The sequence below is a fragment of the Chryseobacterium endophyticum genome (genome assembly GCF_056333165.1).
Genome location: NZ_JBWGXE010000006.1, coordinates 57,672 through 261,226 on the forward strand (window position 1 = coordinate 57,672; position 203,555 = coordinate 261,226).

At 38.7% G+C, this 203,555-nt stretch carries 175 protein-coding genes, 2 tRNA genes and 1 pseudogene (1 of these 178 only partly in view); 118 read left to right on the top strand and 60 right to left on the bottom strand.

What is annotated here, in order from left to right; all coding sequences use genetic code 11:
* The 3 genes from AC0N32_RS14260 to AC0N32_RS14270 form a co-directional block, all read left to right on the top strand.
* Positions 1 to 842, top strand: the 3' portion of a protein-coding gene (locus AC0N32_RS14260) for a helix-turn-helix domain-containing protein (RefSeq protein ID WP_476394525.1). The gene continues 4 nt to the left of window position 1, outside the view; the window shows 842 of its 846 coding nt (coding positions 5-846); the start codon falls outside the window, past its left edge; the stop codon is at positions 840 to 842.
* Between the two features lie 79 nt (positions 843 to 921).
* The gene (locus tag AC0N32_RS14265; RefSeq protein WP_476394526.1) at positions 922 to 2,025 is read left to right on the top strand and encodes an FAD-dependent monooxygenase; all 1,104 of its coding nucleotides are present in this window, start codon (positions 922 to 924) and stop codon (positions 2,023 to 2,025) included.
* Between the two features lie 160 nt (positions 2,026 to 2,185).
* Positions 2,186 to 2,602 (top strand): pyridoxamine 5'-phosphate oxidase family protein, encoded by a 417-nt coding sequence (locus tag AC0N32_RS14270; RefSeq protein WP_476394527.1) that lies wholly within the window; start codon positions 2,186 to 2,188, stop codon positions 2,600 to 2,602.
* Positions 2,603 to 2,718: 116 nt separating this feature from the next.
* Here the strand turns inward: AC0N32_RS14270 and AC0N32_RS14275 are convergent, their stop codons facing one another.
* The 3 genes from AC0N32_RS14275 to AC0N32_RS14285 form a co-directional block, all read right to left on the bottom strand.
* Positions 2,719 to 2,850, bottom strand: coding sequence for a hypothetical protein (locus AC0N32_RS14275; RefSeq protein WP_476394528.1), 132 nt, complete (start codon positions 2,848 to 2,850; stop codon positions 2,719 to 2,721).
* 108 nt (positions 2,851 to 2,958) lie between these two features.
* Positions 2,959 to 3,429 carry a hypothetical protein gene (locus AC0N32_RS14280; RefSeq protein ID WP_476394529.1) on the bottom strand — a complete coding sequence of 157 codons (471 nt, stop codon included), beginning with the start codon at positions 3,427 to 3,429 and terminating at the stop codon, positions 2,959 to 2,961.
* The gene (locus AC0N32_RS14285; RefSeq protein WP_476394530.1) at positions 3,426 to 4,388 is read right to left on the bottom strand and encodes a cytochrome P460 family protein; all 963 of its coding nucleotides are present in this window, start codon (positions 4,386 to 4,388) and stop codon (positions 3,426 to 3,428) included. Before AC0N32_RS14285 ends, AC0N32_RS14280 begins: the two co-directional genes overlap by 4 nt.
* 159 nt (positions 4,389 to 4,547) lie before the next feature.
* Between AC0N32_RS14285 and AC0N32_RS14290 the strand changes: the two genes are divergently transcribed.
* Positions 4,548 to 5,654 (top strand): LytTR family transcriptional regulator DNA-binding domain-containing protein, encoded by a 1,107-nt coding sequence (locus tag AC0N32_RS14290; RefSeq protein WP_476394531.1) that lies wholly within the window; start codon positions 4,548 to 4,550, stop codon positions 5,652 to 5,654.
* A gap of 75 nt (positions 5,655 to 5,729) precedes the next feature.
* Here AC0N32_RS14290 and AC0N32_RS14295 read toward each other — a convergent pair whose 3' ends face one another.
* Together AC0N32_RS14295 and AC0N32_RS14300 are read right to left on the bottom strand one after the other, a co-directional pair.
* Positions 5,730 to 6,557 carry a DsbA family oxidoreductase gene (locus AC0N32_RS14295; RefSeq protein ID WP_476394532.1) on the bottom strand — a complete coding sequence of 276 codons (828 nt, stop codon included), beginning with the start codon at positions 6,555 to 6,557 and terminating at the stop codon, positions 5,730 to 5,732.
* Complete coding sequence (locus tag AC0N32_RS14300; protein WP_476394533.1) at positions 6,547 to 6,942, bottom strand: DoxX family protein; 396 nt, start codon at positions 6,940 to 6,942, stop codon at positions 6,547 to 6,549. Before AC0N32_RS14300 ends, AC0N32_RS14295 begins: the two co-directional genes overlap by 11 nt.
* A 121-nt stretch (positions 6,943 to 7,063) precedes the next feature.
* Between AC0N32_RS14300 and AC0N32_RS14305 the strand changes: the two genes are divergently transcribed.
* Positions 7,064 to 7,420 carry a winged helix-turn-helix transcriptional regulator gene (locus tag AC0N32_RS14305; RefSeq protein WP_476394534.1) on the top strand — a complete coding sequence of 119 codons (357 nt, stop codon included), beginning with the start codon at positions 7,064 to 7,066 and terminating at the stop codon, positions 7,418 to 7,420.
* 223 nt (positions 7,421 to 7,643) lie between these two features.
* Here the strand turns inward: AC0N32_RS14305 and AC0N32_RS14310 are convergent, their stop codons facing one another.
* From AC0N32_RS14310 to AC0N32_RS14325, 4 genes are read right to left on the bottom strand one after another with little or no spacing between them, the layout of a single operon-like run.
* Entirely contained in the window at positions 7,644 to 9,200 is a 1,557-nt protein-coding gene (locus tag AC0N32_RS14310; RefSeq protein WP_476394535.1) for an MFS transporter, read from the bottom strand.
* On the bottom strand, positions 9,200 to 10,246 hold the full coding sequence (locus AC0N32_RS14315; protein ID WP_476394536.1) for an HlyD family secretion protein: 1,047 nt from the start codon (positions 10,244 to 10,246) through the stop codon (positions 9,200 to 9,202). Before AC0N32_RS14315 ends, AC0N32_RS14310 begins: the two co-directional genes overlap by 1 nt.
* A 10-nt stretch (positions 10,247 to 10,256) precedes the next feature.
* Entirely contained in the window at positions 10,257 to 11,588 is a 1,332-nt protein-coding gene (locus tag AC0N32_RS14320; protein ID WP_476394537.1) for a TolC family protein, read from the bottom strand.
* Between the two features lie 9 nt (positions 11,589 to 11,597).
* Entirely contained in the window at positions 11,598 to 11,804 is a 207-nt protein-coding gene (locus AC0N32_RS14325; RefSeq protein WP_476394538.1) for a hypothetical protein, read from the bottom strand.
* Positions 11,805 to 11,894: 90 nt separating this feature from the next.
* Here AC0N32_RS14325 and AC0N32_RS14330 point away from each other — a divergent pair, with 90 nt between their 5' ends.
* The 5 genes from AC0N32_RS14330 to AC0N32_RS14350 all read left to right on the top strand — a co-directional run bounded on the left by AC0N32_RS14330 (position 11,895) and on the right by AC0N32_RS14350 (position 19,482).
* Positions 11,895 to 12,677: a helix-turn-helix domain-containing protein gene (locus tag AC0N32_RS14330; RefSeq protein ID WP_476394539.1), complete on the top strand. Its 783-nt coding sequence runs from the start codon at positions 11,895 to 11,897 to the stop codon at positions 12,675 to 12,677.
* 92 nt (positions 12,678 to 12,769) lie between these two features.
* Positions 12,770 to 13,462: a hypothetical protein gene (locus tag AC0N32_RS14335; RefSeq protein WP_476394540.1), complete on the top strand. Its 693-nt coding sequence runs from the start codon at positions 12,770 to 12,772 to the stop codon at positions 13,460 to 13,462.
* 672 nt (positions 13,463 to 14,134) lie between these two features.
* Positions 14,135 to 16,633, top strand: a complete 2,499-nt coding sequence (locus tag AC0N32_RS14340; protein ID WP_476394541.1) for a PIG-L family deacetylase — start codon at positions 14,135 to 14,137, stop codon at positions 16,631 to 16,633.
* Between the two features lie 100 nt (positions 16,634 to 16,733).
* Positions 16,734 to 18,416: a sodium:solute symporter family protein gene (locus tag AC0N32_RS14345; protein WP_476394542.1), complete on the top strand. Its 1,683-nt coding sequence runs from the start codon at positions 16,734 to 16,736 to the stop codon at positions 18,414 to 18,416.
* Positions 18,417 to 18,963: 547 nt separating this feature from the next.
* Entirely contained in the window at positions 18,964 to 19,482 is a 519-nt protein-coding gene (locus AC0N32_RS14350; protein ID WP_476394543.1) for a DUF2911 domain-containing protein, read from the top strand.
* 123 nt (positions 19,483 to 19,605) lie between these two features.
* Here AC0N32_RS14350 and AC0N32_RS14355 read toward each other — a convergent pair whose 3' ends face one another.
* The 4 genes from AC0N32_RS14355 to AC0N32_RS14370 form a co-directional block, all read right to left on the bottom strand.
* A complete protein-coding gene (locus tag AC0N32_RS14355) occupies positions 19,606 to 20,199 on the bottom strand; it encodes a hypothetical protein (RefSeq protein WP_476394544.1) in 594 nt (197 codons plus the stop codon).
* Between the two features lie 5 nt (positions 20,200 to 20,204).
* Positions 20,205 to 21,344 carry a hypothetical protein gene (locus tag AC0N32_RS14360; RefSeq protein WP_476394545.1) on the bottom strand — a complete coding sequence of 380 codons (1,140 nt, stop codon included), beginning with the start codon at positions 21,342 to 21,344 and terminating at the stop codon, positions 20,205 to 20,207.
* Between the two features lie 804 nt (positions 21,345 to 22,148).
* The gene (locus tag AC0N32_RS14365; protein WP_476394546.1) at positions 22,149 to 23,354 is read right to left on the bottom strand and encodes a toll/interleukin-1 receptor domain-containing protein; all 1,206 of its coding nucleotides are present in this window, start codon (positions 23,352 to 23,354) and stop codon (positions 22,149 to 22,151) included.
* Positions 23,355 to 23,486: 132 nt separating this feature from the next.
* Complete coding sequence (locus tag AC0N32_RS14370; protein ID WP_476394547.1) at positions 23,487 to 23,726, bottom strand: helix-turn-helix domain-containing protein; 240 nt, start codon at positions 23,724 to 23,726, stop codon at positions 23,487 to 23,489.
* A gap of 179 nt (positions 23,727 to 23,905) precedes the next feature.
* On the opposite strand from AC0N32_RS14370, the gene AC0N32_RS14375 reads away from it, so the two are divergent.
* The 5 genes from AC0N32_RS14375 (at position 23,906) to AC0N32_RS14395 (ending at position 27,350) form a co-directional block, all read left to right on the top strand.
* Entirely contained in the window at positions 23,906 to 24,478 is a 573-nt protein-coding gene (locus AC0N32_RS14375) for a hypothetical protein (protein ID WP_476394548.1), read from the top strand.
* Positions 24,479 to 24,601: 123 nt separating this feature from the next.
* Positions 24,602 to 24,883, top strand: a complete 282-nt coding sequence (locus AC0N32_RS14380) for a hypothetical protein (protein WP_476394549.1) — start codon at positions 24,602 to 24,604, stop codon at positions 24,881 to 24,883.
* A 149-nt stretch (positions 24,884 to 25,032) separates the two neighbouring features.
* On the top strand, positions 25,033 to 25,224 hold the full coding sequence (locus AC0N32_RS14385; protein ID WP_476394550.1) for a hypothetical protein: 192 nt from the start codon (positions 25,033 to 25,035) through the stop codon (positions 25,222 to 25,224).
* A 585-nt stretch (positions 25,225 to 25,809) separates the two neighbouring features.
* On the top strand, positions 25,810 to 26,247 hold the full coding sequence (locus AC0N32_RS14390; protein ID WP_476394551.1) for a hypothetical protein: 438 nt from the start codon (positions 25,810 to 25,812) through the stop codon (positions 26,245 to 26,247).
* Positions 26,248 to 26,708: 461 nt separating this feature from the next.
* The gene (locus AC0N32_RS14395; protein WP_476394552.1) at positions 26,709 to 27,350 is read left to right on the top strand and encodes a hypothetical protein; all 642 of its coding nucleotides are present in this window, start codon (positions 26,709 to 26,711) and stop codon (positions 27,348 to 27,350) included.
* A gap of 273 nt (positions 27,351 to 27,623) precedes the next feature.
* On the opposite strand, the gene AC0N32_RS14400 is transcribed toward AC0N32_RS14395, so the two are convergent.
* Positions 27,624 to 28,517 (bottom strand): SDR family oxidoreductase, encoded by an 894-nt coding sequence (locus AC0N32_RS14400; RefSeq protein ID WP_476394553.1) that lies wholly within the window; start codon positions 28,515 to 28,517, stop codon positions 27,624 to 27,626.
* A 138-nt stretch (positions 28,518 to 28,655) separates the two neighbouring features.
* Between AC0N32_RS14400 and AC0N32_RS14405 the strand changes: the two genes are divergently transcribed.
* Positions 28,656 to 29,243, top strand: coding sequence for a Crp/Fnr family transcriptional regulator (locus AC0N32_RS14405; RefSeq protein ID WP_476394554.1), 588 nt, complete (start codon positions 28,656 to 28,658; stop codon positions 29,241 to 29,243).
* A gap of 141 nt (positions 29,244 to 29,384) precedes the next feature.
* Here AC0N32_RS14405 and AC0N32_RS14410 read toward each other — a convergent pair whose 3' ends face one another.
* A complete protein-coding gene (locus tag AC0N32_RS14410) occupies positions 29,385 to 30,011 on the bottom strand; it encodes a DUF2306 domain-containing protein (RefSeq protein ID WP_476394555.1) in 627 nt (208 codons plus the stop codon).
* Positions 30,012 to 30,166: 155 nt separating this feature from the next.
* Positions 30,167 to 30,706, bottom strand: coding sequence for a hypothetical protein (locus AC0N32_RS14415; protein ID WP_476394556.1), 540 nt, complete (start codon positions 30,704 to 30,706; stop codon positions 30,167 to 30,169).
* 314 nt (positions 30,707 to 31,020) lie between these two features.
* On the opposite strand from AC0N32_RS14415, the gene AC0N32_RS14420 reads away from it, so the two are divergent.
* The 12 genes from AC0N32_RS14420 to AC0N32_RS14475 all read left to right on the top strand — a co-directional run bounded on the left by AC0N32_RS14420 (position 31,021) and on the right by AC0N32_RS14475 (position 56,593).
* Positions 31,021 to 33,969 (top strand): glycosyl hydrolase 115 family protein, encoded by a 2,949-nt coding sequence (locus AC0N32_RS14420; protein ID WP_476394557.1) that lies wholly within the window; start codon positions 31,021 to 31,023, stop codon positions 33,967 to 33,969.
* Between the two features lie 507 nt (positions 33,970 to 34,476).
* Entirely contained in the window at positions 34,477 to 35,859 is a 1,383-nt protein-coding gene (locus AC0N32_RS14425; RefSeq protein WP_476394558.1) for a T9SS type A sorting domain-containing protein, read from the top strand.
* 140 nt (positions 35,860 to 35,999) lie between these two features.
* Positions 36,000 to 46,262 carry a SpvB/TcaC N-terminal domain-containing protein gene (locus AC0N32_RS14430; RefSeq protein ID WP_476394559.1) on the top strand — a complete coding sequence of 3,421 codons (10,263 nt, stop codon included), beginning with the start codon at positions 36,000 to 36,002 and terminating at the stop codon, positions 46,260 to 46,262.
* On the top strand, positions 46,228 to 46,656 hold the full coding sequence (locus AC0N32_RS14435; RefSeq protein ID WP_476394560.1) for a hypothetical protein: 429 nt from the start codon (positions 46,228 to 46,230) through the stop codon (positions 46,654 to 46,656). The genes AC0N32_RS14430 and AC0N32_RS14435 overlap by 35 nt, the downstream gene beginning before the upstream one ends.
* 810 nt (positions 46,657 to 47,466) lie before the next feature.
* Positions 47,467 to 48,342: a sensor histidine kinase gene (locus AC0N32_RS14440; RefSeq protein WP_476394561.1), complete on the top strand. Its 876-nt coding sequence runs from the start codon at positions 47,467 to 47,469 to the stop codon at positions 48,340 to 48,342.
* A 202-nt stretch (positions 48,343 to 48,544) separates the two neighbouring features.
* Positions 48,545 to 48,850, top strand: a complete 306-nt coding sequence (locus tag AC0N32_RS14445) for a LytR/AlgR family response regulator transcription factor (RefSeq protein ID WP_476394562.1) — start codon at positions 48,545 to 48,547, stop codon at positions 48,848 to 48,850.
* On the top strand, positions 48,844 to 49,308 hold the full coding sequence (locus AC0N32_RS14450) for a LytR/AlgR family response regulator transcription factor (RefSeq protein WP_476394563.1): 465 nt from the start codon (positions 48,844 to 48,846) through the stop codon (positions 49,306 to 49,308). The genes AC0N32_RS14445 and AC0N32_RS14450 overlap by 7 nt, the downstream gene beginning before the upstream one ends.
* A 206-nt stretch (positions 49,309 to 49,514) precedes the next feature.
* Positions 49,515 to 50,630, top strand: a complete 1,116-nt coding sequence (locus AC0N32_RS14455; RefSeq protein WP_476394564.1) for an efflux RND transporter periplasmic adaptor subunit — start codon at positions 49,515 to 49,517, stop codon at positions 50,628 to 50,630.
* A 27-nt stretch (positions 50,631 to 50,657) separates the two neighbouring features.
* Positions 50,658 to 53,819, top strand: a complete 3,162-nt coding sequence (locus tag AC0N32_RS14460) for an efflux RND transporter permease subunit (protein ID WP_476394565.1) — start codon at positions 50,658 to 50,660, stop codon at positions 53,817 to 53,819.
* Positions 53,806 to 55,221: an efflux transporter outer membrane subunit gene (locus AC0N32_RS14465; RefSeq protein ID WP_476394566.1), complete on the top strand. Its 1,416-nt coding sequence runs from the start codon at positions 53,806 to 53,808 to the stop codon at positions 55,219 to 55,221. Before AC0N32_RS14460 ends, AC0N32_RS14465 begins: the two co-directional genes overlap by 14 nt.
* Positions 55,222 to 55,344: 123 nt before the next feature.
* Positions 55,345 to 55,932, top strand: coding sequence for an MFS transporter (locus tag AC0N32_RS14470; RefSeq protein WP_476394567.1), 588 nt, complete (start codon positions 55,345 to 55,347; stop codon positions 55,930 to 55,932).
* On the top strand, positions 55,862 to 56,593 hold the full coding sequence (locus AC0N32_RS14475) for an MFS transporter (protein ID WP_476394568.1): 732 nt from the start codon (positions 55,862 to 55,864) through the stop codon (positions 56,591 to 56,593). The genes AC0N32_RS14470 and AC0N32_RS14475 overlap by 71 nt, the downstream gene beginning before the upstream one ends.
* A gap of 288 nt (positions 56,594 to 56,881) precedes the next feature.
* On the opposite strand, the gene AC0N32_RS14480 is transcribed toward AC0N32_RS14475, so the two are convergent.
* A tRNA-Arg gene (locus tag AC0N32_RS14480) sits at positions 56,882 to 56,955 on the bottom strand.
* Between the two features lie 48 nt (positions 56,956 to 57,003).
* Between AC0N32_RS14480 and AC0N32_RS14485 the strand changes: the two genes are divergently transcribed.
* Genes AC0N32_RS14485 through AC0N32_RS14495 form a run of 3 tightly spaced genes read left to right on the top strand, consistent with a single transcriptional unit; the run spans position 57,004 to position 60,781 of the window.
* Entirely contained in the window at positions 57,004 to 58,050 is a 1,047-nt protein-coding gene (locus AC0N32_RS14485; protein ID WP_476394569.1) for an ABC transporter substrate-binding protein, read from the top strand.
* Positions 58,051 to 58,092: 42 nt separating this feature from the next.
* Positions 58,093 to 58,737 (top strand): monofunctional biosynthetic peptidoglycan transglycosylase, encoded by a 645-nt coding sequence (mtgA, locus tag AC0N32_RS14490; RefSeq protein ID WP_476394570.1) that lies wholly within the window; start codon positions 58,093 to 58,095, stop codon positions 58,735 to 58,737.
* A 13-nt stretch (positions 58,738 to 58,750) separates the two neighbouring features.
* Positions 58,751 to 60,781, top strand: a complete 2,031-nt coding sequence (locus tag AC0N32_RS14495; protein ID WP_476394571.1) for a recombinase — start codon at positions 58,751 to 58,753, stop codon at positions 60,779 to 60,781.
* Here the strand turns inward: AC0N32_RS14495 and AC0N32_RS14500 are convergent.
* From AC0N32_RS14500 to AC0N32_RS14510, 3 genes are read right to left on the bottom strand one after another with little or no spacing between them, the layout of a single operon-like run.
* Entirely contained in the window at positions 60,759 to 61,055 is a 297-nt protein-coding gene (locus tag AC0N32_RS14500) for a hypothetical protein (RefSeq protein WP_476394572.1), read from the bottom strand. The two genes, AC0N32_RS14495 and AC0N32_RS14500, sit on opposite strands and share 23 nt — an antisense overlap.
* A gap of 50 nt (positions 61,056 to 61,105) precedes the next feature.
* Complete coding sequence (gene recF, locus AC0N32_RS14505) at positions 61,106 to 62,185, bottom strand: DNA replication/repair protein RecF (protein ID WP_476394573.1); 1,080 nt, start codon at positions 62,183 to 62,185, stop codon at positions 61,106 to 61,108.
* A gap of 3 nt (positions 62,186 to 62,188) precedes the next feature.
* Positions 62,189 to 62,944, bottom strand: a complete 756-nt coding sequence (locus tag AC0N32_RS14510; protein WP_476394574.1) for a UbiA prenyltransferase family protein — start codon at positions 62,942 to 62,944, stop codon at positions 62,189 to 62,191.
* A gap of 19 nt (positions 62,945 to 62,963) precedes the next feature.
* Between AC0N32_RS14510 and AC0N32_RS14515 the strand changes: the two genes are divergently transcribed.
* The gene (locus AC0N32_RS14515; RefSeq protein ID WP_476394575.1) at positions 62,964 to 68,879 is read left to right on the top strand and encodes an alpha-2-macroglobulin family protein; all 5,916 of its coding nucleotides are present in this window, start codon (positions 62,964 to 62,966) and stop codon (positions 68,877 to 68,879) included.
* A 91-nt stretch (positions 68,880 to 68,970) separates the two neighbouring features.
* Here AC0N32_RS14515 and AC0N32_RS14520 read toward each other — a convergent pair whose 3' ends face one another.
* Positions 68,971 to 70,266, bottom strand: a complete 1,296-nt coding sequence (locus tag AC0N32_RS14520; RefSeq protein ID WP_476394576.1) for a hypothetical protein — start codon at positions 70,264 to 70,266, stop codon at positions 68,971 to 68,973.
* A 138-nt stretch (positions 70,267 to 70,404) separates the two neighbouring features.
* Here AC0N32_RS14520 and AC0N32_RS14525 point away from each other — a divergent pair, with 138 nt between their 5' ends.
* The 11 genes from AC0N32_RS14525 to AC0N32_RS14575 all read left to right on the top strand — a co-directional run bounded on the left by AC0N32_RS14525 (position 70,405) and on the right by AC0N32_RS14575 (position 77,969).
* Complete coding sequence (locus tag AC0N32_RS14525) at positions 70,405 to 70,860, top strand: DUF1569 domain-containing protein (protein WP_476394577.1); 456 nt, start codon at positions 70,405 to 70,407, stop codon at positions 70,858 to 70,860.
* Between the two features lie 10 nt (positions 70,861 to 70,870).
* The gene (locus tag AC0N32_RS14530; protein ID WP_476394578.1) at positions 70,871 to 71,404 is read left to right on the top strand and encodes a hypothetical protein; all 534 of its coding nucleotides are present in this window, start codon (positions 70,871 to 70,873) and stop codon (positions 71,402 to 71,404) included.
* A gap of 19 nt (positions 71,405 to 71,423) precedes the next feature.
* Positions 71,424 to 71,795, top strand: coding sequence for a VOC family protein (locus AC0N32_RS14535; RefSeq protein ID WP_476394579.1), 372 nt, complete (start codon positions 71,424 to 71,426; stop codon positions 71,793 to 71,795).
* A 22-nt stretch (positions 71,796 to 71,817) separates the two neighbouring features.
* Complete coding sequence (locus AC0N32_RS14540) at positions 71,818 to 72,267, top strand: VOC family protein (protein WP_476394580.1); 450 nt, start codon at positions 71,818 to 71,820, stop codon at positions 72,265 to 72,267.
* A 149-nt stretch (positions 72,268 to 72,416) separates the two neighbouring features.
* Positions 72,417 to 73,091: a DUF2490 domain-containing protein gene (locus AC0N32_RS14545; RefSeq protein WP_476394581.1), complete on the top strand. Its 675-nt coding sequence runs from the start codon at positions 72,417 to 72,419 to the stop codon at positions 73,089 to 73,091.
* Positions 73,092 to 73,259: 168 nt separating this feature from the next.
* Positions 73,260 to 73,685 (top strand): SRPBCC family protein, encoded by a 426-nt coding sequence (locus tag AC0N32_RS14550; RefSeq protein ID WP_476394582.1) that lies wholly within the window; start codon positions 73,260 to 73,262, stop codon positions 73,683 to 73,685.
* 97 nt (positions 73,686 to 73,782) lie between these two features.
* The gene (locus AC0N32_RS14555; RefSeq protein WP_476394583.1) at positions 73,783 to 74,805 is read left to right on the top strand and encodes a glutaminyl-peptide cyclotransferase; all 1,023 of its coding nucleotides are present in this window, start codon (positions 73,783 to 73,785) and stop codon (positions 74,803 to 74,805) included.
* Between the two features lie 9 nt (positions 74,806 to 74,814).
* Positions 74,815 to 75,840 (top strand): glutaminyl-peptide cyclotransferase, encoded by a 1,026-nt coding sequence (locus AC0N32_RS14560; protein WP_476394584.1) that lies wholly within the window; start codon positions 74,815 to 74,817, stop codon positions 75,838 to 75,840.
* Positions 75,841 to 75,943: 103 nt separating this feature from the next.
* The gene (locus tag AC0N32_RS14565; protein ID WP_476394585.1) at positions 75,944 to 76,897 is read left to right on the top strand and encodes a hypothetical protein; all 954 of its coding nucleotides are present in this window, start codon (positions 75,944 to 75,946) and stop codon (positions 76,895 to 76,897) included.
* A 31-nt stretch (positions 76,898 to 76,928) separates the two neighbouring features.
* Positions 76,929 to 77,543: a deoxynucleoside kinase gene (locus tag AC0N32_RS14570; RefSeq protein WP_476394586.1), complete on the top strand. Its 615-nt coding sequence runs from the start codon at positions 76,929 to 76,931 to the stop codon at positions 77,541 to 77,543.
* A 75-nt stretch (positions 77,544 to 77,618) separates the two neighbouring features.
* Positions 77,619 to 77,969, top strand: a complete 351-nt coding sequence (locus tag AC0N32_RS14575; protein ID WP_476394587.1) for an ArsC/Spx/MgsR family protein — start codon at positions 77,619 to 77,621, stop codon at positions 77,967 to 77,969.
* Between the two features lie 57 nt (positions 77,970 to 78,026).
* Here AC0N32_RS14575 and AC0N32_RS14580 read toward each other — a convergent pair whose 3' ends face one another.
* Positions 78,027 to 78,332, bottom strand: coding sequence for a DUF493 family protein (locus tag AC0N32_RS14580; protein WP_042721409.1), 306 nt, complete (start codon positions 78,330 to 78,332; stop codon positions 78,027 to 78,029).
* Between the two features lie 41 nt (positions 78,333 to 78,373).
* Positions 78,374 to 79,051, bottom strand: a complete 678-nt coding sequence (locus AC0N32_RS14585) for a DUF4197 family protein (protein WP_476394588.1) — start codon at positions 79,049 to 79,051, stop codon at positions 78,374 to 78,376.
* Positions 79,052 to 79,484: 433 nt separating this feature from the next.
* Between AC0N32_RS14585 and AC0N32_RS14590 the strand changes: the two genes are divergently transcribed.
* The 16 genes from AC0N32_RS14590 (at position 79,485) to AC0N32_RS14665 (ending at position 103,486) form a co-directional block, all read left to right on the top strand.
* Entirely contained in the window at positions 79,485 to 82,355 is a 2,871-nt protein-coding gene (locus AC0N32_RS14590; protein ID WP_476394589.1) for a SusC/RagA family TonB-linked outer membrane protein, read from the top strand.
* A 13-nt stretch (positions 82,356 to 82,368) separates the two neighbouring features.
* On the top strand, positions 82,369 to 83,847 hold the full coding sequence (locus AC0N32_RS14595; protein ID WP_476394590.1) for a RagB/SusD family nutrient uptake outer membrane protein: 1,479 nt from the start codon (positions 82,369 to 82,371) through the stop codon (positions 83,845 to 83,847).
* Positions 83,848 to 83,851: 4 nt separating this feature from the next.
* The gene (locus AC0N32_RS14600; protein ID WP_476394591.1) at positions 83,852 to 84,748 is read left to right on the top strand and encodes a LamG domain-containing protein; all 897 of its coding nucleotides are present in this window, start codon (positions 83,852 to 83,854) and stop codon (positions 84,746 to 84,748) included.
* Positions 84,749 to 84,797: 49 nt separating this feature from the next.
* Entirely contained in the window at positions 84,798 to 86,195 is a 1,398-nt protein-coding gene (locus tag AC0N32_RS14605) for a glucoamylase family protein (RefSeq protein WP_476394592.1), read from the top strand.
* A gap of 20 nt (positions 86,196 to 86,215) precedes the next feature.
* Entirely contained in the window at positions 86,216 to 87,604 is a 1,389-nt protein-coding gene (locus tag AC0N32_RS14610) for a glucoamylase family protein (RefSeq protein WP_476394593.1), read from the top strand.
* Between the two features lie 172 nt (positions 87,605 to 87,776).
* Positions 87,777 to 88,478: a carboxylesterase family protein gene (locus AC0N32_RS14615; RefSeq protein ID WP_476394594.1), complete on the top strand. Its 702-nt coding sequence runs from the start codon at positions 87,777 to 87,779 to the stop codon at positions 88,476 to 88,478.
* Between the two features lie 152 nt (positions 88,479 to 88,630).
* Positions 88,631 to 90,958: a beta-glucosidase BglX gene (gene bglX, locus AC0N32_RS14620; protein ID WP_476394595.1), complete on the top strand. Its 2,328-nt coding sequence runs from the start codon at positions 88,631 to 88,633 to the stop codon at positions 90,956 to 90,958.
* A 76-nt stretch (positions 90,959 to 91,034) separates the two neighbouring features.
* A complete protein-coding gene (locus AC0N32_RS14625) occupies positions 91,035 to 91,448 on the top strand; it encodes a hypothetical protein (protein WP_476394596.1) in 414 nt (137 codons plus the stop codon).
* A 143-nt stretch (positions 91,449 to 91,591) separates the two neighbouring features.
* Entirely contained in the window at positions 91,592 to 93,019 is a 1,428-nt protein-coding gene (purB, locus tag AC0N32_RS14630) for an adenylosuccinate lyase (protein WP_476394597.1), read from the top strand.
* Positions 93,020 to 93,096: 77 nt separating this feature from the next.
* Positions 93,097 to 94,056 carry a WG repeat-containing protein gene (locus tag AC0N32_RS14635; RefSeq protein WP_476394598.1) on the top strand — a complete coding sequence of 320 codons (960 nt, stop codon included), beginning with the start codon at positions 93,097 to 93,099 and terminating at the stop codon, positions 94,054 to 94,056.
* A gap of 531 nt (positions 94,057 to 94,587) precedes the next feature.
* Positions 94,588 to 95,061 (top strand): transposase, encoded by a 474-nt coding sequence (locus tag AC0N32_RS14640; protein ID WP_476394599.1) that lies wholly within the window; start codon positions 94,588 to 94,590, stop codon positions 95,059 to 95,061.
* 290 nt (positions 95,062 to 95,351) lie between these two features.
* Positions 95,352 to 99,047, top strand: coding sequence for a phosphoribosylformylglycinamidine synthase (locus AC0N32_RS14645; RefSeq protein ID WP_476394600.1), 3,696 nt, complete (start codon positions 95,352 to 95,354; stop codon positions 99,045 to 99,047).
* A gap of 172 nt (positions 99,048 to 99,219) precedes the next feature.
* Positions 99,220 to 100,254: a hypothetical protein gene (locus tag AC0N32_RS14650; protein WP_476394601.1), complete on the top strand. Its 1,035-nt coding sequence runs from the start codon at positions 99,220 to 99,222 to the stop codon at positions 100,252 to 100,254.
* 12 nt (positions 100,255 to 100,266) lie between these two features.
* On the top strand, positions 100,267 to 101,229 hold the full coding sequence (locus tag AC0N32_RS14655) for a hypothetical protein (protein WP_476394602.1): 963 nt from the start codon (positions 100,267 to 100,269) through the stop codon (positions 101,227 to 101,229).
* A complete protein-coding gene (locus tag AC0N32_RS14660) occupies positions 101,229 to 102,773 on the top strand; it encodes a zinc ribbon domain-containing protein (RefSeq protein ID WP_476394603.1) in 1,545 nt (514 codons plus the stop codon). Before AC0N32_RS14655 ends, AC0N32_RS14660 begins: the two co-directional genes overlap by 1 nt.
* Before the next feature lie 332 nt (positions 102,774 to 103,105).
* Positions 103,106 to 103,486 carry a barstar family protein gene (locus AC0N32_RS14665; RefSeq protein ID WP_476394604.1) on the top strand — a complete coding sequence of 127 codons (381 nt, stop codon included), beginning with the start codon at positions 103,106 to 103,108 and terminating at the stop codon, positions 103,484 to 103,486.
* A 13-nt stretch (positions 103,487 to 103,499) separates the two neighbouring features.
* On the opposite strand, the gene AC0N32_RS14670 is transcribed toward AC0N32_RS14665, so the two are convergent.
* Positions 103,500 to 103,853, bottom strand: a complete 354-nt coding sequence (locus tag AC0N32_RS14670; RefSeq protein ID WP_476394605.1) for a diacylglycerol kinase — start codon at positions 103,851 to 103,853, stop codon at positions 103,500 to 103,502.
* A 203-nt stretch (positions 103,854 to 104,056) separates the two neighbouring features.
* Between AC0N32_RS14670 and dnaN the strand changes: the two genes are divergently transcribed.
* The 3 genes from dnaN (at position 104,057) to AC0N32_RS14685 (ending at position 108,730) form a co-directional block, all read left to right on the top strand.
* Positions 104,057 to 105,187 (top strand): DNA polymerase III subunit beta, encoded by a 1,131-nt coding sequence (dnaN, locus tag AC0N32_RS14675; protein ID WP_476394606.1) that lies wholly within the window; start codon positions 104,057 to 104,059, stop codon positions 105,185 to 105,187.
* A 533-nt stretch (positions 105,188 to 105,720) separates the two neighbouring features.
* Positions 105,721 to 108,123, top strand: a complete 2,403-nt coding sequence (pheT, locus tag AC0N32_RS14680; RefSeq protein ID WP_476394607.1) for a phenylalanine--tRNA ligase subunit beta — start codon at positions 105,721 to 105,723, stop codon at positions 108,121 to 108,123.
* A gap of 199 nt (positions 108,124 to 108,322) precedes the next feature.
* The gene (locus tag AC0N32_RS14685) at positions 108,323 to 108,730 is read left to right on the top strand and encodes an META domain-containing protein (RefSeq protein WP_476394608.1); all 408 of its coding nucleotides are present in this window, start codon (positions 108,323 to 108,325) and stop codon (positions 108,728 to 108,730) included.
* A gap of 63 nt (positions 108,731 to 108,793) precedes the next feature.
* Here AC0N32_RS14685 and AC0N32_RS14690 read toward each other — a convergent pair whose 3' ends face one another.
* The 7 genes from AC0N32_RS14690 to rplS form a co-directional block, all read right to left on the bottom strand.
* A complete protein-coding gene (locus tag AC0N32_RS14690) occupies positions 108,794 to 109,033 on the bottom strand; it encodes a hypothetical protein (protein WP_002977986.1) in 240 nt (79 codons plus the stop codon).
* Positions 109,034 to 109,072: 39 nt separating this feature from the next.
* Positions 109,073 to 110,389 carry a hypothetical protein gene (locus AC0N32_RS14695; protein WP_476394609.1) on the bottom strand — a complete coding sequence of 439 codons (1,317 nt, stop codon included), beginning with the start codon at positions 110,387 to 110,389 and terminating at the stop codon, positions 109,073 to 109,075.
* A gap of 89 nt (positions 110,390 to 110,478) precedes the next feature.
* The gene (locus tag AC0N32_RS14700) at positions 110,479 to 111,369 is read right to left on the bottom strand and encodes a 3-hydroxybutyryl-CoA dehydrogenase (protein ID WP_476394693.1); all 891 of its coding nucleotides are present in this window, start codon (positions 111,367 to 111,369) and stop codon (positions 110,479 to 110,481) included.
* A gap of 26 nt (positions 111,370 to 111,395) precedes the next feature.
* The gene (locus AC0N32_RS14705; protein WP_476394610.1) at positions 111,396 to 111,803 is read right to left on the bottom strand and encodes a hypothetical protein; all 408 of its coding nucleotides are present in this window, start codon (positions 111,801 to 111,803) and stop codon (positions 111,396 to 111,398) included.
* 31 nt (positions 111,804 to 111,834) lie between these two features.
* Positions 111,835 to 112,713, bottom strand: coding sequence for a CGA/CIA family class A beta-lactamase (gene bla-A, locus AC0N32_RS14710; protein WP_476394611.1), 879 nt, complete (start codon positions 112,711 to 112,713; stop codon positions 111,835 to 111,837).
* Positions 112,714 to 112,777: 64 nt separating this feature from the next.
* A complete protein-coding gene (locus AC0N32_RS14715) occupies positions 112,778 to 114,499 on the bottom strand; it encodes a cellulase family glycosylhydrolase (RefSeq protein WP_476394612.1) in 1,722 nt (573 codons plus the stop codon).
* A gap of 184 nt (positions 114,500 to 114,683) precedes the next feature.
* Complete coding sequence (gene rplS, locus AC0N32_RS14720; RefSeq protein WP_034709455.1) at positions 114,684 to 115,040, bottom strand: 50S ribosomal protein L19; 357 nt, start codon at positions 115,038 to 115,040, stop codon at positions 114,684 to 114,686.
* A 278-nt stretch (positions 115,041 to 115,318) separates the two neighbouring features.
* On the opposite strand from rplS, the gene AC0N32_RS14725 reads away from it, so the two are divergent.
* Complete coding sequence (locus AC0N32_RS14725) at positions 115,319 to 118,057, top strand: fibronectin type III domain-containing protein (RefSeq protein ID WP_476394613.1); 2,739 nt, start codon at positions 115,319 to 115,321, stop codon at positions 118,055 to 118,057.
* 129 nt (positions 118,058 to 118,186) lie between these two features.
* On the opposite strand, the gene AC0N32_RS14730 is transcribed toward AC0N32_RS14725, so the two are convergent.
* The gene (locus AC0N32_RS14730; RefSeq protein WP_476394614.1) at positions 118,187 to 118,564 is read right to left on the bottom strand and encodes a DoxX family protein; all 378 of its coding nucleotides are present in this window, start codon (positions 118,562 to 118,564) and stop codon (positions 118,187 to 118,189) included.
* Positions 118,565 to 119,129: 565 nt separating this feature from the next.
* On the opposite strand from AC0N32_RS14730, the gene AC0N32_RS14735 reads away from it, so the two are divergent.
* Positions 119,130 to 119,831: a CoA transferase subunit A gene (locus AC0N32_RS14735; protein ID WP_476394615.1), complete on the top strand. Its 702-nt coding sequence runs from the start codon at positions 119,130 to 119,132 to the stop codon at positions 119,829 to 119,831.
* Between the two features lie 472 nt (positions 119,832 to 120,303).
* Here the strand turns inward: AC0N32_RS14735 and AC0N32_RS14740 are convergent, their stop codons facing one another.
* The gene (locus AC0N32_RS14740) at positions 120,304 to 122,100 is read right to left on the bottom strand and encodes an ABC transporter ATP-binding protein (RefSeq protein WP_476394616.1); all 1,797 of its coding nucleotides are present in this window, start codon (positions 122,098 to 122,100) and stop codon (positions 120,304 to 120,306) included.
* A gap of 122 nt (positions 122,101 to 122,222) precedes the next feature.
* Between AC0N32_RS14740 and AC0N32_RS14745 the strand changes: the two genes are divergently transcribed.
* Positions 122,223 to 122,876: a CoA transferase subunit B gene (locus AC0N32_RS14745; RefSeq protein WP_476394617.1), complete on the top strand. Its 654-nt coding sequence runs from the start codon at positions 122,223 to 122,225 to the stop codon at positions 122,874 to 122,876.
* 103 nt (positions 122,877 to 122,979) lie between these two features.
* On the opposite strand, the gene AC0N32_RS14750 is transcribed toward AC0N32_RS14745, so the two are convergent.
* Complete coding sequence (locus AC0N32_RS14750) at positions 122,980 to 123,660, bottom strand: outer membrane beta-barrel protein (protein ID WP_476394618.1); 681 nt, start codon at positions 123,658 to 123,660, stop codon at positions 122,980 to 122,982.
* 363 nt (positions 123,661 to 124,023) lie between these two features.
* Between AC0N32_RS14750 and AC0N32_RS14755 the strand changes: the two genes are divergently transcribed.
* From AC0N32_RS14755 to gldG, 17 genes are all read left to right on the top strand, one after another.
* Positions 124,024 to 126,273 (top strand): family 20 glycosylhydrolase, encoded by a 2,250-nt coding sequence (locus AC0N32_RS14755; protein ID WP_476394619.1) that lies wholly within the window; start codon positions 124,024 to 124,026, stop codon positions 126,271 to 126,273.
* A gap of 106 nt (positions 126,274 to 126,379) precedes the next feature.
* Complete coding sequence (locus tag AC0N32_RS14760; RefSeq protein ID WP_476394620.1) at positions 126,380 to 127,375, top strand: isoaspartyl peptidase/L-asparaginase family protein; 996 nt, start codon at positions 126,380 to 126,382, stop codon at positions 127,373 to 127,375.
* Between the two features lie 11 nt (positions 127,376 to 127,386).
* On the top strand, positions 127,387 to 127,920 hold the full coding sequence (locus tag AC0N32_RS14765) for a hypothetical protein (protein WP_476394621.1): 534 nt from the start codon (positions 127,387 to 127,389) through the stop codon (positions 127,918 to 127,920).
* Positions 127,921 to 127,931: 11 nt separating this feature from the next.
* Complete coding sequence (locus AC0N32_RS14770; RefSeq protein WP_476394622.1) at positions 127,932 to 128,594, top strand: copper homeostasis protein CutC; 663 nt, start codon at positions 127,932 to 127,934, stop codon at positions 128,592 to 128,594.
* A 684-nt stretch (positions 128,595 to 129,278) separates the two neighbouring features.
* Positions 129,279 to 129,656, top strand: a complete 378-nt coding sequence (locus AC0N32_RS14775; RefSeq protein ID WP_476394623.1) for a GxxExxY protein — start codon at positions 129,279 to 129,281, stop codon at positions 129,654 to 129,656.
* Positions 129,656 to 132,139 carry a beta-mannosidase gene (locus tag AC0N32_RS14780; protein WP_476394624.1) on the top strand — a complete coding sequence of 828 codons (2,484 nt, stop codon included), beginning with the start codon at positions 129,656 to 129,658 and terminating at the stop codon, positions 132,137 to 132,139. Before AC0N32_RS14775 ends, AC0N32_RS14780 begins: the two co-directional genes overlap by 1 nt.
* Before the next feature lie 74 nt (positions 132,140 to 132,213).
* Complete coding sequence (locus tag AC0N32_RS14785) at positions 132,214 to 133,122, top strand: AEC family transporter (protein WP_476394625.1); 909 nt, start codon at positions 132,214 to 132,216, stop codon at positions 133,120 to 133,122.
* Positions 133,123 to 134,071: 949 nt separating this feature from the next.
* The gene (gene priA, locus AC0N32_RS14790; RefSeq protein ID WP_476394626.1) at positions 134,072 to 136,519 is read left to right on the top strand and encodes a replication restart helicase PriA; all 2,448 of its coding nucleotides are present in this window, start codon (positions 134,072 to 134,074) and stop codon (positions 136,517 to 136,519) included.
* A 160-nt stretch (positions 136,520 to 136,679) separates the two neighbouring features.
* Positions 136,680 to 138,152, top strand: coding sequence for a D-alanyl-D-alanine carboxypeptidase/D-alanyl-D-alanine endopeptidase (dacB, locus tag AC0N32_RS14795; protein ID WP_476394627.1), 1,473 nt, complete (start codon positions 136,680 to 136,682; stop codon positions 138,150 to 138,152).
* 85 nt (positions 138,153 to 138,237) lie between these two features.
* Positions 138,238 to 140,157, top strand: coding sequence for a M1 family metallopeptidase (locus AC0N32_RS14800; RefSeq protein ID WP_476394628.1), 1,920 nt, complete (start codon positions 138,238 to 138,240; stop codon positions 140,155 to 140,157).
* 138 nt (positions 140,158 to 140,295) lie between these two features.
* On the top strand, positions 140,296 to 141,198 hold the full coding sequence (locus tag AC0N32_RS14805) for a T9SS type A sorting domain-containing protein (RefSeq protein ID WP_476394629.1): 903 nt from the start codon (positions 140,296 to 140,298) through the stop codon (positions 141,196 to 141,198).
* Between the two features lie 104 nt (positions 141,199 to 141,302).
* Positions 141,303 to 142,499 (top strand): glycine C-acetyltransferase, encoded by a 1,197-nt coding sequence (kbl, locus tag AC0N32_RS14810; protein WP_476394630.1) that lies wholly within the window; start codon positions 141,303 to 141,305, stop codon positions 142,497 to 142,499.
* 67 nt (positions 142,500 to 142,566) lie between these two features.
* The gene (locus AC0N32_RS14815; RefSeq protein WP_476394631.1) at positions 142,567 to 143,001 is read left to right on the top strand and encodes a toxin-antitoxin system YwqK family antitoxin; all 435 of its coding nucleotides are present in this window, start codon (positions 142,567 to 142,569) and stop codon (positions 142,999 to 143,001) included.
* A 77-nt stretch (positions 143,002 to 143,078) separates the two neighbouring features.
* Positions 143,079 to 143,828 (top strand): hypothetical protein, encoded by a 750-nt coding sequence (locus AC0N32_RS14820; protein WP_476394632.1) that lies wholly within the window; start codon positions 143,079 to 143,081, stop codon positions 143,826 to 143,828.
* A gap of 116 nt (positions 143,829 to 143,944) precedes the next feature.
* Positions 143,945 to 144,493, top strand: coding sequence for a CopD family protein (locus tag AC0N32_RS14825; protein WP_476394633.1), 549 nt, complete (start codon positions 143,945 to 143,947; stop codon positions 144,491 to 144,493).
* An 80-nt stretch (positions 144,494 to 144,573) separates the two neighbouring features.
* Positions 144,574 to 145,302, top strand: coding sequence for an ABC transporter permease (locus AC0N32_RS14830; protein WP_476394634.1), 729 nt, complete (start codon positions 144,574 to 144,576; stop codon positions 145,300 to 145,302).
* A gap of 4 nt (positions 145,303 to 145,306) precedes the next feature.
* Positions 145,307 to 146,977, top strand: coding sequence for a gliding motility-associated ABC transporter substrate-binding protein GldG (gldG, locus tag AC0N32_RS14835; RefSeq protein ID WP_476394635.1), 1,671 nt, complete (start codon positions 145,307 to 145,309; stop codon positions 146,975 to 146,977).
* A 98-nt stretch (positions 146,978 to 147,075) separates the two neighbouring features.
* Here the strand turns inward: gldG and AC0N32_RS14840 are convergent, their stop codons facing one another.
* The 3 genes from AC0N32_RS14840 to AC0N32_RS14850 all read right to left on the bottom strand — a co-directional run bounded on the left by AC0N32_RS14840 (position 147,076) and on the right by AC0N32_RS14850 (position 148,551).
* Positions 147,076 to 147,330, bottom strand: a complete 255-nt coding sequence (locus AC0N32_RS14840) for a type II toxin-antitoxin system RelE/ParE family toxin (RefSeq protein WP_476394636.1) — start codon at positions 147,328 to 147,330, stop codon at positions 147,076 to 147,078.
* A 3-nt stretch (positions 147,331 to 147,333) separates the two neighbouring features.
* Positions 147,334 to 147,573, bottom strand: coding sequence for a hypothetical protein (locus tag AC0N32_RS14845; protein ID WP_476394637.1), 240 nt, complete (start codon positions 147,571 to 147,573; stop codon positions 147,334 to 147,336).
* A 63-nt stretch (positions 147,574 to 147,636) separates the two neighbouring features.
* Positions 147,637 to 148,551: a helix-turn-helix domain-containing protein gene (locus AC0N32_RS14850; protein ID WP_476394638.1), complete on the bottom strand. Its 915-nt coding sequence runs from the start codon at positions 148,549 to 148,551 to the stop codon at positions 147,637 to 147,639.
* A gap of 139 nt (positions 148,552 to 148,690) precedes the next feature.
* Between AC0N32_RS14850 and AC0N32_RS14855 the strand changes: the two genes are divergently transcribed.
* From AC0N32_RS14855 to AC0N32_RS14930, 16 genes are all read left to right on the top strand, one after another.
* On the top strand, positions 148,691 to 149,281 hold the full coding sequence (locus AC0N32_RS14855) for a Crp/Fnr family transcriptional regulator (protein ID WP_476394639.1): 591 nt from the start codon (positions 148,691 to 148,693) through the stop codon (positions 149,279 to 149,281).
* A gap of 76 nt (positions 149,282 to 149,357) precedes the next feature.
* Positions 149,358 to 149,762 (top strand): VOC family protein, encoded by a 405-nt coding sequence (locus AC0N32_RS14860; protein WP_476394640.1) that lies wholly within the window; start codon positions 149,358 to 149,360, stop codon positions 149,760 to 149,762.
* Positions 149,763 to 149,790: 28 nt separating this feature from the next.
* Positions 149,791 to 150,315: a DinB family protein gene (locus tag AC0N32_RS14865; protein WP_476394641.1), complete on the top strand. Its 525-nt coding sequence runs from the start codon at positions 149,791 to 149,793 to the stop codon at positions 150,313 to 150,315.
* A gap of 245 nt (positions 150,316 to 150,560) precedes the next feature.
* Positions 150,561 to 150,992 carry a VOC family protein gene (locus tag AC0N32_RS14870; RefSeq protein ID WP_476394642.1) on the top strand — a complete coding sequence of 144 codons (432 nt, stop codon included), beginning with the start codon at positions 150,561 to 150,563 and terminating at the stop codon, positions 150,990 to 150,992.
* A gap of 64 nt (positions 150,993 to 151,056) precedes the next feature.
* Entirely contained in the window at positions 151,057 to 151,470 is a 414-nt protein-coding gene (locus AC0N32_RS14875; protein WP_476394643.1) for an SRPBCC family protein, read from the top strand.
* Between the two features lie 32 nt (positions 151,471 to 151,502).
* Positions 151,503 to 151,748 (top strand): helix-hairpin-helix domain-containing protein, encoded by a 246-nt coding sequence (locus tag AC0N32_RS14880; RefSeq protein WP_476394644.1) that lies wholly within the window; start codon positions 151,503 to 151,505, stop codon positions 151,746 to 151,748.
* A gap of 207 nt (positions 151,749 to 151,955) precedes the next feature.
* Positions 151,956 to 152,822 (top strand): VOC family protein, encoded by an 867-nt coding sequence (locus tag AC0N32_RS14885; protein WP_476394645.1) that lies wholly within the window; start codon positions 151,956 to 151,958, stop codon positions 152,820 to 152,822.
* Positions 152,823 to 152,925: 103 nt separating this feature from the next.
* Positions 152,926 to 153,759 (top strand): SDR family oxidoreductase, encoded by an 834-nt coding sequence (locus AC0N32_RS14890; protein ID WP_476394646.1) that lies wholly within the window; start codon positions 152,926 to 152,928, stop codon positions 153,757 to 153,759.
* A 38-nt stretch (positions 153,760 to 153,797) separates the two neighbouring features.
* Positions 153,798 to 154,226, top strand: a complete 429-nt coding sequence (locus AC0N32_RS14895) for an SRPBCC family protein (RefSeq protein ID WP_476394647.1) — start codon at positions 153,798 to 153,800, stop codon at positions 154,224 to 154,226.
* A gap of 11 nt (positions 154,227 to 154,237) precedes the next feature.
* Positions 154,238 to 154,684, top strand: a complete 447-nt coding sequence (locus tag AC0N32_RS14900) for an SRPBCC family protein (protein WP_476394648.1) — start codon at positions 154,238 to 154,240, stop codon at positions 154,682 to 154,684.
* A 336-nt stretch (positions 154,685 to 155,020) separates the two neighbouring features.
* Positions 155,021 to 155,479: a DoxX family protein gene (locus AC0N32_RS14905; protein ID WP_476394649.1), complete on the top strand. Its 459-nt coding sequence runs from the start codon at positions 155,021 to 155,023 to the stop codon at positions 155,477 to 155,479.
* Between the two features lie 111 nt (positions 155,480 to 155,590).
* Positions 155,591 to 157,594, top strand: coding sequence for a S9 family peptidase (locus AC0N32_RS14910; RefSeq protein WP_476394650.1), 2,004 nt, complete (start codon positions 155,591 to 155,593; stop codon positions 157,592 to 157,594).
* A 313-nt stretch (positions 157,595 to 157,907) separates the two neighbouring features.
* A complete protein-coding gene (locus AC0N32_RS14915; protein WP_476394651.1) occupies positions 157,908 to 158,462 on the top strand; it encodes an RNA polymerase sigma factor in 555 nt (184 codons plus the stop codon).
* Positions 158,463 to 158,474: 12 nt separating this feature from the next.
* Positions 158,475 to 158,816, top strand: coding sequence for a hypothetical protein (locus AC0N32_RS14920; protein ID WP_476394652.1), 342 nt, complete (start codon positions 158,475 to 158,477; stop codon positions 158,814 to 158,816).
* Positions 158,817 to 158,899: 83 nt separating this feature from the next.
* The gene (locus AC0N32_RS14925) at positions 158,900 to 159,169 is read left to right on the top strand and encodes a hypothetical protein (RefSeq protein ID WP_476394653.1); all 270 of its coding nucleotides are present in this window, start codon (positions 158,900 to 158,902) and stop codon (positions 159,167 to 159,169) included.
* Between the two features lie 315 nt (positions 159,170 to 159,484).
* The gene (locus AC0N32_RS14930) at positions 159,485 to 160,135 is read left to right on the top strand and encodes a J domain-containing protein (protein ID WP_476394654.1); all 651 of its coding nucleotides are present in this window, start codon (positions 159,485 to 159,487) and stop codon (positions 160,133 to 160,135) included.
* Here AC0N32_RS14930 and AC0N32_RS14935 read toward each other — a convergent pair.
* Complete coding sequence (locus AC0N32_RS14935) at positions 160,132 to 160,287, bottom strand: hypothetical protein (protein ID WP_476394655.1); 156 nt, start codon at positions 160,285 to 160,287, stop codon at positions 160,132 to 160,134. The genes AC0N32_RS14930 and AC0N32_RS14935 overlap by 4 nt on opposite strands.
* A 381-nt stretch (positions 160,288 to 160,668) precedes the next feature.
* Here AC0N32_RS14935 and gcvP point away from each other — a divergent pair, with 381 nt between their 5' ends.
* Complete coding sequence (gcvP, locus tag AC0N32_RS14940; RefSeq protein WP_476394656.1) at positions 160,669 to 163,527, top strand: aminomethyl-transferring glycine dehydrogenase; 2,859 nt, start codon at positions 160,669 to 160,671, stop codon at positions 163,525 to 163,527.
* Positions 163,528 to 163,844: 317 nt separating this feature from the next.
* On the opposite strand, the gene AC0N32_RS14945 is transcribed toward gcvP, so the two are convergent.
* The 4 genes from AC0N32_RS14945 to AC0N32_RS14960 all read right to left on the bottom strand — a co-directional run bounded on the left by AC0N32_RS14945 (position 163,845) and on the right by AC0N32_RS14960 (position 167,377).
* Entirely contained in the window at positions 163,845 to 164,171 is a 327-nt protein-coding gene (locus tag AC0N32_RS14945; protein ID WP_476394657.1) for a hypothetical protein, read from the bottom strand.
* 12 nt (positions 164,172 to 164,183) lie between these two features.
* Positions 164,184 to 164,594 (bottom strand): helix-turn-helix domain-containing protein, encoded by a 411-nt coding sequence (locus AC0N32_RS14950; RefSeq protein ID WP_476394658.1) that lies wholly within the window; start codon positions 164,592 to 164,594, stop codon positions 164,184 to 164,186.
* Positions 164,595 to 165,140: 546 nt separating this feature from the next.
* Positions 165,141 to 165,848, bottom strand: a complete 708-nt coding sequence (locus tag AC0N32_RS14955; protein WP_476394659.1) for an AAA family ATPase — start codon at positions 165,846 to 165,848, stop codon at positions 165,141 to 165,143.
* A 791-nt stretch (positions 165,849 to 166,639) separates the two neighbouring features.
* Positions 166,640 to 167,377: a DNA-formamidopyrimidine glycosylase family protein gene (locus tag AC0N32_RS14960; RefSeq protein WP_476394660.1), complete on the bottom strand. Its 738-nt coding sequence runs from the start codon at positions 167,375 to 167,377 to the stop codon at positions 166,640 to 166,642.
* Positions 167,378 to 167,513: 136 nt separating this feature from the next.
* On the opposite strand from AC0N32_RS14960, the gene AC0N32_RS14965 reads away from it, so the two are divergent.
* Both AC0N32_RS14965 and AC0N32_RS14970 read left to right on the top strand, forming a co-directional pair.
* Entirely contained in the window at positions 167,514 to 168,869 is a 1,356-nt protein-coding gene (locus AC0N32_RS14965; protein ID WP_476394694.1) for a deoxyguanosinetriphosphate triphosphohydrolase, read from the top strand.
* 99 nt (positions 168,870 to 168,968) lie between these two features.
* On the top strand, positions 168,969 to 169,922 hold the full coding sequence (locus AC0N32_RS14970; RefSeq protein WP_476394661.1) for an SPFH domain-containing protein: 954 nt from the start codon (positions 168,969 to 168,971) through the stop codon (positions 169,920 to 169,922).
* Positions 169,923 to 169,947: 25 nt separating this feature from the next.
* Here the strand turns inward: AC0N32_RS14970 and AC0N32_RS14975 are convergent, their stop codons facing one another.
* The gene (locus AC0N32_RS14975; RefSeq protein WP_476394662.1) at positions 169,948 to 170,295 is read right to left on the bottom strand and encodes a DUF4377 domain-containing protein; all 348 of its coding nucleotides are present in this window, start codon (positions 170,293 to 170,295) and stop codon (positions 169,948 to 169,950) included.
* Positions 170,296 to 170,438: 143 nt separating this feature from the next.
* Between AC0N32_RS14975 and AC0N32_RS14980 the strand changes: the two genes are divergently transcribed.
* On the top strand, positions 170,439 to 172,460 hold the full coding sequence (locus tag AC0N32_RS14980; protein ID WP_476394663.1) for a DUF3857 domain-containing protein: 2,022 nt from the start codon (positions 170,439 to 170,441) through the stop codon (positions 172,458 to 172,460).
* A 97-nt stretch (positions 172,461 to 172,557) separates the two neighbouring features.
* Here AC0N32_RS14980 and AC0N32_RS14985 read toward each other — a convergent pair whose 3' ends face one another.
* Positions 172,558 to 172,899: an Mpo1-like protein gene (locus AC0N32_RS14985; protein WP_476394664.1), complete on the bottom strand. Its 342-nt coding sequence runs from the start codon at positions 172,897 to 172,899 to the stop codon at positions 172,558 to 172,560.
* A 114-nt stretch (positions 172,900 to 173,013) separates the two neighbouring features.
* Positions 173,014 to 174,684 (bottom strand): APC family permease, encoded by a 1,671-nt coding sequence (locus tag AC0N32_RS14990; RefSeq protein ID WP_476394665.1) that lies wholly within the window; start codon positions 174,682 to 174,684, stop codon positions 173,014 to 173,016.
* 252 nt (positions 174,685 to 174,936) lie between these two features.
* Between AC0N32_RS14990 and AC0N32_RS14995 the strand changes: the two genes are divergently transcribed.
* From AC0N32_RS14995 to AC0N32_RS15005, 3 genes are all read left to right on the top strand, one after another.
* A complete protein-coding gene (locus tag AC0N32_RS14995) occupies positions 174,937 to 177,897 on the top strand; it encodes a tetratricopeptide repeat protein (protein ID WP_476394666.1) in 2,961 nt (986 codons plus the stop codon).
* Positions 177,898 to 178,002: 105 nt separating this feature from the next.
* Positions 178,003 to 179,763: a TonB-dependent receptor gene (locus AC0N32_RS15000; protein WP_476394667.1), complete on the top strand. Its 1,761-nt coding sequence runs from the start codon at positions 178,003 to 178,005 to the stop codon at positions 179,761 to 179,763.
* Between the two features lie 72 nt (positions 179,764 to 179,835).
* Positions 179,836 to 179,909 (top strand) — tRNA-Arg (locus AC0N32_RS15005).
* A gap of 544 nt (positions 179,910 to 180,453) precedes the next feature.
* Here the strand turns inward: AC0N32_RS15005 and AC0N32_RS15010 are convergent.
* The 3 genes and pseudogenes from AC0N32_RS15010 to AC0N32_RS15020 all read right to left on the bottom strand — a co-directional run.
* Positions 180,454 to 181,437: pseudogene (locus AC0N32_RS15010) on the bottom strand (recombinase family protein); the annotation flags it as partial.
* 50 nt (positions 181,438 to 181,487) lie between these two features.
* The gene (locus AC0N32_RS15015; RefSeq protein ID WP_476394668.1) at positions 181,488 to 181,706 is read right to left on the bottom strand and encodes a hypothetical protein; all 219 of its coding nucleotides are present in this window, start codon (positions 181,704 to 181,706) and stop codon (positions 181,488 to 181,490) included.
* A 328-nt stretch (positions 181,707 to 182,034) separates the two neighbouring features.
* On the bottom strand, positions 182,035 to 182,982 hold the full coding sequence (locus tag AC0N32_RS15020) for a beta-1,6-N-acetylglucosaminyltransferase (protein ID WP_476394669.1): 948 nt from the start codon (positions 182,980 to 182,982) through the stop codon (positions 182,035 to 182,037).
* A 432-nt stretch (positions 182,983 to 183,414) separates the two neighbouring features.
* Here AC0N32_RS15020 and AC0N32_RS15025 point away from each other — a divergent pair, with 432 nt between their 5' ends.
* The 4 genes from AC0N32_RS15025 (at position 183,415) to AC0N32_RS15040 (ending at position 185,995) form a co-directional block, all read left to right on the top strand.
* On the top strand, positions 183,415 to 183,609 hold the full coding sequence (locus tag AC0N32_RS15025; RefSeq protein ID WP_241613616.1) for a cold-shock protein: 195 nt from the start codon (positions 183,415 to 183,417) through the stop codon (positions 183,607 to 183,609).
* 117 nt (positions 183,610 to 183,726) lie between these two features.
* Positions 183,727 to 184,185, top strand: a complete 459-nt coding sequence (locus tag AC0N32_RS15030) for a MaoC family dehydratase (RefSeq protein WP_476394670.1) — start codon at positions 183,727 to 183,729, stop codon at positions 184,183 to 184,185.
* Between the two features lie 42 nt (positions 184,186 to 184,227).
* Positions 184,228 to 185,319 (top strand): calcium:cation antiporter, encoded by a 1,092-nt coding sequence (locus AC0N32_RS15035; protein WP_476394671.1) that lies wholly within the window; start codon positions 184,228 to 184,230, stop codon positions 185,317 to 185,319.
* A gap of 82 nt (positions 185,320 to 185,401) precedes the next feature.
* Positions 185,402 to 185,995 carry a Crp/Fnr family transcriptional regulator gene (locus AC0N32_RS15040; RefSeq protein WP_476394672.1) on the top strand — a complete coding sequence of 198 codons (594 nt, stop codon included), beginning with the start codon at positions 185,402 to 185,404 and terminating at the stop codon, positions 185,993 to 185,995.
* 54 nt (positions 185,996 to 186,049) lie between these two features.
* Here AC0N32_RS15040 and AC0N32_RS15045 read toward each other — a convergent pair whose 3' ends face one another.
* From AC0N32_RS15045 to AC0N32_RS15055, 3 genes are all read right to left on the bottom strand, one after another.
* Positions 186,050 to 186,412 (bottom strand): response regulator, encoded by a 363-nt coding sequence (locus AC0N32_RS15045; protein WP_476394673.1) that lies wholly within the window; start codon positions 186,410 to 186,412, stop codon positions 186,050 to 186,052.
* Positions 186,413 to 186,607: 195 nt separating this feature from the next.
* Positions 186,608 to 188,785: an ATP-binding protein gene (locus AC0N32_RS15050; RefSeq protein WP_476394674.1), complete on the bottom strand. Its 2,178-nt coding sequence runs from the start codon at positions 188,783 to 188,785 to the stop codon at positions 186,608 to 186,610.
* 399 nt (positions 188,786 to 189,184) lie between these two features.
* On the bottom strand, positions 189,185 to 190,225 hold the full coding sequence (locus tag AC0N32_RS15055) for a DUF4421 family protein (RefSeq protein WP_476394675.1): 1,041 nt from the start codon (positions 190,223 to 190,225) through the stop codon (positions 189,185 to 189,187).
* A gap of 425 nt (positions 190,226 to 190,650) precedes the next feature.
* Here AC0N32_RS15055 and AC0N32_RS15060 point away from each other — a divergent pair, with 425 nt between their 5' ends.
* The gene (locus AC0N32_RS15060) at positions 190,651 to 191,475 is read left to right on the top strand and encodes a hypothetical protein (protein ID WP_476394676.1); all 825 of its coding nucleotides are present in this window, start codon (positions 190,651 to 190,653) and stop codon (positions 191,473 to 191,475) included.
* A 183-nt stretch (positions 191,476 to 191,658) separates the two neighbouring features.
* On the opposite strand, the gene AC0N32_RS15065 is transcribed toward AC0N32_RS15060, so the two are convergent.
* From AC0N32_RS15065 to AC0N32_RS15075, 3 genes are all read right to left on the bottom strand, one after another.
* A complete protein-coding gene (locus tag AC0N32_RS15065; protein ID WP_476394677.1) occupies positions 191,659 to 192,447 on the bottom strand; it encodes a porin family protein in 789 nt (262 codons plus the stop codon).
* Positions 192,444 to 193,028 (bottom strand): hypothetical protein, encoded by a 585-nt coding sequence (locus AC0N32_RS15070; RefSeq protein ID WP_476394678.1) that lies wholly within the window; start codon positions 193,026 to 193,028, stop codon positions 192,444 to 192,446. The genes AC0N32_RS15065 and AC0N32_RS15070 overlap by 4 nt, the downstream gene beginning before the upstream one ends.
* 843 nt (positions 193,029 to 193,871) lie before the next feature.
* Complete coding sequence (locus AC0N32_RS15075; protein WP_476394679.1) at positions 193,872 to 194,336, bottom strand: hypothetical protein; 465 nt, start codon at positions 194,334 to 194,336, stop codon at positions 193,872 to 193,874.
* 211 nt (positions 194,337 to 194,547) lie between these two features.
* Here AC0N32_RS15075 and AC0N32_RS15080 point away from each other — a divergent pair, with 211 nt between their 5' ends.
* The 7 genes from AC0N32_RS15080 to AC0N32_RS15110 all read left to right on the top strand — a co-directional run bounded on the left by AC0N32_RS15080 (position 194,548) and on the right by AC0N32_RS15110 (position 199,354).
* A complete protein-coding gene (locus tag AC0N32_RS15080) occupies positions 194,548 to 195,675 on the top strand; it encodes an NAD-dependent epimerase/dehydratase family protein (protein WP_476394680.1) in 1,128 nt (375 codons plus the stop codon).
* Positions 195,676 to 195,685: 10 nt separating this feature from the next.
* A complete protein-coding gene (locus tag AC0N32_RS15085) occupies positions 195,686 to 196,111 on the top strand; it encodes a DUF2141 domain-containing protein (RefSeq protein WP_476394681.1) in 426 nt (141 codons plus the stop codon).
* Positions 196,112 to 196,438: 327 nt separating this feature from the next.
* Positions 196,439 to 197,434 carry a DUF3945 domain-containing protein gene (locus AC0N32_RS15090; RefSeq protein ID WP_476394682.1) on the top strand — a complete coding sequence of 332 codons (996 nt, stop codon included), beginning with the start codon at positions 196,439 to 196,441 and terminating at the stop codon, positions 197,432 to 197,434.
* Positions 197,435 to 197,564: 130 nt separating this feature from the next.
* The gene (locus tag AC0N32_RS15095; RefSeq protein WP_476394683.1) at positions 197,565 to 197,750 is read left to right on the top strand and encodes a hypothetical protein; all 186 of its coding nucleotides are present in this window, start codon (positions 197,565 to 197,567) and stop codon (positions 197,748 to 197,750) included.
* A 78-nt stretch (positions 197,751 to 197,828) separates the two neighbouring features.
* Positions 197,829 to 198,320, top strand: coding sequence for a hypothetical protein (locus tag AC0N32_RS15100; RefSeq protein WP_476394696.1), 492 nt, complete (start codon positions 197,829 to 197,831; stop codon positions 198,318 to 198,320).
* A gap of 66 nt (positions 198,321 to 198,386) precedes the next feature.
* Entirely contained in the window at positions 198,387 to 198,719 is a 333-nt protein-coding gene (locus AC0N32_RS15105) for a DUF3408 domain-containing protein (RefSeq protein ID WP_476394684.1), read from the top strand.
* Between the two features lie 122 nt (positions 198,720 to 198,841).
* The gene (locus AC0N32_RS15110; protein WP_476394685.1) at positions 198,842 to 199,354 is read left to right on the top strand and encodes a hypothetical protein; all 513 of its coding nucleotides are present in this window, start codon (positions 198,842 to 198,844) and stop codon (positions 199,352 to 199,354) included.
* 42 nt (positions 199,355 to 199,396) lie between these two features.
* Here AC0N32_RS15110 and arsB read toward each other — a convergent pair whose 3' ends face one another.
* From arsB to AC0N32_RS15135, 5 genes are read right to left on the bottom strand one after another with little or no spacing between them, the layout of a single operon-like run.
* Positions 199,397 to 200,428: an ACR3 family arsenite efflux transporter gene (arsB, locus tag AC0N32_RS15115; RefSeq protein ID WP_476394686.1), complete on the bottom strand. Its 1,032-nt coding sequence runs from the start codon at positions 200,426 to 200,428 to the stop codon at positions 199,397 to 199,399.
* A 3-nt stretch (positions 200,429 to 200,431) separates the two neighbouring features.
* Positions 200,432 to 201,043 carry an arsenate-mycothiol transferase ArsC gene (locus AC0N32_RS15120; RefSeq protein ID WP_476394695.1) on the bottom strand — a complete coding sequence of 204 codons (612 nt, stop codon included), beginning with the start codon at positions 201,041 to 201,043 and terminating at the stop codon, positions 200,432 to 200,434.
* 10 nt (positions 201,044 to 201,053) lie between these two features.
* Positions 201,054 to 201,545 carry an N-acetyltransferase family protein gene (locus tag AC0N32_RS15125; RefSeq protein ID WP_476394687.1) on the bottom strand — a complete coding sequence of 164 codons (492 nt, stop codon included), beginning with the start codon at positions 201,543 to 201,545 and terminating at the stop codon, positions 201,054 to 201,056.
* A 10-nt stretch (positions 201,546 to 201,555) separates the two neighbouring features.
* Complete coding sequence (locus AC0N32_RS15130; RefSeq protein ID WP_476394688.1) at positions 201,556 to 202,029, bottom strand: DUF6428 family protein; 474 nt, start codon at positions 202,027 to 202,029, stop codon at positions 201,556 to 201,558.
* Positions 202,030 to 202,085: 56 nt separating this feature from the next.
* Positions 202,086 to 202,412 (bottom strand): ArsR/SmtB family transcription factor, encoded by a 327-nt coding sequence (locus AC0N32_RS15135; RefSeq protein WP_476394689.1) that lies wholly within the window; start codon positions 202,410 to 202,412, stop codon positions 202,086 to 202,088.
* A 183-nt stretch (positions 202,413 to 202,595) separates the two neighbouring features.
* On the opposite strand from AC0N32_RS15135, the gene AC0N32_RS15140 reads away from it, so the two are divergent.
* A complete protein-coding gene (locus AC0N32_RS15140) occupies positions 202,596 to 202,910 on the top strand; it encodes a DUF4134 family protein (protein WP_476394690.1) in 315 nt (104 codons plus the stop codon).
* A 385-nt stretch (positions 202,911 to 203,295) separates the two neighbouring features.
* On the opposite strand, the gene AC0N32_RS15145 is transcribed toward AC0N32_RS15140, so the two are convergent.
* Positions 203,296 to 203,555 (bottom strand): hypothetical protein (locus AC0N32_RS15145; RefSeq protein WP_476394691.1); only part of this gene is annotated, 260 nt, incomplete at its 5' end.

Consider the following 203,555-nt stretch of genomic DNA (forward strand, 5'->3'; position numbering starts at 1 on the left):
ATAAAAAAGAGAAGGCTATTCCTTTGAATGCCATGACTGATCTTGACCGCATAGGTATTTCCATTGATAGAATTAGTTTTGAGAAAAGTGATTTCAAACACTCCCATCTTGACGAAGGGTATACTTTTCATATGGTAGAAAAAGGAACCGTTCATATAGAAATTGATTTCAACAGGTTTGAGATCCGGGCACCTTCTTTGGTGTACATGCATCCCAGTCAGGTGCACCGTATTTTGCACTTTGAGCATATTACGATCTGTTCTTTGTCTATAAAAGATGAAAGCCTCAATCCTGAATATCTTACATTACTCGATCAATTGGCACCCACGAAACCTTTATATTTAGAGGAAAAAACAAATTCTACATTTTTAGCCATCTTTGATCTTTGTCTTAATTTTTCAACTCAAAGCAACAACAAGCTGCATTATTCTCTCTTAAAAGATTCCTGCAATACCTTGGTTGCATTTATGATCTCGCAGTTTTTAGGCAAAGATAAAACTAAGGGTAATCTTTCGAGATTTGAAAGTATGGCAAAAGCATTTAAAGAATTACTGGGAAAGAACTACCGCATTTGTAAAAGCCCGGGCCGGTACGCTGAAAAGTTAAATATTTCAACGGCTTATCTCAATGAATGCATACATCATACAACAGGGTTTTCAGTCTCACAACATATCCGGGAGCGGATCATTTTGGAAGCAAAGCGCCTTTTGTATCATACCGACAAATCTGTCAAGGAAATATCTTTTGAATTGGGATACGACGATTATCCCTATTTTTCGAGAATATTTAAAAAATCAACAGGAATGTCTCCCTTGGCATTCCGAAACAAAAACCGCGATTAATCCAATCTTTACGGCGTTTCTTTATTTTTAATGTTTGTGTGGTTTACAAACTTTGCAGCATCATTTAAATAATTAAAAAATGGAAGAAAATAAAAATGTCCTGGTAAGTGGTGCAAGCTTCGCCGGACTTACAACCGCCTACTGGATGAATCAAATGGGCTACAAAGTTACGGTCGTGGAAATTGGAAACTACCTGAAAATGGGAGGAACTCCCGTCGATATTAAAGATCAGACCGTTGAAATTGTTAAAAGAATGGGTCTTTTTGAAAAGATAAAAGCCCACAGGATAGGCCCGGAAAAATGGGAATTCAAAAATTCAGATGATGTCAGCGAGCTGGTCATTAAGCTTGAAAAATTGCCTGATAATGAGTTTGAAATCGAAAGAGATATTTTGTTACAGATGCTGTATGATCTTGTAAAGAATGATGTCGATTTTATGTTTAACAACAGCATAGTCGATTTAGTTGAAGAAGAAGAGGGTGTAGAAGTAAGCTTTAAAGATGGTACCAGGAATACGTTTGGGCTTGTGTTCGGATGTGACGGCATTCATTCGGCAGTACGCAGAATCTGGTTCGGAGAGGAAGAAAAATATGCACATTTTCTCGGCCAGTACTTCTGTATTTCGATTGCAGACAGATTATTGGTGGAAAAAGGAGCATATCATCTGTATGCTGAACCGAACAGAAGCCTTGCCCTGTATGCATATCATCATAAAACGGATATTATTTTTACCTTTCGACCCGGAAAAGAAATTGACTATGATTACCGTGACCGGGAACAGATGAAACAGATTGTCCTTACCCAAATTCAGGGAATGGGATGGAGGACAAGCGAACTGAAAGACGAATTATTAAACTCAGGCTCTTTTTATTTCGATAAATTTTGCCAGATAAAAATGCTATCATGGACGAAAGGGCGGGTCGCATTAATAGGTGATGCCGGATATTGTGCTTCTCCGGCAGCAGGAATGGGCGGTTCGCTGGCCATTATCGGGGCTACTGCGTTGGCAGATGCTTTCAGTAAGCACCATGGAGATTTTGTCCGTGCTTTTGAAGCCTACAATAAAAACCTTCGTCCATTGATAGATGAGGTTCAGACTGCGGCAGTTCAGATGCTGGATAAGCTTCTTCCGGCAACACAGGAGGAAATTGACCGGAGAAACAAGAATGGCTTTGAGTTTTAGCCCTATCTGTTTATGACAACCAGAATTAAAAAAGAGGGTAAGGTAAAAATGATACTTTTTCAATCGGTATGGATTTTGGTCTAGAGGTATAGCTGGTAAAATCCTGAAATACTGATGGTTCAGGAGATAACCTCAAATAACCCAATCACCAAATCATATTATGAAAAAAGCATCACTGAAAACTATTGCAGAAAAAATGAAAAACCTGGACTTCTGCATGATGGTCACACAGGACGGAAAACAGATCTCTCATTCCAGGCCGATGAGTAACAACGGAAAAGTAGAGTACGACGGCGACTCCTGGTTCTTTACCTATGAGGATAGCCATAAGGTAGATCAGATCAAAATGAACCACCATGTGAATCTCATTTACCAGACAGACGATATGCTCTTTATAGAATGTACCGGTAAAGGCGAAATCATTAAAGACAGGGAAGTGTTAAAAGAAAAATGGATCGACGGCCTGGAACAATGGTTTCCGGAAGGTATAGATACGCCAGGTATCTGTTTAATTAAAGTCAGTGCAAAACAGGTCAGATTCTGGCATAAGGAGGAAGAAGGTGAATATAATTCCTGATGTACGGCAAAGAGGGTGAAATTTTAATCATCAGCTTTAAATCCAATAAAAAATCCCGGCAAAAAGTCGGGATTTGCTATTTCACACAATCATCAGTTAATGATTTCTGTTTTCCTTTAATCACCTTTTTTGTGGTGATGTGGTTTGAGTGACGTTTTGTTCTTAGGCGTCTCTTTATTATCTCTCTGGCGTTTATCTAACTTATCCGTCGATTCCGCAACTTTTTTCGGACCTGGTTTAATTCCCATAATAAGTAATTTAAAGATTAATAAAACATAACAAATCCTTCATATTTAATGCCAACTTATATTTTAGTGTGGTACTATATATGCCAGACCACAAAACATCAGTTTTATTTATGGGGATACCGCCATTCTCTGTTTTAGAATAATTTCCTTTCTGGCGTCGTTTGCAGCTTTATCGTGAGAGACCGTTCTGAGTGGTTTTCCCTCGTATCGCTCATAAGCCGATTGAGAATCTTTGAAAGAAATTTTTTCTACCGAGTAAAAAGACGCAGGAATATTGGCGCCATACCATACCTCATCGGGTTTCTGCTTCCAGGTAACCTGGTAAAGAATGGCATTGTCAGGATAGTTGGAATCCTGATGTTTTTTGGCGTAAGTATAAGCAATATCATTACCGTAAAATGTTGATATGGTGTTGTCCTTTGGTTGTATGGAAACCGTGATAGGCTTCATGAGCAGAGGATTTTCTTTTAATTCATCATTTTGCTTCAATGAAGCAGACAGATTTATCGTATTCTCAGCAGGTTTTGAACATGAAATGATGAGTGCAGCACTGAAAAGAGCCATAATAATATTTTTCATTTCTGGATTTTTTTAAGTTGGGAAATCAGATATAGGGGTGAAGTAAATACATGGTCCTGTTTTTCCATGGGTTTATGGCATTCTACGCATTCTTTATCGAAAGTTGGCGATTCTCCGTAAGGTTTCAGGTCATTTCCTTTCCATCGTCCCCAGCCCCAACCTTTGGAGTTGGCGTATTTCCCGGCATTTTTTACCATAAATTCCACTTGGATAAATTCTCCTGCGACAATACTGCCGTCGTCCTGTATTTGCTGTTTCCAGGCAGCTTTTGCCAACACTGTTCCGTCGGGCCACGGATTGGTTTGCTTTTCCTGAATGGCTTTTACCGCAATTTCATTACCGAAAATAATACGCATGGTTCCATTGTCAAAACGATCGGTCGTGCTGATCGCTTTCCAGTTCCTGTAGTCTGGAATATATTGCAGCCCATTCGGTGAAGGCTTAATTCCGGAATGCCGCAGCTTTCCGTTGATGAATAACCGGTATTGTTGTTCAGCTGACCTGATCTGTGAGCTGTCGGCAGTTTTTTTCGGAGAAAGTGTTAAAGCATAGTTCTTTAAAACCATGATCTGATTTTGATCCAGCTTTGCAGAAGGATGAACTGCCGCATAGGCCGGAACAGGCATTTCGCCGGACAGAATCTTATTGACCGAGTAAAAGATCATTGCATTTTGCTGAGCTTTCGGCCAGGAAGCCCATTTCGAAAAATCCAATGCTTCCCGTCCTTCTTTGATGTGAGCACTAACCATGAAATTGGCAGGAGTAATTTTATCATACCATCTGAGATTAACTTCTGAAGAATGGCAGTCGAAGCAGGATGATCTTAAAATAGCATTTACCTCTTTGGGAACATGGGCAAGATCAGGAGTTCTTGTTCCGTGATCGATCTTGGGCCGGAAAAACTGCAGTCCGATGAAGGCCGCCAATAAGATCAAAAGAATTTTATTTCTGTTTTTCATCTTAAAAAGATTATAGGTTAAGTATCAGTCAAAGTTATATATAATCAGTAAGTTAAGATGTGGAAATGTTTCTGAAAGGGAAAAAATATGGGATAAAAGGGAATATAAGCCTGTAAATAATTTTAGTATTTTTGAAACAGATAAGGGGGAATTATTTAAATGAAAAAAATCAGACTTTACACCATCACTTTTTTAGCGGTCGGTCTTGTTACTTTGCTGATCAGTTTTTTTTCTTTTCAGTTTCTGTACAAATCATCGAAAAAAGAGCTTTTCAACAGTAAGCTTGAGGCAGGAAAAAGAGAATCGAGGGAAATTGGCAAGTTGTTGGAGTTACAGCTTAAAAGCGGTCTCTCAGAACAGCAAGTCATCACGAACCTCCAGAACAGTATTGCCAATACAGATACCCAAAGCGGATTTATCTGCATGTACAATCAAAAAGGCATCGAACTCTGCCACCCCAATCCCGAACTTGTCGGACAGGTCATCCGTAAAAATAACTCGGACTTTACTTCTGATGGATCCGGTTCCGATTTTGCTGATATCTTAAATGCAGGAAAAGAAACGACAGGTGTCCGGATTTTCAGTGCAAACCCAAATCGTTCTTCTGAAATAGTGAGTGTGTATCCCGTGTCGGGAAGTGACTGGATGCTGGCCTCTCATGCTAATATCAGTGTGATTGAGCGGGAGATTTCAGAGCTTTATCTCAGGTTTTTACTAATTTTTATTGTGGCAACACTGGTCATTTTAGGCATTAGTTTTTTCCTGATCCGGATGATTTATAAAAAATACGAAAGCGACAAGGAGCAACAGCTCAATAATCTCAACAATGAAGTCAATGTACTTACAGCAATGAATACCCGGCTGAAGCTCATTCAGAAGAATGCAGGCGCTCATCAGCAAGATCCTGCCAGTGAAACTGCCGAAAACACGAAGAAAAGAATTATTACCTATCACAAAGATGAGCTGATTTCTTTAGAGACAACCGAAATTGCGTATATTTTTCTGGAAAATAATATCGTTTATATCAAAACACATGCAGGCAATCAGTATTCGATAAATTCAAGCCTGGATGAGTTGACTGCAATGCTGGATCCCTTTAAATTTTACAGGGCGAACAGGCAGTATATCATCAACATCAGCGCTATCAAAAATATTCTGGTCTATGGAAAAAACCAGCTTAAAATTGTTGTTGTACCGAAGAGTGAAGAAGATATTCTTATCAGCAAAAATAGGGTAGCGGAATTTAAGAAATGGCTTGAACAATAATGTACAGGATGAAGAAATGTTTTCCCAATCCGGTATCTGCAAAGATTATTAGTGTTTTAAATTTTAGGCAAATGTTTAATGGCACTCTCCGTCTGTCGTACAGCTTTTTCCATGAATGGTTTCCAGGATTGTCTGTGGGTTTTCTTTCTGCCATTCGGAAAAAGACTTTGTAAGGGTTTCCAGAATGTCATCGGGTTGCTGTGCCCCTGCGATGGCATATTTGCGGTTGATGACGAAAAAAGGAACACCTGTGGCGCCTAAATTCTGTGCTTCGCGGCTGTCAGTCTCTACTTTCTGTACATACAAGGGATCTGTGAGGGCGGTATTAACCTCAGTTTCCGATAAACCGATTTCTTTGCCCAGCCCAACAAGAGTTGCCTGGTTATTGAGGTTTTTACCTTTTGTGAAGTAGGCATAAAACAAAGTTTCTTCTGCTTTTTCACCCAATCCTTTGGTTTTGGCCAATTGTATGATGCGGTGTCCCTTCATCGAATTGGTGACCAAAGCTTTATCAAGATTATAGTCAAGGCCTACACTTTTGGCATATTGTATGAGGTCCTGATGCCTCTTTTTTGACTGCTCATAGCTTAAACCTTTCCGGTCCGCCACAAACATGTACATATCATCCTGGTATTTTGGAACTTCGGGCATAGAAGGGTCAAGCTGAAAACTTTTCCATTCCACTTCTACAAGATCTTTATTGGGAAACTGAGCCAAAGCTTTCTCGAAATTCCGTTTTCCGATATAGCAGAACGGACACATAATATCCGACCATATTTCAATTTTCATTTTATTTTCCATTGCCATATTTTTTGTTTTTGTTAATTTTTTTTGAGGCTTTTCCTGACCACAAGCCATGAAGAAGACTAATAAGAAGATGGTTGCCAGTGAATTATTTTTCATAATTCAGTTTCCGGAAATAATAATAGGATACCGCAAGGAATGCAAACGGAACCAGCGGGGCCACACCTTTTACAAAACCATCGACAATGCCGTGTGCCAGGCTTGCCGACAACAAGAGGATTCCAAAGCCCACATAAGCCCATTCTTTGAACATCGTCGGAATGGCAGGAACCAGAATCACGATTGCTCCCACGATTTTAAGGATGTCCAGTTCAAGTGGGAAATAATCAGGAAACTGCAAGCTTTTCGTCGTCCGGATGAGGTATTCTCTTGGTGCGAAATAGGAAGGAAGGATGATCAGAGCCATGGTGAGTCCGTTGATGATCCAGTAGATGCGTTTTGCCTTTTTATCTGGGTGCTGTGCGAAGTCGATTTGTTTTGTCATTTTTAAAAGATTAATGGTTAAAAAATTTGTCTGATGTTTTTAATGATACAAAATTACGTACATTTGCTTACATTTTGTAAGCAGTTACCCAAATGTAAGCAGTTACCTTAAAGTAAGCAATATGACAGATCAATTTCCTGAAAGTACCAAAACCGAATGCCTGGCACGGATGCTGACCGTACGCGATGCCCTTGACGTCATCAGCGGCAAATGGAAAATCCTCATCATTATTTCCATTATGAGCGGCCATAAACGCTTCAGGGAAATAGAAAGGAGCATTCCGAAAATTTCCTCAAAAGTTCTCGCCAAAGAATTGAAAGACCTGGAAGAACACCAGCTTATCAAACGCACCGTTTATGATGAATCGCCTGTATTGGTAGAATACACGGCCACAGATTACGTTTTTACACTGGAAAAAGTAATAGAGGAACTTCACAACTGGGGCGCCAATCACAGGAAAAAGATTTTAGGTCAGTGAAACTTAAATCAAGAAAGATTCATGAAAAGTCATCTGTTTTACGACAAGTGTACTGTTCAATACGGATTAATAAATTAAGATATAATTAATTGAAATTGAAATAATTAAATTAAAAATATTCTGAAGAATAATTTTGATATATTGCAAATATTGGAAACTTAATCTGTTTTAAAAGCTACCCAATTTGATGGCCACTTTCAGATCAGTATCGACTAATTCATATTTATCTTTTAAATCTCTGGTAAATAATCAGGATAACAATAACTGAAAGAATTCCGATGAGCATCAGGTTATAATAATCGCGGGTGGCCCGGGCCAATACCTGTTGAGCCATCATTTTATTAAGGTAGACTGCCGACATCGTTTTTGAAGTGTACAGATCATGGCCTGTTGTCATATATTGATTCTGAATATCCGCTAAAGCGACGGGTAATTGGGGATTGAGTTCCGTTACTGATTCCCGCAGTTTCTCCCTGACTGCCGACTTCGTAAATAATTGTAGTTCGTTGCTGAATGCGAGGCTTGCCGTAAAACCGGTGAACCTTGCCAATATGCCGATGAGTGATGCATGTACCGCAACTGCCGGAGGTGCCGAACCTATCGTAAATGAAACGATCGGGACGAAGAGTACTCCTGTGGCAACCCCATACATGAACATGGGCAAAATAAAATCATTGGTTTCTCCCTGTCCAGACACAAATATTAGCATATAAGCATAGTACATTGCCATAATCACAGATCCGCCAATAATCAGCTTGACCAGATTGAAGCCCATTAAGAGAAACCGTGATGTCACAAACATACTCAAAAGAGTCCCTGAGATCACCGCCATCCATATCGGAATCGTATTGAGCGGATCGTTGCCAAGAACTGCTTCAAGGTAGCCGTAAGCCAGTCCTGTACTGCCTTTGAAGATGTAAAAGGTAAAAAGAAGCAACAGTCCGGTAACGAAATTTTCTGTTTTAAAAATATGCAGGTTAATCAATGGCCGTTTACGTTTTAACATTCTGACTATCAAAATCAAGAGAATAAACAGATTAGTGACTGTCAGCACAAGTAACAAAGAACTGCCGAACCAACCCGATTGCCTGCCGTACACAAGAATATACCCCAACACCAGGATGAATGTAATATATAAAAGATAGCTTATCCAGTCAAGCTGGTACAATGGGATTTTTTTCGTAAATCTGGCCCGTCTGTCCATGGTCAGCAATACAACAAATGTCAGAATGGTCAGCACTACAATATATCCGTAAAATAACCAGTTAAAATCAAAGAAATGAAGGACTACACTGGTATAGAAAGAATACAGTGGTACAGCGATCTGTATACTTCCGTAGAGAAGGCTGTAAGCAATCACCCTGGCACGGGGAGACTGTAATCGTGGAAAAATAAGCTGTAAGACAACCCCCGACATCAGGGCACAGGTGATCCCTTCCACAAACTGGCAGATTATAAAAAGGGTATAGTCTTTAACATAAAAACAGGCCAGGCCGCAAATCATATTGATTCCAAAAGCGATCAGCAGATATTTCCTTATCGAAAAATATTTTACAATACGAACGTCCAATGCCAGAAAAGCAACGGTTGAACCATAAGTAACGACCATACCAAATTGTACATCATTTGGCTGCACACCATAATACCCCATCGCTGCTGCCGGACTGCCATAAAAGGCAAAACTGAAGAGGGAAGCCATCAGGATCGCAAAGATGACTGACCTCGCCAGCCACTCCGATACCCAGGGTTTGAAAGCCTGTATTTTATCTGCCTGCATCATTAATCTTTTAAAACATAAACATTTGCATTCATTCCTGCCGAAAGCTTTTCTAACCTTTTATGTGGATCGGTCAATTTGATGCGCACAGGGATACGCTGGATGATTTTGACAAAATTACCTGTCGCATTATCAGGAGGCAACAGTGAATAACGAGAACCCGTCGTTGGCGAAAGCGATTCTATCACCCCATTGAATTTTTCATCCGGAAAAGCATCCACTTCTATGGAGACTGCCTGCCCGGCTTTGAAATGGCCGACCTGGGTTTCCTTAAAATTGGCCATCACCCATTTTTCATAGGCTTTATTAACCAAAAACGCCAGGGTCTGTCCGGGCTGTACCAGCTGTCCTTCCTGGATGGACTTTTTACCAATTTGTCCGTCAAAAGGAGCCGTGATCACTGTATATCGGATATCGAGTTCCTGTCTTTGAAGGATTGCTTTTTTCATTCTGATCTCTGCCTGTATTGCGCTACGCTGTGTCCTGAAGTCATTCAGTTTAGATTCGGCGACCTGAAGGGAGGCTTTTGCCTGATCGTAATCAGACTGTGAAATGAGAAGACTGGTATTGACGTTGTCGAATTTCTGCTGTGTGGCAGACTCGTCCGCCAGCAGGTTTCTGTAGCGGTCAAATTCTTTTTGCTGCTGATCCAGTTTTACTTTGGCCCCTTTCAGCTGGGCTTTTATAACCTCAATATTTTTAATCTGGGTTTCTTCGCTGGCTTCCAGGATGGGCAATTTGGCGTATGAACCCATGAGTTCTGCGGATGCCGCGTTTCTTTCTAGCCCATATTCATCCTTTTCAATCACAACAAGCGTATCCCCTTTTTTTACCGGTTGATTGTCTCTGTAGTATATTTTACTGATGTAGCCGCCTACTTTTGCGTTGATCGGAGATAAGTAGGCATCGATCTGCGCGTCATTGGTCTGCTCATAGCGGTATCCTTTTAAAAAATAGTTTATTCCCCAAATGATGATTCCAGCCAATAGAGCGACGCCTAGCCATTGGGTGAGGTCTACGATTAATTTATCTGTTTTATTTTTGTTCATAATATTTGTATTAAAGAGTTCCGGCGATTGCCAGTAGTTTGATATGGGTGAGTTTTACGTTTGCCTGTGCCGTGGTTAAATTAAATTTTGCTTCCAGGAGTGCATTTTCCGCTTCTAAAAGATCGGTCAGCAAAGATTCCTGATTAAGATAGCTGCTTCTGATCACGCGTACTGCTTCCGTGGTTTTTGTAATATTCTTTACGGCTGTTTCCACACTCTCCAGCGCCTGCTGTTCTTCCAGGTAAGCTTCTTTTATCCGAAGCGAAAATTCATCTTTGGTAATCTCTGCTTTTTCTTTGGCCTCAAGGCTGACCATCTGAGCATGGGCCATCAGATTTTTTCTCTTGTAAATGTCATCGATAGAAAACTGTATCCTTATTCCGGTCTGTCCAAAACCCCACAAATCGTTGGAATACGGATAGAAAGAGATCTGCGGATAGGTGTAATTGTAACTGGAGTACAGTGAAATTTTGGGTAAAACGGTTGCTTTAGCCTGTCTGGTATTTAGCTCGCTCAGTTTTATATCGCTGTTAACCAATTTATATTCAGCTGAATTGTTAAAGGCTGTATCGATATCTTCCTGATCTGAAGAGGTGGCCGCCCCCGGTACGGGAATCTCTTTATAGTTGATGGTCAATTCTGCTTCTTTTTCGCGTCCCATCAGTATATTGAGATGTTGCCTCATAATTTCGATCTTTTTGCTGACCTCCGAAAAGCTAAGCTCCAGCTGCGATAATTTTACGGAAGTTCTCAGTACGTCACTTTTCAGCACGACGCCGTTTTTATGGAGATTTTCTATAAGGGACAGCTGTTTTTTTTCTGTCTTAATTTCGGCATCAAGAAAATCAGAGAAATGCAGGAATTTATACAGATCAAAGTAAGCTGCTGCAAGATCGTATTTTACACTCTGTTTTTGCAGTTCAAGTTCATACTGTTTTTGGGCGGTTTCTTCTTTCTTAATGATGATATTCCTTCGGTCTTTTCCGCCATTAAAAAGGTTAAAATTTAACTGATAACCGACCCCATAGCCATATCCTTTCACCGGAACATCCTGTGGAGAAGAAAATAATCCCTGGTCATAGATCAGAAAGCTGGAATTGAGCTTTAGGTCTCCACCGACCGAAAGTTCCGGGAGCAAACGATCTTTGGCTTCCAGTACTTCCAGAGCACTTTGTTGCAGTTTTAAGTCAGACAGTTTTAAATGACGGTTATTGACTTCAGCTATCTTCCACATGTCTTCTAAACTCAATTCATTAACATTTTCCTTGTGTTGTGCATGAAGAGTCATGGAAAAAAACAATAGCTGAATGCCCGCAATCACGAATTTTGTGTAGTCTTTCATGGCCTTCTTTTATAAATAGATTACGTTCTTTTTACCACTTATCAATTCTTTAAATATTTTAAAGACATAGGTAAAATCCGGCATGGGCATAAAGGGAATGGAGTAGTGGCAGGTCACATAAAAGAAATAATCTGTATGGACTTCCGAAACGGCAGAGGTTTGCTTTTCCTGAACTTTAAGTTTGGTTTCTTGAATTTTTAAGGTATTGTTTTCCATAAGGTCTATCTGATTTTATACAGCAAAATTATCGAAGACCTGTTTTGGTTTTTTTATATAATTAGCCTAAAATTTATTATATTTGGCCAAATGGAATTTCTTAATCAATTGATTGAACTTGTTGATCAGAATCCTGATTCAATCCTGATCATGCGGCAGCAGACCGAACAGCGTTTGCCTTCACATCAGCATCATAAAGCTCAATTATTACTGGTTTACGGAGGTATTGCTTATCTGCAGACCCGTGAAAAGGATTTCTACATTCCTTCAAACCATTACCTCTGGATCCCTCAAAATTATCCTCACAACCTGATGTTTAATACACAGGATCTGTACATCATCAATATCTATTTTCCGATGAAGATTACATCTGGATTTTATGACGAATTGGGCATCTATCCGGTAAGCAGGATTTTATCGGAAATGCTCTCGTTCAGTGAAAGCTGGCAGGGAGAATATCATCACGGCTCCTGGGAATTTGAGTTTTTGAACACCATGAAGAACATGCTGGCCAGGGAAAATCTTAAAAAGTTTTCCATTCAGCTTCCTACAACCGACGACCCCAAGCTTATTGCCATTGTCAGCGATCTCAGAAGCCGGTTAAATGAAGATCTGAGCTTAGAAAGTATGGCCAAAAAATTTGGAATGAGCGTGAGAAGTTTTACACGACTGTTTCAGTCAAAACTGCATGTCACCTTTATCCAGTATTTAAAAATGCTGAGGATCATCCGCGCCATGGAACTGATAAAAGACACCGATTTGAATATGACGGAAATCGCTTATGAAGTGGGCTATTCTAATATCGCTGCCTTCAGCAATAACTTTTTACAATTAACGAATATGCGACCCTCTGAATTTAAAATGCGATCTTAGCATTCCTTTTTGATTATGATCATAATATCGGTAGATCTTCCGTATGTTTTCTTTTAGATATAAAAAATAGCATGTTATACTTAAAATACATTATGAACCCTATTTTCCATCAAAGTGCCTCGAACTTATTACCTCCCGACGGAGGAATGCTTTATAAAGAAACCGACATGGCTCAACTTTTTCCTGAGCCGTTGAATGCCATTACGGCTGTACTGTTTTTAGCCCTGGCCATTTTCTGGACGATAAAGCTGAAAGGTCATTTTAGAGACAACCCTTTTTTAACCTATTGCCTGGTGTTATTGTATATCGGTGCGATAGGCGGCACGGTTTATCATTCCTTCAGGCAATGGCCGGTATTCATTATGATGGACTGGCTGCCGATCATGCTGCTGTGCTTATCTGCCGGATTTTATTTTGTTGCCCGGAGCACCCGGTGGTATTATGCAGTTTCAATACTGCTCATTTATCTGGTGCTGATGTTTGCTTTGAGAAACTGGATTTTAATCGATAATCCTTCTCTTTTCATTAACGTCAATTATGCGATTATGGCTTCCTTCGTTCTTTTCTCCGTGTTGCGATATCTGATGTATACTCATTGGAAAGCCGGGAAATGGGTAGGATTTGCGTTATTGTCATTTGTTTTGGCCCTGACCTTCCGTATCGCCGACAAATGGGAATGGCTAAGTTTCGGGACCCACTTTTTATGGCACACGTTCGGAGCGATCGCTGCATTTTGTATGTTTCATTATATTTATCTGACGCGGGATAGGGTTAAAAAAGTATAATTGGTTTTTGTCTGTAAGATACAGGTTTCCGACTTCTATCTGATAATCAGGATCATGAACCTTGAAAGCTTTAAATGCAAAGATATAATATAATGACTGCGCATAATCATAAGTGAACAATGGCAGATGAATCTGCTTCGCGAATCAGCCGTAAGCTTCATCAGATCAGCCTGCTGATCCATCTTTGCTTCCTTACAGCTTATGCATCAGGAAAATCAAACTTTGCGTTAAAATAAGTTTTGGCTAAACCCGGATCTTGTATTGCTACAATAGTATAAGGCTGAAGCCCAATGCTATTGATACTTGTACGATATGAATGCATAATGATGTAAACGCAAAGATATAATGACTGTGTATAATAGTAAGCAAGCAAAGGCAGATGAATCTGCTTCGCGAAGCAGCCGCAAGCTTCATCAGATCAGCCTGCTGATCCGTCTTTGCCTCCTTATAATTTTATGCATCAGGAAAATCAAACTTTGCGTTAAAATAAGTTTTGGCTAAAGCCGGATCTTACATTGTTATAACGATATCGGGCTGAAGCCCGATGCTATTGATAACGGACAATAGAAAGACCACGGTCTGCCAAATGATTGATGATAAGGTAATGAATTTTCTCATTTCCTGCCGGGAAAAGAACGATTTACCTATATTTGCCCCGCAAAGCAAATTCAAATGTTCAAAAAAGGAATAACTGTACTTCTCCTTAGCTTTTTAACGGCTTTTTGCTGGGCCCAACAGGTCCGGCCTTCCAAATCATCAGAAATTTACCGCGAACTCAAAACCCTGAAGCACCTGCCTAAAGTCTTGTACCTGGCGGCGCATCCGGATGATGAAAATACAGGCCTGCTCTCCTGGCTGGTCAACGATCAGAACCTGGAAACGGGCTATTTGTCTTTAACCAGAGGTGACGGCGGGCAGAATTTACTGGGAACGGAGCAGGGAGCTGCCTTAGGTTTAATCAGAACACATGAACTTCTGGAGGCCAGAAAATTAGATGGTGCCCAACAGTTTTTTACCCGGGCGATTGATTTCGGATTCTCAAAAAATACCACCGATACTTTTAAGCAATGGGATGAAAACAGCATCACTGCGGATGTGGTCTGGGTCATCCGGAACTTCCGTCCTGATGTCATTATCTGCCGTTTTCCTCCTACAGCCGCGGCAGGCCACGGACAGCATGCAGCTTCGGCGGTGGTGGCGGAAAAAGCCTTTAAGCTCGCAGGGGATAAAACCGCTTTCCCGGATCAGCTTAAATATGTCAATGTTTGGCAGCCGAAACGCTTGTTGTGGAATACCTTCCGGTTTGGTTCGGTGAATACGACGGCTGAAAACCAACTGAAAATCACCGTCGGACAATATGATGCGCAACTCGGAATGGGCTATGGCGAACTGGCTGGATTAAGCAGAAGCCTGCACAAAAGCCAGGGCGCAGGAACCCAGTCGGTCGCCGGGATCAAAACCGAATATTTTACGCATGTGGCTGGTGAATCTGCCAAAGCAACCCTTTTGGATGGCGTCGTGAAAACCTGGACCTCCAAAGGAAATGCGGACATCGATCAAGCTTTAGATAAAATTATTGCAGCTTTCAATTTCAACAATCCAGACCGTAGCTTGCCGGCTTTGTTGGCTTTGCGGAAAAAGGTCATGGCGATACAGGATCCGGAACTTAAAAAAGATAAAATCAAATCCCTTGACCAAATTATCTTAAGCTGTGCCGGGTTTATGGGCGAAGCGGTAACCAACCAGCCTGAAGCAGTTGCCGGAGACCCGTATAATTTTAAATTAAATCTGATTGCAAGAGCTGAAAATCCGGTGGTTCTGGAAAATGTAAAATGGCTGAACCAGTCGGAAAACCTCAACAGAAAACTGGCTAAAGATTCTTTAATTACCGTTGAACATAAAATTCAAATTCCGGCAGATGCAGCGCTTACGGAACCTTACTGGCTGGCTAAACCGGCGGTAAATGCTGCCACTTTCTCCGTTCCGAATGATACCTTGATTGGTTTGCCCGAAACAGAATCACCGTTGAATGTTATGCTTGATTTAAAAATCGGTGGAGAAAAGTTTCAGGTGAAGCTTCCTTTATCGTTCAAGAAATTAGACCCGGTGCGAGGTGATGTGGTGGAAGCTTTGCGCATTGTTCCGGCGCTGGAACTGAAGTTTACCCAACCGCTTTATTTGGTTAAAGAAAATGAAGATTTAAAGGTAAGCTTAAATATTAAAATCAATTCCAACAAAGCATTCGGCAACGGTAAGATAAATCTGATGTACAACGGCGAACGTTTGGGCGGCGCGGAGGTCAGTTCGCTCAACGGAAAAGATATTACTGTCGACTGCGTTATTCCGAAAGCCAGACTTGCTTCAATACCATCCAGCCGTTTGCAGCTGGATGCCGATTATGTTACCGATGGAATCACTTACAATAAAAAACAGGTATTGATTCAATATCCGCATCTGCCTTCTCTACAATATTTTGCGCCGGCAACGGTGGCTGTGATGAAAGGCGAGATCCGATCGACGGTTAAAAAAGTAGGCTACATCCAGGGAGCGGGCGATTTTATTCCGGAGTTCCTGCGCATTGCCGGCATTCAGGTGGATGTCCTGAAAGACGAAGATTTTTATGGCAACATCGATGCAGCCGGCGGCAGCCCGAACAAGTTATCGCAATACGATGCCATTGTCCTGGGGATCCGGGCTAACAATACGGAGAAAAAGCTGGGCCGCTGGATGCCTTTTTTATGGGCTTATGTAAAAGCCGGAGGAAATCTGGTGATGCAGTATAATACCAACCAGGATAAAACCGTTGATCAGTTGGGAATGTATAAATTCAATATTGCCAATAAACGGGTGACTGAAGAAAATACGGCTGTCACTTTTTTAAATCCCAATCATAAATTGCTGAACTTCCCGAACAAGATTACCGCTGATGATTTCAAAGGCTGGGTGCAGGAGCGCGGCGCTTACTTTCCGGATCAATGGGATGCAGCTTACGAACCGCTTTTTGAAATGCACGACACCGGCGAAGAGCCGCTGCAGGGATCCACGCTGTATGCAAAATACGGAAAGGGGAATTTTATTTATACGCCTTTGGCTTTTTTCAGGCAGCTGCCTGCAGGCAATGCCGGGGCGGCGCGTTTGCTTATGAACTTTTTATCTGCACAAAAAAACTGATGGGCAAACAACCTGCAAACTGGAACATCTGGTATCTGCTGTTGGCCTTTGCGCTGATCGTACAGATTATATTGTATTACTTATTCACTAAATTCTGGGCATGAGCAGTATCGATTGGGCCGTTCTCATTTTTACCTTAGTGGCCGTGGTGGTTTACGGCGTATGGATCGGCCGCGGCCAGAAAAGCAACGCTTCCTACCTGAAAGCGGACAGCAAAATGCCGTGGTACATTGTTCTTTTGGGGATTATGGCGACGCAGGCCAGTGCCATTACCTTTCTTTCGGCGCCGGGTCAGGCGTATACCGACGGGATGCGCTTCGTCCAGTATTACTTCGGGCTGCCTCTGGCGATGATCGTGATCTGCATCACCTTCATCCCGATTTTCCAGCGGCTGAATGTCTACACCGCCTATGAATACCTGGAAAACCGTTTCGATAAAAAGACAAGGGTGCTCACTTCGCTGCTGTTCCTTTTTTCAAGGGGGTTATCTACGGGAATCAGCATTTATGCGCCGAGCATCATCCTTGCCAGTGTCCTTAACTGGAATATTTATCTCACGAATGTTTTAACGGGCGGAATCCTGCTGATTTATACCTACGTCGGCGGTGCCAAAGCCATTGCCCACACTCAGAAATTACAGTTCCTGATTATCCTGGGAACCATGGCCTTTGCCGGTTATCTGCTGATTCAGGATATGCCGGGCGGTATCGGTTTTAAGGACGCGCTTTATCTGGCCGGGAAATCCGGAAAGCTCAATGTGATCACCACCGAATTCGACTGGAAAGACAAGTACAACCTCTGGAGCGGACTGATCGGCGGGTTTTTCCTGGCCCTTTCTTATTTCGGGACGGATCAGAGTCAGGTCGGGAGGTATATTACCGCCAAAGACAACACCAATGCCAAAATGGGCCTGCTGCTGAACGGGTTGGTAAAGATCCCGATGCAGTTTGCCATTCTCCTGATCGGTGCCTTACTCTTCGCTTTCTTCTCGCTGAAACCGGCACCGGTGTATTTCAATGAACGCTCTTACCAGAACCTGAAGGACACCCAGCCTCAACAGGCGGCGGCGTTTGAAAAGGAACACCGGGATTTGCAGGCAAAGTTCAATGCAGAATCGAAAGAAATTTTAAAGCTGAAAGAAACCAACTCTCCACAGCTTACCCGGGCGGTCCAGGATTTTAAAGACACCCAAACGCAGGTCAAAGCGCTTCACGGAAGGGTAGAGGAGGCCATCAACCAATCCAACTCCAATGCAGAAAAAACCGATACCAATTATATTTTCCTGTATTTCGTAAAGAATACTTTACCCATTGGGATGACCGGTCTTCTGTTTGCCGTTATTTTCCTCGCCAGCTGGGGCTCCATTTCGGCCGCGCTGAATTCCCTGGCGGCTTGTTCGTTAAAAGACGTCCACCTGATCTTCAGCAAAGAAATGCCTGATGACCAGACCGAACTGAAGTACAGCCGGCTGCATACTTTGGCCTGGGGAATTTTCTCTATCGGCATCGCCATGCTTGCCACGCAGATGGGTTCCCTCATCGAAGCGGTGAATGTATTGGGCTCCCTGTTCTACGGCCCGATCCTGGGGATTTTCCTGGTCGCTTTTTACTTTAAAAGGATCAACGGGGCGAATGTATTTGTTTCGGCCATCTTATCGGAAATCACGGTGATTGCCGTCTACCAGTTCGATATCGTTTCCTTCCTATGGCTGAACGTCATCGGGGCCGCAGCGGTGATTCTTTTTTCTGCCATCGGTTTGTTGTTTAACAGGAAGCTTGTTTAAATGAAACTGCAAAAGGCTCAAAAGAAGCTTTGACACATAAGTCACAGAAAAGATTTGAATAGCCTGAAAATATTTTAGAATATATGAGATTAAAAATCAAAGATTTTTAAATTTCTTATTAAGAGCTTAAAATCTCATATTAATTTTCACAGATCATGACGTGGCTTCGGCTCCGCTCAGTCATCGGACAGCCGTTCCTTAATAATGGTAAATCATAATTTCAACACTCCGTTTGTCATTCCGGTAGGAATCTCAACATAGTATTAGAGAATAGAATAGAAAGATTCGTACTCTACTGTGATGAAATCTCCCACAGATTTGCGCAGATTTTCACAGATGACAGCGTTTATGTTAGCACATAAGTCACCGAGAAGATTTGAATAGCCTGAAAATATCTTAAAATACATCAGGTTATTTAACTTTATTAGCAGGCATCAGTGTCTTTTGTGACTTTTACAGTTCCATAAAAAAGTTAAAGCAGATCTAAGAAGAAAGCAGTACATTCGTAAACGATTAACAAAATAACAAACAAGTAAATAAAAATAGTATGAAATCCATCCTAAAATCGGCGACCGTCCTCGTTGCGGCCATGACGATCTCTGTAAATGCCTTCGCGCAGGAAACCAAAAAACCGGCCAGCCCGCCGATGACGGCCACCGGAAAAATCAAAGATGCCAACATCACCATCGCTTACAGCAGCCCATCCGTAAAAGGGCGTACCATCTGGGGCGGCCTGGAAGCGTATGACAAAGTATGGAGAGCAGGCGCTAACGAAGCCACCACGTTTGAAACGGATAAAGATATTACCGTTCAGGGCAAAAAACTGCCGGCCGGGAAATACAGCTTCTTCCTGATCCCGAAAGCCAGCGGAACCTGGACCGCCATCTTCAACAAAGAAGCCAAGCAATGGGGCGCCTACAAATACGAACAGTCCAAAGACGCATTACGCGTAGATGTAAAAACAAAAGTGCTTCCAACCACTCAGGAAGCCTTAGTCTACAAAATCAACAAAAACGGTTTCACCATGGACTGGGATAAAATCTCCGTTCCTGTGGAAATGAAGTAATTGTAGATCTGAAATATTAAATAGGCTGTCCCAAAAAGACAGCCTAATTTTTTTTATAATAGATCTAAGTCTTAAAAATAGTCTAAATATAATTTCAAATAGGTCATGAAAAATTTTAGATTACTAGGATAAATCAATAACTTGATTACCGCTAAACTCATATAGTTCAAACCCAAATGCTTCGATGTCAGAATTTGTAAGTTTAAGACCGTTGGTTGAAAGAGTATTAATTCTATTAAAAGCTGAAGTAGCATTAACATTCTGTGATGGAGGTATTGCCTGTTTGTTACTATAGCAACATTTCTTATCTTGAAAATTACTAATAAATGCTACTATTGACGGGATTCTCATTATTTCAGTTAAAGTAGCTAGCATTTGTTCAGTCGCTTTTGTTAACACTCCTTCAGAAGGATTCCTATTTTTTAATTCATTTAATAAAAAATGTGAATAATTTGTAGTATAAACAATCACGTCGCATCTTTTTTTACCCTGCTGAAAACTATGGGGCAGACTTGTTAAAAATCCATCATAATCTATGATAACAACATCGTTTCCCATTGCATTTTTATATTTGCCTGTACCAGTACCAGTTGCTACAATTGTAATAACTCTTGAAACGTCTTCAATTTCAAAATAATCTAATGAAGTATCTAATCGAATACTAGTCGAAATTGTAGCTATATTGTTAAATGATGTAAAATCATTTTTAAGTAACATATCCATTATCTTAAATCATTGTATTTATTATAGATATCATTAATAGTATCAGATAATGGATTGGTATTTACAAGTCTTTCATTCTGTGCCATTAGATTATATAGTTTTCCATTAGCAACTTGATAGACTGATAATTTGTCATAATTATATTTAGCTCCTTGTGCATTTACGTCAAAAGATTTTATAAGTAAGTTTAATGAATTGATTATGTAGGGGCTATGAGTAGACATAAATAATTCAATCGAGTTGATGTTATTTATAAAACAGTCTATAACAAGATCATTTAACAATTTCCACTGTGCATCTGGAAATAAACTCAATTCAGGTTCTTCAATATGGACATAAATTTTTTTATTAATATCACTTAAATTTTTAACTGCTTTAAATTGTGTAAGACTATCCGCAGATGATAGATAATTTAGAACCGAACGATTAAATGCATCTTCAAAATTGAAATTTTGAGCAAAATATTTTGAAATTAAAAGTATTGGAGTAGAAGTTTGTGTACCGGATGAACTATTTTTAAATTCAATATCAAATTTTTCGTTTTCTTTTGATTCTATTCTGAAATTTTTACCTGAATTACTTTTTTTAACAGCAAATTTTAAGCCCAAATGTTTTAAATCAATTTCTTTTATAAGGTCAGAAGCTAAATCAAAATCTCTAAAGACTTCATGGAAATAAAATCCTAAATATCCCCCATTTAGTGATGCTCCTTTATTACTCCATAAAGGAATAATGTTTCTTGTCTCCGAAATAAAACTAATTTTATTAAAATGTAAATCAGCAGAATTTATTGTGACCGGATTATGTAATTTTTTATTTGAAAATCTAATCTCATATGAAATGCCATTTTCAAAAGTAGTTTTATAAATTATCTCAGTATTAGCTTTAATAAATTCATCAATGCCACAATTTTTTAAGTATGTCTCCATTCTAAATCTAAAGGGTGATTTTACATTACTTTTTTTTAAATAGGACCTAATATTCTGCATTTTGTAAAGCCATCTAAAAAGAGCTATTACCTTCATTAATGTACTTTTCCCACTCCCTGATTCTCCAATTAGAATAGTAAATGGTTTAATTTCTTCTATATTAATATCTCTTAGAGGACCGAGGTTTTTAATTTTAATAGATTCTTTCATATTTATTATTATTCAACAAATTTAATTTAAATTATAATAACAACATATTATCTAGAAGTACTAGGGTAATAATACTTAAATTAATTAATAATCTATTAAATTCATTATTTAGTAGATTGTTATTTAATATTTATAATTTATTTTTGATTAATATGAAATTTATCTCAAGATCAAAATTTTATTTTCATTGTTCAATAGAATTTTCTCAATAATTTTGGTTTTTATTAGAATTTCATCAGTGAACGTATTGATCTCAGTTGAATATCTATAATTTTTGAATAATGCACTTTACAAACTCTAATTAAAACCCATTTTTAAAAGAGTAATTAGTTCTCTATCAATCATTAAATTATCTATAAGTATTTTTTCAGACCAATAACAAGTAAGTGGAAAATAAATAAATCCTGACTCGCGTTAGGATTCAATATTCATTTCTTTTTATAGTCCAGCCATTCAAAGAATTTGAATAGTTTAATTTGGACTTCACATATTCTCATGATCGTAATTAAACTGATCTAATAGGTATCGTCTTCGCTGATTCTCCTTAAGATTTTTTCATCAATGTTATTTTTAGTAGCAAAACGACTGTTATTATTCATCAGAATAACCCATGCATCTCTTATATACTCAACAATCTTTCTATTTGCAATTTCCATAGAAACAAGCGTAATTATATAAAATAATCCGGACTAAATCCGGAATATAACTATTTTATTCGATTGTAAAACAAATTATATAAAAGTAGTCAAAAAAGAAAAATTTTTATCATAAATTTTCTTTCTTAAGAATATCAATCATTTACATCTAACCTTTGTGAGTTTTAAGTAAAGTATTGATAATCTTACGAATTTTAGAATCTTTTGTTCTCTTTAGTGCTAATCTATAATAATCATTTCCTTTTTTTAATTCTCCTTTTAGTTTTAAAATATTACCTAAATTTATATAAGGGTCAATATAATCTGGAGCTAATTCTATAGCTTTGGTAAAATGAAAATTCGCTTTTTCAAAATCCTTAAATTTGTATATGTTTCCTAAATTATTGTGAGCTTTTGGTTCATTAAAATCATATTTTAATATAGCCTTATAATGCTCTTCTGCTTTTTCAAAATCTTTATAATGCTGTGATAATAACACTCCTAAATTTAATCTTGCTATTGTAAATTCTGGATAAATTTTTATTGCCTTTTCAAAATATTTTTTTGCCGAATCATAATCTCTTAATCCTAGATGACATAAAAGGCCTAGATTATTTAGAGATGATGTATTATTTTCGTCCATTTTTAGTGATTGTTCGTAAGCAAACTTAGCTTGCTGAAGCTTCCCGATTTTAGAATATGTTTCTCCTTTAATGCTATAGTAAAAAGTATTAGAAGGGTATTCTAATAAATATTTATCTAGCTCAATCTCTTTTTCTTCAACATTTTTAATTAGCGAAATATCAATAAGTTTAATGAGATAGCTTACATCTACATATCCAATTTTTTCAAAAATTTGTTTATAGCCTGCCTTTTCTAAGTCGTTTAATGTAATATTCATATTATTACTTAAATTCTTTAAAAAACTGTCTATTGATTGTACAATATTAGAAATTATTTTTAAATCATTATATAAATCAATTGCATCTACAGGATTAACCGACTTTAATAACTTGTCTAAATCATCCCTTTGTTCTAACCAATATTGCAGATATTTAACTCTTTCCGAGGGATTATAAATTTTTGCTGAAGGAAGTATGATTGGAAGTATCTTGCTATCATAAGATTTTTCTTTTAATAAATTCAATACTTCAAAGAGACAATTTTTGGATTTTAGATAATCATCACTAATCAATAATATAGCAAAATCACTATCTCTAATTGATTCCATAAAAGAAACAATACTATCTTTATAATTTAATATATGATTATCCATTTTAACTTTTACACCAACTTGACTTAGATTGCTGTATATTTTTTCGGCATCTTCCTTATTTGACCAACAATGTGATAAAAATATTTCAGTAGTTTTCATATTATTCATGTCTAATTTATATTACTTATAAGATAGAAAGATATGTATTAATCCTCCATATTATTATCGGGTGCTACATATATTTTTTGATACTTGATAAAATGAATAGAATATTTCCGTGGACGTATTTCGTCAGGATTTTTCAATTGTAAAATTCATTAAATCTTTAGGAGGAATATTCAGTCCTTTGGCCAGATCAATGAGTGTAGTAAATGCAAAGTTTCTTTTTCCATTTTCTATATCGCTTACCGTGCCTTTGGTCAATTTAGAACTGTTAAGGACAACATCGTCCTGTGTAAGCCCTGATTCAAGTCTTATTTTCTTAACGTGTTCTCCAAATTTTTTTAATATTTCTTCCTGTAAAGCATCCATGTATTACCACTTTATACAAAGGGCGTAATTTTTTAAGTAAATTTTGTTACAAGAACTTGTAACAAAAGAGAATTTTTATATATTTGTGATACAATAGTAGAGAACCATTTATAGATTGCATTATATCTATAGGATAACAATTCTTTATATAGTTGAGAAGGCCGTTAAAACACACACTTATGAAAAAGAACAGCATAAACTTTGAATCCCGGTTTTGGTCCGGCCGGAGCAAGCTTTCACCCGTCGCTTTAGGGGACGTATTTTTCCAGTTTCATGACCTGGCCACGGCGAAGGCGCGGCTCAACCTGATGATGCAGTACGCGGTACAGGGGAAAACGCGGATCCCGGAAGATCCTTCCGTGGTCTTTCACTTCCACCAGTCGCTGCGGTCGCTGATCCGGGCCGGGTGGTGCCTCCGGAAGAAATCCTGGAAATGCATAGGGAAGGCCGTTCCGGAGACCGGCAATCCGTTGCTGTACGGTTCACTTTCGGAGAAAGAATACCGCGAGCCGGTCCGGGTGTTCCGCAAAACTTTTAAGGAATACCGCCCAGAGGAGCTGGAGGACTTCCTTTCGGATATCGTGTATTTCTCTCTCGGGACGTTCAACCATTTGCCGGAACGTAATATCGTCGGCCCATACCTTCACCTGATCAAAATGCTGGACGCGGCGTGGCTGATTGTGGAACGGAAGAACAGGAAAAAAGGCTTTTTGCAATCTCAGCCACAGGAAGCTGAGGTTCAGGTACTGTAAATGGTATTAGAAAGTTGTAATAAGTATAAAACTGCCAATAATTAGAAATAAAGCTCGATTATACTTAATTTTAGATTGCAAAGTAATTTCAGAAGTAAAGAGAAATAATTATAAACAAATAGTATGGAAAACAACAATTCTGACAATAATCAATCTAAAAATGCTAGGATTAAAAATAGAAAATCCGTAGTAAAGATATGGTTTGTAAGCGGACTGGTTTTAATCCTTGCTTCAGTTTTAATGCTGATCTTTGGAGCAGGGATGTTTGCTTCACGCGGGTATTACAGTCAGACTGAGATCAGATTATCGGAATTTTGCTTTATATTTTGGCTTCCCTTTTTAATTACCGGAGCTTTAATTACACTGGCAGCATTGGTTATAAAACTGATCAGGTCGCCGAAGTAAGGAGCAAAGATGTGTTTAATATGAAATGTCAGAATCCCGGTATTGCGGGATTTTTTTGGATATCAACTCTTCAAGGAAATTTATTGAATTATTTAAAGGAATGTTGAAATTGTAAATATTAAAATTTCAGCTTAATTGATCGCGCTAAGATGAAAAGCATCTTTGCAGGAAAAAAACAGGTAGCGGATGGCTCCGGTGGAGGACTTTGTGACAACTGGAGTAATGGAGGATACGATATCTGCTTTAATTGTTGCATAACCTACAGCTCTACACAACCGAATCCACCAAGTGATCCAGACGGAATATCGGACTGTGACAATATTTGCAGCAGAAACGGATAACATAAATGAGACCTGAGGGTCTCATTTATTTTTATCTGTGAAACTCCGTGCGATCTGCAGGGCATTCTTACCACAAAAGTTACGAAAGACACTGATACTGCTAAAAAGGTGAACACAATGCTGATTAAGCGCGCAAAAGTTTTGAAATCTTTGATTTTTAATCTGATGTGTTCTGAAATATTTTCAAGCTATTCAAATCTTCTCTCTGTGGCTTATGTGTTAAAAATAAACACCATCATCTGTGAAAATTTGTGCAAATCTGTGGGAGATTTTTCTGAATTCTGTTCGGATCTTCCCATGCGATTCTCTAATACTATATTTAGATTCCTGCGGAATGACAAACGGTATGTTGAAAATTATTATTAATCATAATTGTAAGGAACGGCTTTTCGGAAAATTTGATATAGAAGACGGTCAGCGATGATTTTAACCGGAAAAACTTCCGGCATCCAGCCTCCCTCTTCCAGCCTTTTAACCCGGTTTCTGTTAATTACTTATCAATCAAAATAAAAGATTCAGTACCTTGGAACTTTTTGTACGATAATTGTATTTATCATCATATCACCAATCTAAAATAATAAGACAATGAAAAATTTAATTGTAACAGCAGCATTTATCGCAGGCGGTTTCATCACGGTTTCTGCGCAGATGACAACCACAACCCGAACCAATACCGGAACCACGAACAGCGGTACCGGAATTATGAATAACGGTACCAACAATACGTTGAACGGAAACGGTCTGCTGAACAACGGAACCACCGGAACGATCAGAACAAACGGTTCCCTGAACACCGGCGCCGGAACCCTGAATACCGGCACCAACGGTACTTTAAACACCAACAGTACACTCAATAACGGCACCTTGAACACCGGCACCAACGGTACCCTGAATACCAACGGTACGCTGAATACCGGTGTCGGACCCTTAAAAACCGGAACCGGAACCAATAACACGGTGAAATACGGAACCACCGGTACGTTAAATACCAGCGGAACAATGAATACCGGTACTCCCAAATAAAAAATACCGGAAAATAAAAGAGAAGTAACCGGTAAAAATAAGAGAGGCTGCCTGATTTTAGACAGCCTTATTTTTTTTGTATTTTATGATATGCAGTTTTAGAATACATCTTTGCGTTAAAAAGCCTCATGCAGATTTTGCAGATGGCGCAGATTTTTCTTTGTGGAAAGTTTTTCAACGCAAAGATGAATTTTTCATACGCTGATCTTAAGGAAGCAAAGGCAAATAAATTTGCTGCGCGAAGCTTGGACGTACTCTTTATCAAATCAGCTTGCTAATTCTTTCTTTGCTCACTTGAATATGCAAATTCAGAATAAAACCTTTGCGTCAAAAAAGCCTCACGCAGATTTTGCAGATGACGCAGATCTTTTTGTGGAAAATACAATTATCTTACGTAAGTGTTTGTATATTTGCAGCATTTAATTCGAAAAATCTTTTTCAAATAAAACATAATTGCTGTTATGAAATTAAAAATATTATTTTATTTTTCATTGATTTCCAATATCATTATCGCTCAAACCCCGGAATATCCATCTATAAAGAAAGGAGATTTTCCTGAAGGCATATATATGACATTGGAAGATGTTTTGAATAAAAACCCTTCTTCAACAGATGAGGTGTACATTAAAACAAACGAAGAATATAACGAGGCTGACTTGCCTGAAAAAGCATTTTTCTATTTTAAAAAGAATGATAAAAAAGTTAAATTTCCACTGGCAGTTTCCTATAAAGGAGATATGTACTTTCAAACATACAGGAAATATACTAACAAAAAAGACAAAGGGTACGATCCTGATGCTTATTCACGCTTTTGCAAGGTCACGAATTATGGCCGGTTTATTTATTTCGAAGAGAGCATGAGAGGGCAGTTTTCAAAATTTGCCTTAGGAGCAATAAGTACGCTGACGTATTTAATAAACGGAAAGATAAAAGGAATTGTTCTTGATTTGGAAAATAAGGAGTTCAATATGCTGCGTGATTGCGAAGACCTTAATAATTTCTTAAAAGAAAAAAATATTCCTGAAATTGAATGTACCTCCGATAAGTTTACGATTCAGGAATTGCGGGCAAAAATTGATGAAATCAATAGCCCATACCGTTAGAATCCGGGAGTTTTTCGACTAATGAATTTCATTGCCGGCTGCTGAACCAAAAGGAAATCTTTGATACTTCAATATATTCAGATTAAATAATATCAGCTTTTTTAGTATGATTTTTCTTTTGTCATAAAGAAATATTAAGAAAATTGTAAAAGCATTGATCTGAAAAAGCTTTCAGATCTGCCGCTGTTCTGTTCCGGAAGCTGAACAAAGTGTTAGAAATATGAAAAATTAATAAAAACAGTCTCACTTACAAAGCAAGACTGTTTTTTGTTTTTAAAAGAAATATTGATTCAGTTCTTCAATAAAGCTCTTTTCAGAAGGTTTCCATCCTAATTTTTCCTGAGTCTTCAGACTTGTTGCGGGACAATCTGCTCCAACAAAAGATGTCATCCAGGTGAAATATTCCGGTGCTTCTTCGGGAGACAGCGACTTTACAGGAATATGGAGCTTTTCGCCTACTAACTCTGCAAATTCTTTCATGGAAAGATTTTTATCATTATTTACGGCATTATATCTTGCTCCTTTTTCTCCTTTCTCAAGTGCCAGACGAAATAGTTTTGCAGCATCTGCACGATGGACAGAAGGCCAGACATTATTTCCTTCTCCAATATAGGCCGCAAATCCTTTAACCTTGGCCAATTCAGCAAGCATTACTCCAAACCCTCCTTTGAATCCCGATCCGGAATTTCCGTAAACACTTGGGGAAAGGCGAACGATAGAGGCTTTGACACCAGATTCTGATAAATCTACAAATGCTTTTTCAGAGAATCTCATCGATTGTATCGGTGATTTACTTTCCTCTGTGATTTTTCCGTCGACAAGGGGAAGTCCTAAGGTTCCGCCTGTCACCACGATCGGTTTATCGGTTCCTTTCAAGACCTCGCCCATTGCTTGTATGGCTTTCTGGTCTATCAGCGCATTAGTCTCATAGTCTGAAAAATCATGGATAAAAGCGGTATGGATAACGCCATCTGCTTCTTTTGCTCCTTTCTGCAAAATCTCAAGACTTTCCAGATCTCCCATTAAAACTTCTGATCCGGCTTCTCTGACGGATTTTGCAGATTCTTGCGAACGGGCCAATCCAACTACCTGATGTCCGTTTGATAATAATTCTTTTACCACTGCCGAGCCCACAAATCCTGAAGCTCCTGTTACAAATACTTTCATATTTTTAAATTTTGTTTTTGTTATAATTTCTGATACAAATTTAAAGGTGAAATAATCCCAAAGACGAGGTCATTTGACACAATTTTTATATTAATTCAATAAAAAGAATTAATTTTAGATATAATTCCACATTTAAAAATGTCAGAGATTCTTAAAAATTACTTCCAGAAGGTTCTTCCCGATTTTACGGATGAAAAGTTTAATTTCATTTTGGATAAAAGCCAGTGGATAAAACTTCAGCGTAAGGAGATCGTATGCAGGCAGGGCGATATCTGTAATCTGAAAATCTTTGTTGCCAAAGGGCTTCTTCGAAATTATTCGACCTCTGAAGATGGCAATGAACATATTCTTCAGTTTGTCAATGAAATGTCTTGGACTACCGATCCCGAAAGCTTCTATAACCATACGCCCTCTAAACTTACGATTGAAGCAATGGAATCATCGGAAATCTTCGCTTTCAATCTTGAAGATTTTGCTGAACTGCGGGAACAGATCCCTGAACTCAATATTTTTGTAGAGAACATCCTGACCCGAAAATCTATGGAAATCCATAAACGGCTTTTGATGAATATCAGCAGCAGTCCGGAAGAAAAATACCTTGATTTCATCAACACTTATCCTGATATTTTCAACAGAGTTCCTCTGCATATGGTGGCTTCTTATCTGGGGCTTTCGAGGGAAACTTTATCGCGTGTCCGCAGAAATATTCTGAAAACCGTTATTTAACCTATTTATAATCAGGCTTGTTTAAATTAAAAAATCCGATGACTAAAAGTGTTTTCGGTATATAAAAGTCACAATCTGTTGATTGTTCTATCCAGGATATCTCAACTTTAAAGTTAAAAATCTTTACGTGAGTTGTTTGGTTTAATTCATTCCGGGCTGCATATCTGTATCATTATTTTTTTTGTTGATCAGATACGCAAAACAAAGATTAGGAATCCAGCAAAGCCATGCTACCAAGGTGTATGACAATTCGGGATTTTCAGTGATTTTGATCAGTAGAGGATCCCATAGTCTGAGGGTGACCGCCGCAAAAGTGCAGGCGTAACTGTAGGTCATCATTTTACGGTGAAGCGTGAAATTGCCTTTCCGGATACAGATAACAGCATAAAGGGTGGTGGCAAACCATGCGATTCCTAAAAAAACAAATCCTAAAGATGTGGTAAAGCCTCCATTTGCAAAAATACCAAGATAAATAGAAGACAGGGAACTGACGAACACAGAGGTGGCATAGATCCATCCGATGATTCTATGCAATCTTAAATATCGTTGGCGAAACTTATTGCCAAATTGTCGCCAACCGATAAAAAGTGAGATTCCACCGAATATTATATGGGAGAAGAATGCCGTTTTCCATATCATGCTTGTCAACAGTTCGGGAGATTTGGAACTTAAAAAAGTATTTTTAGGTTCTACAAATGCATACATCAGCGGATAAGCCCCGATCATAAGCGCGAAGATGCAGAGTACAAGAAATAATGTTTTTTTCATAATGATGACTAAGTTTCTGCAAATCTGCAGGTAATAACTGTCTCAAATGTTCCAAAATGAAAGGTGAACCCCTTTATGAGGCAATATAATCGTAAAAAAGAAAGGCACTATTATTTTTGATCGTCAAATCATCGGATATACTCACCTTGAATTTTTTAAATATTCGCTGGGAGAGCAGTGCTCGTATTTTTTAAAATTTCTGTTAAATGAGGTTTTTGAATTGAATCCGCTTCAAAAGCCAGGGCGAGTATGGTGTATTTATGGTTTTCCGGTAGTATGGCGATTCTTTTGAATTCTTCAACACGCCGCCGGTTGATCTGGTCATAGAAGTTTTTGTTTTCGACATGGTTAATGGTTTGTGAGAGAATATTAGTGTGAACATGCAGCATTTGTGCTACCTGATCCAGCCTAAGCTCAGGGTCTTTAAAGATTTTTTCATGTTCTATCTTCTCAATGAGTCTTTCATAAATATTGGCAATCACATCTTCACCGGCAAAGGTCTTCTGATATTTTACTTTTGAAAGGTCGGCCTCTACTAATTGGTTTTCCTGATCATCTTCCGAATGTACCACCGGAAGATTTAAAATTCCGGCATGGGTAATTCCCAGATAAGCCGCCAGAATGATAAAGGTAGCAACGAGTGAGAATAGCAGAATTTCATTTTTTAATATTACCGCAACCCAGATCAGTGACATCCCTATGATCAAATAATTAACCCAGTTCAGATTGATTTTCTCAGTATTCGATCAATATCCCGGCATAATAAAGAGGGTAGGAGAAATGGGATCTGTTTCAAAATTCATTAAGATAAAGGTATAAATAATATTAAAAGTATTTATTTTAACCGGATCTGCCAATAATAATTAACCCGACAGTATAAAAGGTATAAAGAAATCAGTCATCATTTAAATCTTTTTATTAATTGTAAAAATTACATTTAATTTTATACATTTATTAAATAATACTTTTCGTTCGACAAAAAAGTATAAAGATTCTAAATATAATGACTATGCTCAAACAATTAGCTTTTATCATTTCACTATCTTTTGGCCTAATCACTCATGCACAAACTGCTCATCATACGCTAAGTACGCTCCCGGATTATGTAAGGCATACCGCTGAAAAAGATGCTTTTCGGATGGCCGTAAAGGGAAGTACGGCAAAGATCATGGTAGATCCTGATGACTGGAAAGGTGTCATACGAGCGGCTAATGATCTAGGTGATGATGTGCGTAAAGTGACCGGGGTAGCATCACCGATAATTACCGATGTAAAACCTGCGCCGGGAGCAATTGTTGTAGGAACTATCGGCAAAAGCAAACTGATTGATCAACTGGTAGCCGATGGAAAACTGAACGTAGATGCTCTAAAAGGAAAATGGGAAAGCTTTATAATCCAGACCGTTGGAGACCACCTTGTCATTGCCGGAAGCGATAAGCGCGGTACCATTTACGGGATTTATGATGTTTCTGAAAAAATCGGAGTTTCGCCCTGGTATTATTGGGCAGACGCACCAGTCAAAAAAAGTAACAGTATTTATATTAAGGCAGGCCGTTATCTTCAGGAATCTCCAAAAGTGAAATACCGCGGAATCTTCATCAATGATGAAAGTCCTTCCTTTTCAGGTTGGTCTGCAAAACATTTTGGAGGGATCAATTCTAAAGTTTACAGCCATGTTTTCGAATTGTTACTCCGATTGAAAGCCAATTACCTGTGGCCTGCCATGTGGGGAAATGCTTTTAATGAGGATGACCCCATGAGTCCTGTTCTTGCCGATGAATACGGGATCGTAATGGGAACCTCACATCACGAGCCTATGATGCGTTCACAGAAAGAATACACCAAACGTAAAGATCAGATCGGTGACTGGGATTATGTCACGAATTCAGAAAATCTGAAGAAATTCTGGACGGAAGGCCTGGAAAGAAATAAAAATTATGACAACCTGATTACGATGAGTATGCGCGGAGACGGAGACGTGGCGATGGGAAAAGGCGATGATGCCGAGAATATCAAAACCCTGAAACAGGTGGTCGCCGATCAGCGGGAGATTATCAGGAAAGTCTATGGTAAAAATCCTGCTGAAGTGCCTCAGCTCTGGGCTATTTTTACAGAAGTACAGCGATACTATGACGCCGGAATGAATGTTCCTGATGATGTGACATTACTTTTTTGCGACAATAACTGGGGCTACATTCGCCGTACCGCACCTGCAGTCGAACTCAAACGCAAAGGCGGTTTAGGACTATATTATCATATCGATATGAATGGCGGCCCGTGGAATGACCGTTGGATCAATACGACCACCGTCCCGAAATTGCGTGAGCAGTTCAGTCTGGCCTATCAAAGCGGTATTGACCGTATCTGGATTGTCAATGTAGGAGACCTTAAACCAAAGGAAATGCCGATTGATTTTATCATGCGCTATGCCTGGAATCCCGATGCAATATCCGCCAATCAAACATCTGAGTATATGAAAGATTGGGCAGCTTCAATCTTTGGAGAAGAACATTCAGCTGAAATTGCAGATATCGTCTCAACCTATTCAAAATATAATTTGATGAGAAAGCCGGAAGTACAGGATCCGGAGATTTTTAGTTTTGTCAATTACCACGAAGCTGACCGGGTGGAAAAGCGTTGGCAGGATCTCACGGCAAAAGCCGAAGCATTGGAAAAGAAAATGCCTGAGCAGGCTTTGGATGCTTATTATCAGTTAGTGCTTTATCCCGTAAAAGCTTCAGCGGGTGTCGCTGAAATTTATTTAGCCGCAGGCCGTAACAATCTCTACGCTAAACAAGGCAGGGTAAGTGCTAATATGTATGCTACCCGTGCCCGGGAACTTTTTGAACTGGATAAAAAACTGACTGCCCGTTACAATGATTCTATTGCGAATGGCAAATGGAAAAATATGATGAGCGATGTGCATATCGGTTATAAACAATGGTCGATGCCGAAAGAAAACAGTTTGCCTGTACTCAATGAACTTATCCCTTTGGAATCACCGTCATTGGGCGTAGCGGTGGAAGGCAATACCGATGCCTGGCCCGGTGCAGAAGGAAAAGCGGAACTTCCTCAATTTGACGTGCTGGACAAGCAGCGTTATTACATCGATGTTTTTAACCGTGGAAAAGGGTCACTGCAGTTTATGGCTAAAGCAGATAAACCGTGGATCAAATTAAGTTCGGTAAAAGGCACAACACAAACGGAGCAACGGATTTTTGTTGATATTGACTGGAAAAAAGCGCCGGAAGGGAAAGTGGGCGGCCTGATTCAAATTAGCCAGGGAAAAACGATCGTTCCGGTAGTGGTAAATACTTTAAAAAAGAATACGCCTGTGAGCAAAACGCCTTTCTACGGAGGATATTCAGGTGAATTTTCTATTCCCGCCAATAAATTCAGCAACAAAACTGCTGGTAAAACTGCAGAATGGGTATTGCTACCGGACCTGGGACGGGCAGAAGCCTCTATGGGGATCCATCCTACAACGGCAAAAAGCTCGACACCTGAAAAAGCACCCCGACTGGAGTACCGGATTTTCCTGCCTGAGCCCGGTCCCGCAAACATATTGCTCGGAATTTTACCAACCCAGGATGTTAACCCCGGCCGCGGATTAAGAATAGCCGTTTCCATCGACCATGAAGATCCTGTAATAATTGACGCAAGAAAAGGCTATCACGATGAATTCAAAGAATATACGCCGGAAAATCTCAGCCGTTCAAAAATCCTGAAACCCTTGCCTGAATTCGGACACAATTATGCCCTCATGTCCCGCGGAAAGCCCCGCCGTACCGAAGTCTTTGATAATCAACGATGGCTGAATGCAACAATGAATGTGAAAAACCCGGGTTTGCATACCTTGAACATTTATATGATCGATCCTGAAGTTGTTTTGGAACGGATTATAGTAAACCCAGATGATCGTTACCCAAGCTATTTCGGTGCGCCTGAGAGAAATTAATTAACCTGATTTTTATTCATAACCACAATTCATAAACTTCATAGGATATAAATAAAATGGCGCCAACCTTCTTCAGTTGGCGCTGTTTGGCTTTACAGTAAATGATATTTTGAAATTTAGAACTTGCGGTTACTTGTTGGGCTGGCCCTGGTATAACCGTGTCAAGAAAAATCTCAAAAAACGATTGGATTAGTTTTCATGAGAAATAAAACAACTAGTCTGAAGGTCTTTATAGTATACAAATTAATAAGTTAAGTATAGCTAAATTTTTAATGAGTTGAAAATTAATTTTATTAAAAACGTTTATGTAAAATTTTTTTTCTTAGCTTTATGAATCAAATAACTAAGAACTAATACCATGAAAAATCCAAGATATCATTTTCCCCATCTTATATCGCTAATGTATCTATTCTAGAAGTTTTTTAAAGCTTTCCAGAGATTACATATTTACAATAGATTACTTCTGCTTCTTGCAGATAAAGATCGAAATAAAAAACTACCATAACTATGTTTAAACTTCTACACCCAAGAATTTTCATATTTCTTATGTTTTCGTCTCCATTTTATGCTTATTCCCAATTGGTTGGTTCTGATGTGCAAATGTGGGAAAAGCTAAATCCTTCCTCACGCGAAGCCGTACGATGCAAGGATGAAAACCTTCTGAATTTCCACTGTGGAATCAAAGATAAGCTGTTGAAAAAATATATTAAATACAGCAGGGATAAAAGTCATACGCTGAGTCTTGTGCATGCATCAAAAGAGGACGAGCTGATTTGGGAAAACACAGACAAAAATGTTTCTTTAGGTAATACATTATATACAATAGGAAAAGAATCTAAAAAAATTGGTAAAAGGCCCAGCATATTTTCATTTACCGGTACAGCAAATTCAAAAAATGAAAAATCCGATAGCCTAAAAATAAAGTTTGAAGATCAAAATTTGTATGAAATGATTTTCTTCTCGAAAAAGGCTAAAATAATGGATCTGAATAAAATACATTCTTACCTTTCCATAAAATACGGAATTTCTCTGGAAAAAGGCAAATATTACGGGAGTGACGGAAAAGTAATATGGGATCCCGAAAAGCATGCACCGTATAAAAGTCGGCCGACAGGATTGGGGAGGGATGATGGCAATGAGCTTTATCAAAAACAGTCATCCAACCAGGCTGATCCTTTTCTAGCCATTGGAATTAATGAGATCAAAAGAACAAATTCCGATAATCCAACGATCATTGATAATAATAACTTTGTCATGTGGTCTGACGATAATAAGGCCTTGTCTTTAAAGCCTGAAAAAGATCTTGATGTGCTGGAAAGAAACTGGGAAATCAGTTTTATCGGAAATAAAATTCCCAGGACAGGTTATCAGGTTAGAATTATCAAGGGAACAGTTAACCCTCGCTCACTGCCGCTTTATTACTGGTTGTTGCTTAAAAAAGATAATGGCGATGTTAAAAAAATACCGGGGACCGAAAATGGTAATTTTATAATCTTTAATAAAGTAGATTTCTTAGATGCTTTTGATACGGTAGACAAAACGTATTTCACATTTGCCGTAAGCCTTGTAAAAGACACTAAACCGGATACGTCAAGCCAGGATCCCAGATCCGGAAATACATATAATGAAAAAGATCTTTCATTGGATCTTACAAAGATAGCTCTGTATCCAAACCCGGTAAAGAAAGATCAAAATTTCACCATTGTTTTTCCACCGATGGAAAACCTGATTATTTCTATTTATGACGGGGGCGGAAGGCTTATTGCCCTGGATAAAGTCAGCAGTAATGCCAGATCATATGTCAATCACCTTCCGCTGCAGAGTTCATATCTGGTCAACCTTACTCTGAATGGGAAAATCATAAAAACTTTTAAACTAATCGTAGAATAACTTATACCATGAAAATATACAGAAAACAGCTTCCTTTTACCAGGAAGTCATCCTTGATGTTATGTTTCTTTGCCTGCATGTTGATATGTGCCAGTTTTACGAAACAGGACAGGCAAAAGGTTCGGTCTTTTAAACTCCGAATGATGGATAAATATATCTACCATTCCATAGCAGAAGATATAAATCCAACAGAAGATTCAGAAAAGAATCTCTCAAAGTATAATACTTCTGGTATCATTAAAAGTATAAATAAAGAGGATTCTAAGACTGAATTAATTTCAAATACTGCATTTTCCGAAAGTGAACATTCAGATCGTATTTTTGATTCCGAAGAAAAGCAGGGAACTATCGGCGAATTTTCTGATAATGAATCAGACAACGTATCCGATAACTTTTTCACCATTAATATTCCCGAAATAAACAAACAGAATATCAAAGCATATTTGGTGTATGATCTTTTCGGACTGGATTCCTATAATTCAGTTTCAAGATCAATTAATAAAAATATTGCTTTCGGTGGAAACATTATTGTGGCAAGCAGTAAATGGAGCACTCAGAAAGAAGAAATTTCTTTAAATTCTTTAGAAAAAGGAAAAAATACAATTCTATTTACCTCTTCTCTGAATGGAGTAAAATATAAGGTGCAAAATGTAAAAATTATTTTTGAGAATAATCTTAAACCTTCCGATCATACTTCATCTTTGTTATCAGGCAATAAACTTTATATTAAAGGTCTTGAAAGCGGATCTGTACTTATTAAAGACAAATCTGTATCCTCTGTAAAAGGAGAATATGAAACTTTAATTGAGCTTACAGACACAGATAAAGCAAAAGGCTTTGTGTCTATTACCGATGCAAACGGAGCGAGAGAATATAAAATTCCTGAGAGTAAACCTTCATTCAGGACATTAAGTGAAGAAAAATTTGCTCCTCTTGTCCTTAATATCTCAAAGGACACACAATATACTGAAGCATATGAAAATTCAACCATTACGATTGAAAAAAATTCTGTAGAGAATAATGTTCAGGTTCAGGTTTTAAAGCTTAGAAAAAAAGACTATCCTGCTGTCTCCAAAGACATTAAAAGCATGACTGTAAACTCCGGAGCATATCGTCTGGAAGGCAGTTCAGGAGAATTTACAAAAAATATGATTTTCTCTTTTCCATATGATGAAAAGAAGCTGGGTGCAAGATCTGCAAAAGAACTGAAAGCTTTTTATTTCGATTACACATCGAAAAAATGGAAAGTTGATCCCAGCAGTAAAGTAGATATGGAGAAAAAAGTAGTTATTGTTGAAACAAAAGGAGATACCGACTATATCAACGGAGTTATTTCTGTTCCTGAATCTTCACAGCTTGAAGCGTTTTCCCCTACAAGCATCAGCGGATTAAAAGCCGCAGATCCTACGGCAGGCTTACAATTGATGGATATTCCTACAGCTACACAGAAAGGAGATGCAAGTGCCAATTATCCTATTCGGGTTCCTGCCGGTTTGGGAGGCCTTCAGCCTTCATTATCTATAGGCTACAGCAGTGCAGGAGGAAATGGCTGGATGGGAGATGGCTGGAATATAAACGGATTGTCTTCTATTACCGTGGATACAAGATGGGGAACGCCGGTTTTTAATGAAGGAAAAGAAACAGAGCTCTACTCTTTAGACGGTGAAATGCTTGTATATCCCAACGAATATCTTCCTCACAGACATAATGATGTGAACGAGAACAATACCGCTATCACTACTGAAAAACAGGACAGATCTGACTATACAGATCCTAATGATGGTACAAAAAAACAGTTTTATTTAAGAAAAAACCATGATTTTACACTTATTGAAAGAATAGGAACAGCTCCAAGTAACTATACATGGAAAGTGACTTCTACTGATGGTACTAAAAGGTACTATGGAGGGTCATCAGATTCCATGCTTTCGGGCTCAGGAGGAGTTGTTCACTGGGGACTTCGAATGATAGAAGATGCACATGGTAATAAAATGGAATTTACCTATTATAATGAATTTGCATCAGGGGCTTTTTTCCAGATTAAGAAAATTGAATACGGAAAAAATAAAGATTACAGTGTAAACTTCAATAAAGAAACAAGCATTACCCGACAAGATATCACTGTCAATGCCAAACAGGGAGTTCCGAGATCGGATGCTTTTTTGTTAAAGACCATCGAGGTTAAATACAAAACCGAACTTATCAGAACCTATAAAATGGATTATATAAACGGAGAATTTTATAAAACTCTCCTGAAAAGAATTTATATAGTTCCCAATAATCCGTGTTCTACCACGCTTGCAAAAGCTGCTCAAGATAATAAAGAACCAGAGGATAGCAAAACATCAAACAATAGGGCTCCCATAAGAGATATGGACGATGGAACCGGAGGTAATGGCGGAGGGCCCGGAGGTATAGAGCCTACATGTAACGAGATCTCCGACAGCTATACTTTTGATTATTACAATGATGTAAGAGATGGATCGGGTAGCGTAAAGATATTTGGGCCGGATACTACCATTAATTTTCAGAATGCGTCTAATGATGAACCTTATTCAAATTTTGTAACAAGTTTAATCAGGCCTTCTAAGATCAATGGAAATATAAGTACCGAAACAGGGTTAAATATAAGAATTGCAGCGGGATTAAATTTTTATACTCCCTCAAGTGCAGGTTATGGGCATCTGATGTTTGGTTTCCCTTTCGGCAATTCCACGGCTAAAGCAAGAAACGCCCAACAGCTAATAGATTTCAACGGAGACGGAATTCAGGACATGATTTACAGAAATCCGAAAAGGGGACTGCTTCTAAAAACCGGAAAACTGGATGATCAAGGAAAATTAAGCTTTTTAGAGTCTAAGCAAATTGAAAACTATACCGGAGGTGATTTTTCCTATACGGAAACGAAGACCAAGAATAGGGGATGGGATATGGGAGCCATAATTTACAGTAAATCCGAAACAAATTCTACAACCAAAGGTTCTACGAAAACCTATTTGATTGATGCTAATTCAGATGGCCTGATGGATATTGTACATGACGGAGAAGTCTGGTTCAACAGATTTGATTCTGGTGCCAATACATCTTTCATGACCAGGCATTCAGAATATACGGAGAACATGGTCGTAAAAGCGAAGGCCATACAGGCTCCTATCAAATGGTGCGGGGATATCGGATCTGTACCGGACCCATGTCCGGGAGAACCTGAACCGGATCCGATGGATGTTGGAGATATTGTTAAAGTATGGGTGGCACCAAGAGACGGATATGTGAGGTTTACAGATAATGTTTCAATAGCACCGACATTTGTTTCAGATCCGGCTACCAGTGTATCAGATCAAATGTACTATGGCGTAGAGATCAAAAATCCTACTCCTCAAGTCTGGACTGTTCCAGTTAGTTATGTTAATACAAGGATATATTTAAAACAGCTTTTATCGACAGACGCTCCTCAGAATATTGTTATCAACCGATATAATGATTATTATACTCAGATGCAGACTGTGCCCATGGATCCCAACTATGGTATTCCGAACGGTATTGATAATCCTGACCGCTTATTTGTAAAAAGTGGTGAAAAAATTTATGTAAGACTACACAAGAACAAAGTGAAAAATGTAGCGGTTAATTCAAACCCCAGTATTACTTACGTTGATCAGGTTACGGGAAATGAGATTCCGAATACTTTTGAGTTGTCACAGGATCAGTTTCAGTTAAATAATGGTAATTATGAAAACAATTTTCTTTTAAATAATGCCATTGCGCCAATTCTTTTGGATGCTCCGGGAACAGTCACAATTAATGTATTATCTTTCACTCTCTCCGATTTATCAGATGATATAAAGTTTAGAATTGTGACGGAAGATGTAAATACGGGAGCAATCACGCCACTTATCACTCCGGAAATTTATACCCCATCAAACTTAACAACTCAGGCACATACACTAAACCTGACGGTCAATAATGGTGAAAAGTTCTATCTGAGGTTTATTGTAGAATCTGATTCTTTTACTAATTATGCTGCGACGAACTGGAGTGATAAGATTTCTGTCAATTACCATGCCTCGGTTGCTTACAGTCCCACACCTATAGATATATATTTCTTAGGGATTCCTGAATATCCGTCTTTTGTGGTTACCAAGTTACAACCGAAGCTGGATATTTATGCTGTCCCATATACTGGTTTCTTTAATGGGCCACATGATTTTGGCATCCAGATTAACAAAAATGTTACCAATTTTGCCACTTTGTCAACGGGAAGCTTCTATTATATTATAAAAAAAGGAAATCAGGTTCTTGCAAAAAGAAGAGTTCTTGTTTCCCCAGGGAATAGCACGCTTATAGAACAGAATATGATCGACGGTTCAAATATTTCAGGACTTTCTCCTATTACCTTTTTTACCGGGAATCCTACTTTAGGATCTATAGGTAATGATCATTTGGTAACAGTTGAAGTCTACTGTAAGACTGGCGGCGATTATGAATTGTTTAACAAATATTCTGATTATTTTGCAGGAAAGCCATTCAATATTTATTATGATGGTGCAACAATGTATGGTACAACAACTGCAACTGCAGTAAATACGGCCATGTATAATACAAAATCGATGTTTTTTAACAACTGGGGGCAATTTTTATACAAGCCGGGAGCTTATGACAACTATTTGTATGGGTGGCCTATCAGTTTGTCAGAATTTGCGCAGCCAGCTGCTCCTCAGAATACTTATTCTACCTGTTTAAATATCCCAAATGTACAAAATAATTATGACGCTTTAGCCGATTGTATTTTAGCGACAACACCTGATCCTAATGCAGGGAATAGTACTGTTTCACAAATTATATCTCCTCTGAAGCCTCAATTTACAAAATATGGAAGACAAAGAGTTGAACGCTGGGTTGGTTCAGGACCTGAACAGTACGCGTCAGGAGAAGCTTTCAAAACAGATGATGAGGTTACCTATTTTACAGATCCTGTTCCTACGGTTCCTCTTGTAACACCAACAACCTATACTTCCGGGCAGCTTTCAGTGGATACCAGTATGAAGGCAATCAGCAGGGATCAAAGTAGTGGTTCACATAATAAAACGCAGGGAGGAAGTTTAGGGCCTGTAAGTGGAGGAAACTCGGAAACGACGCTTAACGGGCCAAGTATCGAGACACAGACTTTCTCAGATATGAATGGAGACGGTTATCCTGATATGGTTTATCCTTCATCAATGCAGCTTACTAATTCTACGGGAAGTCTAGAAGATATTCAGCTTGTTTCTTATGGCGATTATCCTACGAACTCTTTAAGCTATATGAAAAGCAACTCAGCCGGATTCTCATACAATAGTCCCCCGGTAACAGGCAGAATCGGAGCACATGGAGATAACGGGACATCCACTGAGCCGGATACGGGAATGCCCTGGTCAGGAAGTGCAACAGTAAGCGCAAGTCTTAATCAGTATTATAATTCATATGATGCAGGTTCAGGATTTTGGATGGATATCAATGGCGATGGCCTTCCTGATAGAATAAGAGGAGGAAATACGCCTAATATGACAGTTGCTTTGAATTTAGGTAAAAGCCTGGGAGCTGATGGAACTTTCCAAAATATGATTACTTATAAATCTCATCCGAAAGCAAGCTTCAGTATTTCATTAGGTGCAGGGCTAGGATCTTCGGCTAACCTTGGAGCACTATCCAGCTTTGGTTTTGGAATCAGTGCAGGCGTAAGCGCAGGAGCTTCAACGGGAACAGCAGATGTAGTATATGAAGACGTAAACAGTGACGGTTTAATAGATATTCTTGAAGTGGCTTCTAATGGATCTACTACAGTGAGGTATAATCTTGGAAACAGTTTTGCTACAGGAGTAGCCTTAATGAAGAGTGGGGGAAATATTGATTTTGCAGATGAAACAAGATCATTCAACGGATCGTTCTCTTTCGGAGGAGACTATATGTTTAATATGGGTCCGATTACCCTTATTCCTCCGGTAGTCGTATTAATTCTTTGGATTAAAGCCGGAGCCGGGGCAACCGTGAACTTAGGAATGAACGTCTCTGAAACAAGAAAAGCATTCAAGGATATGAATGGTGATGGATTTACAGATTTAGTTCAGGATACAAACAGTGGATTTATTGTCAATTACTCACAGGTTGGAAGAACAAATAAATTAAAAACAATTACAAATACCTTCTCAAAAGGAACCTATTTATTGGATTATAAATTAGCGAGAGCAAATTATAGTAATCCCTATGCAAAATTTGTGGTTAAAAGTATAAGTGTTCTCGAGCCGGATGCATTTTCGGCAAAATATACGACAAATCAGGGGACCAGGATGGAAACCCTATACGAGTTTCGAAACAGGAAATATGACAGAAGAGAAAGAGAAGATTTTGGTTTTGATACTGTTGTTAAACAGGAAATGAACAATGGTTCAGCTGTAAGAACTACCACGGATAAATATTTTAATAATTCTTATTTGTTAAACGGAATACTGAATCAGACTACAGTCGTAGGCAGTGGTGGTACGCTGTCAGATGTGAAGTATAATTATAAATTGAGAAAATTTATGATGAATGCAACACTTATCAATCTGAATTCCGATTTAGCTTTCAATTATGACAGTGGCGGCAGAGAAGGCAGAAAAATGGCAATTGCTTTATTGAACGAAAAAATAAAAACGGCTTATGAATCCGGAGGAAGTATTGTTACAACAGAAAAGTTTACATATACCACAAAAGGTCTTCTTGAAAAGTATCAATATACAAGTCCGTCAACGTCTTATAATACCAATATTTCTTATCAGGCATTCAATAACAATATTATCGGTGTACCTACCCTTGTTGAGGTATACAAAGGAACTACAAATTCACAATTATTGAGAAGAAGAAGAGCTCTCAATATCAACCCGAACAATGGAGATGTAGGTACTTATGCCGTGTTTGATGGTACTAATAATATTACCACCGATATTCTGTATAATACTGCAGGAAATGTAACAAAAGTCACTTATCCTCCAAATGATAATTTGCAGAGATATTTCATTAATTATACCTATGATGATGGACCAACTGAGACAGGTAAATATGTACTTGAAGTCAAAGATGTCTTCAACATTAAATCTACGGCAACCTACAATCCGCTTTTCGATGTGGTGACAAGAAAAGTTGATACCGGTGGAAATGCAATGGTGTTTACCTATGACGGTTTCGGAAGAACGAGAACGATCATGGGACCAAACGAAATTGCAAGCGGTTCTACGGTACCGACCGTAAAATACAGATACTGGTTTGATCATGCAGGAATTGCAAACAACGATGCTACCATTAAACTTTACAGGGCGTCCACCTCAAACTATGATCCTGAATATGCAAGTTCCGGAAACACCATTATGACGGATACCTATTCCGATTTTCTGGGAAGAGTTATACAGACCAAAAAAGATATCGATCTGTATGGATACGAAGCAAGAATAGTATCGGGTAGGACAACATATGACGGTTTAGGTAGAGCACTCGTTCAATATATTCCGTCATCTGAAGGTTTGGGCAGTCAAAATCTGAATGGTTCATTTGGCGGACCTAATACTTCTAATGTATATGATAGCCGCGACAGGGTTATCGCATTTACAGATGAAGATGGTGTCGTAAAATATACAAAATATGCTATCGACAATAACCTGTTTAAAACAACGGAAGAATTTTCAAATGAAAAATCAGAAGCATACACCAATGCAGAAGGCAGATTAGTTCAAAAAGACGATTATCTTGATAATCAACCATTGACGACCAACTTTAAATACAATACGCTGGGAGAACTTATTTTCGTAAGAGATCCCGAAGGAATAGAAACGTTCTATGATTATGATCTTGTAGGAAGACGTACACATCAGCAACATCCTGATAAAGGAAAAACGGAATACGAGTATGATCAGGCGGGAAATCTTTTAAGACTTACAACAGATAATCTGGTGAATGATTCAAGCATAAGCACTCATTTCATATTCTATAAATATGATTACAACAGATTATCAGGAATTGTATTACCTGATCTGCCTTCAGGTGATCCAAACCCAAATAGTGTATATTACGAATACTACCCTTCGACCGCAGCGAATAATAATGCAGGAAAAATTCGTGTAAAAGATGACGGTTCCGGAAGTACAAAATATACCTATGGAAGAATGGGTGAGGTACTTACGGAAGTACGGACCGTACGGGGATATAATATTCCTGAAAAGTATTTTAAAACCTACTTTAATTATGATAGCTGGAATCGTATCACTAAAATTAAATATCCTGATGATGAAATTGTTTCTTACCATTATGATAGAGGTGGAAACCTTAAATCGGTAAATAATAATAATGGTGAAACCTACATTCAGAATATTGATTACAATGGCCTGGAGCAGCGTATAAATATCAAATATGGTAACGGAACTTCCCAAACTTATCAATACGATTCACAGAGAAGATTGAATTATTACTCATTATTTGATCAATCAAACAATCAGATGCTAAGTAATTCATACAGATATGATGAATATTCCAATATCACTAAAATCAGAAATATTGCTAATCCTTTAGCAAATGGAATGGGCGGAGCATTTGAATTTGAACTCGGATATGATACTTTAAACAGATTGATTGGAACCAGAACAAGTACAACCATCGACCAGGGGGAGGAAATGCCACCGATAACATCAAATGATATGGTGAAGTCAACCTATAAACTTGAAATGCAGTATAATAAGGTCGGAGGAATTGTCAGAAAAGTCCAACATCATGAAAGAGATCAGATTGTAGTTCCGGAAAATACATATGAAAACAATTATACCTATATAGATCCTACGCATAAGCTTGATAAAGTAGATGACAGTGCAACAGGTAATACAGAAACATTTGAATATGACCATAATGGTAATGCTGTAAACCACACCGATAATAATGGAACAAGAAAAATGTTCTGGGATGAGCAGGACCGTATGAAAGCATTCTATAATGATAATACTGGAGTTTATCAATATCATACTTATGACGATAAAGGAGAAAGAGTAATCCGATACGGATTAGAAGCGCCTACACAACTTTATCAGAATGGAGCACCTGTAATTATTGATGATCTTAGAATGATCGATTATAAATTGTATCCGAATCCTTATGTAACGGTGAGTTCTACAGGACAATATACAAAACATTACTTCGAAGGTTCAAAAAGATTTGCCAGCAGACTCATGGATGGTGCTGATCGATTTGATGATCCTTCAGTATTATACAGCAGCAGAACTTCTGACGATAAAGCAGAAAAGAAAGCAGATACGGAAGCAGACTTTAAGCGGTACCTCCAACAAACAGACTTGGGGAGTAACGTTTCTGTCGAGCTAAGGGAAGTGTATCAGCATCCTGATTTATATTATCTGCATGGCGATCATTTGGGAACAGCAAATTTTGTTACCAATTCACAAGGTGATGCAACACAATTTTTCCTAAATTTACCATTCGGAGAAACCATGCTGGAGCAGATGGACGGATCTTATGACAATCCATATAAATTCAATGCAAAAGAGTTGGATGAAGATACAGGGCTGTACTATTATGGTGCGAGGTATTATAATACAAGATTGAGTATTTGGTATGGGGTGGATCCATTGGCAGGAAAAATGCCAAGTTGGTCGCCGTATGTATATACATTTGATAATCCAGTAAGATTCACAGATCCTGACGGAATGGCACCGAAAGACATTATTTATTTAAATAATGACGGTAGTATTAATAGAGTTGTTAATAATGGGTCTAAATATATTACTCTGGTTCATAATAATAAATCTTTATTACTAGGAAATCTTCCCATGTCGAATGCTTATGGTTTTAATATGAAAGCAAGTAAAAATGTTATTGCCTATTATGGTTCAAAAATTGGGGCGACAAATATTAGTACAACATCGGAAAGAAGTAACAACTCCACCGCATATTATAATAATAATGGAGGTATTATTTTTAATGCTCAGAAGAACGGCTATCTTCATCCTATGGTAAATAATAAATATGATTTAATGAACATTACATATCATGAAAACATGCATAAATATGACGATAATCATAATATTGAAGCTTCTACTTTTTATTCTCATGCCGTGGTTGCTAATAAAGCTGTTAGTCATTGGACATTTAAAGAATCATCAACAATCCATCAAGAAGGTGAAGTGGGATATTTTTCACAATTAATAATGAATTCATATTATCAAGAAGGAAATACAGAAAAAGCAGATGATTTAATAAAAGATTTTAATACTAACAAATCAGGTTATTCGTTATTATTTGATAAATCAAGTGGGAAAATGTATATCAATACTCCAGATAATAAAACTAAATCTGTAACTTATGAAAAATCTAATAGCGCTCCTAATCTTAAATAGTTTTTTTTTATTAAGCTGTACCAAAAGTTCGTTAGAACAAAAAATAACAGAAAAGAATAGTTTTTGGTATATTTTCGCATACAACAAAGAAGAAGACATTTATGAAAATATTAATTATGGATACATATTTTATCCTGATGGAAGTATTGACTATAAGGGTTTTGATTTTTCAACCAACTCTTTAAAGAGTTTTAGAATGGATGACGTTAAGCAGATTATGAAATGGAATTATCAACAAAAAGATAATGTTCTGGAAATAGAAAATAAGACATATGATGTATTAAAGTTTAAAGTAGACACTTTAATATTACAATACTCAAATGACAAAAAGAAAAGAATTTTAATTAATCTACAAACTAAGAATCCAAGTCAACTTAAGTCACTTAGATTATAGAATAAAGAGGCTGTCCAAACTTTGAGACAGCTTCTTGTTTTTGTGTAAATATTTTTCAGTAAAATAAAAACTAAAAAGTCTTTGAAATATTATCTGCATGGCGATCATTGTATATGAATTAAACACTTATTATAAAGAAATTAATATGCCAATGAAAATGCTAAAGATCCAGATCATAATTATAACTGACAATTTATCTGAGAATGGTAAAATCAATGCAATGAAGTCTGCAGTTGATTTAAAAAATAAAATAATTGATAAATACAATTACAAATAGTTAATAAATTTATTAGATTATAATTTTTAAGCGGATAGTTAAGAACATTTTAAAATTAAGATAATTAGACATATATTAGGAAAAGTTTTTTGAATACACAGATCGATTGTATAACAACCCGTATAAGTTCAATGCAAAAGAACTGGACGATGATACTGACTGTATTATAATCCGAGATTGAGTATTTTGGTATGGTGTGGATCCACTGACAGGAAAAATGCCAGGTGGGTCGCAGTATGTATATACGTTTGATAATCCTATAAAATGTTGATCCAGATGGTAGAATGCCTGTTCCTCCAGATGATCATTTTGATTAAATTTTTATGTATTTTTTTTTAGAATCTTTATATTATGCTATTGTTAATGATTTATGCATTAATTAAAAAAATAGTATCGATGTAATGAACTGAGATTCCCTTTTAATTACTTAATCAAATATTTCACAAGTCTTTTTTTCCGTTTCACATTCAAACTAATTAATTTCTCTGATTCAATATTTATTTTTACATTCATAAAAAAATCCTGTTGTTTCTATGATTGATAAAAAGAAAAATCTTTTGTACGGCTTAAAAAAAAGACTTTTGATCTGGACAACAGCATTCTTGTTTTCCTATATTTTCATTTATCTGATTGATCCTTTTTATTATAAAGACCTGATCAATAAACCTTTTATCTATTTGGCCGAAGATTTTTTCTGGGTATTCTTTTTTTCAGTAGTCATTGCAGAAGTGAGTCTGCTTATCGATTATTACTTAAATAAAAAATTGTCGTGGAACGAGAGAAGCATAAGAAGACTTTTGATTCAGACCGTGTTCCAAATCATTGGCAGTGTAGGCATCGTCACTTTGCTTAATTTTATTTTTGAAGGTTTTTCAGATTCTACAAATGTTGATTATCGAAAGGAAATCGTACTCATTTCCCAATGGATTGCCACCAACATCGTCGTTTCATTATTGATAAGTGCTATCAATACAGGGAGTTTTCTATTGGAAAACTGGAAAAAAACCGCTTTGGAAGCCGCTCAGCACAAACTGAAAGCTTCCGAACACAAAAGAGCCGCAATGGCAGCCGAACTTCAGGCATTAAAGCTTCAGATTGATCCCCATTTTATATTTAATAATTTAAGTGTACTGTCTGAATTGATTCTGGAAGACCAGCAATTGGGGTACGACTATTCCGAAAGTTTTGCGAAAGTTTACCGTTATCTTCTGGTCAACTCAAAAAAAGATGCCATTACATTGGATGAGGAGCTGAAATTTTTGAATTCATACATTTATTTAACTCAAAAAAGAATCGGTGAAGGCGTGCATTTTGATATTTCTGTTAATGAAAAATTCAGACAGTTTTTACTTCCGCCTTTAGCGCTTCAGTTTCTAGTCGAAAATGCCTTAAAGCACAACCAGACCTAGAAAACCAATCCTTTAAAGATTACTATTTCGAGTACAAATGATAAATATATATTGGTTCACAATAATTTAGTTCCGCTAATTCATCAGAGTAAATCTGCCGGTTTGGGAATAAAAAACATCATCAGCCGGTTTGAGTTTTTAGGGGATAGAAAGCCAATTATTATTAAAACAGATAAAGATTTCATCTCAAAAATTCCATTATATGAAAATCAATAAGATATTAATCATTGAAGATGAAAAACCGAATGCCGACCGGCTCAAAAGGTTGCTGCTGAAACTTCGCCCGTCTGTGGAAATCCTTTCCGTGGAAGATTCTGTTTCTTCGGCTGTACACTGGCTTGAAAACAACAGTGCTCCGGATATGATTATGATGGATATTCGTCTTTCAGACGGTTTGAGCTTTGAAATATTCAACAGGTTTGATGTCAAAACGCCGGTCATATTTACTACAGCTTATGACGAATATGCGGTAAAAGCTTTCAAGTATACAGCGTCGATTATTTGTTGAAACCGATTGAGGAAGAAGAGCTCGAAGATGCTTTAAAAAAGTACGAAAATTCTATAGAAACTTCGGTTTCTTACGCCACAACGATTGAAGGTTTGCTTAATTATATTCAACCCAAAGATTACAGAAAACGTTTTCTTCTGGCGCATCGTGATGGTTACAAAACTGTTTTGGCAGAAGATATTTTATATTTTTATACTGAACATGGTGTCAGCAAAACAATGCTTAAAACCGGGATTATAGAAACCGTCCCGCAAACATTGGAAGAACTGGAAAAACAGCTCGACCCTAAAGTTTTTTTCAGAGCCAACCGGCAGTTTATCGTCCACATCGATTCTGTGGTGCAGGTTTTTAATCATTTTAACGGAAAACTGAAACTCGAACTTAAAAAGCAGCCTGAAATAGATGTTATTGTAAGCCGTGAAAAAGCTTCTGTTTTTAAAACCTGGATGGATTATTAAAATAATTTTATTTCATTAAATAATGAACGTCTCTGTGAAATTTTACAGAGACGTTTGTTTTGGATTTTATAGTCTATAAAACTAAAAAATTTTATTTTCCTTCTGCTACGTTTCAACTGCAAATAATTCCGTTTCGCTTCATTTGTTCGTCAAATCAGCTGTTATACAACCTTACTTTGCAGTTGGTTAGAAGTAAAATAAATATTATGAAATATAAAACAGAGTATTTGGCATTGTCAATTTCGATGGCTGTGATGACGTATTCCTGCAATCCGGGAAACGCGCAGGAGAATAAAATGCAGACGGCAGCAATACCGACAGATTTTATTCAGTTAAAACCAGGAAATGCCGATGTTTCCACAGGTTATCCCGGAAGTATCGAAGGACAGGACAATGTGGATATTAAAGCACAGGTTACAGGATATCTTGATGCGGTTTACGTCAAAGAAGGTCAGTATGTGAATAGAGGGCAGGCTTTGTTTAAAATAAATCCCTCCGTTTACAACGAACAGGTCAACAATAGCGATGCAGCTCTGAAAGCTGCTTTGGCAAGTCAGGCCAACGCCAGGCTGGAAGTGGAAAAACTAAAACCTTTGGTGGCGGGAAATGTAGTTTCTGATGTTCAGCTTAAAACAGCTCAGGCCAATTACCAGTCGGCTTCAGCACAGGTTGCACAGGCGAGGGCCGCTTTAGGTTCATCTAAAATCAATGCCAATTTCACCTATATTAAAGCACCTGTAAGCGGTTATCTTGGCAGAATTCCCAACAGAATCGGAAACCTGATTTCGCCATCCGATACGTCTCCTTTAACCACCCTTTCGAATATCAGTTTGGTGAATGTTTATTTCACGATGAGTGAGGCCGATTTTATCAGGTATAGCAAAATGTCAGCTTCAGAAAATCATACAGGAAACATAGAACTTGTTCTTGCCGACGGTTCGGTTTACAATTATAAAGGAAAATTAGAAACTGCAAGCGGAAATTTCGACAGAACAACAGGAAGCATTCAGATGAAAGCCGTTTTCCAAAATCCTGGTAAACTTCTGAGAGCAGGAGGAACCGCAAGAGTTTTAATTCATAAAAATGTAGATGCCGTTTTAAAAGTCCCTAAAACTGCCGTGAAGGATATTCAGGATAAATTTTTTGTCTATAAACTCAATGGCAAAAAAGTGCAGATGATTCCCATTGAAGTTTCAGAAACAACATCGCAGGATTACTTCGTTTCGTCTGGAATAAAGTCGGGTGACAAGATTGCCGTCAACAGGATTGATGCGCTGACTGACGGTGCGTATGTCGTTCCGAAAATTGTTTCTGCAAAGTAATTAATCATTCAAATAAAGAAATTTAAAATGTTAAAAAAAATAATAGACCGTCCTGTCTTAGCCACTGTAATTTCCCTAATCATCGTGATATTGGGAATTATCGGGCTGAATCAGCTGTCGGTGACCCGTTTCCCGGATATTTCTCCTCCTACGATTACGGTTTCCGGTTCTTATCCCGGCGGAAATAGTGAAACGGTTATCCGTTCGGTTGTGACACCGCTTGAGGAACAGATCAATGGGGTAGAAGATATGGTTTATATCAAATCTAATGCAAGCAATGATGGCTCTTTTTCGATTTCCATTATTTTTAAACAGGGGGTTAATGCAGACCAGGCTGCGGTCAATGTACAAAACAGAGTTCAGCAGGCAACGCCAATTCTTCCGCAGGAGGTTGTTAGAATGGGTTTGACGACGTCCAAACAGCAGAACAGTATGGTGATGATTTTCAATATTTACACAGATGATAATAAAAAATATGACGAAACTTTTCTTCAGAATTATGCTAATATTAATCTGATTCCACAGGTGAAAAGGGTGAAAGGGGTTGGACAGGCTCAGGTTTTCGGGACGAAAGATTACTCGATGAGAATCTGGCTGAATCCACAGAAAATGTCATCTTACGGTCTTGAACCGACTGATATTTCCAATGCCATTGCCGACCACAGTTTAGAATCTGCTCCCGGAAAATTGGGTGAAGAATCTGATGCCGCGTTGGAATACGTAATCCGGTACAAAGGAAAAAAGAACAAACCCGAAGAATATGAAAACATCATTGTAAAGAATAACGGAACGCAGCTAATCAGGCTGAAAGATGTTGCCCGAGTGGAATTTGGCTCGATTTCTTATAGCGGAGACAACCTCTCCAACGGACAGAATGCAGTTACCATTGCGATTTTGCAGACCACAGGTTCCAATGCGAATGAAATTGAAATCGGTATTGATAAGACAATTGAACAGCTTTCAAAATCATTTCCGCCGGGTATCAAATTTACCAAAGTTATGAGTACGAAGGAAAAGCTGGATGAAGCGACCAGTCAGGTAAAATCTACCCTGATTGAGGCGTTTATTTTGGTTTTCATTGTCGTTTTACTGTTTCTCCAGGATTTCCGGTCGACGATCATTCCGGCGATTGCGATTCCTGTGGCAATTATCGGGACCTTCTTTTTTCTTTTGGTATTAGGATTTACCATTAACGTTTTGACGCTTTTCGCGTTGGTTTTAGCTATCGGAATTGTCGTTGATGACGCGATTGTTGTTGTGGAAGCCGTTCACAGCAATATGGAAGGAACCAGTCTTTCGGGAAAAGAAGCGACCCACAAAGCGATGCACGAAATTACGGGAGCGGTTATATCCATCACATTGGTCATGTCGGCAGTATTTATTCCGATTGGCTTTATGTCGGGGTCTGCGGGATTATTTTACAAGCAGTTTGCCTATACTTTAGCGATTGCTATTATTATTTCTGCCGTTAATGCATTGACTTTAACGCCTGCGTTATGCGCTGTTTTTCTTAAAAATAATCGTTCAGGAGACCATCGCGAGCTGCCAAAAAATTTCACCCAAAGATTTTCAGCAGCTTTCAATGCCGGTTTTAATAATATGACCGGCCGTTACATCCGCGTATTAAGATTTCTGGTAAAAAGAAAATGGGTTGCCGCAGGTCTGGTTGCAGGAGTTATCGGTTTGTCTGCCTGGTTAATGACGAGTACGCCGAGAAGTTTTGTGCCGATGGAAGATGACGGTTTTATGATGTATTCTCTGAGTATGCCTCCAGGAACCGGCTTGGCAAAAACTACGGAAGTTACCAACCAGGTAAATAAAATTTTTAAAAGTATTGAGGCTGTTGAAACCAATACATCCATCAGTGGCTTTAATCTTTTGAGTAATGGTTCCGGTCCTGCTTATGCAATGGGATTTGTAAAACTTAAACCTAAAAAAGAACGTGGTAAAATTCAGGATATTGATGAAGTGATGAAAATAATCGACAAAAAATTATCCGTGATTAAAGAAGGCAGTATTATGACGTTCAGAATGCCACCCGTTGAAGGTTATGGCGTTACCAATGATGCAGAAATCGTTTTGCAGGACAGAATGGGAAGAAATTCACAGGTTCTCAAGGCGAAGGCCGATGAATTAATCGGACAGCTGATGCAATTGCCGGAAGTGGGTTCTGCCTACACAACGTTCCGTGCGGATTACCCTCAATTAGAACTTGAAGTGGATGAAGACAAAGCGAAACAGCTGGGAGTAAGTATTTCAGGATTATTTGGGACAGTTCAGACCTATTTTTCCGGAGACCAGTCGCAGAATTTTTCAAGATTCGGGAAGTTTTACAGAGTCAATATTAAGGCAGATGGAATTTTCAGAATGGATGAAAAGGCTTTCAACGATATTTTTGTGAAGAATAATAAAGGCGAAATGGTTCCTGCAAGCACTTTGATAACCCTCAAAAAAGTATATGGACCCGAATCAGCCGAAAGATATAACCTTTACAATTCCCTTAATATATTGATTACCCCAAAACCGGGAGTAATCAACGGAGAACTGTTAGGAAAACTTGAAAAAACGCTCAACAACTTACCTTCCGACTACAGTTATGAATGGACAGGTTTAAGTCTGGAAGAAAAATCTTCAGGAAATCAGACGATTGCCATTTTCGGACTATGTCTGCTGTTCGTTTATCTGTTATTAGCGGGACAGTACGAAAGTTACATTCTGCCTTTGGCGGTAATGCTTTCCATACCAACAGGAGTTGTCGGCGCATTCCTGGGAATCAAAGCCATTGGACTGGACAATAATATTTATGTGCAGGTCGGTTTGATTATGTTGATTGGACTTTTAGCAAAAAATGCCATTCTGATTGTAGAATTCGCCGTTCAGAGGAGAAAATCAGGATTATCGATTATTGAATCCGCATTGGAAGGCTCAAAAGCGAGATTGCGTCCGATTATTATGACGTCTCTGGCATTTATCGTCGGGATGATTCCATTAATGCTTTCTGCAGGAGGTATGGCTTCAGGAAACAAGTCAATCAGTGTAAGCGCAGCAATGGGAATGTTAAGCGGAGTCGTTCTGGGAGTTTTTGTTATCCCGGTTTTATATATGTTTTTTCAATATGTAGATGAAAAAATTTCTTCCAAAAAATCACCTGTCGCACCACAAAATCAGATTTCAAATGAAAATATTTAATATCAAACAAATTCTTATTGGTGGAGCAGTTACGTCAATTTTAGTGTCCTGTGCTATCCAAAAAGAGTATAAAAGACCGGAACTAAACATCCCTGAAAATTATAAACAACAAGTTCGGGTTACGGGAGACACCATTCTTTTACCTTGGAAAACATTTTTCAAAGACCCGAAATTGGTCACGTTAATTGAAAAAGCTTTAGATAAAAATAACGAAATCAATATTGCTTTAAAAAATATTGAACAGCTTGATTTGGCTTACAAACAGGCAAAAAATACTTTGATGCCTACTTTGGATTTCAAAGCAGGAGCCAACAGGACCTGGGCGTCTAAAAATAGTTTGAACGGTTCATTGAATGAACAATTTACTGGAACAAAATATCTCGATGATTTTAATGCTAATTTGAGTTTGTCCTGGGAAGTTGATATTTGGGGTAAAGCAAAAATGCAGAAAAAGTCTGCCGCAGCAGAATATTTTGTTCAAAAACAAAATAGAGATGCTGTAAAAAGTCGAATTATTGTTGAAGTTACAAAAGCTTATTATAATCTCTTAAGTCTGGATGAACAGTTAAAAATTGCCCGACAAAACATTGAACTAAGTGACAAAACACTCGTAATGATGAAGCTGCAATATACTGCCGGACAAATCAATTCTTTGGCCATTCAACAATCTGAAGCACAGAAGAAAACAGCCGAACTTCTGGTTCCTTTGGCTCAGCAGAATATTTCTGTTCAGGAAAATGCATTGAGTATTCTTTGTGGCGAATATCCGGGTTCTGTAGAAAGAACTGAGAATTTTGAAGCATTAATCATTGACAATCAAATGTCTTCAGGAATTCCCGCTCAATTGTTAAGCAGAAGACCAGATTTAAAAGCTGCCGAATTAAGTGTAATAAGTCTGAATGCAAAAACAGGACTGGCAAAAGCGGCGATGTATCCAAGCATCAGTTTGTCACCTCAGATTGGAGTTAATTCGAATGAAATTAATACCTGGTTTGACCTTCCGGGTTCAATTACAAAAACTTTAGCCGCCAATTTAGCAATGCCACTATTAAATAAGAGACAACTGAAAACCGGTTATGAAACGGCGATTATCGAACAGGAAAAAGCCGTTATCAACTTTAAGCAGACTTTGTTGACTGCAGTGGGCGAAGTTTCTGATGCGATGGCAAAATCCCAGGGAAGCATTGAGAGATTAAATCTTTTGGAGCAGCGGACTGTCATTCTGGAAAAGGGAATCAACGATGCGATGAAACTTTACAAAAGCGGGATGGCCACTTATCTGGAAGTAATTACCGCCCAGAATAATAAGCTGCAAAATGATCTGGAACAAATCAACGTCAAAGTTGAAAAACTGAATTCTAATATTGACCTTTACAGAGCTTTGGGTGGAGGAATTGATTAAAAACTATTTATTTACCGATATAATAGATGACCTAAATTTTTCCTTATCAAATAATTTTAAGTCTGAAAAATAAAGATTTAGTGAAATTTTGAAAATGGAAAGGAAACAATATAAGATAAACGAATGAACCAAAATATTATTACTAAACAAGAAACAGGTTGGAAGAAGCGATACTGGTTTATTTTCTCCGGACAGGCCTTTTCAATCATTGGTTCAGCCCTCACTCAGTTTGTCCTGATGTGGTGGATTGCAGATACAACCGGGAGTGTGAGCAAACTAGCTTTGGCAGGTACGGTAGCACTTCTTCCGCAGGCATTACTCAGTCCTTTCGGAGGAGTATTTGCAGATCGTTATAGCAGAAGAATGATTATGATTCGCGCAGATGTGATAAGTGCTTTTTGTGTTGGTATTTTGATAATCCTCTTTATTACAAACAATATCGAACTCTGGCATATCTATCTTATGATGGCTGTAAGAGGTGCTATGCAAGCTTTTCATTCTCCGGCAGTTGAAGCCAGTACGGCTATGCTTGTTCCTAAAGCTTTTCTCCCGCGTGCTGCAGGCCTAAACCAGATCATGATGGGCGCTACTTTGGTTGCCAGTGCTCCGCTTGGTGTTTTGGCGATAAGCAGGATGGGCGTTGAGTATCGATGTTTTTACTGCCCTTCTTGGTATTGCACCGCTGTTCTTTTTCGTCATTCCGCAATTTAAAAAAGAAGAAAATGACAGTCATTTTGTCAAGGAAATTGTTTTCGAGCTTCGTGAGGGAATATCCTTAGTTTGGAAAAATCAGGGACTGAAAAGACTTTTTCTCCTTTTGGGCGGCATTGTTCTCATCATAATGCCTACGTTTACCTTTATACCGCTTTTAGTAAAAGGCCATTTTAATGGCGGCGTCCATGAAGTAGGTATGATGGAAGCACTTGCCGGCGTAGGAATGGTAGTGGGTGGTTTTTTAATTACCGTTTTTGCTCCCAAAAGAAAAATGATCTGGATTCTTACCGGATTAGGACTATCCTGCTTTTCAATCAGCCTTACGGCGATGATGCCAGCAAATCTGTTCTGGGTAGCAGCCTTTTGGTGGATGATTAGTTCTCTAACATTTATTTTTGCCAATGCACCTTTAACAGCATTGTTGCAAACGATTATTCCTAATCAAATTCAAGGAAGAGTACTTTCTCTTTTAAATATGATTATGGGACTTGCGGCACCGGCCGGTCTTATGATTGCCAATCCTTTGGGAGAATGGCTTGGATTACGATGGTTGTTTATTATTATTGGATTTCTGGGTGGTTTAGGCACTTTCTCGGGATTTACATCGCATCAACTCAGAGACATTGAAAAGGGTGAAGTTCTGAAAGAAAAGAAATAATAGTATAATGAGATTATGTTTATCTAAAATATGAATCACTGTCTCGTAATTCTATTTTTGTTTTTTTGATCCCGCTCAACGAAAAGTACTCCGGAAATGTAGATTATCAAAATGCTGGAGCATTTTATATTACAATTGAGAAAAAGGTTTTTTATTTGTGGATTGTCAATAGAGACTTACTTTCGATGTCGATATGTTTTTTTTTGGAGTTTATAATCCAAAAGAAAATTATAATAAGTAAATAAAAATGGCGCCAACCTTCTTCAGGTGGCGCCGTTTGGCTTTTTGTGACCTCGACAGGATTCAAACCTGTAACCTTCTGAGCCGTAATCAGATGCGCTATTCAGTTGCGCCACGAGGCCGTTGTTAAATGGTTTGCAAATATAGCACTTTTTTACTTTCTTTGAAAGATGAAATCAAGAATTTTAGTATTAATCGCATTTTTTACGCTAACGGCTTGTAAAAGAGAACCAAAAAATTCACCTTCAGCATCGGTGTTGATCTCAAATCTGGTACAGTACAAAGAAGATAACAGGAATATCCACATCCGGTCGGGAAATTTTGCGTATGATTTTAAACAAAATCAACTTCCCTTTAAGAAAATAATGTTGCTGAATGCCAGTATGGCGGGCTATATATCGGAACTTGAAGCAGAAAATCTTGTGGTCGGGGTTACAAGTCCGGAATATATTTATTCGGATAAAATTCAGAATTTACTAAAAGAAGGAAAAATCCAGAATGTGGGAAATGAGCAGAAGTATGATGTCGAAAAAATTCTTTCCTTGCACCCTGATGCGATTTTTACCAATCATATCTCAAGCTTTGATAACACCTACAAGTTATTAAAGGACAATGGGATAAAAGTAATTTTTCTGGATGAATACCTGGAGCAGGAACCTTTGCAGAAGACCGCTTACATCAAACTTTTCGGCAGACTTTTGGGCAAAGAGAAACAGGCTGAAGCCAAATATGCACAGGTCCGGAAGAATTATAATGATTTGAAGCAGCTGGCTGCAAAGGCGAAGGATAAACCAACGGTTTTAGCCAATGAAATGTACGGGGATGTCTGGTATCTTCCGGGTGGAAAAACATCAGTGGCCCGCTTTATCGCTGATGCCAACGCCCACTATATTTTACAAAACAATACCGAGAAAAAAGCGGTTACCATGAGCTTCGAAGAGGTTTTTGCCAAATCAGGGGATATGCAGTACTGGATCAATGCAGGAAATCATACCTCAAAAAAAGAAATGTTGGGAATGAATCCCGGTTACAGCAAATTAAATGTTTTTAACAAAGGAAAGATTTACGTCATTACCGGCAAGGAAAAAGCAAAAGCCAATGACTTCTTTGAAAGCGGTGTTGTACGGTCGGATCTTGTTCTGAAGGATTATATCAAAATTTTCCATCCTGAACTTTTAACGGATTATCAGCTTACGTATATGAAACAGTTGCAATAACTCAGAGGATTTGCTTATTTTTGGCTTTTCTTTTTATTAATTATGTGGAAGACTATTAAACGCATCATATTTATTGTTCTCATTCTGAACGTATTGTTTATCGTTTGGGGCAGATTCTTCAATCCGCCCATTACCATTACGCAGATAGGGGGCTTTTTTGAGTACGGGAAGCTGCACAGGGATTACATCTCCTATGATGAAATGGGCAGCAATGTAAAAAAAGCCGTAATTGCCTCTGAAGACCAGAAATTCTTTATGCACGACGGTTTTGATTACAAGGCCATAGAAAAAGCCATGAAGAACAACGAAAAAGGTAAAAAGCTGAGAGGCGGAAGCACCATTTCCCAGCAGACCGCAAAAAATATTTTCCTGTGGCAGGGGAGAAGCTGGATCAGAAAAGGTCTTGAGGCAGTATATACTTTTATCATTGAAAAAGTGTGGAGTAAAGACATTATCCTGGAAAGATACCTTAATTCTATTGAAATGGGACAAGGGGTATTCGGAATTGAAGCTGCCGCCCAATATTATTTTGGAAAGCCCTCAAAAGACCTTACGGTGTCAGAAGCTGCCTGGATAGCCGCGGTTTTACCCAATCCTAAAAAATATGATCCTAAAAATCCTTCTGCTTATTTAAGAAAGAAACACAATTGGATCATGAGACAAATGAGGAATGTGAGTTTGAAATAGTATCTTTGTACGAATGAAACTCTTTACTTCCAGCACAAGTTTTGAATCTGTTCTTAAAAAATATTTCTCTTTTAAGAACCAGACGCATTCTCTGGAGCCCTTCTCGGAATTTCTGGAGAGTGTTAAAAGTGCGGATTTTACGGATGTCCTCAATTTTTTCAGGAATAATCCTCAGGTTGCAGACAACTTCAGAAAATATATTCATCATATTTTTAAAGATAAAACGTTTAATCTGTCCCTGACAGAGGCAAATATCCTCTCGGAAAATGCTTTTATCCCTGAACTTAAAAAAAGAATCCTGAACAAGATCCTGCCCCCGGTAGTCAACGAACAGACGATCTGGTACATGATCGACAATGTGAGTTTTACACCAAAGAAAGACCTTAAATTCCTGCAGAATCTTCCTGAGAACGAAATTGATGAGCTGTTCACCATTTTAGGGATTTCCGATTTTATTGTGAGACCCGAAGTGAAAAAAGAACTCCTGTTCTCCATGAATATCCTCTCGTGGCGTGTTACAGGTTCTGCGATGGAAGTTGAGGTCGTAAGGATGGCTCCACAGTATCGTAATTTCGACAATCCTTTTTTGGCATTACAGAATGAGCTTGAAGAACTTGCTGCCGAATTTGAAGAAAACCCTGAACTGCAGCTTCACTCCAAAGACGGCCGGTATAAACAGATAAAAATTTATGTCGAGCAATGTCTCGAATTTGTTAATATTTCATTTAAAAACTCCTCGAAATACGGAATTTCAGGAAAAATCAATCAGTCCCTGCTGAAGATCCGTCAGCAGGTGCAGCGAATTTATGAGACGGTTCAGCTGTTAGTGATCGATGAAGAAAAAGATGTTCTGATCAATTCCAAACAATTGGTATTTAATATTTTAAGCTATAAATCCCACAGGAATAATATATCAGAGCTGATGAATGACAGCACGAGACTGATTTCACACCTGATTACCAATCATACGGCAGAGACCGGCGCACATTATATCACCTCGACCCGGAAGGAGTACATGACCATGTTCTACAAAGCCAGTGGCGGCGGTATTATCGTCGGGGCCTTATGTGTCTTGAAAATGCTGTACGGATATGTACCGGGAAGTGATTTTTCACATGCTTTTTTATATTCGATGAATTATGCGATGGGGTTTGTCATGATCTATCTCATGGGCTTTACGCTCGCCACAAAACAGCCGGCCATGACCGCTGCTACGATGACAAAAGTGTTATCCGAAGAAGGAAGTATAAAAAGCGACAGCAAGGAGTTTGCGCATCTTGTATCAAAACTTTTCAGAAGCCAGTTTATTGCCTTTGTGGGAAATGTTCTGCTGTCTTTTCCCATAGCATTGCTCATCATTTACGGACTCGATGTTTTTTTCTCTCAAAATTTGGCTGTTGAAAGGTCGGACAAGCTATTGAAAGATCTTGATCCGTTTAAGTCTAAAGCGATTCTTCACGCTTGCATAGCCGGTTTTTACCTTTTTATCTCCGGCATTATTTCAGGAAATATCGGGAACAATTCCGTTTTTTATCAGATTCCGGAAAGAATATCGAAGAATCTTTCTATCAGAAGGCTTTTCGGGAAAAATTTTGCCAAGGCATTGTCTAAATACTACGCGAAAAACTGGCCGGGCATCGTATCCAATTTCTGGTTTGGGGTTTTTCTTGGCGCGACGGCTCCTGTCGGCTTATTTTTAGGACTTGATCTTGATATCAGGCATATCACTTTTGCCGCCGGAAACTTTGCTTTAGGATTGTATGGAAAGGATTTTTCAATCGATACTTACACGTTCTGCATTTCCCTGGTTACGGTCTTTCTGATCGGCTTTTTCAACTTTGCCGTGAGTTTCAGTCTTTCGATGTTTCTGGCATTCAGATCCAGGAAACTGAATTTTGGGCAGGTTAGTGAAATTTACAGAGGAATTTTCAAATATTTCTTAAAAAATCCTTTACGGTTTTTCATCCCATTAAGATCCGGGCTTGATAAGAAAACGGATGAATTGATGAACAGCACGATCCCTACGAAATCTGAAGATCATTAAATTTATCAGCACCGAATTTATCTTTAAATTTTTTCAGGTAAAAGCTTTTTCGCATCTGAAAATCATGTTTCAGAACAGGAGAATTGATTTTTATGATAATGGTCTGATCTTCAATGTTTACACTCCTAATCTCCCGGAACAGGCTTTCGTCAAGATATTCTTCAAGAAAATCCTTGATCTCAAAAGCGATAAGTTTATCTTCAAAACCATAAATTCTCGCAAAGGATTTTACAAGCTCTGACGACTGATATTCGCGCTTTTTATTTTTCTTCATGATGAATACAGCTTAAAGGATAATTTTTAGGTTAAATAATTCAGCACCGCTTACAGTTCAAAAATAATACTTTCTTCATTGATTTTTTTGACCACACTTTCCGTACGTTCCCTGTGCGTATCTGTAATGAAAATCTGGCCGAAGTTCTCCTGATTAACCAGCTCGATCAGCTGGGAAACCCGGTTGTCATCAAGCTTGTCAAATATATCGTCCAGGAGGAGGATCGGTGTTTTCTTTGTCAGTTCCTTTACCAGACTCATTTGAGCAAGTTTTAAAGAAATCAGGAAAGATTTTTGCTGTCCCTGTGATCCTGTTTTTTTGATCAGAACAGAATCCATTTCGAACAAAAGATCATCCTTATGGACACCTTTTGAGGTATACGTAAGCATTCTGTCCCGTTCAATGCTTTCTTTCAGCAGATGATCGAATGAATTTTCCAGAAGGTGCGACTCATAAATGACAGACACATTTTCCATGCCTCCGGAAATGATCCTGTAAAAACTCTGAACGATGGGATTCAGCTTTTCTACGAAATCTCTTCTTTTAATAAATATTTTCGTTCCCAGTTTTGTGATGGGATCGTCGTAAATTTCCAGCGAATCTTTTTCCCAGACCCTGTTTTTGGAAAAATATTTTAAAAGGGCATTTCTCTGCTGAATGGCTTTCTGATACTGGATCAGGTCAAAAAGATATTCAGAATCGGTTTGTGAGATCATGGCATCCAGGAATTTCCTGCGGCTTTCCCCGGAGTCTGAGATCAGGTTGGAGTCGTATGGCGAAATCATGACACTTGGCAGGTAGCCGATGTGATCGGCAAGTCTGTCATAGCTTTTATCGTTCTTTTTAATGAGCTTTTTTGATTCCTTCGGCTGTGAAATTTTAATGATATCATCACTTTCTTCGTTCATAATTTCAGCATCGATGGTGAAAAAGTCTTCATCATACCGGATATTATTAACATCTGTATTGCCCAAAAAACTTTTCCCTACCGAAAGATAGTGCAGGGCGTCAAGAATATTGGTTTTGCCCACACCGTTGTTGCCCACAAAACAATTGATCTGTGGCGAAAACTCGAATTTTTTTTCAGAATGGTTCTTGAAATTATACAGCGAAAGTTTCTTGATAATCATTCGTCAAAAATACTTCATTATTACTGAAAATAAAAAAGGAAGTGCAGAACACGACTCCACACCGAAAGAAAAATAGGCGTCATTTCTTTCATTTTCAGAAAAATAAATTAAAATATAACTTACCATTGCCGACAAAAAGAAAGATAAGGCATCATTGAATGTGAGGTATTGTGCTGCAAGGACCGTACTGATGAAAATCAGGGTGTAAGCGATATATTTTGTATTCTGCACCCCGATAATGGTCGGGAATGTTTTCACGGTGTCGACTTTCATGTCACGAATATCAAAAGGTAAAACCAGTGCAGTGATAAAAAAGAAACTGATCAGAAATATGGGTACGCTAAATTCGGGCAGGGTAAGCCAGCAGTTCATCAGGGCCCAGACAAGACCGACGTAGAAAACCTTTAGCAAAGGGATTTTCCGGATGTACGTGTCGAGAAAAAAGCTGTTGTAAAGAAGTCCCAGAATCACAATGACAAACCATTTTATCAACCGTATTTCATTATGGTTATAAATAATTAATAATGCGGAAATCAACCCGGCAATGACATTAACGATCAGGATTTTAAAGAAATGTTTTGTCTTCTGATACTTGGTGTAAAGATAGCCGCTGAAATAAGTAATGAAAATGAGGAAAAATGTGGGATAACGGAATGTATTTTGCTCCTCCATGAAGAATACTGCGAAAAGGGTTCCCATCAAAGAGACATACAATTGACTATCGATAATGGTTCTTTTCAGTATTTTTAATAAATTCATCAGATCAAAAATAACATTTATGAAAAGATTATCCAAGGTTTTTATGTTTTTCCTTCTGTTGCTGTATTCTGCAGAGGTATATGCTCAGAAATATTACGATGAGCAATGGAAAAAAATCGAAGAAAACACTAAAAAAGGAACCTTAAAATCCGATCTTCCTACCATTCTGGATATCCAAAATCAAGCCATGAAAGAGAATAATACCCTTCAGCTGATCCGTTCTTTAAAAGCAGAGTTTACGATCATCAACCAGACCAGGGATGATGACCAGAATAATGCTGCCTCAAAATTTTTCAGTAAACTGCAGGATATAGAAAAACAACTGAAAGGTCAAGGGAAACTTACTTATAAAGTCCTGATGAACGGTTTTGTGATGGATTATTATACCAATAACACCTGGAAGATCAATGGTAGGACCAATATGAATTCTCAGGATATTTCACAGATCGAGACCTGGAGTAAGCTGGATTTTAAGAACTATATGACCAAAAGCTTTAATGAGCTCGATCAGCAGAAAGCCGAAATGAAAAAAAATGCGCTGGCCCCTTATCAATCGATTTTCACAAATACGAAATCGATTTCCTTTTTTTCTACGCTGGCCGATTGGTATACGCTTAAAAAAATAGATTTCCTGTCCGACAACGGACTTTTTACCAAAAATGAATTATCAGACAACCGCAGGAAAATTGATGGTTTATTTGATGAATTAATTGCGCAGAACAGCGGTAATGCCAAGTTATATTTCATGCATCAGAAATTGCAGGAGAACTGTAATTTCAACTTTTGTAAAGATAAACTGCAACAGCTCAGAAATCTTTTAAATTCTGATGCGGAAGGAGATTACAAAGTGCTTATCATGGATGATATCATGGATGAGCTGCTGGCCAAGAGACAGGAAAAAGAGGCTCTAGCAGTAGCTGCGCAAGCCAAATCTCAATATCCGAAATCCCCTTTTATCGAGAATATCAAAAACAAGGAAGAACACATTAAACTGACCACTTTAAACATAAAATACGAGCAGCAGACCCAAAGCAATCTGCCGATTCATTTTGTGGCGGAATACAAAAACCTCAGCAGTTTTGTGTTTAATATTTATAAGTCGAATGATCTCCAGACGTTCTTGCAATACTCAAGAAATCCTTCTCCTGAGACTTTTGAAAAGGTAAAAAAAGTTCTTGTAAAAAAAGAGACGTATCCGCTCTCCGGTCCGAAGGATTATCAGCTTCACAAAACATCCCTTGAAATAAAGCCGCTTCCGCCGGGAATTTATGTGGCAGAATATATGGTAAACGATGGAACCAATGATAAAAACCAGAATTTTTATTTCTTTGTTTCCGACCGTAAGATTATTTACAAAAATAAAGTTGACGGAAATTTTTCTGAAAATGAATTGAAATTGGTCAACAGTGAAAACGGTGAGTCTGTTTCTAATGAAAATCTTGTATTTTATGAGTATGCAGGAAATTCATCTTTAAAAACTACCACGGGAAAAACCGATAACAAAGGTATTTTCAGATTTCCACCGGCTACAGACAAAGAATATTACAGGCTCCTTCTGGTTCAGCAGCCGAAAACCAACGATTTCCAGATGATGCGGGTGTATGGAAATAATTATAATGTCGAAATTAATGCGGATGGTGAAAACCTCACTAAAACTCAGATTTTTACGGACAGGGCCATCTACAGGCCGGGACAGACGGTTTATTTTAAAGTCATCAATACGAAAATCAACAAAGATGTAGAATCTATTGATGCCGGGCTACAGCAAAAAATAACATTAGGTGACGCCAACGGTCAGGAAGTATCCTCAGAGAATTTCACCACCAATGAATTCGGTTCTTATCACGGTAGTTTCATCCTTCCGAAGGGAAAGCTGAACGGTGAGTTTTACCTCAGTACAAACGGTAAAACCCCTGTTTTCAAAAGCTTCAGTGTGGAAGAGTATAAAAGGCCGAAGTTCGAGGTGAATTTTGAACCCGTAAAAGATGAATATAAATACGGCCAGACCATAGAACTTAAAGGAAAAGCGACTACTTTTTCAGGGATTGCCTTAAACGATACCAAAGTGAATTATGAAATTAAAAAACACAACATTCGCTGGAGATATTTTTGGTGGTATCCTCAGGGAAATGATAACGAAAATTCCATTCTTGGAGAAACCCGGACCAATGAAAAAGGGGAATTTGTAATCCGTCTTGAGCTTAAAAAAAATGAACAGCTGGAAGGAATCCAGATCGATAATTATGAAATCAATGCTTCTGTTACCGATATCAACGGTGAAACACAGTCTGCTCAAACCGACCTGAAAGTGGCTTCTGTGTCTCATTACATCAAAGCTGATGAGATTAAAGATGTCTTTTCTGATGAAAATGTAAAATTAAAGGTTGAAACCAAAAACTATAATGAGCAGAGCTTAAAAAAATCTTACCAGGTAAAACTCTCTAAATTACAGGCTCCGGACAGAATTTTCAGAAGCAATTTCCAGGATGCGGTTCAGGATCTCCCGGCATTTTCAAAAGAAGAATTTATCAGGAAGTTTCCTCACGATCTTTACGATAAAAATGATGAGCATAAGAATTGGAAATCGACTTTGGTTTTTGAAAAAACACAACCCGCGTCAACGGGTAACCAAACTCCTGCAACCGATCTTGATTTAGGTAGATTGAATGCCGGTGATTATCAGCTTGAGCTCTATAATACCGAAGGGAAAGACACCATTAAAACTTTTCAATATTTCAGTGTCTGGGACAAAAATGGACTGAAATCTGATCAAAAGACTTTTCTTACTGCCCTGCAGCCTAAAAATGAATTTTCAAGAGGAGAAAAAGCAAAGGTTTATGTGTATTCCGCAATTCCGAATGCTCCTGTCAATATTTTTGTACAGGATGGATCCGGGAAAACAGTGTACGATGTTCAGAAAACCAAAAACGGAAAACTGGAATATGTTGTGGATATCCCTAAAGATAAAGCAGTAGCGGCATTGAATATTCAGTTTCAGGTAGTGGCTTACAATGATGTTCAGACTGCAACGGTGAATTTAAAAATTAAAGATTCGGAACAGCCTTTAAAAATTGAAACCACCACGTTCCGGGATAAGATTGAGCCGAATGTAAAGGAAAAATGGTCGGTGAAAGTTTCCGGAAGCGATAAGGAAAAGATCAATGCTGAAGTTTTGGCCAATATGTATGATATGTCGCTGGATCAGTTTACGGTCAATACCTATACTTGGGAAAAACTTTACAGGCCTTATTCTCTGGTGACGATGTATGACGTGAGAGATAATCTTTTGACGAAATATTATCAGAAGAGAGTACCGTTTTTCAATGGAAATTATGTAGAGGTGCCTCAGTTTAACTGGTTCGACAGGAATGGTTTGATGATCCTTCAGGGAAGAGCATCAGGAGTTGTCATTCGCGGAGTTGCAAGTCCTGCGCCGCCAGCTTCAGAGCAAAATAGGATGAAATTGTCAAGTATGAGAGTTGATGATGAGGCTATTAATATACTCAATTCTGGCAGACAATTGACAGAAGAAGAAAAAAAGGAATATACTGATGGAGACGGCATCATTGATAAAGAAGATAAAGCTTTAGAAAAAGTTTCCGTTCGTCAAAACCTTAACGAAACAGCATTCTTCTATCCGGATCTCAAAACCGATGCTCAAGGCAATGTTAGTTTTGAATTTACCTCTCCTGAAGCCTTAACCAAGTGGAAACTGATGTTCCTCGCTCATACCAAAGATGCGAGAGCGGCAACATTGGAAAAAGAAGTGGTTACCCAGAAAGAATTTTCCGTAACACCGAATTATCCAAGATTTTTAAGAGAGGGTGATGAACTGAACCTGCAGTCAAAACTTTCGAATTTAACGGATAAGAAACTGAACGGATATGCCGGATTGCAGATCCTGGATGCCTTCACCAATGAAGATATTTCAGATAAATTCGGATTGAGTGCACTTACCGCGGTGTCAGGAAACAATAAAGAACAGGCCTTCTCCCTGGATGCGAATGGAAATGCGGCCGTTACCTGGAAGATTAAAGTACCTGAAAATGTGTCTTCCATCATCTTGAAAGTAGTCGCTAAAGCAGGTTCCTTTTCTGATGGTGAGCAACAGGCCATTGCTGTTTTACCGAACAGAATGCTTGTAACCGATGCAGTTCCGGTTTTTGTAAAAGAAGGCGAAACCAAAACATTTGAACTTGAAAATCTGAAAAATACAGACTCCAAAACGATCTCGAATGTCTCCAATACGTTGGAGCTGACGACGAATCCGATCTGGGAAATTATGTTTGCCCTTCCAAGCCTTAAAAATGACCCTAATAATTCTGCCGATGTAGTCTTCAATAAATGGTTTGCCGATATTTTGGCATCAGAAATTTTTAAAGCTAATCCAAAGATGAAAACGGTCTTCGAAGAATATCAGAGTAAAGGTTTACTGAACTCAAACCTCGAAAAGAACCACGAACTGAAACAATTATTACTTGACGAAACGCCATGGGTTCTGGAAAGTAATAATGAACAGGAACAAATGCAGAAACTGGCACTGCTGTTTGATGCCAATACCATGAAAAACTCCATCAGCCAGGATTGGGATGAGCTCAAAAAACTTCAGAATCCCGATGGTGGCTTCTCCTGGTACCAGGGATATCCAAGTTCTTACCAGACGTCCCTGTACATCCTCAAAAATTTAGGGAAAATCAATGTATGGCTAAAAGATCAGGCTAAAGATGATCAGAATGCAGAACAAAAAGAATTGGTGAAAAACCTTATTGCTTATGTCGATAATGAAATCAATACCTACTATGATGTTAAAAAACAGGAGGTTTGGACCAATGCGTCACTCGATTATCTGGATGCCAGAAATTATTGGGAAAAAGAATATCCTTTAAAAGGAAACGGCGCCACGCTGAAATCGCTGGTAAAAGAAAAAGCAAAAACGGCAAAACTTACCGACTTTACCTTCTTCGGGCTGCATCGTGCGGCATTGCTGATGAACGATTATGGACTGAAAGCTGTATCCGATAAGCTGATGAATTATTTAAAAGAAACTTCCGTTGAAACCAAAAATCAGGGCATTTACTGGAAACAGAATCTCGACGGCTGGGGCTGGTTCAGTTCCAAGGTGGTAAATCAGGCGGGTGCTCTGGAAGCATTCAACAGATTGCAGCCTGATGACCAGAAATTTATTGAGGAAATGAAAATCTGGCTGATTACCCAGAAAGAAGTCAATTCCTGGGGCAGTTCACGCGGAACGGCAGAAGTTATTTTTACCATCTTAAATTCCGGAAAATCCTGGACCTCTGCAGAAAGTGATAAAGCAAGAATTGTTTGGGGCGGGAAAGAATTACAACCCGAAACCCAAGCAACAGGATACGTGAAATCTGCCGTAAAATCTGACAATATCAATAAAAGTCTTGCAGAAGTTACCGTGACAAAACCAGGTCCTGGAATTGTACAGGGCGGGTTATTCTGGCAGTATTATGAAGATTTAGATAAAATAAAATCTTCCGAAAACTATATTTCTGTAACCAAAGAACTTTACAGGAAAGTGAAAACGGTGAACGGAGAAGAGCTGCAAAAAATCTCTCCCGAAACGCCGCTGAAAATCGGAGACAAAGTTACCGTGAGAATGATCTTGAATACAGACCGTCCGATGGAGTTTATACACATCAAAGACATGAGGGCGGCGGGCTTTGAACCGGTAGACGTATTATCCGGTTATCAGTGGAAAAACAATCTGGGATATTACCAGTCGACCAAATATGCCTCTACGAATTTTTATATTCAGTATATTCCGAAAGGAAAATATGTATTTGAATATGATTACCTGGCCAACGCATCCGGGAAATTTTCAAACGGAATAACGACCATCCAGAATTATTATGCGCCACAGATGAATGCGCATACGAAAGGAGGAAACGTTAATATCTGCGAATAAAATTTAAATTTTAGTAAAAAACTCCGCAAATCCATCGATATGCGGAGTTTTTAATTTTACTTACTGTATAGGCTGGACTCTAACGTACAGCTTAACTTTGCCATCCGGAAACAATTTTAACAAGCCATCCTTCAGGAATTCTTTTAATAAGGTAGGTATGCCCCATCCAAATATTGTCCATAACAAATATATATGAACCTTCAGTATCGTCACACGGAAAGAGTTTGCTGTAATGGGATGTGTACAAATTCATAAAAGTATTCTTTTTATACTTTGCAAATTCTTGAGAACTTAGGAAAATTATTTTTTCACCGATGGGAACAATTGTTTTAAGACTTTGATTATCTGTTACAATGACAGAAAAATCAAATGGATCAATTGATTGTGTTTCTTTTTCATGAAAAAAAATGTCTGGATTTTTAAAATCTTTTTCAAATGTTTTTAAATTCACAAAGAATTCACTTTGTCTTAAGTCCGAATTTTCAACGACAGGATAATTTCCATATAAAATTGCCAGCAACAATTTTGTGAAGTCATTATCTGCATTTTTATATCTTGGATTGGGATCTTCATAATCGGGAATCCCATCATCATCTGTATCGGAGCTTAATGGATTTGTAAACAGATCCAGTTTTTCATCAAGGTCATTGAATCCATCATTATCAGAATCCTTTAAGATTTCTTTTAAATTCAGAGTAAGTAAGGCATTGTTTTTTACAGTTTCAAACTGTTCCATTGGCCCTGGAAAACTTAAAGGTTGAGTCATCCTCACAATATCAGCTTCGATCTGAATATGCTCATTATCTTTCCATAAAGGAAATTTCGAATTACTTTTCAATACATAATTAAATTTCCTGACTAATCCTGTATAATATTTTTTCCAAGTCTTTCCATCGTCTTTTGATATTGCTAGATAATATTTGCTTTTATAATAATCATCAGTAAAATAAAGTACAGCGATATAATGGTTGATTTTTCCGGATTTTACTATAAATGGCATGGGAATATTTCCTATTGTTTTTGCAAATTCAGCTTTTTTAATATAATCAGTAATTTTATAGTTCAATTCATTATCATGAGCAATATTTCTAAGCTTTAAATAATTTCTAATTTTCAAATCTACCGAGTCGACAATGTCTTTCGAATTCGCATAGCTTTTTAAATATTTTACAGAAATAAAAGGGAAAGGTGGTTTTAAAGCATACTTTTTAGAGATAGCAGCCACATTATAATTCGTGAATTTTTTTATACTGTCCTCGCTCTTGGTGAATAGGCTGCATTTACAGATTTTGCTCTCCTGTGCAAATGAAATTTTAAAGAAAAATAAAAGAATAATAATAAGAAAATTTTTCAAAGTTTCAGCTTTGGATGATAAACGTAAATGCATTGTATTTATTTTATTGTAAATCAATGTGGATATCCATTTAGAGTATGCAACTTAATTAATTCATAGATTTAGATTTTAAAATTTAATAAAAACGATCAAAAAAACCAATATCTTTGTTTTTTAACATTTCGATAAACTATGGAAAACGTTTTTGATGTAAAAGTAGCTCAAAATTACATTGACAGGATCAACAGACTTACTCCCGAGACACAGCCGTTATGGGGAAAAATGGCGGTTGACCAGATGCTGGCACACTGCTGTGTTTCGTACGAAATGGTCTATGAACCCGAAAAGCATAAAAAGCCGGGAAGCATTGCCAAATTTATCCTGAAAACATTTTTAAAGCCTAAAGTTACAGGAGAGAAATCTTATCCGAAAAACAGTCCTACCGCCCCGCAGTTCATTATTGCAGAAAGAAAGAATTTTGAGGAAGAAAAGAAAAGACTGATCGGTTTTATCCAGAAAACACAGCAGCTCGGAGCGTCGGCTTTTGATGGTAAAGAATCTTTTTCTTTCGGTAAGCTGAAATCACAGGAATGGAATAATATGTTTGCCAAACACCTGAATCATCATTTGGCACAATTTGGTGTTTAAAATAAAAGCCATGAAAAGACTCCTATTATTTCTGATACCTGTCCTTACATTTTCTCTTTCTTTTGGTCAGATCAGTTCAGTCATTAAAGATGCTGATTTCAGCGCTTTTCTGATGAATTATGAAACGCCTTTCCATGGAACGATCTCAGATTCGGAGACCGTTATTAAACTAAGAGTGGAAAAAGCAACGAAAAATCCTCAAAAACCAGAACAGTATTTTGTTTCAGGCTATTCTGAAGTGGAAGAAGGAAATAAAACAGATTTTTCCGGTGAAATTACATTGACGCAGAAATATAATGTGAAAGATCTTCCGGATGAGATGCTTGTTTTTGGAGATTTTATACTCAAAGAGCAGAAATCAGGTGAGCATTCTGGAGTGTTTACGGGGAAAGTAAGAATTCAGGCACCTAAAGTCATTACAAAGGAAAGCAGAGCAGGAATTACCTGCAGGGGGCGATGGAAAAGTTATTCCGGGAATCTCGATTATGAGGTATGGTGGGCCAACTTTGTGCCTAAAGATATTTCGAAAGTTATTTTTAAATAAGACTAAAAAATAAAAGCGGATGAAACTAGGAGCGTTCTCAATCAGTTTAAGCGTAAAGGATCTTCAGAAATCCAAGGCGTTCTATGAAAAACTAGGATTTAGCCAGATGGCCGGAAACACAGATCATAATTATCTCATTATGAAAAACGGGGATCATATTATCGGTCTTTTTCAGGCGATGTTTGAGGGAAATATGCTTACTTTTAATCCCGGCTGGGACCAGGATGCCCGGGAGCTGGACCGCTTTGATGATGTACGGGAAATCCAGAAGCATCTGAAAGAGCAGGGGATCGAGCTCCAGAAGGAAGCCGATGAAAATACATCCGGCCCGGAACATATCTATTTGAAAGATCCCGACGGAAATATGATCCTGATCGACCAGCACAGATAATTAAAACCTACAATAAAAAACTATGGCAACAGTAAACATTTATTTAACGTTCAACGGAAACTGCAGGCAGGCTTTCGAATTCTACGGATCGGTGTTCGGGGTGGAAATTCCTTATATGGGAACTTTTGGAGAGATGCCTCCAATGGAGGGTAAAGAAACTCCCGAAGAAGACAAAAATAAGATTATGCATGTCACACTTCCGATCTCTGACGAAACCGTACTCATGGGCAGTGATACAGCTGGTGAATGGGCTTCGCATTTCAAAGAAGGGAATAATTTCTCTGTTTCGATCAACGCAGAATCAAGAGACGAGGCCGACCGTTTGTTTAATGGTGTTTCTGAAGGAGGAAACATTACAATGCCCATGGCTGATACATTCTGGGGAGCCTATTTCGGAATGTTCACCGATAAATTCGGAATCAACTGGATGGTAAATTATGATGATCCTGCAAAAGTACAGCAACATCCTTAATTTAGTTTCAGATAAAAATACAGCCGGCCGTAAAAGCCGGTTTTTTTATGGGATAAAATCAGGTTTGGTATTAAAAATATTTTTCCTATTATTGATAATTAATATTGAATTTAATTATTTAATAGATTTTAATAATAAATATAAACGGAATGAAAGTTATAAAAGCATGGGCGGTAAGCGTTTTTATTTTAGGGACCTCAGTTTTAAAGGCGCAGAAAAGTGATCTGGGAGCATGGTATATGTATTTCGGAAACAATAAGATCAGTAAAAAACTAAACTTGCACAACGAAATTCAATACAGGAATTTTGATGCGGCCGGCGATCTGGAGCAACTGCTTATCCGTACGGGAATCGGGTATGATCTTACGGAAAACAACAATAATATTTTATTAGGGTACGGGTTTATTTTAAGTCAGCCTTACATCAACGGTGAAAAAACCGAAAATATCGAACATCGGATATTTCAACAGTTTATTACAAAACAAAAATTCGGACGTTTCAATCTCCAGCATCGTTATCGCTTGGAAGAAAGGTTTTTGGAAAATGATTTCAGGATGAGGTTCAGGTATTTTTTAGGATTCAATATTCCGATCAATAATAAAGAGATGTTGCCGAAGACTTTTTATGCCTCTGCGTATAACGAGATTTTCCTGCATTTTGACCGTCCGGTCTTCGACAGAAACAGGGTTTACGGGGCTTTGGGATATGTAATCAATAAAAATATGAGAATTGAAGCAGGATATATGAATCAGCTGCAGGAAAATAAAAACCGCGGCCAGATCCAGATCGGGTTTTACAACAATATTCCTTTTACGAAAAATTAAAAAAGCTTTTGATAAGTTGTCTGACTGTGGCTAAATATTATGGATGATTTGTTATTCAGTAATTTATCATTTCGGATATGAAAAAAGATTAATTTCTTTCTTTAAAAAACGTTATATTTAATATGAGATAAGACAAGATCTGCAATACATCAATTTAAAACAAAATATATGAGCCATCCGATCATTATAGAACAGAAGGTAAATGCTCCGACAGAAAAGGTTTGGAAAGCATTAACTGATAAAAACGAAATGAAAATATGGTATTTCGATATTCCTGATTTTATTTTGGAAACCGGAAAAGTTTTTAATTTTTACGAACCCGGCGATGAACACAAATATCACCATCAGGCAGAGATCCTGGAAGTCGTTCCCGGCCAGAAACTGAAGCACACCTGGTTTTATCCCGATTTCTCAGACAGGAAAACGTCCGTTCAGTGGGAGCTTCAGGCTGGAGGTGAACAGACGCTTGTGAGATTAACCCACAAAGGCATTGAGAATTTTAATGATCTTGGCGAAAATTTTTCAGAAAAAGCCTTTACGGAAGGATGGATGGGCATTGTCAGCCAAAGCCTGAAGCCCTACCTTGAATCTTAAAATTTCCTTTGATATATTACAATTGGGTCAACATACTTCCGAAATTAGCAGGGAGCGATAAATTTTGCTAATTTTGGAGAAATTTATTTAGAAATCAATGAAAAAAAATATAATAGCCGGTTTTGCGGCGATCATGTTGCTGGCATCTTGTAAGAACGATAAGAAAATCCTCGATTCGCTTGCGGATTATAACAACTCAATGGAGCAGAAAGGATATCACTTCGGAGATAAGCTCGCATTGCCCAGCGAAGTGACTGACGATGCGGAAAGTATCTCTATCAGCTTCGGGGACAAAGAAACATCTGATTTAACAATAGATCCGAAATTCTTTACTTTAGGAGACAATCCGGTTACCTTCAATATCAAGACTAAAGGCGGCGAAACCCTTACCCAGGATGCTACCATTAATGTTTTTGCCAAAAATCCTGAACAGAAGATCAATTACGAAATTATCGCAGAATACCCTCACGACCCTAAAAATTTTGTACAGGGGTTTCAGATCGAAGGCAATACGATTTATGAGAGTGACGGACAGAACGGCTCTTCGCAGATCTTAAAATATACATTGGGAACGACAACGCCACTGGCTTCAACCAAGCAGCCGCAGGAAGATTTTTCGGAAGGGAGCACCATTGTCGGAGATAAAGTGTACCAGCTTACATGGCAGAGTAAAAAGGGATATATTTATGATAAAACTTCCTTGAAATTATTATCTGAATTTGCCTATCCTAACGTTTTGGGAGAAGGCTGGGGACTTACGTATGACGGTAAAAACCTGATCGCCTCAGACGGGAGCAAACTTTTATACTTCCTGGATCCTGCCAATCCTTCAAAACTGGTAAAATATATTGCTGTAGCGGGAAGTTCCCAGGCGTACGATCAGCTGAATGAGCTTGAATACCATAACGGATTTATATACGCCAATGTGTGGCAGAAACCGATCGTTTTAAAGATAAATCCTCAGAACGGAGAGGTTGTGGGAACATTCGATTTTACGGATATCGCTAAGCAGAATACCAAAGGCAGCGACGATGTGCTGAACGGAATCGCTTTTAAAGGTGAAAACATGTTGGTAACAGGTAAAAACTGGCCGAAAATCTATGAAGTTGCCGTTAAATAAGCTTTAAAAGTGAATAAAAGTTCAGTTTTTTGTTTTGCGCTGATCCTCATGCTGATGTCATGCAGGAATGATAAAAAAATGCTTGATTCTTTGGCAGATTACAACCATGCTATGGAAGAGAAAGGCTACCGCTTCGGTAACCGTCTGAAACTTCCTGAAGAGGTAACCGATAATGCCGAAACGATTTTGATCAGCTTCGGAGATAAAGAGACTTCTGAAATGTTTGTTGATCCGAAATTCTTTGAGTACGGAGAGAATAAGGTAACTTTTATTATCAAAACAAAAAGCGGTGAAACGCTGAATCAGGATGCGACGATCAATGTTTTTTCGAAATTAAAGGAACAAAACATAACGTACAGAATGGTAGCGGAATATCCCCATGATCCCGACAATTTTCTGGAAGGTTTTCTCAGCGAAGGAAATACGGTGTATGAAAGCGACGGTCTGAAAAATTCTTCCCAGCTTATTAAATATACTTTAGGGACTACTCAACCGGTGATCACGGAAAAGCAGCCGGGGCATATCTTTTCCGAAGGATGTGCTGTTGCGGGAGATAAAATTTATCAGCTTACCTATCAAAACAAACTTGGATTCGTTTATGATAAAGCAACCTTAAAAAAGCTTTCGGAATTTCCACTTCCCAACGAGATCGGCGAAGGATGGGGGCTGACTTTTGACGGGAAAAACCTCATCGCTACTGATGGTTCAAATAATCTGTATTTTCTTGACGTAAACAATCCGTCGAAAGTAGTAAAAAAACGTTCAGTTGGCGGATATAAAGATATTTACACCCAATTGAATGAACTGGAATATCATGATGGTTTTATTTATTCGAACATCTGGCACCAGCCCTTCATCCTTAAGATAAATCCGGCGACGGGTGAAGTGGTCGGTAAATTCGATTTTACAGGAATTACCGAAGAAAATACAAAAGATGATAAAGAGCACGTTCTCAACGGAATCGCTTTTAAAGGTGGCAATATGGTTGTCACAGGTAAAAACTGGCCGAAGATGTATGAAGTCGCTATTCAATAGTTGAATTTTAACAAAATTAAATAGAAATAAAATAGTAAATTGGTAGCGTTCCTCAGGAGCGCTACTTCAGTAAAATAATTTGAGAATATTATATTTGATATGCATGTTTTTTTTCTGTTCGCTACAGGCGCAGAAATTTCTTCCTTTAGATACGTTGAAGCTTAAGGAAGCCAAAGATATGCTTGCCGACGATTACGGAAATCTCTATATCTACAAAAACAAGGATTTCAGCCTTACCAAATACGATTCGTTGGGGCGACAGATCGGTAAAATGATGCTTACCGTTCCGTATAAAGTGCAGACCGTACAGAACCCTTTGAGTGTGCCGCTTTTTTCCGAAAATGCCCAGGAACTTAAATTTTTCGACCAGAATATGAATGAGATCCAGCGCGTTGATTTCAAGCAGAAATTCGGTTTTATCAAAATGACTTACGCAGAAGATCTGCAGCAGCTCTGGTTACTGGACGAAAGTACCAAAAGGCTGATCCAGTATAATTTCAGGAATGAAACAATCATCAATTCTTATCCTTTCGACGCAAGTTTTGATGATCTGATGGATCTTCTGGTGTATGAAAATAAGGTCTATATTTTAACGAGACAGCACATCCGGGTTTATACCTTTAAGTTTGAAAAAATCTTTGAAGCGCCCATTGAGAACGGAAAACGTTTCCGGAGAGAAAATGAAAATATTTTGGTAATTACTCAAAATGCTATTCTGAAATGCATTCCCGAAAAAGAAATGGTGAAAATTTTTCAAGATCCGGAGGCACAGATTGTGGATAAAAATACGCTTTCTTATTTTGAAATCAAGGCCAACAAACTTTATCTTTACAGCCTCGAAAAAAATAAGGAAAACCAGCCACAGACAGAAACAGAACTACAACCTAAAGCGACAGAGCAGGACGTAAAGCCGTCGGAGCAGAACACTTCGGAACCGGACAACCCGGAAGAAAAACTGGAGAAGGAAACCCAGGGAATTGAAGATAAAAACCCTGCGGAAAGCTCATTGCAAAAGCTTATTGAGGATATTTCTACCCTGGAGTCTGCAGGGAATTAATAGGATAAATCATTAACATTAAGGAGAAAATATGCATATTGCAGTTACAGGAAATATTGGAGCCGGAAAAACAACTTTAACGACCATGCTTTCGAAGCATTACGGATGGGATGCACAGTTTGAGGATGTTGACCACAACCCTTATCTCGAAGATTTTTATGCGGATATGAGCAAGTGGAGTTTTGCGCTCCAGATTTACTTTTTAGGAAGCAGGTTCCGTCAGGTAAAAGAGATCAGGGAAAGCGGTAAAAATATTATTCAGGATCGTACGATTTATGAAGATGCTCATATTTTTGCTGAAAATCTTAACGATATGAACCTTCTTTCGGACAGGGATTTTAATAATTACGCCGCTGTTTTTAACCTGATGAAATCATTTGTTTCTGCACCCGATCTGCTGATTTATCTTAAATCTGATGTTCCTAACCTGGTGAAGAAAATATACAAACGGGGAAGAGAATACGAAGCTTCCATTAGTATTGAATATCTTTCCAAGCTTAATCAGAAATACGAAAAATGGATCTCCAATTATACCGAAGGCAAGCTGTTGATCATAGAAGTTGATGACCTTGATTTCGTAGAGAAGCCGGAAGATTTCGGGTTTATCCTTGAAAAAATTGAGGCCGAGCTATACGGATTGTTTTAACAAAGATTTATTATAAATTAAAGTAGTTTAAAGCGTTTTGTTGTTAAATTTGTTTAGGATTAAATACCACCAAAAATGTTAGTGAAAGTTTTACATAACGGCAATTGCTCAAAATCCAATGCAGTCCTCGAGTACCTGGATGAAAATGGCGTTCCGTTCGAAATCATTAATATGGTTGAGGATCCGTTAAGCCCTTTGGAAATTAAAACGGTTCTGAAAAAGCTCAATCAGAGTGTCTTTGATATCATTAGGAAAAACGAAAAACTGTATCTTGAAAAATTTGCAGATCAAAATTTTTCTGAAGAAGAATGGATCAATATCCTGGCGGAAAATCCGTCACTGATTCAGAGACCTATTATTATCAAAGGCTCCGTCGCTATGTTGGGAAGGCCTATTGAAAATGTTAAGTATTTTATAGAAAAATAAATAAAAACATATTAAGAACTTAAACAGAAAAGTCAGCGTAATTGCTGACTTTTTTATTTATAAAAGAATAACACCTTCTATTTTTGCGACTTCTTTGTAAATTTTAACGACCTGGTCGGCATCCAGAACAAAAGCGTTAATATTACACGCGGTGTATTTTCCGTTTTTGCTCTCCCTGTTTCCCAGTGTAAATTTTATTCCGTCGAAAACCCTGTAAATTTCAGTTAATTTTGCCTGGTCCGTCGGAATAATGAATTTAAATAAATAATCTTCCGGAAAATCATGATGATCTTCCAGCTTTGTCTTTAGTGAATTATAAAAATCCTCCGGACTTGCATGTTGATTTCCTTGTAAAATATCCATTTACCAATTTTAAATAATATATAAATATAACGAAATAATTTTTATTTCCCAAGTGGTCCTAAGAGTGAGCTTGAGTTTTGAATTTCATAATCTTCGATGATATTGAACATCCCGTTTACAAGTTGTTCGGAGGCCAGCTGGCTTAATCCTCCTGAATTAACGGTCGTGTTGTTACCGCCAAGAAGGCTGCCTAAAAGATTGCTTCCGGCCAGTGCCGTATTAATGCTTCTCACAATTCCGTACTGGTTCAGCTGTTCCTCAACTTTTGGAGTAATGGCTGCGATAAGCTGCTGTGAAGTTTTTTCCTTAAGAATTAATGTCGCCGTTCCTTTTTCTCCCTGAATGATTCTTGTTACATCCTGAGCGTTAAGACTGTTTACCGCTCCAACAAGAATAGGCTTTGAGATGTTGACCGTATAGACGGCAGCATCCGCAATGTAGGCTCTTTCTTTTTGTACCAGCGATGGCGCAACCTTTTCAAGCATTGAATTAATTTCCCTCAACTGCTTAGGAAGTGCTTTATCAACCATATTGTTTTGAAGAAAAGCTTCCCGGTTGCTATAAATATTGGCGCCTTTATCAATCCCGTTCAAAAGAAACTTCTTAATGATTGAAAGCCCGATATCGGACGTTGCCAGAGTAGTGCATGACTGCACTGCTGTATTGATAATAGCTCCTGTGCCTATAATGAAAGCAGCGGTAATAATATACTTTTTCATTTGTTTTAATTAAACTCTAATATTTTCAAATAACGAACCAAATTTAAGTACAATTATTATTTTAACAAATTTTATAGTGATTAATGATAAGACCATATCAGAATAATAGTAAGATTTGATTAGAATTATTACAAATTTCACTTAATCTAAAAATATTTTTTTTAATAATATACAGGTAAAATTAACTTAAAATCTAATGGATAATGAGTTATTTTTAGATATACTTTCTAACAGTAAATCAATATTGTTGTATTAAATAAAATTGAAATTTTAACAGAAAAATAAAAACATTAAGTAAAATTAACATTGTTCAAGATATTTTTATAATTTTGAATAATGTCTTTTTATGAGAATATGTTAATATTCAATGATAAGCATGAAAAAAGACCCTGTCTTTTTTGTTAATTTGATTGTACGAATAAAATATAACTATATGAAACAAAGTGATTTAAAGTATTCATGTCTCATTGCTGTTCTCTACTTCGGTATGAATGTCAATGCACAGGTTACTCCGAATGATTCTATTACAAAAGAAAAAAAAATAGAAGAAGTCGTAGTTATTGGATACGGAACAAGGAAGAAAAGTGATTTGACAACTTCTGTATCATCACTAAAAGCTGATGAAGTGTCTAAGACTAAGGTGATGAATGCTAACCAAGCTATTCAAGGCAAGGTTGCGGGTGTTAATGTTGTTGCAGATGATAACCCAGGAAGTAAGCCCTCTGTAATCATTAGAGGTGTTGGTACTGCATTAGGAGGAAGAGCTCCATTATACGTTGTGGATGGAGTTCAAATTGATGGAGATACAAACGCTAACTTCATTAATAATATAAATTCAAATGATATTGAGTCTTATGAAGTATTAAAAGATGCAAGTGCTTTGGCTATTTTTGGAAATAGAGCAGCAAATGGTGTTATTATCATTACTACTAAACAAGGTAGAGGAAAAATGACTGTTGGATATGATACCTTTGTTGGTGTAAGAGATATGCTTAAAACCGTAAAAATGGCAGGTAGTAATCTTTTTGCTAATTATTCGAATCTTGCAACTGGATCTATACGATTTTCACAAGACCAACCAGTCAATACTGATTGGATGAAAGCAATTACACAAACAGGATTTTATAGTCAACATAATGTCTCTTTATCAGGAAGTACCGATAAAGTAAATTATAATTTTGCTTTAGGTTATTATGACGAACAAACTATTCTTAAAGGAATGGAATACAAACGTTTTAACTTTAGAACAAATAATGAATTTAAAGTTTCCAAAAGAATAAAAATTACACAAACTTTAGGTTTCTCAAATAATAATAATACTCCTAAACCACTATCTGCTTTTACTGATGCATACAAGCAATCTCCATTAATTCCTATTCAGTGGGCTAATGGTATTTATGCTAATTCTTATGTTCAGGATAATGGATTTGCGGGTACTGCTGGATCTCTTACACAAATCAATAATGTTTCTAATCCGGTTGCACAGTTAGCTTTAAATAATGAAAAACAGAAGACATTTGACCTTTTTGGAGGTATTACTGCTGAATATAAAATATTAGATGATTTGAAATTTACTTCACAGTTTGGAGGCGAATATAATAATTATAACCAATATTCTTATGCAGATAATATTACTTCTTGGTTAATGGGGCATCCAAATAATATCGTTGGAGATGATGCCTATAACACATTCTTTAATACAAAGGACGCAACCACAGGTAGACTTACCAACCCATATAATTTAGTAACTAAAAATGCTAGTCATTTCTTTAATTGGAATTGGTCTAATTATTTTACATATACTAAAAAAATTGGTAAGCATGATTTAGAAGTTACATTAGGTACGGAAGCCAGCGAAATTGGAAGTGTATACAATAGTAGAATTATCTATGGTAATGTACCACAATTGTCTAACTACTGGGGAGCAAATTTTGCAACCGTAAATGATTTTACACAGATTCCGACAGGAAGAGATGGAGGAAATGTTACTACTAATACATCTAGATTAAATTCTTATTTTGGAAGATTACAATACTCATATGCTGGAAAGTATTTATTATCAGGTAGCATACGTAGAGATGGTTCTTCAAAATTTGCTGATGGAGAAAAATGGGGAACGTTCCCAGCATTCAGCGCAGGATGGGTTATTTCGAAAGAAAACTTTATGCAAGACGGATTTTTTGATTTGTTAAAAATACGTGGTGGTTGGGGTAGACTGGGAAATCAGAATGTTCCGCTTAATTACGTTCCATTTGATTTGTATAGTTATGGTATTGGAGGAAGCGCTAATTCAGGTATTACAGTTAACACACTAGTAAATTCTAAGCTTTCGTGGGAAACCACAGAAGAAACTTCTATAGGATTGGACTTTGAGGTTTTAAATCGCAGATTGAAAGGTAGTGTAGATATTTATAACAAAAAAAATAAACAAGCTATTTTAGATTTAAAGCCTATTGTAACGACAGGTATAGGTAACCCTTATTATGATTATGGAGCAAGCGTTTCTAATAAAGGTATAGAAGGAAGTTTGCGTTGGGATGATAAAATTGGTGATAATCTTACTTATTGGATAGGAGGTAATATAGCTTACAATAAAAATAATGTAGAATCACTTAGTGAGCTTGCTAATACATTAACCGGAGGAAGCTTGGGGAATGGTCAAATTACAAAGAAGCTTTCTGAAGGACAGCCTATTGGTAGTTTTTGGTTATATGAAGTAGCTGGATATGATAACCAAGGTAACTTCGTATATTATGATAAGAATAACAATGTTGTTGAAAGGTCTAAGCTTACAGATGCAGACAGAAGATTTTTCGGATCTGTAATTGCTCCTACTAATTATGGAGTAACTGCTGGGATACACTATAAGAATATAGATTTTTCAGTTGATGGATATGGGCAAATGGGAGGAAAAGTATTTAACGGTAAAAAAGCAGTTAGAAATGGAAATGAAAATATTGAATATAGTATAGCCACTAACTATTGGACTCCAACAAATACAAATTCTCCAAATCCAAGTCCAACAAATGTTCAGCCGGTTGCTTCTAACTATTATTTAGAATCATCAAACTTTTTTAGAATTAATAACATTACATTAGGCTATACATTGCCAAAATTTAGTGAGATGATCACATCTCTACGTTTTTATGCGAGTGCTATCAATCCTTTTATCTGGCAAAAATATTCCGGTTATTCTCCTGAGATTAATGGAGATGGAAGCCCCGCCTATGGAACACAAGGTATAGAATTAGGTGTTTATCCTAAATTAAGATCATTCGTATTTGGAATGAATGTTAAATTTTAAAATAAGAATAATAATGAAAAATAGATATATAACACTTTTAATGGCAGGAACTTTAATGTTTTCTGTAAGTTGTTCTAACGATTTTTTAGATGTAGCTCCGACCGAAAATATATCGACGGCTGATTTGGAATTATATAATAACGATGAAGGAGCTAAAAGCTTTGTAACTTCTGCTTATGCGCAATTACTTGAGTGGGATACTTCTTCATTTGCATGGATTGGTATGACAAGTATTACTTCCGATGAAGCTGATAAAGGCTCAGATCCGGGTGATGCAGGGTCGGATAAAAACTTAATGGATGCATTAACTTTTGATTCTTCCAGTGGATCTGTTAGTGATGTGTTTAAAGGAAATTACGAAGGAATTAATAAATGTAATCAGGCATTAAAATATTTGCCGTTATTAGATAAAGCAAGCCCGGCATTAAAGGATAGGCTTATTGCTGAGACTAAGTTCTTAAGGGCTTATTATTATTTTAATTTAGTTAGATGTTTTGGGGGGGTTCCAATAATAGATCACGTTCCAGATCCAGCTTCTGAAGCAGATAATGTAGCTCTTTTAACAAGAAAATCAACTGCTGAGGTTTATGCTCAAATTGAAAAAGATTTAAAAGATGCAATTGCAGTATTACCTGTGAAGAGTGCTTATGGAACTTCTGATGTAGGAAGAGCCTCTAAAGGTGCGGCACTTGGGTTAATGACAAAAGTAGCATTATATCAAAAAAAGTGGGCTGATGTAATAACTTATGGAACTCAGATTTCCGGTTACTCTCTCACGCCTTCTTATGCGGATGTATTTAAAATTAGTGGAGAAAATAATCAAGAATCACTATTTGAAATTCAAAGTATTGGAGGACCTTCAGGAAGTACAAATCTTACTAGCCCTGGTATTAAACAATATTCTCAAGTTCAGGCTCCTAGAGGCGCTGGTGGCTGGGGTTGGGGATTTAATACACCTTCGAATACCCTATTAAATGCTTATGAAACAGGTGATTTAAGAAAAGATGCAACTATAATGTTCCGTGGACAAACTTTGTATGATGGTGTCGTTTTACCTTCAACGGTATCTAATCCAATGTATAATTATAAAGCTTATTCTCCCAGTTTTTCTGGAAACGATTTTGCTTCACAAAATTTAAGGGTAATTAGATATGCTGATGTTTTATTAATGTTAGCGGAAGCATATAATGAACAAGGAAATACAACTCAAGCAATCACTTTAGTTAATCAAATACGAACTAGAGCTGGATTGGGTAATACTTTAGCTGCTTCACAATCAGATGTTAGACTTGCTGTATGGAAAGAAAGAAGATTTGAATTGGCAATGGAACATGATAGATGGTTTGATCTTGTAAGAACAGGTCAAGCTCAATCTGCAATGGCTGCTGATGGTAAAACTTTTGTAGTCGGAAAACATGAAGTATTCCCTTTACCTTCAAGCTTTATGCTTCAGGCTTCGAAATATTCTACACAAAATCCCGGATATAACTAAAATTATGAAAAAAATAATTAAAAATATTACATTAATCGCTGCAGGACTTTTTTTTCTAAGTTCTTGCGAAGACAATATAGATAAAGAAAATTTGCCTGTACCATACGCTTCAATCGGAGGGTATCAAAATTCTGATGAAATAGCATCAGATCACTTAATAAGTAAAATTAGTTTTGATAATTCTTCAACGATAGATTCAAAAAGTGGAGTAACTGGAGGAAATGTCTCTGGAAATACTTTCGATACTGGAGTAAAAGGTATGGCTTATAAGGGATTAACAAACGGTTTTATTAGTTACAATGATGTAAGTGATAAAATTAAAAACTTGAAAAGCATAACCCAATCAATGTGGATTAAAACTTCTACCCATACAGGAGGAGCACAATGTCTTTTCATGTTACCTAAAACAACAGACTTCTGGGGGAATATTTTTGTTTTGATTGAAAGCTCTACTGATGGAAAAATGTTAATGAAATTTCACATTCAAAAAGATGTAACACCTAACATTCCTTGGGCAGGACAATTTATTGAAACTGGCGGAACAAATAAATTAGATAATATGTATGATAAATGGAAACATGTTGTTTGGACTTATGATGGAGGGATGTCGTTATTTTCTTTGTACATTGATGGTGTAAAAATTCAACTGCCTGATAGTATTACAAAAAGATATAATAATGATCCTTCTTTAGGTGGGGGGCCACTTGGTGATTTAGCAAATTCAAATGTTTCTAAATTTATCATTGGAGGATATCAACAGCATTTAGGTACACCTTGGGGATCACCAGATAGCTGGATGCTTAACTATACAGGACTAATGGATGAATTCAGAATGTATGATAAAGCTCTCTCTGCTGGTGAGATTGATGCCTTGTACAAACTTGAAAAAGATAACAGATAATTATTATTTAAATGAGGCCTAGAAATAGGCCTTTTTTTACATTTATAATATGAGAAAGATTATATCAACAATATTATTGTCAAGTATAATATTTAATAGCTGCTCTTCTGATGATGCTTCATCTGGATCAGGCACTCCGCTGGGTGGAAACAATGGCAACACCAATCCCCCCACAAACAACTACACCGATCCCCAGCTCATCGAAATGGTTCAGAAAGACGCCTTAAAATACTTCTGGGACTATGCAGAAACCAATTCAAAGCTGGCGCGGGAAAGATACCATACAGATAATCCGTCTCAGGATGCTAATGTTGTAACGACCGGAGGCTCGGGTTTCGGATTGATGACAATTCTTGTAGGAATTAAAAATGGATATATTTCCAGAGCTGAAGCAGTTTCAAAACTTACTACTTCACTTAATTTCTTGCAAAGTGCCAATCGTTTTCACGGCGCATGGCCACATTGGATGAATGGCACAAATGGGCAAGTAATTCCATTTAGTACAATGGATGACGGCGGAGATCTCGTTGAAACGGCATTTCTGGCGCAGGGATTAATTTGTGTGAGAGAATTCTTTAAGAACTCTTCCGACAGTTCGGAACTGACACTGTCGCAGAAAGCTGATGCGCTATGGAAGGGAATCGAATGGAGTTGGTATACCCAGGGACAAAACGTGTTGTACTGGCATTGGTCACCTAACTACAATTTCCAGATGAATTTGCCGCTGAAAGGGTTTGATGAAACATTGATGACCTATGTCCTCGCAGCAGCTTCCCCCAATTATGCTATTGATAAACCCGTTTATCAGCAAGGCTGGGCCAGAAACGGAAGCATCAAAAATACAGGATCTCAATACGGAATTCCCGTCGTGGTAAATCATAATGGAGCCAATGGCACAGTAGGACCGATGTTCTGGTCGCATTACTCATTCCTGGGCCTGGACCCGAGAGGACTTTCTGATGAATATGTAAATTACGGAGATGTAACAACCAATCATGCAAAGATCATGTACCAGTACTGTCTGACAAATCCAAAAGGATGGCAGGGCTACAATTCAAAAAGCTGGGGACTTACCGCAAGCTATTCCAGAAATTCGGATGGCTCTACCGGATATGCCGGACACCAGCCGAACAATGATTTAGGTGTTATTTCGCCTACAGCAGCACTTTCAAGCATGCCATATACCCCTACGGAAAGTATGAATATGCTGAGATTTCTGTATAATGAGAATTACAATAAATATGTAGGCGTCGCAGGGCCATATGATGCCTATTCTGTTCATTACAATTGGGTTACGCCAAGATATCTTGCCATTGATCAGGGGACCATCGCACCAATGATTGAGAATTACAAGACCCAGTTTTTATGGCAGTTGTTTATGAATGCGCCTGATGTAAAACAAGGATTGATCAAGTTAGGCTTTCACTCGACACAATACGGTTTTTAATTAAAAACAAAAAATAAAATATGAAGAGGATTTTAATGTCAATAACAGCAGTATCACTACTCACCGTTTCCTGCAAAAATTCACAGGTTTCTCAAAAGGAGACGCTGACAATGCAGGCGGTAAAAAGTGATATTACCGATCAGCAATTAATGGACAAAGTCCAGAAAGATGCCCTGAAATACTTCTGGGATTACGCCGAACCACATTCTTTGCTTGGAAGGGAACGCTATCATGAAGATAATATTTATCCGGATAATGATAAACATGTTGTTACAACAGGTGGTTCCGGGTTTGGCCTGGCCACAATTCTGGTTGGCGTGGAAAGAGGATTTGTGCCGCGCAGGGAAGCAGTGAAACGATTGACCACCATGATGGATTTCCTTGCAAAAGCCGACCGCCACAAAGGCGCCTGGTCCCACTGGATCAATGGCGAAACGGGCAAGACGGTGCCTTTCGGGAAAAAAGACAATGGCGGCGACCTGGTGGAAACAGCCTTCCTTACTTCTGGAATCCTGATGGTCCGGGAATACTTTAAAAACGGAAATGCCGAAGAAAAAGCCCTGGCCAAAAAATGCGACGACCTCTGGAAAGGCATCCAATGGAACTGGTACACCAAAGGAGGGGAGAAGGTTCTTTACTGGCATTGGTCACCCGACTATCAGTGGGAAATGAATTTTCCGTTGCAGGGATACAACGAATGCCTGATTACTTACATTTTAGCCGCCTCATCACCTACCTATCCGATTGACGCCGAAACCTATTACAAAGGCTGGACCAGAAACGGGACCTATCTTTCAGACAAAGAGAAATACGGGCTCCCAATGTACGTTAAACACAACGGTGCCGATGAATACGGCGGTCCGCTCTTCTGGGCTCATTACTCCTATATCGGCCTGGATCCGACCAACCTGTCCGATAAACTTATTAAAAATTATTTTGATTTAAATAAAAACCAGGTGATGATCGATTACAAATATTGTGTCGAAAACCCGAAACACTGGAAAGGCTATGGCCCGGATTACTGGGGATTAACAGCCAGTTACTCCAGAAACCAGGACGGAAGTGTAGGCTATGATGCCCATTTCCCGCAGAATGACCGTGGTGTGATTACCCCTACCGCAGCACTGAGCAGTTTCCCCTACACGCCGAAAGAATCGATGGATTTTCTGAGATTTCTGTACACTCAAAAACCTGAATTTATCGGATCAGCAGGTCCTTACGATGCCAATTCCATTCATTACGACAATTGGACGACCCCGAGATATTTAGCCATCGACCAGGGAACCATTGCTCCGATGATCGAAAACTACAGAACCGGATTTTTATGGAAGCTCTTCATGAACGCTCCGGAAATTCAGCAGGGATTGAAAAAACTGAGTTTTAAATCTGAAAAATACAACATCCGGTAATGTTCAGGAGCTTGATCCTGCTGTCCACTGTATCTTTTTTTGCCTGGCTTTTCCCTCCCAAAAAAAGGATGCCGTTCCCATCAGGGCTAGGAGGACAACCTGAATAGAAACAAGACACCGATTTATAAATAGCAATTCATCAAACGGCTTTAGCCAAACATACAAGTTAAAAATGAAACTGAAACTAAAGCATTTACCCCTTCTTTTTCTTCCGTTTTCTCTCAGCTTACACGCCCAGGAAATAAAATCGGAATTAAATAAGGAAATAAAGAGACAGGAAAAGATCTCCTATATATTGGATTATCCGCAAAATGCCAAAGGCAATGTACCGCTCATCGTTTTCCTTCACGGATCGGGTGAAAGGGGCAATAACCTGGAAATGGTGAAAGCACATAGTCCCTTCACCTATAAAAACCTGATCAAAGAACCGGTGGCGATCCTGGCACCACAATGCCCGGAAAATACCTGGTGGGATACGGTAACCGTATATGCGCTGATTAAGGAAATTCAGGCAAAATATAAAATTGATCCTTCAAGAATTTATCTTACCGGCCTTTCCATGGGCGGATGGGGAACCTTGAAGCTGGCGATGGAACACCCGGAAATGTTTGCCGCGGTTGTTTCCGTATGTGCACCCACAGATCGGGTGATGTATGCCAATATTCATCAGTACAAAAACCTGAATATGAAGATTTTCCACGGTGGAATGGATGATGTGGTGCTTCCGGAAAACGCCTTCAATTTTTACCAGAAGCTGCATCCGGTAAACCCCTCGGCAGAACTCACCATTTTCCCGAACGACAACCACAATTCCTGGGATTCTACCTATTCCAATCCCGAATTGTACCGGTGGATGTTGTCAAAAAGGAAATAATTAAGTAAAATTAATAACCGTCATTTAAAATGTTTACGATCTTTGTTAAATACAGGATCCAACGGCGACAATTGTTTTTTAAAAGTTTGTTGTTTGCATTTAAATAATTATTATTACAAAAAAGAACTATATAATTAAAGAAGATAGATTTTATGAAAAAGTTAATGATTATGGCCACTTTGGCGCTGGCACCTGTGTTTTCGGCCCAGGAAATGGTATCAAAGCCGGTTCAGGCCTATCAGACGGCACAGTATCAGGCTAAGAAGAAAGCCTTCGTCGATAATCTTTTGTCTAAAATGACATTGGATGAAAAAATCGGACAGCTAAACTTACCAAGCTCAGGCGACTTTACCACAGGTTTGGCGAAAAGCTCAGACATCGGAAAAAAAGTGGAGCAGGGTTTAGTAGGTGGACTGTTCAATATAAAAGGGGCTGATAAAATCAAGGCGGTTCAGAAAGTAGCCGTTGAAAACAGCCGTCTCAAAATTCCTTTGATTTTCGGGATGGACGTAATTCACGGATATGAAACGACTTTTCCCATTCCTTTGGGATTGGCTTCATCGTGGGACATGAATTTGATTCAGCAGTCGGCCCGTGTAGCAGCGAAAGAAGCTTCAGCAGACGGAATCAACTGGACCTTCTCCCCAATGGTGGATATTTCCCGTGAACCAAGATGGGGAAGGGTTTCCGAAGGTTCGGGCGAAGATCCGTACTTAGGAAGCGAAATCGCCAAAAATATGGTGTATGGATATCAGGGGAAAGATCTTGCCGCCGGGAATACGATTTTAGCCTGCGTAAAACACTTTGCCTTATACGGAGCAGGAGAAGCCGGAAGAGATTACAATACGGTTGATATGAGCCACATCAGAATGTTCAACGAATATTTCCCACCGTATAAAGCGGCCGTTGATGCGGGAGTAGCATCGGTAATGGCTTCTTTCAATGAAGTGGATGGCGTACCGGCAACCGGCAACCGTTGGCTTCAGACAGAAGTCCTGAGAAACCGTTGGAAATTCAAAGGATTTGTAGTAACCGACTATACGGGGATCAACGAAATGGTAGACCACGGAATGGGCGACCTTCAGCAGGTTTCTGCTTTGGCACTGAAAGCCGGAATCGATATGGATATGGTGGGTGAAGGTTTCTTAACGACCCTTAAAAAATCCTTATCGGAAGGAAAAGTGACCCAGGCTGAAATCGATATGGCAGCGAGAAGAATCCTTGAAGCAAAATATGATCTCGGATTATTCGATAATCCTTACAAACACGGAGATGCAAAATTAGCGGCAAAAGAAGTTTTCAGCCAGGAAAACAGAAATATCGCAAGAAATGTTGCGGCCCAATCCATTGTTTTACTGAAAAACGAAAACCAGGTTTTACCTTTAAAAGCCACCGGAACAGTAGCGGTTATCGGCCCTTTGGTGAATAATTCCATCAACATGACCGGAACATGGAGCGTGGCAGCCAAGCATGAAAAATCTGTGAACTTGGTTCAGGGACTTGAAGCCAACTACGGTAAAAACGTAAAGTTCATCTCTGCAAAAGGAGCGAATATTGATGATAATGCGAAACTGGAGGAGATCTATGCGGCTCATGGTAAGAAAACGGATCGTGACAATCGTTCAAAAGAAGCTTTATTAAAAGAAGCCGTAGATGTTGCCAAAAAAGCAGATGTTATCGTTCTTGCTATAGGAGAATCCGCCGAAATGAGTGGTGAATCTTCTTCAAGAACAGAAATCACTATTCCTCAGTCTCAGGTAGATTTATTAAACGAATTGAAAAAGACAGGAAAGCCGATAGCGATGGTATTGTTCACAGGTCGTCCGTTAGCACTTACCAACGTGAAAGACGCTCCTGAGGCTATTCTGAATGTATGGTTCCCCGGTTCTGAAGCAGGAAATGCGATCTCCGATGTTCTTTTCGGAAAAGTAAATCCTTCAGGAAAACTGCCAATGACCTTCCCGAGAAGCTTAGGGCAGGTGCCTATTTATTATAACGAGAAAAATACCGGAAGACCTTTGGATCAGAAGCTTGTAGACAAATGTGAATACCAGCGATTCCGTTCCAATTATATGGATGAGTGTAATACGCCGCTTTATCCGTTCGGGTATGGATTGAGCTATACTCAATTCAACTATTCTGATGTTACGGTTTCCAATTCTAATCCAAAAGGAAACCAGACCGTACAGGCTTCCGTGACGGTGACAAATTCCGGAAATTATGACGGGGCTGAAGTGGTACAGCTTTACATCAGAGATATGGTAGGCTCCATCACAAGACCTGTAAAGGAACTGAAAGGCTTCCAGAAAGTCATGCTGAAAAAAGGAGAATCTAAGAAAATTACCTTCAACATTACTCCTGAAGATCTTAAATTCTACAATGGTGACCTGAAATACGACTGGGAGCCGGGAGAATTCGACATCATGATCGGAACCAGTTCTTCCGATGTGAAACATTCAAAAATCAACTGGACAAAATAATTCTAAAGTCACTCAAATCGAGTGACTTTTTTGTATATTTAGTGTAATAAAACCATAGAAATTTAAAAACAGACATATGAAAAAAACAATCTTATTCAGTTTATTGTTCCTTGCATCTTTAATGCTTGCTCAGAAAAACCCAACGGTTGTAGGAAATGACCGTGATGTTCATGGATGTATTGGCTCTGCGGGCTATACGTATTCCCAGATAAAAAACGAATGTGTACGCGTTTTTGAGCAGAAAATCAAACTTAAAGAAGTGGATGGCAACAAAAGCTATTCCACGATGACGGCGGTTATTTTCAGCAGAAACATGAAAAAAGCAGAAATTTTTATTCCGGATGGCGCCGCAAAAAGTATTGTCCTGGAAAGACAGGGAAAAAGCAAGATCTGGAAAAGCGGTAAAGCCATAAAAGATGCTTATGTCCTGGTTCCTTATCGGAAAAAAGGCTACCAGATTAAGAAAAATGATGTAGTAATTTATCAATAACGAACATAAAGCCATTCTCAGGAGTGGCTTTTTATCATTTAATTCTCATCTGTTAACTATTTTTATAATACCACTCAGTCGCGAACGATTTTCAACTCTCGCTGAAAAATCCTATTTTTGCATACCTAAAAGTAAAAGAAAGAATGAATTCCTACAAAAATCCATTGGAAGAGCGCTACTCCAGTGAAGAAATGTTATTTAACTTCTCACACAATAACAAATTCCGCACCTGGAGAAAACTTTGGATCGCGCTTGCTGAAATCGAGAAAGATTTAGGCCTTGACATCACCGACGAGCAGATCGCAGAACTGAAAACCAATGCCGAGAATATCGATTACGATAAAGCGGCAGAATATGAGAAAAAGTTCCGTCATGATGTAATGGCGCACGTTCATACCTATGGAGATGTGGCACCTTCAGCCAAGGGAATTATTCACCTCGGGGCAACTTCGGCGTTTGTAGGAGATAACACCGATTTGATCCAGATCCGTGACGGGCTTTTAATTTTAAAGAAAAAGTTGGTAAACGTCATCAAAAACTTAGCGGACTTCGCTATTGAATACAAAGACCTTCCGACCTTAGGATTTACCCACTTCCAGCCGGCTCAGTTGACTACCGTAGGAAAAAGAGCCACGCTTTGGTTACAGAGTCTGGTGCTGGATATTGAAGAGCTTGATTTCTTCCTGGAAACATTAAGATTCAGAGGAGTAAAAGGAACCACCGGAACTGCGGCGAGTTTCCTGGAGCTTTTTGACGGTGATTATTCTAAAGTAAAGCATTTAGATAAAGAATTATCCAAAAGATTCGGTTTTGAAAAAGTATTCGGCGTTTCCGGGCAGACCTATGATCGTAAAATCGATGCGAAAGTAGTGGCTTTATTAGGAAACATTGCTCAGTCAGCACACAAATTCACTAACGATTTACGTTTGCTTCAGAATCTTAAAGAAATTGAAGAGCCGTTCGAGAAAAACCAGATCGGTTCATCCGCTATGGCCTACAAGCGTAACCCGATGAGAAGTGAAAGAATCGGAGCTTTGGCTAAATATGTAATGTCATTAACGACCAGTTCTGCAATGGTAGCCTCAACCCAGTGGTTTGAAAGAACACTGGATGATTCTGCCAACAAGAGATTGACTATTCCCCAGGCGTTTTTGGCAGTTGATGCCATTCTATTGATCTGGAACAACATCATGAACGGCATCGTGGTATATCCGAACAGGATCAACAAACATATTATGGACGAGCTTCCTTTCATGGCAACGGAATACATCATCATGGAAGAAGTGAAAGCCGGCGGAGACCGTCAGGAAATCCACGAAGTAATCAGGGTTCATTCCATGGAAGCCTCGAAGCAGGTAAAAATGGAAGGAAAAGAAAACGACCTGATCGAAAGAATCCTTAACGACGATTCGTTAAAATTCGATAAGTCGAAACTGAAAGAAGTACTGGATCCTAAAAACTTCATCGGTTTTGCTCCGATCCAGACCGAAGAATTCATCAAAAACGAAGTACAGCCGATCATCGATCAGAACAAAGACCTGATCGGGCTCGAAGCTGATCTTAAAGTATAACGCTATATGCAGTCCTTTTGGGCTGCATATTTCATTTATAAATAGTTTCCGGATTTTATAATTTAAAACCGACTCAAATGAAAAGATTAGGTTTAATGACATTGCTGGTTCCGATATTTGTTTTTTCCCAGGACAAAGAAGTTTTAACGTATTTTAAATCGAAAGACTCTTTGGTTGGCGTTAAAAATTCAGACGGTAAAATCATCGTGCCGGCACAGTTTAAAATTTTTTCGTATCTCAAAGATGGCGAACCGGTAAAAGGGGAAACCATTTATTTTGATGGCTTTAAAAAAGATGAAAAACCTCAGAAAAATGAATGGGGATACGTCTACGACAGAAAAGGCAATTTTCTCTACAAACCCTTCTTTTATGACAACGGCGCAGATTATTTCTCCGAAGGTGTCAGAAGGTTCGTGAAAGATGGGAAAGTAGGTTTTGTAGATCGCAACGGAACAGTTGTTATCAAACCTCTGCATGATTTTGTATCGCCTTTCAATTATGGATATGCCGCGTTTTGCGACGGCTGCGACTGGGAAAAAACGGAAGACGAGCATAAAGCAATGGTCGGCGGAACCTGGGGTGTGATGAATTGTAAAGGAGAAATTGTGAAACCCATTTCAAAATCTGAAAGTGCGATTGAAGTTGACGGAAAATATTACCCTAATCCGTTCAAATACACTGAAAAGGAAAAAACGATTCTTCAGTTTTTCGAAAAGCAGAACAAAAAACTTTCAGAGCTTTATTATGTTAATCATTATACAAAATTATCTGATGACGAAAAGAAATTATTCTTTGAAATCGTAGAACGTCCGAAAGGAAATTTTCCGTTTTATCAGGTGAACGCCTACGATTACAGGAAAGTAGAGGCTGGCTTATCCGGCTTGAAATTTCTGGTTTCGGAAGACGGCAGTAAAGTTTTCGCCCTCGAATATGATGATGAAAAAATTCCGTTTGAAACATGGCTGAAAGAACAACGGAAGCAGGCTGAAGAATTTCAGAAAGAACATCCGGATAATCCGAATAAGTTGAGTGATTAATAAAATATCAAATTTTCCAGACATTGCCTGAAAAATTGAAACTGAGTCATTATTTAAAGTTTATAAGCAAGCAGAAAATAAATTTATTAAAGAGAGGTATTTGTCCGTTTAGTACAATATAATTTGTGTAGAAATAATGATATTATAGGTCGAGAGATAGCATTCCTCCGGAATGCCTGTTGTTATAGGTTATATTAGCTACACAGATATGATTCCTCTGGAATCATGCATGTTATGAAATGGTGATAATTAAATATACATTTAAAATATTTTGAATATAGGGGATATTTAAATGAACCCTATTCATTCCGTAGGAATTAAATCTGTGTAGAAAAAAGTGAACTGCAAAAATTATGATAATAAAAAATAATATGTTGAGATTTTAAATTGTCGCATCGCCGATGCGACAATTCAGGATATATGCTTTCACAATCATTCCGTAGGAATGAAATCTGTGTAGCAAGATGGTAAAAAGTAAATCTGCATTCCGTAGGAATGCTATCTTTGCATAATGATGAAAAATGAATACATATGCCCAATACCTATACACAGATTTACATTCAGGTGGTTTTCGCTACAAAAGGGCGTGACATTAAGCTAGGATCTGATTCCCGTAATGAAATAGAAAAATACATTTGTGGAATATTTACAGCTAAAAGACAGAAAGTGTTGGCCATTTATGTCAATCCGGATCACATTCATATTTTTTTCAGCTATAAAAATCTGCAGATTACGATTCCGGAGTTAATGAAGACCGTGAAAATAGAATCAACGAATTTTATTAATGAAAGAAAATTATGTTTCGGAAAATTTTCATGGCAGGAAGGATACGGTGCATTTTCCTATGCGAAAAGCCAGAAAGATAAAGTGGTGAATTATGTTTTAAACCAGGAAAAGCACCATTTAAAAAAAAGTTTTAAAGAAGAATATTTGGAAATGCTGGAAGCTTTTGAAATTGAATTTAAGGAAGAATATCTTTTTGAGTTTTATGACGAAAAGAGATAGTATTCCTATGGAATGCCGATTGTTGCAGATATAATGAGCTACACAGATGTGATTCCTCTGGAATCATTGCCTATTATAAAAAAGATAATTAAAATAGTTGTCTAAATATTTTGAACATCCGGAGTATAATAAAATAGACATTATTCATTCCATGCGAATGAAATCTGTGTAGAAATATAGCAACGGATAGGACATGCATTCCGGAGGAATGCTATCTTTGTAATCGCAAAAATGGCAAATGCCAGACGATATTGAAATAAAAAATAAATCTAAATAAAAACTGACATCTAATGTCTCAAAACAAAAGAATTTTCGTAGAAAAAAGAGGAATTTTCGATGTGGAAAGTCCAAAAATTTTTGATGAAGTAAAAGCGGTGGTTCCTGCCGTACAGAAAGTGAAAGTCTACAATGTGTACGACATCTTCGGACTGAACGACGGAGAATTTGAAAAAACCGTCAACAGTACGTTCGTAGATCCGGTAACGGATATTTTGCATGAGGAAAATCCGGCGGAAGGAATCTTTTTCGCCATGGAATTTTTGCCGGGGCAATACGACCAGCGTGCCGATTCGGCCCAACAGTGTATCGCTTTGCTCACGGAGAATGAAAAATCCAAGGTAAGAAGCGGAAAGCTCATCGAATTTGAAGGTGTTTCAGAGCACGATCTTGTAAAAATCAAAGACCTTCTGATCAACAAAGTAGAATCCCAGGAAAAAGATTTATCCGTTTTGGATATTCCTGCAGAAGAAGCGCCGTCGAAAGTGATTATCCACGAAAATTTCATCAGTTTCGACGATGCCGAGCTGGAAAAGTTCTACAACAGCCACGGATTCGCTTTAGGCCTGGACGATTTAAAATTCATTCAGGAATACTTTAAATCCGAACAGAGAAACCCTACAGAAACTGAGCTGAAAGTACTCGATACCTACTGGAGCGACCACTGCCGCCACACGACCTTTGAGACGGAACTGTCAAACATTGAATTTGAAGGCGAGTTCAAGCATACGCTGGAAACGATCTTCAACGATTATATCGAAAAAAGAAAATTCTTGGGCCGCGAGCTGAAGCCGATTTCCTTAATGGATCTCGCTACCGTTTGCGCCCGGTATTTCCATAAAACAGGCAACCTGGAAAACCTTGTGGTTTCCGATGAAATCAATGCCTGCACCATTCAGATCGAAGCGGAATACGACGGTAAAAAAGAACCGTGGTATTTACTGTTTAAAAACGAAACCCACAATCACCCTACGGAAATCGAACCTTTCGGAGGGGCATCAACGTGTCTGGGAGGAGCGATCAGGGATCCCTTGTCCGGGCGTTCTTTTGTGTTCCAAGCGATGAGATTGACCGGTGCTGCAGATGTTCTGGAACCGGTGGATAAAACCTTACCTGGAAAATTACCACAAAAAACCATTACCAAACAGGCGGCTAACGGATATTCTTCGTATGGGAACCAGATCGGTTTAGCAACCACCATGGTCTCTGAAATTTATGATGAAGGCTATAAGGCCAAAAGAATGGAAGTCGGTTTCGTAACCGGGGCCGTTCCCGTAGATTGGGTAAGAAGAGAGAAGCCGGAAGCCGGAGATTCTGTCATCATTCTTGGAGGCGCAACGGGCCGTGATGGTGTCGGAGGTGCGAGCGGAAGTTCCAAAGAACAGGACGAAACTTCCATCCACACCATGAGTTCTGAAGTTCAGAAAGGAAATGCAGTAGAAGAACGCAAGATCCAGAGGTTATTCAGAAATCCTGAAGTAACAAAGCTGATTAAAAAATCAAACGACTTCGGAGCGGGAGGTGTTTCCGTGGCCATCGGTGAAATAGCCGATTCATTGGAAGTCAATCTGGATGTTCTGCCTTTGAAATATGAAGGATTAAACGGAACCGAACTGGCTATTTCCGAATCCCAGGAAAGAATGGCGGTCGTGGTAGATCCGAAAGACAAAGAACAGTTCATTAAATTCTGTGAAGCGGAAAATATTGTTGCCGTAGAAGTGGCAAAAGTAACCGATTCCGGAAGAATGCAGATGTTCTGGAAAGGCGATAAAATCGTAGACCTTTCAAGAGCATTTTTAGATACGAATGGCTGCTCAAAAAGCCAGGAAGTGAAAATCACGCATCTTGATGAGGTAAAACAAGAAACACAGGTTTTCAGCGAAGAGAATTTTCTGAAAATATTAAGCGATAAAAATGTAGCTTCCCAGAAAGGATTGCTGGAAATGTTCGATTCTTCCATCGGAGCGACTACGGTAGCGATGCCTTTAGGAGGGAAATACCAGCAGACGCTGATGGAAGGAAGTGTGCAGACGCTGCCGGTCATCGGAGCAAAAGATATTGAAACCGTTTCCCTGGCAAGCTGGGGCTTCGATGCGGAGATTTCCAAGCAAAACTCATTATTAGGAGCTTCTTACGCCGTGGTGGAAAGTGTGGCGAAAATCGTAGCGATGGGTGGTGATTATAAGAATATCAGGTTAAGTTTCCAGGAGTATTTTGAAAAGCTGGGACAGAATCCTGAAAAATGGGGCAAACCGTTGGCTTCACTATTGGGGGCTTATGATGCCCAGATGAACCTCGGGCTGGCTGCGATCGGAGGAAAAGACTCGATGAGCGGAACCTACCAGGATCTGAATGTTCCGCCGACCCTGATCTCATTTGCCTGTGCCAATGGGGAAAAGAAAAATATCATTTCTCCCGAATTTAAAAAAACCGGAAATAAAATCTATTTCTTCAACCATATCGCCCAGGAAAGCGGACTGCCGGATTATGATGCCTTAAAAGCTGTTTTTGAACTGATTTTTGAAAACATCAAAGCCGGAAAAATTGTTTCCGTAAAAACCGTAAAGGAAGGCGGAGTAGCTGTTGCCTTAGCGAAGATGAGCTTCGGAAACCGGTTAGGAGCAGAGATTAAAGTTGATGAGGCAGCGCTCTTATCCAAAAACATCGGAAGCTTAATCATCGAATCTTCGGAAGAATTAAGCTCTGTAAGCCTTCAGTTGATAGGGGAGGTTGTTTCGGATGAAGTTTTAACCATCAACGATCAATCAACAATCATCAACAAGCTTTTAGCAGCTAATACAAATACATTTGAAAACCTTTTCCCAACGGTTGAAAAAGAAAAACTGACGGTGGAACTGGATGAAAAATTAAACTCTGTCAATCCGAGAAATATCATCATCAAAAAACACGGAATCGCCCAGCCGAAGGTGTTTGCGCCGGTATTCCCGGGAACCAACTGTGAATATGATACGCTGAATGCTTTCGCGAAAGAAGGTGCGGTGACCAGCAGTTTACCGTTGATCAATATCAATCACCAGTTGCTGGAAGAAAGCATTGATGCATGGGTAAAAGAAATCGCATCTTCCCAGATCTTAGCGTTCTCAGGAGGATTCTCAGCCGGTGACGAGCCGGACGGTTCTGCAAAGTTCATCGTAAACGTTCTGAAAAATGAGAAGATGAGAAATGCGGTTCATGAATTATTAGACCGGGACGGGATGATCATCGGGATCTGTAACGGTTTCCAGGCGTTGGTGAAATCCGGATTGCTGCCTTATGGTAGAATCAAGGATCTGGACGAAAATTCGCCGACTTTGGCCCACAACGCGATCAGAAGACATATTTCCCAGATGGTGAACGTAAAAGTAGTGAACGATGAATCGCCTTGGCTGAAAGGAATGAAGGATCAGGTATTCACCATTCCGATTTCCCACGGAGAAGGACGTTTCATGGCATCGGAAGCAGAAATTCAGAAGCTGTATGAAAACGGGCAGATTGCCACGCAATACCTGGATCTGGAAGGAAACATCGCCCACGGAATGCCGTTCAATCCAAACAATTCCTTATTCGGAATCGAGGGAATTACCAGCACCTGCGGTAAAATCTTCGGAAGAATGGGTCACCCGGAACGTTTCGCCGAAGGGCTGATGAAAAACATCCCGACTGCGAATTACCACAACATCTTCAAAAACGGAGTGGAATACTTTAAATAAGTAATCAAGTAAATAAAATAATGTAAAATGCCTTTGTTGTTCAACAGAGGCATTTTTCTTTAGTCTTATGGGGTAAATATTTCCTGCTTTACGGAAAACCGTAATGAAAATGCTGAAAACCGCAATACCTTGCCGTCCTAAATAAGAATCTAAAACAATACAACTTTTAACTATGAATACAAAAATTACGGTAACCGACCTGTTTCTCGGCATTTTAGCGGTTATGCTCATTGGCGTCAGTTTTTATCAGACCTGGATGGGTTTACAGCAGATCTTCGGAGGAAGTTCTTTCATTGTCGCCCTTGTACTTTCCCTGATCCTTCTTTTTCTTCTCTGGCAGATCAGGCGTGCTAAAACCAGTGGAGGAGCCGCATCATCCCTGGGCTGGATCTATTTTTTCTTCGCCATCTTCTGCTTTGTAGCGAATTTCAATGCATTGTACACCCGGTTTATGAAAACCGACATTTACACGACCGAGCTGCGTGACGTTAATGAAAAATTCACCAAGCTGGAAACCGATGTTGAATCCAAACTGAATTACTCGGTGCCTGATGCTAAAATAAGACAGGCCATCCGAAGCGAACTGAACCTTTTGAAAATTCAGATCAACGATCCCAAAAACGTTGGAATCGGCCCGGAAGCAAGACAGATTTTGGCAAGAATTGAAAAAATGATCGGCAAGAAGGTAACTCCGCTTACACCGACCAGCGAAACTCCGGAAGGATATGCCGACCTGGCAGACCGGATGGAAGAACAGATTGTTCAGATGGTATATAACCTGACGCCCGAAGAGAAAAACCTGATGAGCGACATTAATGATGCTTCTCTGCGGTGGAATAAGGAAATCCAGAACCTTTTGCAGATGACACCGGAGGTCATCAATGGAATGGCACAGGGGCAGATTGATAAATCTTTAACGGAATACAACCGTTTAGGAAGTAAAGCGGAATCGATTCTGGGAAGAGACAAGCTGAAATTTGAACCGGCGCATTCGGAAACGCAGGAAGTTGGGAAAATCGGTTACGCTTTCAGTCACGCCATTAAAAATTTCGGAATGTTTCAGCTGGTGGTTTTGGCAGGATGTGTTTTACTGGATTTCGGGATTATGCTCATCATCCTTCTGATGCCTACCGAGAACAACCCAAATGCTGGCCGGAGCAATGAAAGTATTTTTAACAGCAAGCGCAGCGGAAAAACAATAATCTAATATACCCGTAATATGGATTGGAATAATGAACCTTTGAAGCCATTGTCTTTCAATAAAGGCAGTGAAGAGCTTAAACCGCTGACTCTGGATGACGACGATGCGTTAAAGCCTCTCTCATTAGACGATAGAAAAGAGGCAGTGGATGATCATTTTGTACCTATAGCTAAAGGAAATGTTTCGGAAATTAAAAATAAGGACAGCAATTTTGTATTTTTTTTCGGAACGGCATCTTCAGGGAAGTCGGTGATTCTGGCAACCATGCTTTACTATCTGCGGTCGACAGCAGGCGTTATAAGACCGAAAATCGGTACACCCAATACGGCGGAGGCAGAAAGTTTACTCTATGATTTTTTCGACAATATCAGCAAAGGTATTTTACCGGCGGGAACCGTCAAGGATCAGGTGACAAGGCTGGATCTTGTTTTTGAGCCCAACAATAAATCAAAAAAAGTAAACCCCATTAATCTTACGTTTTTAGAAACTTCGGGCGAGAATCATAATGAAATCAGGCGGGGAGGAAATTATCACAGCAGTATAGAAACCTATCTTTCAGCCAATCTGCCGCTTACTTTTATTATAGTGACCAGCTATGAAAGCGCCCATAAAGATGATATCCTGATCAATACTTTTTTAAACAAACTTGAAAAATACGAGAAGAGATTAAGATCCGTCAATATTATTCTGGTGATTTCAAAATGGGATAAATCCGGAAGAGCCAAAGTAGAGGATTCGGCACAGCTGGATGACTTCATCAGGGAAAGACTTCCGATGACTTCTACAGCAATGGATACGTACAGCCTGGCCAAAACTTTTTATACCGTAGGCGAGCTGAATGAAGATACCAACCGGGTAACCCTCCTGAATCTTGACAGAGCCCAGAGACTGTCGGAGTGGCTCTACGAAAGCATAACGGGCTATCCGCTTTCTTATGAAGGAACTTTCTGGGAACGTATAAAATTTAGTTTTACCAATTGATGAGCAGTGTTAATCTAATCGCCTTCGGAACGTTCGGTAATCCCAATGGATTTACCCAGACTTTTTTTGCAGGAAATCCGGTTTCCGTGAAAACATTTGACATCAGAGGTCCCATCCTCGTCTATCCGGAAAGTACATTGTATTCGATCCGGAAAGAGTATAAAGACGGGACTTTCATGGTCTCTTATGCCGTGTATACTTATGCAAAGGAACCTACTTCAGCCAGGGAAGGTTCTTTTATCGGATCGGCCATCCTTTTTATTGATGAAATTGCAGAAGAGAACATTACCATACGCTGCCTGAATGAATTTCACAGCAATCTGGTTAGCAAAAACGTGGAGCATGATACAATGTCTGTAAATCATTCGGATCTTTTTTCCGTGAGTAAACTCGCCGACTTTGATAAAATTAAATTTAACCTGAAGAAAACAGATGCATTGGATTCAGCCGAAATTACCGGCAAACAGTTAATGGTCTACAGCGAAACCAATCCGTCCGTATTGCAGACCATGTTCAAAAAAGCCCTCGATTTGCTGAACGTTTACGATACGATTTATTTCACGGCAAGCCAGGATATCGTAAAATTCGTTCACCAGAAAAGTATTTTCCAATTTGTACAGAAAGACGGGTTTGAAAATGAGATTCAGAAACTGGCTGAAGAGAGAAAACGGAAAATTCAGGAAATCATTGCCGATTTTGAAAGGGAAAAATCAAGGCTGGAAGATGCTAAAAGGCAGACTTATGAAGATTGTAAATCTAAAATTGAGAAAAATAAAGAGCTGCATGCTGCAAACGCCGGGAAAATAGCGGAGTCAGAAAAAAATCTGGACAGGATTAATGATGTTTACCAGGCATTTTCCAGGAAAATCGATGAACTTTTAACCCGATTAAAGACAGCCGATGCTTCGGCCTTAAACGGCATCAGACAATCATACAAGGAAAACAAAAACATCTTCACCGAAAATATCAAAGATTTAAAAATACCCGACTTGGGAATAATTTCCGAAACGAGGCCGGCTCACAAATCCGAACCATTTCAACAGTCCGGAAATCATTTTTATAACCATTCCAGGGAAAGAGAAGAAAGGACGGATGGTTCAAATATCTACAGGATAGCAACCGTAGTTCTCTCCGTATTGCTGGCGGCGGCCATCTCAGGCTTCGTCTGGTTTTACCTGGAGACGGAGGGGAAAAATGTTCTGGACAACAATATGGTGCAGGAATTCAACAGTACACCACAACCTGAAGCAGCAGTAGAAGAACCGGTGAAAGATACGATTCCCGTACTCCGACCGGAACCCAATGCAGAGGTTGATTTTCAGATTAAAAACGAAATGAACCAAAAATTAACTCCAAATCTGAAGATTGATAGTGTAACCCGGTTTGTTTTTAAAGCCAATCCTAAAAGCATAGAATTTTTTTACAAGGATCAAAAGGCAGAATATTCGAAGTTGCTTTTTGAAAAAAATAAAGCAAGCTTTAACATTAAAAATGACGATACCATCTATATCGGAAATTTGCAGTATATACCTATTTTTAAATAACGTGAATTTGTTGATATTCAGCTTGTTTTTAGTGTTTTAAATTCTTGGGAGTACATTAAGCCCTGAAAGGGCTATATCAAAAACCCCGGGCATCGCCCGGGGTTAAATGATTAACGGAAAGTCTCAAGCCCTGAAAGGGTGTGATCGTTAAACACAGGTTGTTGTCGGGATAAACCTGCGAGATTAAATTCCTTTCTGTAAACAGGTCCCGTCTGTTGGCCTGATCTTTTCTATGAGTTTACCTCAAATAAGAAAATTTATTTTTTATAATTTTATCCGGAATAGTTTTAACTGAGTTATCACAAGCGAAAATTACCACTTTCAAAAATAAAATGGAGAAAGAAAACATCCCAAAAACAGCAGTCATTGATGGCAGTCATTTTTCTAATCTGTCAGGTTTCTATGAGGAAATCTCACAAATTTTCATGAACGATGAAGACTGGAAAGTCGGAACACTGGACGGTTTTGATGATATTCTATATGGATTTCAAGGGGGAATTATTTGGAAGAATGCTCAGAAATCAAAGAAAGATCTGGGAGTGGAGGCAACCGTAGAATTTTACGAAAATAAAATCAGGCAGGGAAAACCGTTCAACGTGGTATTGATGCAGCAAAAACTGGATGAACTGATGGCTGGAAAAGGACAGACCTTATTTGAAATCTTAGTTGAAATTATAGCATCACACAAAAGCATCAACCTGTTTTTAAACTGACTTTTATTGAGGTTTAAAAAATATATTTCCAATAAACTAAAATACCTGTGGCGACCGAAGTAAAGACCATTAACAGAACGGCTCCCGCAGAGATATCCTTGATAAAGCCGATTCGCCGGTCAAATTCCGGATGGATGATATCACATATTTTCTCGACGGCCGTGTTGAAAATTTCAGCGGCTAAAACGCTAAGACAAACGATTATTATAAGAACAGCGTCCGATATTTTCACTTCCAGATAGAAAATGAGAAAAAGATTGATAAAGAATGCCGTCACCTCAATCTGGAAATTTCTTTCACACTTTACCATCAGGAAAATACCGTGGAAAGCGTTGAAAAAACTTCTATGAACAGCCGGTTTTCGCATACAGAAAAGATATTTGCAAATATAGGGATTTGCTCAAAGAAAATCCTTATCTTTAGTCGTTGTCAATCAGACATCTTTTTATCGTAAAAATGAGGGAAAAGATCAGGTTTGGAAAACTTTTGATGGTTGTTAGTAACTCTCAGGATTATTCTTTTCCATCTGTTTTCTATTTATTATATTTGTAAAAATTTATTTTTAAATCTATGAAATTTATTATTTCAAGTGGTGAACTGCAGAAGGCTTTGCAAACTGTAAGTGGCGTGATATCAAGCTCTCAGTCGAGACCGATTTTAGAAAATTATCTTTTTGAATTAGACGGAACTCAGGTTACCATTACAGCATCCGATGGCGAGACAACTCTGGTTACTTCTCTTGAAGTAAAGTCGGATGATGCCGGTAAATTTGCCGTTCCTGCCAAGATTTTCCAGGATTTTATCAAGACGTATGGAGAACAGCCATTAACATTGGTGGTGAAAGATAATGCAGAAGGAACGGGAAGTCAGCTTGAGATTTTAGATGAAAAAGATAACTTTGCCGTAGCACTGGATAATGCAGATGATTATCCCGAGCTTCCGGAGTTTGATGCTTCACAAAGCGTTACCATGTCTGCGGGAGTTTTGTCTGAAGCGCTTACCAACACGCTTTTTGCAACCAGTAACGATTCTCTGCGTCCTGTAATGACGGGAGTTTTATTCCAGTTTGGAGAAAATGAAACGAATTTCGTTTCCACAGATTCTCACAGATTGGTGGTTTACAAAAGAAACGATCTGATGAATGCCGAACCGATGGAATTCATCATGCCTAAAAAACCGTTGAATATTTTCAAAAATATCCTGGCAAGCTCCAATGACGACGTAACCATCGACTTCAATGAGAATATGGCAAGATTTACTTTTGGAAAACATACCTGGATCTGTCGACTGATTGACGGAAAATATCCTAATTATACGGCGGTAATCCCAAAAGAAAATCCGAATGTACTGACAATCAACAGGAATCTTCTTTTAGGAGCCATCAAAAGAGCTTCCATCATGTCCAACAAATCTACCAACCAGGTAAGATTCAAACTGTCTGCAAATATCCTGCACCTTCATGCAGAAGATACGGAATATGCAAACAAGGCCGATATGCAGATCCCATGTGATTATAACGGAGAAGATATCAATATCGGTTTTAGCTCTAAATTCCTGACTGAAATGCTCACGATTCTCGGATCAGACGATATTACGATGAAGATGTCACAGCCGAACCGACCGGGGATTATTGAACCTCTTGACGGTCTTGAAGAAAATGAAAGTATCCTGATGTTATCAATGCCGGTGATCGGCTTGTAAACATTACATAAAATATAAAAAAAGAGGTTTTGGTTTTCAGAACCTCTTTTTGTTTTTAGGAGCTATTTCCCGCTATCCACTGTATCTTTTTTGTTACGGCCTCCGCTTTGCTCCATCCGCAACAAAAAAGGATGCCGTTCCTATCGGGGCTATGGTATTCTGCCCAAAAACATCAGGCGGTCTCCGCTATGAGTAATCTCAATTCTTTGAAATAAATCTGAAGTTTCTCGAATTTCAAATTTAAACAGATACTTCCGGGAACATTTAAACCAGACATATCGTGAAATAAGTTGAAAATTTTTGAACATAAGAAAACTGAAATCACCCAATATAATCCTCGTCATCAACATAAGCGGAGTTGGATAAAAAACAATAAAAAAGACATAAAATTAACTCTTAAAATCTGTTATAAATTTCTCTGTTTCTCAAAAAAACACGACATTTGTAGACTTAAAATTCAACTAAAAATTTTTCGAATATCAGATGAAACCTTAGGATTCCATTTGGTTTTAGGAAAAAATAAAAATTATCAGATGAAAATATCAAACAACTGGCTTAAAGACTATATCAAAACGGAATTGAAAACTGAAAGAATCGGTGAGTTCCTTACAGATATCGGCCTTGAAGTTGAAGGGATAGAAAAATTTGAAAGCATAAAAGGCAGCCTGGAAGGAATTGTTGTGGGTAAAGTATTGACCTGCGAAAAACATCCGAATGCAGACAAACTGAAAAAAACAACCGTAGATGTAGGAAGCGGAAAAATCCTGAATATCGTTTGCGGCGCTCCGAATGTGGAAGCAGGACAAACCGTTCCGGTGGCTGTAGTAGGAACAAAGATCTACGACAAAACAGGAAACTTTTTTGAAATCAAGGAAGCTAAAATCCGGGGAGAAGTTTCTCAGGGAATGATCTGTGCCGAAGATGAATTGGGACTGAGTGACGATCACGGGGGAATTATGGTTCTGGATGAAGAGAAATATGAAGTGGGAAAAAATTTCGCTGATTATTTTGAGATCACCAACGACGAAGTGATCGAAATCGGGTTGACACCAAACAGAACCGATGCCATGTCTCACTATGGAGTGGCAAGGGATCTTCACGCTTATCTTTCTACCAATAAGCAAAAATCTGAATTTGAAAAAGTTTCTTCAGTGGCCTTGAACAATGAAGGAAGCCATGATTTTAAGCTGGTAGTGGAAGATGCTGAACTTTGCCCAAGGTATATCGGGGCTGTCATTGAAGGCGTAAAGGTAGCAGATTCTCCGGCTTGGCTGAAAGACAGGCTGAAAGCAATCGGGCTTAGTCCGATCAATAATATTGTTGATATTACCAACTATATCCTTCACGGGTTTGGTCAGCCGCTTCACGCTTTCGATGCGGATAAAATAACCGATAAAACAGTAAAAGTAGGAACAGTAAAACAGGGAACGAAATTTACAACATTAGACGGTGTGGAAAGAACCCTGAACGGTTCTGAAATCATGATCAAGGACGGAAAAGACAATCCTATGTGTATTGCCGGAGTTTTCGGCGGTGCCGGGTCAGGGGTTTCCGGTGAAACGAAAACTATTTTCCTGGAAAGTGCTTACTTCAATCCGGTCGCGGTACGAAAAGGTGCAAAATTCCATGGATTGAATACGGATGCATCATTCAGATTTGAAAGAGGGGTCGATCCTAATATCACAAGAACCGCCATCACCCATGCCATCAAATTGATCGAAGAACTGGCTGAAGGAAAACTAACGGGCGATCTTCTTGAAGAATATCCTAAAAAAATAGAAGATCATTATGTGATCATCAGATTCTCAAAAATCGAACAGATTTTGGGAACAAAGATCCACAGGGAGAAAGTAAAAGAGATTTTAAAAGCATTGGACATTCAGGTGTTGAATGAGATTCAGAATGGTCTTGAAATTTCTGTTCCGGCTTACCGGGCAGATGTAACCAGGGAAATCGACGTGATCGAAGAGATCTTAAGAATCTACGGATACAATAAAATCGATGCGCCTCAGAAAATCTCTTTTACGCCGGTAAAACTAAATGCAAAGGATCAGGATGAGCTTGAAAACAGCTGGGCGAGAACATTGCAGAGTCTGGGCTTTAATGAAGTTATGAACAACTCTCTGACTTCCGTAAAAGACGAGACCGATGCCGTAAAGCTTTTAAATCCTTTGAGCAACGATCTTGCTTTCATGAGAAAGTCTTTACTGGAAGGTCTTCTACAGAATACGATCTACAATATCAACAGGAAAAATCAGGATATCAAATTCTTTGAATTCGGAAAAATTTATCATAAAAAAGAAAAATACGAGGAAAGAAAACAACTCGCAATTCTTGTTTCCGGAAGAGAAGTTGCAGAAAACTGGCTGCAGCAGAAATCTGCCACAAACTTCTATTACCTGAAAGCCTATGTTAAAGTTTTGTTGGAAAAGCTGGCAATTGATTATAAGGAAGTTGCCTTAGCGGACGAAAGATTTTCCGATGCGCTTTCCTATGAGGTAAACGGTAAAACTTTGGTGAGAATAGGGAAAGTAAGTCCTCAGATGCTGAAAGATTTTGATGTTGATCAGGAGTGTTTCTACGCCGAGATCGAACTTGAGCTTGCGCAAAGCCTGCGTTCGGAAAGTGAACTTAAATTTAAGGATATCCCTAGATTTAATAAAATCAGAAGAGACCTGGCTTTATTGATTGATAAGAGTGTAAACTATGAAGATCTGTATCAGATGGCCAAAAAGAATAAGTCTCCGTACATTAAAGGCATTAATCTTTTCGATGTGTATGAAGGCAAAAATCTCCCTGAAGGTAAGAAATCCTATGCCATTAGTTTTGAGCTTTTAAATGAAGAGAAAACGCTCGAAGAAAAGGAAATTACCGTAGTGATGGATTCTCTGATAAAATCTTTCCAGAAAGAATTCAACGCGGAGTTAAGAGGATAATTTACAGATAAATAGTAAGATAAAAACGGGCTTTTGCCCGTTTTTTTTATGGCCGTAAGGGTTAATATTCAAAATATTACCGGTGATTAAACACCAGTGAATCCTCCGTAAAATAGCGTTCGTACGAACAATAAAGTTTTATGAAGGCCGTTTAAATAATATTATTTCCGTAAATTTGATTTAAATCAAAAAGAAAAAAATGAAAAATCTCTTTTTAAGTATATCTATGGCAGCCGTTTTGGTCTCGTGTGGTGCGATGTCTGGTTCTGCTTCGAAAGTGGGTAAGGCCCAGCCTTCACTTACCGGTACAAAATGGGCTTTGGCTGACAATGTGAAAGGAAAAATCCCGACTTTAAATATTGACGGTGAAAAGATTACCGGAAATACGGGATGTAATAATTATTTCGGAACGGCAAAAGTAGAGCCTTCTACAGGTAATTTTTCTGCAGGGCAGATGGGTTCTACAAAGATGGCCTGTGAAAATATGAGCGTAGAAAGAAACTTTATGGATATGATGGCAAAAGCGAATAAATATGTCATCAGCGGGAATGTTCTGGAACTGTACCAGGATAATCTTCTTCTTTTGAAATTCAATAAAGCTGAATAAATACAAACAGTATAAAATAGAAAAGGAACTCATCTGAGTTCCTTTTTTATGTTTAGATTGTTATTAATCTTCCTCTTCTTCGTCGTACTTCGCCAACTCTTCATCGCACCATTTGAATGCCGCTTCTACTACTTTCGTAGCTTCATCTGCCATCGTTTCTTCGTCGTCTCCTTCAAGATCATCCAGCCATTCAACCTCTTCTTCCTCAACATTCAGGATGAATCTCGGATATTCTGTATGAACCACGAACAAATCTTCTGGAAATTCCGAATTATCTGCTAATAAAAACTTAGGTAATTTCATTTTTTTAATGTTTTAACTTTAAAATCAAAGATAATAAAATTATTGATATTTGTTCTTGTCAATTTTTATTTTTTGTAAAACTTTATTCTTCGTTAAAGTTGTTTTCTGGAGAGTATCTTTCGGCTTAAAAGTAAGGATCACATAGGGATTTATGGTGCTGATAAGTTCCGCTACCTGAATGTATTCCAGGTCTTCGACATCTTCAACATAATACTTTACAGGGCCTTTATCAAGATTTTCAGACTGTAAAAAATGTTTCATTTCCTTTCTGTTTGCCAGATAATTTCCTTTAGAAAGCCACGTAAAAGCCATTCCTGAAAGAATACTCAAAAATCCTATAACATATACTTTATCACTGAAAAGAAGGAATAGCCTTCTGAAATATACGAGCCATATCGCAAAGCTGAAAGGAGCCATCAGACGATAATCAATAGGGTTTACCGAGTAAAAATACTGGATGAAATAAGAACAAACAATCCCGGATACACTGATGAAAACAAAGAATAATTCGGTCTCGGAAAGTTTGTATTTAATGAAAAGGAAGACGATTAAAAGTATATTCAGCAGGCCAATTCCATAAATTGCATAATTAATCGGGCCTTTACCCGGATCAGCAATATGGATGAACGGGTTGAAAGTCGTGCACAATCCCTCGAAGAGCTCTTTCAAAAGTTTGGAAGTAGGGTGCAGGCCAATTTCCAGGAACTCTTTGACATAGTTTTCATTAAAATAATCGATGAATAAAAACTTATATAAAACCACAAAAGCACCACCGATCAGCCCGGAAATGATAAAACTTCGTGCGTATTCCTTTTTCCAGAAAATCAATCCGAAAAGTCCGGTTCCACCCATAAGAAATAAAGCGCTGTAACGGATATTGTAAAGTGCGATCAAATTTAATGAAAGATAGAAAATGGCCTGGCTGCCTTTGAGTTTTCCCGTAATGACCAGAGAAGAAATGTACAGAAATGAAAATACAAAAGGAAGGATCAAAGCTTCACTCATCGTGTAGGAAAATATGGAGAGAAAGCTGAAAATAGCCGTTAAAACGACGGTTTCTCTAAAGTAAAATTTCTTTTTCCAGCTAAAAAATAGGAGAAACAGGAAGGCCGAAATTCCTACAATCTTACTGCTCCAGAATTCGTCGGGACCAAAAAAAGTGAAAAATTTGATACTTAAAGGATATCCTAAGGGTGTCGTCGTGTTATCAATAGTAGGAAATACATGTGCAAATCGCATGTAGCGAATAGAGTCAGGGTTGGTTCTTCCCTTCTCATTCAGTAAAAAACGCAAAATGATCATCATTAACGTAATGATGATCATTGATATCTGGATATTTCGTTCTCTAAATTTCATGGATGGTGAAATTAGTAAATTCTTCCATGAAAATCAATCTTAAACGTAAATTTCCCTTAAAAGGTTACTTTCAAGATCTGAAATAAAAATTATTTAGAAAACATTTTTGCTACTTTCTCGGCCTTTTTACTTTCTGAATAGTCGTAGAATCCTTCTCCCGATTTTACGCCCAGTTTACCGGCAATCACCATGTTTACCAATAGCGGATTCGGAGCATATTTAGGATTTTTAAAGCCATCATACATGACATTTAAAATCGCTAGACATACATCCAGCCCGATAAAATCGGCCAACTGAAGTGGTCCCATCGGATGTGCCATTCCCAGTTTCATAACGGTATCGATTTCTTCGACACCCGCTACTCCGTTGTAAAGGGTTTCAATCGATTCGTTGATCATTGGCATCAAAATTCTGTTGGCAACAAAACCAGGATAATCATTCACTTCTACAGGAACTTTACCCAAGGTCTTGCTCATTTCATAGATCAGATCAAAAGTTTCTTTCGATGTCGAATATCCTTTAATGATTTCCACCAGTTTCATGATCGGAACAGGATTCATAAAATGCATTCCGATTACTTTGTCTGCTCTTTTGGTCGCCGCAGCAATTTTCGTGATTGAAATCGAAGAGGTATTAGTCGCCAGAATACAGTTTTCCGGGGCGAATTCATCCATCTGCCCGAAAATTTTCAGTTTTAATTCCTGATTCTCAGTAGCTGCTTCCACGATGAGATCTGCTGAAGTTACCGCGTCCTGAAGTGCGGTAAATGTTGTAATATTCCCTAAAGTTTCAGCTTTTTGTTCTTCTGTAAGGTTTCCCTTTGCAATTATTCTGTCGAGATTGGTGGTAATGGTTTTCAGCCCTTTGTCTAAAGCTTCCTGTGATACATCTACCAGATTTACTTTAAAACCGCTTTGTGCGAAAGTGTGTGCAATACCATTTCCCATGGTTCCCGCTCCAATAACTACAATGTTCTTGATCATTTTCCTTATTTAGTTTAATTAATTTATTTAATGAGTGTTAGATTTCGTGCTCTGGAAAGATCTGTTTTTTTAATGACTTTTTCTTCGTTAAAATTTACCATTCCGTCACTGTCTTTTGTTCTTGCTTTATTCTGTGTTTCAACAGCGCCTTTCAGACCCTTGATTAATCCTGCTTTTTGGGTTCTGGAAAGAAAATCGGTACCGATGTAGAGGTTGTATTCCCCTTCACGTCCAAGACCGGTTTGCTTATAGATTTCAAGGTTTTTCAGCTTGTTTTTACTTTTAAACCTGCTCAGGAAATCCCTCACCGGTTTGTCGGAAGGAGGCCCGCAGCACACGCTTGCATAGCCTACGGATAGGTAATTTTCACTTTTCTGTGCAAAGAATAGTGTGCAGGCAAATATGGCGATTGTTAAAAGTATTTTTTTCATTTTTAATGGTTTTAAAATTAAGCTTAAATTTTTACTTATTAAAATAATCCCAGACCGACTTTGAAATATCTGAAATCATTTTACAGTTCACCTCATCCGTTTCCGTTGAGTTACTGACAAATACAGCTATTGCATAATGCTTGCCATTGGGCAAAGTCACAATGCCGATTTCATTTTCAGCACCCGTTAAGCCCTCATTATTCTTTCCTGAAGCTCCCGTTTTTCTTGCGACAGGCGTGTTTTCGGGAAGCTGGGCAATTAATTTATTTTTTCCGGTAGAAGTCGACCATAATACTTTCATCAGGTAATCGGTAGATTTTTTAGAAAGTAGTTTGCCGTCATAAAATTTTTTGAGAGCATCGGTGGCAGAAGATGCTGTGCTGTAATTTTTATATTGAATATTCCAGTCTTTATGCATTTCGGCTTCATTGTATCTGATCTGAAAACCCTTTATCCCTTTGGCATCCATGAAGCGCTGAACAGTTTGCGTTTCGCCTAATAATTTCAGCATGATGTCGCAGCCGTTATTATCACTTTTGGCAACGGTGTATTCAAGGACTTCACTTAAAGGGATCTCCACGCCACCGTTAGGATATTTTTCGCGAAGCGGCGACCATGTATTTTCTAATAAATTCGTTTTGTCCAATAAAATTTTCTGATCAAGGAAGAGTTTTCCTTTATCTACATAGTCAAGAACAGTTGCTGCTATATGGAATTTAAAAACACTCTGCATCGGCATTTTTTCTTCTGCATTTTTCTTGAATGTAAAACCATTTTCAAATCCTAAAACGGAAATCGCAACTTTTGCGTTTTTACCATTGACGATCGTATTAACTTTTTGTTCCAGAACGGATTGTTGTGCGAATGTAAATACAGAGATCAGAAGAAAGATAAAACTTGTTTTTTTCATAATATTTTGTTTAAAAAGAAATCCCTCTTAGAAACTAAAAGGGATTGGCAATTTAAGATTTTTTTTACTTCAGATCTATATAATTCAGGTTTACGCCGTCATTTTCGAAAAAGATCCTGATTTTGTTTTCTCCTTTGGTAAGGTTAATGCCTTTGGCAGAAGCGGTTTTCCAGTTTTCATTTCCTCCCGTCGAAGGTAATGTAACGGTCGCTAGCTGTTTCCCGGAAGCCTCTTCAATTCTGATTTTAGCAGGAGAATTACTGGAATAATTAATGTCAAAAGTATAAGCTTTTCCTGACTTTGCTGTCAGCGTGTACTGCAGCCATTCGCCGGTTTCTGTTTTTCCTACGTAATATTGATTGTTAGCAGTTTTATAAATATCGACACCGTCATTTCTCAGCTGGTTTCCGGAATTCCATTCCGATCTTTTTTCAGGATCACTTACCCAGAGATTGATAAAATCTTTATCAAGATAAGCTGAACCCATTCTTCCCAAATCATAATCTGTTGCAGAAATTCTTCCGGGAGCAATAAGATTTTTGAAAGGTTTCGTGGAAGCATCGGTGGTCTGCCTGAACATAGCATCGATGACATCATTTTTGATTTCCACATTGCTGAACTTATAATTGTCTGCGATTTGCATTAAAACTTTTCGGGCAAATTCTTTTGAAGGTTTTTCGCCGCCGTTCTTCCAGTAATCGAGCAGTTTCTGGTATTCCGGGGTTATTTTTACGTTGGTAATTCCCGCAATGTTGTCGATCTTTTTCATCGGCCAGAATGCGTATCCGATATTATGCTTATCCAGAAGCTGGATCAATTCTGTAAACCATACGTTGGAGTTTTCTCCGGTTTCTCCCAGCCAGATCGGGATATTGTGTTTTTCCCGGAGATCAAGGGCAAACTTAAGAGTTGCGTCGTCATTATAATTCCAGTATTTGTGGAAGCTGAACACCATATTGTTGTCCCAAAGCGGCGTTAATCCATTATAATTATTTCCCCAGCCGTTTCCTTCAAGAATGATGATATGCTTTTTGTCAACAGTACGAATAGCATCCGTGATTTCTTTTTGCAGTTTCCAGAGTGGAGCATTCGACATTTCATCGGTTCCGTTCGGATTTTTTCCAGTGAAGTTGATATTTGGCTCATTAATCAGGTCGTAACCGCCGATCCATGGTTCGTCTTTGTATCTTTCTGCTAATTTTTTCCAAAGTGCGATTGTTTTTTTCTGATTTTCCTCGCTTTCCCATAGGGATGGCTTAGATTTATCATTGTCAGAAATATTTACGTCATTTCCCTGTCCGCCAGGTGCAGCATGAAGATCCAGGATCAGGTACATTTTATTGCCGGCACACCATTTCAGGAGATCGTCGGTTATTTTAAATCCTTCTTCCAGCCATGTATTCTGTCCTTTCTTAGGCTCTTTTTCGATAGGTAACGTATACAGGTTGTAGTGCATCGGAAGCCTGATTGAATTAAAACCGGCTTTTTTCAGGAAATCGATGTCCTGTTTGGTAATTCCGTTTTTAAGATAAGCTTTATAGAAGTCATTCATTCCGTCTTCGCCGATAAGCTCTGCAATTTTCTCTTTGATTTTGTATTGCGGGCCTGCAAAATCAGCTGTTTTCAGCATATATCCTTCCTGAAGCATCCATCCTCCCAGACCGAGACCTCTCAGTTGTACATTTTCGCCTTTATCATTGACGATCTTTTGCCCGTCGGTTTTTAAAAGCTGTGATGTCCCAAATTGAGACAATAAAAAAGCGGATAATAGGATGGCTCGTTTCATAGATGTTTAATTATTTAAATATTATGGGATATGTTTAAGAATGCTTATTTGACAATCACAAATATATTTAAAATTTATTAAATGAAATCTAAATATTTTAGAAGAATGAAAAGTGTGATTTAAGCAAATAAAAAGAGACTGTCTAGTGATAAACAGTCTCTTTTCGTATGTATTGTTGTCTGAATTATTTCTTCTTGTATGCAGCGTCCTTAATTCTCGCTTTTTTACCTCTAAGATCTCTGAAGTAGTAGATTCTTGATCTTCTAACTCTACCTCTTCTGTCAACTTCAATTTTCTGAAGAGCAGGCATGTTGATAGGGAATACTCTTTCTACACCTACGTCACCAGACATTTTTCTGATCGTAAAAGTTTTTGTAGAACCAGTACCTCTTAATTGGATAACTGTTCCTTTGAAGAACTGAGTTCTTGTTTTTTGACCTTCCTTAATTTCGTAATACACAGTGATGGTGTCACCCGCTTTGAATTCAGGGAATTCTTTTTTTGTAATGTACTTGTCTTGTACGTACTTTAATAAATCCATTATTAATAAATAAAATGTTAATGCTAAGCAACTTACACGGACTTCGTCAGAGGTTGAATAACAGGTTGCAAATATACAAATCTTTTTTAAAATATTCCAAACAAATTAATATTAAATATAATGAAACATTAAAGAAAATTTCAGGGATAAAATTAATGTTTCTGTGAAGTTAGCATCAGGTACAGTTTACATCAGTATTCTACTTTTGCGCGATATAAGATCGGCCCACAGGCGTGATCTGTATATTATTAAAACATTACAAGCTAAAAACTGTACTTATGAAAAAACTGCTATTCTTTTTTTGTTTTGCCGTCCAGATGGCATTCGGACAAAATCTGTATCCTTATTTGCAGAATCCGACACCCACCTCAATGATCGTCAACTGGAAAACTTCATCCAATAACGAAACCACTGTTTTTTACGGAACAAATCCGGCCAATCTTAACGTGACCTTTACCGGGACAACAAATATTTTTTCGGATACCGGGTACAACGACAATTATTATTACCACACCGCAAAGATCACCAATCTGCAGCCGAACACAAAATATTACTATAAAATAAAAACAGGTAGCAGCGAATCTGCCGTTTACAATTTCAGGACACTTCCTTTACCTGGCCAGCCGGTGACTGCGAATGGCAAAATCCGTTTTCTGATCATGGGAGACAACCAGATCAAAGCGGAACCGAGATATGATACTTTAACCTTAAATGCTTACAAAAAGCTGAAAGAAAAGTTTGGTCCGGATTCCGATCCTTCTGATAATATTGCGCTCACTTTCATGGTCGGAGATCAGGTGGATGTGGGAACGCTCGACCATTACGAAAATGTGCATTTTAAAAAGAATATCAATTTATCTCCCTATCTGCCGATACAGACCACAGTCGGAAATCACGAAACCTACGGAACTCTGGGAATGAATTCGTATTACGCTCATTTTTATATTGACGAAATAAAATACAAAAACATCACGTCAGGAAATGAAAACTATTATGCTCAGCAGGCCGGAAATGTTTTGTTCATAAGCTTAAGCTCAGAACATACTGGATCTGCGCAGATGACCTGGCTTCAGCAGGTTCTTAACGAGGCCAACAATGATTCTACCGTAGACTGGATCATTTCTTTGAGTCACAGGCCCTACCAGGCGGAGCAATATGTCGGTGATATTTCAACCTGGGTGAGGAATAATGCAGTTCCGCTTCTTACGACTTCTTCAAAATATTTAATGCATGTGGGAGCACATCATCATTTATACCACAGAGGTCAGCTGAAAAATACCCCGAACTATCAGATCATCTCCGGTGGTGTGGCATGGGATCAGTATTGGGGAATGTCGACGGAACAGGATTTTGATGATGTTCAGAAAACATTAACGGACTGGACGTATCAGATCGTCGAGGTCGATGTGAATACAGGAAAAGTAGATGTAGAATCCTATTCAATCGGTGGCGTTTATCATAAAAAATATAATGAACTGATTGATACATTCCACAGATATAAAAATCAGCCTAAGCCTGCAAAACCTTCAATTTCAAATACGTTTACCGCGCCGGTTACTTTACCTCTAACCTTAAACGGAAGCGCATTTTCAAGCACAAACGCAGAATTGTTGAATACAACGCAGTTCCTGATCAGTAAAGCAGCCGATTTTTCGGTGATTGAAAAAGAATTTTACAGAGATTACGAAAACTGGTTCGGCAAAGACGGAAACGGAACTCCCGATATTACAAAAAACCTGAATGCAGGCATCGATATCACAAAAGCAACTATTGACGCAAACTCAATTACAAACGGTATCTATTATGTTAAAGTCCGCTACAGGGACAGAAACCTTGAATGGAGCGATTGGAGCGATGCAAAAGAATTTGAAGTGACAGGAAGTGTCGTATCAAATCCGACATTTACACTGGATAAAACAGAATACACCCAAAATGAACCGATCATTGCTACTTTCACTGACGGCCCTGGAAACAATCAGGATTGGGTAGGAATTTATAAAAAAGGACAGAATCCGGCTGCTGTTACTTCCCAGGCGTATGTTTATACCAATGGCCAAACGGCAGGAACAGCAACCTTCCAGAACGGAATTGCCAATAAAGGACAGTACTTCGCGGGATTTTTCGCCAATAACGGTTATACGGAAATTACACCGAGAAAAAATTTTTATGTAGGCCCCAAAGTCGTACTGAATACTACGGCAGAAGTTTATCCTGTCGGGGGAACGGTGACTGTTAATTTCTCAAACGGACCCAACCTGACAAAAGACTGGATCGGGATTTATAAAATGGGGCATACGCCGGGAAATGTAAATTCTACACAATGGAGCTATGTGACCACAGCGTCAGGAAGTCTTAATTTCACAGGCCTTGCGAAAGGATATTATTATGCACAGTATTTTCTGGAAGACGGTTATACCACAGTGGGTGAGAAAGTCTTCTTCAAAGTCGGAGATATTGTAACAGAGCTCTGGACCAATAAACCGGTATATACTTTGGGCGAAAATATTACCGCATCATGGACGGATTCTCCAGGAATCATCAAAGACTGGTTGGGAATTTACCCGCAAAATGTTACGGTTCCGGATGATAATTTCGTTTCTTATACTTATTTTGACGGGGTAACGCAGGGGACAAAAACTATTCAGGGGACGGCAGTTCCGGCGACACCTGGCAATTATTACATGGTGATGTTTACGAATGATTCTTATACCGAAGTTTCAAACAGGGTTCAGTTTCAGGTAACCGGATCAACATTAGGAACGGCGGAGACCAAAAGTACAGAGAAAAATGTAGTACTGTATCCAAACCCTACAAAACCGGGTGAGCCGACATTTATAAAAAGTGATTATCCTATCGAAAAAATAGAATTGCTTTCCGCAAACGGAGATTTGTTGTATGAATCAAAGAATATAAACAATCAGCGTTTTTCTTTGGTTAATGAAAATCTTCCGAAAGGGGTCTATTTTGTAAAAGTGCATACCCGGAAATTATTCACATTAAAATTGATTATTCAATAATGATAAAAATCCTGAATGGACGATTTATATCAGTTTTGGATGCCAGTCCAATCTATATAATGTTGATGAATTAATTTTAAATCCAATTCAAAAAGAAGCGGCAAAAATTTTAATTTTTGCCGCTTCTTTTTATTCATCCGTAGACTTCAGTGCCCATGCAATGAGTGGTGCCTGCATAAAAAGTCTCGCAAATCTCTGGTTGTCGGTATTCAGACCAAAAGAATCTCTTCTGTTTTTATACTGGGCGATATTCCCAGGAAGAACGGCGGCAAAGAAACCTGCTACAATTTTTCCCATGGTCTTTCTGTATTTTTTAGGAGTGGCAATCATTGCTGTTCCCAATGCAATCTCTGCATAGCCGGAATAAACAACCGTATCATCCTTATCCAGCGGTACCCATTCCGGAACCTGAGCCTGGAAAGCCTTTCTGGCAAAAGTGAGGTGCCCGATTCCCGCGGTGATCAGAAATGCGCCTAACGCAATCCTTGAAATGTCTTTCGTTTCCATATCTTGTCATTTAATTGGTGTAGCATAACCACAACCAAAATCCAGACCACGTTTTTAGCACAATTGCTGACAGAATAATCACATAGGTTGAAAACTCCTTTTTTCAGGAGCTTTTTCCGGCTCTCCGCTCATACTCCTCGCGCCAACCTTCTCCAACCGCACGCCACCACCAAACCCATCCACTCTCAAACCCTCCAGCCCCGCTGTGGGGTAACCGCTGCGATCCGGGCTAGGGCAGCAGCCCTCAGTTTTTACGGCAGACTTTGAAATAAAATCTGGTCTTTACAAGGTTATGGACAGGCTGCCATTCAGATTCGGAAGATAATAAATCCCGAAGGTTGTCGATTGGTACTCACGGATTAAGCAATTGAGAATGCGAATAAGATCATTTGATATAGTGTGAATAATACGTTAGCTGATAAAACTTCCGGCATCCGGCTTCACTCTTCCAGCCTTTTAACCTGATTTCTACTGCGGGTTCATGGCAATTCTATTAAGTCATTTTCTATTCGGCGGGATATGGGAAAAATGATTAAATTTAGGCCAACAGAAAATCTGATAGTTCATGATAGATAAAAGAGTAAAAAATGCAAAGGAAGCCATCGAAGGAATCAAAGACGGAATGACCCTGATGCTGGGCGGTTTCGGCCTTTGCGGAATCCCCGAAAATTCCATTAATGCCCTGGTAGAAAGCGATGTAAAAGACCTTACCTGTATTTCCAACAATGCCGGAGTGGATGATTTCGGACTGGGATTGCTGCTCCATAAAAGACAGATCAAAAAGATGATTTCTTCTTATGTAGGAGAAAATGCGGAGTTTGAAAGACAGATGCTTTCCGGCGAACTGGAAGTGGAACTGACTCCTCAGGGAACGCTGGCGGAAAAATGCAGGGCAGCACAGGCGGGAATTCCGGCGTTCTATACCCCGGCAGGTTTCGGAACCGAAGTGGCGGAAGGAAAAGAGGTAAAGGATTTCAAAGGAAAACCACATATTCTGGAATTCGCCTATGAAGCCGATTTCTCTATCGTAAAAGCCTGGAAAGGTGACCATGCCGGAAACCTCATTTTCAAAGGGTCCGCAAGAAACTTCAACCATCCGATGGCCGGAGCCGGAAAAATTACCATCGCCGAAGTAGAAGAGCTGGTAGAGCCGGGAAAATTGGACCCGAACCAGATCCACATTCCGGGAATCATGATACAAAGGATTTTCCAGGGAGAAAAGTTCGAAAAAAGAATCGAACAACGAACCGTAAGAAAAAGAGATTAAAGATAAAAACCGTGAGCACTTCACGGTTTTTTTTATATTTTATCAAAAATAATAGATGTGCATTGTTGGAAACGCAAAGTCACAAATATTTTTAAAATAAGCATTGCTTTACACTGCAAAAGAATTTGACAAAGTTAAATTTTCATATTGCCCCAGCTCACAGATTCAGCAGTTTTTACTGCAATTTTTATCTGCGTAATCTCCATAATCTGCGTGAGATTACATTTCCAGTTCAATATAAACGAGATCTAAGCGATCCACAATTTTATCAAAGATAAAATCCTGGCGCCTTTTAGCACCATTCAGGAAAATCCTTTTGCGCCGTTGAGTATCCCAACCGTTAAGGCATTTGGTGAAAAAGACAAAGTGCAAAACAATAAAAGATTCTTTAAACTTCTACTGTTCTGCGTTGCCGATTCTGAATATCCTTAATATTTTAAATTTCCAGCATCCATCACCCATCATCCATCCATCAAACTCCCATCGTCTTTCTTTCCCCGATCTGCTGCCTCCACATCGCATAATACAGCCCTTTTTCTTCGATCAGGCCAAGATGCGAACCTGTTTCCACAATCTGTCCGCGTTCCAGCACATAAATCCGGTCGGCATGCATAATCGTGCTTAAACGGTGGGCGATCAGGACGGTAATCTGCTCTTTTTCTTTGGAGATCTCCTTAATGGTCGTCGTAATTTCTTCCTCGGTAATGCTGTCCAGTGCGGAAGTGGCTTCATCGAAGATCAGCAAATGCGGTTTTCTCAATAAAGCCCGGGCAATGGCAATCCGTTGCTTTTCCCCGCCGCTCAGCTTCAGTCCTCCTTCCCCGATCACTGTTTCAATCCCGTTTTCAGCCCGTTCCAGAAGGGTTGTGCAGCTGGATTTTTTCAAAGCCAATTGAAGGTCTTCTTCGGTAGCTGCCGGATTTACAAACAGAAGGTTTTCTTTAATCGTACCCGCAAAAAGCTGGGTATCCTGTGTCACAAAACCGATCTGGTTCCTCAGCTCGTCAAAATCGAATTCCTTTCCGTTAACATGATTATAAAAAATGGAACCTTCCTGTGGACGGTACAGGCCGACAAGCAGTTTTACCAATGTACTTTTCCCGGAACCACTCGGCCCGACAAAAGCAATGGTTTCCCCGTTTTTCACATCAAATGAAATGGAATTCAAAGCTTTATAATGCGCCGTCTGATGCTGGAAAGAAACCTTTTGGAATTCAAGTTCTTCAATCGCACCGATCTTCTTAGGCATTAATGGTTTAGGTTCTACCTCTTTTTTCATCACCCGGTCGAAATTGTTGAGGGAAGCCTGTGCTTCGCGGTAAGAAATGATGATATTCCCGATTTCCTGCATCGGCCCGAAGATAAAGAAACCGTAAAACATCAGCGACAGATACTGCCCCGGCGTTACAACATTCTTGAAAATCAACAGCAATAACGTAAACGTAATCATCTGCTGTAAAAAATTAACCAATGTTCCCTGCACAAAACTCAGAGAACGTATGCTTTTCACTTTTCTCAGTTCCAGGCTTAGGATTTTATAGGTATTGTTGTTCAGACGTTCCACTTCCTGGTTGGTAAGTCCTAAACTTTTTACGATCTCAATATTCCGGAGACTTTCCGTTGTGCTTCCTGCCAGATCGGTTGTTTCCTTGACAATACTTTTCTGGATGGTTTTAATTCTCCGGCTCAATAAGTTGGTAACGACGGCAATGAAAATAATTCCCACCACGTACACCGGCATGATCGACCAGTGCAGGCGGATCGCATATACCGAAACGAAGATGATGCTTACCAGGATCCCGAAGAAGATATTGATGAAATTATTGATGAACTTTACCGTATCTTCACGTACTTTCGTTAAGATCGACAGTGTTTCACCGCTCCGCTGGTCCTCGAATTCCTGATACGGCAATCTCATGGAATGTCTCAATCCATCCGTAAAAATTTTGGCTCCGAATTTCTGGATGATCACATTCACCACATAATCCTGGAAGGCTTTCGCGATCCGGCTTATCATGGCAGTCCCGATCAGCAGTCCCAGAAAGTAGAAAACACCATGGTAAATATCATTTCCGTACAGGTATTCGTTCAGGTTTCTCGGGATTGTTTTTTCTTTATCGAAAAAATTGGGATGGGTAACCAGTTTGTCGAGAATATTCCCCGTAATGGCCGGTGCAAACAGGGAAAAAACCTGGTTTACAGCAGCTAACAATAAGGAAATGATAATCAGGAAACGGTAAGGTTTCAGGTAATGCAGTAAAACTTTCATGTGTTGATAAAAAGATGGACAAATTTACGATAAATTGAGAATCAAAATTTACCATACGATAAGAAAGAAAATTATTTCGTAATTCTGAAAAAATGGCTAATTTGGCGGGATAAGATTAAGCTATGCTGACTAAAGAACAAATTGCACAGAGAATTTCAAGAGAAGTAAAAGACGGATATTATGTAAACCTCGGAATCGGGATTCCAACCTTGGTAGCAAACTATGTACCGGACAACCTCTCCGTAGAATTCCAGAGTGAAAACGGGGTACTGGGAATGGGACCGTTTCCTTATGAAGGGGAAGAAGATGCCGATGTCATCAATGCCGGAAAACAAACGATCACCATCCTGGACGGCGGTTCCTTCTTCGATTCCGCTTTTAGTTTCGGAATGATCCGTGCGCAGAAAGTAGACCTGACCATTCTCGGTGCGATGGAAGTAGCGGAAAACGGAGATATTGCCAACTGGAAAATTCCCGGAAAAATGGTGAAAGGAATGGGAGGTGCAATGGATCTTGTAGCCTCAGCCGAAAATATCATCGTAGCGATGATGCACGTCAATAAAGCCGGAGAAAGCAAAATCCTTAAAAAATGCACGCTTCCTTTAACAGGAGTAAACTGTGTAAAAAGAGTCGTAACTGAATTAGCCGTACTGGATGTAACCCCGGCAGGTTTCAAATTGGTAGAAAGAGCACCCGGCATTTCGGTAGAACATATCGTAAAATCAACGGAAGCCGAACTGATCATTGAAGGTGAAATCCCGGAAATGCAGTTTTAAATAAAAAATAAAAGCTGCTTCAACGAAAAATTGAAGCAGCTTTTTTAGAAAAAGTATTATATTTTTAAAGTTCAATCATGAAGATATAATGTTTAATGTGTTTTTAGAATAGAAATTTAAACCCGAAAGATAACGTCGAAATTGCATTTCCGTTGGGTCCTAATACAGCTTTATTATAATCCGGCGTTACGGTCGCAACGTGGGCCAGTGAAAAATCTGTCGTTTTGATATCTTTTGTTGTGCCCGGATAATTTTTAATGGTAGTGTAAGAAAGATTAGCCAGATTATAAGAGAATTCTACAGTGAAATGTTTTGATATTACATAATCTAATCCTCCTGAAAGTGCCAGTCCGAACTGATTTACCTTAATATCGCTGTCCGGTACAGATTCTCCGTTGGCGGTGACTTTGGTTTTCCCCGAAATGATGGGAACTGCGAGCTGTCCGAAGAAAAATAGACCTCCGTGGATGTTCCAGTATTTTCTTGCCAGCGGTTCCACAACTAACAGATTAGTTTTTAAAGTCACATTTTCTGCAAACTGATCGGTCGATTTTACTCCGATATTCCCTACGGCAATTCCCACAGCGGTGGATGGGGCTACAAAATACCCCGCAAGAGGCAAAATAGTCGTACTTGATGATTTACCGTTCGCCGAGCCGTCACTGGTACTCTGGTATCCGATCTGTGCGGTGGCAAACCATGTTCCTTTTAAAGCTTCCTGTTTTTCCTGAGCACTGCAGATTCCCATCATCATCAGGCAGCTTGCCCATAAGATTTTTTTCATGTTCCTAGATTTTTTTTGTTTGTTTAACAGGATCAAATTTACCGTGGTTTAAGGCTTTCCAGCTTGGATTTTCAATGATATTTGTCACTTTTGATATTTGTCATTTTTATCAAAAAATATAAATATTGTTTTTAAATTTACAGTAGATTAAGGGTGATGTTTGTTTAATGTTTAAAATAGATGAATATATTTTGAATTGTATTCATTGTTTTTTTATGTTTGATGATGTCGGGAAATCAGGTCTTTAAAAAAACAACAAAAATCTATTTTTTTTTGAAATTCATCATTTTGTGAGGTGAGCAATCAAATCACCTTTTGATTTTCAGAAAATAAGTATATTAGCCCTACTATTAAATTCATAAAATGCGCAGGTTTTTACTGATCTATTCTATCTTGTTTTCGACGTTTTTTTATGCTCAGACCAGGTTAAATCTTATTCCGTATCCTAAAAACATTGAATTCCTGAAGGGTGAGTTTGAGGTCAATAATCAAACCGTAGTTAAGGGTTTGGAAGAATCTTTCGAATATCAGTTTTTTCTGAATTCATTAAATAAAAGATCAAACCTTGATTTATCAAAAAATAAAAGAGGAAGCGGAAGCAATGTCATCTCTATTACCATTGATAAAAAGATAAATGATGCTGATTATGAAATTCATGTTGATAAAGACTTTATTTCAGTAAAAGCAAAAAATGAGGAAGGCCTGTTCCACGGGATTCAGACTTTGCTTCAGCTTATCCAAAATTCTGACAATAGAAAAGTTCCGGCATTAAAAATTTCAGACGAACCGAAATTCGTCTGGCGGGGAATGCACCTCGATGTCTCTCGTCATTTTTTCACGGTAGACGAAGTTAAGCAATACATCGATTATCTCGCCATGTATAAGTTGAATACCTTTCACTGGCATTTAACGGATGATCAGGGATGGAGAATCGAGATTAAAAAATATCCTAAGCTCACCCAGATTGGTTCCAGAAGAAAAGAATCCATGATTGGGGCGTATGTTGATAATACCTTCGACGGAAAACCTTACGGACCGTACTTTTATACGCAGGATCAGATTAAAGAGGTAGTGAAATACGCTCAGGACAGGCATATCACTGTTGTTCCAGAAATTGAAATGCCGGGGCATGCTTTAGCGGCTTTATCCGCTTATCCTGAACTTGCCTGTACCAAAGGTCCTTTTGAACCGGCAACGAAATGGGGTGTTTTTGATGATGTATTCTGCCCGAAAGAAGAAACTTTTACGTTTTTAGAAAATGTCTTAAATGAAGTATTGCAGCTTTTTCCTTCGCAGTACATCCATATCGGAGGCGACGAATGCCCGAAAACGAGATGGAAGGAATGCGCGCACTGCCAGGAACTCATCAGAAAGAATAATCTTAAAGATGAACACGGACTGCAAAGCTACTTCATCCAAAGAATTGAAAAGTATGTAAACGCAAAGGGCAGAAAGATTATCGGTTGGGATGAAATCCTGGAAGGCGGCCTGGCTCCTAATGCGGCCGTCATGAGCTGGACCGGGATCAAAGGCGGCGTAGAAGCAGCAAAGACCGGACATTTTGCCGTAATGACCCCGGGAGCCTATTGCTATTTCGACCATTATCAGGGAGATCCTGTGACCGAGCCCAATGCGTTCGGTGGATTTACACCGTTAGATAAAGTGTATTCCTATCAGCCTATTCCTGAAGAACTAAATGCGGATCAGTCAAAATACATTTTAGGCGTGCAGGCCAATCTCTGGACGGAATATATCCTCGATTTTAAACAGGTGCAGTACATGATTTTCCCGAGGCTGTTTGCGCTTTCTGAAGTAGGCTGGGGAACGTCAGACCCAAAAAACTATAAGGAATTTGAAGGCCGGGTGATCAATGAGTTTAAAACCCTGGATAAAATGGGTGTAAACTATGCAAGAAGCATTTACAACATTAACGGTAAAGTAATAGCTGCTGACAATGGTGTGGCTTACGAACTGTCAACGTCGCAAAGTCCGAGCGGAATTCGATATACCGTTAACGGCACAGATCCTTCAGCAAGTTCGTCAAATTATACAAGTCCGATTCCGGTTCAGAAATCCATGACCATAAAATCCGCCTATTTTGAAAAAGGACAGCTGAAAAGTGCCATTTCTTCTCAGGATTTTACCGTTTCAAAAACAACTGGTAAAAAAATTACACTGGAACAGCAGCCGAATGAGAACTATTCTTTCGGCGGTGCCTTTACATTGGTGGATGGTATTATCGGAAATCAACGGCAGCTTGGAAAAACCTGGCTGGGGTTTCAGGGAAAAGATGTGATCGCCACGATTGATCTCGGACAAAAAACGTCTTTTTCGAAAGTCTGCTTCAATACCCTGGACAATAAAGGTAGCTGGATTCATTTTGCCAAATCCGCACAGATTTTTATTTCAGATAACGGAACTGATTTTAAGCTGATCAAGGAAATCGGAAAAGAGGATATCCTCTCTGCCAAAGGAAAAATCAGGTTAAATGTAGGAAACCAGAACTCAAAATATATAAAAGTAAAAATCGAAAATGCAGGAATTATTCCGGCCGGAAACCCCGGTGCCGATTCAAATGCCTGGCTTTTCGTCGATGAAATCGGAGCAAATTAATATATTCAAAATTCAATATTATTAAAAAGAAAACTTGAGTCTGAAATTTTTAACCTTAAATCCTGAACCTTGAATCTTGAACCTTGAATTTTAAACTTTAAACCCTATGTCTTCACGCAGAAAATTTATAAAAAATACCGCCATTGCATCATCCGCATTATTGTTGAATCCTTTGGATGTTTTTGGCAAAAATATTCCTGAAAACGATCATAAAACGATCAATAAACCTATCGTTCTTTCCACTTGGGATTTCGGGCTGAGAGCCAATGAAGAAGCCTGGAAAACATTAGGCAGCGGCGGCAAAGCATTGGACGCTGTGGAAAGAGGAGTTCGTCTGGTGGAAGATGATCCTACGGAAAGAAGCGTAGGATACGGCGGACGTCCGGACAGGGAGGGAAGAGTAACGCTGGATGCCTGCATCATGGATGAAAAATACAACATCGGTTCGGTAGCCTGCCTTGAAAATATCAAAAACCCGATTTCCGTAGCCCGTGCCGTCATGGAAAAAACACCGCATGTAATGCTGGTCGGCGACGGAGCTTTGCAGTTTGCCGTTTCTCAGGGATTTAAAAAAGAAAACCTCCTGACGCCCGAATCCGAAAAAGAATGGAAAGACTGGCTGAAGGACAGCAAATACATGCCAATCGTTAATATCGAAAACCACGATACCATCGGAATGATTGCCTTAGACGCCAACGGAAACCTTTCCGGAGCCTGCACTACCAGCGGAATGGCCTTTAAAATGCATGGAAGAGTAGGCGATTCGCCTATTATAGGAGCGGGCTTATTTGTAGACAATGAAGTCGGTGCCGCAACGGCGACGGGACATGGTGAAGAAGTGATCAGAACCGTCGGAACGTACCTGGTTGTGGAACTCATGAGACAGGGCAGGAACCCGCAACAGGCCTGCAAAGAAGCCGTAGAAAGGATTGTACAGATTACCAAACGAAGAAATAAAAACCTGAAAGACATCCAGGTCGGTTTTATCGCCCTCAATAAGAAAGGGGAATACGGTTCTTACTGCATCCAGGACGGATTCAGCTTTGCCGTACACGACCAGAAAGGAAACCGTCTTGAAAGACCCGGATTTGCGTTGAAATAAAATTAGAGGCCATGAAGAATTTATTTATTCCTTCTTTGTTTTTTATTTTCAGTTGTCAGAATACTGTGAAAGAGAATGTTAAATCGGAAGAATTTTCATTTGAAGAAGTGGTGGTACAGAATAATGCAGGCGCAGAAGAGGCAAAGAGATGGCTGGAGAAAAGTATCGCTGAATATTTTAAAGCTGACATTTCCGAACAGGATAAAATGATGAGAGATATGACCACTAAAAAATATTATGAATTTAAAACAGACGCTACAAACGTTGATTTAAATGGTGGTCTCACATTAAAGAAATTTAAGGAAAAGTGGGAAAACGATTACGATACAAATTTTGCCGGAATAAACACAGGATTTCTTATTTCTGCCCAGGATTGGATAAATGTTGAAGTAAGAAAATGTGAAGTACAAACAGCATTGCTCAATGTTTACACTTTCAATGTGATTTTAGCTGACGATGGTTTTAAAGCAAAATACCGCAGGAATATTAAAGTTATAAAAGAGAATGATAAATTTCTAATCGACGGAATAATAGAATTAAATTAAATCAACATTAAATGTCAAAAATAGAAATAGCCTGTTTCAACCCGGAATCCGCGATCACCGCTTTTGAAAACGGAGCCGACCGGATCGAACTTTGTGATGGATTGAGCGAAGGCGGAACTACCCCGGATTTTGAAACCGTTAAACAACTGCGTGAAAAAATAAATATTCCGATGTTTGTGATGATCCGTCCGCGAGGGGGAGATTTTACCTATTCCGATGAGGAATTCGAGCAGATGAAATCCGACCTGACCCATTTAAAATCATTAAACGTCGATGGATTCGTTTTCGGGATTTTGGATGAAAATGATGAGGTGAATGTAATACAAAACAAAGAGCTGATTAAACTTGCCGAACCTTATCCATGCACTTTTCACCGGGCCTTCGACCGTGCCAGAGATCTGGAACAGTCGCTGGAAAAAGTAATCGCCTGCGGATTCAACACGATTCTTACTTCCGGGCAGAAACCGAATGTTTCCAAAGGGAAAGAAAACCTTAGAAAACTTGTGGAATTATCAGCCGGAAGAATTGAAATCCTGGTCGGCGGCGGCCTGCGCTCGACGAATATTGAAGAAATCAGAGAATATACAAAAGCACAGTATTTCCATTCGTCTGCGATCATCGATGGCGGAGCTTTCGCCAGTGCAGAAGAGGTCGTAGCTTTGAAAAATAAGTAAGGAATTTAATTAAACGCAAAGTTTTATTTGTATGGCAGCGTATTTTAAGCGGGCAAAGCATGCGGCAAAGCCGCTGATGAAGCGTACGGATATGCCGCTGCGCTTCATCAGATCAGCTTGCTGATCCATTCTTTGCTTCCTTAAATTATACATGAAAAAGAATAAAACTTTGCGTTAAATAAAATACCATGCGTGTGACAGAAATGAATTTTCCATTTAAAGGAAATTGTAATTTTGAAAAATACCCGCAAATTAATTAAACGCAAAGTTTTATTTATGAGGCAGCATATTTTAAGCGGGCAAAGCATGCGGCAAAGCCGCTGATGAAGCGTACGGATATGCCGCTGCGCTTCATCAGATCAGCTTGCTGATCCATTCTTTGCTTCCTCAAATTATACATGAAAAAGAATAAAATTTTGCGTTAAATAAAATACCATGCGTGTGACAGAAATGAATTTTCCATTTAAAGGAATTTGTAATTTTGAAAAATACCCGCAAATTAATTAAACGCAAAGTTTTATTTGTGAGGCAGCATATTTTAAGCGGGCAAAGCAGGCGGCAAAGCCGCAGATGAAGCGTACGGATAAGGCGCTGTGCTTCATCAGATCAGCTTGCTGATCTATTCTTTGCTTCCTTACTTTATACACAGAGAAAATAAGCCTTTGCGTTAAATAAAATACACATATGACAGAAAAGGAATTATCTTACAAAATTATTGGAGCCGCACTGGAAGTACACCGAAGTTTAGGGGTTGGTCTGTTAGAGAATACTTATGAAATTGCCCTGCTTTATGAATTAAAACAGTTGGGCCTTGATGTACAACAACAGGTTGCTTTACCCCTTATATACAAAGATGTAATAATCGAAAATGCCTATAAAATAGATCTTGTCATCGAAGGCAAAGTAATTGTTGAAATAAAATCGGTTTTAGAAATACATCTCATATTTCAGGCTCAATTGTTAACGTATTTGAAATTAGCCCATATGAAACTCGGACTTTTGATTAATTTTAATACATTACTTATAAAACATGGAATCCACAGGGTTGTAAACAATTTATAATGAACAAAATTTTATTTTTTTCCTTTCTTTTCATTCAGCTTCTGATCAACGGCCAGACTTCGGAACGCTCTTTGGCTTCCCGAAATTGGCAGTTTAAAAATTCAAAAGAAAATAAGTGGTTGACAGCTACCGTTCCGGGAACCGTTCATCTGGATCTGATGAACAGCAACATGATTCCCGATCCTTACAAAGACGAAAACGAAAAAAAGGTGCAATGGGTAGAAAATGAAGATTGGGATTATCAGACTCAGTTTACCGTTTCTGCTACAGACCTGGAGAACCAGCATATTGATCTGGTTTTCGACGGACTGGATACTTTTGCTGAAATTTATCTGAATGGAAAACTGCTGAAGAAAACGGACAATATGTTCAGGAAATGGACCATTCCGGTTAAACCTTATGTAAAACAGGGTGAAAACATTCTTCATGTGAAATTTAAATCAGCCGTTAATGTTGGAAAAGAATTAGCCAAAAAAATTCCTTTCACCCTTCCGGAATCACCGAGAAGCTTCGTGCGTAAAGCGCAGTATCAGTTTGGTTGGGATTGGGGGCCGAGATTGGTGACAGCAGGAATCTGGAAAGACGTCAGACTCAGTTTCTGGAATCAGGCTAAACTGAAAGCCGTGAAGATCGAGCAGGTTAAAATAACTGATAAAAAAGCAGAGCTGGCCATCCACACCGAAATTTTTACAGAGAAAGGCGGAAAGTACACTGTTGCGGTGAACGGTAATGCGCATACTTTTTCTCTGAAACAGGGACCCAATACGATTTTAGTTCCATATCAGATTCAGAATCCGAAGCTATGGCAGCCCAATGGATGGGGGGAACCAAATCTCTACAATATAAAAATCAGCATACAAAAAGAGACAAAACTCATATGCGAGAAAACAGAACGGATCGGATTGAGAACGGTAGAACTGGTACAGGATAAGGATGCCAAAGGAAAATCGTTTTATTTTAAAGTCAACGGTCAGCCTATGTATGCCAAAGGGACAAACTGGATTCCCGGCGATAGCTTTTCACCACGAATAACCAAAGAAAAGTACCGGAAGCTGATCCGTGATTGCAAAGAAGCGCACATGAATATGATTAGGATTTGGGGCGGCGGAATCTATGAAGACGATGAATTTTACAAAGCCTGTGATGAAAACGGCATCCTGGTATGGCAGGATTTTATGTTTGCCGGAAGCTTTTATCCCGCAGACGAAAACTTTCAGAAAAATGTGGAACTGGAAGTCAAAGATCAGATCGAAAGGCTTCAGAACCACCCTTCACTGGCTCTTTGGTGCGGAAACAACGAAATTGATGAAGCCATCGTCAATTGGGGTTATCAAAAGCAGTTCAACTATTCAAAAGACGATTCGCTGCAGGTCTGGAAAGATTACAGAACCATTTTCCATGAGGTGATCCCCGGGGCCATCAAAAAATATGCAACGGCTGATAAACAGATCTACTGGCCGAGCTCACCATCCATCGGCTGGGGACATAAAGAAAGTTTAACGGAAGGCGATTCCCATTATTGGGGCGTCTGGTGGGGCGAGCAACCGTTTGAGATTTTTAACGAAAAAATACCGCGCTTCGCTTCGGAATACGGCTTCCAGGGCATGCCGACGCTGGAGACCACCAAATCGATGTTCCCGGGAAATCCGGATCTAAGTTTACAAAATCCTGTGATCAAAGCGCACGAAAAACATTCAAGAGGCTGGGAGATTATTGAGAATTATATGAAACGGGACTATATCGTTCCAAAAGATTTTGTGAAATACAATTATGTTTCCCAACTGCTTCAGGCACGCGGAATGCAGATTGCCATTGAAGCACACCGCCGGGCTAAACCTTACAATATGGGTACTTTGTATTGGCAGCTGAACGATTGCTGGCCGGTCGTTTCATGGTCATCCATCGATTACCTCGGCAACTGGAAAGCATTGCATTATCAGGTGAAAAGAAGCTTTGAAAACCAAGTCATGTTAACAGAGGAGAAAGACGGGATACTGAATTTTTATGGAATTAATGATGGATTAGGTAAAATTCAGGAGGTAAACATAGAATTTGAAGTCAACAATTTTAAAGGTGAAAATATTCTTACGGCAGTCTCAAATAAGAAACAGAATTTAGAAGGAATAATTAAGTTTAATCCTTTATCTGTTGCAGAACTGGTTGGCATTGCTGATAAGAATGAATTGTTTTTAAATATAATTTTAAGAGGCAAAGATGAAAAGGTGATTGCCGAAACCAACTATTTCTTCGCAAAGCCAAAAGATTTAAAGCTTACAAAACCAAATCTTAAGGTCAAAAAAATTTCCCCTACTGAAATCGAAATCTCCACCGATGTCCTGGCAAAAGATGTCTATCTTATGGGAGATACCCATTTCAGCGATAACTTCTTCGATCTTTTACCCAATACCTCTAAAAGGATTATCCTTTCCAAACCTTTGGGAAAAGTCGAGGCGATGAGCCTTTGGGATACAATGAATGAGTAGGATTCTGATAAATTCAAACCTCATAGGTTTCCAAAAACCTATGAGGTTTAGACAAGTAAATTAATATTAATAAAATGGTCAATTTTATTCTGATTGCGGTCTGCATCATCGCGGGAATGATCTTTAAGGCGACAAAATCCATTCATCCCGACGCCCACAAAGGCATCAACACCTTGATCCTGTATCTCGCGCTTCCGGCCGTTTCGTTTAAATACCTTCCAAAAATACAATGGACGGTCGAAATGCTTTTTCCTATTGTCGCTACCTTTCTGATTTCGGTGGTCTGCTTTTTCTTTATGAAATTTTACAGCCGGTATAAAGGTTATTCCGGCCGTTCGCAGAGCACGTTGGAACTGGTGAGCGGCTACAGCAATACTTCCTTTATCGGTTTCCCGCTGGTGGCCGCATTTTACGGGGAAAACCTTTTAAGCATTGCCGTGATCTGTGACCAGACCATGTTTCTGGCCCTTTCGACGTTAGGCATTATCGCAGCGGTAAAAGGAGGGAGCCGGTCCGGGAAAGTAAGTGCCAAGTTTGTCCTGAAAAGGCTCGTTACCTTTCCGCCGCTCATCGGATGTATTGCAGCATTGGTGCTGTCGAGGTTGATCGACTTTTCACCGGCAGAACCTTTTTTCGACAAACTGGCGGCGACCGTCAGTCCGCTGGCTTTATTTTCCGTAGGGCTTCAGCTGAAATTCAACGGCTGGAAAAAACTCATTCCCCAGATGTCCGTTTCCATGCTCTACAAGCTAATCCTGGCTCCGGCAATGGTTTTAGGCCTTGCACTGTTGGCCGGCATCAAAGGCGATATCGCAAAAATTACTGTGTTTGAAGCAGCGATGCCCACCGTCGTTACCTCAAGCATCATCGCAGAACAGTTCCGGCTCAATACCAAACTCACCAATTTAACGATCGGCTTTAGCATCATCGTCGGAATTTTCACCTCCGCGGTCTGGTACCAGATAACGGAATTCTTCTTTTAACCTTACAGATAAACCCCTAATATTCTAAAAACGCTTAAAACTCATAAACTCACCAACTCCAAGACCCTCTCATTTATAAGGAGCTTCATCCGGCTATCCACTCTTACTCCTCGCACCGACACTTTCCGATACACTCCAACCCCAAACCCCTTTACGCTCCAACCCTCCAGCCCCGCTGTGGGGTAACCGTTCCTATCCGGGCTAGGGCAGTAGACTTTCATTTTGCATTTCGCGTTAAGATTAACGTAGAGTTGAGCTACAAACCGTACGTGAAAGGCTGGAAGAAGGATACTGGAAGCACGGTTGCTTAAGCATATTTCTTGTAATTTTGAATATCAACTGGATTTTTTTCACTACGCTAAAGCCTTAAAGATGTTCACTTTCCTTTGATTTCATTAAATCGCTTAAAAAAAATAATTACCGTCAGATTCATGTCAAGATTAACCGGCGCATAAGGAGAATTTGGATCACATTTTGGAAGTTTACAACAAATAATCAAAGATCGTAATGGGATGTATAATTCATTAAAAATCAAATCCCTGCTCATTTGCTGAGTGAAACGCCTTTGCGACCGAAAAATAGGCGTATAATTATCAACTGAATTCTTTGCGAACACCGCGTTAAAAAAATATCCCCTTTATCCGCAAATCTCTGAGTGCTTCTATAAATGAAATGGCTTTGTGAAACTGATGCGCATTCTGATAAAAAAAATCTTTCTGTACTTCGTGTTCATCGAAAGGCATGCGTTAATTTAACGTCGCTATCATTTGCTGAGTGAAACGCCCTTGCGAACGAAATACAGATATCTTTTAAAAAATCCTTTGCGACCATAGCGTTTAAAATAAGTCAGCTTCCTTCAAAAAAATACCCAACAAATCCTCCCATTTACCTCCCTTAAAAATTGCACTTCTCTCAGGAAAATTTTATTTTTACACTTTAAATATTTCCCTTGAATTACGCCCAGATTGTTTTACCATTAAATTTAAAAGGATCTTTCACCTATAAAGTTCCTGAAGACCTGATTTCCAGTATTGAAGTTGGAATGCGCGTCCTGGTACCTTTTGGAGGAAAGAAAATTTACACGGGAATTGTCTTTGAACTGCACGACAGGCTTCCGGAAAATTTTGTAGCGAAAGAAGTCATCAGTATTCTGGACGATAAACCGATTGTTCCCGAAGAGCAGATTAAATTTTGGAACTGGCTCTCGGATTACTATCTGTGCGGTCTTGGTGAGATTTACCGTTTTGCCTTTCCGTCATCCTTAAAACTGGAAAGTGAGACATATTTAAAGCTGAAACCCAATATCACGGTGGATTTTGAAAATCTGGATGTCAATGAAATGTATCTTATCCAGGCGCTGGAAGTACGGCAGCTCATCAACTTAACGGATATTGAAGCTTTTATCCCGAAAAAAGAGATCATCAAAACCATCAATTCACTGATTGATCTGCAGTACATAGAAATCGATGAAAAAATTGCAGAAAAATATAAAGCAAAGGAAGTAGCCTATGTCCGTATTAATGATGAGGTCTTAAAGAATCAGAATTTAACCGATATTCTGCTGCAACTCAGCAGAGCCAAAAAACAAAAAGAACTCTTTTTACAAATCCTTGAACTGCAGACCGAGAACCCGGATGCAGCCATTAAAAAAGCAGATCTTTTTGAAGACGGCTATTTCGGAAGTTCTCATTTTAAAGCATTGGCAGATAAAAATCTGGTTGCAGAATACTATGTTCAGAAAGACAGGCTGGAAAGCTACGAAGGTGAAATTGAAGAGATCGAAGAACTTTCTGAGGCTCAGAATGCCGCAAAAACAGAAGTGGATGAGGCTTTTGAAGAGGGAAAAAATGTGCTCCTCCATGGCGTAACTTCATCCGGGAAAACCCATATTTATTTAGAGAAAATAGAAGAATGCATTAACGAAGGTAAAAATGTGCTGTTTTTGTTACCTGAAATTTCATTAACGAAACAGATTACACAGAGACTGGAGAAAAAATACGGACGTAGGCTGGGGTTTTATCACCAAAAACTGACCGATTTTGAGAGGGTGGAAGTATGGCGCAGAATCCGGCAGAATGATATCGGGATCCTGATCGCAACAAGAAATGCACTGTTTTTACCGTTTCAAAATTTAGGACTGATTGTGGTTGATGAAGAGCACGACTCGGCGTACCGGCCACGGGAAGTTTCCCCTTATTTTAATGCGAAAGATGCGGCCCTCGTTTTAGGGAACTTTTATGGCGCCAATGTGATTTTAGGATCTGCAACGCCTTCTGTGGAAAGCTATTACAACGCAAGAAAGGATAAAATGGCTTACGTGTATCTGGAAGAGCGTTTTGGAAAGGTAAAGCTCCCTGAATATGAACTGATCAATTTTAAAGAGGCCCAGGATTCGAAAAAAGTTTCCGGGAACTTTTCTTTACAGGTCATTGATGAGATCAAAAAGGTTTTGGAAGAGAAAAATCAGGTTATCGTCCTCCACAACCGCCGTGGTTATGCCAATGTGGTGGAGTGTGAAACCTGTGGCTATGTGAATTACTGCTCGAATTGTGATGTGGTAATGACGTATCACAAGGCCGCCAATGAAATGAAATGCCACTACTGTGGGCAGCGGGCTTCCAAACCGAAAACCTGTCCGAAATGTTATTCCGAAAACCTGAATGAACGCGGGGTAGGCGTAGAGCAGATCCACGAAGAAGTCTCAAAGCTTTTTCCGGAACACGAAGTTGACCGCATGGACGTCGATTCCATGAGGAAAAAATTTGCCTACGAAAAATTGTATGAGAAAATAGAAGACCTCGAGACTGATATAGTCGTCGGTACACAGATGATTTCCAAAGGTTTGGATTTTAATCATATCGAACTGGTTGCCATCCCGAAAGCAGATTCTTTGCTGTATGTCCAGGATTTCAGGGCAGAAGAACGTGCCTACCAGCTGATTACGCAGGTTTCCGGTAGGGCGGGACGAGTTTCGGGAACGGGGAAAATCATTATACAGACCTATAATCCTGAACATTCCGTTTTTCAATTGATTAAAATGAATAATCCTGCGAAAGTCTATAAATACATATTGACTGAACGCCAGAAATTCCATTACCCGCCTTTTACGAAGCTGATTATGATCGAGCTGAAACACAGGAAAGAAGATAAGGCCAACAGGGCGTCGCAGTTCCTGGGTTCGATTCTGAGAAAATATCTTCCTGAAGATTGTGTTCTGGGTCCTGAAAAAGCACAGATTGCAAGGCTCAATAACCTGTATCAGTTTCAGATCATGCTCAAGCTTCCGAGAGGAAAAAAGTATGATGAATATAAAAAGCTGGTGTTAGAAAGTCTGAAAGAATTTGACGAAATTACTGCATACCAAAGCATTAAAAAAGATGTTTTTGTTGATTTTTAACATTTTTTAACAAATTTTATAGGGTTTTATAAGGCCCTGGCATATCTACTTCTAGCAATATTTTCTACATTTGATCGTTGATTATATGTTTGGCTGTTTAATTTTCAATTTAACCCATTGATTTTTAATTCATCCAAACTATAGCAAAATGAAAAAATAGATGGTAAATTTCAGAAAGTATATTTCAGGTGTTGCGGTGCTGGCTTCAGGATTTTTTCTTGCCCAGTCTACCGTATCTACAGTGCTATATTCTCAGGCTTACGACAATCAGAACAGCGGCTTAAACTTACCTTCTCCCATCACCTCGATGGTAGAAAAAACGGTCCTGTCAGCCAAAGAACTTGTAGACATTAATGTAAACACGATGATGACCGATCCGGTGCTGAAAAACGCAACCTGGGGATTCGTAGTGTACGACCCGAAGACGAAGAAAGTAATTTCTTCATATAATGAAAATACTCCGCTGGTTCCGGCTTCCACAACAAAATTATTAACCACCGAGACAGCCATGAGCCTGCTGGGTGAAAATTACCGCTGGAATACCCAGCTGGAATATTCGGGAAGTATTGATGAAAATGGAGTTCTTAATGGAAATCTTTATATTGTAGGAAGCGGCGATCCTTCTCTGGGAAGCAATAAAGGCGGGGCCTGGGCGTACAGGGATATCGTTTCAGATTTTAAAGAAGGACTTTCCCGCGAAGGAATCAAAAAGGTAAATGGTGATATTATTATCCAGACAGCGCTTTTCAAAGGCAATATTTCAAAGCTTCCGGAAAATGTTGTTTGGCTGGAAAACAATAATTATTATCTTCCTGCCGGTACCACGCGTGAGATCAATCCTGCAAATGAAAAACTGATCGTTAAAAAATCAAGTAACCTTTCCGCAGAAAAGAAATTCTTCTATGTTTCTCCGTATAACCATCAAATGGTATATGCCGATAAATATGAAGGAGATCCTATTTTAACTACAAAATTACCCGATGCTCCTGCTTATCTCGCCAATACCTTCAGAACGACACTGGTAAAAACAGGAATTCCTGTTACCGGAAAAGTAACTCCTAAAATGACAGATGCCAATCCTGAAATTAGAAAAATGATTTCGGTTTATAAATCACCAACATTAAGCGATATTATTTTCTACACCAACCAGCATAGTGACAACGGCCTGGCCGAAGCACTTCTAAAAACCGTAGGATTCCAGAGCCTGGGTGATCAGACGACCGAGTCGGGAAGAAAGGTGGTAACGGAACACCTTAAAAATGAGGGTTTTGATATGATGGGTTTAAATTATATCGACGGAAGCGGACTTTCCAGAAGTAATAATGTAACACCGATTGCCCAGGCAAAGTTTCTGACTTCCTTAATGGATGAAAAGTTTTACAAAACATATCTCAATTCTTTACCGGTAGGAGGACAGTCTGGAACATTGAAGAGAATGTTTAACGGTGCCGGAAACGGACAGGTTTTTGCTAAAACAGGAACTTTAAACAAAGTAAAAACTTTAGCAGGATATATGAAAACAAATACCGGAAAAACTTTGGTTTTCTCCCTGATGGTCAACAATTATTCAGGATCAGTGGATATGGTGAAGAAAAGAATGGAAAAAATTCTTGAACCTGCTTTAGATTTATAAAATTATTAAAATTTAATTAAGATAAAAACCTTTCGATCAATGATTGAAAGGTTTTTTTATATCTTTGATACAATTTCTGTTATATATGAGAAAATTTTATTTTTTGGTATTGAGCTTGCTTGCGGTGCAGGCTTATGCTCAGAATGACAACCTTGAAAAAAAAGGTCTGATTGCAAAGGAAATGAAGTCTTTTGCCAATAAAATGGAGGTCGGAAACACCAACCCGAATACGCTTAATTACGATCTGCAATATCAGAGGATGGATGTTTCTATAGATCCTGCTGTATACAATATTTCGGGATCCGTAACGTCACATTTTAAGCCTAATCAGAATATGAGCAGCATTTATTTTGATCTGGACGATGAGATGACGGTTTCGCAGGTTTTGTATCATGGTAATTCCCTCAATTTTCAGCAGTTGGCTACCAAAGAAGTTAAGATTGATTTCGCATCTTCCATTTCGGCAAATGTTGTGGACTCACTTACCATCAATTATTCGGGACAGCCGTCTGCCATGAACGACGCTTTTTTTAATGGAACACAAAGCGGAACGTTTGTTTTGTCAACCTTAAGTGAACCTTACGGCGCACAGGATTGGTTTCCGACAAAACAAAGTTTAAATGATAAAATTGAAAGATTCGATATCAAAGTTACGACGCCTTCTCAATACAGTGTGGCGGCCAACGGAAAGATGATGTCTGAGACAACGCTCGGTAACGGCCAGAAACGTACATTCTGGAGAACGCAGTATCCTACCGCTGCCTATCTTATTGCGCTTTCAGTCACCAATTTTGTAAAGCTGAACGATACGATGGGGAACCCGCCTTTTCCTTTTGTGAATTATGTCTTTCCTTCCACAGCTTCCAACAGCACCAGTATGAGTAATATCGAATGGACAAAAACGGTAATGAATACTTTTGAAACCTATTTCGGCCCTTACCCTTTCAGAAATGAAAAATACGGGCACATGGAATTTCAGGCCGGCGGCGGAATGGAGCACCAGACCATGTCCTCATTGGGATCGTGGGGCAGAAGTTTGATTGCACACGAGCTTGCCCATCAGTGGTTTGGCGATAAAGTAACCTGTGGCGCCTGGAATGATATCTGGCTGAACGAAGGTTTCGCTACTTTCGGGGAACATCTCGCCAATGAAAAGCTTTTAATGAACAATAATGAATTCAGGAATTATCTTTTAGGCCAAAAGGATTATATTACCAGTGCGCCAGGAGGAAGTGTGTATGTAGATGATTCTAATTTACAAAATGTGAGCATGATATTTAATGGAAGGCTTTCTTACGGAAAAGGAGCGTATGTCCTGAGAATGCTGAAGTGGATTTTAGGAGATAATGCTTTCTATCAGGCTCTTAAAGAATATCATGCGAGACCTGCGCTGGCATATAATTATGTGAGAACCCAGGATTTCAATGCTTCGCTGCTGACTTCTACCGGACAGGATTTTACAGAATTTTTCAATGACTGGATCTACGGACAGGGATATCCGACGTATAATATTCGCTGGAAACAAACCGGAAGTACGCTTACGATTAAAGCTTCCCAAACGCAAAGCAGCCCGACCGTAAGCTTTTTTGAAATGCCTTTACCAGTGAAAGTAAACGGAACAGGAGGACAGATCGCTTATTTTGCTTTAAACAATACTTCAAACAACCAGTATTTTACAGAGAGCGTCAGCTTTCCTGTATCAAGTTTAGAGTTTAATTATGATTACCAGATTCTCGAGAAAAATTCTACCGTTGCCCAGGATAATTCACTGGCAACTTCCGATCTTATTAAAGACGAATTTGCCCTATACCCAAATCCTGCCAGAAATGAAATAAATCTTAAAGGAATTAATAAACCGACAGATTTTACGATTTATTTCATAGATGGTAAGCTGGTGAAAAAAGGAACCTATCAGCCCGAAAAGCCGATCGGAATTTCAGAGCTGGTTCCGGGAACCTATATTTTCAAAATGAATGATAAGAATGTGAAGTTTTTAAAAAAGTAATTCTGTAAAAATAATAATTTAAACCTTCGGATCTCTGAAGGTTTTTTTTGTTTTTCCTAATTTTGTTAAAAAAATTAACATTGATGTAAGGTTTTAAGAATTTTTTTCATAACTTGTCCACAACTAAATTACATTTTTATGAAAAAAATTCTATTTTATTTAGGGACATTTATGTCATTGGGTGTACTGTCGGTCAGTGCGCAAACTTCGAAAATTTCTTTTGAAGCGTCGGAAGGTTATACTGTCGGAAGTCTTGGTGGTCAGCAAGGCTGGACTGCTTGGGGAGGGATTCCTCTTACTAATCCTACAGTGGCTGCTTCCAATGCTACAGATGGAGTAAACTCATTTACAATGCTAAGTGAAGGAGATATTTTAGATCTGTGTGGCATTGAAAAAAATATTTCAAGTCTTGTAACCGGCGATGATGTAGAAATCTCATTTGATTACAGATTTGATGGCTTGGATGGCTCGGATTATGAAATTGCGGTCTATAATGACAATGTAGATTATTATTACACCGCAAGATTAAAGATTGATTATGAAACCGGTACGATGAGTTATAGAACGGGCACTACACTTGTTGATGGTCCTGTACTAAATCCTAATCAATGGTATAATATTAAGATTGGAATTAAAAAGTCCACCAATATATTACAGTATTGGGTGGATGGAACTCAGATTTACAGCGGAGCCTTGGGTACCTATAAAAATGCACATACAATCGACTTTGTTTATGATGATTTCGGAACAGGATTTAAAGTTGATAATATTCTTGTTGCCAATCTTGGTACTTTGGCGACAAATGAAGTTGGGAAGAAAGAAAATATTAAGGTTTTTCCAAATCCTGTAACAGAAATTCTAAATATAGAAACTGATTCCAAAATTGTTTCCGTTTCCATTTTTGACGCAAAGGGTAGTTTGGTAAAAGCCATTTCTAATGCTGATGAAAAAGTTGATGTATCAGGACTTACTACAGGAAATTATGTCGTTAAAGTGAAAACAGATAAATCTGAATTCACGAAAAAATTCATTAAAAAGTAAAATGTCTGATCTTAAGCATTTAGGCATTACAAATTACACAGCCGTTTCATCATGATGAAACGGCTTTTTTTATTAAATTAGCGAATCTTAAAAAATTATTAGAAATGATCTCTGAAAAATATCTTGAAAATCTACAGAACGAACTGCAAAATATTGAAAACGAAGGACTTTATAAAAGAGAAAGAATCATTACTTCTCAGCAAAGTGCGGAAATAGAAGCCAACGGGAAAAAACTCCTGAACTTCTGTGCCAACAATTATCTGGGATTATCCAACAATCCGGAGGTAATGAAAGCTTCTCAGGATATGATAGCATCTCACGGCTACGGAATGTCTTCGGTTCGTTTTATCTGCGGAACTCAGGATATTCATAAACAATTGGAGCAAAAAATTGCCGACTTTTTAGGTCTTGAAGACACCATTTTATACGCTGCCTGTTTTGATGCCAACGGAGGTGTTTTTGAACCGTTATTTACAGAAGAAGATGCCATTATTTCTGATGAATTGAACCACGCATCTATTATCGACGGAGTACGTCTTTGTAAAGCAGCAAGATACCGTTATAAAAACAATAATATGGAAGACCTGGAAGCTCAGTTGATCGCAGCTTCAGAGAAAAATCACAGGTTTAAAATTATTGTGACGGATGGTGTTTTCTCTATGGACGGAATCGTTGCCGATCTGAAAGGTGTTTGTGATTTAGCAGATAAATATGATGCATTGGTAATGGTTGACGACTCGCATGCAACAGGTTTCATCGGGAAAACAGGACGTGGAACACATGAGGCAAACGATGTGATGGGAAGAGTAGATATTATTACTTCTACATTAGGTAAAGCTTTAGGGGGTGCTTTAGGAGGTTTTACTTCCGGTAAAAAAGAGATCATCGATATGTTGAGACAGCGTTCCAGACCTTATTTATTCTCAAATTCACTGGCTCCAGGAATTGTCGGGGCAGCGTTGAAAGTGCTGGATATGATTTCCGAGGATACTTCTCTTCGTGATCAGGTCATGGAAAATGCAGCATATTTCAGAACAGAGATGAAAACCAGAGGTTTTGATATTCCTGATGGTGATGCGGCGATAGTTCCTGTCATGCTTTATGATGCGCCTTTGGCTCAGAAAATGGCTGAAAAGCTGATGGATGAAGGAATTTATGTAATCGGATTTTTCTATCCTGTGGTTCCGAAAGGGAAAGCAAGGATACGGGTTCAGCTTTCTGCAGCACATACAAGAGAACACCTGGATAAAGCCATTGCTGCTTTTGAAAAAGTAGGAAAAGAATTAGCAGTAATTTCTTAAAAATAAACAACTCTACACTTGTAGAATAAAAACAGAATTTCTATTTTTACAGAAATTCTGTTTTTTTATGCAAAAATTATCCTTTTTACTGATCTTTTTAATATTGGTTTCCTGTAAAACAAAGACCAATCAGTATGTTACAGATGAAAAGAAAGTAAGCAAGCGAGACGGCAGATGGAACGAAGAATATTCTGCAGATGAAGGGACAATTCACGCTACCGGAAAATATAAAATGGGCGAAAAAGTGGGCGTGTGGAAGATGACCTTCAATGGGCTAAAATACCAGAAAGATGTTATCAGAAAAGACATCACCAAAACCAAAAGATATTTTCCGAATGGCAGAATTATGGAAAAAGGAAAGTCAAAACTGGAAATATCAGACCGGGAAAGACATTGGTTTTATGACGGTCCCTGGAAATATTATAATGAAAATGGCAAACTTCTGTATATCAAGGTATATCATCAGGGACAGAAAACAGACAGTATTTCAATGGTCCGCTAAATTTTAGCTCTTAAAAAAAATATTTTGTGGTATTGCTAAATATTATATTTTAGCAATCTAAAACTGTTATAATATTCATGAGACTACAAATTTTACTTTGTACCGCATTGGCATTGGCAATACGGATCGCTGCCCAGGAAAAACCTGAAGAGGTACCAACACAACAACAACAACAACAACAACAACAACAACAACAACAACAGGATCACCTGCAATCGTCACAATCATACGGACAAAAGAAGGAAAGAGATCACTCCATCATTACCATAAGCGGCCTTGCCCCATTACGCGATCAGCGATGGAACGTCGGATATATGCATAAACTGAATAAAAGATGGTGGATCGGGGCAGAGGTAGCCTACGGACAAAAAGGGATGACTCCCTATAACCTCGGATTTGAAGGCGATTTCAAAGTTTTTGAAATAAAACCGGAATTGTATTATAGCCTGAATCCCCAATCCAGACTGAAACATTTTATTTCCGCGGAAATTTCTTATCTGAATCACAGGTCAGAACGGGCGGATGACGGATATTACGACACGGCCGGACAATATTACAATTATACGGCAGCCGATTTTAAAAGAAGACGGAAAGCATTGACCATCAACTACAGTATCTTATTAGGCCGCAGCTCATCGTGGTTCGGTTTCATGCCTAAAGTAGGATTGGGAATTGCGCACAGAAGTATTTCATATCACAATGTTGAAGGAAAGACGCTTTCTGATGAGCCGATCGATGTACTGCCTTTTCTGCCGGAAATGGATAGGGAACAAAGCGGTTTGCGGCTTTTAGTCAATGCAGATATAAAGTTTATTTTTAAATTTTAGAACCTTAACAGCTTTCTTTTTTATTATACCGTGAATCATCTTATTTTACCGTCATTTTTTTATAATAAACCTTCTTTTTTTGTGAAATAACTTATCTTTGCAAACAAATTTTTCAAATGCTTTACACCATTATAAAAGCACTTCATATTATCTTCATGGTGAGTTATTTTGCGGGAATTTTTTATCTCGTACGGATTTTTGTGTACTATAAAGACACGGATGAATTTGCGGAAGATAAGAAGAGAATCTTAAGGGAACAATATACTTTCATGGCACGCAGGCTTTGGAACATCATCACGGTTCCGGCTGGTGTGATTATGACGGTCTGTGGATTCATCATGATTTTCCTGAATTTAGGATTGATGAAAACCCCTTGGTTTCATTTAAAACTAACGTTCCTTATGGGTTTGGCGATCTATCATTACTGGTGCTGGAAGAAAGTTTTAAAGCTGAAAGAATTAAACGGGAATACACTACAAACTGCCAATATCAAATTAAGGCAGGCGAATGAAATCGCAACCTTTATTTTGTTTCTGGTAGTGTTCACCGTTATTCTGAAATCTCAGGTTATTGAATATTGGTGGCAATTAATCTCAGGATTTCTCGTTCTGGTATTCTTGATTATGATGACGGTGAAACTGGTTAATAAAAAAAAGAAAAAATAAAGGCTTTAGGCTACAGGCAGTAAGCGATCAGCTTTTACCTGCTATTTATAGCCTATTGCTTACTGCAAATTAAAAAAACTATGATTGCAATTTTAAAAAAAGAACTTTGGAGCTACTTCGGAAACTGGAGCGCGTGGGTGATCATTGCGGCTTTCAGTCTCATCGCGACGCTGTTTCTGTTTTTTTTCGACAACGACTCCAACATCTTTGAGATCGGAATGGCTTCTTTACAGAGTTATTTCGTTTTGGTACCGTGGCTGTTGATGTTTATAATTCCGGCGCTTTCCATGAAAACTTTTTCGGAAGAGCAGCAGACAGGAACCTTAAACTGGCTGTTTTCCCAACCGCTCAAAGTTTCAGATTTGGTGTTCGGGAAGTTTCTTTCAGTATGGATCGTTGGAATTTTATGTTTGATTCCATCCTTAATTTATCTCTACACCGTCTATGTTTTAGGGGTTCCGGAAGGAAATATTGATTTGGGGATGACCTTCGGAAGCTATATCGGCCTGATTATTTTGATAGCGGCATTTTCCGGAGTAGGAATTTTAGCTTCTTCACTTTCGCAGAATCAGATCATGGCTTACCTGCTGGGAGTTTTTATGTGCTTTATCATGTATTTCGGGATTGAGCAGCTGGCTAGCTATAAATTGCTGGGCGGAGCAGATTTTATTTTGCAGAATGTAGGGTTTTATCAGCATTTCCTTGGCTTCACAAGAGGTCTTATCGATTTTAAAGATGTTGCCTATTTCGTATTGATTATAGGGATTACATTGGTTTTGTCTAATCATTTCATAAATAAAAAGAAGTAAAATTATGAAGAAGATACCCTTTAAATCTCCGTTAGGAATTTTACTTTTCATCATATTGCCTTTGGTGATTATCCTGGCTGTTGCAGGAATCCGACTGGATTTAACCAAAGAAAAAAGATACACTCTTTCTGAAAATACAATAAAAGTTCTGGAATCGGTTCATAAACCTTTAACGGTGGATGTTTACCTGGAAGGAGATTTTCCCGCAAGCTTCAAGCAGCTTCAGAGCGAAACGAAATTCATGTTGGAAGAATTCAGAAAAATCAATCCGCAAATCGATTTTAAATTCATCGACCCTATCAAAACAAAAATGTCTAAAGACACATTGATGGCGATGGGCATGCAGCCTTCTGTTCTTCCCGATATCAAAGACGGTAAAGTTTCGCAGATCATGCTTTTCCCTTATGCAGTGGTGAAGTACAACAAAAGAGGGGTTTCCATTCCATTGGTGGTACAACAAACTGGAATTGATGCCGATCAGCAGCTGACAAAATCGATTGAGAATTTAGAGTACAATCTCGTTTCCAATATCAAGAATATTGCGGCCAATAAAAGAAAGAAAATTGGGATTCTCGTTAATCAGGATGAATTGAATCCAAGAGAATTTCAGGGATTCATGCAACTGGCAACAGAAAGTTACGATGCCGGTCCCATTATTCCTAAGAACCAGACCGAACTTACTTTGGCTGATGTCCCGATGTTGAAGCAGATGAGCGCCCTCGTTATTGCCAAACCAAGAAAAGCTTTTACCGACGGAGAAAAAGTGATTCTTGACCAATACATCATGAACGGCGGGAAAACTTTGTGGATGATTGACGCTGTCAACGCTGAGATGGATACACTGATGAGGTCACAGAAAGTAATGCCTTTCCCGGTAGATATTAATATGACAGACTTTTTCTTCAATTATGGAATCAGGATCAATCCGGCATTGGTAAAAGATGTGAAGAAATTTGCCTTGCTGAGATTAGTGACCGGCGAAGTAAGCGGAAATCCTCAGTACACAAGCCTCCCATGGCCATACTTCCCGTTAGGGATCGCGGAAAACAACAATCCGATCACGAAAAATATCAATCCGGTGAAGTTTGAGTTCCCGACTTCAATTGATACATTAGGTGGAAGGAAAAATATTAAAACCAACGTTCTTTTTGAATCCAGTGAAAGAACTTTACTGAAGCAGGTTCCCAACTATGTCGATTTAAAAGAAATTTCAAGTGTCGACAGTCTTGGACAAATGGAAAAACCAAGCACCCCGAAAATCTATGCCGTGTCTTTGGAAGGGAAGTTCAATTCTGCTTACGCTTCAAGAATCGAGAGGAAATCGTACCCTGGATTTAAAAGCTCAAGCCCCGAAAATAAAATGATCGTCATCGCCGACGGAGATGTAGGAAGAAATAAAGTACTGAAAGGCGAACCGCTTCCTTTGGGAGTAGATCTCCTGACTAACGAACAGTTCGGGAACGAACAATTCCTGAGAAATGCCCTGGACTATTTGCTGGACGACAGCAATCTCATGGATCTCAGAAACCGAAACATCGAAGAAAGGCTGCTTGACCGACAAAGAATTACCGAAGAGAAAAACAACTGGCAATGGTTTAATCTGCTGCTGCCACTGGTAATTATCGGACTTTTAGGAGCTTTGTTCTTCTGGTTGAGAAAGAAAAAGTTTGGATAAATGATATAGAAAAAGAGAAGTCTAAAACTTCTCTTTTTTATTTGATATTTCGTTTATCATCGATCATTTTAATTGGATTCTGTCTCGTATCAAAGATGTCATTTTATGATATAGTTAGTCTCAATTTTATAAATAATTTTAAAATTCTTACTCAAAATATAACGATGTTGCTGATTTAGTTTTTCAAGATATAATTCAATTTGACCGGATTTAGGATTTTGAACTAATTGTCTTGTTGAATTTAAAATCTGTTTTCTGATTTTATGTGCAACTTTTTTATTCGCTTTATCAGTATAGTACTCGAAAATAATCTTTAGATTTTCAATAGCAAAATCTGTCCATATAATTTTCATGGATTACCAATTAGCAGAAAAATTTTCTAAATCTTCCTGACTTTTGAATCTTCCGTTTTTGAAGTCATCTTCGGATCTTTCGATACGGTTAATTAATTCCTCAACAGTAAAAGGGACAAATTCAGAATGATCTTCCTTCTCCACCTTAGATAAAATATATTCTTCGATTTTCTCAAAGAAGCTCTCATCCTGAAGTTGAGCTAAATAGGTGATTAAGTTTAATTTTCTGGTTTGAATATCCATGACCGATATATTTAAATCAAAAGTACAAATTAATTTTTAAAGCTTTCAATAAGTTGCTACATATCAATTAAACGCCCTCCTAAACTCACCGGGCGACTGTTTCACCTTCTGCTTAAACAGCTTACTGAACGATTGTGGATGTTCAAATCCCAGCTCATAAGCGATTTCACTCACGGATAAACGGGTTGTGCTCAGACGTTCTTTAGCGTGATCGATCAGCTTGTTCTGGATATGTTGCTGCGTATTTTGTTGGGTATGGATGCGCAATAAAGTGCTCAGGTAATTCGCTGAAATATTCAATTCTTCGGCGATGGATTTTACAGAGGGAATTCCGTTCTCAAGAAGCTTTCCACTGGTGAAATATTGGGAAAGGACTTCTTCAAACTTCTCCAGCAATTCGTGGCTTGATTTTTTGCGGGTAAAAAACTGGCGTTCATAAAAACGTTCGGCATAGATCATGAACAGTTCGAGCTGGGCAACAATCAGTTCCTGGGTAAATTTATCTGTATTGTTCCGGTATTCCTTTTCAATGTTTTTAAAAAGATCGACGATAATCTGCTCTTCCTTGTCCGACAGGAAAAGGGCTTCATTGATCTGGTAGCTGAAAAATTCGTACGACTTGATTTTCTTGATCAGCGAAGTTCCCCAAAGGAAATCAGGATGAATCAGCAGCAGATATCCCGTCGGTTCCACTTCCACATCAGGTTTCATTTCAAGGCTCAGAAACTGAAGCGGCGAAACAAAGCATAAAACGCCGGAATCAAAATCATATTCCTGCTGCCCGTAATTGAATTTGGCATTCACATTTCTTTTCAGTCCGACCGAATAGAAATTCTGGATCCATTTAAGCTCCGTATCATTGACCGGGTATTTTACCTTGCTGTAATCGATAAGACTGATCAGCGGGTGTTCCGGGTTCGGGATATTACAGAACGCATGAAATTCTGAAAGTGAATTAAATCTGAAGGTCTGTTTCATACCGCTAAATTATCAATTATTTTGAAATGTAAATCGGATAAGACTTGAAAAATCAGCGCCTTCTGTCATTTTGGTTGTATTTTTATAGATGGGTTCCAATAAAAGTTCTATTTTTAGAAATCATAAAAAACATTGCCTGATGATCAGTAAAGCCCTGGAAACCTGTTACGAATTTCCGTTTTTCCTGCCTGAAGAACTGGAAGAGATCTACAATGCACACGAAAAAGTGACTTTCCATAAAGGAGATTTTATCCTGAAAGAAGGAAAGACCGCCAATGAGTATTATATCATGGAAAAAGGCCTGGCCCGGTCATTCGTTAATGATTTTAACGGAAATGAGGTTACCATCAATTTTTTCGTAGACAGTGAGATTGTTATTGAAGTCTCTTCCCTGTTTCAGCGAATTCCCACACAGGAAAATATAGTCTGCATTACCGACTGCGAGTGCTGGAAAATGGATTTCGATACCTTTCAGGAGCTTTTCCATAAAATCCCGAACCTCAGGGAATGGGGAAGGGCATGGATGTCCCAGCAGCTTTTCATTGGAAAACAGCGCTCCGTGGAAATGTTCACCCTGTCTGCGACCAAACGGTATCTCAACCTTTTAGAACAAAAACCTTACGTTATACAGTTTGCACCCCTCAAGCAGATCGCTTCGTATCTGGGCGTTACCGACACTTCACTAAGCCGTATTCGTAAGGAACTCGTGTCGCATCCCCCAAAACTGTAAATCTTGTCTTATGGCAAGTTGACTTTCATAGCAACTGGGTAATTTTGGGTTAAAGCTTAATCTTAAAAATTACAATATGAAAGTCAACCAGATTTATGTCAACCTTCCGGTAAAAGATATTCCGAAAACAAAAGAATTCTGGACGAACCTGGGATTTGCTATCAATGAACAGATTTCCGACGAAAGAGCGGTTTGTGTCCTGATGAGCGATACCATCTCCGTAATGTTCCTTACCGAAGATTTTTTCGAAACCTTCTCTGAAAGACCGGTACCCAAAGGCGATACCACGCAGGTCCTGGTTGCGTTAGGACTCGGCAGTCGTGAAGAAGTCGACCGTATGGTGAATGCCGCCGTAGCAAACGGAGCTACCCAACACGAAGAACCGCAGGATCACGGATGGATGTATCAGAACTCGTTCTGGGATATCAACGGCCACGGCTGGAATATCATCTTTTCCGATCCTTCCCAGATGCCTTCCTGATTTACATTCAACCTAAAATCCTAAAGTTATGGACAAACCGTTATCGCATAAGCTGGATATCATTATCCCTGCATTTCGTGGCCACAGCCAGAATTTTCTGATGGTGCTCGATGGCATTTCAGAGGAAGATGCCTTAAAAAGAATTGAAAGCAGAACCAACCACATCATCTGGATGGCTGGGAACTTTCTCGATATGCGGTATGCATTAGGAAACATTCTGGGCCTCAGTGAAGAATTTGAGTTCAAAGATTTTTTCTTTCAGGGAAAAGCTTTGGATGAAAGTTTTAAATATCCTTCTTTACAACAGCTGAAAGAGGCTTTCCACAAAATTTCGCCACCGGTTTATCAGAAATTGCTGGAAGTATCCGATGAAGATCTGGACCAGGATTTTCCGATGGGAATGAACATCGACTTTTTCCCGGAGACCGTTCTGAATTTTGTCGGAATGTGTATCGGCCGCGAAGATTACCTGTGCGGGCAAATCGGATTAATGCGCAGGATACTCGGCTACGAAGGAATGAAATATGACTTTGATAAAGATCTTAAATATTAAAAAACTATTAGAAAAGACCTCGGGATCAGATGTTTTGTCCTTGCTGCCAGGGACAGTTTGTCCTCCGACCGGGTGACAGGGTTTCCTTCGTCCGGGGGATAGGGTGTCCTTCGCCCGAGTGTGGGTGTCCGGACAGTACGAGTGTGGATGTGCGGACAGTGCGAGTGTGGGTGCAGGGACAGTACGATAGAGGGGACGTTGACAACCCCTATATATAAAAAGAAACCAATTAAAAATAAAGAATCATGGCTAAATTAAATTCTTATCTGAACTTTGACGGTAAAGCTGAGGAAGCTTTCAACTTTTACAAATCTGTTTTCGGGGGTGAATTCCTCGGCGTAATTTACAGAATGGGAAATGCTCCCGGAACGGAAAACTTGTCGGACGATGAAAAAAACAGGGTGATGCACATCGCACTCCCTATTGGAAATGACCTCCTGATGGCATCCGACATCGTTCCCAGCTTCGGACAGACCCTGAACGTCGGAAACAGCAATTACGTATCGATTTTCCCGGAATCGAGGGAAGAGGCAGACCGGCTTTTCAAGGGGCTTTCTGAAGGCGGAAATATAGAAATGCCTATCGAAGACCAGTTCTGGGGAGATTATTTCGGAAGCTTTCAGGATAAATATGGTATTTATTGGATGGTAAATTATAACGAGGAATACACAAAATAGTTTATCTTTAAAATAATAAAGGATGGCAGGATGCTGTCCTTTATAACACCAAATATAAAATTATATGGAACCGATCAGTATCGATATTACGATTTTAGCACCCGTTCAGAAGGCTTGGGATTATTTCAATGCCCCCGAACATATTACCCAATGGAATTTTGCAGATGAAACCTGGGAATGTCCCTCTGCCGAAGTAGATTTAAGGACGGGAGGAAGATTTAAAACCAGAATGCAGGCTAAAGACGGAAGCTTCGGATTCGATTTTGTCGGAATTTATGACGAGATCGTTCCCCAAAAAAGCATCACCTATCATACCGAAGACCACAGAAAAGTACAGGTGATCTTTGAAAAGGTGGATGAAAACACTACGAAAGTGACGGAGATTTTCGATCCTGAAAAGCAAAATCCTGTTGAAATGCAAAGAGATGGCTGGTATGCTATTCTTAATAACTTCCATAAGTACGTTGAGAACCATTAATACAATTTTCCGTCATGATCAATCTGGTGATAATGGCAAAGTGTCTCCATTCAATGTGTGCTGTCAGTCATGCTGTACATGGGAATTTCCTGCAGGGCATTATTCCTGCGCCGGCCAGAAGAGCTCTTGAAAAAGAAAAAATTGATTCCCTGGAAAAACTCTCGGGTTATTCTGAGGAGGAAATCAGGCAGATGTGTGGTTTTAATAAAAGCGCGTTACAGAAGCTTAAATTGCACATGATGGAAAACGATATATATTTTAAAAATATTGAAAGTTAGCTTGCTGTTATCCAAAAACGTAATTCAATATCAAAGCCTCTATCATTTGCTGAATGATTAGTTTATGCTGAGCCTGCCGAAGTACCTTTGCGCTCGGAAATAAATAGGATTGATTAAAAAAAACCTTGCGCCTTTGCGTTAAAAAAGAAATGCACACACGTAAGCTAATACTCAGAATTAATTATGATCAACCTTAAATTAAAAACAATGAACAACAATATTTTTCCCTGCCTTTGGTACGATGAAGGTGCCAAAGAATCTGCAGAATTCTACTGTAAAATATTTAACGGAAAGATTACGGCAGATACTCCTGTCGTGATGAATATAGAACTATTCGGACAGAAGCTGATGCTCCTCAATGGCGGGCCGCAATTCAAAAAAAATGCTTCGGTATCTTTCATGGTCATCTGTGAAACGGAAGAGGAAGTCATGACATACTGGAATCAGCTGATGGATGGCGGCATGGCTTTAATGCCTTTGGATTCTTATTCCTGGAGCAAAAAATACGGATGGCTTAAAGATAAATACGACGTTACCTGGCAAATCTTCCTGGGCGAAAAAACAACAGATCAGAAAATCATTCCGACCCTCATGTTTATGCATGGCAACAACGGCAAAGCCATGCAGGCAATGGAGTTGTACACCCGTACTTTCCCGAACTCCACGATCGGGAATATCCTCAAATACGGAGACGGAAGCGAAGAACATCCTGCCACCGAAGATCCCGGAAATATTCAGCATGCCCATTTTGTCATAGATGGTTACAGCTTTTTCTGCATGGATAGCTCATATAATCATCAATTTGATTTCAATGAGGCCATATCCATGGTCGTCATGACGGAAGACCAGGAACAGACCGACCATTACTGGAATGTTTTAACGGCTGACGGAGGCCGGGAAAGCATGTGCGGCTGGCTGAAAGACCGCTTCGGATTCAGCTGGCAGATTGTTCCTAAAAAATTAATAGAGCTTATGGGCGATCCTGATCCGGTAAAAGCGCAGAAAGTCGTTCAGGCCATGATGAGGATGCAGAAAATTATCATAGAAGATCTGGAAAAAGCTTATCATTCTTAAAAATGTTAAACTTTTTTAAATGTCGTCCGTCCCTTTTAGCGGATACCATAATTTTTAAGCTTCGGCTTGCTGTTTGATGATAGTTAGAGAAAAAGATTTGCTTATGAAAACACAGAACAAGTCAGATTCTAAGTCGAAAGTCCCTAAAGAAGGGCTCTATCCTGAAATTATCCGCGAAAATTATAAAGGCAGCGAAAAGCTGTCCGGTAAAAAAGCCCTGATCTCCGGAGGAGACAGTGGTATCGGCCAAGCTGTTGCCGTACATTATGCCCGTGAAGGCGCCGAGGTCGCCATTATATATAAAGAAAGTGATGACGATGCTCTCGAAACCCGCAAACTGGTCGAAAAGGAAGGGGCGAAATGTTTCTTATTAAAAGGAGATATCTCGAAAAAAGAATTCCGCAAAGAATGTCTTAAACAAATTAAAAAAGAATGGAAATCCCTGGATATTCTCGTTAACAATGCGGGAATTCAGTTTCCAAAAGACGAGATAGAAAATATTTCCGATGACCAGATCTATGAGACCTTCAATACGAACATTATCTCGATGATCTCTTTCACAAGGGATTGCCTGGACCTGATGGACAGCGGTTCCAGGATCATTTGTACCACCTCGGTCACTGCTTATCGCGGCAGTGATCATCTCATCGATTATTCTTCTACAAAAGGGGCAATCGCCACATTTATCCGTTCTCTGGCTACCAATATGGCCGAAAAGAATATCCTGGTCAATGGCGTAGCACCCGGCCCGATCTGGACGCCGCTGGTAAAAGAAACTTTTGACGATGTTTCGGATTTCGGGAAAGACAATCCGATGAAAAGAGCAGGACAGCCTTCTGAAGTAGCTCCCGCGTATGTTTTTTTAGCATCACAGGATTCCAGTTTTATTACCGGTGAGATCATTCATATCAACGGAGGAGACTTTGTCGGCGGATAGTATTTTACACACATTAACAGCTAGTTTTAAATAAAATTATGGAAAAATTGAATTTTGATATCGAGATCAATGCAGAAGCAATAAAGGTTTGGAGCGTACTTTGGGATGACTTTTCGTTTAGACAGTGGACTTCAGCCTTTACGGAAGGATCTTTTTATCAGGGAACATTAGAAGAGGGAAATATTATAAAGTTCCTTGATCCCAAGAACAACGGAATGTACAGTGAAATTGTAAGCATGGTTCCCAACGAAGAGATTACATTACGGCATCTGGGCGAGATCTACGAAGGGGTCGAAGCTCCTCGTGACTGGGGAGATGCCACTGAAAAGTATGTTCTTACCGAGAATGAAAATATCACGCATTTGCATGTTGAAATTAATACTTCGGAAGAATACCGTTCATTCTTTGAAGAGAAATTTCCGGAAGCCCTGCTGAATGTAAAGCATCTTTCCGAGAACCAACTTTAATCAATTTAAAAATGGAAACTTTATCTTACGAAATCATCATTGATGCACCCAGGCAAAAAGTTTGGGACGTTTTGTGGAACGAAAATACCTACAGTGAATGGACCCGGTTTTTCAGTCTGGGTTCCGTCATGAAATCAGACTGGAAAGTGGGAGGAAAAACCTACTTTCTGAATGCAGAGGGAGAAGGCATGGTGTCAACGATCGACAGCATGCAGGAGCCGGAACAGATGATCTTCAAACATCTGGGGATGGTCGACAAAGAAGGAAATGAAGATACCGAAAGCATGCCCGTAAAGCAGTGGAGCGGATGTTTTGAAAAGTATATCTTGATAGATTACGACGGAAAAACCAAACTGCATGTTGAGGTGCAGACCGAAAAAGACTGGCAGGATCACATCAACACAGGCTTTACCCAGGGATTAGAAGTGGTAAAAAATCTTGCTGAAAGCAAAGCGTAAGAATTAACTACAGATCATATTTTAATCATAATCTGCATAATCAGCACAATCAGCGGGAGTTTTTTTTACACTCGCAGATTTAGCGGACTGAGCAGATTCATTTCGCTCTCAATCTGCGTAATCAGCACAATCAGCGGGAGTTTTTTACTCTCGCAGATTGAGCGGATTGAGCAGATTTATTTTTGCATATTGATCTGTGAAAATCTGTGCTAATCCGTGGTTTAAAAGTAAACATATGAGAATCTGGGAAAAGCTATGAGACAAATATAGTATGTGCTATCGTTTGTGAAAACACTCCCGCAATTTGCGTAATTTACGTCCTTAATAAAAGTAAATATGAAATTATTAACAATTCTCTTTGCAACATTTGTTCTAGCCTTATTAGGAACGAAAATTATTCAGGGTGACTGGAATTTTCTGTTTTCCGGAAATCTCGGAATGGCTGTTTTCATCATATTTGTAGGCTTTTCACATTTTAAATTTCAAAAAGGAATGGCGATGATGATTCCTGATTTTATTCCTGCAAAAATGTTTTGGGTCTACGCTACCGGATTCATCGAAATTGCCGCCGGAATTGGCCTTATGATCCCTTCGATCCGTGAACTGACCGCTGTTTTATTAATTATTTTCTATGTTTTGGTTTTCATTGCCAACATCAATTCAGCGAAGAAAAAGATCAACATTTTTAAAGCTGATTTTACAGGTCCCGGAATGGATTATCTTTATAAACAAAGGATTCCGATGCAGATTATCTTAATCGCCTGGACATGGTATTTTGGGATATATCTGAATTAGTATAAATTTTCAGCTTCTTTTTGAGCAGCATGATATTTTTTCCAGCTGAATGTAACAATTCTTAGGTTCGGGGCGTCTTATTAAAAAGACATTTAATCCAAACCATGAAATATGAATATCAATGCTAAAATTTTCGGGATAACACAAATTGTAATATCCGCCGTAATGATGAATGCACAGACCAATACCACCAAGCTGCCGGGAGATCCTACCCTGGTTTCTACAAAAGCAACATTCGATCAGCTGATTTCTTATGACAAAGGAAACTTCAAGTATAAAGTGGAGGATTACTTTGCAAGGCCCAAAGCCTCCCAGTTTAAAATTTCTCCGGATGGCCAGTATCTTTCCTATAAAGAAAAGGATAAGGACAGTAAAAACCACGTGTATGTAAAAAACCTCAAAACCGGAGTCATTACCAAAGCGCTGGAAGAAAAAGATGACCTGATCCGAAGCTACGGATGGCTGGATAAAAAAAGGCTGTATTATACTCAGGATCGCGGAGGCAATGAAAATACACATTTGTACGCAGCGGATATTGACGGTAAAAACCTGAAAGATCTTACCCCTTTTGAAGGAATTACCCTGGGAATGGTAAACATTATCAAAGATACACCCTTTGTTGTGGTGACGATGAATAAAAACAACAAGCAGATCTTTGAACCCTATAAAATAAATTTCAACACCGGGGAGATTACTCAGCTGTATGAGAACAAAGACGTCAACAGCCCGATCGATGATTATATCTTCGATAAAGACGGAAATCTCCGAGGATACGTTGTGCTTGAAAACGGGTTAACTTCCAAGCTTTACTATAAAGATCTGCAGACCGGAAAGTTCAATCTCCTGAAATCGACAGACTGGAAAGACAGCTTTTACATCATCAGCTTTAATGAAAATTCGAAAAATAAGGATGAAGCCTATGTCGTGACCAATCTTGATGGAGATAAATCACGAGTTGTTCTGTACGACCTGAAAAAAGATGCAGTCATTAAGGAAATATATTCCAATCCGACGTTTGATGTCAATTCAATCAGCCTTGCGGAAAAAAACAGGAATTACGAACTGGATTATATCAGCTACAACGGCATTAAAAATGAAACGATCCCGGTAAGCAAATTCTATAAAGAAGTCTATGACAAACTGGCTTCAGAATTCGGCGACAAACAATTCTATGTTGTTTCCTCGGATGATAAAGAAGATAAGCTGCTGGTCGTGGTAGACAGTGATAAACTGTATGGTAAATATTACGAATACGACACCAAAACCAAAACCACAAAGCTTCTGTTTGATCTGATGCCACAGCTGAAAGAAGAAGATATGGCGGAAATGCGCCCTATCGAATTTAAGAGCAGGGACGGGCTGACCATCCATGGATATATCACCTTACCAAAAGAAGCATTGCAGGGTAAAAAAGTTCCTTTAATCGTAAATCCTCACGGCGGTCCGCAGGGAATCCGTGATGATTGGGGCTTCAACCCGGAATCGCAGCTGTTTGCAAGCAGAGGATATGCCACATTACAGGTAAATTTCAGGATTTCCGGAGGCTATGGCAAGGAATTCCAGAAATCCGGGTACAAGCAAATCGGAAGAAAAGCAATGGATGATGTGGAAGATGGCGTAAAATACGCTATTGAACAAGGCTGGATTGACAAAGATAAAGTAGCTATCTATGGTGGAAGCCACGGAGGTTACGCCACTTTGATGGGGCTGATTAAAACGCCGGATCTTTATTCCTGTGGGGTCGATTATGTTGGAGTATCCAATATCTTCACCTTTTTCGATTCCTTCCCGGAATACTGGAAACCGTACAAAGAAATGGTAAAGCAGATCTGGTACGACCTGGACAATCCTGAAGAGGCCAAAATTGCCAAAGAAGTATCGCCTGTTTTCCAGATCGATAAGATCAAAAAACCTTTGTTTGTGGTTCAGGGAGCGAACGATCCAAGGGTGAACATCAACGAATCTGACCAGATCGTAAAAGCACTGAGAGCTAAAGGTTTTGAGGTTCCTTACATGGTAAAATATGATGAAGGCCACGGATTTGGTAAAGAACCGAACCGGATAGAGTTTTATAAAACCATGCTTGGATTCTTTGCTCAGAATTTCAATAGGTAATCCAATTAATTTTTATAATTATCCAACGGAAAGTCAGTCTGGCTTTCCGTTTTTTTGTCTAAAATTTCTTATTGCTGATTCATCTTAGCCCCGATTGCAGTGAAAATCCTTTTTTTTGCGGTTGAAAGTCCGTCTCCCCGGGAGAGGGATTTAAGGTGAGGAAAAAAGATTGCAACGAAAAGCGGGAAACAGCTTCTGAAAAACATGATTAATAAAAGAAAATCCTGATTTCCCGAAAAATATTTTAAATTTATTAAAGTAAAACAAAAATTTCAATCGTCATAGCAATATGGAGATTGTCGAAAAAATAACAATGCCACAGAAGGAGAAGGAAAATATCATCTCACAAACCGTTTCAAAGTACGGAGGAAAGCTGATGTCGTACATTCGCCCCAAAGTGAAAAATACGGAAGATGCGGAAGATATCCTGCAGGAAGTGTGGTATCAGTTCAGCAGCCTTACGAATCTCGGTGAGATTGTGAATGTAGGCGGTTGGCTGTACAGGGTGACGGCCAATAAGATTACCGACAAATACCGTAAAAAGAAAACCGAAAACCTCGAAGATTTCGTATACGAAGATGAAGACGGAGATTTTTCGATAAAAGATATCCTGCTGATGGATGAAAGTGCAGGCCCTGAAGTAAAAATGTTTCAGGATGAAATCTGGAAAAAGCTGTTTGAAGCACTGGAAGAACTGCCGGAAAAACAAAGACTTGTATATGTTGAAAACGAACTCAATGACAAGACCCTCCAGGAAATTGCCGATGAACATGGTGAAAATATCAAAACCATCATCAGCCGTAAAAATTATGCGGTAAAACATTTAAGAAACAGATTGAGAAAATTATACGACGATTTAAACAGTTAGAAATAAAAGAATATGAATCATAAACATAAAAAAGGCTGGATTTTTTTAATACTCTGTCCGCCATTGATCATTTTAGGAATCACGTGGATTGTGATGGCCCTCTGGAATTGGCTTTTGCCGGAGATCTTAGGGGTAAAATCCATCACGTACTGGCAGGCCATGGGAATCCTGATCCTGTGTAAAATTCTCTTCGGAGGCTTTCATTTTGGTAAAGGAATGAGAGATTTCAAAGAAAGAAAAATGAGAGAAAAAATGATGCACCTTTCTCCCGAAGAAAGGAAAAAATTTAAAGAAGTCTGGAAAAGCAGATGCGAAAACAGCTTTTTCAACAGAAATAAAAGAACAAACGAATAACAGAAATTTTTAGAAGTAGTAAAGTAAAATCAAAAAGTTATTCGTCAATATAAAAAAGTAGTAAAATTTAAAATTTTGAAAAAATGAAAAACTCAGTATTAAAAGGTGCTCTTGGAGCACTTGCCGTAGCCGGAATAGCCTTTGTCGCTAAAAAAGCAATCGAAAGAAAAAGATTCGTAAAAGGTATTTTCGAAGAATACGGAATCAAAGAAAAATCACCTTTCGGACTGGCCGATAAGATCAGGGAAATGGATGAAGAGCAGTACCAGGAACTGAAAGGGAAATTCAAAAAGGAGTTTGCATCCAGATGCGGGCACCGAAAGTTTGAAAAAGAAAATATCGCGGAAGCATAATAGAAGAAGTAACTAAATTGAGATTGTTCGGTTGGATTCAGGAAGCCAGGTTTTCTGAATCCAACCTTTTTTATGTCATAGCTTCGGCTCCGCTCCGCCACCGGATTAACACTCTCTGTCGTTCTGTAGAATTTCCATACGCCTATACTATAATATACTAGTAAATTATACGCAGCTATCATTTGCTGAATTCAATGCCTTTGCGAACGAAAAATATTCTCAGACATTTCAAAAAAATCTTTGCGGACTTTGCGTTAAAAAAGAATTTTATACCCTTTGTCCACCAACATAAATTCCCTATTTTTGTAAGGTTCAATGAAAGATTACTACTATTTTCTCGGGATTTCTCACGATGCTTCAGAAGAAGACATCAAAAAAGCATATCGGAAATTATCTTTAAAATATCATCCGGACAAAAATCAGAATGACGATTTCTTTGCCGACCGTTTCCGGGAGATTCAGGAAGCGTATGAAACATTGAGCGATAAAAGCAGGAGGTATTCTTACGATCAGAATTTAGAAAGTCACCAAAAGAGCTTCAGATATAATATTCCGCCTTCCATTAAAACTTTTACGGCCAATAAAATCCATGCGAAAAAAGGGGAAGAGATCATCATCACTTGGCAGACGCAGAATGCAGATGTGGTGAAAGTCTTGCCGTTCGGGTTAGAAAAACCTTACGGAGAGCGAATTTTTAAGATCACGGAATTCAAGGACGGGAAATTTCAGGTTTTGCTGCATGCTACGAATTCGCTGTTGCACAAAACGGCCGTTCAGGGAATTACCATCACCGAAGTATTCGAATCGAATACGGAAAAATTTAAAGATAAAGCGGAAGAATTATTCAAATCACAACCGAGAACCGTTGCAAACCCGCACGGACAGCCGAAAATAATGAAAATTATTGTGGCTGTTGTATTGCTTGTTTTAGCAATTTATTTTCTGGTAAGTAGCTTTGTCAATTAAGCCAGCTTTTTATTTCCCGGACACTTTTTACATCTTTTTCCTTTTTTAAACTTTTTGCAGCAGGATTTTTTATCACCGCAATACATTTCCTCTTTATTCATGGGAAATGCAGGTGCCAAAGGCGGAACTTTAAAAGGGATAATCATATTCATGATGCAAATATATTAATTTAGAATAAATACAGATAATAAAAATTCATAAATTTTAGTGGCTGAATATGATGTCGTTAGAATAGCATATCAAACATTTGAAAACGAAGATCTGGTGATGATTGAAAAATTTTAAAAATAGATTAAAATTAAACTCATTCAGAACGATTTTTAGGAAATTTTTAAAAATAACACATTATAAAAATTTATCGTAAAATTTCTTTTTATAATGTTTTGTCTCGAAAATGATAATAAAAACCCTTTAATTATGAATAACATAGCGTACAAAGCCCGATTTCAGTGCAATTTCAATTTACTTGTACAATTTTCTAAAAATCCGTAATTTTACGAATCTTTTTTACATACAAAATCTAATAAATAAAAATGAATACAGAACAGTTTGTGAGCCGCCACATTTCCATGAATGAAGCCGATAAGCAGGCCATGCTGGAAAAAATTGGTGTTTCAAGTGTTGAAGAGCTCATCGCTCAAACCATTCCTTCTTCTATCCGCTTAGAAAAAGATCTTGAAATCTCAGAACCGCTTTCAGAATATGAAATGCTGAACCATTCCAAAGAGCTGGCAGCAAAGAATACTGATTATACAAGCTACATCGGTTTTGGATATCACAACACCTTATTACCGTCGGCCATTCAGAGGAATATCTTTGAAAACCCGAGCTGGTACACCGCTTATACGCCTTACCAGGCTGAAATAGCGCAGGGAAGGCTGGAGGCACTTCTCAACTTCCAGACTGTGGTGTGTGATCTCACGGGCTTTGCACTGGCCAATGCTTCTCTTTTGGATGAGTCTACAGCCGCTGCGGAAGCGATGCACATGTTCTTCAACAACAGAACGAAGAACCAGAAAAAGGCCGGAGCTAATAAATTCTTCGTTTCCGATCTTGTTTTGCCTCAAACCGTTTCTGTATTAAAAACAAAAGCTGAAGGTCTTGAAATCGAGATCGTGGAAGGGGACCATGCTGCCCATGAATTCGACGGTTCTTACTTCGGTGTTTTATTGCAGTATCCGGGTAAAAACGGAATCGTTTTAGATTATACAGAAAATATTGTTGAGTATAAAAAATCAGATCTTCAGGTAGTGGTTGCCTGTGATCCGATGGCTTTGGTTAAACTGAAATCTCCGGCTTCCATGGGGGCGGATTGTGCCGTGGGAACGACGCAGAGATTCGGTATTCCATTAGGATACGGTGGTCCTCACGCTGCCTTCTTCTCTTGTAAGGAAGATTATAAGAGAGATATTCCGGGAAGAATCATCGGGGTTTCTCAGGATGCTTACGGAAAGCGTGCCCTGAGAATGGCTTTACAGACCAGAGAGCAGCACATCAAAAGAGAAAGAGCAACTTCCAACATCTGTACCGCCCAGGTTCTTCTGGCAGTAATGGCCGGAATGTACGCCGTTTATCACGGACCGAAAGGATTAAACTATATCGCAGACCAGATTCACTTCAAAGCCAACGCGCTGAAAGGCGGACTAAAAGCTTTAGGATATGAGATCGTGGAAGAGCCGATCTTCGATACGGTAAAAATCAACCTTAATGAAGATGAAAAAGGAAGGCTGATGAGAATGATGCTTGATCATAAACTGAACCTGAACTATTTCACGGAAGGGGTGGTAAGCATTGCCATCAACGAAAGTACCACTTTGGAGAAACTGAACATCCTGATGGCTTCTTTCGCTCAGTTCAAAGACAAGCAGACTTTCAAATTAGAAATAAAAGAAGGATACAGCATTCCGGAAGAGAATTTAAGAAAAGACGAAATTCTTACCGAAGAAGTATTCAACAAATACCATACGGAAACAGAGTTGATGCGTTACATCAAGCGTCTGGAAAGAAAAGATTTATCATTGACGCACTCGATGATCTCTTTAGGTTCTTGTACCATGAAGCTGAACGCTGCCACTCAGATGCTTCCGCTTTCATGGGAAAACTGGGGAGCAATCCACCCGTTTGTACCGGTAAATCAGGCAGAAGGTTACCAGGAAATGATCCGTGAGCTTGAAAAAGATTTAGCGGAAATCACCGGTTTCGCAGGAACTTCGCTTCAGCCGAATTCAGGAGCTCAGGGAGAATATGCAGGATTGATGGTGATCAGAGAATATCATATTTCCAGAGGTGAAGGCCACAGAAATGTAGTATTGATTCCTCAGTCTGCACACGGAACAAACCCGGCTTCTGCAGCCATGGCCGGAATGAAAATCGTAGTCGTGAAGAACCTTGAAAACGGGGAAATCGACTTTGAAGATCTTAAGGCTAAAACAGAACAGCATTCTGAAAACCTTTCTTGTGTGATGATCACGTATCCGTCAACCTACGGATTCTTTGATGCCAATATTAAAGAAATTACCGCTTTGATCCACGAACATGGAGGACAGGTGTATATGGACGGTGCCAACATGAACGCTCAGGTGGGATATACCAGTCCTGGAAATATCGGGGCAGACGTTTGTCACCTGAATCTTCACAAAACGTTCGCGATTCCTCACGGAGGCGGAGGTCCCGGAGTTGGTCCGATCTGTGTGGCTAAACATTTGGTTCCATTCTTACCTTCCAACGCCAATATTAAAATTGGATCTAAGGATTCTATCGAAGGTATCTCTGCAGCGCCTTACGGTTCTGGATTGATCCTGAATATTTCTTATGCTTACATTAAAATGCTGGGAACTTCAGGTTTGAAAAAGGCAACAGAACATGCGATTTTAAATGCTAACTATTTAAAAGAAATCTTAGCTGAGCATTTCCCTATTTTATATTCAAACGAAAACGGAAAAGTAGCCCACGAGTGTATCGTCGATTTCAGACAGTTCAAATCATTAGGAATTGAAGTGGCTGACGTGGCAAAAAGATTAATGGATTACGGATTTCATGCGCCGACAGTTTCTTTCCCTGTAGCAGGAACATTGATGATTGAGCCAACAGAATCTGAAAGTAAAGCAGAAATCGACCGTTTTGCAGAAGCTCTGATTTCCATTAAACAAGAAATCGACGAAATCGCCAACGGGGAAGCCGATGCAACAAACAACGTATTGAAAAATGCTCCTCATACAGAGCAGGTGGTTATCTCAGATTCTTGGGATAAGCCATACAGCAGAGAGAAAGCAGCTTATCCGCTGGAGTGGGTGAGAGATCACAAATTCTTCGCTTCCGTTTCCAGAGTAGACGAAGCATACGGAGACAGAAACTTAGTTTGTACATGTGAGCCGATCGAAGCTTATATGTAATTAAAGTTTTAAAATAAATCATGAAGAGGCTGTCCAAAAAGTTTGGACAGCCTCTTTTTTTTACGCCTGAAAATTGAATAAGTCATTTTTTATGCTCCTTCGGAGCATGATCTGTGTAGTATAAAAAACAACAGAATATCACAAGCAGACCTTAGGTACGCTATGATAAGATAGAACTCCGATGGAGTTCCGGTAAAAGATGCTGATATTGATCTACACAGATATTGCTCCGAAGGAGCAATCATACGCTGTGCTGTAAAATCGTTATTTAACTCACGTAAAGTCGTGGCGATTACAAAAAAGGACTGTTCAGGCTTTTAGGGCCTCTTCTTTTTCCTTAAAATCATACGGTGTAAAGGGAATTTCTTTGTGTTAAAAAATGTAAGCAGGTTTACACTTAATTTTTTTAAGGCTGTAAATAAAGTGCTGAAATGTAATAAATTGTACTTGATCGCCTCTTCTAACTGGTTGATCGGCTCTTCTAACTGGTTGATTGTTTCTTCTGACTGGTTGATTATTTCTTCGTAACGGTTGATTGTCTGTTCGGAATTGTTGATGGTCTCTGCGGAGCGGTTAATTGCCTTTTCAAAAGGGTTGGCTGATCTGTCGGAGCGGTTGAAGGTTTTAACGGAACCGCTGAGCATAAAATTTTTATTTTAAGGTTGAGATTTGATCAGCATCTCCATTCTCATCATCATATCGTCCTTTTCTTTAAGCATTCTTTCGTAAAGCACAATTTTTTCTTCGTGAAGTTTAAGGATTTGTTCGGCGGGATGGAATATAGGATTATCATTTTTCTGATATCCGATACCATGATCACCAAAGGTATTGGCAATTACATTTACAGCCTGTTCCTCATCAAAATTCTGAAAAGCCTCCACCGGGATCTTCAGGACTTCGGATATTTTCTTTAGCAAAGCTTCTTCCACGATTTCTTTCTGTTCCAGGATTGAAATTTTCTTCTGGTTCCAGTCTTCGCCAAGGTCAAAAGCCAGGGCCTCCTGCTTGATGCCCAACATTTCCCTGAATCGTTTTACATTTCTTCCCTGGTGTATTTTCTGTTCCATTTGTCGTTTTTAAGTTTTAGTGTTAAAAAATTGAAAGTAAAGATAAAAAAATATGAAAGAGGATGAAAATTTCTTTGGGAATAAAATATCCTTCTTATGATAGTGCTTTACGCAAATAATGTGTGGCTTCGAGAATCTCCACCATTCAACACATGCCACCATTCCATCGTTATGGAAACCAAAATTCTGCCGTAAGAAAGACTGCCTCAAAAATTCCACTCCCTTGGAGGGGTGGCGAAAATTCAGAGAATTTTTGACGGGGTGGTTTCTGAAGATTACGCACCAGTGGCCTCTGCTCTGTTCAGCAACAAGAAGTACAGAATTTCTATACTATTATGAAAATATAAAAACCAAAAAGATTCAGCATTCTGTTTTGTCATTCCCGCAGGGGAATCTCAACATCGTATCAGGTCATCGCATGGAAAGATTCGCGTTTAGATTCCGTACCCGAATGACAAAAGGATGGATAAACTTCGGTATTTTTCCTTTAGAATACAGCACTTAAATTAATTGAACGGTTTGATCATCTTTTGTTCTTCTTTTTGGTTAAACCTTACTCTCCAGCTTCCTGATCAAATTCCCTTTCACCACCGTAAAAGCATAATCCTTTGCTTCGGCGAACGATACATCATATTTCCGGTCAATATTCCTTAAATCTTCGGGAAATTTTGAGAGTATGTTGTCATAAAACTGATCCAGGAATTCGTTGGAGGGCATCTGATAGTTTATTTTAAGCTGAAAACGTCTGATCAGGGCCGTATCAATAATTTCGGGGTGATTGGTGGCGCATAGGAGAAGTGCGTTTTCCGGATAGTAATCGATCAGTTGTATAAGGGTGTTGACCAGCCTGCGCATTTCGCCCACATCTTTGTCATCGCTTCCCCTGGCTTTCCCGATCTGGTCAAGCTCATCAAGGAAGAGGACTGACCTTTCGCGTGCGGCCTTGTCGAAGATCATTTTGATATTCTGTGATGTTTCGCCGATTCTCGATGAAACGATATTGCTTAGATTCAGGATGATGATATTTTTGCCCAAAGCGTTGGCTACTGCTTTTGCGGTCATCGTTTTTCCGCATCCCGAACTGCCCTCAAGCAGGATTTTATTGTTCACGGGGAGTCCGTATTTCTGCAATTCTGCCACGTAGGTGTTTTCTTTGATAAGCTGTATAAGCTGTTCCTTATTATGAGGTTCAAGGAATACATCATCAAGGGTTACTGCTTCTTTATCCTGAATAATAAGGTTGTAGAGATTCATGAATGGAAAATTTTCACAAAGGTAAAATTTATCCAACAAAAAAGCCGAACAAAAAGCTGTTCGACTCTATCGGCTATTATAAAAATTAAAAATTGTCCTTAGCGTAATTTGTATTATGTTTTGGTTGCCCTTTTACCCGTGTCGAGTAAAAGAGCAGTCAATCACTGAAGATTGAAAACATATACAATGTCATTCATTTGTGTCGTCTTAGGCTAAATCTAAGCCGCAGAATTGAGATTAATCTCTCTGTTCTCTCTTAACTGTTGCAAAATAAGAAGTAAAAACTACTAAACATGTTGCGATTCCGATGTAAGCGATCATTTTATTGTATTTTTAATTATTTGATTAATTATTGTTAATTTGATATTGCAATATTACGACAATAAAATGATACCTACAAATAATAATTATGATGTATATCAGTGTTTTAAGCGTATTAAATTAACTTTTAGGCTAAAATATGTTTACAAAAAATTAATATAAACATGAAAAATTATTTGTGAATTTATTAATTTTTATTGAAAATTTTATTAATTCGTTAATGGATGCTGTTTTGTGTTTAATACTCAATAATCAAAATGTGATGCATAGGATTTAAGGTATACTGATTTATATCACCTAATTTTGACTAAAAAAGGTAAAAGATTAACAAAATTTAATTTAATCTTGTTGTGGTGAAAAGTAAAAGTTGCTGGGTTCGTCAGAATAGAACTGTAAATCTGGATTTTACAGATTTCTAGCCTGAAGGTTTTGTGGTTAAAGAATATTTTTAGAAGTAAGAATAACCTTGATTATTGATATAATTTCTGGTCGGTTTCGCAGAAAAAACTTCTTCTTTTTCCTTTGCCGGTTTGCTTTTTTACCAGTTTACGGCCGCAGATGGGACAGGTCTTTTTAGTATGAGCAAGCCAGTGCTGTTTTAGGGTGAAATCACGTTTCCATTCCAGGAAGTCGAAGCTGTAGTTTCTGGCTTCTTTTATGAGTTCTTTTATTTTTTTAGGAGGAATTTTGCCCAAAAGGCTTTCGGGCTGCACGCCGATCCTGAATAAAACTTCATTCTTAATGATATTGCCTACCCCTGAAAAGATGTCCTGATCCATCAATGCATCGCAAACCATCATCTCAGGATTTGATTTTAATTTCTTTTGGGCTTTTGAAGGGTTCCAGTCATCACTCATGACATCTGCTTCCCAGTCTATAGTTTCTAAGAACTCAGAATCTACCATTTTGACATTGCAGGTGTAAAAATACATCCCGCCATTTGCAAATATGAGCGCTAATCTCAACTGGCGGTCAGGTTTCGTTTGTTCGTCGACACTGTGTGAGCCAAACATCAGCAGGTGGATCCTTACCGCAACATCGTCAAAAACAAGATAGGTCTGCTTTCCGAAGGTTTTGATCTGTTTTAAGATTTTCCCGGTGAGTATTTCCATATCAATTTTTGCATTTCCTGAAGATTCAAGAACTTTTTGGCCTTCAAACTTTTGAATGCTTTCTTTCATCAATATAATGGAAGGACCTTCGGGCATAATCTTATTTTTATCTTCGAGATAACAATAATGTTGCCACAAAAGAGGATCAACGGAGCTCTTCAATGTGAGTTTCTCAGAAAAAATGATCCGATTTGTTTAAAAAAAATAAAATTTGAGCTAATTTTGAAACATGATGAACTTAAACCAGATTTTTACGAATCAGCGTACAGGGAACAATCCGCATACTAAAGCCTCAAGAACCGATTTTCAGAGAGATTTTGACCGAATTATTTTTTCATCCGCCTTCCGGAGGCTTCAGAATAAAACGCAGGTTTTTCCGCTGCCCGGGAGTGTTTTCGTTCACAACCGGCTTACGCATTCCCTGGAAGTTTCATCGGTAGGGCGCAGTCTTGGAAGCGTGATGGGCGAATTCATCCATGATCAGTACAAAAATGATCTTACGGAAGAAGCGAGAAATTTCTACCTTCACAATCTCGGAAACGTTATTGCTGCCGCCTGTTTATGCCACGATGTGGGAAATCCGGCCTTCGGACATTCGGGGGAAGATGCGATTGCCAGTTATTTTGAGAGAAACGAATCTGATCTTAAATCTAAATTTAATGAAAAAGAATGGGCGGATCTGATGAATTTTGAAGGAAATGCAAACGCGATAAGGGTTTTGGCTCAGCAGCAGCAGGGAAAAGATGCGGGAGGAATTCAGCTGACATTTTCCACACTGGCGAGTATTGCCAAATATCCGTGTGAGGCCATCGCCAAAAAGAAAGGCATTATTCACAGGAAAAAATTCGGCTTCTTTCAGAACGAAAAAGATATTTTTCTCGAAATCGCTAAAGCAACAAACCTGATCCCTGAAAGCGAAGAGCCTCATATTTTTAAAAGACATCCGTTTGTATGGCTGGTAGAAGCGGCTGATGATATCTGCTACAACATTATCGATATGGAAGATGCCCACCGCCTGGGGATCGTCTCTACCGCCGACTGCAAGAACCTTTTTTTCGAACTGGTAAAATCCGAAACGGATGATGTTAAAAGGATAGAATCCAAGCTCAGTTCGATCTCAAACGAAAACGAGCAGATCTCTTATCTCAGGGCAAAAGTAATCAACGCATTGATCAATAAATCGCTTGAAATGTACCGCCAGAATTTTGATAAGATCCTGGAAGGGAACCTCGACCAGGCACTTCTTGATCTTTATAAAACGGAAAACAGGACGTTACAGGATATTGAAAGCTTTTCCATCGAAAAAATATACAACCATAAAGCCGTTGTCGAAATTGAAAATGCCGGGTATAATGTGATGTATGAACTTCTCGATCACTTTATTCCTTCCATCCTTAAAAGCGACGAAGAAAGGAAATCCTATGACAAAAAAGCGCTCAAACTTCTTCCCCAGCAGTTCGTTTATGCGGAGGCCACGGACTATCAGAAAGTTTTGGGTGTGATTGATTTTGTCTCCGGAATGACCGACAACTACGCGACCGACCTGTACCGTAAAATAAAAGGAATCGATATCGGAATGACGGTGTAAAACCATTACGCAAAAATCAGAAGTTCCGGCGTGATTTTATTCTTAAAACTAAAAGCCCTATCTTTATAAGAATACAAATTCATATTAAAAATTAATACTATGAGTCTTTTTTTAGTACCCGTCGTTTTTATCGGATTAATTATTTTATTTGCCTCATTTTTTGTTGTAAAACAGGAAACCGCCGTGATCATTGAACGTTTCGGAAAATTCCTGGGCGTCAAACATTCAGGGCTTCACCTTAAATGGCCGATCATCGACCAGATTGCCAAAAGGCTGAACCTGAGAATCCAGCAGCTGGATGTCATGATCGACACGAAAACGCTGGATAATGTTTTTATTAAAATGAAAATATCCGTTCAGTATCAGGTGATAAGAACGCAGGTAGGGGATGCTTACTACCGCCTCGAAAATCCCGAAAACCAGATCACGTCTTATGTTTTTGATGTCGTAAGAGCAGAAGTTCCCAAACTGAAACTGGATGATGTTTTCGTAAAAAAAGATGATATTGCGATTGCGGTAAAAGGAGAACTTCAGGAGGCCATGCAGAGCTACGGATACGATATCATTAAAGCTTTGGTGACCGATATTGACCCGGATGAGCAGGTAAAGCATGCCATGAACAGGATCAATGCCGCCGAAAGAGAGAAGACCGCCGCGGAATATGAATCCGAAGCCCAGAGAATCAGAATTGTAGCTGTTGCCAAGGCAGAAGCGGAATCGAAAAAATTACAGGGACAGGGAATTGCAGACCAGAGAAGGGAAATTGCCAAAGGTCTGGAAGAATCGGTAAGAATGCTTAATAATGTGGAGATCAATTCTCATGAAGCTTCGGCGCTGATCGTGGTTACACAGCATTACGATACCTTGCATTCGGTAGGATCCAGCAACAGAAGCAATCTGGTCTTGTTGCCAAATTCACCAACTGCTGCCAGCAATATGCTGAACGACCTGGTGGTCGCCATGACTGCCGCCAATACGGTAGGAGAGGTCTCTAAAGGAAATTATCCAAAAACGCCGAAAGATCATAATCACGATACGAACAAAGACCTTTAAAATACAGCCTCAGTTTTTTCTAAGGCTATTTTTTTGTTTTGGAAACCTGATTTACCAGGATGTATTTTATGGAAGAACCGTCGGCAGGAGGATTGGTAATCTTTTCTTCTTTTATTTTTAAAACATACTCGTAGCCCGGTTCGTAGGTAAAGCCCTCAATATTGGTGTATAAATTTGTCCACTTTCCATCGGCGGTATTTTTTACCTGAAGGCATTTCATAGGCGCTACGCCCGTGCAATCCGCAGTTTCCGGGCCTACGATAAGTGTTTTCTCAACTTGTCCTGCAGAATGATTTACGGAAGAACATTGTACCAGAGCAAGGATGAAACCTGCTGAAAATAAAGGCAGAAGATTTATTTTGAAACTTTTCATGCTGGAAATTTATAGGAAAAGGTCAAGATGTATGCCGTATTTTTTAAGGCATCTTAACATGCGGTACTCTTGTTTTTTATTTTTTAAATACCTAATTTAACTTTTCTTTTTTACCGAACACACACACAAATAGTAAATAATATATGGACAATCACATCGAAATTGAAAATTACAGAATCCACAAGGCGGAAGAATGGGCCGGGAATATTGATGATCAGGAATTGATAAACAGAATACAGGATTCCGATTTTGCCAGGCAACAGAATAGCGACGGTAAGGATTTTTGTTATTTCCTAGATAAAAAATACCACACGAGCAATACCGAAAACAGCGAATATGTTTGTATGGCATACACATTAAATGAGCCTGCCAATTTAGAAAGAGCTTCCGTTTCCGATATTGTTGTTGAAGAAAATGAAGTTTACCATATTCACCGGATCAGCGTGTTGAGAGACGGCGTTTTGATTGATAAAATCCCCGACACGAAAATCAAGGTGCTGGACAGTGAAAACCACAGTAGCGGCGGAATTTTAAGCAGCAACAAGAAAATCAATATTACGATTAAAGATCTTCGCCTGTATGATGTTCTCATTCTTGAAGATTCTAGGGTGAAACCTTTTACAGATCGTGATTTTTTAAGAAAAGAATTCTCCAAATATGTATGGGTAAGTCCGGATAATTACTGGGCTTACGGAAGTTATAAATTTACTTTTATCAACGAAAGAAGCCAGAAAGTAGCCTATAAAAAAACATTCTTCAGAGACGATAACGGTAACGTTCTGGCGCCAGAAACAGGCTATCTGGAAAAAGGGGAAAAATTTATTTTCGAACAGACCAACTACATCAATCCGGTGGATGCCAACCGTGAAATTTTCCCGTATATAGATTTTGCGACGGATAATAACTGGAGAGAACTTTCCAATTATATAGCTCCTATTTACCAGGAAATTTTTGATAAAGCTTCTTTAAAGGATTTTGCACCGAGCCTGGTGGAAAAACTGGATGCTATTGCCGATCCTGATGAAAAGATCCAGTTTGCCATAGAGTATGTTCAGAATAACATCTACTACATCTTTAATGCTGATGAGATGAATGGCCACAAGCCTCAGGAACCTGCCGTTACGTACGAAAACAAACAGGGAGACTGCAAGGCCAAATCGGTGCTGTTGAAAGTTATTCTTGACTATCTGGGAGTAGATGCTTCAATTGTTCTGGTGAATTTCCATACGGATTTCTATATTAAATATTATCTGCCTTCGCTGCTCACCTTTAACCATGCAATTGTAAAAATAAATCACAAAGGCGAAGAGTATTTTGTGGATGCTACCATTCGTGATGAATTCGGACTCCTGGAAAACCGCGGATTTATTTATTTCATGCATTATCTTGAAGTGAAACCCGATCAGCATTTAAAGGAAAGAAAGCCTTACCGCTATCCTTATTTCTGCGTAGACGAAAAAGTGGATTTTAATGTAAAGGATTCTACGGGGAAACTTACGCTTACGACAACCTACAAAGGAAATCGTGCGAATGCCATGCGGAGATATTTTAAAAACACCAATAAAAGAGAAGTGATCGACAGCTGGAACAATTTCCTTTTCTACAGTCTGAATTATTCAAACGACAGAAACGGAACCGATATCAGAAATGTGTTTAAAGATGCTGCAATAGATACGATCAGTGATGATAAAAAGCTGAATGAATTCAGGATTCAATACACTGCAACGATAGAAAACGCCTATTTTGTTGATCCTAAGAAAAATCGTTTTCTCATGTACTTCGACCGCAATCTGGTAAAGGCGAGTGCCCGGGATTATATACATAAAGATCTTCCGTTCTGGCATAATTTCGACAGTGAAAAATATGAGATCAACCTGTATACCGATCAGAAAATCGATACCGAAGAAAAATATACCGTTCAGGAAAGTACGATCAATAATCCTTATTTTGACTTCAAAAGCCGAAAGAAAATAAGTAAAAACGGAGCAACGGTTTATATCGAATACAATCCGCTTGTCAATCTGGAAATTCCACAGGATGAGTTTGAAAAATTCCGGACAGATCACCATACGGTTGCTGACAGCAATTTTGGTCTGGGTATCGATATCATTGAACCCGGATTAATGAATATGCTGAAGTTTAATTTTAAAAAGAGATTTCAGTAAAAGATTAATTATTTAACTCAACTTATTAAAACTCATCAATAAAAAAACGTCGGATTTGCTTTGCAAACCCGACGTTTTTTTACAGTATGACAACAATCTAAATCTCTTCTGTGTTTTTTGGTGCGGGAATTCCGGTAAATTTCTGCTTGCCGATCAACAGTTCGAAGAAGAGCCTGAAGTCCGATATCAGAGACCAAAGCGGATATCGGAATGTTGCCGGTTTATTTTTCTCTATAACCGCATGGCTGAACCAGGCAAAACCGTATCCGAAGATCGGGACATACCATAAAAATCTTTCTTTTCCTGAACTGATCACGTAGCCAATCACAAAAAAAACAAGTAAGGTCCCCATAAAATGAAAGATCCTTGTTCCCATTTTACGGTGTTCGGTAAGGTAGAATTCGTAAAATTCTTTGAATGTTTTTATTCTTTCCGCCATGGCATTTGTAGTTTAAATTATAAAAAACCTAAAGCAATAAGTTCGCCAATATAAAATGGGTGAAAAGCAAAAAAAACCGGATTCATTGAAGATCCGGCTTGTATATTATATAAATCAGGCTTTTCTGAGTTTACTGTGTTTGTATCCGTAGCAGAAATAAATGATTAATCCTATCGCAAACCACAACCCGAACCAGAACCAGTTGTCGTGGCTCATTCCCGTCAGGAGATACAGGCAGGAACTCAATCCAACAAGCGGAATCAATGAGAAATTTTTAATAAAAGTAAAAATACACAGAACCAGATTTATCAGGATAAAGAAAAAGATGGATGCTCTGAATTCCCCTTCTTTCGGATCTTTCCAGTCCATTAACGTATGAAAGAAATCAGGCTGCCAGTAATAGAATCCGACCAGGCTTCCGATGAAAATAACCGGGAAGATGATCTTACCGTTGATGTAGGGAAGGTGAAACCTGCCTTTTAATTTTTCTTTTGCCGGAAGCATTAAAACGCCTCCACATACCAGCACAAAGGCAAAAATAGTTCCTATGCTTGTAAAATCCAGAATGAAACTTTTATCGGTAAATAAGATAGGAATTCCCACGACGATTCCGGTGATAACGGTGGCAAAAGATGGTGTTTTGTATTTGGGATGTACGGTTTGGAATTTCGGAGACATCAATCCGTCGCGGCTCATGGCGTACCATATTCTCGGCTGTCCCATCTGGAAAACCAGCAAAACGGTAGTGATAGCTATGATAGCGACAAAAGAAACCACAAGTTCCATCCAGGCTACATTGGCGTTTGATTTTTCAAAAATGAAAGAAAGCGGGTCTCCGACACCATCGAACTTCCGGTAATCCACCATACCTGTTAAGACAAGTGTTAAAGCGATATAGATAAAGGTACAGAGAACCAGGGAAATGATCATTCCTTTGGGCAATGTACGCTGCGGGTCTTTTGTTTCTTCGGAAAGGACACTTAAAGCATCAAAACCGATATACGCAAAAAATACACCTGAAACAGCACTCATAACCCCCGCAAATCCGTTTGGCATAAAGGAGGCGACCTGGGTTTCGGGATTTACCGGCGTCCAGTTATCGGTGTTTATGTAGGCAAATCCTACCAGGATTACCAGTACGATTACCGCTAATTTCAGGATCACCAGGACGTTATTGAAATTTTTACTTTCTTTTATGCCAACATAGCAGAGCCAGGTAATCAGTCCGTTAATGACCAAAGCCGGAATGTCAACGATACATTTTAAACCTCCCAGAAGCGGGGCATTTTTCCATGCATTGATGAGTTCTTTATTTTCGGAACCGCTCATGAAGGCCTTTTTGGCTTCTGTATAGCTGCAGGTAAAATAATCGGGAATATGCAAGCCCATCCTTTCCAGAAAGCTTGTAAAATAGTCTGACCATGAAAAAGCGACATATATATTACCGAAAGAATATTCCATGATCAGTGCCCAGCCAATGACCCAGGCGATGAGTTCCCCGAAACTGGCGTAAGCATACGTGTACGCGGAACCTGCAGTAGGGATCCTGCTCGCAAATTCGGCATAGCAAAGAGCCGTAAATCCACAGGCAAAACCACAAATCAAATACAGCAGAATAACCCCGGGACCTCCTCGGAAAACGGCTTCGCCCAAACTGCTGAAACTTCCTGCACCAATAATCGCCGCAATACCAAAAAATACAATGTCCCAAACACTTAAAACCCTGTGCAGGCTTGTGGATGTATCTGAATCTGAATAGATTTTTCTTCTAAAAAGTTGACTCATTCAATTCTAAATTTGATTTGAAAAAAGCAAATGTAATTATTTATCTGAAATAATTTGTTTTTTCTTAAGGTTTCTTATGGAAAAGTTAAGAAGTCTTAAAAAATTATCCACTTATTAACAATGTGTTAAAACGCTTGTTTTTACAATATCTTTTCAATATTTTCGTTGATGGATTGTGGATAATTTTTCCGCAGAATTTTAAATATCTTAGACCTGATTTTCAGTCTTAAACATTTTAAAATTTAAAAATTAATGAAATCAAAAAAAATACTCTTAGCAGCTGCGGTGTTCTATTTCGGGATCTCCGATGCACAGCAGTCTCAGTACTTTACCCAAAAAGAAAACTACCGATTCAATCTCGCTGAAAATCTTTATCAGACCAAAATATACAATGCTTCCCAATACGAATATGCAAGGCAATATTTCTATAATCAGAATTTGTCGAGGTCGAGGCAGGAAGCGGCGCAGTTTTTTGATAACGTCATCGGTGTGATCTTACAGAAGAATCATGCGGAAGAAGGTTTAACGGCATTCATCAAAGAATATCCGAATTCCGCGTATTTTGCGCAGGCCAATTTACCTTTGGCAGATTATTATCTTGCAAAAAAGGATTTTCCGAAAGCTTTGGAAACACTTAAAAAAGTGAATCAATATCAGCTGTCTAAGGAAGAAAATACACAGTACGTTCTCAAATTAGGCTATGCTAAGTTCATGATGGGAGATTCCAAAGGTGCCACCGACGCTCTGGAGGAAGCTTACAAAACTGCGGATGAATCCCAGAAAGGCGATATTGCCTATATGCTCGGACATTTGTACTATTCCGACAGGCAGAATGACAAGGCGTTCCGGTATTTTGATTCGGTAAAAGATCAGCCGAAATTTTCAAAGCTTGTCCGCCCGTATTATGTTCAGATGTACTATAATGATAAGGATTACGACAAAGCGATCTTCGAAGGAACTGCTTTACTGAATGAAGATATTTCCGATGCTTACAAAGCTGAAGTTCACAAGATCATCGGCGAGAGCTATTTTATGCAGGGCGATTATACTTCTGCGTATCCTCACCTTAAAGATTACCTGAGTGTTCAGCAGAACCCTTCTGAAAATGATCTTTACGAAATGGGATTTGTCGCGGCACAGCTCAAAAAATATGATGAAGCGGTTTCTTATTACAACCAATTGTTGAACAGTAATTCCGCGCTGGCCCAGAATGCTTATTATCAATTAGGGAATGCTTATCTGGCCGTTGACAAGAAGCAGGAAGCCCTTTCTGCATTCCGCTCATCCTATCAGATGAATTATGATCCTAAAGTGAAAAAGCTCGCCCATGAGCAGTATGCAAAATTAAGCTACGATATCGGAAACCCGTTCGAAAGTTCGTCAACGGTTATCCAGAATTATATCAATGAAAATCCGAATACCAATGCTTCGGAGATGAGGTCGCTTCTTGTGAAATCTTATCTCTATTCGGGAAATTATAAAGAAACACTGAACGCGATCGACAGACTTCAGAATTCGTCTCCTGAGATTGATAAAATTGATCAGGAAGTTTCTTATTTGTTGGGAACGGAAGAATTCAACAAAGGGAATTATGATGAAGCGGAGCAGTATTTCCTGAGAAGTTTAGGATTTAACATCAACAAAGAATTCAATAACAGGGCGATGTACTGGCTGGGGCAGGTGTATTACCAGAAAGGAAATTACCCTTCGGCAATCGTACGTTACGAAAAGCTTTTAAATGAAAACTTCCCGGAAAAACAGCAGCTGCCTTATGACCTGGGATATGCTTATTTTAAATCTAAAAAATTTGATCAGGCAGAGCAGTATTTTACGCAATACCTGAAAAACCCGAAGGCTGAATTTAAAAATGATGCCGAGCTTCGCCTAGCAGATATTAATTACGCCAACAATAACCTGAATGAGGCCATCGCGATCTACGATAAAAACGAAGATGCGACGGATTATACTTTGTATCAGAAAGCCATGGCTTTAGGATTTAAAGGCGATACCCAGGCTAAGATCACCAATCTCAAGAGCCTTTTGTCTAAATATCCGGGCTCCGATTATTACGATGATGCCCAGTACGAAATCGGAACCGCGTATGCAGCACAAGACGATTTTGCCAACTCAAACGATTTCTTCGCAAAAGTGATCAAGACGTCGTCGGATAAAGACCTGGTAGCAAATGCTTCTATTTACAGGGCCCAAAACTACATCGACCAGAACCAGAGCGATAAGGCTTTGGCTGAATTAAAAGCTCTTGGCGAACAGTACAAAAACACCGCCTACGCGGAAAAAATAGTACAGGCAGCGAAACCGATCTTTACCAAGAACGGTGATGTGGCAGGTTATCAGAATTTCGCTAAAAATATCGGGGTAAATGTAGAGGCTGCTGAAATTGACGAAATCAACCTTTCTACGGCCAAACAGTATTTTGCTAAAAAAGATTATCAGAATGCGATTTCCTACTATGAAAAGTATCTGACCCAGAATCCTACCGGAGAAGGCCTTTACCAGGCTAAATACGAACTTGGAGAAAGCTATTACCAGACGAAAAATACAACAAAGGCGCTCCTTGTTTTACAGGAAATCGCCAATGTACAGAATGACTACCAGGATGATGCACAAACCCGTCTGGCTCAGATCTATATAGCGCAGGGTGATACGGCAGAGGCCAGGAAATATCTGGAAAATATCAGTAACTCTTCAAACGTGAATGTTAAAAATTACGCGAATGTAGAATTGATGAAACTCTACGCTGAAGAGAAAAACTTTGCCCAGGCAGAGAAACTTGCGGATGCCGTCATTGCCAACAGCAAAAATTCTGCTGCGGTGGTCGAAACGGCTAAAGTGATCAAAGCAAGAAGCCTGATGAATTCAGGAAAAGATAAAGATGCACAAACGGCTTATATTGCGCTTGAGAAATCTTCCAATACGGAGGTGGCTGCCGAAGCATTATATGCAAAAGCCTTTTACCAGAATAAATCGAAAGCCTTTAAATCTTCTAATGAAACGATTTTCAAGCTTGCAAATAATTATTCTTCAGAAGAATATTGGGGGGCGAAAGCACTTGTTTTGATGGCTAAGAACTACATCGGTTTAAAAGATAACTATCAGGCAAGCTACACATGCGACCAGATTATAGAAAATTATAAAGATTTCCCTGAGATCGTTGCAGAAGCAAAAGAGGTTAAAAAGCAGATTAAAAAGTAAAATATTATAGTTTACCAATTTATCAATGTACAGTTTACCAATTCGAATTGAATTACATTGTTAGATGGCTACATTATTACATTGTTACATTAATACAGAAAAATAATGAACAAAAGAATTCAATTATTATCCATCATATTTTTAGGAATTTCGTCAGTAGCATTCTCCCAGATTAAGGAGGAAAAACTGATTCTTAATAAAAAAAGAGAGCCGGAGGTAAAAAAGATCGAGAAGAAGAAAACTTCGGTAGAAACGATCAAAAATTATCCGCCTGAAGAAAAGTCGCAGAACCCTGTTCAGTATAAAATCACAGACGTTCCGGCGGTTTCGGATTTTAAAACGTCTACCATCCAGGGTCAGGATGTCACTCCGAAATTTCAAGGGTCTGCGCAAAATAATTATGTCCAGTTCGGAATGGGCAATTACGGGAAGATTCTCGGAGATGCCAATATTTCCAAAACCCTGGAAAATAAAATTGAAGTGGGTGTTGATGCACACTTCCTTTCAACACAAGGCCTTAAAAAAGAATATGACTGGGATTCCAAGCAAAGCTCTACGACCTTGGGGGCCTTCCTTAATTCTTATGGAGATAAGGGAAAATTCAACCTTAATGCAGAATATGGCTTAGACAGCTACAACTATTATGGGATTTATGCCATGCAGCCCGGAGATGTCGATCTTGATCAGAGGGTAAACCAGTTTAAAGTAAACGGATACTACGATTTTTATTCTAATGAAATTTTAAATGATGTAAGGGTGAAATCTTCATTCCTTAAAGATCATTTTGATGCCCAGGAAAATCAGGTTTCCGTTTTGGCCAACTTGTCAAAGCATGCTGTAGAACTGGGGAAATCCGGGATTAATCTGAATGCAGATCTTGGAGTTGGCTTAGAAGCGGTAAAAAGTGAATTTGCAATTGTTGATAAAAACTCTTCCAATTTCGTCAATCTGGGGCTGACCCCGAAAGTTACTTTCAGAAAAGGCGAGTCGTATTTAATGCTGGGTTCATCATTTTCCTTCCTGAATTCGAAAAATCAGAATATATTGATGGCTGAGCAAATGAATAACAATAAAACCTACTGGTTTCCGCAGGCGGAATTTCAATATGCCGCCGCCGATGAGTTTAAATTCTACGGTGGGGTAGACGGAGGCCTGAAACTGAATACCTACGCAGATCTTCTACAGCAGAACCCTTTTATTGTTTCTGACCAGTATTTAAGACCTACGGAGACCCAATATCATTTTTATGTAGGTTTGAGAGGTGATATCGATGAAACGTTCAAATATGATGTTTCTGCAGGGTACGGAAAAATGAGAGACATGATGTTCTTCAGAGCCAATGATCTGTTCGATTATACTTCTGTGAACCGTTCGGCTTACAATTATGCCAATACTTTTTCAGCGGTGTACGATAATGGAAATGTCGGAGATATTAAGGGAAGCTTACAGTATTTCCCTTTAGCGAATCTGGTTCTCGATACAGAAGTGAAATTTACCAAATTTGACCTCGATAATTACGCAGATATCTACAATGTACCGCTGGTTACGGCATCAATCGGAGCAAAATATACCATGCTTGATCAAAAATTATTGCTTGGTTTTAAAGGGATTTTTGCCAGCGACAGAACAACGAATTCGTTTGTGCTTGAGGGAGTTGGCAGTCCGGTAATGTATCAGTCTACCGAGAACACCAATGATAAAGTAGGTGGGTATGCTGATTTAAATTTGTCGGCAGAGTATAAAATTCACAAAAATTTCAGTATTTTCGCACTCGGAAATAATCTTCTGAACTCAAAATACCAAACGTACAAAGGCTATAAGGTTCTTGGTGCACAAATTTTGGGAGGTGTGAAGATTACGTTCTAAATATATAATTGATAGATGATGAGTTATGAGTGATTACATCGTTTATGGTTCATCAATTATCATTTATAAAATGGCTCCGTAGTTCAACTGGATAGAATAACGGATTTCGGCTCCGTCGGTTGGGGGTTCGAATCCCTCCGGGGTCACTTGACGGGAAAAATCACTTTTAGGAGTGATTTTTCCTTTTTTTTTACTTCGTAATTGATTGTTAATTAATAAGATAGAAGAAAGAGCGGAATTGATCTGGGGTGTTCGAAAAGTTGTTTCGTCAAATTCAAGTTTTTCAGCAAAAACCGAACACACTATTTTTCTTTTTGTATCTGAATCTCCTGTAGCATAGAGTTGAGAGAGATTTGGCAATATTTTTAACACCTGATCGAGTTTTGTTTTAATATCCATACTTTTACCAGTCAGCTTTTGACCCTGCAGATCCATTTCCAATGCATCAATTTTCTTTTTACTTTCATTTTTAATCAACTGATAATCTTCAAAATCCAATTTATCCTCTAAATATTTTTCTCTTGCGCTATTTAGACGATGGTTTAAGTTAATAATTTTTGAAGAAATTTCTTTTTTCTTTATGTCGAGACTTCGATGTATGTTTTTAAAATTGATCAGAAGTATTTCTTTAAGAAGTTGAATAAACCCGGTATGACACTCATATTTTTTTAACTCTCTGGTAAATGCATTATTAACGATATCTGAGCTATATCTGTACCCGCATTTGGAATTGCAGTGATAATAATAATAAATATTCTTTTTACCTTTTGATCCGCTACCGGTAATGTGACCTCCGCATCTTGGACATTTTAAAAAACCTCTTAGAGTAAATTGGTCATGTGCAATTATTTTTCCTTTTGGCCTTTCTTCCCAAGTTTTGCCACTTAGTACCTTTTGTACTTTATTAAATAATGCCTCTGAAATCAAACTTTCATGTGTAGCTTCTACGAGACAGGCTTCTTCATCTTTGTAAGCTTTAATAAATATTTTACCACAGTACATAGGATTTTTTATTGCCCTGTAGAATGATGTACTGCTAATATTTGCCCCTTCCATAGCATTCATCTTTAGCCTTATTTGATTGATGGAATAAGTGCCCTTAGCGATCTCATTAAATGCCCAAAGCATATTCGAAGCTTCCGGCTCTTTTAGACCAACATATTTTCTGCCATCTTCCGTACATTTATTAACATATCCGTACGAAGCTGTTCCCATAAGTCTTCCTTCCTTTTGAGCTCTTCTCATCCCATAAAAAGTATTTAAGGCTCTGCGGTCATTTTCAACTTCCGGAGCTGCCAAATAGATGGCAAGCATCATCTTATTTTCCGGAATAGACATATCTAAAGGTTGCTCGATCGCTTGGGGTGAGATGTTGTTACCAAGCAGCAATTTAATCATCTGATAAGCATCTCCAGCATTTCTGCTAAAGCGATCCCACTTGGTAAACAGAACTAAATTGGATTTTAGACTTCTTTTTTTAATGTGATTGATATATCTTGTCCACTCTGGCCTATTAAAATTTTTAGCAGAGTGGTCCTCAAATATCACCTGTCCGATCGTGATCTGGTTCTGAACGCAATATCTCTCCAATCTTTCATGCTGGTCTCTTTGTGAATAACCCTTATCGGCTTGCTCGTCTGTAGAAACTCTAATATATAAATCTGCTATTAGCATAGTAGTAATTTTTACATTAACATTTTGGCTATCAAGCTAATGTAGTAAATTTATTTTAAAATGTAGTATTTAATTATAATATCTGCAAGCTGATGTGCAAAATCAATTATACTTCTAACTTCTTCATCTGTTGGATCTAAGCCGGATTGCGTCAGAATTTTTTTTGATCTTTCGAGAGAAACTTTTTTTAAGCTATTCTGTCTAAAGTCTGTAATTCTATCCCCAGATGGATTTTTCTGATCTTTTTCTTGTGAAGAAATCTTTTTCATAAGCACTCATCATCTTTAATTTGTTATGAATGAGATAATCTCAAACTATAAAACAATTTAAAGTGCTACAGTACAAAATGTTAAAATATGCCAGTTTCTAGTATTCTTTGTCTTAAAGTGTCTTTAGATAATGGTAAATTGATTCATTACAGTTAATACTACAGATTGTAAATTTTTGGACAGAATAAGCGGTAGTTAAGGTTTTCTTTTACGTACATACCCATGAGATAGCTAAAAATTTAATCTGCTATTGAAAAAATTATAGAGTTAGTTGCTATTTATCCTAATAGATTATCGATCAATTGTTGTTTTATCCTTTCAACAAAAGTCAGTTGTTGGCTCCAGAATCCCTTTTTAGCTCTCTCGCAATTTCGTCCACATCGGGAAGAGGTTTAAGATAATTGCGAGCAATGTGTTGCATTATGCGTTCTTCAGTTTTTTCAGTAATTTTTCCGATAAAGAGATTATTACTTTCCGAAAGCTTTTTTAGAATCTCTTGGTAATAATTATCTTTTCCTATCAGTGGCGGATTATAAGTTGCTCTCTTGTCGTCATTCACAATAATATCGTTGAAATCGGTATTCATCAGAACGGTCTGGAAGAAAGATTCAGCAGGGAGTAGGGTGTGCAAGTAATAGTCCTCAAATTCCAGTACCTTCTCATTGTTAGTAAGAAAGGAACAGGTGTCTCTGGTAAAGATAAACCATTTCCCGCCTATGTAGGGAGTGACGTTTTTCATAAAATCCCTTTTATAGATAAGCGAGGAAATCCTGTGGGTCAATTCTGTAAAGTGATTCTGGATCCTTTGCAATGTGTCGGGTCTGTAAAACTTCTGATCATAATAAAAGATGTAATTTCTTCCCGCATTGACCGTCAGAAATTGCCGGATAATTTGCTGGGACCTCAAGGGGAGGTCTTCGCCACTTAGATTGATCAGGTAGTCCCAATGCTTGCTGGCATTGAGTAAGAATTCCATGGCGTTAAGCTCAGCCTGAATCATGCTGAATCCCCCTGAGACGATATTCATACTTTCCAGAATGTAGACATTTGGATATTGAACAACATAATCCTGGATCACTTCCGTTGTTTCGGCACTGGCTTTCCGGTCAATGTGTATCAGGTAAAATTGGTCACGGGTATATATTTTTTCAAGCAATGTCTTGAAGGCCTCGGGTCGCTGATGCACCATGATAAAATAAGCGATACGAACCTGTAGTCCGGAACTTTTTTCTTTGGTCTGAGGAAGGGTCTGGGGTATAGTTGAATGGGTCTGCATATTTACGGAATTTAGATCATCCGCACTGTGCAAATAATATTTCTGTGTGCGTAATGTACGAATAAAATAATGATAATCAATTATTTATATTTTTTAATTTTGAGGAATATTCATCTACATTTGCAAAGTATTCATAAAGAAAGGTTCCTGCCTTTGCTTAACCGGTTCCACGGCACGAACCGGTCTTGCTTCTCCAGTTTCCCATTTATAGATCCGATTTTTTAATGATATTGAGAACAGTGATTCCTTTGATCTTAAAAAATGATGCGATATTGCAGGCCAGGGTAGTATTCAGACTATCGGTGAGCTGTGCAAAGTATGATAGACCTATCGTGTAGCATTACATTTTGTCCGCTCTATCAAAATTTTCAACAAAAAACGAAATCTGTAAAGTGTACAGATCTTATTATATTAATTTTTAATTTTATTACAATGCAAAAAGGCACCGTAAAATTTTTCAACGAGGCAAAAGGCTTCGGTTTCATCGCACCATCAGAGGGTGGCGCAGATATATTTGTACATACTTCAGGACTTGATTCTCGAGGCATCCGTGAAAACGACGAGGTTGTTTTCAATGTACAGAAAGGAGAAAGAGGTTTAAGCGCTATCAACGTTAAACTGGCATAATCTGAGCAATATAGTAATTTATTGTTAGTTATATTACCGGCCTCCCGCATATTGCGAGAGGCTTTTATCTTTTTCATCAATACATCTTTTAGCATTCAATTCATAATCAAAAACATCATGCAGATCATCAATAATTTCGAAGAATATAAGTTACTGGAAGGAGTCCTAGTAGGAAGTTCACCCTGGCACACCATCGATCAGAAGCAGATCGACCGATTTGCCAAAGCTACTCTGGACCACCAGTGGATACACGTTGACGAGGAAAGGGCAGCCAATGAAAGTCTTTACGGATCAACCATTGCCCACGGGTATCTGACGCTTTCATTGATTCCTTATTTGTGGAAGCAAATAGCATCAGTGCAGAATGTCAGCGTTGAGGTCAACTATGGGATCGAAGACCTGAGATTCGGAGTAGCTGTCAAAGTAAATTCCAGAGTATCATTACAGGCAACGATCAGATCGGTCAAAGATCTGCGAGGAATGGTCAAAGTAGTTGTCGGTGCCAGACTTGTCGTTGAGAATGAATCAAGGCCTGCCTACACGGGTGATGTTGTATTTCTGTATCAATTCAAATAGATATTTTACATTATTAAGGAATTTAGATTGACCATTATTTTTATGAAACACATTAAATATTTGCATTACTGGACGATTGTCGTACCGATTTTATCCTGGCTCTTCTTTTTTGGTAGTTTCTTCTTTTCGTCAGGCTATTATTCGGTATTGCTTACGGCCCTGCTGCTGGGAAGCGTGATCACTGCCGTCTACCATTCTGAAGTATTGGCCCACCGGTTGGGAGAGCCTTTCAGCACACTGCTTCTAGCCTTTGCGATCACTGTTATAGAGGTGGGATTGATCATTTCCATTATGCTCGGTGCCAAAGGTCTCGAAACCATTACCCTGGCAAGGGATACGGTGTTTGCGGCTGTAATGCTTATACTCAACGGCATTATCGGGATTTGCATCGTCATAGGATCACTGCGATACAGGGAGCAGGCATTTACTTTGAAAGGTGTGAGTACGGCCTTAATTACCTTGACCGCGGTGGTAGTGTTTGTCTTGATCCTGCCCAATTACACCGTGAGTCACGGCGGTGGAGAATATACCTCATTTCAGCTCCTGTTTATTGCAGTAATATGTCTCTTTCTATATCTGGGATTTACCATGGTACAGACGATCAGGCATCGGAGTTTTTTCCGGTCTCCACAGAAAGAAGATACTGTTCAGAATAATGATGCTGAAATTAAAGTTAGCAACAAAAGAAGCTACATTAGTGTTTTAATGCTTATTGTAAGCTTGGGAATTGTTGTGATGATGGCCAAGCTGCTTTCGAAGGATGTCGAATATATTGTGACGGCAGTAGGCGCTCCGAAATCTGTGGTCGGAATTATTATCGCAGGAATTGTTTTACTGCCTGAAGCGCTTGCAGCTATGAGAGCAGCCGGAAATGATGAGATACAGACTTCTCTTAATCTGGCATTCGGCTCTGCTCTGGCCAGCATCGGACTCAGCATTCCTGCCATCGCGATTATTTCGGTCATCAGCGGTATCAGGATGACCTTGGGAATTGATATTAAGTCGACAGTATTGCTGGGCCTTTCCCTCTTTATCATTACGGTATCCCTAGCTACAGGAAAAACCAACATCATGCAGGGCGTGGTACTGGTAGGAATCTTTCTGATTTACCTTTTCACATCGATTGTCCCCTAAAAGCTAAAATTTCTTTATGACGACAGTCATAAACTAAAAACATTGTATTAATTACCTTCATCATGAATTAAAAAGGAGAAAAATGATCGATGAAAAATATTTAAGATCTCATGGTGCGGTAGAAAAGAAATTTACAGCTGGTTCTTGCATCTTTAGTCACGGAATTATTCAAAACCATTATTACCAGATCATTGACGGTATTGTTAAACTTTCCAATACAGGTTATGATGCCAACGATATGACCTTTCAATTGTTAAGAAATAGAGAACAGATCACTTTGTATTGTGCGTTTGTTGAGATGCCTTCACTTCATCATGCCGTGGCACTTACCGACTGCCGAATACTTATCATGCAAAAGGATAACTTTAATCAAATGATCGGGCGGAACAAAGTTTTAATGTTAATGGTTCTGAAAGAGCTTTCAAATGATTTGTATTCTCAGCCGCTTAAGAGCTGCTGTTGTATCACAGATAGTGCTGAAAACAAGACTGAGCAGCTGTTTCACAGCCTAAAGTTTGATGAAACAGATCAGGAGTTATTTTCTTTTGAGATCAAGATGAGTCTACAACAAATCGCTGACAAAGCAAATTTGTCAATCACGGACGTTCGATTAGCCATTAAAAATTTGGAGGAGCAAGACCTGATTAGGATTGTTAACAGTAAAGTATTTTTATAAACAGCCTGAACTCAGGTGAAATATATTTTAATCGCAATATAGTATTATGACTTGTTACATTTTTCCTATCAAACCTGATACTGTTGCAATAATGCGATCAATATCGAAAGGTTTAGAAATAAATCCATTATGCTGACAGCAATCCTGTAATTCAAATGTTTTGGCATGGGCGCTCATCATAAGCACAGGGATTTGAGATTTTTCTGTATTTTTTTTCAAATCATTGCAGACATCAATTCCTGAGCCGTCCGGAAGCCGGATGTCAAGCAGGTAAAGATCGACATTAAGATCGATATTCATTTTATTAAATTCCGTGATATTCGGACTGGATATTACCTTGTAACCTTCCATATTGAAAAGCATCTCCAGCAATTCGCGGATGCTGTCTTCATCTTCTAATATAAATATTGTCCCCATTGTATAATTTCTGACGCAACGCATTACTTATATAGCCTGATAAAAAACGGCTTGCTGCTCGACATACTATACAAATACTATGCAACAACTATCTTGCGAACAAATATTTATGAGAATTAGGTATATAATGGTCAGTACAAATCAAAATCTATCTGTTGGTGGCTTTGATCCAGTATAAAATTAATACGGATGAAGTCAGCGTTTTTTAAATTTTACAGTGAAAATCGTTCCCTTTCCAAGTTCGCTGCTTACCGATAATTTGGCATTAAGCTTATCGGCTATTCTCTTTACGATGGAGAGCCCGATACCGGATCCTTCAAATCCGTCTGTATTGGGCAGGCGTTTAAAGATCTCGAAAATGTCACGGTTGTCAGACAGGTCCATCCCGATACCATTATCCCGGATCAGATAGCAAACTTCATCTCCTTCATAAGTGCTACTGACCGTTATGGCCGGATGATCTTCCTTGCTGCTGTATTTGATGGCATTTCCGATGAGATTAAGAAAAAGCTGGTATACCAGAGTCCGCTCACCCCACACCGGTAAACATTCCCCTACGGTAAACTGAAGCTGAGGTATCTGGTATTGCTGAATGGCATTTTCGATAATGCTCATAATTTTAGATTCCGGATGGATGGTCTCAAAGTCAAATTCCACCTGCGTAGCCTGGGAGATTTTGTAGGTCTTATCCATCATTTCTGTGATGAGTTTGGAACCTTCTATGATATTTTCGGCCATCTTCAGTCTCATCTCATCTGAAAGATTGGTTTTGGCAGCTATAAGCTGTGCCGAAAGCTGGATGGAGGTAAGCGGATTTTTAAGATCGTGCATGAGTGTGTAAGTGAAGGTATCCAATGCATTATTGGAACGGATAAGTTCTTTATTCAGTTCTTCAATCTCACCACCCCTCTGTGCAATAGACTGCTGGACGATATGCCCGATATCTTTGAGAAAATCAATCTCAAAGGTCTTCCAGTCTTCAGACTTTCCTTTTGTGGTCGCAATCCAGGCATCAAAAGAGGTTCTTGGTGAATAAAAGCTGACTCCTTTCACATCATCGACCTTCCGTATCTTCTCAGGTTTTCCGGCCCAGATCTCATCTACAATACGTTCTTTTCTGAAGACGTAAATATACCAGTTGCTTTTTGGGATCACATCAAATCTAACTATACCTGGAAAAAACTGATCTTTTCCCGAATCATTGAGAATGCTTTCTTCTGTAAGTTGATTTGTACAATAAATGCCATTATAATCACTTTTATCGATGATCTTATCAATCTTCAAAAGGTGTTCAAGAGATGGCACCTCACCATATTGTTTTAATCCCTGATCATGGCGGATAATTGCTCCATCTGCTGACATAAGACTCATAATCTCTGACCCAAATTTTTCTAAAATGCTAAACTCACTGCGGCTAAGTAACAATTCAGTTTTGAGTTGATCTTCTAACGTGCTGATGCGTTCTTTAAAAGCTATTATATCCTTTTGTAAGCCTGCCAGATAATTATTGACTGCATATTGTGTTAAGAACACGCAGAGATGTCTTTGGGAAAGATCGACGTGGCGGGGGGTGTAATGCTGGCAGGTAACAAGGCCCCATAATTCACCATCGATCATAATCGAAAAGCTGGCACTTGCCTTTGCGCCAGAGTTTCTGATATATTGGAGATGGATCGGTGACATCGACCTGATTCCGCATTGGCTCAGATCCACAGATTCGTTGGGAAGCCCGATAAGTCCATGAATAGGGGCGTCAACATTCGCTGTCTGACGTGCATGAAAGATTTTATAGAGCGCTCTTGCCTGTTTGGGAATATCGAACTCAGGGTATCGGTAACCTAAAAAGGATTCTTTATCTGCCAGCTTAGATTCTGCGATCACCTTCCCGCCATCATTTTCCAAAAACTGATAGACCATCACACGGTCAAACCCTATGATCTCACGAACCATTTGCGTAAGGGAGCGCCAAGTGTGCTGATGACCCTGATCTTCAATGTGCTTGGCATAATAATAAAGTTTAGTGGTTTCAATACGTTCCGGATGCGCTACTTCGGTTTCGACATAGATCTTCGAATCAAATAAATATACACTCAGAAAATAATCTGTATCATAATGCCGGATTCTTTCGACGAAACGGTAGAAAACCGTGTCACTGACCGATTCTAATATTTTTTCAGGATTGGCTTCAGGGACAAGAACTTGTATCATATCATTGAAAGTTTTTCCAATCAATTGAGATGATGAATATCCGTTAATGTAAGCGTTTTCACTTGCTGCAACGCAGCGACCTTCCTGAAAAACCAGGAGCAGGCCCAGATCCTGTATGTGGCCGGAAAGGTGGATCTTTTCTTCGTGACATTCGATTGTTCTCATAGACTTCAATTTATGTTAGGGGTCAAAACCGACTAAATTATCAAATGAAACCAAGTTAAATCAAATAATCCGTAATGGTAGAGACTCTCACAAAAGATGTGGAAATCCCAAATTTAGTAAAAAAGTTCAAAATTCTAAACTGTATAACTAGACAATTGACTGGAATCATTAAAGTGTAGGAATTCTCAATAATTGTGTTGATAAGGGGAACACAGTTTAATTTAAGTTTACCGTCTTATTTCTATGCTTGAATCGCATGGTTAAGTAATTGATTATCTGCTTAACAGAACAATAACCACTATTCCGATTTCATCTTTCAGATAATATAAATATTATTGCCGCTTATTATTTAGAATTGTAATTCACGATATTCTTTAGTGAATTTTTAGTGATGATTAATTACTGCACTCCAATTTTTCTCTGAACTTTTTCGTAAGTCTTCTTAAGGTATTTTGGCGGAGCAAATCGATAACCAAAGTACATTTGCCCATATATACCATTATTAAAAACCTCAGAGTTGGAATCTTCCCTATAATATTCTGAATTGAAATCAAGTCTGCCTCCAAAGAAGAACTTCGAGGAGTTGAAGCCCAATTGTATTCCTGAGCCTATTTTTGAAGTTAGATACTTATTCTTTTCTTCAATTGATAAGATGTCACTTCCCTGTCCTTTGTATTTGGACCATTTACCGCCTACTCCTATAAAAGCGTAGGACGCAATATTGATTTTTTTCGCTATCACCCAATTATAATGATATCCTAAGTTTAAGCCAAAATTGAGCTGTCTTTCTTTACTTCTAGAGTTTTCTGAAATATTTTTAAAATAGGAAAGATCATAGTCCAACATGGGAATTATACTGCCGCTACTGTTTTTTTGCCATTCTCGCTGGTGATAAATACTTTTTAGTGAAAAATTTCTATTAAGGATGAATGCTGTACTTCCTCCAAACGTTTGCAATCTAAGATCAGGAAACTGGAGATATGGATCAATGCCTTGACGCCAGCCTGGAATAAAATCATTCATGTTTGCGAGGTAAAAACCTTTTATATTTCGGTAGTTAAAAGACTGTATAAATCGACCAGGGAAAAGTCTGAATCTTATATCACTGTAAGAACTTTTGCCTTTTGTATCATCGTCGTGGTTTCCCGGAATAAAGGCAGGAGCTAAAGATATTGCTGCGCTTATAATTTTGTAGTCCAGAGAAAATGAAGTTTTGATTGTGTTGTTCACTGACAATTTTGCATGAATGTTCTTTTCAGCTGATTTATCAGTGACAATAAAATCTTCTGCGTGGGTATCAAGATTTACCCTGATTGTAACCTGTTCTTTATACGAAATAATTTTACCTGAATCCTGCTTTTGCCCATTCACCAGAGAAGGCAGGAAGATCGAGACTAAATACACCAATATAAATTGACGTATAAATAATTTGGATATCATATGTGTAAATTAGCTATATTTTTAAACGATTGGGGTAAAAATTCATCTGTTTCGCTCAACTTAATTCTATTAATACACAATTTAATTTAAGGTTTTGATTTTAAGTAATATATAATTATCCAAGCTAACACATTATGGTAGGATTTTTCCCGATTTGAGTGCTATTGGTTGGAGATATATTATTAATTTCAATGTAATTCTACTAATTTTGGTTAGGAAATAAGAATAATGGCCATAGTGTGTTAGCACTTCATTATCAATTTAATTATCAGATGATATGATGAAAAATAGGAGTTTCCTATTTGGATAATGGTGAAGCATCTCATGTATTCATAATTTATAAAGATGGCAACTCAGTTGGTAATAAAAGTTGTAAACCACAACTTAGCGCATTAAATACATTCGATCAATAAATATAATTAATTATGAAACTATTCTTTTCACTTTTCATCTCGCTGTTTTTCTTTACGGCGGGAATAAGTCAAAATCGTACAGACATCAAAGAAGATGTTATTGTGAAGTCTAATGGCGAGGAGCTAAGGGGTAAAATTGTGAAGATTGATGATGAAAGTCTTCAATTCGTTTATTCGGGCGAAACACTTGAATACACAGTCAAGAAAAATGATATCGTACGCATTGTTCATTCGAGCGGCAGGGTGGAGACGTTTGCAAATGCAGCACCTCAAAGTCAGCTAAAAACATCACAAGGCGATAAAGGCAATAAAATTGCGGTTTTACCATTTGGTTTTTTGCTTGACCAGCAGCCAGGCTCCCAGGAAATTGGATACAAGGCACAAGACGACACCTACAATTTTCTAGTTAAACACTCCGCGGGCTATACTTTTCAAGATACGAGAACCACAAATTCCTTACTGATCAAAAATAATATTACGAGAGATAAGCTAAGAGCCTATACGATGAAGGAAATATGTGATATTCTCGGTGTAAAGTATGTGGTTGACGGAACCGTTACACAGGTTAAAAGTGCTTTAACCAGCTCATCAAGCGACTATAGCAATACTAACGTGAAGAGAGATAATTCGGAGAAGGTTAAGAATGTGAATACGTATGGAAGTAACAATAGCTATACACAGCAACGCTATGAAATTAGTGTTAAAGTTGCGATCTATACTGATTCCGATGCGACAATTTATAATCAATCGCATACAGCTTTATTTTCTTCTGTAGACGGCTCCTATGATGCGCCGCTAGAGTATCTTCTGAAGAGAAGCCCACTTTACAGCAAATAGTTATACTACAGTTTCGATTACTAAATACAATTAAATAGTGGCCGCCTTTACAATAAATATGGGTTCGTTCGATCACGACGAGCCCATTTTCAATTTTAATACTATATACGACTTTAAATTACTGTGATAAACTGTTATTGTATGTCGACTTTAAAGCCATTAAGTTTATATAGCTTGCTCACACTAAAAAAACGCTGTTAACTTCAAACCCAGAGAGATAAAATTGATTTTTTCCTTAGAGGTCGTATCGTCCAAATCGTAACTTAACTGGGAATTATTTTTTAATATTTCATTGAATTGGTACATGATTGTTGATTGGGTCTGATTATAATCCGCATAGAACGTAATTCCCAATTCATTATTAAATTTATAGGTAAATGCTGCGCCGCTATTCCAACGAAAACTATTAGATGGCTTATACTCAGCGACCTCAAACTCATTATTGGGCAAATTAAACAATTCATCTTTTATCAATATTTTTCCGCTTGCTGCTGAAGAATATCCTGCCGTAGCTTTTAGCGTAATTTGTAATTTCTCAGTAATTTCATAATTATAGTAGGGACCAATATTTAAAGTAAGAAAGCCCAGTGACTGTGTTGTGATATCGAAATTGCGGGGTTCATGATCTACCGGAATTTTCAAAGGTTTGACAGGAAAACTGCTAAAATTGAATTCTCCACCAACACCCCAGTTTTTAGAGAAAAAAAATGCCCCCTCGAGACCCGTCTCAAAACCTACCTCTTTTTTGTCACTTAGTGCGGACTGCTCCAGGAAATTTGTTGTAGAAATTGCCGTTCCAAGCTTTAGCGATAAGAATGACGGATTTTCAGTCCCGCCCACATTTGCTAAAATTCCCAAATTATCACCCCTGTTTTTATAAATTTTGTTGATGAAAAAATAGCCTAGTTCGGTAGATAAAATCCCTATTCCGGCGCCCGCCAAAACATCGGAGATCCAATGTCGATTATTCAAATTCCGACCAAGACCAGTAAGTGCCGCAGCACTATATCCCCCGATACTGTAAGCATGGTTGACCAGACCGTATTCTTTATGAAGAAAGCTGGCGTTATAAATGCCATGGATGTATGACCGGAAGGAAAAGAATTGTTGTTCGACCCGTCAGGACGTTCCACTTTCGTAGTGTATTTCAATGAATTAACGAAGATAGCCATAATACCAATACTTGCACCATACGATAAGGTTGCTCTTCCAATATTATTACGGCCTTTTACTCCCGCAACTTTTAATACGTAAACAGCAGCCGAAGGGGCATATTGCAAATAATTATCATAACCAACCTTAAACGTTGGAATATATCGGTTTCTGATTTCACGTATATTTTTTCGTTCGCCCCAACTGGCTGCCGACGCACTGAAAAATATGAGGGGTGCAGTACTTTCTCTGACCCATTCTTTTTGGAAAAAAGAATTTTCGGCAAAAGTTTTTTTCTCCATGGTATTAACAGGAGATTGTGCATTTGTCGCAAGTGAATCCTGACCGTAGCAAAAATGAAAAGCGATTGCTCCGGATATACATAATAACTTTTTCTTCATATAAACTACCTTGATCCTTTATAATTTATATCTTGACATTTTGTTTATTATTACAGTAGTATTTCCTAACTCTGTTTTACGTTACGTATGAATGGATAAGAACTTCCTTTAAATAGACGTGAAAAATGATTATATGCATACAGAGTCTTAGTAAAAGCTTGCCCCTAAAGTTTCACAGCCAATATACATCCTGGCAACGGTCTATGCCCTTGTGTATCACCTTCTCAACCTCAACCATCGTTCAAACCTAGATGATTCTTCTGCGCACGTTCTGGATCTGATCTTTGCACATTATTATTATTTCATCGTTGCAACAATTCCAATTTTTGCATTGTCTACATTTCTTCTGTTTAAGAAAACAGGATATAATTTCTACGAATTTATTATTTTCGAAGCTTTCAAATGTTCTCAGCGGCTCAGCATTCACTTGCTTTTCTTACCTCTATTATATTTTATAAAGGAGAAATCCTGGTATGACGTCATCACCAATCTTTTATTCTTAGTTGATTTTGTATTGATTTTGTGGACAAACAGGCAATTTTTCGGTAAAATGAAATTATCCGAACTCTTTTTCAGAAGTCTTTTTAGCTATCTGATCTACTATACCATAGTTTCTGTTGTGATTGGTATATTGTTATTCATTTTTACGGACATTGGGGTCAACTAGTTATAATTTTCGAGTTTAGATTACTCCATGTCAATCATTTTCCTACTATAAAATCAAATACAGTAAACATTAATAATTATAGATTGATATGTTGTGGGAAAGTTATTAGAATAAGACCATGTACCAATGGTTCTGATCAATTTTGTAAGCGACTGCAATAGTTATCAATCTTGGAATTATGCTTTATTAATTTTGTTAACAAGAAAACTGATAATTTTTGCAACTTCACCAGCAGAAAGAAAAAAATCATGTATAACCCAATTTTTAATAACGGCTATACTTCCTTTTTCACCAAATTGGTAGGCCAGTTCTATATAGTGCTCCGTACCGATTGTCACCTCAATTTGGTTCTCTACCTGGAAATGTTTTCTTACACTTGATAATACACGAGAAATAATTGCGCTTCCATCAGCTTTGGTAAATACGACCTTACTCATTTCCTTATCCTTTTCCAGAAGCTGGCAGCTCAGAAGGATGACTTCATCCATGTTATTACTTTCTGCTAAGACAGATGACAGTTTCTCGAAAAGCTCCTCCTCAACCTCAAGAAGTATATCCAGAGGGATCGCATAGTGGCGATAGAACGAATTTCTGTTAACATCTGCGGTCCTGCATAATTCAGTAATGGATATCTGACTCAATTCTTTTACCTGCAGGAGGTTGAACAAAGCTCTACGTAGTGTATTTCTAGTATAGTTGACCCTTCGGTCTTTTCTTAAATTCATCTTAATAACAATTATTTACGATACAAAATCAATAGCTTTTGTTTCTTATTGATCAATAAGGATAGCTTTTGAACTTTTGAAATGATCTTTTTACAATAATTTTACAAAGTGATCGAAAAAAGGCATATTGTTACTTAAAGAACAAAATGTACCACAAAGATATGTTTTTTTAATGAGTTTACTTGAATTAGAACATCTTGATAATTATATGAAAAAAAGGATTCTTTTAACCGGCGCATCAGGAACAGTAGGGTATGAGACTCTCATACATCTGATGAACAATGCTGACAATGAGATAACTGTTTTTGATCTGAAAACAAAAAGATCTGTAAATATGCTGTCAGCATTTAAAAATCGTATCCAGATTGTTCATGGTGACATCGGAAATCGGGAAGCGCTTGAAATGGTGACCAAAGAAAAAGATGCTGTTATACACCTGGCAGCAATAATTCCGCCACATTCGGATGAAAATCCGGGCTTGGCGTATCGTGTTAATGTGCAGGGTACAAAAAATTTGGTTGAAGCATTAGAAAAAAATTCACCGCAATGTTTTTTTCTTTTCAGCTCAAGCGTTTCCGTGTATGGGGATCGCATTGGCTCTCCGGAGATTTTGGTCACCGACCGCTTAATTCCAAGCGAAGGTGATCTGTATGGCAGATCTAAAGTGTTGTGTGAAGAAATGATTCGTCAATCAAAATTGTCCTGGTCTATTTTTCGTCTGTCTGCAATTATGGGAAATCATAAGATCTCAAAGCTGATGTTTCATATGCCTCTTGAAACAAAAATGGAGATCTGTACACCGGAGGGTACAGGCAGAGCTTTTAGCAACGCTATAGCTTTTGAAAATCAGCTTAAGAGTCGGATTTTTAATCTTGGTGGTGGCAGGGACTGCGTTATCAAGTACCGCTCGTTCCTTGAAAGAATGTTTGCTTCGTATGGTTTGGGTGAACTTAAGTTTCCTGAGCGGGCATTTGCTGAAAAAAATTTCCACTGCGGTATTATGGCGGACGGTCACGAACTGGAAAAGATCATTCATTTCCGTCGCCAGGATCTTAATGACTATTTTGCAATGGTAGATCAGAAGGTTGATACCATTCAGAAAAAATTTACCTTTTTATTCAGGAAGATCATCAAACGTTGGCTGCTTTGGCAGTCAGAACCTTACCGTGCTTTTAGAAGTGAAAATAAAAAGGGAATGGAACATTTCTTCAATGGAACCGTATTGAGACCCAATAGCAACACCAGTATATTTTAAAATTTCATATATGTTATACAGAACGATATCCGCCATCGCACTTTTGGCGATAGGCATAAATGTTAGAGCTCAATATCATTTTACAGTTGAAGTAACGGGTATTGCTTCTGATAAGGGGCATGTTTATCTTGGACTTTATGATCAGAAAAAAGGGTTTTTAAAGGAAGCCGCTGCATTTGCCAAAGGAAAAGTAAAGGCCACCGGAACTAAAATTTCCTACACGTTCAGGAATTTGCCGGTAGGAGAATATGCAGTTGCTGTTTACCAGGATGTAAACGGCAATGGTAAATGCGATCGAAATCTAATTGGTTACCCGACGGAGGGATTTGGTTTTTCAAAAAATTACAGGCCAAAACTATCTGCGCCCAGCTTCGATGATATCAAAATTGCCGTCCGGGAATCTACCAAAGCCAGTATTGCTTTAATTGGCAATTAAAATGATTTTTTCTGATTATGCAAATACCCATCGAAAATGTTACGTGTGAAATCAAGTGAAATTGATATAAAATGACTAAATTTATTCCAGCCTCAATGCTATTACTGTTTCTGTTTTTACTCATTCCCTATTCCTGCAAAAAAGAAGTTTTGAAAGACTATGATCGAAATACTGCGAGTAAAAGCGATTCTACTATTAAAAAGTTTCATCGTAATCGCGCCAAAATAAATAGAGGTAGAAAGATTTTTTAGCAGAACAATGCAGCTGATTTTTACTGATGGAATACAGGTCGACTGACGAGATCCATATAAATTAAAAAATTAGAAGATGAATAAAAGATCTGGAGAACGAACGATATCTTGCCCTAAAGAGGGTAAGCACGGTGATCTATTCTCCAACTTCTTTTCCAACTTTTACCGGCAGCTTAAAAATCCGACCCATTTCAACTTCTTCAAAGTTTCGGAATATGATGCGGTCAATACTGCCAAAGACCTTCAGCAGTATGTCGAACAGGCATCTCCTGAAGAAAAAGAACAACTCAAGGAATATGAGATTTTACCTAAAGATACCAACCCATTAAAAAATCAGAAAACAATGGAAAACAACACAGACAACCAGGAATACCGTTTCCAGCCGGAGCAGATCGACTGGAAAACCATGGAAAAATTCGGGCTTACCCAGGAAAAGCTTGAAAAGATGAATGCCCTAGATCCTCTCCTAAGAGGCTACAAGACCAATAACTTGATTCCCATCACCATTAACCTTGGTGCTGCCGTCAGCAAAATGGACGTCAGAATATCCCTACAGGAAGGGGATACCGGCGACATCGGCATTAAGCTTCACGGCATCCGCAGGGAACCCAATCTTAACCTCAAATTCCTGGGTCACGAGTTTAGTGAAGAGGACAAGAAGAACCTGATGGAAAACGGCAATATGGGTAGAGTTGTCGATCTGGTCAATCCTAAGACCGATGAAATCATTCCCTCCGTGATCAGCCGGGACCGCCTTACCAATGAACTGGTGGCTTACAGGGCAGAGTATATGAAGATCCCAGACGAGATCAAAGGAATCAAGTTGGACGAGCACCAGAAACAAACCCTTTTAGAAGGCAAGCCTCTTTATCTCGAAGGCATGACCTCTACCAAAGGCACTACCTTCGATGCTACTGTGCAGTTCAATGCCGATAAGCGCTATGTTGAATTCATATTTGACAACAATCAAAAGCAGCAGCATAGCCAGTCTCAAAAAGAAAGCAATCCGCAAAACCAAAATCAAAATAAAAAAAGCGAACCTCCTAGAGTTTTCAGGGAAAGAACTGGATGACAAACAGCATGAAAAATTCAAGGCAGGGGAGACGTTCTATGTCAGCGGTCTTGTTGACAGCAAAGGCAAAGAATACCAAGGCTACATAACTTTCAATAAGACCGACTTTTCCTTCACCAACCCCAATAAGATGAAAGAAAAAGCACAGCCGGCAGAAGGACATAAGATCCAAAAAGCAGTCAATTCCGACGGGAAGACGAATGAAGCGACCAAAAACATCAAAGAACCGCTTCAATCCAAACAGCAGGAGCCTGCCAACAAGCAGCAACAGGAGCAGCAGAAAAAATCTGCCAGATCAAGAGGCAGAAAAATGTAATCAAGATTCTATTCATTATAAAATCTTCAATCTCTCAAGTATAAATTAACCATCATAAACACCATCAAATCCAAACCTATGAAAGCCATCATTGCAGAAAAACCGAGTGTTGCCAGGGAAATTGCCCAAATACTAAATGCCAACAACAAAAGAGACGGCTACTTTGAAGGAAACAGCTACTGCGTGACCTGGGCATTAAGTCATTTAGTATCATTGGGAATAACCGCGGATAGGGTTGTTCTTGAAAGCACCCTGAGTTTTACGGATGTCCTGACCAATGTCCTGATGAAGAAAAAGCATACCGAGATCAAAAGCATACAGCTGTTCTGGAACCAAGTCGACGGCAGGGAGAAGACCCCATTGTACAAAAATTACAGTAAGGTAATCAAAGATCTGGGACTTCAATTAATGGAAACCTCCATTACCGACAGTAAGCGATTTCGTAAAGAAGGGGAGACCGTCACTAAAAATGTTTTTCGTTCGTCATTATTGCCGGCAGACCCTAAGTTGATGATAGTATGCCGACTTGATAAGTTTATGGATGAATTTTTAAAAATTGTCAAATTGTAGTGATATGGGTAATGAAAATATAACAACGAAGACGGCAGTATTGACGAACAATATCTAATGTCCATCATGGCTGGCAACACAAACAATCAACCGCAGAGTCAGGAACTTGATTCCCTAAAAGAAAAGCCAGCGCTGAGACCAAAAATAAAAAGCAAAAAAAGCGTTGGAATTACCTACTCTGAGCAGTTTCTTACCCATCACACGATGACCAGGCGCGGGGATAAAAGTATCTATATCCGTCCCGAATATCATGAGCGACTTTCGCGTATCATCCAGGTCATTGCGGATGATCAGATTCCTTTATATGCGTATCTTGATAATATCTTGGCTTATCATTTTGAAATGTTTGAAAAAGAAATCACGGATGATTTCAACAACAAGTACCGTCCAATCTTTTAATCTATCATCTTATGGAACAATTAATTATCATATGACTATTACTCATTATTATCCTACTGCTTTGGGATAAGAAGTTTATAAATCAGCTTCATCATAAAAAAAGTGCCGAAGCTGACCCACCTTTGCCCTCTATTGTAGGCAAAGCAAGGCCTGAAGAAAGAAAGTTACAGCCATCTGATGTCAATCAGGAACAGGGCGAATCTACCGTCCCAAAAGCAAATAATTTTGATTCAGAAACCAAGGAGGAGGTATTTGAAAATACGGCTTCAAAGAAAGAACTTGACGGGATACTGGTCAAAAATAATGATTGGCAAGACGAGGAAGAAGACTGGCAGTACCGGTATGATTCTAAAATAGAAAGCGGGTTTGCTACAGGGGTTACCTTTCAGGAATTGAGTACCGCGGGTCAGTTGCTTCAACAAGATATGCTGGAGCCTGATTTAGAACAACAAGCAGTTACTACTATTCAAAAAATTCAAGGAACCGAGCTTTTTGATCTTTTGGAAAATTCGATACATGATGCCTCAACGCGGATTGCTGCTTTGCTTATCCAAAGTACTTCGAATCAAGATGAGGACATTCCTCTTAAGCGTAAGAATAATGCAGAAGGTTTCGATATTGGGGAGTTTGTCTAGGCAGACTCCCTTATTTCTTAAAAGCTCCGTTGCAATAAGTAATTACCGATCGTATTTCTTTTTAAGCCATAAACTTACTTTCACCAACAGGATCAGGACCGGAACTTCCACAAGAGGTCCAATGACCCCAACAAACGCTTGTGAAGAATGGATTCCAAAAACGGCTATCGCAACGGCAATAGCTAATTCAAAATTGTTTCCTGTTGCCGTAAAAGCTACAGATGCATTTTTGTCATAGGGTACTTTCAATGCTTTACTAATGAAAAAGCTGATAAAGAAGGTGAGAACAAAGTAGATGATCAATGGGATGGCAACTTTTACAACGTCCATTGGTAGCTCTAAAATTTTATCGCCCTTCAAACTGAACATCAGTACGATGGTAAACAGCAAAGCATACAATGTTAAAGGTGAGATAGCCGGAATGAATTTTCTATTAAACCAGTCTTTTCCTTTAAATTTGATCAAGAAGTGACGGCTCAAAAATCCTGCAATAAATGGAACTCCTAAATAAATGAAAACACTTTCTGCAACATCTTTCATCGGCACAGCAATATTAAAATTACCCAAACCAAGCTTTTGGGGCAATACAGTAATGAAAAGCCAGACATAAAAACTATAGAACACCAATTGGAAAATACTGTTTAATGCGATCAGCAGTGCTGCGTATTCCCTGTTACCTTTTGCCAAATCGTTCCAGACAATAACCATGGCAATACATCTTGCAAGGCCAATCATAATCAGACCGATCATATAGTCTGGGTCATCCTGTAGGAAGATAATCGCCAAAATGAACATCAAAACAGGGCTGACAACCCAATTCAGCAGCAGTGATACCGACATTACTTTTTTGTCTTTAAAAGCCACTAGTAATAGACTGTAATCCACTTTTGCCAAAGGTGGATACATCATTAAAATCAAGCCTATTGCCAGTGGAATATTAGTTATTCCTACAGATAAAGCATTTGTGACAGTAGAAATATAAGGAAAGAAATATCCCAAGCCAACACCCAAAAGCATTGCTAAAAAAATCCATAGCGTAAGAAAGCGATCAAGAAATTTTAGTTTTGGTTGCATCAATTAATTTTTTATCATAGAAAAGACATAGAACATTTCATTGGCTATCTCTAAGCTTCTCTGTGCATAAACCTGTGATTGCTCTGGTGTGTAGTCTGAAAGTTTAGGATCTTCGTATGTAATGGGAATTCTTTTTTCTGCGCCTGCAATTAAGGGGCAGCCTCCGTCTGCCTGCGAACACGTCATAATTGCTGCAAATCCGGAGGTAGGATTGAAGGGATTGTCGTATTTCTTTGAAAATCCAATGACGGGTAAAGCATTCTCGCTATACTTTATAGCATATACAGGATTAGCATGGTCTGAAATTCTGAATACAGTTAGGCCCTGGTCGATGAGCGTCTCCGAAACTTTCGGAAATAATGCAGTTTCTTCTGTACCTCCAGAAAAACAATGCACTTGAGGAATATTAAAATATTTTGCTGCTACCTGTGCCCAGATCTGCGCTAAATGGCTTCTGCGTGAATTGTGGGTACAGATGAAATTAATATTTATCTCCTTCTTACCGTTTACTTTGTATTGAATAAAATTTATCAGAGGTTGCAGTATTGTTTTACGTTCTTTATCAATCGTTTTTGCATTTAATTTTTCAATAGTTTTTGCTAATGCTGGATACATCATGTTGATTTTAGTTAACTCCAATAATTTTACTCCGTCGTTCCATTAATACAGTGTCTTTCCAAACACCGTTCTTTCTACCAATTTTTTCCCGATATCCGACCATCCTGAAACCACATTTCTCGTGTAGCTTTAGGCTAATATGGTTTTCTGCAAATATCCCGGATTGTAATGTCCATATTTCATTTGACTCACTTTGTTTAATCAATTCATTCAACAACATTTCACCAATCCCTTTTCCTCTTGCATCTGCTGACACGTAGATACTGACCTCTGCTACGCCCGAATAGACAACTCTGCTGGAAACCGGAGATAATGCAGCCCAAGCAAGCATCTCATCATTCCTGTACATACTGATTCTGCAAGAAACAAGATGCCCTTTATCCCATTCTTCCCAAGTGGGCAAATCATTTTGAAAAGTGGCAATGTTGGTTGCTAATCCCTGACCATAGATTTCTACTAACTCTGGAAAATTTTCTTTGGTAATCGGCTTTATTTCCATAACAACTGAATTAGCAACATCCGCCACCTGGTGTGCAAGAATTGTTTTGATTTACATTAAGTTCGGATAAGTTTTTCTTTTCTTTTTCTGATAGAATTCCACAAGCGTCCTGTGCTAAACAAGCTGTAGTCTTATTTTTTAGAATAAATGTTTTCCCATTGAATTCTAGATCATATTTTCCAATCGTATCACTTTGATATTCAACTTCAATATCAAAATCCTCGATTCTTAATTTATCCTCTGAAAGTTTGATAATGTTGAGTAATTTGTTAGGCTTCAAACGATGTTCAAAATCGTCTGCATTCCAAAGCTGAAAATTCACAACCTTCTCTGAACGGATAACTCCGCCACAATCGATAAAGTTTTTATTAATTATTCCTACTTCCGTAACGTGAAAATGTTCCGGAACGAATGTTCCATTTTCAAGTTGAAATTCAACATTTTCTAAGGTGGGCAAAATTTCTTTTACTTTTGATAATTTCATATTTAAATCTTTATAGGTTAAATGCAATATTGCGATATATTAATATAAAAAAATACTTAACAGCATTTTGATTTGGTAACCGTTTGTATTATTGCGGAAAAATAAGTATTTAGAATCTCTATTGTTTTTTCGTCTATACAATAGCAGATAGCGTTTCCAGAAATATTACCTTTTATAATCCCTGCATTTTTCAGTTCTTTTAAATGTTGGGAAACGGTTGGTTGAGCTAAAGGCAATTCGTTCACAATATCGCCACAGATGCACTCATTGACTTTCATCAAATACTCAATAATTGCTATTCTGGCAGGATGTCCCAATGCCTTTGCAATCTTTGCAATTTGATTTTGTTGATCCGTAAAATGTTCTGTCTTAGTGGCTCCCATAACAATAATATTATACATTGCAATATTACGATAATAAAGTTAGCTGCCAAAATATTTTATGCTATTGAACTGCCAAAAGATTCTCCAAACCGCCATTCGATCAAAAAATTTCAAAGGCTCTGACACCTTTGCCTCATCCACCCACAAGGTGTGGAGGCAAGTAACATTTAATATGTTTCAGTTATGGAAAAACAAAGAAAACAAGTATTGCTATCAGGTTTGATCTTTTTAGCTGTAACGGGAGCCTTTGCCCAAGGCATCGATACCTCCGGAATCAACGAGGCGACGCAAATGGTGCCCTCCTGTTTTGTACAGGCTAATCCGCTGATCTATGCCATCGAGGCAATCGTCGGACTCATCGGAGGGGTCAAGGTCTATAATAAATTCAGCAGCGTTAAAATCTCTTATATTTCCGTTGAAGAAATTAATCTGGGCATCCAAAAAGTTATTTCCGACGCTATAGCCATACAGCCAAAACAAGTAGTGCCAAGTCTCTAAACTATTTGATTTTTCACGGGTGACAGATGATATAAAGAAAGACATTTTTGAAGCGGTAGAGTATAGCTTACAGCAGAAGCACATATACAAGGACGGGCAGTTCTTAAAAAGCAGTTACAAGAATTCTTAGAGTCATAAATGACCGGTCATTGACGTATTGGAAATGTATTTCCGAAAAGAGCAAGGGGGTAAAATCCTGCAGATTATGGTAAAGATTTGTAACGGCTGCACGGACCGTAAGTTTTGAAAAAAATGTTTTTGTCATCAATATTAAATACGGAGGCCGATAAATGTTGGTGATAATGTATTTTTAGTCCTGAGGGAGGCTGAACTATTGTCTAAGATTCAGGATACAACAATGCTCAGAAAATAGACTCTGTAAATTCTATTGTGATAGCTTTCCTTTGAGTACCGAATGTATGGAATTCAGGGAAAGTTGCTGAAGGTCGATATTCCAAAATGGATTACTTCTATTCACCACTATCTGTGTTTTTCCATATAGATCAAATTTTTCGACAAAGCAGTAATACATCAGTTTAACCGTACTGATGTATTTTTGCTTGCCCTTATGGTTTAAGATCGTAAATAGCGAGTGGTGATCGCCTTCGGTGGAAAGAAGCTGAGATAAGATTTTTTCCTGTAGAA

Excerpts from the sequence above, each read along its gene's own strand:
- AC0N32_RS14305 (WP_476394534.1), top strand. The coding sequence starts at position 7,064 with ATGACAGATCAATTTCCTGAAAGTACCAAAACCGAATGCCTGGCACGG.
- AC0N32_RS14525 (WP_476394577.1), top strand. The coding sequence starts at position 70,405 with ATGGAAAACGTTTTTGATGTAAAAGTAGCTCAAAATTACATTGACAGG.
- AC0N32_RS14585 (WP_476394588.1), bottom strand. The coding sequence starts at position 79,051 with ATGAAAAAGTATATTATTACCGCTGCTTTCATTATAGGCACAGGAGCT.
- AC0N32_RS14775 (WP_476394623.1), top strand. The coding sequence starts at position 129,279 with ATGACAGAAAAGGAATTATCTTACAAAATTATTGGAGCCGCACTGGAA.
- AC0N32_RS14905 (WP_476394649.1), top strand. The coding sequence starts at position 155,021 with ATGAAATTATTAACAATTCTCTTTGCAACATTTGTTCTAGCCTTATTA.
- AC0N32_RS14600 (WP_476394591.1), top strand. The coding sequence starts at position 83,852 with ATGAAAAAAATAATTAAAAATATTACATTAATCGCTGCAGGACTTTTT.
- AC0N32_RS14595 (WP_476394590.1), top strand. The coding sequence starts at position 82,369 with ATGAAAAATAGATATATAACACTTTTAATGGCAGGAACTTTAATGTTT.
- AC0N32_RS14670 (WP_476394605.1), bottom strand. The coding sequence starts at position 103,853 with ATGCGAAAACCGGCTGTTCATAGAAGTTTTTTCAACGCTTTCCACGGT.
- AC0N32_RS14980 (WP_476394663.1), top strand. The coding sequence starts at position 170,439 with ATGGACAATCACATCGAAATTGAAAATTACAGAATCCACAAGGCGGAA.
- AC0N32_RS14435 (WP_476394560.1), top strand. The coding sequence starts at position 46,228 with ATGAAAAATCTAATAGCGCTCCTAATCTTAAATAGTTTTTTTTTATTA.
- AC0N32_RS14830 (WP_476394634.1), top strand. The coding sequence starts at position 144,574 with ATGATTGCAATTTTAAAAAAAGAACTTTGGAGCTACTTCGGAAACTGG.
- AC0N32_RS14550 (WP_476394582.1), top strand. The coding sequence starts at position 73,260 with ATGAGCCATCCGATCATTATAGAACAGAAGGTAAATGCTCCGACAGAA.
- AC0N32_RS15020 (WP_476394669.1), bottom strand. The coding sequence starts at position 182,982 with ATGCAGACCCATTCAACTATACCCCAGACCCTTCCTCAGACCAAAGAA.
- AC0N32_RS14580 (WP_042721409.1), bottom strand. The coding sequence starts at position 78,332 with ATGGATATTTTACAAGGAAATCAACATGCAAGTCCGGAGGATTTTTAT.
- AC0N32_RS14370 (WP_476394547.1), bottom strand. The coding sequence starts at position 23,726 with ATGGATGCTTTACAGGAAGAAATATTAAAAAAATTTGGAGAACACGTT.
- AC0N32_RS14745 (WP_476394617.1), top strand. The coding sequence starts at position 122,223 with ATGCTGACTAAAGAACAAATTGCACAGAGAATTTCAAGAGAAGTAAAA.
- AC0N32_RS14400 (WP_476394553.1), bottom strand. The coding sequence starts at position 28,517 with ATGAAAGTATTTGTAACAGGAGCTTCAGGATTTGTGGGCTCGGCAGTG.
- AC0N32_RS15030 (WP_476394670.1), top strand. The coding sequence starts at position 183,727 with ATGCAGATCATCAATAATTTCGAAGAATATAAGTTACTGGAAGGAGTC.
- AC0N32_RS14635 (WP_476394598.1), top strand. The coding sequence starts at position 93,097 with ATGAAAAGATTAGGTTTAATGACATTGCTGGTTCCGATATTTGTTTTT.
- AC0N32_RS14925 (WP_476394653.1), top strand. The coding sequence starts at position 158,900 with ATGAAAAACTCAGTATTAAAAGGTGCTCTTGGAGCACTTGCCGTAGCC.
- AC0N32_RS14840 (WP_476394636.1), bottom strand. The coding sequence starts at position 147,330 with ATGAAAATTATATGGACAGATTTTGCTATTGAAAATCTAAAGATTATT.
- AC0N32_RS14755 (WP_476394619.1), top strand. The coding sequence starts at position 124,024 with ATGCGCAGGTTTTTACTGATCTATTCTATCTTGTTTTCGACGTTTTTT.
- AC0N32_RS14880 (WP_476394644.1), top strand. The coding sequence starts at position 151,503 with ATGGCAAAGTGTCTCCATTCAATGTGTGCTGTCAGTCATGCTGTACAT.
- AC0N32_RS15015 (WP_476394668.1), bottom strand. The coding sequence starts at position 181,706 with ATGAAAAAGATTTCTTCACAAGAAAAAGATCAGAAAAATCCATCTGGG.
- AC0N32_RS14415 (WP_476394556.1), bottom strand. The coding sequence starts at position 30,706 with ATGTCACTGATCTGGGTTGCGGTAATATTAAAAAATGAAATTCTGCTA.
- AC0N32_RS14640 (WP_476394599.1), top strand. The coding sequence starts at position 94,588 with ATGCCCAATACCTATACACAGATTTACATTCAGGTGGTTTTCGCTACA.
- AC0N32_RS14715 (WP_476394612.1), bottom strand. The coding sequence starts at position 114,499 with ATGAAACGAGCCATCCTATTATCCGCTTTTTTATTGTCTCAATTTGGG.
- AC0N32_RS14990 (WP_476394665.1), bottom strand. The coding sequence starts at position 174,684 with ATGAGTCAACTTTTTAGAAGAAAAATCTATTCAGATTCAGATACATCC.
- AC0N32_RS14950 (WP_476394658.1), bottom strand. The coding sequence starts at position 164,594 with ATGGAACAGAAAATACACCAGGGAAGAAATGTAAAACGATTCAGGGAA.
- AC0N32_RS14540 (WP_476394580.1), top strand. The coding sequence starts at position 71,818 with ATGGCAACAGTAAACATTTATTTAACGTTCAACGGAAACTGCAGGCAG.
- AC0N32_RS14345 (WP_476394542.1), top strand. The coding sequence starts at position 16,734 with ATGAGCAGTATCGATTGGGCCGTTCTCATTTTTACCTTAGTGGCCGTG.
- AC0N32_RS14995 (WP_476394666.1), top strand. The coding sequence starts at position 174,937 with ATGAAATCAAAAAAAATACTCTTAGCAGCTGCGGTGTTCTATTTCGGG.
- AC0N32_RS14855 (WP_476394639.1), top strand. The coding sequence starts at position 148,691 with ATGATCAGTAAAGCCCTGGAAACCTGTTACGAATTTCCGTTTTTCCTG.
- AC0N32_RS14660 (WP_476394603.1), top strand. The coding sequence starts at position 101,229 with ATGAGCAGTGTTAATCTAATCGCCTTCGGAACGTTCGGTAATCCCAAT.
- AC0N32_RS14565 (WP_476394585.1), top strand. The coding sequence starts at position 75,944 with ATGTTTTTTTTCTGTTCGCTACAGGCGCAGAAATTTCTTCCTTTAGAT.
- AC0N32_RS14825 (WP_476394633.1), top strand. The coding sequence starts at position 143,945 with ATGCTTTACACCATTATAAAAGCACTTCATATTATCTTCATGGTGAGT.
- AC0N32_RS14815 (WP_476394631.1), top strand. The coding sequence starts at position 142,567 with ATGCAAAAATTATCCTTTTTACTGATCTTTTTAATATTGGTTTCCTGT.
- AC0N32_RS14870 (WP_476394642.1), top strand. The coding sequence starts at position 150,561 with ATGGCTAAATTAAATTCTTATCTGAACTTTGACGGTAAAGCTGAGGAA.
- AC0N32_RS14645 (WP_476394600.1), top strand. The coding sequence starts at position 95,352 with ATGTCTCAAAACAAAAGAATTTTCGTAGAAAAAAGAGGAATTTTCGAT.
- AC0N32_RS14310 (WP_476394535.1), bottom strand. The coding sequence starts at position 9,200 with ATGATGCAGGCAGATAAAATACAGGCTTTCAAACCCTGGGTATCGGAG.
- AC0N32_RS14410 (WP_476394555.1), bottom strand. The coding sequence starts at position 30,011 with ATGAAAAAAACATTATTTCTTGTACTCTGCATCTTCGCGCTTATGATC.
- AC0N32_RS15000 (WP_476394667.1), top strand. The coding sequence starts at position 178,003 with ATGAACAAAAGAATTCAATTATTATCCATCATATTTTTAGGAATTTCG.
- AC0N32_RS14350 (WP_476394543.1), top strand. The coding sequence starts at position 18,964 with ATGAAATCCATCCTAAAATCGGCGACCGTCCTCGTTGCGGCCATGACG.
- AC0N32_RS14380 (WP_476394549.1), top strand. The coding sequence starts at position 24,602 with ATGGAAAACAACAATTCTGACAATAATCAATCTAAAAATGCTAGGATT.
- AC0N32_RS14705 (WP_476394610.1), bottom strand. The coding sequence starts at position 111,803 with ATGAAAAAAATACTTTTAACAATCGCCATATTTGCCTGCACACTATTC.
- recF (WP_476394573.1), bottom strand. The coding sequence starts at position 62,185 with ATGATTATCAAGAAACTTTCGCTGTATAATTTCAAGAACCATTCTGAA.
- gcvP (WP_476394656.1), top strand. The coding sequence starts at position 160,669 with ATGAATACAGAACAGTTTGTGAGCCGCCACATTTCCATGAATGAAGCC.
- AC0N32_RS14515 (WP_476394575.1), top strand. The coding sequence starts at position 62,964 with ATGAAAAGATTATCCAAGGTTTTTATGTTTTTCCTTCTGTTGCTGTAT.
- AC0N32_RS14440 (WP_476394561.1), top strand. The coding sequence starts at position 47,467 with ATGATTGATAAAAAGAAAAATCTTTTGTACGGCTTAAAAAAAAGACTT.
- AC0N32_RS14270 (WP_476394527.1), top strand. The coding sequence starts at position 2,186 with ATGAAAAAAGCATCACTGAAAACTATTGCAGAAAAAATGAAAAACCTG.
- AC0N32_RS14605 (WP_476394592.1), top strand. The coding sequence starts at position 84,798 with ATGAGAAAGATTATATCAACAATATTATTGTCAAGTATAATATTTAAT.
- AC0N32_RS15125 (WP_476394687.1), bottom strand. The coding sequence starts at position 201,545 with ATGGAAATAAAGCCGATTACCAAAGAAAATTTTCCAGAGTTAGTAGAA.
- AC0N32_RS15090 (WP_476394682.1), top strand. The coding sequence starts at position 196,439 with ATGAATAAAAGATCTGGAGAACGAACGATATCTTGCCCTAAAGAGGGT.
- kbl (WP_476394630.1), top strand. The coding sequence starts at position 141,303 with ATGATCTCTGAAAAATATCTTGAAAATCTACAGAACGAACTGCAAAAT.
- AC0N32_RS14355 (WP_476394544.1), bottom strand. The coding sequence starts at position 20,199 with ATGTTACTTAAAAATGATTTTACATCATTTAACAATATAGCTACAATT.
- AC0N32_RS14930 (WP_476394654.1), top strand. The coding sequence starts at position 159,485 with ATGAAAGATTACTACTATTTTCTCGGGATTTCTCACGATGCTTCAGAA.
- AC0N32_RS14610 (WP_476394593.1), top strand. The coding sequence starts at position 86,216 with ATGAAGAGGATTTTAATGTCAATAACAGCAGTATCACTACTCACCGTT.
- AC0N32_RS14750 (WP_476394618.1), bottom strand. The coding sequence starts at position 123,660 with ATGAAAAAAATCTTATGGGCAAGCTGCCTGATGATGATGGGAATCTGC.
- AC0N32_RS15095 (WP_476394683.1), top strand. The coding sequence starts at position 197,565 with ATGAAAGAAAAAGCACAGCCGGCAGAAGGACATAAGATCCAAAAAGCA.
- AC0N32_RS14820 (WP_476394632.1), top strand. The coding sequence starts at position 143,079 with ATGAGACTACAAATTTTACTTTGTACCGCATTGGCATTGGCAATACGG.
- AC0N32_RS14695 (WP_476394609.1), bottom strand. The coding sequence starts at position 110,389 with ATGAAATTTAGAGAACGAAATATCCAGATATCAATGATCATCATTACG.
- AC0N32_RS14735 (WP_476394615.1), top strand. The coding sequence starts at position 119,130 with ATGATAGATAAAAGAGTAAAAAATGCAAAGGAAGCCATCGAAGGAATC.
- AC0N32_RS14520 (WP_476394576.1), bottom strand. The coding sequence starts at position 70,266 with ATGCATTTACGTTTATCATCCAAAGCTGAAACTTTGAAAAATTTTCTT.
- AC0N32_RS14485 (WP_476394569.1), top strand. The coding sequence starts at position 57,004 with ATGAAATCAAGAATTTTAGTATTAATCGCATTTTTTACGCTAACGGCT.
- AC0N32_RS14365 (WP_476394546.1), bottom strand. The coding sequence starts at position 23,354 with ATGAAAACTACTGAAATATTTTTATCACATTGTTGGTCAAATAAGGAA.
- AC0N32_RS14360 (WP_476394545.1), bottom strand. The coding sequence starts at position 21,344 with ATGAAAGAATCTATTAAAATTAAAAACCTCGGTCCTCTAAGAGATATT.
- AC0N32_RS14530 (WP_476394578.1), top strand. The coding sequence starts at position 70,871 with ATGAAAAGACTCCTATTATTTCTGATACCTGTCCTTACATTTTCTCTT.
- AC0N32_RS14460 (WP_476394565.1), top strand. The coding sequence starts at position 50,658 with ATGTTAAAAAAAATAATAGACCGTCCTGTCTTAGCCACTGTAATTTCC.
- AC0N32_RS14455 (WP_476394564.1), top strand. The coding sequence starts at position 49,515 with ATGAAATATAAAACAGAGTATTTGGCATTGTCAATTTCGATGGCTGTG.
- AC0N32_RS15045 (WP_476394673.1), bottom strand. The coding sequence starts at position 186,412 with ATGGGGACAATATTTATATTAGAAGATGAAGACAGCATCCGCGAATTG.
- AC0N32_RS14265 (WP_476394526.1), top strand. The coding sequence starts at position 922 with ATGGAAGAAAATAAAAATGTCCTGGTAAGTGGTGCAAGCTTCGCCGGA.
- bla-A (WP_476394611.1), bottom strand. The coding sequence starts at position 112,713 with ATGAAAAAAACAAGTTTTATCTTTCTTCTGATCTCTGTATTTACATTC.
- AC0N32_RS14555 (WP_476394583.1), top strand. The coding sequence starts at position 73,783 with ATGAAAAAAAATATAATAGCCGGTTTTGCGGCGATCATGTTGCTGGCA.
- AC0N32_RS14875 (WP_476394643.1), top strand. The coding sequence starts at position 151,057 with ATGGAACCGATCAGTATCGATATTACGATTTTAGCACCCGTTCAGAAG.
- AC0N32_RS14915 (WP_476394651.1), top strand. The coding sequence starts at position 157,908 with ATGCCACAGAAGGAGAAGGAAAATATCATCTCACAAACCGTTTCAAAG.
- AC0N32_RS14615 (WP_476394594.1), top strand. The coding sequence starts at position 87,777 with ATGAAACTGAAACTAAAGCATTTACCCCTTCTTTTTCTTCCGTTTTCT.
- AC0N32_RS14425 (WP_476394558.1), top strand. The coding sequence starts at position 34,477 with ATGTTTAAACTTCTACACCCAAGAATTTTCATATTTCTTATGTTTTCG.
- AC0N32_RS15085 (WP_476394681.1), top strand. The coding sequence starts at position 195,686 with ATGTTATACAGAACGATATCCGCCATCGCACTTTTGGCGATAGGCATA.
- AC0N32_RS14965 (WP_476394694.1), top strand. The coding sequence starts at position 167,514 with ATGAACTTAAACCAGATTTTTACGAATCAGCGTACAGGGAACAATCCG.
- AC0N32_RS14895 (WP_476394647.1), top strand. The coding sequence starts at position 153,798 with ATGGAAAAATTGAATTTTGATATCGAGATCAATGCAGAAGCAATAAAG.
- AC0N32_RS14665 (WP_476394604.1), top strand. The coding sequence starts at position 103,106 with ATGGAGAAAGAAAACATCCCAAAAACAGCAGTCATTGATGGCAGTCAT.
- AC0N32_RS14445 (WP_476394562.1), top strand. The coding sequence starts at position 48,545 with ATGAAAATCAATAAGATATTAATCATTGAAGATGAAAAACCGAATGCC.
- AC0N32_RS14975 (WP_476394662.1), bottom strand. The coding sequence starts at position 170,295 with ATGAAAAGTTTCAAAATAAATCTTCTGCCTTTATTTTCAGCAGGTTTC.
- AC0N32_RS14275 (WP_476394528.1), bottom strand. The coding sequence starts at position 2,850 with ATGGGAATTAAACCAGGTCCGAAAAAAGTTGCGGAATCGACGGATAAG.
- AC0N32_RS15060 (WP_476394676.1), top strand. The coding sequence starts at position 190,651 with ATGAAACTATTCTTTTCACTTTTCATCTCGCTGTTTTTCTTTACGGCG.
- AC0N32_RS14390 (WP_476394551.1), top strand. The coding sequence starts at position 25,810 with ATGAAAAATTTAATTGTAACAGCAGCATTTATCGCAGGCGGTTTCATC.
- AC0N32_RS15100 (WP_476394696.1), top strand. The coding sequence starts at position 197,829 with ATGAAAGCCATCATTGCAGAAAAACCGAGTGTTGCCAGGGAAATTGCC.
- AC0N32_RS15035 (WP_476394671.1), top strand. The coding sequence starts at position 184,228 with ATGAAACACATTAAATATTTGCATTACTGGACGATTGTCGTACCGATT.
- AC0N32_RS14960 (WP_476394660.1), bottom strand. The coding sequence starts at position 167,377 with ATGCCCGAAGGTCCTTCCATTATATTGATGAAAGAAAGCATTCAAAAG.
- AC0N32_RS14465 (WP_476394566.1), top strand. The coding sequence starts at position 53,806 with ATGAAAATATTTAATATCAAACAAATTCTTATTGGTGGAGCAGTTACG.
- AC0N32_RS14295 (WP_476394532.1), bottom strand. The coding sequence starts at position 6,557 with ATGAAAAATAATTCACTGGCAACCATCTTCTTATTAGTCTTCTTCATG.
- AC0N32_RS14545 (WP_476394581.1), top strand. The coding sequence starts at position 72,417 with ATGAAAGTTATAAAAGCATGGGCGGTAAGCGTTTTTATTTTAGGGACC.
- AC0N32_RS14335 (WP_476394540.1), top strand. The coding sequence starts at position 12,770 with ATGAACCCTATTTTCCATCAAAGTGCCTCGAACTTATTACCTCCCGAC.
- AC0N32_RS14730 (WP_476394614.1), bottom strand. The coding sequence starts at position 118,564 with ATGGAAACGAAAGACATTTCAAGGATTGCGTTAGGCGCATTTCTGATC.
- AC0N32_RS14865 (WP_476394641.1), top strand. The coding sequence starts at position 149,791 with ATGGACAAACCGTTATCGCATAAGCTGGATATCATTATCCCTGCATTT.
- AC0N32_RS14785 (WP_476394625.1), top strand. The coding sequence starts at position 132,214 with ATGGTCAATTTTATTCTGATTGCGGTCTGCATCATCGCGGGAATGATC.
- AC0N32_RS14650 (WP_476394601.1), top strand. The coding sequence starts at position 99,220 with ATGAATACAAAAATTACGGTAACCGACCTGTTTCTCGGCATTTTAGCG.
- AC0N32_RS14405 (WP_476394554.1), top strand. The coding sequence starts at position 28,656 with ATGTCAGAGATTCTTAAAAATTACTTCCAGAAGGTTCTTCCCGATTTT.
- AC0N32_RS15130 (WP_476394688.1), bottom strand. The coding sequence starts at position 202,029 with ATGAAATTATCAAAAGTAAAAGAAATTTTGCCCACCTTAGAAAATGTT.
- bglX (WP_476394595.1), top strand. The coding sequence starts at position 88,631 with ATGAAAAAGTTAATGATTATGGCCACTTTGGCGCTGGCACCTGTGTTT.
- AC0N32_RS14685 (WP_476394608.1), top strand. The coding sequence starts at position 108,323 with ATGAAAAATCTCTTTTTAAGTATATCTATGGCAGCCGTTTTGGTCTCG.
- AC0N32_RS15135 (WP_476394689.1), bottom strand. The coding sequence starts at position 202,412 with ATGGGAGCCACTAAGACAGAACATTTTACGGATCAACAAAATCAAATT.
- AC0N32_RS14890 (WP_476394646.1), top strand. The coding sequence starts at position 152,926 with ATGAAAACACAGAACAAGTCAGATTCTAAGTCGAAAGTCCCTAAAGAA.
- AC0N32_RS14920 (WP_476394652.1), top strand. The coding sequence starts at position 158,475 with ATGAATCATAAACATAAAAAAGGCTGGATTTTTTTAATACTCTGTCCG.
- AC0N32_RS14780 (WP_476394624.1), top strand. The coding sequence starts at position 129,656 with ATGAACAAAATTTTATTTTTTTCCTTTCTTTTCATTCAGCTTCTGATC.
- AC0N32_RS14625 (WP_476394596.1), top strand. The coding sequence starts at position 91,035 with ATGAAAAAAACAATCTTATTCAGTTTATTGTTCCTTGCATCTTTAATG.
- AC0N32_RS14325 (WP_476394538.1), bottom strand. The coding sequence starts at position 11,804 with ATGGAAAACAATACCTTAAAAATTCAAGAAACCAAACTTAAAGTTCAG.
- AC0N32_RS14375 (WP_476394548.1), top strand. The coding sequence starts at position 23,906 with ATGAAAAAGAACAGCATAAACTTTGAATCCCGGTTTTGGTCCGGCCGG.
- AC0N32_RS14510 (WP_476394574.1), bottom strand. The coding sequence starts at position 62,944 with ATGAATTTATTAAAAATACTGAAAAGAACCATTATCGATAGTCAATTG.
- AC0N32_RS14935 (WP_476394655.1), bottom strand. The coding sequence starts at position 160,287 with ATGAATATGATTATCCCTTTTAAAGTTCCGCCTTTGGCACCTGCATTT.
- AC0N32_RS14285 (WP_476394530.1), bottom strand. The coding sequence starts at position 4,388 with ATGAAAAACAGAAATAAAATTCTTTTGATCTTATTGGCGGCCTTCATC.
- AC0N32_RS14320 (WP_476394537.1), bottom strand. The coding sequence starts at position 11,588 with ATGAAAGACTACACAAAATTCGTGATTGCGGGCATTCAGCTATTGTTT.
- AC0N32_RS14970 (WP_476394661.1), top strand. The coding sequence starts at position 168,969 with ATGAGTCTTTTTTTAGTACCCGTCGTTTTTATCGGATTAATTATTTTA.
- AC0N32_RS14430 (WP_476394559.1), top strand. The coding sequence starts at position 36,000 with ATGATGGATAAATATATCTACCATTCCATAGCAGAAGATATAAATCCA.
- AC0N32_RS15055 (WP_476394675.1), bottom strand. The coding sequence starts at position 190,225 with ATGATATCCAAATTATTTATACGTCAATTTATATTGGTGTATTTAGTC.
- purB (WP_476394597.1), top strand. The coding sequence starts at position 91,592 with ATGAATTCCTACAAAAATCCATTGGAAGAGCGCTACTCCAGTGAAGAA.
- AC0N32_RS14800 (WP_476394628.1), top strand. The coding sequence starts at position 138,238 with ATGAGAAAATTTTATTTTTTGGTATTGAGCTTGCTTGCGGTGCAGGCT.
- AC0N32_RS14655 (WP_476394602.1), top strand. The coding sequence starts at position 100,267 with ATGGATTGGAATAATGAACCTTTGAAGCCATTGTCTTTCAATAAAGGC.
- AC0N32_RS14590 (WP_476394589.1), top strand. The coding sequence starts at position 79,485 with ATGAAACAAAGTGATTTAAAGTATTCATGTCTCATTGCTGTTCTCTAC.
- AC0N32_RS14885 (WP_476394645.1), top strand. The coding sequence starts at position 151,956 with ATGAACAACAATATTTTTCCCTGCCTTTGGTACGATGAAGGTGCCAAA.
- AC0N32_RS14420 (WP_476394557.1), top strand. The coding sequence starts at position 31,021 with ATGCTCAAACAATTAGCTTTTATCATTTCACTATCTTTTGGCCTAATC.
- AC0N32_RS14740 (WP_476394616.1), bottom strand. The coding sequence starts at position 122,100 with ATGAAAGTTTTACTGCATTACCTGAAACCTTACCGTTTCCTGATTATC.
- AC0N32_RS14945 (WP_476394657.1), bottom strand. The coding sequence starts at position 164,171 with ATGCTCAGCGGTTCCGTTAAAACCTTCAACCGCTCCGACAGATCAGCC.
- AC0N32_RS14395 (WP_476394552.1), top strand. The coding sequence starts at position 26,709 with ATGAAATTAAAAATATTATTTTATTTTTCATTGATTTCCAATATCATT.
- mtgA (WP_476394570.1), top strand. The coding sequence starts at position 58,093 with ATGTGGAAGACTATTAAACGCATCATATTTATTGTTCTCATTCTGAAC.
- AC0N32_RS14760 (WP_476394620.1), top strand. The coding sequence starts at position 126,380 with ATGTCTTCACGCAGAAAATTTATAAAAAATACCGCCATTGCATCATCC.
- AC0N32_RS14765 (WP_476394621.1), top strand. The coding sequence starts at position 127,387 with ATGAAGAATTTATTTATTCCTTCTTTGTTTTTTATTTTCAGTTGTCAG.
- AC0N32_RS14495 (WP_476394571.1), top strand. The coding sequence starts at position 58,751 with ATGAAACTCTTTACTTCCAGCACAAGTTTTGAATCTGTTCTTAAAAAA.
- AC0N32_RS14985 (WP_476394664.1), bottom strand. The coding sequence starts at position 172,899 with ATGGCGGAAAGAATAAAAACATTCAAAGAATTTTACGAATTCTACCTT.
- AC0N32_RS14500 (WP_476394572.1), bottom strand. The coding sequence starts at position 61,055 with ATGAAGAAAAATAAAAAGCGCGAATATCAGTCGTCAGAGCTTGTAAAA.
- AC0N32_RS14385 (WP_476394550.1), top strand. The coding sequence starts at position 25,033 with ATGAAAAGCATCTTTGCAGGAAAAAAACAGGTAGCGGATGGCTCCGGT.
- AC0N32_RS14535 (WP_476394579.1), top strand. The coding sequence starts at position 71,424 with ATGAAACTAGGAGCGTTCTCAATCAGTTTAAGCGTAAAGGATCTTCAG.
- AC0N32_RS14850 (WP_476394638.1), bottom strand. The coding sequence starts at position 148,551 with ATGAAACAGACCTTCAGATTTAATTCACTTTCAGAATTTCATGCGTTC.
- AC0N32_RS14280 (WP_476394529.1), bottom strand. The coding sequence starts at position 3,429 with ATGAAAAATATTATTATGGCTCTTTTCAGTGCTGCACTCATCATTTCA.
- AC0N32_RS14300 (WP_476394533.1), bottom strand. The coding sequence starts at position 6,942 with ATGACAAAACAAATCGACTTCGCACAGCACCCAGATAAAAAGGCAAAA.
- AC0N32_RS14575 (WP_476394587.1), top strand. The coding sequence starts at position 77,619 with ATGTTAGTGAAAGTTTTACATAACGGCAATTGCTCAAAATCCAATGCA.
- AC0N32_RS15040 (WP_476394672.1), top strand. The coding sequence starts at position 185,402 with ATGATCGATGAAAAATATTTAAGATCTCATGGTGCGGTAGAAAAGAAA.
- AC0N32_RS14690 (WP_002977986.1), bottom strand. The coding sequence starts at position 109,033 with ATGAAATTACCTAAGTTTTTATTAGCAGATAATTCGGAATTTCCAGAA.
- AC0N32_RS14340 (WP_476394541.1), top strand. The coding sequence starts at position 14,135 with ATGTTCAAAAAAGGAATAACTGTACTTCTCCTTAGCTTTTTAACGGCT.
- dnaN (WP_476394606.1), top strand. The coding sequence starts at position 104,057 with ATGAAATTTATTATTTCAAGTGGTGAACTGCAGAAGGCTTTGCAAACT.
- AC0N32_RS15105 (WP_476394684.1), top strand. The coding sequence starts at position 198,387 with ATGGCTGGCAACACAAACAATCAACCGCAGAGTCAGGAACTTGATTCC.
- AC0N32_RS15070 (WP_476394678.1), bottom strand. The coding sequence starts at position 193,028 with ATGAAGAAAAAGTTATTATGTATATCCGGAGCAATCGCTTTTCATTTT.
- AC0N32_RS14470 (WP_476394567.1), top strand. The coding sequence starts at position 55,345 with ATGAACCAAAATATTATTACTAAACAAGAAACAGGTTGGAAGAAGCGA.
- AC0N32_RS15140 (WP_476394690.1), top strand. The coding sequence starts at position 202,596 with ATGGAAAAACAAAGAAAACAAGTATTGCTATCAGGTTTGATCTTTTTA.
- AC0N32_RS14315 (WP_476394536.1), bottom strand. The coding sequence starts at position 10,246 with ATGAACAAAAATAAAACAGATAAATTAATCGTAGACCTCACCCAATGG.
- AC0N32_RS14845 (WP_476394637.1), bottom strand. The coding sequence starts at position 147,573 with ATGGATATTCAAACCAGAAAATTAAACTTAATCACCTATTTAGCTCAA.
- AC0N32_RS14900 (WP_476394648.1), top strand. The coding sequence starts at position 154,238 with ATGGAAACTTTATCTTACGAAATCATCATTGATGCACCCAGGCAAAAA.
- AC0N32_RS14805 (WP_476394629.1), top strand. The coding sequence starts at position 140,296 with ATGAAAAAAATTCTATTTTATTTAGGGACATTTATGTCATTGGGTGTA.
- AC0N32_RS14570 (WP_476394586.1), top strand. The coding sequence starts at position 76,929 with ATGCATATTGCAGTTACAGGAAATATTGGAGCCGGAAAAACAACTTTA.
- AC0N32_RS15025 (WP_241613616.1), top strand. The coding sequence starts at position 183,415 with ATGCAAAAAGGCACCGTAAAATTTTTCAACGAGGCAAAAGGCTTCGGT.
- AC0N32_RS14725 (WP_476394613.1), top strand. The coding sequence starts at position 115,319 with ATGAAAAAACTGCTATTCTTTTTTTGTTTTGCCGTCCAGATGGCATTC.
- pheT (WP_476394607.1), top strand. The coding sequence starts at position 105,721 with ATGAAAATATCAAACAACTGGCTTAAAGACTATATCAAAACGGAATTG.
- rplS (WP_034709455.1), bottom strand. The coding sequence starts at position 115,040 with ATGGATTTATTAAAGTACGTACAAGACAAGTACATTACAAAAAAAGAA.
- dacB (WP_476394627.1), top strand. The coding sequence starts at position 136,680 with ATGGTAAATTTCAGAAAGTATATTTCAGGTGTTGCGGTGCTGGCTTCA.
- AC0N32_RS14860 (WP_476394640.1), top strand. The coding sequence starts at position 149,358 with ATGAAAGTCAACCAGATTTATGTCAACCTTCCGGTAAAAGATATTCCG.
- AC0N32_RS15050 (WP_476394674.1), bottom strand. The coding sequence starts at position 188,785 with ATGAGAACAATCGAATGTCACGAAGAAAAGATCCACCTTTCCGGCCAC.
- AC0N32_RS14910 (WP_476394650.1), top strand. The coding sequence starts at position 155,591 with ATGAATATCAATGCTAAAATTTTCGGGATAACACAAATTGTAATATCC.
- arsB (WP_476394686.1), bottom strand. The coding sequence starts at position 200,428 with ATGCAACCAAAACTAAAATTTCTTGATCGCTTTCTTACGCTATGGATT.
- AC0N32_RS14770 (WP_476394622.1), top strand. The coding sequence starts at position 127,932 with ATGTCAAAAATAGAAATAGCCTGTTTCAACCCGGAATCCGCGATCACC.
- AC0N32_RS14290 (WP_476394531.1), top strand. The coding sequence starts at position 4,548 with ATGAAAAAAATCAGACTTTACACCATCACTTTTTTAGCGGTCGGTCTT.
- gldG (WP_476394635.1), top strand. The coding sequence starts at position 145,307 with ATGAAGAAGATACCCTTTAAATCTCCGTTAGGAATTTTACTTTTCATC.
- AC0N32_RS14330 (WP_476394539.1), top strand. The coding sequence starts at position 11,895 with ATGGAATTTCTTAATCAATTGATTGAACTTGTTGATCAGAATCCTGAT.
- AC0N32_RS15120 (WP_476394695.1), bottom strand. The coding sequence starts at position 201,043 with ATGTATCCAGCATTAGCAAAAACTATTGAAAAATTAAATGCAAAAACG.
- AC0N32_RS14955 (WP_476394659.1), bottom strand. The coding sequence starts at position 165,848 with ATGAATCTCTACAACCTTATTATTCAGGATAAAGAAGCAGTAACCCTT.